The following is a 230686-nucleotide window of genomic DNA, read 5'->3' on the forward strand; positions in this document are numbered from 1 at the left end:
TATATGTTCGGCGACTGTTCCGCAGCGGCGCTGATTATCCAAAGCAGTTTGCTGGGTCGACTGCCTCCGGCGGATGCAGGAATGATACCGGTCATGGTATTGGATAATGAGGACAATATTGCCGCTATCGGCAGACAGCCTGATTACAATCCCGAACCGTTGGCACTTGGCCTGACGTCCGACCATCTCGCCTATGTGATTTACACTTCGGGTTCGACAGGTCGGCCCAAAGGGGCGATGAACCAGCACGGCGGCGTAGTCAATCGCCTGCTATGGGCGCAAAGCGAATATCGCCTGACAGCCTCTGACCGGGTGATGCAAAAAACCCCGTTTAGTTTCGATGTGTCGGTATGGGAGTTCTTTTTACCGCTGCTGGCGGGTGCCGGATTAGTCTTGGCAAAACCTAAGGGGCACCAGGAACCGCAATACCTGATGGATTTGATCGAACAGACCGGCATTACCACGCTGCATTTTGTGCCGTCGATGCTACAGGTATTTCTGGAACACATCAATACGGAAAAATGCCGCCCCTTGCGCCGGATACTGTGTAGCGGCGAAGCCTTGCCGTATGCGCTGCAAGTCCGTGCGCAAAGCTGTCTGCCTGCTGTCGCACTGCATAATTTATATGGCCCGACCGAAGCAGCGGTCGATGTCACTGCGTGGCACTGCCGCAACGACGCGAATCCGGGGATCGTCCCTATCGGCCATGCTATTGCCAACACCGCTATCTATATTCTTGATCCATGGCTGGAACCGGTGCCGTTAGGCGTTACCGGTGAGATTTATATCGGCGGGATTGCGGTCGGTCGAGGTTATTTCAACAGGCCGGAGCTGACGGCGGAGCGGTTCATGCCCGATCCTTTCCGAAAGGCCGCCCGCATGTACAAAACCGGCGACCTGGGCCGCCGGTTGGCGGATGGCGCTATCGATTACCTAGGGCGCAACGACTTCCAGGTCAAGATTCGAGGCTTTCGGATCGAATTGGGTGAGATTGAAAACAGGCTTAGCGATTGTATCGGCGTGCGGGAGGCGGTTGTGATTGCCCGCGAAGACGGCCTTGGCGGTAAGCGGTTGGTGGCGTATCTGACCAAAGACAACGGCAGTGAGCTATCGATTGCCGATCTTCGCGCTGATCTGTCTGTGACATTGCCCGATTACATGCTGCCCAGTGCCTTTGTCATTCTGTCGGCCTTGCCGCTGACAGCCAACGGCAAGCTTGATCGCGGAGCGCTGCCGGTGCCTGACGCGGATGCGGTGATCAGCCATCGTTACGAAGCGCCGCAAGGATCGATAGAAATTGCGCTGGCCCGTATTTGGCAGGAGCTGCTGGAACTGGAACGTGTCGGCCGTAATGATCATTTTTTCGAGTTGGGCGGCCATTCGTTGATGGCGCTGTCGCTGGTCGAGAGTCTGCGCCAGGAAGGCTGGGCATTGGAAGCCAGAGCGGTATTCGCCAGTCCGACACTGTCCTCGTTGGCGGCAACGATAGCCGATAATCAGAGCAATAGCCCCGCGTTGGAAATGCCCCCCAATTTAATACCCGATTATTTCGGTCAGTCGTTAAGCAACCCGGTTATTGAGGAGTTTCGGTTATGAGTTTGCAGGAAGTCTTTGCATCCATGCAAGAAAAAAATATCGTCGTCAGTGAGTTTGACGGTGAACTGATCGTTCGTGCGCCGCAAGGCGCTATGGATTCGGCATTAATGGCAGGACTGAAAGTTCATAAGCAGGATTTGCTGACCGCGCTCAGGAACGGTTGGGTTATGGAAGGGCAGGCGGCGATACCGCCGAAAATAACCCCCGATATGCTGACACTGGTCAGTTTCACCCAGGACGAGATCGATCTAATCGTCGACAGCGTGGCGGAGGGCGCAGCCGGTATTCAGGATATTTATCCGTTGGCGCCGTTGCAGGAAGGCATTCTGTTCCATCATTTGCTGGAAACGCAGGGCGATCCGTATATCACCCGTTCCATCATCGTGTTCGACAACCGCAAGCGTCTGGACGCCTTTCTGGGCGCATTGCAGACGGTGATCGACCGGCACGACATCTTGCGCAGTTCCATGCGTTGGAACGGCTTGCCGCAGCCGGTGCAGGTGGTGCATCGCCATGCCGTGCTGCCGGTTGAGGAGCTGGCCCCGGCAGCCAAAGACCGGATAAAACAGCGCCTGCTGGAACGCACCGATCCGCGTCGGCTCAGGATGGATTTGCAACATGCGCCGTTGCTGGCCGGCTATGCGATTCAGGATAGCCATTCGGAGGAATGGGGGTTGGCGATGCTCAATCATCATTTAGTAAACGATCACCATACGCTACAGCTTATTTTGTCGGAAATCCGGCTGTTGCTTGACGGCCGGGCCGAACTATTGCCAACCGTGCAGCCGTATCGGAATTTCATCGCCCAAATGCGGGCGGTTTCCCCGATGGAACATGAGAGCTATTTCCGCCGGCAGTTCGGCGACATCGACGAACCGACTGCGCCGTTCGGGTTGCTGAATGTGCAAGGCAGCGGCGGACAAGTCGGCGAAGCCGTCCTGTCATTAGAGCCTGATTTGGCACAACGCATTCGTAACAGCGCACGGCAACACAGCGTTACTCCGGCGAGCTTATTTCATGTGGCATGGTCGTTAGTGGTGAGGCTATGCAGCGGCCGCGATGATGTAGTCTTTGGCACGGTATTGTCCGGTCGCTTGCAGGGCGGCAGTGCGGGAGCGGATAAGGCGGTGGGTATGTTTATCAATACCTTGCCGATACGAGTTTCGTTGCGCGGCCGGACGGTGCAGGAAATGGTCGGTATCACTCACAGCAACTTGAACGAGTTGCTTATGCATGAACAAGCCTCTCTTGCGTTGGCCCAGCGCTGTAGCGCCGTGCCGACCTCGGTACCGTTGTTTACTTCGCTGTTAAATTACCGGCACTCGACCATAGCTGCTACGCAGGATCAGTCGGTGTTGCTGGAATGGGAGGGTATGTGCGTGATTAGCAGCGAAGAACGTACCAATTATCCACTGACGTTGTCGGTCGATGACTTGGGGCAGGGTTTTGGGTTGACCGTACAATGCGCGGGTGGGATTGATCCTGCACGAATTACCGTTTATCTGCGTACCTCCATGGAAGGTTTGGTCACAGCACTGGAGAAAAACCCGCAGCAGCTGGTTGATACCATCGGCATCATACCGATGGTTGAACGCCGACAACTGCTGTTCGATTTTAACGTCACTGCCGCCGATTATCCGGCCGAACAAAGTTTGCATTCACTGTTCGAAGCGCAAGTTAAAAAAACGCCGGACGCAGACGCGGTGGAGTTTGCCGGTCGGGTTTTAAGCTACGCCGAACTCAACGCCAAAGCCAACCAATTAGCCCATTATCTGCGTTCCAAGGGCGCCGGCCCGGATGCGCCGGTGGGGCTTTATGTTGATCGGTCGCTGGAGATGGCGGTCGGCATGTTGGGCATACTGAAGGCCGGCGGCGCTTATGTGCCGCTCGATCCTAATTATCCTGAAGAGCGCATCGCCTACATGCTGAAAGACGCACAGATTGCCGTGCTGCTTACCCAACAAGGGTTGGCAACGGCATTGCCGCACAGCGCGAAAGAAACGATTTGTCTGGATAGCGATTGGCAGGCTATTACGCAATGTCCTGCAGACAATCCGGCACCCTGCAATCACCCGCTTGATCTGGCCTATATCATTTACACCTCCGGTTCCACCGGACTACCCAAAGGCGTGATGGTCTCGCATCGCAACGCCGTGCATTCGACAACTGCGCGGTTTGCCAACTATCAGGAACCGGTAACCGCCTATTTACTGTTGTCTTCGTTTGCTTTCGACAGCTCGGTGGCTGGACTGTTTTGGACGCTGGGGCAGGGTGGTTGTCTGTGTTTTCCGACTGATGCCGCTGTCAAAGATCCTGCGGCCTTGGCTGAAATCATCGTCAGTCGGCGGGTATCGCATCTGCTGGCGTTGCCGTCCTTTTATGCGTTGCTGTTGAAACAAGCGGGAGCTCAGCTGCAAACGTTGAAAACGGCCATCGTTGCCGGAGAAGCCTGCTCGACCGAAGTCGTCAAGCAACATTACGCGGCGTTGCCGCAGGTGCCGCTATACAACGAATACGGCCCGACCGAAGGTTCGGTTTGGAGCAGCGTTTACTTAGCGGGTCGGGATGATCTGGGCAGGCCGCTATCGATAGGGCGGCCTATCAGCAACGTCCGGCTTTATATCCTGGATCGCACCGGCAACCTGGTGCCTGTCGGCGTGCAGGGCGAACTCCATATCGGCGGTGCAGGCGTGGTGCGCGGCTATTGGCAGCGTCCCGAACTGACGGCGGAAAAGTTCATCCCCGATCCGTTCCTGCCCAACGGCGGCAGGCTGTATAAAACCGGCGACCTGGCGCGTTATCGCCCGGATGGCAACATCGAATTTTTAGGCCGCATCGATGATCAGGTGAAAATCAGAGGTTTCAGGATTGAGTTGGGGGAAATCGAGACGCGGCTGGTGGCGCATGCCGATGTCGATGAAGCTGTCGTTTTGGCCCGGGAAGATCAGCCCGGAAACAAGCGCCTGGTTGCTTACGTGACTAGACTCGATAACGCGGCGTTAACGGAGGATGCCCTGCGTGACGCGATGAAAGAAAACATGCCGGACTATATGCAGCCTTCGGCCTATGTGCTTTTGGACGGTTTTCCTTTGACAGCCAACGGCAAAATCAATCGAAAAGCACTGCTTCCAGCCGACTGCTACAGCGAGGCTATTGATGAACAGGGCAATATGCCCGGCGATCCCATAGAACAAGCCTTGGCGGAAATCTGGATGGAAATACTCGGCATGACGACTGTAGGCGTTAACCGGGATTTCTTCGAATTGGGCGGTCATTCGCTGTTGGCTATCCAGGTTGTATCGCGCATTCAAGAGCATTTCGGTATTGAGCTTGCCGTAGAAGACATTTTCCAGAAAACGACAATTAAGGAATTGGCGGGATTGATTATGCAAACGCAGCTTGAGCAATTGACTGACGGCGAGATGTCGACGCTATTGGCGGAACTAGAGCAGTTCAGCGATGAAGAAGCGAGCCTTATGCTTAATCGTTAGTTCATAGATAACCAACAGCCCGTTACAGGACATCCAGAAATGCACAGCACTGTCACAAGAATCGAAAATCTATCCGCCGAGAAGCGTGCGCTTCTTTCCAGCCTGCTAAAGAATACAAGTAGAGTCGATCCGAAAGCGATTCCGAAACGGCATAGGGAAGGCGGCTTGCCTTTGTCCTTTGCCCAGCAACGCATGTGGTTTCTGGCGCAACTGGACCCTGAAAATCCGAATTACAACGTGGCGGGAGCGATACGAATTTCGGGTAGGTTGAATATTTTGCTGCTGGAGCAGTGTGTCAACGAAGTTGTGCGCAGGCACGAGGTATTGCGTACAACATTCAGCAATGTAAATGGACAAACCGAACAAATCCTATCAAATAATAGTCGCGTACCTTTAGCTGTGCTGGATTTGAGCGATTTGCCGTTGCCTGACAAGGATGCCGAACAAGACAAGCGGATAAAGCGGGAATTGCAAAAGCCGTTTGTGTTGGCAGGAACGGCGCCTTTGTTGCGGATGACGCTTTTGTTGCTAAAGCCGCAGGAATTTATGCTGCTGCTGAGCATGCATCATATTGCTTCGGATGAATGGTCGCTACGAATCCTCATCAGCGAAATCGGGCAGCTCTATCAAACATTCATTAAGGGTGAACCGTCACTTTTGCCGGAACTGGCTATCCAGTATGCCGATTACGCCAGTTGGCAACGATCGGGATTAGAGGGTGAAACAAGGGATAAACAACTCGGCTATTGGTTGAACTTACTTGCCGACGCCCCCCCACGTTTTAGATCTGCCGTCGGATCGGCCCAGACCGTCTATCCAGACCAATCGGGGGGCGATTTATGCGATGGTTTTGCCGCAGACATTAGGCGACGGCATTATAAGGCTCAGCAGGGCACTGGATATGACCTTATTTATGACGTTGATGGGGGCTTTTTCCCTATTGCTGCACCGCTACACCTCTCGGAACGATGTATGCATCGGCTATCCCGCAACGAATAGGAATAAACCTGAGCTGGAGAAGCTGATTGGCTTTTTTGTCAATACCTTGGTTATGCGTTCGCAGCTAGCGGACAATCCAAGCGTTGCAGATTTTTTAACTCAAGTGCGGCGCAATCTTCTGGATGCGCAAAAGCATCAGGATTTTCCTTTTGAACAATTGGTTGAAGAGCTGAATCCTGAACGTGCCTTAAGTTACCATCCTTTATTTCAAGCCATGTTTGTATTCCAGCATGCATCGATGGAGTTTCCTGAAATCTCCGGTTTGGGTTTCGAATTAAATGAAGGGGAACACACAACCTCAAAGTTCGATTTAACCTTATCGGCGGTAAAGACTGAAGACAGCATTATCTGCAAGTTTGTATACAACACTGATATCTTTGAAGAAAACACCATTGTCCGCATGTCCGAGCATTTCAAAATTTTGCTTGAGGGAATTGCCCGCCAACCGGAAACTCGGATTTCCGAACTACCTTTGCTGACTCCGACTGAGCGCCAGCAGATACTCATCGACTGGAATACGACTCAAGCCGATTATCCTAAACAGAAGTGTATCCATCAATTATTCGAAGAGCAGGTGGAAAAGACACCGGGTGCTGTTGCGGTTGTGTTCGAAGAGCAATCGTTGACTTATGCGGCGCTTAATATCAAGGCCAATCAGTTGGCGCGCTATCTGCGGTCTAAAGGTGTGGGACCGGATGTATTGGTGGGACTTTGTGTTGAGCGGTCATTGAAAATGGTGATTGGATTGCTTGGGATTCTGAAGGCAGGCGGGGCTTATGTGCCGATAGACCCTGGTTATCCTCAAGAACGTATTATCTATCTGGTAGAAGACTCAATGGCGCCGATTATTTTGACGCAAGCGCTTCAGCTGGACTATTTGCGCTCTTCAAAAATAACGAATATTTGCCTGGATAAAGATTGGCCAGAAATTAGCAAGCAGAGTTCGATGAATTTATTCGTTGATATGGATAGCCGACATCTCGCCTATGTGATTTACACGTCCGGTTCAACCGGAAAACCTAAAGGCGTAATGATTCAACAGGGTTCTGTGATAAACCTGAATAAGGGCTTGCTTAGCGCAATATTTCACAATGAGGAAAAACGCCAACTCCGCGTCGCGTTAAATGCTCCTATTGTCTTTGATTCTTCAGTCAAACAACTTATATCCCTGTTGAACGGCCATACTTTATGCCTGATTCCGGAGGAAATCCGTCTGGATGGCATGGCTTTTCTAAATTACCTGAAATTAAAGCAAATAGATGTGCTTGACTGCACTCCTGCACAACTGAAAGACCTGGTTTCAATATCGCTACTGGCTCATGTAGAGCTGTATCCGAAAATAGTATTAGTGGGCGGCGAAAGTATTGAGTATTCACTTTGGCGAAATTTATCCAAGATGCCGAAGACACGATTCTTAAACGTTTATGGGCCAACGGAATGTACGGTGGATTCAACTCTATGCGAAATACGCGATTTATATCCGCAGCCCTTGATTGGGAGGCCATTGATAAACACCGCTATTTATCTGTTAGCAGGGGATGGTTCTTTGGTTCCTGTTGGAATAGCAGGGGAAATACATATCAGTGGCGTCGGTCTGGCGCGTGGCTATCTCAACCGTCCTGATTTGACTGCGGAAAAGTTCGTGCCCAATCCATTTGGAGAGCCGGGCAGTCGATTGTATAAAACCGGCGATCTGGCCCGTTATCGAGAAGATGGAAATATCGAATACTTGGGACGTATCGATCATCAGGTCAAGATCAGAGGATTTAGAATTGAGCTGGGTGAAATCGAAGCCTTGCTTTTACAGCATCCTGCGATTAAAGCGTCGGTTGTATTAGCCAGAGAAGACGTAGCAGGCGAGAAAAAACTGGTTGCCTATGTTGTGAAAAGCAACCATGAATTAAAAACAGAAGCATTGCTGGTTTATCTCAAAGAAAATCTTCCCGGTTATATGGTGCCGAGTGATTTTGTGTTGCTCGAAGCAATACCTGTAAATTTTAATGGAAAAATTGATGTAAAAGCCTTGCCGATGCCTGGCATAAGAACGGGTATTAAGGATCAATATGTTGCACCGCAGACACCTACCGAGACAATGATTGCCGATATTTGGGCCAAATTGCTAAGGATAGAACGAGTCGGAATCCATGACGATTTCTTTTATTTAGGCGGGCATTCTTTATTGGTAACGCAGTTCCTGTTTCTCGTGCATAAACGATTGAACATTAATTTGACGGTTAAAGGTTTTTTCGAAGCCCCGACTATTGCGGTACAAGCGAAAATAATCGATACAGGCGGCACCAGTGCAGTCAATGATGTTGTATCCATTGACCTTGAAGCGGAGGCCATTCTCGATCCGGCGATAATTCCTTTAAAACCCTATGAAAAAAGCAGCGCCAATACCCATCGTCTTTTCCTTACCGGTGCAACCGGTTTTCTGGGCGTATTCCTGCTATGCGAGTTGCTCCGGCAAAGCCGGGCGGACATCTATTGCCTGATTAGAGCGGAGAATGAAGGCGAAGCGATAAAGAAACTGCAATATCAACTTTCACGGTATGAACTGTCTGGGCAGATAGACTATAAAAGGGTGATACCGGTATGCGGAGACTTATCGAAACCTCGCTTAGGACTCTCGGAAATTCAATTTGAAAAACTGGCAATGGACATTGACGCTATTTATCATAACGGCGCTCAGGTTAATTTCGTTCAGTCATATCACACGCTTAAGTCAGCCAATGTTTTAGGCACCCAAGAGGTTTTGCGCCTGGCATGCGCCGGATGGACTAAACCTGTTCATTATGTTTCAACGGTATCGGTTTTTGGCGATAAGTACTCGCCGAAGCATAGCGGTTTTAATGAAAATGATAGTCCCGACGCCAAGGCAAATTTCAATGGAGGTTATGCGCAAAGCAAATGGGTAGCGGAAAAGCTGGTTAAAATTGCCGGCGAACGCGGTGTCCCGGTTTGCATATACAGACCGGGAAGAATATCCGGCGACAGTCAATCGGGGGCATGGAATCATGATGACTTTGTGTGTCGTGCAATAAAAGGTTGTATTCAGCTGGGTTTGGCGCCTGAAGAAATCATACGAATGGATATGGCTTCTGTAGATTATGTCAGTCAAGCCATCGTTTCTCTATCATTTCACCCGGAATATTATGGTCGTGTTTTCCATTTGAATTCCTCGAAACCGCTCTATTCAAAAGATTTACTCGATTGGCTCATTTCATCCGGGTTCCCTATAGATAGGGTTCCCTATGATTTATGGCGAAGCCAATTAAGCGAAACAGCAACAAGCATGCAGGATTTTGCCTTGTCTTCTTTGGTCGCGGTGTTTCCAGAAAAAGTCCCCTCAGAAAAACCGACAGACCGTGACAGCATGAAGCGCTATGACTGTCGCGAAACGCTTCAAGAATTAGCCAAATTCGGTATTGAATGCCGGCAGATAGACAAGGCCGTGTTGAATCGTTACTTGGCATATTTCAAGCGCAGCGGTTTTCTTGATGCTCCTGCCATTATTGCGGCAAAGATAAACCAGTAACGGTAATTTTTCATTGATCGAGTCAGATCGCTCGAAAAGATTTTGCTATCGATGTTTTCGGATAAAAACCGAGTGGTCAGCTATCTATTAACGCGCTATCAAGCCTATTTTAGACGCAATCGTTTTGTTCTGGAGTCGGGCATTACATGGATAAATTTATTTTAACCAAAATGGTTTTTTCGGGTGGGGTGGATTTTGAGCTTGCTCGTCTACTTGTTGTAAAGGTATGGCTTGTACTGACAACGATATCTGCAAGTATTAGGTTCTTTTTTATTAAGAACTTACCGTGAGCACGAAATGACTAGGAAAACTCCAGAATGGCTAATAATAAAAAGAACAACTTTTTGTCCGGTGAAATGCTGACTCATCCAGGAAAAAAGCTCAGGGCTTGCTTCATACAAGGGGCTTTTGTTTTAACGTTTCCTAATTACCCATAAAGAACAGCCAATGTTACAAGAATGTCTATACTGACAGTATCTACCATACGGATGGGATAACGTCATGAAAAACAAAGTTCAATTTCAAAAAGGCTATAGCCTGGGCGAGTTCATGAAAAATTATGGGAGTGAAGGGCAATGCCGAAAAGCCTTGTTTCAGTGGCGCTGGCCTCAAGGCTATGTTTGCCCTGAATGCGGTGGGCAAAGCTACTGCTCCCTGAAAACACGAGTGGTTTATCAGTGCAATCACTGCCACCATCAACATTCCCTCATTAGTGGCACCATTTTTTCTGCGACGAAACTCCCGTTAACAACTTGGTTTCTCGCGATCCACTTGACCACACAAGCAAAAACTGGCGTTTCTGCCCTTTCACTGCGCCGTCAATTAGGTGTTTCATACAATACCGCCTGGAGCATCAAACAGAAGCTGATGCAGGTAATGAAGGAGCGTGATGATAGTAAGCCGTTATCCGGCGTCATCCAACTGGATGACGTGTATTGGGGCGGCGAACATCGGGGAGGCAAGCGTGGACGGGGTTCACCCAACAAAACACCTTTTGTGGCGGCTGTGTCGGTCAACGAAAAAGGACATCCTATTGCCATGAACATGACTGTGGTCAACGGGTTCCGCTCCAAAGAAATCACTCGTTGGGCGAAGCGCCATCTTAGCACCGATAGTCACGTGGTCTCGGACGGACTGGCCTGTTTTGCCGCTGTTACCAAGGCAGGATGCCAGCATACCAGCATCGTAACCGGTGGAGGCCCTGAATGTGTCTCGCTGGAACCCTTCACTTGGGTCAATACGATGATAGGTAATGTCAAAAGGTCGATTGACGGGACTTATCACGCTATCAATCATAAACACCTTCCGCGCTATTTGGCAGAATTTTGTTATCGCTTCAATCGGCGATTTGTCCTTGAGGATATGCTGCCCCGCCTATGTTACGTTGCAGTCAGAACACCACCTATGCCTATGCGGCTACTGAAGATGGCTGAGGATTATGGGTAATCAGGTAACGTTTTGTCACGCAGTACCGGCGTTATCGGCAGAAGACAAAGCCCAAAAAACTCAATTCGACCTGCCTTCCAGTGACTTGGCTTCGGCACTGAATAGTTTCGCGGAAAAAACCGGTATGGAATTAAGCTATCCGGCCTCTATGGTGGCCGGCGCAAAATCCAAGCCGCTTAAGGGCAGTTATGGAACGCAACAAGGCCTGAATGAACTATTGCGCGGAACCGGCTTGGCTTACCGCTTGACGGGGGACAATAGCGTAACGTTGGAGAAAGCGGCGGTTGCGGAGCCGCAACCGCGTCCTACCACCTTGAAAGCGATGACGGTAACAGCTAAAGCCGGCGCAACGGATGCTTATCAGGTCGAAACCTCGACTGCCGGAACAAAGATACCCGTTGAAATCACCCGTGTTCCGCAAAGTATACAGGTGATTACCGGAGCGGCGATCAAGGATCAAGGCGCTTTCAGTATTGGCAATATCTTGAAACAGGTGCCTTCGGCCACGGTGATCGGAACGCGATTTAGCCGGTTTCCAAGAATAAGTATTCGGGGGTTCAGAGCCGACCAGACGCGTAACGGAATCAGGCAGATTTTTGGAGGAGATGGCGATTGGTCTGCGCTAAGCCATGTTCAGAATGTGGAAGTATTGAAGGGGCCGGGAAGTACCGTGTTTGGGCAGCAATCAAATGATGGCGGTGGGGTTATCAACGTTACCACTAAGCGTCCGCACGACACCTTGGCCTCAGAGATTAGTTTTACTCGGGGGGGATACGACCAATTTGACGGTGATACCACCAGTGGACAATGGGATTTTAATGGACCCTTGATGGCTGATGGGGCATTGAAAGCACGCTTTACCGGAGAAGTAGAAGGCTCTAAAAGTTTTATCAATTTTCAAGATCTGAATAGAGAAAACTTCGGCTTGGCGCTCTCCTGGGACGATGGCGGACCGGTGCGCGGTTTCGTTAATGCCGAATACCAGAATCGTCGCACCTTGCCAAATCCCGGATTGCCGGTTTTAGGAACCGTACGCGGCAGCGGATTGGGAAATATATCGCGCGACACTTATCTTGGCGAACCCAAGTTAGATAAGCTTGAAGCCGAAACACCTTTGGTTCAAGCATGGCTAGACATTGATGTGGCGGAAAATTGGAAAATATCGCCACGATTTCAATACGACGAATTCAATGTTGACCAGAATCAACTTTTCCTTGGTGCGTCAACGCTTGATGCCGCAAATGGGCGAGTCAATGTAGCACGTAGCGGCAGGACCGGTTTCAAAGAAAGGGATAGAAACTTTATCGGACAAATCGATATTACCGGCAAAGTGAAGACGGGTTTCTTAAGCCATGATATTTTTCTGGGCGGCGATTACACCAAGGGACATTTTGCAACCAGTTGGATGAACCTGACCGGGGTACCCAGCATTGACGCACTCAACCCCAGTTATCTCGATACGCAACCTGCGCTAAATCCGGTGGCGCAAGGCACCAGTGGGACTTCTGAACTGGGCTCGTTTGCGTTCCAGGATATTATTGCGATTACCCCGAAATTCGATCTGACGGGCAGCGTGCGTCATTCCCTGTTTTCTGCAAAAAATTTAAATCCTAGAACCCGAATAACGTCGGAAATAGATACGGATAACACTTCTTTTCAAGTCGGCGGCACTTTTCATGCGACTGATTACGTCCATGTTTTTGCGGGTTTCGGAGAAGGATTCTCTCCTTCCCCGGCTATTGCCATATTGGGCAATGGCAAATCACTTGAACCTGGCGAATCGGAGCAAGTGGAAGCTGGCGTTAAAGTCAATTTCCCTATGGGGCTTACCGGAACGGCGTCATATTTTGATATTACCCGAAGCAAGGCGACCTGGTGCTCACACCGCTAGAACTTATAAACAAGCTTGCCGCCTTGGTGCCACCCCCCAGAACGCACCGGCATCGCTACTTCGGCGTGCTGGCCCCCAATTCACCCCTACGCGGCGCTGTGACCGCGCTGACATCGCACCCTGACAAATCGGCAGGAAAGCCGATTTGCACGGCGATAGCCGCCCGAAGGGTGCCGGGCATGGATGCCCGGCATGAACCAGCTCCCCCGTCACCGGCAGACCGGGAATTCCAGGCCGACACACCAGAAACGGCCAGGCGCTCACCCGCACGCTATCTATGGGCAGCGCTCATCGCCCGTATTTATGAAGTTTTCCCCTTGATCTGTCTGCACTGTGGCGGGGAAATGCGCCTGATCGGGTTTGTCAATGAGGGTGCAGACATCAAAAAGATACTCGATCATATCGGTGAACCCTCGGTGCCACCGAAGATCAGCCAGGCGCGTGGCCCACCCTTGTGGGATACCGGTGATGCAGCGCAGAGTGAGGTCTTTGATGCTGGGCCGGACTGGGCTATAGAGCGGCAGATCAGCCCTGATGTGCAGTTTGATCAAAGCGTGAATTGGTAAAGTTGGGTGAGGGTTTTTGACTCGCCCTGGGCAGGTTTGTGCCGATGAATTTTGAGGTTATGAATCGGGCCACAAAGGGCTGATTTTTGGTTCACAATTGGATCGGGTGAGCGTGGCAAACGTTCGGTGAGTGCCGAAAGAGTGAAAAATGGCGCTTGTGATAATGGATTTAAGGTGGGATACTTCGGTTGAGGCGGTTGAATTTCCTATCCGTATTTCCTATCCGTAATGTCTCTTCTTGCTGGGTGTGCCGCTTTAGTTGCTGCACCAACGTTTTGATAGCTTCATGTCCACCAACGACATCAAGCGTATGGGATGAATAATTTCTGGCGAGTAGTTCGTCGGGAAGCAGGTTATCCCATTTTTCCAGCCACTTGTTCATAACATGGCTGACCAGTGCAGTAGAATCAGGTGGCGGCGATAATGCCAAATTACGCAGAGCAGCCAATAAAACTTTGGGTGTGGCTGCGACTTTCAGATAAAGCCCTTGGTTCTGGATCTCTAAGCCTTGATGTTTAAGCATCAATTCGATAGCGTTTATGACACGATCACCACGCCACGGAAACATTAGAGCGTTATTTCCATTAAACAAGATCAATTCCTTATCCAATCCCATTCGATAAAACGTTGCCCGTGCTTCTCTCAGCAATTCGGTTGCCGTTGTGTCTAAAAATGGACTAGGGTCGGTTTCTGCTAAAATTCGGCGCATTTCTTCGCGCACGCCGTCATCAACCAAACCAGAATTCCCGTTGAACATCGGCACTTTACCACCACGCGCGGCGGTAACTTGAATCAATTTCTTTTCCCTATCGAGTTCTTGAACCCGCCAACGTTTCCCGGCAAAAATCAGGTACGAACCTTTTTCAACAGGTTGACTCAGGGGTAAGGTTCCCAAATTTTTGCTGCCATACACCAGACGAAATTCTTCAGGCGAAGCAAACGCGGCATAAAATGAATAATGGTTGACCAATTTTTCACCCACAGCTCCATGCAACAACAGGCCGTTGGTGGTTTGCATCAAAATCTCTTTCGCGCCCAATTCGCGTAACAACGCGATAAAATCTGCTTTGGACACATTGGTAAATGCACCGTTGCTACATAGCAGCTGCCAAGCCTTTGTCGCATCCAATCCCCCGTATTGGGCAATCACTGAGAGCAATTGTTGGATCAGCGTCGAAAAATGCAGGCCGTTGATGTGCGGCGGTTCGTACCAACCACGAAGTAGCAGACGAATGTGCGCAATCGACTGGATTAAGCCTTCACGCAATTCGTCGGAGATTGTCGCTTGAGATGTAATTTCCGCTTCCAGCGCGTAGCAACGCAAAATAGCGGGTTCACCCAAGCGGCGACCAGAACGGCCTAAACGTTGGCGTAAACTGGCAACCGACGGTGCGCAGCCAATCTGGGCAACGCTCTTAACCTCGCCCAAATCAATCCCCAACTCCAACGTAGTGGTGCAAACTGCGGTGGCAGGCCGCTCCTTTGATTTTAACGCCACTTCGGTCTCTTCGCGAATGTCTTTGGCAAGGCTACCATGATGCGGCCAGAACTCGTTAGGGACACCGAGTTTTCGGCAACGGCGGCGCAGGTCATCGGCGTAAAACTCGACATTGCCGCGACTGTTGGGAAAGATCAGATTGTTGCTGCCGCGCAGCGTCTTGAACAGATGTTCACCAATGTCCAGCATACTTTGCGGAGGCTGTTCATTTAAGACTGCCGTAGCGGATTCGGTCATATTTGCGGGGTCAATACGGGGTATTATCTGAACGTAACCTTTAATCATGACCTTAATTTCTTGACCAGCATCACGGCTGATGATGGTTTCAATGGGATATGCCGCATTTGGGCGCAAAAATACTTCAGCTTTGCCCATATCGCCCAAGGTTGCCGATAACGCGATACGCGGCGTGATGCGGTCAAGTGCGACATCAATACGGTGCATGAGCGACTGAAGTTGTTTGCCGCGTTCGGTGCCGATAAACGCATGAAGTTCGTCGATAACCAAATAACGGAGTTTGCCGAATAAACCCTGCAAGGCATGACCGTTGGACATCAGCAAAGCTTCCAATGATTCGGGTGTAATCAACAAGCATCCTTGCGGTGATTTGAGAAACTGGCGTTTTTTGGTACTGGAACTGTCGCCATGCCAAGGCGTTACGCGAATTTCCAGTTTTTCACATAAGCCTTCCAAGCGCCACCATTGATCGTTAATCAGTGCTTTGAGCGGGCTGATATACACAACACAGCCCATTTCAGGTTCTAACAGTAGCCGCGTGAGAATAGGTAAAAAAGCTGCTTCGGTTTTACCCGATGCGGTAGCTGCCGCGATAATAACATCTTTCTTGCCCTCTAAAATAATAGGAATGGCTTGTTCTTGGGCATCTTTGAGTTCTGACCAACCCGACTGCCAAATCCAGCGTTGTATGCGCTCATCAAGTAGCGAAAAACTATTTGATGTATTGTTAGAGTTTGAAGCTGGCAAGTTCATCTTCCTCATCTTCTGCTGCTGAGTCTTCAAGCAGTGTTAGCGAGTCGCCCTTATCAACAGCGACATTAACAGACCCAAGCAAAGCATGCCAATCTGCATTCGAATTTTGTTCTAAGACAGCAAGCAAATTAATAAAAGCGGTAATGGTGTTTCTAGGCGTTTGAAAGTACGCCTCCCCGATGTGCTTATGACAATGCGTCATAAATGCGTGTATTGCTTCATCAGGCAGAAGATATTTAGCAGGATCACCATAAGCATAAACGTGGCGTATTTTGTCCAACAACACAAAAAAATCTTCTGGAGAAAGACGGGCAAGACGAATAACTGGCCCTGAAAAATCAACATAACCGTCTTTGGCAAAACTGTTTTCCGCTAAACGCGACTGTAAAGCAGGATAACTGTAAAGACCGCGCCGGGTATCAAGTAGGAATTCTGGTGTGCCACCTAAAATAAATCCCAAACCTTCGGCAGAACCTTGTAAGGAATCATTTAGAATCCGTAAAATCTGTTCGTAGTTGGCATTACGGGCTTGAGTATTGGCAAGTTTGTAGAGATTAACCATTTCATCGAGGCATATCAATAAACCGCTATAACCTGCCAGACGTACAAAACGCCCCATTAATTTAAGTTGATCGTAAAATGAAGCATCGTCCACAATTGTTCGTACACCCAGTGCGGTTCGCGCTTCTGTTTTAGTCGTAAACTCACCGCGTAGCCAGCGAATGGCATCCGCTTTGAGCTGTTCATTGCCTTGCTCGAAACCCTGCCAATACGCAGCAATCACAGCCGCAAAATCATAGCCGTTAACCATTTCAGTTAAATGCTCAAGTTTTTGATGAATGGCTAGCTCTGGGCTAATGCCAGCAGCCTTAGCTTCAGTTATCGTTGAACTGACAAATTTCTCCACAACACCCGCTAATGCGCCGCCGTCTGGTTTCACCCGCGTAGCAAGATTTCTCATTAATTCGGCATACAAGGAACGCGACTGACCACCCGTTGCATGAAGACGCCGATCTGGATTCAAATCTGCACTGGTAGTCACCACTTTTTTCTCCATTGCCACGCTACGCACCAGATTGAGAAAAAATGTTTTTCCTGAACCGTATTCACCTGTAACCAAGCGAAAAGTTGAGCCGCCATCCGCTACGCGTTCAATATCCTTAAGCAGGGCTTCAATTTCTCGCACTCGCCCAACCTGTACTAAATGTTGACCTGTTCGCGGCACGACACCTGCACTCAGCGATTGAATCACGGCATCCCGGTCTTTAGATCGGATCGTTGTCATTTAAGTAGTTCCTTTAAAATATCCTGGTTAATGTCAATTGGGTCATCCCCTTCAGTAAGTGGTGCGTCAAAAGTGTCGTAAGCTGCTTCATTGATATGTTCTAATGCACCATCAAGCATCATGCCGCCATCTGCGGCAATTTCCTCAAGCTCGATCCTAGACCAATGAACACGCACGCAAAGCAATTTTATAAAATCACTATGCACATTATCCAAGCCCATCAGATTTTCATTATCATCGATCACAGGCTCGGATGCTTGTATTTGAATGGGTATTAAAGTCTCTGTAACTGCATCTTGCTCAAATATGGCAACAAGCATGTCGGTGACTTTTTTGGATTCATTTTTAAGTGTGGCTACTCGATTCATGTCCAGTTGAAAGCCAGTGTCAGGTTTTGGGGGATTAGGAATGGAAAAGCCGCCTGATCTTGAAAGCGGTGGGCGCACCGTCACAGGTTCATCTGAGCCGGTTCCATGCAATTTTCCATAAAGGGACTGAACATTAAGATTGAGTGCCTTATAAATTTTTTCCAGAACTTTTACTTCATTTGGCGAAATTTTATTGTCAGCGAAAGCGACCAGCACTAAAAAATCAGCCAATACTTCTCGTGCCGACACGGGAAGGATTTCAACCCGCTTTTTGATATTCTTAAAATCTGGCCGTTCTGAAAGTAACCAGCGTAAATGGGCATGAAGTCTATTTTTTTCGACCGTTGTCAAATGCAGCCAGTCTTCAACTTGCTGAATCAATAAGTCTCTTTCAGCCCTGCCAACCTCGCCATCAGCCAAGGAAACAACAACTGCAAGATGCAATGTCAGCGCAGCAGTGGTATAGCGAGGAGTAGGGGCGCACAATGAACCATCATCAATAAACAGCACAACTTTTGTATCAGTGCTTGGCATGGCTCCACCAAATCGAGGGTCGGGTTCCATGCCTAAGCCAGCCTCCGCTAGACGATTGATAAACGCGGCTACTCTGGATTTTGTTATGGTTCGCCATTCTGGCAACCATGCCTTTAATCGGGTAAATTCAATCGCGACAGGAACTTTAGTTGTTTCAAGCGTGCGCTTGATCGTCTGGATATGTTGTTTTTGCTGTTCTGACCAAAGCGAATACGGTAATTCTAATAATGCGTCTAGCGTTCCTTCTAGTCCAGGATTACGTCCTAAGAATCGGCTGTATGTGTTTAGCGTTCCTGTGCATTGGTCAGCTAAAGCTTGTAATTTCTTAATGCGGCTGGTTAAAACAGTCACATCAGGAATATCTAATTTTCTTTCTATTGTTCGATTGGGAAAGAATGACGCACTGGCAGTGCTATAGGAAACTTTAATTTTGGTTTTATTAACAGGTAAGCGCATACCCTTACCAAAGGACTCGCCGTATTTGCTCATAAATAATTTTTTAAATTCAACAGCACAGCGTTTTGCCGGGGTGTTTAACCGAATCTTTGAATTTGTCATGAACCAAACATAAGCCCAGTCAGCTGGAACGGGTTCATTATCCATGGCAAGTTGCCCTAAAACCAATTTTAACGACATGGGCAAAATGCCTGGTATGAAATCTGAAGGGGAAGCAAGATACTGCTTTGGCGCAAAGCTTTCCGCGCAATCCAATTTAAGCACATCTAACAATCCAGAAGCGTAACTACGAAATGAACCATTGCCATGATATATCTCAAGTAATCGTTCAACTTCTTGAATAATTTTAGGTAATTCGGCTTTTGCAGAGACATCTGTTTTAGCATCCTCTAAAGCCCTGCGCTCAAGTCCATAAAAATACAAAAAGACATAACCCACATCTGCCAAGGGATCGTTACGTCCTTCTATTAACCATTTAATGTAAGCGGCTCTGGCATCGGGTGAGATTTCAGAATAGGACGACCAGTAAGTAAGAAGACGCTGTTGGTAATTTGCTGATGCTAGCTTGCCAACAGAAAGTTTTGGATCAACAAGTGCGGGTTCTATTTGTGAGCGCGATCCAATACTGCATAAATCTGAACCGAAATAAAGAAAGCCGTTTTCAATAACAACATTGGCAACTTTTACTGAAGTACCTTGATGTTTCCAATAGCCACTTAAATTGCTGATATTCGGTTCACCTGCCGAATTTTTACCTGTGAATAGCTGCTTAAATATGCGCTGCAAAAAACTTTGGGATGTTAAGCCAGTTGACGGTTCTACAGACTCTTCCGTTATGGCCAGTTGGGCGGATAGCTGTTCTACAGGCGGCTGCGTTATGGCAAGTGGTTCGGTTATCGTGCCACCAAAATATTGAACTAAAGAATCTAAGCCACCATTAAAGCCTTGACCCGTAGCGCAAACACGCCAACTACCTTCCTTGCGATAAATCTCTATTAACATCAATGTCTTCTCTGCCGCAAAATCGTTGCCTGCAAAAGCAAAAGTTGCCGCTTCGATATTGCTTTGATACAGCGTTACCGCCCCACTTATAAGTTGTGACATCGTGCCATCACCATCAATAGCGGCGGTAATAACCAAACGATCAATGTGGATAGGTAGTTTTTGCAGATCAATGAGAAAAACAGCCGTATTATTGATAGAACTCCCAAACCGTACTGCGCTACACGGCGTTACCGGCTGATTGAAAAAGCTCATGTAGCGTTCATCGGAAAGCTTATTGCTCACATCCAACCCAAAACAGGAAAAATCAACACTCAGCTTAGGCGCATTAACAACAACTCTTATTGTAAATGGCAAGCTATAGCTAATTAAATCGGAGAGTTTTGCTCTTTGTCCGCGTAGTAAATTCATGTGTATTAGTTCAAACTTAAGGGGCGACAAAAAACTAGAAAAATGGCGTTATTGGGTCTAACAATCAGCTTGTTTTAAGTTTTCCGTAGCTATATTCTGGCGTTAGCCGGTATTTAACACTATTTTTCAAATTTTGCCCCAAATAAAATCATAACCAACCACAGGCAGTTCAGAAAAATTCGTCATTCATACGGAAAATCAGTGAATAGAGCGGAGTCTCAGGTCTTGCGTTGACACATTTTCTGTATTGCCGTAAACGGAACACATAGATAATAAATCCAAAGATTAATAAATAGACCATGACTAAAAAAATAACTATTTCAGCTGACGAAGACATTACTAAAGAACAAGGCAACTCGTAACCCGCATAAATGACTACGTAGGGTGCATAAGCGTGAGCGTCATGCACCTGAAACGTTGTGGAGCTTTAATTTGACAAGGGTGATTGCATTCGGGGTCTTGAGTTTCAGTTTATTCAGCCAGTTGCCGAAAAAAGCCGTGTTCAAGGCGCGGGAAGAATACGATGTGCTCAGCCGCGGTTTTCGGGCGTTGACGGAAGGCGTCCGTGAGTTGAAGTTACACCGGCAGCGTAGCGATGCGTTTATGGCGCAGTCGTTGGCGGCCAGCGCCGAAGCCTATCGCGGGCATTCTTTTCGTGGGGATGTGGCTTATTTGTTGGTCAATCAGTGGGCGCAGCTTTTGTATTTCCTGGTTATAGGCGCGATTCTCTATGTTTTTCCGGTGTGGCAGGTTATCGATCGGGAGGTGATCGGCGGCTATGCGCTGGTGTTTTTGTTCATGATGTCGCCGCTGAGCATACTCACCACCGGTTTGCCGGTTTTTGGCCGCGCCAAGGTGTCGTTACAAAAAATACGGCAACTCGGCGACCAGCTCAAAGAGCAGGCGGTTCAGGCCGATGCGCCTGATAAAGTCGAGGTTTGCGCAACGTTTTCAGGGCTGTCGCTGCAAGGCGTGACGCACAGTTTTCATCGGGAAAAGGAAAACCGCAACTTCACCTTGGGGCCTATCGACCTGGACTTTAAGTCCGGCGAGCTGGTGTTTTTAGTCGGCGGCAACGGCAGCGGCAAGACGACGCTGGCCATGCTGCTGATCGGACTCTACACGCCGGAGCAGGGGGTTATTCGCTGGAACGGCGAGGCCGTCGATAACGGTAACAAGAATGATTACCTGCAAAACTTCTCGGTGATTTTTTCGGATTTTTATTTGTTTGACGAGCTGTATGGGTTCGATAACGAGGAAAACCATGCACTTATTGCCGATTATTTGCAGCGTCTGCATTTACATCATAAAGTGCGGGTCGAGAACGGCCGGTTTTCCTCGGTGAATTTGTCGCAAGGCCAGCGCAAGCGTCTGGCGCTATTGGTCGCTTATCTGGAAGATCGGCCTTTTTACGTTTTCGACGAGTGGGCGGCGGACCAGGATCCTGAATTCAAGCATTTATTCTATACGGAACTGCTGCCGGCCTTGAAAGCCCGAGGCAAAACAGTCTTGATCATCAGCCATGACGACCGCTATTTTTATTTGGCTGATCGCTGTATTAAGCTGGAAGAAGGGCAGATTGTCGGCATGGAAAAACCGGCAACGGTAGGCAAACAGGTGCAGCCGAATGAGGATGCAGTACACGTCTACAGTTAAAGGCATATTGCGCAATCGGTAAAACAACAGGATGGCCATGGCAAATATTCGAAAAATTATTTTTTTTGGCGGCTTGACGCTGGCGAGCGTGGCGGCGATAACCATAGGCGGCGGTTTTTGGCTTTTGCATGACTCCATGCCGCAACTTGATGGCACGGTGAAGCTGGACCGGCTGACGGCGGAGGTTCGCGTACAGACCGACTCACACGGTATTCCGGCCATTGAGGCGGCTAACCGTGTCGATGCGGTTCGGACGCTGGGCTATGTCACCGCGCGCGACCGTTTGTTTCAGATGGAGCTGATGCGGCGTAAAAGCGCCGGGCGCCTGGCGGAAATTTTCGGCGGCATGGCGCTGGACAGCGACATCAAGGCCCGCACCTACGGTTTTCATCGGGAGGCAAAAGCCATATTGGCAAAACTGCCGCCGGACCACCGGCAATATCTGCAAAGCTATGCCGACGGCGTCAACAGCTATATGACAGACTCCGGCAAACTGCCTTTCGAGTTTACCGTATTGGGCTATCAACCGGAGCCTTGGACTCCCGAGGACAGTCTGCTGGTGGTATTGGGCATGTGCGAGAACTTGACGGCCTGGGTCGAACGCGGCGAACGCATGCTGAGCGTGATGGAAAAAACCTTGCCGGAAGCCGCGATGCGTTTTCTGACGCCGGATACCGATTTTTACACCGAACAGCTGCAAAAGCAGGCCGAATCCTTGCGCCCGGCGCAGGCGATTCCTGTCGAGGCTTTGGCAACCGCATTAGCCGATCAGCCAGCGGATAAAACGGTGCCTGGTCAACTGGCGCAGTTGGTTCAGCAATCCGACTTTATGGCCGGTTCCAATGCCTGGGCGGTCAGCGGCAAAAAAACCGGGGACGGGCGAGCCATCCTGGCTAACGACATGCATTTGGGCATATCGGTACCCAATATCTGGTACCGCATCGAGTTGAATTACGGCGATACCCATGCCGCAGGCTTGACCTTGCCCGGCACGCCTTTGTTGATTGCCGGCAGCAACCGGCACATCGCCTGGGGAGTAACCAATCTTTCCGGCGATTTCCTGGATCTGGTGCGGCTCGACATCAATCCCGCTAATCCCGATCAATACCGGGTAGGCGAGCAATGGCGGCGCTTCGACGAATACCCTGAAACCATCATCGTCAAAGGCAGTGCAGCCAAGCAGATCGTGGTCAAGCAGACGCTCTGGGGGCCGGTCGCCAACCAGACGTTGCTGGATCAGCCGGTGGCGATTCATTGGGTGGCGCTGGATGCCGATGCCATGAACCTGAATTTGTTCGATTTGGAGCAAGGCGAAACCCTGGAGCAGGCGGTAAAAATCGTTAACAGCAGCGGCGGCCCGCAGTTGAATGTTTTGCTGGCCGACGACCAAGGCCGCATCGCCTGGACGTTGATGGGCAAAATCCCCAAGCGCTTCGGCAATGACGGCTTGGTCAGCCGCTCCTGGGCGGATGGCAGCGTGGGCTGGAACGGCTATGTCGAGCCTGGGGATTTGCCGCGGGTCATCGACCCGCCCGAGGGTATTCTGGCGTCGGCCAACGACCGCCGTCTGGGCAAAAATTATCCGTATGTGATCGGCCACCAGTTCGGCAACGGTTATCGCGCCTACAGGATTACCCAACAGCTCACGCAAATGCCCAAGATCGGCGAACAGGCGATGTTCAATCTGCAACTGGATACCGAAAGCGAATTTTATGTCTATTATCAGCAGCTGGCCTTAAGTATTTTGACCAAGGAAGCGGTTGCGCGGCAGCCGGAGTTGGCCGAGGCGCGCGATTATCTGCTGGCCTGGGACGGCCGGGCCGATGTCGATAGTCTGGGATTTGCGTTGCTGGTCGAGTTCCGCAAGCAACTGGTCGAGGCGGTATTTACGCCGCTTTTGTCGGCCAGCCGGGACGCCGATAAAAATTTCAGCTATTCGTGGACTTATATCGATACGCCGTTGCAAGCCCTGCTGAACGAAAAACCGCCGCACGCACTGCCCGATGCGGCGCATTATCTCAACTGGGACGACTTTATTCTAGGGCAATTGAAACACGGCGTGCAGCAGGTGCAAGCCCAACATCCGGGGGTGGCGTTAATGGAATTGAACTGGGGCAGGCTAAATAAGGTCAAGCAAGCGCATCCGTTTTCCAAGGCCTTGCCGATACTGAGCGATTTGCTGGATATGCCGAGCGAAGCCTTGCCGGGTTGCGCTTTTTGCGTTCGCGCGGCGGGGCCGGGTTTCGGTGCCAGTGAGCGTCTGGTGGTCTCGCCGGGCCATTTTGCAGACGCCATTCTGCATATGCCCGGCGGCCAATCGGGTCAGCCCTTGTCGCCTTATTACCGGGATCAGCAAAACTATTGGCTTAAGGGCTTGCCGATGCCATTGACGGCGGGAAAATCTGAACACACGCTATTGCTACAGCCGCATATCAAGTAAAAAACAAGCGGATATAATAAGTTTTTTAGGTAGAATGAATATTATGAAACGCTACTATTCAGCCATTTCTATGGCTTTTGATAGAATCGGTTCGCCGGTTGCGTTTATCTACGGCGAGCTTGCTTGCAGAAACTGAGTAGTTACTTATGAAACAGAAAAACGAGGCGAACAGTGTGGAATCCGAACTGAATAACGACATTGACGAACAAGCTGTGGCCTGGTTTATACGGTTACAGTCCGACAATGTCACCGGTGAAGAAAAAGCGTCATTTCTTTTATGGCTGAATCAGGCTGATGCGCATCGCGACACCTTTAATGAAATCAGCAAACTGTGGGGTGATGCCGACCTGCTGCAAGCATTGACAGACACCGCCCAAAAACACCGAATAGTACCCCACAAAAAAATCACCCTTGCTCGTGTCAAGTTGCCGCTGGCGATGGCCGCCTGTCTGGCCTTAACCTTGCTGTTTAGCAACGAACTTGCGGTCTTGATGCAAAGCGATTATTCGACCGGGGTAGGTGAGCGCAAAACCGTCTATTTCGATGACGGTTCCACCGCCATGCTGAATACCGACAGTGCGATTGCGGTTAGCATGGATGGCCCGCAACGCCAGGTTGAACTGTTAAAAGGCGAGATTTACTTCGAAGTCAAACCCGACCCCAGCCGACCGTTTATTGTCCAGGCCGATCATTCGACGACCCGCGTATTGGGAACCCGGTTTTTCGTGCATGAAAAGCGCGGCAGCGATGAAGTCAGGGTCGTGTCCGGCCGCGTTGAAGTGACAGATCGGCGTACCTTGAAGCAGCCGGTGATTTTGCATGATGGTGAAGCCGTATCGGCTGACGCCAGCGGGCTTGGCGAAACCCTGTTGTTGAATTCGACGTTGTCAACCTCCTGGGTGAACGGTTTTCTGGTATTTGAAAATGCCCCGCTGGAAAGCGTTATTAATCAAATTCGTCGCTATAGAACCGGTGTGGTGGTATACAAAGACAATACCCTGCGAGGACTTAAGATCAATGGCCGCATCAATTTGCGTGAGTCTGACGACATGCTGAAAGTTCTGGGGAAAAATCTGTCGGTAAAAATGACCTATCTGACCGACTGGCTGGTAATTGTCGGGTAATATGGGTTTTAAGTTGACCACCGGCCTGATGCTTGGGCTTAATAAGCGCTCCAACATAAACGACTATTGACGACTCAACTTATTGCCGGAAAATTGAAGCAATCTGGCCGTATCTGGGTATTGCAGCCAATCTCTATAAAGTCAACTCGCTGGCTGTTCAATTGAAACCGGCACAGATCCCGTACAATCAGCAAACAAACATTAATTAAAACAATAAATTAAGTTCATTTTTTCAATCGGCAAAAGAATCGGCAGAATTTGAAGCAAATAGTATACTTCATCTTCTAAAAACAATATGTTATGAGATTAGAAGATCGGCATGCCACTACCCATTGAAACCCCTTATCGAATCGAACCCTGCCTGCTTGAAAACATTCCGATCGGAATTACAGATCTAATCGCAAATCTAACAACGTCGTCAGAAAGAATTGCTAGCCGGTTACATCCGCGCACGGCCGCTAGTCTAGCTGAGCTGGTTAGGATTATGAACTGCTATTACTCGAATCTTATCGAAGGGCATAATACTAAGCCAAGGGATATTGAGCGAGCCTTGGCGGATGATCTGGAACAAGACGAGTTGCGGCGTAATTTCCAAATCGAAGCACGTGCTCATGTCAGGTTACAACGAACGATTGATCGGCTCTATGCGGAAGGGCGTCTGCCAGAGCCGGCGTCGACCGAGTTCTTGCGCTGGTTGCACAGTGAGTTTTACCGTGATGCGCCGGAATCCATGCTTTGGATTGACAATGGAGATTGTGGGTTTCGAATGGAGCCAGGGGTGTTTCGTTCCCGGTCTGAGCACGATGTCTCGGTAGGAAGGCATATTCCGCCTCGTAGCGAGCGTGTTGATGAGTTCATGCGCTACTTCGAGCAACGCTATCGATTGGCTTCGAAGGGCAAGGGTGAGCAGATTATCGCCATGGCCGCCTCGCACCATCGCCTAGCTTATATTCACCCATTTCCTGACGGAAATGGTCGTGTCAGTCGATTAATGAGTCATGCGATGGGGCTAACCGCAGGAATCGGTGCATCAGGGCTTTGGTCAGTGTCACGCGGCCTCGCTCGTGGCCTGGAAAGCCGACAAGATTATAAGAATAAGATGGATTATGCCGATACGCCGCGACAAGGCGACTTGGATGGCCGTGGAAACTTATCCCAAAAAGCATTGATCGAGTTCATACACTGGTTTTTGGAAGTGTGCCACGATCAGGTGAACTTCATGACCGGACTATTCGAATTCGACCGGTTAGCTAAGCGTCTCAAAGGCTATGTGGAAAGACAGGGTTTAAAACCAGAGGCCTTTTTTATTTTGGAAAGGGTACTCATTCAGGGCGAGATGCCTCGTGGCGAAGCCGAACGCGTCACTGGATTGAAAGAGCGCAGTGCCCGCATGGTTCTTTCAAGTTTAATCAATGATGGAATCCTACAGTCTGAAACACCTAAAGGCCCCGTATCGCTCCACTTTGGCAGTGAATCGGTCGAATTCCTATTTCCAAGGCTATTTGCGGAGAATTAAGCTTGGGATTTTGGGATTTTTTATATGACCGTTCGTTTTCGGACAGGCAGTGCAGGACTACGTTCGAACTCAGATTTACACCTCCCGTAATGTTGCTAATTGTTTTAATTCTTAAGCTAATCATCATCTCTTAATGTTTAAATTTGCCTGGATCTTTTGATCCTTCTCTTGGTTCAAAACACTCAACCCGCTTTTTGCGGGTTTTTTTTGCTTCAACTGTCAGTGCTCCACACCTGATTGGGCCGTTTGATATCGACGCCTCTGAACAGATAGGGACAAGTTGTGTACTTATTTTGAATGCAAAATTGAAGAGCTAGTAGAGCATATTCCAGATGACAAATTGAAGCATCTTGAAGAACAGAGAATAGCTAAATGAAGTCTGTCTTTAGTCACCAAGGGCTAAGGTCAGATTCTTAATTGAAGAAAATGCATCTAATAACACTTGGCCATCAAACTTAGATTAGGCAAGCATAAAGCGGGAGGAAGTGAGGAAGAATGGTGCGCCCGAGGGGATTCGAACCTCTGACCACAGCCTTCGGAGGGCTGTACTCTATCCAGCTGAGCTACGGGCGCATGAGGCGTATTCTAACCGATCATCGCGGCAATTACGACAACATTGTTTTCAAGTGCGCCAGACTGGCTTTGCCGCGTTCCTTGATAACTTCCGGGGCCAGCTGTTTTTTGTTGACCCATTCCAGATCGTCTTCGGGCAGTTCGCTTAAAAACCGGCTAGGCTCGCATTCGGCAATTTCGCCGTAACGTCTGCGATGGGTGCAGTAGCTGAACGTACAGGTGCGCTGGGCGCGGGTGATGCCGACGTAGGCCAGGCGGCGTTCTTCTTCGATATTGTCGGTTTCGATGCTGTTTTGATGCGGCAGGATGTTTTCTTCGATGCCGATCAAAAACACATGCGGAAACTCCAGTCCCTTGGCGGCATGCAGGGTCATCAGGCTGACCTGATCGCTGGCCTCGTCTTCCTGGTTGCGTTCCATGATGTCCATCAGCATGATTTTGGCGACGATTTCCGCCAGAGGTTTTTGACCGTCGGTTTCCTTGTCGGCGATGCGTCTCAGCCATTCAACCAGTTCGTAGACATTTTTTAGTTTGCGGTCGGCGGATTCCTTGGTTTTGCTTTCTTCCTGCAAATGCTGCGAATAACCGATTTGGTCGATGAATTGTTCGATGACCGCGAAGGTATCGCCCCGATCGATGCGGTCTGCGGTATCGATAACCCAGTCGCGGAATTTTTCCAGTCGGTGCATGGCTTTTTCGGACAGCTTTTGGCTCAGGCCGAACTCGGTGCTGGCCGCAAACAGGCTGATATGTCGCTCATTGGCATAGGCCCCGAGCTTTTCCAAGGTGCTCGGGCCGATTTCCCGCTTGGGCGTGTTGATGACGCGCAAAAACGCCGCGTCGTCGTCCTGATTAACAAACAAGCGCAGGTAGCCGAGGATGTCCTTGATTTCCGAATAGGCGAAAAACGAGGTGCTGCCGCTGATGAAATAGGGGATGTTGTTTTCCCTTAAACCTTTTTCGAACAAGCGGGACTGATGATTGCCGCGATATAAAATCGCATAGTCCTGATAATTGCCGCCGGTCTTGAATTTATGATGGATGATCTCAGAAACGATCTGCTGGGCTTCAACCAGTTCGTCTTTATGGCTTAAAACCCGCAGCGCATCGCCGTAACCCAGCTCGCTCCACAGCCGCTTTTCAAAGGCATGGGGGTTGTTGGCGATCAGCTGGTTGGCGACTTTCAGGATGCGTCCGGTGGAGCGGTAATTTTGCTCCAGCTTGATGACTTGCAGGCGGGCGTAGTCTTTTTGCAGTTGCGCCAGATTTTCCGGCTGCGCGCCGCGCCAGGCATAAATGGACTGGTCGTCGTCGCCGACCACGGTAAACCGGCCCAGGTTACCGGCAATCAGGCGCACCAGCTGGTATTGGGTGATATTGGTGTCCTGATATTCATCGACCAGCAGATAGCGGATCTTGTTTTGCCACTTTTCCAGAGTGGCCGGGTGTTGTTGAAACAGCAGCACCGGCAGCAGAATCAGGTCGTCGAAATCGACCGCATTGTAGGCTTTTAAGCTGCGGGTGTAGTCGATGTACAGATTGGCCGCCGGGTATTCGGTGGCAGCCGCCAGGGTTATAGATTGTTCCGGGGTGACAAAGGCGTTTTTCCATTGGCCGATTTGCCGGGCATAGCTATCGATGTTGTCGATGTCGCAATCCTTGGCGCCGTGGCTGATCAGGTTGCGCAGCAGGGTATGCTTGTCTTGTTCGTCGAACAGGGTGATGCCGGATTTATAGCCCAGCGTTTTCGATTCCGCCCGCAATATATCAAGCCCGAGGGAATGGAAGGTGGACACCCGCAGGCCGCGCTGTTGATTGCTGTCTAATAATTTGGACACCCGGTTTTTCATTTCCCGCGCGGCTTTGTTGGTGAAGGTCACCGCCGCAATATGCCGCGCAGGCAGGCCTTGCTTGACCAGGTAGGCGATTTTTTCGGTAATCACCCGGGTCTTGCCGCTGCCTGCTCCGGCCAGCACCAGTAAGGGATGATCAATCGCTTTAACAGCGGCTTGTTGTTGGGGGTTTAGTTTGGACATTGATGGTTTAAAAAATGAAAAACTTTGTTGGCTTTAGTTTGTTAGTTACGCTGCATTCTTCATAAGGCCAGTGACGCGAAATCCTCTACCGCAACCTGCATAATACGCTGAGGCTGCCTTTGCTGATTATTGATTGCCTGATAATCGTTTTCGATTCTTTCTAAAACCCGCGCGTCGAAATATTGCTCGCCGCAAAATGTACATTCAAGGCAGGGCACATGTTCAATCACTAGCATTCGCCCATCTTTTTGGTAGATATAGCGTGTGGTTTTGCTAATAAGGTGTTTATGACCACAGAATACGCATTGTTCGGACATATTAAGTACCTCGTTCAAAAGGATTTGTGAATTTAGGCGGCATAGGGATATAGACGGTAATAATCACCAAGGTCTCGCCCATGCAGCCACACACGATATGGATGGGAATACCGTTATCGGTAAACCCTGCGGCTAAACAACTTACACCACGCCCCGTATCGGCATACTGTTCGAGAATACGTCCATTGACCAGAGCTTGCGCCACTTCGGCCAAAGTTAAGTTATCGTTCTGCCGCTCTTGGTCGCCATGTTTTGAATAGCGATAAGCTTTATCTCGTACGGCTTGTTTTATCGATTCTATTTCTATCATAACGCATTAAATTTTTCGATCCAGCTTGCGATAACTGATCGCCTCGCTTAAATGCGCGGTTTCTATATTTTCCGACTGGGCAAGATCGGCAATGGTGCGGGCCAGTTTCAAAATCCGATGATAAGCTCGATGCGACAGGCCGAACTTGTCCATGGCCTGCTCTAAAATCTGATGACTTTGTTCGGATAATACGCACAACTGCTTGACTTCCTTGGCCGACAACGCCGAGTTGGCTTTGCCGCTACGCGTGACCGCAAGGTTACGCGCCGCAACCACGCGCGCCCTGATTTTCTCGCTGCTTTCTTCGCCATCCGGCGAACCTTTGCGCAACACTTCATGCGAAATTCTGGGCACTTCCAGATGCATGTCGATACGATCCAGCAACGGGCCGGACACTCTGGCGCGATAGCGCATGACTTGCTCGGAGGTGCAATGACAACGCCCCGAAGCATCGCCCAGGTAACCGCAAGGACACGGGTTCATCGCCGCAATCAGCTGAAAGCGCGCCGGAAAATCGACTTGCCTTGCGGCGCGGGAAATGGTGATGTGTCCTGTCTCCAGCGGTTCCCTTAATACTTCCAACACCTTACGGTCGAATTCCGGCAACTCGTCCAAAAATAAAGTTCCGTTATGCGCCAGCGATATTTCTCCGGGCTTGGGATTGCTGCCGCCGCCGACTAACGCCGCCGCCGAAGCGGTATGGTGCGGGGCTCTATAGGGCGGCTTGAGCCAGTTGGCGACATCCAGGCCCTTATCGCTGATTGAGGCTATCGCGGCGGTTTCCTGCGCCTGCTGCTCGGTCAACTGCGGCAAAATAGTCGGCAAGCGCGAGGCAATCATCGATTTGCCGGTGCCGGGCGGGCCTAACATAATCAAGTTATGGGCACCGGCAGCGGCAATCTCAAAGGCGCGTTTAACGTGATATTGGCCGTGAACATCGGCAAAATCGACATCGGTTACCGGAATAGGCGGCTCTTCCTGCTGGAATTCGATCTGAATCAAATGCTGCCCGGTTAGGTGGGCGCAAACGTCGAGCAGATGCAGGGCAGGGATGATTTCAATATCCTTGACCAATGCCGCTTCAGCGGTATTTTCCTTGGGCAGTATCAGTTTCCGGTGATTATTCCGGGCTTGTATCGCAATCGGTAACACGCCGTTGATGGCACGCAGTTCGCCGCCCAGCGACAACTCGCCGACACATTCGTAATGATGCAGATGCGCGCCGGGAATCTGGCCGGATGCAGCCAGAATGCCTAAGGCGATTGCCAGATCGAAACGTCCGCCTTCTTTGGGTAAGTCGGCAGGCGCGAGGTTGACGGTGATGCGCTGCATCGGAAACTCAAACTTGGAGTTTAATATCGCGCCGCGAACCCTATCCTTGCTTTCCTTAACCGCCGTTTCCGGCAAGCCGACAATATTCAGCGCCGGCAGGCCATTGGAAATATGAACTTCGACAGTGACCAAAGGCGCTTCTATGCCGGAGCGGCCGCGACTGTAGATAACCGCTAAGGACATGACAATTTGTACCTGCCTACGACTGCCGGGGATGGCAAAAGCGCCATAATCAGTCGTGAGCTGATGGGGTCAGGTCTTCTTTAGGTAACAGGTGCGGCTCCATTTCGGCGACGCGTTTTTCCAGGTCTTCGAGTTTTGAACGGGTTTTTGCCAACACCAGCTTTTGCACTTCAAACTCTTCCCGGGTTACCAGGTCCAGCTTGCCTAATGCGCCCTGCAAAATGGCATGGAAGCTTTTTTCAAGATCGTTTTTCAGGCTGTTTAAGCCGGGAGGTATGGCGCCCGCCAAACGGCTGGCAATATCATCAAGAGCTTTAGGATCAAACATTAGAGTAATCTCGTATTATTTAAGAGCTGTAGGGTTATAGTTTGGGTTGCGAAAAGAGGCAGCCCAAACTGCTTACAAATTAAACGCTTTTTTAAAAAACTCAGGCTGAGCCAAAGCCGCTTTGTGTATATCGGCATTATAGTAAGTCGTATCGAACGGCTTGTTCGCACAATCTTGTTCCCTGAACTGGCTCAAATCGCCTTTGCCGGCAATCGTTGCGCTCCACCAACCGGAAGGATACAAGCATTGCGGAAAGAATAAGGTCTGCAAATTTTTAAAGCCGGAGGTGCTCATCGCGCCGCGCATTTCGCCGATCAGCTTCATGTGGAGCAGCGCCGATTCGCTTTGCTGCACCACCATGCCGTTTTCCGACAGGCAGGCAAAGCAATCGCGGTAAAAGTCTTCGCTGAATAAACCTAACGCCGGGCCAATCGGGTCGGTACTGTCAACAATAATAATGTCCACCGAATTCGGCTCGGCATCTTTGACCCATTTAATGCCGTCGATAAATTTCAAATCGGCTCTGGGGTCGTTATTGGATTCGCACAACTCGGGGAAATAAATTTCCGCCAGACGCGTTACCCGCTCGTCAATGTCAATCTGTACCGCCTGTTCTACCGAGGGATGCTTTAACACTTCTCTTAACGTGCCGCAGTCGCCGCCGCCGATAATCCACACTCTTTTTGGCTCGGGATGGGTGAACAAAGCCGGATGACTGATCATTTCATGGTAAAAAAAGTTGTCACGGGTCGATACCATCGTACAGCCGTCAATCACCATCAAGTTACCGAAGGTTTCGGTTTCATAGATTTCAAGATGTTGAAACTCGGATTGCTCCTCGTGCAACTTTTGTTTAATTTTTAACGAAAAGGCCGATCCAGCCTCTGGGACTTGCTCGGTAAACCACTGGGAGGGATTTAGCATGATGTATTCCTGAAGAAACCAATAAATAGCTGGGTATTATAGTAGAACTCGGCATTTTTTAGGCATAAAACAACCTTTGCTGTGCTGGGTGCAGCCCAGGTGTCGTTTTTTTATCTGGGATCGCGGGCGTCTCGACCGCATTTGTTGCGGTCAGTAGACCTACGCGTCGGGCGGCTTATCTACACAAGTTATTCGCTCTCCCGTGGCACTGCCATTAAGTTAAACTGAAAAGACGGTGATGACTGAACAGCGTAGACGCGAATTTATTCGCGCAGTGACAGCCAAATGCGCGAATAAATTCGCGCCCACCTAATGCCAAGCCCTTAACCTAATAGCGGGCAAACTTTCGTTCGTAGGTACGCTATCGTACAGACGGACGAGGTGCCCTGCTTTACATTCATTTCCTGAGTAGAGGTATCAAGCCGGACGAAAAATATCTTCGGATTTATGTGCAGCAGCAAGTTGAAGGCACTGGAAGCCAAGGTTATATCCTACTTCTTATCGGATCCAACGACCCGAGTCTTTATCATTAACAGAAATGGGCGATTAAGCTCATTAAATGTCTAATTTTTGGGAGAGCAGCTATGACTTTGGAACAAATCAAAGATACATCGACAGAATTAAAAGGGAGATTACTGAAGAACGGACAGGGAAGCGCTTCCGACCAAGCCGCAGGGCAGAGACGCGTAACCCTGAGACCATTCTTGGCTGTTGGCGTGATGAGTCTCGTCGTTGGGCTCAGTGGATGCATGATCGTCGATTCGCCGATCAAAGGGGTTATGGGGACCGAAGTTATCTGAGGTGATATAGCGACAGGGGAAACGGCTCCCTCTGGTTCGTTGAAGGAGGGCAAAGCCTGTGCGGAATCCATTCTGGGCTTGCTGGCGCGGGGTGACGCCAGTGTGCGCGCGGCAAAGGCAAACGGCAACATCAAAGAGGTCGTTTCGGTGGATCACTCGGCGAGGAACTTGCTCAACATTGTCGGCGAATGGTGCACGATAGTGAGAGGCCGCTAAGCGCGTTGTTGCCGATTCACGCGACAGCAAAGAAAGAGGGGCGGCGGGCGTCTTATAGGTTGATCGGGAGCGCAAGCTCCTGAAACAGGTCCGGCTAGCGTTATCGAAGCGGAGCAACCTGTTCTGGCTGAACTTCATCAAATGGATTGCCCTGCGGGTCAGGCGATAGTTGTTTCGGCTATACATCTTTGCCGAGTAGGGTCGGCGCTTGGGTATGCGCATGTACCCATTGCTGCTGATCACGCAATAATTCAGCAAACTCTTGCGCGGGTATAGGGCGGCTTTTGATATAACCCTGATACATATCACAGCCTTTTTCCCGTAAAAATGCCAGCTGCTTTGCCGTTTCCACGCCTTCGGCCAAAACTTTAAAGCCAAGAATATGTCCCATGGCAATAATGGTGGCGGCGATTTCCATGGGTAGCAATCCTGTCTTGCCAAGGTATCGCCATTGGAACAGGTGGCGGTGGTTTTTAATCCAAGATCAATGCCTATTTGACCGCCTTCCGCCTGCCTTATGTCAGCGTCAACATGAACGACAATATTGAAATACCATCGACCGCGTGCATCCTGGCTAAAACAACCGGAACGAAAATCAAAGTTACTTAGTCCGTAGCTATCCCAAATTTTGAAATAAAGTCCCGCGTATCTGACCTGACCATTGACCCACTTAGCAGCACCCGATTTAAACGGAACCCAGCCTAGTGCTTTTTTAGAGCCGCCGGAGCAGCGCCAATGCAATTTGTTTTTCTTGAATTGCTTTCTGGCTTTGGCATGAACGGCAATGGTTTCCTGAACCGCCGTCGAGTCGATTATCATGCCGCGTTCTTTGCGGATGCCTTTTAAGTCTTTCATCAACTCAAACGCCGAGGTGCCAAAATTCATGTAGCCAACTTCCGGCACCGGAACCCAAGAAAATTCATCCGAATACGCATTAGCGGCGTTCCAGACTTGATTCACGTCAAACGCCATACGATTTAACACGCTGGCGTGTTTATCGTGGACTCTGACTGACAATGTTTTAATTATGGGTTTCATCGCACCCAATGGTACGCCATTCATTTTATGGCCAAACAGCTTAAGCGGTTTCACATTCGGATGACCCCCGAACTATTCTCAATATGACATGACAAAGCCCAGCGAAGATCAATTTCAATAGCTAAGTTGATAACATTAGCATTAACGGAATGGCTGGAAACAAAATAGGTCAAGATCATCTTTACATCCCCCACCTGAAGGAAGTGGCTTTACGGACTCTTTGGTAAAGAGTTCCCGGTTATCAGTCCTTGTCGGAATGCTCTTCTGGCGAAGATGCCAGTAAGGTAAATAACCTCTCAAAATCTACCGGCTTGAGTAAGTAATGGTTGAAACCCGCAGATTGAGCAAGTTCAAGATCTGCTGGTTGTCCGTAACCTGTTAAGGCGATCAGGATCGCATTCTGGGTCTCCGGTAATGTGCGTAGCTTTTTGGCTACCTCATAGCCGTTCAAATCGGGAAGACCAATATCGAGCAGCACCACCTGCGGGTGGAAAGCGGGTGCTTGTTCAATCGCTTTGATGCCGAAGTTGGCTATTTCCACCTGATGGCCTTCCGCTTCCAACACCATCATCAGACTTTCGGCAGCATCGTCATAGTCATCCACGACCAGAATGCGGTATCTTGGCGTCAGTAATACGGATTCAGTTATCTCGACTTCAACACCTGATGAAGCCTTCGATACAGCCGGTAGCCGTACCGAAAAGGTGCTGCCATGGCCGATGCCGGCACTCGCTGCGGTGACCGTGCCGCCATGCTTCTCAACCAGTTGACGTACCAACGTCAAGCCAATGCCCAGACCGCCCTGCGAATGGGCTAGGGAGTGGTCGGCTTGGGTGAAAAGATCGAATATCTGCGGCAGGATCTCGGGAGCAATGCCGACGCCGGTATCCCGGATATCTATGACCACATCAGAGCCTTCCTGTGTCACGCTTAGCGTGATTTTACCGCCCTCGTTGGTGTACTTAGCGGCATTATTCAGCAAGTTGGACAGCACTTGCGCTAACCGAACGCGATCGCCTTGGATCCATTGCGGCGTCGCAGCCTGAGCAATGATTAACGCCTGTCCACGCGATTCAATCAGGGGATAGCTGGTTTCTACAGCATTATTGATAATGTCAGTAAGCTCAAGGTGCTCGACTTGCAATCGTATTTTACCCTGGATGTAGCGAGCTACATCCAGCAGGTCGTCAAGCAGCCGTACCATATGAGTCACCTGACGGTCGATAACATGACAAGCCTTTGCCAGAGTGGGATCTGTGATTTTCTGCCTGTTCAGCAATTGCACAGTATTGCGGATGGGTGCCAGCGGATTACGGAGTTCATGGGCCAGCATCGCCAGAAATTCGTCTTTACGTTGATTGGCCAAGCGGAGTGCTTCCGCAGTACGTTTGCTGTCGGTCATGTCGGTCGCCACAACCAGCACTTTGTTGCACTTATTGTTGTCGATCAGCGGAATTTTGACCGTATTGTACCAATGCACAGAGCCATCGGCATGGGTGACTTTTTCATCCGGGATGAACTGGGGCATACAACTATTTATAACGAGGAGGTCATTTTGATAGAAGCGAGTCACTTCATCGACATTGGCATTAAAGCTCTCCTCAGTTAGCCCGATTAAACCCTCAGTGCTTGTGCCATAGGACTGGGCTAAAGCCTCATTGCCTAAAAGAAACCGCCCCTCCCGGTCTTTGACAAAAATCACATTGGGTACCGCATCGATGACTTGTCTGAGGAAGGCGCGTTCATGTTGCAATGCCTCCTGACTGCTTTTGATCTCGGTAATATCTTCAGTCGTACCAAAACCGCTGAGCAGAGAGCCATCATCATCAAATTCGATTTCAGCCTGTTCGCGCACCCATTTAATCTTCTGGTCTACGATAATTCGATGCTCAATATCGTAAGGTTTTCCGGTAAGTGCGAACTTCCATGCTGCGTCAACTAATTGCCGGTCTGCCGGGTGGACACAATCAAGAAATAATGGGTAGGTTAAAGGGGCGCCTTTGGCTATGCCGAAAATTCGAAAAGTTTCGTCAGACCATTCCAGCTTATTATTACTGAGATCTATACGCCAGCTGCCGATATGAGCGACTGCCTGGGCATGATTCAGATCTCTCTGACTCTTACGCAAAGCCTCTTCGGCGTGCTTGTATTTGGTGATGTCGGTCAGTGAGATATGCATCGCCAGTGCATTGACCTCAGTGGTCACCCGCTGACAGTTAAGCAGCGCATGAAAATCAGCATTGTTACTGCGCCGGAGCAGCAGTTCGACAGCATGCTTTTCTTCTTCGTGCCGCATCAATTTCTTGAACAGAAGATACCATCGGTCGGTGTCTTTGGGGGCGACGATGGCAGAAAAATGACAGTCAATTAGCTCTCTTCGCTCTATGCCAAGAAGCGCGGCACCGGTGAGGTTGATTTCGTGGATCAGGCCTTCGTGGGTGAGGGTGAGATAAGCAACCGGAGCAAGCTCATAGAGGTTTAAGTAACGAGCACGAGATGCTTCCAGGGCAAGATGGGATTGGCGCAACGCCTCGTTCTGCATTTCCAGTTCGACTTGGTGTATCTGGAGTTCATGTAGCAATGCGTCGACGGGGGGAGCCACTAAATCCGTTAAAGAATCCTTGGTGGGTTGCGCGTCAGCTTCAGTTAGTGATGCATTTAGATTAATTAGTGCGTTATTCATACGTCATCACCTAACTATATGGAGTAGTATTTTTTTGTAAAATTATACTACTTTGGGTCGTGAGTGAAATCTGTAATTTTCAATAGACTTGAGGTGACGACATGGCAAGCAAAATCCATAATATTGCCCTGACAAGCCGTTTCGATTCACCCCGAAATCTGGAAGAGACCTGGTCACGCTATGTCCTGCTATAATACGATCACTTGATCCCGCACTTATCATCAGGCGGGACTTGATTATTTTTCCTGAACTCGAAACCTTGTGAAACGTACGTAGGAGCAGCCGCACCATGACTTCCGAACTCTTGATTAACTTTGCGGTGCAGCTTCTTGGCACCGGGGCCGCATTCTTCCTCGCCTATCGGTCCTTCCAAAAACGCCGCATTCAGTTAGGCGCTGAACCGACGCTACCCCAATACTTTATCCGCAGAAGCACCTACTGGATAGGAATTGCAACGTACTGCACATTTATGGCAGCGCTTTATGGCTTACTGACTTGGCTGTGGCTGCCCTTGGAACCGCTGGTGACGCTGATCGTGAAGAACCTTGGCGCTGGAGAATTAGTGAATCTTCTGAATGGCTTGGACGGAAACACGATCATACCGTTGATTGCCGCCGGGCTGTTTCTATTTTTTATCGCCTGGGAAAGCCGGTTTAACCCCTTACTTATATTAAGGGACAGCATCCATGACGCTTTCGCCATTCCGACAAAAGCGGTAGAGGTCTATAACGCGCTCATTAGCTCAAGATTATCGGCGGTTGACGATAGCTTAAAAGCACAAATCGGCAATCGCCTGCTGGTGCCGAGCATCGACCCCGGCGATTTCGAAAAATCCAGCGCTACGGTCGAGTATAAATGGGCTCATAATTGCCTTCTTTTTGACCAGATGCAGAACTACGCCAACCAATCGTCCTTTCGTCGTCTTTTCAACGAACCCTCTCTGAAATGGGGGGAAATCTGTATCTCTTACAATGCGATGTCGGAAAAAGTGACCGTCTGGAAAGAAGCGGAACCCCACTATACCAAGACCGTTAACCTGATCAAGGAGCTGGATCAGCTCACCGGCCTGCTGTGTCGCTTACTCGCCGCTCTGGTCGTGTTCGGGAGCGCAAGCGAGAATGAGATATGGGCAACCGTGAAGCAGCTCGGCGGCAACGTCCACGAGGCCCGCCTGAAACACACCTATAAATATGTTCTGCTGTTCACGGCGGCCACCGCCATCGGAGTCATGTTGGGTCGGGAGATTTCGGTCTCGCTGCACAATGCTTTCCTGTTTCCCGATCAACCGCTGGCGCACTTTGATTACACTACGCTCCGGTGGATCGTCTATGCCATTGCGATCTATGTCCTTCCGATCGCGCTGGTCTTTATTTCACGGACGCTCGCCTTCAGACATCAACGGGGACAATCCGATCGATACTATGGGTTCTATATGGCCGTGATGATAACGGGGTTCATTGTCAGCACCACAGTATCCGCGCTTATTCTCGAGTTAGCTTACTACAAAGGTAATTTCAGCTTTCTGGAAAGCTTCATCCAACATATGCGCTGGGGAATTTTGCCCGCGCTGATGTGCGGTTTTGTGGCTTATCGAATGGACACGCCGGTAAGCGAATCGGAAGATCCAGGTAAACTTATTATGGCCGCTGGGTTGCGTTTTCTCGGCTGGGGATCGGTCGCTGTTATTATCATGCTTTATGCTACCGGCGACCTGATTATCCAGGAAACGAATCTACGATTCACCCTTGTCGGTACGGCTTTTTTCGTGGTCGGACTGTTAGGAGCGGCTGCCCGTTTCAAAACCGCGAAGTAAGATGATTAGCTATTCCATTCCGTGATAGTGCTTAGTTTGAGCAACTAGAGTTGCTGTCAAAATAACTTTTCACGGGCGTTGTCTAAAATGGCGGTTACGGCGGGATGCTTCAGCTTCCGCCGTGCGGTAATGGCATAAAAACGTTCCTGTACCGCATCAATCCGGCCGACAACCTCGACATCGTACTGACGTTGGATTTCGGCCTCCACCGGGGTTGGCGCAACAAATAAACCCACGCCGCCGCTGCCGAAGGTCTTAATCAGCGCACTATCCTCAATTTCTGCCTGGATTTTCGGGCTGATACCTTCGGCATCGAACCACTGATCCAGCGAGCGCCGCAGCGCAGTGTTGCCGGTCGGCAATAAAAACGGCGCACCGGTCAGCGAGCGGGGGAAATCAGCACGATAAACAGCGGCCAGTTGCGCTGTACCAAACACAGTAACGGGACATTCGCCTAACAGGTGGTTAAAGGCCTTGGCGTCGCTATTTGGCGTCAGTGGCGCGTCCGACAACACCAAATCGACGTTCTGCAAGGATATTTCCGCCAAAAGCCGCTCCGCCTTGTCTTCATAGCAAAGAATTTGCACCGGCTCCGGTAGCCGGAACGCCGGTTCGATCAGGCGATAAACGACCAGCTTGGGCAAGGCATCCGCCACCCCGACAATCAACCGCAACGGCCCGCCACTGGGACGGCCTTTCAGGGTATTGGTCAGTTCCCGGCCCAGAGAAAAAATCTCATCCGCATAATGAAACACAATGCGCCCAGTGTCGGTCAGCACCAGTTTGCGCCCGTTCTTGTAAAACAGTTTTTCCCCGATCGCTTGTTCAAATACCGATAGCTGGCCGCTAATAGTGGGTTGCGCTAAGTGCAGTTTTTCGCAGGCACGGGTGATGCTTTCTTCGCGCACCACATTCCAAAAATAAAACAAATGCTGATAGTTGATACGTTCCATAGTCGCTGAATACATCGTAAATTTCGATACTTTCATTCTAAACATTCTATTTAACAATAACAAGTTTCAGCGCTATGCTAAAGCGCATGAATAAGGTGATTGCTATCGTTCTCACACGGGAACGTCGCTGCCATTGCGCTAAGCCGAAAATAGTTAGGCTTTAATGCTAACTGAATGGCAGTGAAGCTTGTGCCTTTGCCTAATTTTTTTTAACTAACCGTAAGGAAACCCGCTAATGCCTCCCTCATCTGATGACAAAGTGCTCCGCCACTCGATCCGCCTACTCGGATCGGTGCTGACACGGGTATTGAAAGCACAGGCGCCGACCGAAGTCAGTGCCGCCGTCGAGCGCCTGCAACGCCGGTTCACCGGCTTGCTGCGCGATAGCAGTCTGCCGAAACGGCTGCATTTACAGGAGGCTGTCGATGGCCTCAGTCCTGACGCTATCGGCGATGTAATTCGGGTATTCAATCGCTATTTCAGCCTGCTCAATATCGCGGAGGAATCCTATTATTTGAAATTGCGCAGACAGCGGCAGACCGGGCACTATTGGCCCGGATCCTTCCACGATACCTTGCTGGCGCTCAAGGCTTCCGGGGTAACGGCGGATAAGCTGCAGATACTGCTGGACGAATTGTTGTACCTGCCGGTGATGACCGCTCATCCGACCGAAGCCAAACGGCGTACCGTCAAAAGCGCCTTGCGCAATGTATTTTTAAGCCATGATGCGTTGGCCGATAATCGTCTGAAGGGGTATTCCCGCCGCGACCTGCTCAACCGTCTGCAATGCCAGATTCAATTGTTGTGCAAGACCGACGAAGTGCGCACCCGAAAATTATGCGTGGCCGATGAAATCGATGCCGGATTGTTCTATTTTTCACTGTCGCTGTTTCAGGCGACGGGGCAGGTTTACCGCAATTTTGAACGTTCCATCGTTGATGTGTACGGTGAAGAGGCGGCCTTGTACATCCGTGTGCCCAGTTTTTTGCGCTTCGGCTCCTGGATCGGCGGCGACCGCGACGGCAATCCCAACGTCACCCCGGATACTACGGTGCTGGCCTTGCGCCTGCAAGCGCAGACCATTTTGCAAGAACACATCCGCCGCTTGGGCGAATTATACGAACAGATGTCGCATTCTCATGGCTTCTGTGAATTGTCGACCGAGTTCATGGCCAGCCTGGAAGCAAACCGCAGGGCGCTTGGCGCATCGATAGTGGAGCTGGAAAAGCCCTATCTGCAAGAACCTTACCGGCACAAGCTGGCGCTGATGAAATACCGCATGAACTGCACCCTGATGCAGGTTCAGCAACGCCTGCGCGGCGAACAACCGCCGCCGGATCACCACGCCTACCAAAATTTAGCGGAATTTTTAACCGACTTGCGCCTCATCGACGCCTCCTTGCGCGGGCACGGCGATGCCGCTATTGCCGATTTAGAACTGCGCGACGTCATCCGCTTGGCGGAAACCTTCGGTTTTCATCTGATGGAACTGGACGTGCGCCAGGAATCAAACCGACATACCGACGCCGTAGCCGATATTCTGGCGGCTGCACTGAGCCTGGATTATCACGGCATGGATGAAAATCAGCGTCTCGACCTGTTGAGCGAAGCTATCGCCGTACCGGGCGGGCTGATTTACGATGACGGCGCCTTGTCTGCCGCCAGCCGTGAAACCCTGGAACTGTTCGCGGTGATGGCGCGGATGCGGCGGGAAATCGGTGCGGATTGCTTCGGCAAGTATGTGGTCTCAATGACCCACTCGGCCAGTCACGTTATGGAGGTCATGTTGCTGGCAGCGCAAAACGGTCTTGTGGGTCGTGTTGGCGGCCATTGGTATTGTCATATCGACGTCAGTCCGCTGTTTGAAACCATTGACGATCTCAATCGGATTGAAGACGTGCTCAACCGCCTGTTCGATACCCCGGTTTACCGTGAATTGCTGCGGGTTTCCGGGGACAGTCAGGAAATCATGCTGGGCTATTCCGATTCCTGTAAAGACGGCGGCATTCTGGCTTCGTCTTGGGGGCTGTCGCGGGCGCAACGGCAGATTATCGCGATTACCGAACAGCATGGACTCAAGTGCCGCTTGTTCCATGGTCGCGGCGGTACCGTAGGACGCGGCGGCGGTCCAACCCATGAAGCCATTCTGGCGCAGCCGCCCGACACCGTGCGCGGGAAGATTAAATTCACCGAGCAGGGCGAGGTGCTGTTTTACCGCTACAACAACATGGAAACTGCCATTTACGAATTGACCATGGGCGTGACCGGCCTGCTCAAGGCCAGTGTCAGTCTGGTGCAAGCGGTACAGCGCGACCGTGCCGAAGATTTATTAGTGATGGATGAACTGGCTCGGATCGGCGAACACGGTTACCGCGAACTGACCGAGCGTACTCCCGGATTCCTGGATTATTTCTACGAAGCCACGCCGGTCGGCGAAATTGGCGGCCTCAATATCGGCTCACGGCCGTCGCACCGCAAAAAGGGCGATCGCTCGAAAAATTCGGTGCGCGCTATTGGCTGGGTGTTCTCTTGGGCACAGTCGCGGCAGACTTTTCCAGCCTGGTATGGCATCGGCTTAAGTCTTTCGAGCTGGTGCGCAGGCAAACCCGAGCGCCTGGAAAAATTGCAGGCCATGTACCGGGACTGGCCGTTTTTCCGCAACCTGTTGAGTAACGCGCAAATGGCGCTGAGCAAATCGGACATGAGTATCGCCAAGGAATACGCCGGTTTGTGCGTCGATCCGGAAACCGGCCAGCGCGTTTATGGCTTAATCGCCAGCGAACACCAGCGTTGCGTGGAGTGGATTTTGGAAATCGCCAACACCGACCGGCTGCTGGCGGAAAATCCGGAACTGGCAACCTCGCTGCAGCGCCGCGACGCTTATCTGGGGCCGCTCAATTATCTACAGGTGTTTTTATTGCGCCGGGTGCGGGAAATCGACCCTGAAAATCAGGCCGAAAGCCCCTGGATGAAACCCTTATTGCGCAGCATCAACGCGATTGCGGCGGGGATGCGCAATACCGGTTGATGGCTTTTGTCCGCGAAAAGCACGAATGAATAAAACGTGTGGGAGCGGCCGGGTGGCGTCACCGTCATTAGGTTAAGAGCTTAACAATTAGGTAGGCGCGAATTTATTCGCGCACTTGGCTGTCACTGCGCGAATAAATTCGCGCCCACAAGGTTTAGTCATCACTAGCGTACCAGCAAAAATAGAGAGTAAAACCCATGCAAGAACCTTCATCAAGCCTCATCAATACCGCTGCCGAATTGCTGCGCAACGGCGGTTTAGTGGCGTTTCCTACCGAAACTGTTTACGGCTTGGGCGCCAACGCCTCCGACCCGGTAGCAGTGCGTCGTATCTTCGCGGCCAAGGGACGTCCTGCAGACCACCCGCTGATCGTTCACCTGCACAGCCCCGAAAACCTGGATTTTTGGGCGAAAGATATGACTGCATCAGCTTGGCGGCTGGCGGAACATTTTTGGCCGGGGCCGCTAACATTGATCCTGAAACGGAGAAACGCGCCGTTGACGGTGACCGGCGGACAAGAAACGGTAGGCATACGCATTCCCGATCATCCGGTGGCTTTAGCGTTGCTAAAGGCATTCGACGGCGGTATCGCCGCGCCATCGGCCAACCGTTTCGGCCGGGTAAGCCCTACCCGGGCAAAACATGTGCGCGCGGAACTGGGTGACCGGGTCGATCTTATTCTGGAGGGCGGCCCTTGTCGTGTGGGCGTGGAATCCACCATTCTTAGCTTGGTGAATGACCAACCCCGACTATTGCGGCCCGGGTCAATCTCGCTGTCGGCGCTGCAACAGGTGCTCGGCACTGAAATTATCACCTCGGCGTCAGTCGGTGACATTCGTGCGCCGGGACTGCTCAAATCGCATTACACGCCGGAAACCCGTTTCGAGGTTCATCCAATACATGACCTGAAAAGGCGCCGTGATGAATTGGCGGGTTCCGGCATACGGACGGCAGTGATGTTCATCGGCGCTGAGCACAGAGAACAGCCTGAAAATCCAGCGCTTACGCCGTGCTTTATGCCCGATACCCCGGCGGAATATGCCAGAAAACTGTATGCCGTTTTGCGTTTGCTTGATCGCGCTGAATTTGGCGTGCTACTGGCCGAATCTCCACCCGATACCGAAGCCTGGCAGGCAGTCAATGACCGGCTGAAACGAGCGAGTTGTCGGTAACTGTGAGCAGCGCGGTTTTGCGCACCAAAAAACCGGAATGACGCCCATAAAAAAACCACCCAACCCGGTGAAGGATTGGATGGTTTATTTTTCCCGGCTTAATTAGAATGAATCGCGCCAGTATCAATGTGATGATGACTTTTGGCAGTTTTGATTGCAAATAACAAAGCAATCAATCCCCATAAAACAACAAGTCCCATTCCTAAAAGTGCAGCAATTTCAATGGTCATTTTATTCCCCTTCTTCGTCTTGAATAGACATGAGTAGATGCGAGATGGTTTGGCAAGCTATCCACCAGATAAATGCCCCCAATAGGATTGCCGGACTGTTACTTGAATAGCCCATAAAGCCCAATCCGGCACCGCCAAAATTAGAAATCTTTTTCAATTCATCAGCAATTGATTTTCTAACTTCACGATCAAATTTTAATTTCATGTTAAAGAATATATCATAAAAGCAACCAGCACCCGTAAAAAAACCATCCAACCCGGTGACGGATTGGATGGTTTTTGTGGGATGCGATTTGACAGCTTATGCGCTTAATCGCGTGGGCAGCTTAGCTTTGCCCACATGGCTGATTGTCATTGTTCTGATTGTTCTTAAACAGTTCATCTCGTTTTCAAAGGGACAATTGCTTAGGATAGTCCACGGGCAAAGACTTGCCTAACTTAAGTGCAGGCTGATCGGTCTTCAGTTTTTCTTCTATTCCGGTCAAAATGTTGTACATGTCTTCAGCGGCCTCGCAGGCCAGATTGATCAGTGCGGCATTCTTTTCCCAGTCATCGGGATAATCATGGGCGAATTTGTTGCGCGTATTGTGGATGTTCTGCCATGCCTCTGCATTATGAAGATACCTTAGCTTTTCCAATCGGTTGAGTTTGTCCAGCATTGGGCGCTCTTCATAAGGCTCTTGCAGATATTGCAGTAGTGCCGGAAATAAACGACTGCCCATAGCATCCTGCAATTTTGTAAAACGCAGAATGAATTGATCTAGGCTTTGTACCTGCGCATCGGTCAGATACTCAAAGCCTTTCCCTGTCATCGGCAAAATGGGTGCGAGTAATGTTAATGCGTGACACAAATGATAAATATTGCGTTCGCATTCGCGCCATGCATCTTGTAGCCGAAGTATTGCAACACTGTTATTCATAACAAAATACCGCTTTGTTTGGCAATGGAAAGAATGGGCGGACGAGTTTTACGTGACGGATAATCGATCAATAGGTCTATTTTTTGCTCCCCGAGCTTCATTTGCAGCTTGGTCAGGAAGGAAATCTCAGCTCTGGCTATTGCATCGACATCAATTCGGCTGGTTTCGATTAACAGATTGATGTCTCCTCCTCGCTTGCTGTCATCTACCCTTGAGCCAAACAGCCAGACATTGGCTTCTGGGCCAAAGGTTTCGGCAACGGTTGCGCGAATAAGGGTGCGTTGTCGATCGGTTAATCGCATTGCTATTCTTGGGTCATGCTTTAGATTGGATACTGGTGGAATTCAAGCTATTAGCCTGAGGTTGAGTGTAACGACATTCCCGGATAGCACGAACAACTCCAGAACATAGCAAAGCAAAAATAAAATTTTATTGTAACGTAAATTAGCAAAGCACAATAGAAATCACAATTTAACATAACTGTCATTATGGGTATTTTCAATCGAGTCTGACCCCATTGGTTCGTGTTGCGTGGGCAGAAAAGCGCTGCTTACATGGCTTTTTTGCACCTCTTTGTTTTATTGTTAGCGCTATTAATAGCGCTAATTTGAGTGCTACAATGACTCTTTTTGATGAGGTGCTAGACATGTTAGTGATTACTGCTAATGACTTAAAGCGTAGTGGTGTTTCAAGTATTGAAAGGGCTATGACGGATAGTGATGAACACCAAGTTTTAATTGATGTTCGCGGAAAGACTAAATATATTGTTTTAGATATAGAGGAATTTAATCACTACAGAGAATATCAGTTAGAAAAAGCGATTTATGAAGCAGAGGAATGCCTTGTCAGTGGTCAGTACCGTGTTATTGATGATATAGATGATTTTGCCGAACAATTAAGACAAGAGATTGAGCATGGCGCTTAAGATTATTCGGCCCGATTCTTATATTAAACGAGAAATAAAATTTTTTAAAAAGCATCCAGAGCTAATTAATCAATACGCTAAAGCACTCAAGTTATTATCAATAGATCCTTCCCATCCATCTTTAAGGTTACATGCTATTAAGACAAAGCACTGCCATTCAATTTCTATTAATATCTGATGTTACGCAGCCAGTAATTTTTGCAACTCTTCATAAGCTATCTGGTTCGCTTTGATAAACAGCTTAGTTCTTAGCGCAAAATGATTGGCCTTGTGTTTTATCTTCAGACATTCCAGCTTGAACACCGCATAGATCGACATGAAGACAGGGTTGTTCTGGGTAGTGACCGTACGGGTTGGTGACTTTGCCAACCCCGCATTGGATTTTAATGACTTGTGGAACTCCTCAACTTTCCACCGTTTTTGGTAGATCGTGGCGGCTTGTTCGCCATTGCACGCTAAATCACTGCATACCAGATTCAATAGGCCGATGCTGCCGTCTTTGTTTGTAAAGACCCGGCGGACGAAAAGCACCTCATGAGGAAAACCTTTCATCCAACCGCGCACCGCCTGCTGATCCGCCAATTCCAGCTGACTGATCCGTACAAAACGGCCTTCTTTCTTGTCGTCTTCTGTTAAAGCCACCCAGCGGTTATCCTTTAGGGCGCTGATGAAGTGCTTGTCTTTTTTCAGGATGAACTCAAAGTTTTCCTTGCTGGCAAACCAACTGTCTGTCAACACATAGCGGAACTTGATGGCATTCGCCACACTGGTCGCTATCATCTCCCGCATCAGCTCATTTTTGGTGAACTCACTGGCCCGCTTGACCTTGCGGGTCTTCACATCACTGAACTGGTAAGGCTTGCGCACCACTTCAAAGGCGACGGGAATTGAAACTTCCCCGCTATAGTATAGGGCGTTCAGCAAATTGATTCCTTTGACCGAACGCCCTTTGCAGTGATCATAGTGCCAGCACATGATTTCGTTCTCATCCGTCCAGGCCTTCTCCTGAATGGTATCGTCAAATATCAAGCAACCATCTTCCCGTTCTATCTGGCGTACTGTCGCTTTAACTTGCCCCCACAGGTCTTTGGAGGTAAATGCTTTCGATGCCAGAAAACGCGTCATCTGGTCATGGCTTATATCCCCTTCCATCATTGCCGACAATCCGGTCGCCGTCGCAAACCCGTTATTGCAGATCAGGTAGTCTGTGTATAATTCTAATTTTATTTTTTCCATCCCGAAATAATACGCTTTTTGAAGGGTGGGTGCGTAACATCAGTTAATATACAGTATCGAGTATTGCTTACATTAAGACTAATGAATGATGGTAAGGTATTATTGATTGATATTGGTGATCATGGTGTTTATTAGTCGCGTAACCCAACATTAATCTTCAAATGTGATGATGAGTTTTGGCAGTCTTGATGTCTCGTTCCCAAGCTGGAGCTTGGGAACGAGACATAAAAGCAATCAGCATCCATAAAAAAACCACCCAACCCGGTGACCGATTGGATGGTTTGTGTGGGGTGCGATTTGACCGCTTATGCGGTTAATCGCGTGGGCAGCTTAGCGTTGCCCTCCTTACATGGCTGGAGCTTGGGAACGAGACAAGAGAGTATCTACTGGCTCACGACATTTGATTATTTGATTACATTAAGCGCCAGTACAAACGGTGGTTGGCCCCATAAATTTTTGTAATGCGGACGATGTGCAAACCCATTTTCCTGTAGCGGCAGTACGCGTTAAAGTAATTGTTTTTCCATTAACAGCTTCAGGACCCCCTACGATTGTAGCGGTAAGAACACCCGCCGAAGTTGCTGTAGTAATCGCAATATTACTGTTAGTATTGCTTGCCTGAACACCAATAAATGCCTCAGTAGTGGCTCCAGGCGGAGAAACAAGTACCGGAGTCAAGCTGTCGTTAAGTGCAACCTCGAAGCCTGTTTTGCCTGGCGCTACTTCAGCTAAAGCCGCACCCCATTTAGCCTTCGCTACATAATCCTGGTATGACGGAATTGCCACGGCAGCCAAAATACCAATAATCGCGACCACGATCATTAATTCGATTAAGGTAAAACCTTGTTGTGCTTTGTTCATGGGTAATGTGTTCATCAGTAAATCCTCTTTAAATTAGAAAAATAAACGCTAACGATAAGATAAAAGCACAGGCCATGCCATATCGCGCGTAACCATGAGTTTTAATTGTTGGCAGGATTGATAATTACCCTTAAAACAAGTCATTAGCCTTTTTTGAGATAAAATATAAGCAAGATTGTTAGCGATAAAATCGCTTATAACATTCAACTCAAGGTATTATTTTATTGAGACTCGCCATAAACCACATTATGCTCAGCAAAAAACCGTGTCATGATAGAAATGACCAGCAAAAAACCGTGTCACGATAGAACTGACCGGCAAAAAACCGCGTCACCCTAAAAATGATCAGCAAAAATCCGCGTCACGATAGAAATGACCAGCAAAAAACCGCGTCAAACGCATTACCTGCATCAACCAAAGGATAGAGCATGCCAAATATCAGTCTGCAAACCGCCGCCACATTAACCGAATGGAGCTTGAGCACCCTAAGACGCCGTCTTGCCGATGGCACTTTACGGTGCGCCTCCAATCATCAGGATAAAAACAAAGCCATGATTTGTTTCGATTCGATCAAAAACGATATTTGCATGGTTCTTGAAGCCGATACCATTGCTTTGATTCAACGTGCCGATACCGGTGATGCCAGTGCCCAAAATGATTTGGCGGTGCTTTTTTTAGCTTACGATAAGCCGCAAAGTGCTATTTATTGGTTAGAGCTGGCGGCAAAGCAGAACTTTGCCGATGCGATGCAGCTGCTGGGGAATTGTTATTTAAAAGCTAAGGGTGTCGCCAAAGACGACAATCTGGCGATGATGTGGGTTGCCAAGGCGGCTTCTTTAGGCCATCCGATTGCGCTGGCGCAGATGCAATCGATACGCCTACTTCCTGATGAGGACTGTGCTTAACATCAGCTAATAAAGTCTGTCCTGAGCGTAGCTAAAGGGCGTAACGCGAAGTGGCGTTTCCGCGACTTAAGGGGATTGGCTGACTATTTTGCTGATCCGGTGCCACATTGCAAGAAATAGCTCGGAATTTTCTTATGATTTGTGTAAATAGCTATGCTGTTGGGGCGCCGTCGTGTGCATTGGGCTATCGCCGCCGATGGAAGTTAGCTATTCTTAGCGCATACAATACGCAACATTGACCCGAATGGAGATAAACAGTGAATAAAACCTGGACGATTAAGCAATCCGCCGAAACCTACGCAATAGACAGCTGGGGGCAGGGCTATTTTTCGATCAATGCCGACGGGCATGTTTCGGTAAAGCCCAGTTCCGATCAGGATGTGGCGCTGGATTTATACGAAATCGCCCAATCGCTAAACGACAAACAGCTGTCGTTGCCGGTGCTGGTGCGCTTTACCGATATTTTAAAAGACCGCGTCACCCAATTGTCCCGCGCCTTTGACAAAGCCTGTGTCAACAATGACTATCAAGGCCGCTACACGCCGGTTTACCCGATCAAGGTCAATCAGCAGCGCAAGGTGGTGGAAGGCATTTTGGCGGCCGACAATATCGGCCTGGAAGCGGGCAGCAAGCCGGAATTGCTGGCGATTATGGCGCTGTCCAACCAAGGCGTGGTGGTCTGCAACGGCTACAAAGACCGCGCTTATATCCGTCTGGCGCTGATCGGCCTGAAAATGGGGCTGAATCTGTATCTGGTCATTGAAAAGCCTCTGGAGCTGGAATTGATTATCGAGGAGGCGGCGCGGCTTAACATTACGCCGCAACTGGGCGTCAGGGTCAGATTGTCCAGCATCAGCGCCGGAAAATGGCAAAACAGCGGCGGCGAGAAATCCAAATTCGGCCTTCATGCCCATGAACTGCTGCAATTAATCGGCCGTCTGAAACAAACCGGTTTGTTGGATACGTTAAAGCTGATGCACTTTCATATGGGTTCGCAAATTGCCAATATCCATGACATCAAAATAGCGCTGAAAGAGGCCGGGCAGTTTTATGTGGAGCTGCACCGTTTGGGCGCACACATCAAGGTCGTCGATGCCGGCGGCGGACTGGGCGTGGATTACGACGGCAGCCACTCGCGACGCGAATCGTCGATCAATTACAGCCTGGATGAATACGCCCAGAATATCGTGCGCAGTTTTGCCGATATTTGCGCGGAAAAACAGATTCCGCAACCGGACATCATCACCGAATCGGGCCGTGCGCTGACGGCTCATCATGCGGTGTTGATCACCAATGTAACCGATATTGAATCGGTTTACACCAATCACGCTGCGCTGCAAGCCCTGCCGGAACCGTATAATCTGGTCGAACATTACCATGATGCGCAATTCGATTTATCCGAAGCCAGAACTCAATTTACTCAGGATAAGCTGAGCCTGACCGGACTGGCCGAAGCCGAGAATAACTATGCGCTGTTGTGTCGCCAGCTCCAGGATAAGTTGAATCCTAATAATCAAAGCGAAGCCGCTATCTTAAAGGAGTTGAACGAGAAGTTGGCCGACAAGGTGTTTTGCAATTTCTCGCTGTTCCAGTCGATGCCCGACATCTGGGGTATCGACCAGATCTTCCCGATCATGCCTATCCACCGGCTGGACGAGCAGCCCACGCGCCGCGCCGTTATTCAGGATTTAACCTGCGATTCCGACGGGCGTATCGACCAGTATATCGACGGGCAGAACATCGAAAGAACCCTGCCGGTGCATGAAATCGACACTAAGCAGCCGTATCTGATCGGCTTTTTTATGGTCGGCGCCTATCAGGAAATATTGGGCGACATGCACAATTTGTTTGGCGACACCCATTCCATCAACATAAAACTCGACGATAAGGGTTACCATTTTTACGACCTGCACGAAGGCGAGCATGTCTCCGATTTACTGGATTATGTGCATATCAACAGCGAAGAGCTGAAAACCGCCTATCGGGAAAAGCTGGCGAACAGCGATCTGAGCGAGCAGCAGCGGCAGGACTATGAGCGGGAGCTGATTGCCGGATTGACTTCTTATACGTATTTAGGGGTTTAAGGTTTTTTAAGGAAATTGCAGATAGCAGGAGTGCAGGCTTCGCCTGCAAGCGCAAGCAAAGCTTGCACTCCCGTTACCCATCCGGGGCATGTTGCCCCGTCCGAAACGTTTGGGTCTAGTTAAGTGTAACGGCTTAGTTCTGGTATCGTAAAAACGTATGGGACGGGGTTGCAAACCCCGTCCCGCTTGAGTTGACGTCTTATACTTATTTGGAGAAATAGCGAGGGGAAGTTGTAGGAGCGGGCCATGCCCGCGATGAAGGGGCTACAACGCTGCAATCGCTGCCAAAATACGCGGGCGCGCCCCGCTCCTACGCTGTCTTGTTCTGCTCTCAATGCTCGCTCAGCCAGTAGAAATGATAAGGTTGCAGCACCAATTGATCTTTAAATTTTGTCGGGCTTTTGCCGGAATACAAATCCGTTAACTGCCCATACATGCTGAATCCCGACGTGCTCAGGGTTTGCAAATCGATATGCTGCGGGTGGTCGCTGAAATTACAAATCACTAAGACTCGTTCGGAAGGACGGCTATGATCGAAACGGATAAAGCCGAACAAATGTTCATTATCGGTATCAAGCAAATACCGGTTGTTAAAATCGGCAAACGCCGAAGTTTCTTTGCGTATCGCAATCATTTTCTTTAATGCGTTAAACACGGTGTATTCGATAGTCCCCTGTTTATGCCTTAATTCCGCTCTTTCCCAATTAATTGTCGGGCGATGAATCCAGCGGCTATCGTTGAATTTATCGACCTGATCCAGATAACTGTAATCATTATAGGTGGCGATTTCATCGCCGTAATAAAGCAATGGAATACCGCCAAAGGCAAAAATCAAACTATGCAGCAACAGAATTTTATCGACGGCCAGATTAATTTGATCCTGATCGCCCCATTGACAGGCTTTTTCGAGTCCGACCAGCGACGCTAAAGAGCCGGCAATGCGTGCGTCCCCGGTCTTCTCATTGCGCATGAAAGGCACGCCGGTTGCCAGGGAACCCTCAAAATTTCCGGTGTAATAATCGACTAAAAACTTTCGGTGCGGGGCCGGTTCATAGCCGACTTTGCGCACATCGTTGTCATCAAAACCCAAGCCAATATCGTCATGGCAACGCGCATAATTCAGCCAGGTGGCTCGCTCCAGTTTGTCGGGCAGGCTCTTTAAGCCCTGATAAAGCAATTTGCTGTTTCGGGTGGCGATGGTATCCCACAACAGCGCCATCAGCGTGGCGTTATAGGCGATTTCACATTCTTTGGCGATAATCGCATCTTCGCCGAAGTACTTAATGATTTCTACCGGAGCGACAATCGCTTCCGCGATAAACAACGCGCCCGGCGCGGTCACCTGACAGCAATCTTTCATCAGCTGGAGGATCAAATGCGCTTCCCGCTCGTTCTGGCAGGTTGTGCCTATTTTTTTCCATAAAAAGGCGACCGCATCCAGCCGGATGACATCGGCTCCCTGATTGATCCAGAACATAATCACGTCGAGCATTTCGATAAACACACTCGGATTGCTGTAATTCAGGTCCCATTGAAAGTCATTAAAAACCGTCATCACCCATTTTTCCATGTCCGCATTCCAGGTGAAATTTCCTGGCGCGGTTTCCGGAAAAATTTCCGGCATACTCTGCTCGAACATGTCGGGAATTTCACGGTTGTCGAAAATGTAATAATAATCCTGATATTTTTTATTGTCGGCTATCGCCTGTTTGGCCCATTCATGCTCATTCGAGGTATGGTTAACCACGACATCCAGCACTAGCAAAATTCCGCGCTTGCTGAATTCTTCAGCGACTACTTGCAAGTCTTCCAAGGTGCCGACCCGGTCGTCGACTTCGCGAAAATTGCTGATCGCATAGCCGCCGTCGCTCTTGCCGATAGGGCATTGCAGGATGGGCATGATATGCACAAAGTTAATGCCGAGCTCTTGAAAGTAAGCGGCTTTTTCGGCAACGCCGCGCAGGTCGCCAGCAAAGCCGGTGCTGTATAAAGCCATGCCGACTAATTGTTGGCTCAAAAACCAGTTATGATCGTTTTCCCTGGCAATATCGAGGTTTTTCAAGGTCCTGGGTCGATTAATGTATTGCCGGGCCAGGGTCTCGACCAAACGCAGCATCTGTTCTTTAAAATCATCCCGCTGACCGTACAAATGATGAAAAAGATTATGAATGGCATAAAAATTAGCGCCCAGGCGGGTATAAAAATGCCTTAAATCCTGTCTTCTGATTTCTGGTTTTAAATCATCGAGGATTTCGTTCAATAAAGAATGTGAAATTTGTTCGTACATGTTTTTTTCTTAGGGAGGTTTTTAAAGGGGAAGGGTGTCGATTACGGCAGCATCCAGGACTGGACAAAAGGCTGATAAAACTCAATGTCCTGTACGGTCGCGCCGCGCCTGCCGACCAGAGCTGAGGCAAAAGCTTGCGCTCGTTCCAGGGTTAATTGGAGTGGCCAACTCAGATGAATGCCCAACATCAATACTGACGCAAATGCATCGCCGGCGCCTACGGTATCGACTATCGCTACTGTTTGCGTCGGCGTGACCACGGCTAATTGTCCCTGCGCATTGATCGCCAGGGCGCCGCGTTCGCCGCGGGTGACAATCAGCCCTTCCAGCTTATGTGCCGTTAAAAACCGGTGCATTGCCGCTTCCAAGTCGGTCGACTCCGGTTGCAGCGCCTGCAACTCGTGATGATTGAGTTTGACCCAATCGGCATCGTCAACTAGAGCCAGAATGTCGGTTTTATTCCACCAGGGTTCGCGAAGATTGACATCCATAAACAGCTTGCCGCGATGCTGCTGTTTTAAAGCCGCCAGCGTCTGCTTTGAAACCTCATGGCGCAGCGCTAAACTGCCATGATAAAGCAAGCCGTCAGGGTTTTTCAGCATCAACTCATTGGCGGCAATAAAGTCATAGGCCTGTTCCGGCACAATCGCATAACTGGGTTCGCCCTGTTCGATAGAGACCTGCACGGTGCCGGTCGGATGCAGCCTATCCCGTTGCAAGCCGGATACATCCATGTGCCAATCCTGCATGGCTGTTTGTACGGCATCGCCCATAGCATCAAGCCCTACCCGACTGATAAAACAAGGCTGCTGCGCGAAAGCCTGCAAATGCCAGGCGACATTGAACGGCGCGCCGCCCAGCACGCAACTGCCGTCGGGAAAATGATCGAACAGCACTTCGCCAAAAATAGAGATGGGGTTAGTCATGAAGCTTCATCCAGTGTCGTGTTTGCGGCAGATAATGGGCAACGCCTTCTAAGAGTCCGGCGCTGTAGTTGCCGTTCATTCCCATAAAACCGCCTTGAGCCAAATACAGCGCATTTTCGGTGTGATGCAACTTCGCCAATTGTTTGGCTTCCTGGCCGACTGCGGCGCTGGCGTTGGCGACCAATACCGATTTGATGGCGCTGGTCATGACCGGCAGGTCATTGCCGCTATCACCGGCAAAAACCGCATGATCGAGATCAATACCCAGCTGCTGCATTAAAAACTCGATCGCATGAAATTTGGTGGCGCGCGCAGGCAACACATCCAATAAGCCGACATGCTCGGACTCGTCGACGCTGTAAATCAACTCCGCGTCGATCGCATGCAACGCCAATAAGCCGCGCATCTTTGCCAGCAATTGGCTTAAATCAATATCCAGCGGCAGGTAATAGCTGAGCTTGAAACGGTTTTGCTTGGCGCTTTCTTGCAGGGTTAAGCCGGATAACTGCGCGAATAATTCATGCAGCTCGGCATGATCTTTACCGGCCCAATCCGGTGCAATTTCATCGGCCCATTGCGGCCATGGCTGCCAACCTTGGGCGTTGACCGCATAGATCGTGGTGCCGACATCGCCAATGACAAAATCGGGCGTCGGCAAAGCGAATTCGGCTATCGCTTCCTCTATCAGCGCCTTATGCCTGCCTGAAACATAAGCCAGCGTAATTTCCGGTCGGGCGACTAACGCAGCAAACAGGAGCCTCGCCTGAGCCGATTCGGGAGCGCTGCCGTTCGGCAATAAGGTGCGATCAAGATCGGTGCAGATCAGTATTCGTTCGGTCATAGCGTCTCAAGCCCTATTAAAAAAATCGTAATGCTCTATGGCTTCAATAATGCCCAGCGCATACGGTTGTTCGGCAAAATAAATCCGCTCCGGTTCAGACAGTTGGGACAGCTCTTCCCGATGCCGGTTGGCCACGACCACCGCCAGGGTATTGCCTTGCATCATATCTTCATCAGCCCCCGAACCGCCGGCAACCAAGATGCGCTCCAACGGAATATTCCATTGCTGGGCAAAATAGCGCAGCGCCAGTCCTTTGGAGGCGCGTATCGGCACAATATCAAAAAACTGCCCAAAAGCCTGGTGCGCATTGACAGCCTGATCTTCCTGCCGCAACAGGGCGTTAATGTCATCAGGACTGGGTGCCCGTTCGGAATCGTAATGATAGGAGATTTTGAAACGGCTTTGTTCGCTTTTCGGCTGTAAAACCAAGCCCGGAATTTCGGCTAAAATCCGGCGTATGGCTTTAGGATTCCAGTGGTGGTCGATATGCCGGGCCCAGGCGGTGTCGGCGGTAATATGCGGAGCATAGTAAATTTCGGTACCCAGGCTGGTGATCAAGACATCCGGCGTCGGCAGGCCGTTTTTCTTCAGAAGGGCTAATGCCGTATCCAGCCTGCGTCCGGTCGCAATGCCGAAAAAAACATTTTTACGCTGGCTACGCAGCTGCTGGACAAATTTTTGCAAGCCTTCAGCATTGCCGAGCAGACTCTGATCGATGTCGGTAAAAATAGCGCGGTCTTGATAACGCAACAAGTTGCGTTCGCGCTTTACTTTATGAATTGGTCTTTGCTGTTCAAGCAGGGGCTTGATTTTTTTTAAATAACTCTTCGCATGGGCCTGCCAGGAATAAAATTTACTGACATTTTGCAAACCGTTTTGAGAAAAGGTCTGCCATTGTTCAGGATCTTTGAGTATTGTTTGCAACGCTTGGGCAATAGCCTGGGTATCCAACGGGTCGACTAACAAACCGTTATGGCAATTACCGATAATATCCACCGGTCCGCCATTTTCAGTGGCAATCAGGGGCACACCGCAGGCAGCAGCCTCCAGCAGCGTTAAGCCAAACGGCTCAGTCAGCGCCGGATTAACAAACACGCCTTTTGACAGCGCCGCCAACCGGTAAATATCCGGTACTTCTTCCTGGTTATGGTGTTTAGGAATGGCGATGCATCCGTACAGATCATAGCAATCGGCCAATAACAGGATTTCGGTCAATACCGATTGTGCGCCTTCGTCCATTTCGCGGATATCGTCGCGATTACCGGCGACGATGACCAGATTGGCCAAGGCCTGCAACTCGGTTGACTCGCCATAAGCCTGTACCAGCGACACGATATTCTTGCGCTCATCGGGCCGCGACAATGCCAGTATCATCGGTTTTTTGGGATGCTTTAAAAAACGTTTCAAACTGCGTTTGAAGGTAACGGCATCGGCCTGGCCATCCGCCGGATGGAATTGTTCCAGATCGGTACCCGGCGGCACTACCACCATGCGTTCGGGATGATAATAATCATACAGTTCGTACTGCTCGGCGATTTCATTGCGGGTGCTGGTAATCACCAGATCCGCAGTGGCAAGCGTATCTTCTTCGGCATTAATGCGCCGCGAGATGTTATAGCGCTGCTCCAGCACCTCGCTATTCAGTCCCATCGCCAATAAGCGGCTGCGTTTGTCTCTGCCTAATGAATGTCCGGTAAAAACCAGCGGGATACCGGTAAGATGCGACAAGCGCATACCGACATAGCCGGCATCGGCGTAATGGCTGTGCAAGATATCCGGCATTCGCGGTTGCTGATTTAGCCATTGCAGCAGATTATCGGTAAAAATATCCAGATAATCCCAAAGTTCCTCTTTTTTAAGGTAACCGTCCGGCCCCGCAGCAATGCGAATAATACGGGCTTGTTCGTTGAGCTGTTCGCAAGGGGTGGCGTAATCGGTGTGGATTGCGGGATCGATAATCTCACGGGTCACCAAGTCAACGCGGGCGACCGCTTTTTGTTGCGCCAAAGCCTTGGCCAGGTCGACGACATATTTGGTTTGACCGCCAGTGTCGGCGTCACGACCCAGTTCCAGATCATGCCCGCGAATTAAGCCGTGAACACTAATCAGCAGTAAGTAAAGCGAATTTGTTTTACCAGTCATATCCATTCCATATTAGGTAGAGGGCGAAAGGTTTTTTCAATGCCGTGTTTTTATCATACCTAATTTTGGCGGGCGGGATTCGGGTTTTTGGGATTTGTTATGCTGCCGGTGAGTAAACAAAGCAGCCGGATTTTGACATAAAATCAGCGGCTCACTATCGGGGGGCTGATAGCTCATCGGTAATAACGGGCTGCCAGATCGTTGGGATCGGCACCGAAAAAATAACGCAGCCGTAGCCGCCACATCAGCAGGATGGTTCTGAAAACCCCCTGCTGCTGCCAGCGCCGCGCCGAGGTGACGACCTTGGCGCCAATGCAGCAAGGTCTGCCCAGCTTTTTTAGGCGTGTACTGATAGCGATATCCTCCATCAGCGCGATGTCCGGAAAACCGGCAACCGCCTGAAAAGCCTGGCGGGTGATGAACAAAGCCTGATCGCCGGTGGCGATGCCGGTCAGCCGCGAACGCCGGTTCATCATAAAGGCGATCAGGCTGAATATCGGCTGCGGATTGTCGAAGCCGATATCGAATCGTCCCCAGCGGTAGCCATCGGCCACCGCCTGCAATATCAGGTTTACGGCGTTATCCGGTAATCGGGTATCGGCATGCAAAAACAACAGCACATCGGCTTGAGCCCCTGCCGCGCCGCAATTCATCTGCCGGGCTCGGCCGCGAGGGCTGTGCAATACTTGATCGACCAGCGGCTTTGCAATTTCCGCGCTGCGGTCGTCGCTGCCGCCATCGACCAGCAGCAATTGACAACGGTTCCGCAGCGTTTGCAAGGCGTGCAGTTTGAGCGCAATTTGTCCGGCTTCGTTGACGACGGGGATGATAATGCTGAGTTGCGGCTTCATCCCGGCTGTTAGCTATAAAGCGCCGCCGCAGCTGCTGCCTTGCCCTGCGGTGCAACCGTAGCAATGCGCGGCCGTAGCAATGGCCGCGCCGTTCAAGGTTTCCAGGCATAGATCGCCGATATGCACACGCGGCTTGGTCGTTGCTCCAAGCGGCATGGACAGCATCTGGTTGAAGTCGCAATCGTAGACATAACCCTGCCAATCGATGCTTATGGTATTAAGACACATCAGCTGGGTGAGATTGTCCGCGCGAAAATGGCTGCGCAATAAGTTTAGATAGGCGTCGAACCGTCCCTGACTGACCAGCATGCTGCCGAAACGCTTGATCGGCATGTTGGCGATGGCATAGAGACGGTTAAAGACGATGCCGTATTGTTCCAGCAAATGCTGTTTATAGGCCTGTTCCAGGGATTGTTGATCCGGCGGCAATACCGCACCTTGCGGGTTGTAAACCAGATTAAGCTGCAACGGGCTGTCCTGCCGACCATAACCTAGTCGATTCAGGCGCTGCAAAGCAGTAATGCTGTCCTTAAATACGCCCTTGCCGCGCTGTTTGTCGACATTTTCTTCCAGATAACAGGGCAGGGAAGCGGTGATTTCTACCTGCTGATTAGCCAGAAATTCTGCCAAGTCGAGATAACGCTCATCCTCCAGTATGGTCAGATTGCAGCGATCGATGACCTTAATCCCCAGGTCGCGGGCGGCCTTGACCAGATAATGAAAATGCGGGTGCATTTCCGGAGCGCCGCCGGTTAAATCCAGGGTATGAATATTGGCCGCCTGAGCCAACGCCAACACCTGATCCAGCGTTTCCAGGCTTATCATTTCGGTGCGCTTGGGCCCGGCGTTGACATGGCAATGCACGCAACTGAGGTTACAAAGATAGCCAAGATTGACTTGCAGAATTTCCAGCGGTTTGCGGGAAATGGCCGGAAAGTCGCTGTTGGCGAGCAGGGGTCGGGTATCGTGCATGATTAATCCTTGGAAAACCAAATGTCGCCGTAAAAGGCGGAAACCTGTCCGCCATTGTTATCCGTATCGGTCATCAGCGCCACTGCATCGATAGCGCGTATGTTTTCACCGAACAGCTGTTGCCAGTCGGCTTTCACATTGCGCTTTTCCTTGTGCCAGACATTCAGCGCCGCTTCCTGACCGCGCAAAGCCAGCATCATCGCATGATCACCGGCAAAGGCATTGGGCCAGACGCTATCCTTTGCGGTGTTGCCGGCCCAGACATAATTAAGCGCCTTGGTTTGCCAAAACGCCAGACCGCCCTTGACCACCACATAAATGCGGGCGGCGTAATCGTCCCCGGTCTTGCTTTGTTCATTAAGGCCGGTCAAGCGGTTGGCAATCCGCCACGACCAATTCAGAAACGGCGTTTGTTCAAGATCGATGCGCTGTTCCTTAAACAGCCCCGACGCTGCGGCTTGGCTGTCGGCCTTTAATGCCGCGACGCCATCCAGAGTTTGCAACCGGTAACGGGTTTCGCCTTTAAAGCTTTTATGTTCCCAGCCATCGAGTCGGTTGCGGCTGAATTCACCGATCATCAGTTTAGGCTCGGCGGCCAGATTTTGTGCGGCTAAAACCGTCAATAATGCGATAAACAGCGGTCTCATGACGGGGTTGACAGGCGCATGTCTAGCGCATCTTGCTGTGTTCATAATCAATGCTCTAAACTTAATTAATGAATGGCAGACCTGTCAATCATGGCGCATACAACAAAGCCCTCTTATAGGTCGATAGCCGAGCAGAAAAGCTAACAAATCATCATAAGGGTTCTTTCTTGATCGTCAGATTGTAAATCTTGAAGCACAGTATCGATGCGGCCAGCAGCAGTGTTATTGCGTTGGCTACGATAATCGCCTTATCGCCAAGATGAATGCCGTAAATAAGCCAACAGAATACGCCTAAGGTAAAGGTGCTGTACATGCCCAATGAAAGGGAGGCGGTATCCCGGGTTTTTATCGTCAATATTGCCTGAGGTACAAATGACGCGGTAGTCAGTGTCGCGGCTAAATAGCCAAAAATTTCGGGAGTTGTCATAAATATTTTAGCCGGTTGCCATTATTTTTTAACGGCCGCTTTGTTGAGTTTTTTAAGGGCACTCTGCCCGACAGCGTTGACAAAATCATCGATATTTTCATAGTCCTGTTCCTGGGCAAAATTGACTATGGCCATGACTATCTTTTTAGTTGCTGCAATTTCAACGTGTGTTCGGCCGCAACCTTCACAGTGAGTTCCTTCGTAAGTACATTTATCAATACAGGGGCTGAATTTCATGGGATTTTCTCTACGTGGGTCTTGTTCGGTTGGCATCTGGGCAAATTCTACCACACCGGAAATAAGCCGTTGTATTGCTGATTTCCATTCCAGTTCAAAGAGGAGATATTCTATCGCTGATATTCAGCAGGGTATTCCTCGTTCCCACGCGGGAGCACTGGTCTTTATACACAAGTCTATCGAAGAGCGTCATTTCGATATGGACGCTGGAATGGCGGATTCGGATGTAGGCCGGAATAAGGCCATCCAAGCGCGTAGCGCGAGGTGGCGTTTCCGGCGAGTTCGGGAGGTATTTGCCGGAAAAGCTTCCGCTCCTCGGCAACTGCTCCTGCGTTGCTCTACCTCCTGCATCCATGCAGTCGTGCTCACGCCCCTTACCTACATCCATGTAGGCAACGCCAGTTCTCGCTGTCACTCGAACCGGCTTATTCCGGCCTACGTCGAGATGTGTATAACGATGAGCGCGGGAGCGTGGGAACCAGAGAAATTTACGCAGTTCATCCCATACTACGCGCTATTTTTCAAACGCCCTGTTTGCTAAGGCCTGCAATCAATAACAAACACTGCAAAATCTTGCTTGGCATAGTAAAATGCCTCAAATCACTCAAATTACTGATGTCAACATGGATCAACGTACTGCGGAAGTAGAGCGAAATACGCTTGAAACTCAAATCAAAATCAAAATTAACCTGGATGGCTCAGGTAAATCCTCATTTTCAATCGGCGTGCCTTTTCTTGAACATATGCTTGATCAGATTGCTAGGCACGGCTTGATCGACATGGACATCACCGCCAAAGGCGATTTGGCCATTGATGATCACCACACTGTAGAAGACGTCGGTATTACCCTAGGTCAGGCGTTTGCCCAAGCCATGACCGACAAAAAAGGCATTGTTCGCTACGGACATGCGTATGTGCCTTTGGATGAAGCCTTGTCGCGCGTGGTAATCGATTTTTCCGGGCGTCCCGGCTTGTTTTATGAGGTTAAATACCCCAAAGCCATGATCGGCCGTTTTGATGTCGATTTGTTTCGCGAATTCTTTCAGGGCTTTGTCAACCATGCCGGCGTAACCTTGCATATCGACAATTTGAAGGGCGCCAATGCCCATCACGTCGCCGAAACCATTTTTAAAGCCATGGGCAGAGCTATTCGCATGGCGATTACCGCCGACCCGCGTATGGCGGGCATCATGCCATCAACCAAAGGCAGCCTTTAAGCCTTTTACCTCGCACCTTTAACCTGTTTTATTTATGTCTACTGTCGCTGTCATTGATTACGGAATGGGTAATTTGCATTCCATCGTAAAGGCGTTGCAACATGCAGCGCCTGAAGTGGATGTTGTCTGCGTGTCCGATGCGGATACCATCCTGGGCGCCGATCGGGTGGTTTTTCCCGGCGTCGGCGCGATACGGGATTGTATGCAGGCGCTCAACCAATCGGGCTTAGCCGCTGTTATCCGGGAGGTTGCCAACACCAAGCCTTTGCTGGGGATTTGCTTAGGGATGCAGGCCTTATTGACCGACAGCGAGGAAAACAACGGCACTCAATGTCTGGATGTTGTTGCCGGACATGCGGTGCATTTTGCCGAAGCGTTAACAGACGGCGATGGCAATGTCCTCAAAATTCCACACATGGGCTGGAATCAAGTCCATCAGCTGCATCCACATCCGCTATGGGAAAATATTCCCCAGGATAGCCGCTTTTATTTTGTGCACAGTTATTATGCGCAGCCGGATGATGCCGCAGCTATCGCGGCAACGACGCAATACCCGAACGCATTTACCTGTGCGTTGGCGCAAGACAATGTTTTTGCCGTACAATTTCATCCTGAAAAAAGTCAGGTAGTCGGTTTACAGCTGCTGAACAATTTTTTGCATTGGGATGGACACGTTTTGTAGGGGCGACCGGCCGGTCGCCCTTTCTAATTAAACGCCGTTGAGGATTTTAGTATTATGTTATTGATACCTGCAATCGATTTAAAAGAAGGGAAGTGTGTTCGTTTGCGTCAGGGACGCATGGATGACAATACGATTTTTTCCGATGATCCGGTTGCCGTAGCAGGCAAATGGGTTGCCGCCGGCGCCAAAAGAATCCACTTGGTTGACCTGGACGGCGCCTTTGCCGGAAAACCCAGAAATGCCGAGGTGATTCACGCCATCGTCGCCGCTTACCCGAATGTGCCGGTACAAATAGGAGGCGGCATTCGTGATGAAGATACTATCCAGGGGTATCTTGATGCCGGTGTCGAGTATGTGATTATCGGCACCAAGGCGGTCAACGAGCCGAATTTTGTCAGAAATATGGCGCTGGAATATCCGCGCCACATCATCGTCGGACTGGATGCAAAAGACGGCAAGGTGGCTATCGATGGCTGGTCGAAACTGTCCAAGCATGACGTCATCGATCTGGCCAAACATTTTGAACAAGATGGCGTCGAAGCCATTATCTATACCGATATTTCCCGAGACGGCATGATGTCCGGCGTCAATGTCGAAGCCACCGCAAAATTGGCGCGCGCCATTCGGATTCCGGTTATTGCGTCCGGCGGCATTACCAATATGGATGACATCATCGCCTTGGGCGCTGTTGCCAGTGACGGCATTATGGGCGCCATCACCGGTCGGGCGATTTATGAAGGCACGCTGGATTTTGCAGCGGCCGAAAAACTAGCGGAATCATTTCAATAAGATGAGCTTAGCCAAACGCATTATTCCCTGTCTGGACGTCGATAATGGCCGCGTCGTTAAAGGCGTAAAATTTGTCGATATTCGCGATGCCGGAGACCCGGTAGAAATCGCCCGGCGTTACGACCGCGAAGGCGCCGATGAAATCACCTTTCTGGATATTACCGCCACCCATGACAATCGCGACACCATCGTCCATGTGGTTGAACAGGTCGCCAGCGAAGTTTTTATTCCGCTGACGGTCGGCGGCGGCATCAGAACCCTGGACGATATTCGCCGCATGCTGAATGCGGGCGCAGACAAGGTCGGCATTAACAGCGCGGCGGTATTTAACCCGGATTTTGTCCGGGAAGCGGCGGAGCGTTTCGGCTCGCAATGTATCGTAGTGGCCATAGACGCAAAAAAAGTCAGCTTACCTGGCGAACCCAGCCGGTGGGAAATTTTTACTCACGGCGGCCGCAAGTCGACCGGTATTGATGCGATTGCCTGGGCAAAAAAAATGGTCGATTACGGTGCAGGCGAAATCCTGTTAACCAGCATGGACCGGGACGGCACCCGCGAAGGTTTCGATTTGCCGTTAACCCGCGCCATCAGCGAAGCGGTAACGGTGCCGGTGATTGCCTCCGGCGGCGTCGGCAATCTTGACCATCTGGCTGACGGCGTCATTGAAGGCAAGGCCGATGCGGTGTTGGCGGCCAGTATTTTTCATTTTGCCGAATATACCATTGAACAAGCCAAGCAACACATGGCCTCACGCGGCATAGAGGTGCGTTTGTGAGCGTATCCTGGCAGGATGAAATACGCTGGACCGACGACGGACTGGTTCCGGTTATCGCGCAACAGGCGGAAACCGGAAAAGTGCTGATGTTCGCCTGGATGAACCGCGAATCATTAGATTTAACGGTCTCTGAAGGTTATGCAGTTTACTGGTCGAGGTCACGCGGTAGATTATGGCGCAAAGGCGAGGAATCCGGGAACAGGCAGAAAATACTAGGTATTTTCCTGGATTGCGATGAGGATGTTATTTTGCTTAAAATTGAACAAGAAGGCGGTATTGCCTGTCACACCGGCCGTGAAAGCTGTTTTTATCGCAGCTTGGTTAACGGACAATGGCAGACCGTCGAGCCGGTTTTGAAAGATCCTGAAGCTATTTATAGAAAATCATGAGCGACGTATTACAACAACTGGCGCAAATTCTGGAACAGCGTAAACTGGAACCAGCCGATAAATCTTACGTAGCCAGTCTGTATGCCAAAGGTCTGAACAGCATACTGAAAAAAATCGGCGAAGAAGCGACAGAAACGGTCATTGCCGCCAAGGACGGCGATAAAAAACAGATCATTTATGAAACTGCCGATTTGTGGTTTCATTGCATGGTGTTGCTGGCCGATCAGGGACTGGGACCGGACGATGTCTTGCAGGAATTGCAACGTCGTTTCGGCTTGTCCGGTCTGGAAGAAAAGGCGCAACGTAACAAGTAGAGGCCTTGTATTGCAAGGTCTACAACAAAAAAGAAGCTGCATTCAACGTCTTTACTGGAGTTTAAAATGGGTCTCAGCGTTACTCACTTATTAGTTGTATTAGTCATCGTCATTGTGGTTTTCGGCACCAAGCGTCTACGCAATATAGGCGCTGATCTGGGCGGAGCCATCAAAGGCTTTCGTTCGGCCCTTAAAGAAGGCGAAGGTAGCGATGATAAACCTGCGGAAGACAAGGGCGAAGCCATCGAAGGCGAAGTTTCCGCTCCTGCTCACACCCCTCGCCCACGTCCTGTAGGCGAAGTCACTTCCAAAAAAGCCGATAAAGATTAAGCCCCGATGTTTGATGTAGGATTTTCGGAGCTTTGCCTGATCGGACTGGTCAGCTTATTGGTCATAGGTCCTGAAAGATTGCCCAAGGTGGCCAGGCTTGCAGGGTTCTGGCTGGGCAAAACGCGAACCATGGTCGCCGCCGTCAAAGAAGAAATCAAACTGGAACTGCAAGCCGAAGAAATGCGTCAGATATTCAAAGAGCAGTCCGGGCTGGAAGACGTTCAGCAAATGCTCGATGAAACGTCCGATACGCTTAAATCCGCAATTAAGCAGCCACCGGTAGATAACGCCAAGCACGATGAATCAAAATAATTTTAATGATGGTGAACAACCCTTTATCAGCCATCTGATTGAATTTCGTAACCGGCTGTTACGCATGGTTTTATGCGTATTGGTAGTATTTTTGGCGTTAGCTTCCTACGCCAATCAAATCTACAGCCTGTTGGCTGGCCCGCTGATGAAGCACTTGCCGAAAAATAGCACGATGATTGCTATTGACGTAGCGTCCCCATTTTTCACGCCGTTTAAACTGGCGCTGGTGTTATCGATTTTTATTTCCGTCCCTTATATTCTTTACCAATTCTGGGCCTTTATTGCGCCGGGCTTATATAAGCGGGAGCGGCGCATGATTTTTCCGCTGCTGGTTGCCAGCACCCTGCTGTTCTATTTAGGCGTAGCTTTTGCCTACTTCGTCGTGTTTCCGCTGGTTTTCGGCTTCCTGACCGCCGCCGCACCCGAAGGCGTAGCGGTAATGACCGATATTGCCAAGTATCTCGATTTTGTTTTGGCCCTGTTTTTTGCGTTCGGCGCTTGCTTTGAGGTGCCGATATTCACCATCGTATTGGTCTGGACCGGCCTGGTAACCCCGGCCGGTCTGGCCGACAAACGCCCTTACGTGATCGTCGGTGCGTTTATCATCGGGGCCGTTTTAACCCCCCCTGATGCGATTTCGCAAACCTTATTAGCGGTGCCGATGTGGATACTTTTTGAGCTGGGCTTGTTATGTTCCAGAGCTTTTGTACCCAAACCTGACAGCGATTATCAAGCGTCCGATGACGCCGAAATGGAAGCCCGGCTGGATAAGATCGAACGGCAGGAAGACGAATAATGTCTATCATTCGGCTGGCCGGAATAATGGTAGCCGCTGGATCAGCTCAACAAATCGACTGATTAAGCCTTGTCCAGAGGTGAATATTTGAAGTCCAGCAGCCGGTTATCAAATCTACTGATGACAGCATCATAAAAAAAACAGTACAATACACCGCGTCAGAAAACAGATGTTGAGTTAAGGGATTCCTAAATTGTTAGGTTGTCCGGTTATCAATGTTGTAGTTCTGTGTTAACCGTAAGTTTTTATTTTAGGAGTTTCAAAATGGCAACAGGCACTGTAAAGTGGTTTAACAACACTAAAGGTTTTGGTTTTATCGCACCTGCTGATGGCGGCGAAGACGTTTTTGTTCATCATTCAGTTATTCAAGGCGATGGCTTTAAAACACTGACTGAAGGCGACACGGTCACTTTTGACATCGAATCAGGTCCAAAAGGCTTAACCGCTGCTAATGTTTATCCTAAATAAGGCATAAACAGAGTTAAAAAAAGCCCTTGTGATCACTCACAAGGGCTTTTTTTTGTCTCCCCGTTTTTAAATGATTATTTTAATGGGCGACCTTTAGCATCTTTATTGATATGTCCGCCAGCAAGTAAAATAAATTCTATAAAAGCCCATAGCATGGCAAACCCAGGCAGTCCGGTTACGTAAAGTATCACTGTCAACGTTAGCTGAAAAACAGCCAGCCCATAAAAACCGAGATAAAATCGATGCGCCCCGGTAAAGCCTAAAAATAATGCCAGCGCAGCAGCCAGATATTTATATTTAACCGCTTTAGGCGGCTCTAAATACGCGCCCACCAAGTCAATGTTGTTGGCAATGCTTCCTTCGGCGTCAAATTTAACGTCATCGCCTTCATCCGGCGGTACATCAGCCACCCAAGCATCCAAATGAAATGTGTAAAGCGCTCCTTCACTTTTTATTGCCCCGGATTGGCTATCGGGATCATAAGTTTCAATCTGTCCAATCATTTATCATCTACCTTTTAAAAGTAGGGCGCCTATGGCGCCCCTTTATTCCCTGTGGACACGACAACGCCGCCACAACCTAGTTTTAATCAAGATCAATCGTCATCGTGTAAGCGTACCGCTAAAACATCGCACTTCGCATGATGCAGTATTCCGTTTGCGGTCGAACCCAGCAACAGGGCGAACCCATGCCGACCATGCGAGCCGACGATAATTAAATCGACCCTGTTTTCTTCAGCAACTCTGATTATTTCCAACTTAGGGCTCCCCGTTTCCATCCACTGACAGTCGTCAGCAATATTGAGTTTTTCCGCCAGCTTGGCCAATCGCTTTTTTGCCGCCGCCATTAACTCCGCCGTTAAATCCAGATCGAAAGGAATCGTCGAGCCATAACCGGCATCGGTAATCAGCAAATTGTCCATCACATGCACAATACTGAGTTTTGCCTGATACTTGTCGGCCAGATCCTTCGCCCTCTCGGCAACGATCTTGCCGTGTTCGGAAAAGTCTGCTGCCAATAATACATGTTTGTAGCTTTCCATGATGACTCCTAGTTAACACCGGCAACCTCAGGAAACAATAACGCTATCACCTGATACGATCCCAGTATGAATAAAAACGCCAAGCCTAAACTAAAAGTCCAGGTTTGTCCCAGCGCATTGCGAATAATATGTCCGGCAACGACCCAATGCCAAATCATTAAGGCAACCGTTACCATAAAAGCCAGGAAAACGCCTTTTCCTGTCATCATTGAGGCCATTCCCGGCAAGGCAATAAAGCCAATCAACGCATCGGTACCCAGCAAGGCGATAGTGGTTTGATAAAACCGCTGCCTCTTTCGGCCGACATATAAAATAAGCCAGCTAAATCCGATAATCAGTAAAGCAGAGACAATAGCCTGTAATAGTGCAGTTAGCCAGTCCGTACTGATGTTTACCATTAGAAAGCTGACCATAACATCAACAACTAGCCATATCCGCAACCACCAGACAGAGGACGGTAAATTTTGCGGGCCTTTTCTAAACAGGCAAATATCAAATAGTCGCTTTATGATTTCAAACATGATTTTTCCCTGTTAGTGGGCGACCGGCCGGTCGCCCCTACACCTATTTAACCGCTTCGATCTTTTCCTCCGCTTCCATCCAGGCCGTTTCTGCATCATCCAGCGCTTTATCGACTTTTACTTTCCGCTCCATCAGCTGTTTTAATTGTTCCTTTGCCGATTCAACATAAATGTCCGGATCGGCCAGTTGATGTTCCAGTTGGCGCTGTTCATTATGATATTTTTCAACGGCAATTTCAGCTTTTTTCAGCGCATCGAATAAAGGCTTATGTTTTTGCCGGCGTTCCGCATCCAGTTTCCGCTGATCTTTGCGCGATACCGTTTGCGCACTATCGACAGCAACTTTTTCCTCGCCCTTTTTCTGTTCGGTCAGCCAGACCCGATAATCGTCAAGGTCGCCATCGAAAGGCTGCACCTTGCCGCCGGACACCAATAATAACTGATCGGTTACCGAGCGCAATAAATGCCGGTCATGGGAGACGACTACTATTGCGCCTTCATAGTCCTGCAAAGCCACGCTCAAGGCATGACGCATTTCCAGATCCAGATGGTTGGTCGGTTCATCCAGCAGCAATAGATTGGGATTTTGATAAACCAGCAGCGCCAATACCAGGCGCGCTTTTTCGCCGCCGGAAAAAGGTTTTACCGCTTCCATAACCTTGTCGCCGCGAAAATCGAAACCGCCCAGAAAATTGCGCAAATCCTTCTCGGTCGCCTGCTTGTCCAGCTGCTGCAAGTGCCACAAAGGACTTTCATCGACGCGCAACTGTTCCAGCTGGTGCTGGGCAAAATAGCCGATTTTCAACGCTTCCGCTTCATTCCTGGTACCTGATAACGGTTGCATATCGCCTGCCAACACCTTGATCAAGCTGGATTTCCCCGCGCCATTCGGCCCCAGCAAACCGATACGGTCGCCTGGCGATATGGACAAGCTTGCCTGCTTGATCACGCAGCTTTGCCCGTAGCCAATATCGACCTTATCCAGCGTTAATAACGGATTAGGCATTTTTTCCGGCTTAGGAAAACTAAAATCAAACGGCGAGTCGACATGCGCCATCGCAATCAATTCCATGCGCTCCAGGGCTTTAATCCGGCTTTGCGCTTGTCTCGCTTTAGTGGCTTGCGCCTTAAAGCGGTCGACAAAGCTCTGCATATGGGCGATTTCCCGTTGCTGCTTGAGATAGGATGATTGCTGTTGCGCCAGCTTTTCGGCGCGCATCCGTTCAAAGGCCGAATAATTGCCGGTATAAATTTCGGCTTTACCCTGCTCGATATGCACGATGTGATCGGTGATGGAATCCAGAAAATCCCGGTCATGAGAAATCAGCAACAAGGTGCCGGGATATTTGCATAACCAGTCCTGCAGCCAAATAACCGCATCCAAATCCAGATGGTTGGTCGGTTCATCAAGCAGCAAAACGTCTGAACGGCACATCAAAGCCTGAGCCAGATTAAGCCGCATCCGCCAGCCGCCGGAAAACGAATTGACCGGGTTGTTTTCCTGATCGGCGGTAAAACCCAAGCCGTTCATTAAGCGCGAGGCTCTGGCCTGTGCGGTATAACCGCCAATGGTTTCCAATGCGGCATGCAATTCGGCCTGCTTTAAACCATCATCGGCCTGTTCGGCTGCGAGCAACTGTTGCTGCAAGCGTCGTAATTGCTGATCGCCGTCAATCACATAATCAATCGCGGAACGGGTCGTGGCTGCGCTTTCCTGGGCGACATGAGCGATTTCCAGTCCCGGCGGCATCGAAAAATCGCCCTCATCCAAATGCAGCTCGTTTTTGACCAGCGCAAAAAAACTGGACTTGCCCGCGCCGTTTGCGCCGGTAAAGCCTACTTTCTGGCCTTTGTGAATGGTGAACGAAGAGTTGGCAAACAACACCCGCACGCCTCGGCGCAGGGCTATATTTTTAAAATTTAGCATTAAGTTTCAAGGTAAAAAGTTTTAGTTCGGTTGCGGTTGAGAGAATGCTTTAATTCCACTAAGGCTGACGTGATTGTTAAAGCTTCAGCGCCCCAGTAAACGCCAGAAATGATAGATTCAATACTGCCAAGCCAATTAACAGGTAGATTGTTATCTGCATGCCTAATACCCGTTTCTTGAAGTCCTTTGCAGGAAGACCCATCGCATGAAGTATTCGCCCGATTAACAATGTAGTGCCCAATATATGGATAAGTATTTTCGGCGCTCCGTTTAATTCCAGCGTTAATAAGAGCATTAGTGCGATGGGAATATATTCCACTGCGTTTGCATGAGCGCGAATTGCTAGCTGCAAAGCTTCATTTCCACCGTCACCGACACTTACCCGGTTTTTTCTACGCAGTTTTATTACCAAAAGCGTAAGTCTCACTATTAACAAGGCTGTGAGTGATGCGTATATTGATGTAATCATGGCTTTTTAACCTGTAAAGAAGATTCGAGAGCATTAGAAGCGACGAAGTCGGTCGGAGTTCTTCGCCACAACGATTTACAAAACCCCGTATTACTATACCCTTAAAAACGATGCTGAATACCCGCCGCTTTCATGATGCTATTGGCCGTGTGCCGTGATTTACAATCATGATTTACGGTAACGGATACGCCTTTTTCTGATGCCCATATTTCATGAGACCCTTTGCCGGTGCGAACCAATCGGTAACCGTGTTTTAGCAATAGCTCTTTGACCAGTTTTTCATAGCCATTCATACTGCAACGGGTGGCTGAAAAAAAGACAAATGCGTTACGGTTTTTACGCGCAACTTTGGCTTATCCAGCGTAAGCAATTCAGGCACTAACTCCCACACTTCTTTTTCCAACTCGTCTAAAGTTTCCGCTTCGACAACCAATCCTTTTAAATCAGGGCTGGTCGCAACATAAACATTCGCTTCGTTATCGTGGATTATTTCAACTTTAATTAAAAGCGATATGCCCATTTCTGCGAAAAATGTTGCACAAGGCCAGCCTAAACGATACATGGTATTCTCCTAACTACGCTTTTTGCAGTCCTGTAGGGTACGCGATGCGTACCTTACCTCTTGAATCTTAAGCAAACCGCTCAATCATCTTTTCCGCCTGCTCGGCAAATTGCTCCAGATTGCCCTTTTTGACGGTTTCTACTGGAATAACCAGCGCGGTACTTAAATTGATATAGATATAAACATAGCGCTTGCCGTATTCCACCCTGACCAAATCGGCCCAAGCCATTTTATGCTTGCCGCTGGGCGATTTTTCCAGCAAATAATTAGCATTGGCAGGATCTATGCTCAGCGTATAAGTACCGAACATATTGACCTTTTCTTTATTGGTATAATTTTTAAGTATTTGCCTGCGCAAATCCAGCATCATGATTTTTGGCGATAGCAACGCCCAGAGTATAGCGATAACGACGATGTATCCCGACGATTTCATATCGCCGTAATAAAAATAATAAAATGAACCGATAATTCCCATGATACCCGGTACTATCCAGCGGTTTTTTCGGATATTGCTTTGTATGTCTTCATTTCTCAGGAACTGTATTTCATTAAAATGGATTAAATCTTCTTCGCGGAATTCGTATTCAATTTCAAACATGGTATTGATCTTTGTCAAGGGTTATAAATAAAGTAACTACGCAAGCGCAGGGTGATAAAAAACGCTAATGCATTTTTATTTTTGCATGAGCGCTGCGTCTGAATAGATTAGAAAGCGTCAACATTGCCGTCCTAAAATAACCGTGTATCGCTACTTGATGCATTTTATACAGGGACAGATAAACCACTCGGGCGATAAAGCCGCCGACACTGACCGAACCCATCAGATTCCCCATCAAATTGCCGACCGTGGTGTATTTTCCCAACGCAACCAGCGATCCGTAATCCAGATAAACATACTTCACCAGATTGCCGCCCTGTAAGCGGTTGACTATCGATTTGCTTAACGTCGATGCCTGCTGATGCGCCGCCTGCGCTCGCGGAGGCACATTGCCATCGTGCCCAGGCCAGGGACAAGCCGCGCAATCGCCTATCGCAAAAATGTCATCATCATTGGTCTTTAAGGTTTCATCGACCACCAGCTGATTGATCCTGTTAACGTCCAGACCGTCCAAATTTTGCATCCAATCCGGCGCTTTAATGCCCGCCGACCAGACTTTAAGATCTGCCGGTATCAAAGCGCCATCGTGGGTATGAACGCCCTCTTTGGTGACTTCAATTACCCGGCGACCCAGCTTAAGATCAATGCCCAGTTTGACCAGTTGTTGTTGTGTTGCATTGGCTAATTTGACTGGCAATGCGGGCAACAATTGATTGGCGGCTTCGATAATGGTCAGTTTCACATCGCTGGATTCACCCAAACCGTAAACCGCCAGCAGATCGGTCACCTCATGCAATTGAGCCGACAATTCGACGCCGGTTGCCCCCGCGCCAATGATCACGATAGACAAGGTCTTATCGGTGATATTGTTTTTACCTACGTGACGTTTAATATAGGATTCAACCAGCTGCCTTTGAAACTTAAACGCCTGAGCGGTGGTATCCAGAAATAAACAGTGTTCCGCCACGCCCTTAATATTAAAAGTGTTGCTGATACTGCCGACCGACATCACCAGCGTATCGTAAGCAAAAGTGCGTCTGGGGATTAATTCTTCGCCGCTGTCGCTCAACGTAGGGCTGACATAAATTTCCTTTTTCTGCCTGTCCAAACCTTCCATTCGTCCCAGCCTGTAGCGAAATTGATTTCGATGCGCCTGGGCCAGATATTCAATCTGTTCGGATTCATCCAGCGTACCGGCGGCAACCTCATGCAACAACGGCTTCCAGATATGAGTCGGTGACGCATCCAGCAACATGACCTCGGCCAGACCTTTTTTAGCTAATTTTTTACCCAGACTGGTCGCAAGCTCAAGTCCTGCCGCCCCGCCGCCAACAATCACTATCTTGTGTTTTTCATTATTGTTATCAGTCATTGCCATCCCCCTCTAAAACATTATTTTCTGCACGGGAGCATTATATCGAATCAACTCCATTATGGCTGATTTTACTAGGCATTGGTTTTTCTTGCAGGAAAGGCTTTCCAGGCGCGGATGGTTTTGTTGCCCAAGTAATTCGGCGGCAGCACGTTGCGATTAACCCGATGGATTAGTTGGAAAACACTCTCATCGTATCGTTAATTTGCTGCTTGGCTTCATGCAGTATATTTAAAGAGCGTTCGGGGGAAAGTGAAAAATTCTTTAATTTGCTCGCCGCAGGTACAGAGGTGACCAGCGGAAGTTCAACGCTATTTTTACGTCCTATTTTCCAATGTAAGCGGGAAAGTACAACTATGTCGGTTAAATTCAGTTTTTCGCTATTGTTTTGATACCAGTCGTCAGCATAGAGCGGAACTTTAAGATATTCCTCGGCAAATCCCCAGTCACTTAGAATTTTGTGCCCTACCGGGCCTTTGACATAAGGTAAGGCGAGTTCGATATCCGATGCCGTGCAATAGTCTTTAGGAAGGTTGGTGGCAAAACTTAAAAAAGGTACGGCGCCAATATTGCTGATAAGTCCGGCGAGCAGTGCCTCTTCAGGATTCACTTGCTTGGTAATCGTGGCCAAAACAAAACTGATAATGGAAATAGAGATACTTTCTTTCCATATTTCATCTAAGTATTTTTTTATCAGCGGTGAGTCAGTTTTGAAAATACGATTGATGCTTAAACTAATGACTAAGTTACGCGTGGCATTTAAGCCGATACGGTTTACCGCTTCACAACACGTTTTTACCGGGATTGCACTGAGGTAGAGGGGGCAATTGGCTAAGCCAATAAGCTTGGCGGAAATAACCGCATCATGCTGAATGATTTTGACGATGCCAGCAACGCCAGCATCGTTCTGCATGGCATTGCGCAATTTAATCGCCACATCCGGTAATGAAGGTATATTAAGTTCTTCATTATTATAATGATGCATAAAACCGGACAACAACTGATTTTTAGTTAATTCCTCTGGAATCACCAGTGTGGAAAACTGGGATAACGGCGCATATTTAGGGGATAAGATTTTTTGTGAGACACGCAGAACACTCACATCAGTTTTAGCGACGGCCGTTGCTGTATGTATGGAACCGCTTGAGATCGGAAATTTGGCTTCTCCAGTTCCAGCCGCTATTTCATAAACTTTGTCATTGTCATCCGCTAAAGAAATCGTCCCTTTTAACAAATACAATGCCGAGTCCGTGTTATCGCCGCAATGAAACAAGATCGTTTGCATAGGATGAATTTCAGATTTAAGGTCGGAGGTAAAAGCCAGCAGCTTTTCTTGATCGTAATTTCTGATCGGAAAGAGGTTTTCAACATCCTTCATTGAAATTTTTTCGGCAACATAACCGCATGTTGTCTTATTTTTTAGCGCCATTTCGTTCGGCAGTTGAGAAATAGGCTTAGGTGTTGAAGCAGGAATATCAGCTGTTTTCGTTGGTAAAGGCTTATTATCAAGTATCGGTTTAGACTTGGAATCTGTGCCATTGCCTGATGGTTGAACCGGGTTTTTTTAAACAAATTCCACGACATAATCGTTTTTAACTTCCAGTGGATTTACATAATAAGTACAACGCGTTTTAACTCGAGTTAGTCGGTAAGTTTTCATCGGCCAAAATAAAAAAGCGACCTATTAACACATTCAACTCTCTAGCTATCAAGGCCAAGATACCATAAGTTAACCCGCAAGACTTATCTTGCTTTCGTCATTTGTGAAGGTGAATACCATTATTGTTCAAATACATTGATATAGCTAAAGTTTCGGATTGAATCCCGAAACTTTAGGATATACATCTCGATAAAGGCGCTGATAAGAGCTATGGCGGGTTGGACAAAAGCAACAAGACGTAATCCCGTATGGGATAATGACTGTTTTTTTATCTGATATCAACATCATGCAATTGCCTATTCATCGCCTGCTTAGTCGGGCAACCTGGCTTAAAATTCATCTTTATCTGGCCTTAAGCGCCGGATTCTTTTTTGCGCTGATGGGCTTGACCGGCAGTATCAGCATTTACCGCGAAGAACTGGATGAGCTGTTGAATCCCAAGCTGGTTATCGAGCAACCACTGGGCAAGCGGCAATCGCTGGATAAAATCATCAGCGCCGTGCGAGCGGCACATCCCAACCGTTACGGCTCCTGGACTATGGAAATGCCCAGGTCTCCGCAAGGCATGATTACCGTCTGGTACGAGAAACCCAGAGAAACCTTCTTCGAGCTGTACGCGCCGCTGATGGTGTCGGTAAATCCGTATACCGCCGAGGTCGTTGCCAGTCGGTTCTGGGGGCAAACAGTCACCACTTGGCTGCTTGATTTGCATACCCAATTACAGCTAAATCGCTTCGGCTGGAATGCGGTGGGCATTTTGGGCTTATTGCTGATGGTTTCTATCGGTACCGGCATTTATTTGTGGTGGCCGGGACTGCGAGGTATTCGGGCAGCGTTCGCTGCGCCTGCTGCCAAGGCATACCAATCCTCTCTGGCATTAAGGCTTCGTCATCATGTCGGCATGATCCAACTGGCCTTCGACCTGCACCGTCTGATCGGACTGCTGAGTGCATCGATCTTATTGTTGCTGGCGTTCACCGGTTTTCATCTGAGTTATCCGTCGATATTGGCAGCGCTGGTCGGCACATCGGGCATGGAGCACGGCGGAACCGGGAAAAATATCATCAGCTCGGCGATTCCGAATAATCACCCGGTCGCCTTGGAATCGGCGGAATTCATCGCACGCGGCCCGTTTCCGAGAGCCGAACTCAGACGTGTGACCACGCCCGCCGGTGACAGCGGAATTTATCGAATTAACTTGCGGCAAGGCAATGAAATCAATCTTCGGCATCCCTACACCACAGTCTGGGTGGATCGCTGGAGCGGACAGATTAAAGAAGTGCGCGACCCGTCGGGATTTAATCAGGGTGAAGTTTTTACCACCTGGATATGGCCGCTGCACACCGGCGAGGCTTTTGGCGCGACCGGCCGGTTGCTCTGGTTTCTTACCGGTATCGGCTTGTTCGTTCTGTATGTCAGCGGCTTGCTACGCTGGCTGCATCGGCGCGGCAACATCAGGGATAGAGAACTGAATTTTGCGGCGCTGCGACCCTTATTTTATCGAGTGCAACAAGCGCTGTATCGACTAGGGATGATGCTTTTTCGGCTGCTGGTATTACTGCTGCAAAGGGCAAAAACCTATGCGCCGTATGTTATCAAGCGCGGAGTAACCTTATTGCAATGGCTGCGTTCGAGGATAAATCAACAAAAACGCTTAGGGAAAAAGTAATGTAGACGGGGCAAGTATCTTGTTGCCTGCAAGCTCCGTCCGGCTTGGACGGGACAACCAGTTAAAATTTGCCGGCACTGATAGCCTATCAATGTGGGAGCGATGCCCTCATCGCGACGAAGGCATCGCTCCCACATTGATCTCAACTATTTTGGTTTACGATTATTCATGTCCGTCCGGCCATAGCCGGTTCGGAGTACAGGCTTTGCCTGTTTGCAAGCGAAGCTTGCACTCCGTATGCCTATTAACACGGCACCTTAAGCCGGCAGCCAAAACCTGGAAGCTACAGCGAATCGCCAATATACTTTTTATAAAAAGGCCAGGTTTTAACGTGCAGGTGTTTTCTGATCGGGGATTTAATGACCGATACGCATAAAGCGATGGAAAACAAGCACCAAACCGCCGCATATTCGTTGGGATCGGTGGTGGTAAGGTCGGAAATAAACGGGCCGATTAAATAATGGAAACCCACGAAACGCCACGAGCCGTACATCAGCGGCAGGTAAAAAGCGACGGCGATATAAGTAAAGGCATGCAAACCCCAGTTAAAGCCTAACAGCCAGGCGACCGGATCTGACATCAAACCGTTCAACGGCATTTGCCAGGCGATATGCCAGGAACCGGAGGTGGAACAGATACTCGGTCCGCAAAAACCTTCTATGCCGATGTTGCAAGTTCCTGCCCAGGCAAAAGGGTACATTTTGATCAGCATGAACAGCGTACCGATGCCGCAGATGGTATAAACCGTGGTTTGTATTTTCAGTTTGACGCTTTCCGGGATGAAATACATTGCGACCATGTTGACAAAAAACGGTTGGAACGCGACGTGCAGATAGCCCAAAAGTGTGAGTATCTGATTATTGGGATTGTCGCATAAATCGATATAGACGTAGGTTATCGCCTGTAATAACTCCATTAAGGCAAAATAAGTTAACGGGACCCAGAGTTCTTTTGATTCCCCCTGTTTAAGCGCAACATAAGCTGCGGTACTAAGACCTGCGACGGCTAAAACACCGGATGCTTCACCACTCCAACACATAAAACTGACCTTTTTTAAATTATTAAATACTGTCTACTCTGGAATATAGCTGAGGTAGCAGTAATGTTTTATGGGCTATGCGAGTTGTTAGAAAGTATGTTTCTATTGAAAATCAACAGGTAATATCGTCAGCCAACGCAGCTATAGCCTTGTTTTTATAATCCGCCGGCAGGAACATTTGGTGATCGAAACAAACGGTTGTAAACCGGCCCATTGTATTACAAATAGACCTGAATTGAGAAAGGGTATTGCCTTCTTAATCATCGCCTAGGCGACCGGCCAGTCGCCCAGGGTATTTAATTTGGCTTAAATTCCCTTATAACCGGAAGTGATCGGGTAGCGTCGGTCGCGACCGAACGCTCTGGAGGTAATCCTGATGCCGGGCGGAGATTGTCTGCGTTTGTATTCGTTGCGGTCTACCAGGCTGATGGCTCGGGCTACGTCTTCACGGCTGAATCCGGCAGCAATGATTTGATCGGCAGATTGATCCTGCCCAATGTAACGCTCCAGTATCGGGTCCAGCACGTCGTAAGGCGGCAATGAATCCGCGTCGACCTGATCCGGTGCCAGTTCGGCCGAAGGCGGACGGATAATGACCCGTTCCGGTATCACCTGAGATAAGGTGTTGCGATAACGAGCCAATTGATAAACCAGCAGCTTGGGCACATCCTTGATCGGCGCAAAACCGCCGGACATGTCACCGTACAAGGTCGCGTAACCGACGCTCATTTCACTCTTGTTGCCGGTGGTTAATAACAGCTTGCCTTGCTTGTTCGACAATGCCATTAACACCACGCCGCGGCAACGCGCCTGAATGTTTTCTTCGGTGGCGTCTTTGGCCGTGCCGACAAAAATATCGGCCAACATGCCGGTAAAGGCATTAACGGCGGGTTCTATCGGAATGGTATGGTGGTGTACGCCCAAGGCTTCCGCTTCCAGCACCGCATCTTCGTTGCTCATGTCCTGTGTATAGCGCGACGGCAGCAATACCGCTTCAACCTTATCCGCGCCTAAGGCATCAACGGCCAAAGCCAGCACCAGAGCCGAATCGATGCCGCCGGACAGCCCTAAAATCGCGCCCTGAAAACCGTTTTTTCTGACATAATCTTTAATGCCCAATACCAGCGCCTGATACTCGCTGGAAACCTCAGCATAAAGCGGCGCACACGTATTTTTTAGCGGATGACTGCCATCAAACTCGACTACGCTGATCTGCTCTTTAAACTCCTCGGCACGGAAAACAATGTCGCCGTCGGCAGCAACAACAAAAGACGCGCCGTCGAAAATCAATTCATCCTGACCGCCGACCTGATTGACATACACCAACGGAATCTGTGCGGCTTTAACCTGGCTGCAAACAATGGCTTCGCGCTGATGGATTTTTCCCGAATTAAACGGCGAGGCGTTAAGGGTCAGCAGCAACTCGGCTCCCGCTTGTTTGTTGTCTTCAATAATGCCGGGTCGCCAGACATCTTCGCAAATGGTCAGGCCGATAAAGGTGCCATTGAACTCAAATACGCAGGGCTGATTGCCTGCCGTAAAATAACGCTGCTCATCAAACACACCGTAATTGGGCAGCGCCCGCTTGCGATAACAGGCGGTTATCGCGCCCTGATGCAATACTGCCGCGCTGTTGTACAGCTTGTCGCCGTCGCGTTCGGGAAAGCCGACGATCAGCGCAATATCGGTCACGCGGTCGGCCAGTTGATAAAGCGCATTATTGGCGGCGGTAATAAAATCGGTGCGCAATAACAAGTCTTCCGCCGGGTAGCCGGTAATCGTCAGCTCAGGAAAAACGATCATATCGGCGCCCAATTGATCGCGGGCATGAAGGGCGGCTTTGACTATGTTATCAACATTGGCGCTTATATCGCCGACCAGGAAATTGGTTTGGGCCAGGGCTATTTTTAGGATCATTCGAGGAATTCTTTAGCTTGTTTTGGAAATTTACCAATTAACCACTTTAGTAATTCAACTTGATCCCCACCTTTTGCTCGTCTAACTTGTATGAGTAATTTTTGACTGGATGGGCGGTCAAGAGTTAAGTTTGAAGCCCCTTCGTTACACACAGAACACAATGCCCGTAAGTTTGTAGCACTATCATCGCCGCCTTGTGATTTGTCGATAATATGCCCTATATGTAAGCGTGTTTTTCTTGATGGGTCGTATGGATGAGCTTCTCCGGCAACGGCGCCGCACATTTGACAAGTAAAACCGTTACGATCAAGAACGAAAGCTCTAGTTTCTTTTGAAATTGCACGTTCGAATGCGGGTTGTGGTTTCGGATTTTCTAAGATGTACTGTCCTGGCTTTAGATCGCTACGGTCGTTGTGGGTGAGAATTTGGTAACCTTCTTCTGTTCGTAGCTCACGAACACGCCGCGCCCATTCGCTTTGATTGCTACAAACTTCCCGTAATTCTTCAGAATCCATTACACGACCAATATTATTCAAGAAATGTTCGCGTAATCTTGCTTTTGCTCCAATTAATTTTGCCATTATTAAACTTCTTATCCTGCCATTGCAAATAGTTTTCTAGCTGTTAAACAGTTATGAATTTGTGACGCCACTGCGTGAGCAACCGGTGGCGGAAAAGCGTTACCAATTTGACGGTATGCAGGTGTTTTTTTGCCCAAGAACTTCCAATCATCGGGGAAACCTTGAATACGCGCCACCATTTCCACGGTTAAGCGTGGCATACCAACAAAATCTTTTTCAGGTACTTCATTAGCAATAGTATGACCGTTAACCCCCAATGCCGCCCATGCTTTCTTGGCTCGTGTTGGCCCCAAATCAGGGCCACCGTGTTTTTTAGAGCCGCCCACAATTGTTGGCGCAATATCATCAGCCTCTTTCGCCCACTTTCTTGCTCCACGCCAGCCACCAGAATTCATTTGATCGAGCAACAGCTCACCAACAGTAGGTGGGTTATGATCACGGGGGGTACACCAATTAAAATTAGCGGCCAAATCTTTTTTAATGGCGACGATCACAACACGAGGGCGTAACTGCGAAACACCATAGTCTGAAGCATTCAATAAACGCCAATCGACAACATAACCCATACGTTGCAATTTGCGCTTCAAGGTAATGCGATAGTCTTCAAATACGGCATCAAGAAAGCCACGCACGTTTTCCAACATGACTGCATTAGGCCTGATTTCATCAACAAGCCGCAATGCTTCTGGAAACAAATCACGCTCATCATCTTTGCCCAATTGTTTACCTGCCTTAGAAAACGGCGGACACGGTACGCCGCCAGCCAACAATTGAACACCTTGGTATTTTGTACCGTCGAACTCCTTCACATCACTTTCAATAACATTCCAGTTTGGGCGATTGAAGCGTAAGGTTTTGCAGCAATGACCATCAATTTCAACCAAGGCTTGCGCGCCAAATCCCGCGCGCTCTAACCCCAATGCTTGGCCACCGGCACCTGCACAGATTTCAATACATTCAAGCTCAGACATCATTCATACTCTCATACCTTTATGGTTTGAACGGTTCAATTTTACAAACACCCTTTCATCGCCACGCCAATATCGGTCGGCGAACTCACTACTTCAATCCCCGCCGCTTTAAGCGCCGCGACCTTGCCTTCCGCCGTACCTTTGCCGCCGGTCACAATCGCCCCGGCATGACCCATGCGCTTGCCGGGAGGCGCGGTAAGTCCTGCGATATAAGCAACCACCGGCTTGGTGACGTGGGCTTTAATGTATTCTGCGGCCTCTTCTTCTTCGCCGCCGCCGATTTCACCGACCATGACGATGCCTTTAGTTTGGTCATCAGCCTGAAAACGGCTGAGCACGTCGACGAAGTTCATGCCGTGTATCGGATCGCCGCCGATGCCGACGCAGGTACTTTGTCCCAGGCCTTGCACGGTGGTTTGATGCACCGATTCATAGGTTAAGGTGCCGGAGCGCGACACGATGCCGATGGATCCCGGTAGATGGATGTTAGCCGGCATGATGCCGATTTTGCAGGCGCCGGGGGTAATGATGCCGGGGCAGTTGGGACCGATCAGCAAGGCGCCGGTGCCGGCCATCGCCGCTTTAACGCGCAACATTTGCAGTATCGGTATACCCTCGGTGATACAGACAATCAGTTGAATACCGGCATCGACAGCTTCCAGAATGGCGTCAGCCGCGTAAAAAGGCGGCACGTAAATGACGCTGGCGGTGGCGCCGGTAGCGTTCACTGCGTCTTGTACGGTGTTGAACACCGGCAAGCCCAAATGGGTTTCGCCGCCGCGTTCCGGCGTCACGCCGCCGACTAATCGGGTGCCGTAATCCAGCGCTTGCTGGGAATGAAAAGTGCCTTGCTTGCCGGTAAAACCCTGGCAAATCACTTTGGTGTCTTTGTCGATTAAAATACTCATGCGGCCTCCGCAAATGCTACAACTTGTTCTGCGGCGTGCGCCAAATCATCCGCCGCATAAAGATTCAATCCGGCGTTGCTTAGCAAGGCTCTACCCTGTTCGGCGTTGGTGCCTTCCAGACGCACTACCACCGGTACGGTGACATGAACTTGTTCGACAGCGGCTAAAATGCCCGCCGCGATAATATCGCATTGGACGATGCCGCCGAAAATATTCACCAACACGGCTTTGACGCTATGATCCGACAAGATCAGCTTGAACGCCTCGCAAACTTTTTCAACGCTGGTGCCGCCGCCGACATCAAGAAAATTGGCGGGTTGTCCGCCTTTGAGTTTGACCAGATCCATGGTCGCCATCGCCAGTCCGGCACCGTTGACCATGCAGCCGATATTGCCTTCCAGGGTAATGTAATTGAGCCCGAATTGCTGGGCTTTGTTTTCTTTTTCATCTTCCTGTTCGGCATCTTTCATCGCCCTTATATCGGGATGCGCTTCAACCGCGTTATCGTCGAAATTGATCTTGGCATCCAGCGCTATCAGCTCGCCGCTGTCGGTTTCTATTAGCGGATTAATTTCAATTTGGCTGGCGTCTTTGGCTAAAAACAGGTCGTACAAGCCTTGCATGATTTTTCCTAAGGCTTTGATCTGCTGGCCTTTAAGTCCCAAGGCATAGGCGGCTTTCCTACATTGATAGCCTTGCAAGCCGGCGGCCGGATGCACGGGAACCGAGATAATCTGTTCAGGCGTTTCGTGGGCGACGGTTTCGATATCCATGCCGCCTGCGGCCGAGGCAATAAAAATAATGCGTTCGCTGCTCCGGTCGACCAGAATACTCAAATATAATTCGCGCTTGATCGGGTAAGTTTTTTCTATCAGCAGCGAGTTAATCGGCAGTCCTTCCGCGCCGGTCTGCTTGGTAACCAGGCGCTTGCCCAGCATGCCCCGGCTAAACTCGGCCACTTCAGCCAGAGTTTTAGCCAGCTTTACCCCGCCGACCTTGCCCCGACCGCCGGCATGAACCTGAGCTTTAACCACCCAACCGTCACCGCCCAGTTCCTTGGCAACCTGTTCGGCCGCTTCGGGGGTTGTCGCCTGTTTGCCATCAGGCACCGGTATCGCGTAATGCAAAAACAACTGTTTAGCCTGATACTCATGAATATTCATTGATTGCTCCTGGATTGACCGGTAAGGTCCGGCGGGTATTCTTCACTCAGATGATAACTAAATGTTACGATTAAAGGCGTTACTGAGCATTTTAACCAAGTCCCTGCAAAACGCTATTCTAAAAACAACTATGCCGTCAAATTCCAATGAGACCGTCTTTCCCTGCCCATTCTCTAAAGGCTACGGAATTCCTGCCCAACAAGCCTGGTTATTGCTGAAAGTTTTTTTAGGCTATCGATTAATCCTGGCCGGCCTGTTTGTCAGTTTGTTTTACAGTGACACCAACGCTTCATTGCTCGGTGCGTACGACAGCAAATTATTCACTTACAGCAGCCAAAGCTACCTGATACTCTCAATCATCTCCGGTGTCTGCATAGTCTGGCGACTCACCAGCTACACCGCACAAGCGCAGCTGCTTATTGTTACCGACATACTGATACTTACCTTGATCATGCATGCCTCCGGCGGCGTTAACAGCGGCATGGGCGTATTGCTTGCGGTCTCCATCGCCGCTGGCGGGTTATTGATCGGCGGCCGTTGCGCGATGTTTTTTGCTGCCTTGGCCAGTCTGGCGGTGTTGGCGGAACAAATCCTTGCCGATTATATGCACAGCTTCAATTCGACCTCTTATACCAATTCCGGCATGCTGGGTGCTGCATTTTTTACCATTGCGTTGCTGTCCTATATTCTGGCAAAGCGTAGCGAACAAATATTACAGCTTACCGATCAGCAAAAACGAACTATCACCAAACTGGAAGATCTCAACAAGTACATTATTCAGCACCTGCAATCAGGCATCATTATCACCAACAAAGAGCAAAGCATTCAAATGGCCAATGAGTCGGCCTTGCGGCTGGTAAATTTAGCGGCACTACCGGTTAATTTAAGCGATATTTCAAGCCATTTGTCGCTGGCATTTCAAACGTGGTTAGCTGATTCTGAACAGAATCTGGTGCTGCTCGAATTGCCGGATCAGTCCCAAGTTCATAGCCGGTTCATGCCTTTGCCGACAGGAAATGAGTTTTTTTACATGATTATTCTTGAGGATATTGCGCTTTATAACCAGCAGGTACAGCAAAGCAAACTGGCCTCGCTGGGTCAACTCACCGCCAGTATTGCCCACGAAATACGCAACCCCTTAGGCGCGATCAGCCATGCCGGACAATTACTGGCGGAAAATCCGCTGTTATCCGTTCAGGATAAGCGCTTGACCCAAATCATCCAGACCCATTCAGTTCGCGTCAACCATATTATTGAAGATATTTTACAGCTGTCCAGACGAACCGATTCAAGACGGGAGCAACTTTATTTAAAGCCGTGGCTGGATAATTACCTGGAGAATTTCACGCTCGAACATGCTGTGAATAGGGACGCCTTCGCTCTTTCATATCCTGTTGAATCGGTCTGTGTGCTGATAGATCCCGATCATTTAAGACAGATTATGGACAACTTATGCCGCAACGCACTGAGATACGGCAATCCTGAGGCCGGGCCGATAATTTTACAGGTGTTTTCCTTACAACAGGCGCCCTGCATAGCCATCATCGATAATGGTGCCGGCATTAGCAGTGAACAGCAAATTCACCTGTTTGAACCCTTTTTTACCACATCGTCCAGCGGCACAGGCTTAGGGCTTTATATCTCCAAAGAATTAGCCGAATTAAATCAGGCAAAATTGAACTATTATTTAACCGACGATAAGCGAAGCTGTTTTAGACTGTGCTTGTTGAACGCGGAACAGACATTACGATGAAAAAACCACTGGCCTTGATTGTAGACGACGAACCCGATATTCGGGAGCTGCTGGCAATCACCCTGAATAGAATGAATATCCAAACTTGCGGCGCCGAAAATATAGGCGATGCCAAAGCATTATTGCAACAAAAGTCCTTCGATCTTTGCCTGACCGACATGAAGCTGCCTGACGGCAACGGCCTGGAGTTGGTCGGTTTTATACAAACGCTGTCCGTTCCGATACCGGTTGCCGTTATTACCGCACACGGCAACATGGAGTCGGCTATTCTGGCGATGAAAAAAGGCGCGTTCGATTTTGTTTCCAAACCGGTTGATTTGCCCGCACTTAGGTTGCTGGTAAACAATGCGTTAAAACTTTCCGCTGCCGGTCCCACTAAAGAAAGACGATCCCGGCACACCTTGCTGGGCGACTCATTCATCATGCGGGAGATCAGGGCAAAAATAAATAAACTCGCCCGCAGTCAGGCTCCGGTCTATATCAGCGGCGAATCAGGTTCAGGTAAAGAGTTGGTCGCCAGGTTGATTCATCAGCACAGTTCTCGTAGCGACCATGCTTTTGTCGCGATTAACTGCGGAGCCATCCCGCAGGAACTGATGGAAAGCGAGTTTTTCGGGCATAAAAAAGGCAGTTTTACCGGCGCGGTCAGCGACAAAAAAGGCTTGTTCCAGGCCGCAGAAGGCGGCACTTTATTTCTCGATGAAATTGCCGATTTGCCGCTGTCTTTGCAAGTCAAACTGTTGCGCGCCATCCAGGAAAAAAAGATTCGCCCGGTTGGCGAGCAACAGGAAATCCCGGTCGATATTCGTTTGCTCAGCGCCACCCATAAAAACCTTAACGACATGGTTCGGGACGGCAGTTTTAGGCAGGATTTATATTACCGTATCAATGTCATCGATCTTCATGTCCCCCCCTTGCGTGAGCGACTTGGCGATATACCGCTTCTTACCGAGCACATATTGGCCAAACTGACCGCTGCCGACAAACAGGATCAGCCCGCCTTATCGGCAGCCGCAGCAGCGGCATTACAACGGTATCATTTTCCGGGCAATGTGCGTGAACTTGAAAATGTCCTGGAAAGAGCTTTGGCGCTGTATGACGGCAATCGCATAGAGAGCGATGATTTGAGTCTGCCGGTAGGTACGCATGATCTTACTAAGTCGTCGGATTTTGATCTAGCCTTAGGATCTTTGGAAGAGCATTTGGAAAAAATCGAAAGAAAAGCGCTCTCTGTTGCGCTGGAAGAAACTCAAGGGAATAAAACAGCCGCCGCCAAGCAGCTGGGGCTATCTTTCAGATCGTTACGCTATCGCTTGAACAAGCTGGATATCGGATAGAGCCGGTAAAAGGCGTTTTAAAGCGCAATAAAAAAAGGCAGCCAATCAGGCCACCCTTACAATATTCCTTGAACCTTGAACCTTGAACCTTGAACCTTGAACCTTGAACCTCAAATACCTACTTGATTACCCATAATCCTCAGCCATCTTCAGTAGCCGCATAGGCATAGGTGGTGTTCTGACTGCAACGTAACATAGGCGGGGCAGCATATCCTCAAGGACAAATCGCCGATTGAAGCGATAACAAAATTCTGCCAAATAGCGCGGAAGGTGTTTATGATTGATAGCGTGATAAGTCCTGTCAATCGACCTTTTGACATTACCTATCATCGTATTGACCCAAGTGAAGGGTTCCAGCGAGACACATTCAGGGCCTCCACCGGTTACGATGCTGGTATGCTGGCATCCTGCCTTGGTAACAGCGGCAAAACAGGCCAGTCCGTCCGAGACCACGTGACTGTCGGTGCTAAGATGGCGCTTCGCCCAACGAGTGATTTCTTTGGAGCGGAACCCGTTGACCACAGTCATGTTCATGGCAATAGGATGTCCTTTTTCGTTGACCGACACAGCCGCCACAAAAGGTGTTTTGTTGGGTGAACCCCGTCCACGCTTGCCTCCCCGATGTTCGCCGCCCCAATACACGTCATCCAGTTGGATGACGCCGGATAACGGCTTACTATCATCACGCTCCTTCATTACCTGCATCAGCTTCTGTTTGATGCTCCAGGCGGTATTGTATGAAACACCTAATTGACGGCGCAGTGAAAGGGCAGAAACGCCAGTTTTTGCTTGTGTGGTCAAGTGGATCGCGAGAAACCAAGTTGTTAACGGGAGTTTCGTCGCAGAAAAAATGGTGCCACTAATGAGGGAATGTTGATGGTGGCAGTGATTGCACTGATAAACCACTCGTGTTTTCAGGGAGCAGTAGCTTTGCCCACCGCATTCAGGGCAAACATAGCCTTGAGGCCAGCGCCAATGAAACAAGGCTTTTCGGCATTGCCCTTCACTCCCATAATTTTTCATGAACTCGCCCAGGCTATAGCCTTTTTGAAATTGAACTTTGTTTTTCATGACGTTATCCCATCCGTATGGTAGATACTGTCAGTATAGACATTCTTGTAACATTGGCTGTTCTTTATGGGTAATCAGGAATACCTAAGCCTTATATTTATCCATGGCTTCGAACTTACCTATAGCGTCTTTTATTGTCGCTTCAGTCTCAGTATTCAGTTCATTATTTTTATAGACTTTTTCCAGTAATCCTTCTGCAACCAATGCGTCTTTTATCCAGCGCTTGGTGAATCGGTAATTACTATAGGCCGTAGCAATTTCGGCTGTTTGTGGGTTTTTTAATCCTGCGCTCTTGGCCGTGACCTGTGCGGGGATTTTTTTAACGGTTGCCGGTTTGACTGTCGTTGCCTTGGCTGCCGCAGCTTTAGTCGCTACCTTAGGCGCAGCCGTTTTGGCGGCTACAGGCTTAGGTGTTGCGGCTTTAGGCGCTACCGTTTTAGCCGCAGCCGGTTTAATTGCGACTGGTTTTTCTGTTGCAACAGCAACCTGGGGTTTTGGCAGTTCCACGGCGGCGGCTTGAACTTCAGGTTTTGCCTGTGGCGCTTTGGATTTAGCCGTTGCTTTCTGTTCGCCTATCATCACATAAACAACATAGGCAACAAAAATAGTCGTTAATATAAACAACCCTTCAATCATAATGGCTCTCCACCTTTTTAGGTTAATTTTTTTGTAACTACGTAGTCATCAACATAACAGAACGCGGATAACTCAAAAAAATCTTGTTTTTTATCTTAATTATCAGCGTCGCCTAGAGGCGCCTACTTTTGGCATCTGCGTTCTATTTTTTTAACGCTGAGTCGTTACATTTTTTTGTTCTTTAGTGCTTTATCGTTAAGCGCCATCGGTCAGCAGGCCAAGCAGGTAAACCGTATCGCTAGTGCTGGAATATACCAGAAGCCGGTGTGCAGGCAAAACTCTAATTCGAAAAACGGTAATCCTAGCCGGTACTTAGTACTAAAAACTGGCGATTACCAGCATATTTGCCTTTTTGCCAGTTTAGGTAAATCATCACGCAAGCCCATGGCGTAGTTGTTAAAGTAAGTCTTGGCCAGTACCGAGCTATTAACCAGGTTCATCCCTGCGGAGCGCAAGCCGACTAAAGGCTCGGCAGTTATGCGATAGGTCTTGTTGAGCGCATCCATAGTCGACATCATCATCAGGTTATCGCCTTTACGCCAGCGCTCATAACGACGCAAGAAGCGTGAGCTGGATAGCGGCCTTTTTTCCTGCTTGGTTTGGATGACCAGCTCGGCAATAGCGGCGGCATCTAACAGCCCTGCATTGACACCTTGGCCGGCGAGTGGATGCATCGCATGAGCGGCATCGCCGCACAAGGCAAAACCTTGATCAATATAGCGGTTTGCGTATTGAAAGCGTAAAGGGAATGCAGCGCGCGGACCAACGTCTAGCATCTTTCCAAGAATGCCGCCGGAGGCTTGCTCAAGAACCTGTAGGAAGTCTTTGTCGGCAAGCGCCAGGTATTTTTTTGCCGTTGCTGAACTGAGGGTCCAAACAATTGAGCATTGCCCATTATTTAGCGGTAAAAAAGCCAATGGCCCTTCAGCCAAAAAACGTTGCCATGCGGTGAACTGATGGCTCATTTCAGTGGTTACTGTAGCGACCAGGCCATCCTGGTGATAGTCCCAGCCGGTTACCGCTATACCCGCCATGGCTCTTAATGTTGAATCACGGCCGTCGGCGGCAATAATCAAATCAGCCTCAAGGGTTCGATCGTCTTGCAAGCGCAGTTGCCTGCTGTTTTCGTTAAGCTGCATATCGATAACTTTTGCCGGGGCAATGCAAGTGGCCGAGGGCAGGGCGTCCAGCTGATCCCAAAGGGCGGCAACGGCGACCCTGTTTTCGACTAAATGGCCCAGCTCAGAAAAAGGGGTGTCAGCGCAATCAAAATGCAATTCACCGTCGGCACCGGCATCCCACACGCGCATGTCCCGATACGCGCAAACGCCGCGCTGCAGCATGCCCGGCCATGCACCCAACATTTCCAGGATGTTTTGGGAGGCTTTGGTTAGTGCGGAGACGCGAATATCAATAGGTTCCGGCGGCCATTGTCTTTCCGGGTTAAACCGCTCCAGTAACGCCACCTTGATGCCGCCATGCGCCAAGGCGCAAGCTGTTGCTGCACCCACCATGCCGCCGCCGCAAACAATGACTTCATAATGATGAGTCATTATCCTATCTCCTGCTGCCTAGCCTGGGCAAGCGTCCGGCCAGTCCCATCGCGTGACGGGTCAGTAAGGTTTTTGCGGTAGGAATATGATCCAGTATCGCTAAGCCGACATTGCGAACGGCTGCCAATGCCAGCCAGTCGTTCGAAAAAATCCGCACTAGCGTATCGGTAAAGCCGATGGTTCGGTCGTGATCTTTCTGTCTGGATTGTGCATAGGCCGTTAAGAACTCGGCGTCGCCAATATCTTGATTTGCCTGATGCTGGTTGATGATCATTTCGGCCAGCTGCACAACATCGCGCAGGCCGAGGTTAAATCCCTGTCCTGCAACCGGATGCAGCTGATGTACGGCATTGCCGATAATCACGGTTCGATTCGCTAACATTTTTTCGGCCCGTATCAACGACAAGGGGAATGCTCTTGGAGGAGCGGCCAAGCTAAATTTGCCCAATTTATAACCGAAACACTGCTGAAGCTCGGCTAAAAAATCGCTCTCACTGCCGGACATCAGTGCATCGGCATCTTCACTGCTACGCGTCCAGACCACCGCGCAATGATTGGTATTCACCGGCAACAAGGCCAGCGGCCCGGAAGCGGTAAAACGCTCGAATGCGGTATTGTTATGGGGCAGGGATGATTGGACTGTAGTGACTAATGCGGTCTGTTCGTATTCGGTTATATGTTGCGCTATTTCCAGCAACTTGCGCACTGAAGAATTGCCGCCGTCGGCACCGACCAGCAACCGAGCGGATAAGTTTAATGAAGCATCGCCACGTTTTAAGCTGACATTGACGGCACTATTGCCGGCCATTAAACCCACCAGACGGGCAGGGCAAACCAGTTCTATATTGGCCGCATTAACCAGCTTGGCGACATGGGTCTCAATATCCCGTGCGCTAATCACATAGCCTAGCGCCGCCACGTTTTCTTGTTGCGCCGAAAGACGGACTTTGCCGAAATGACCCTGGTCGGAAATGTGGATGTTTTTAATAGCGGTAGCGGCCTGACTAATACTCTGCCAGATACCCAGCGCCTCCAGCATTTTTACGGTACCGGCGGCCAAAGCCAAAGCCCGGTCGCCGGCAGCAGCGTCATCCAACTGTTCAGCGGTGCTGGCTTCAACTATCGCCATTTTCAGTCCGGTGTCTTTTAACGCCAGAGCCAGGCAGTTACCGGCCAAGCCGCCGCCGATAATCACTAGGTCATAATCATGTTGCATCAGCTTGCCTGCATTAAACTTTCAATGTCTTCAATCGTTTTAGGGACGCCAGCGGACAGAATCTCATAGCCCTGGTCGGTTACCAGCACATCATCTTCAATGCGTATGCCTATGCCTCGCCATTGCTTATCAACGGTCAGACAATCTACCGGGATATACAAGCCCGGTTCTATGGTCAGCACCATACCGGGTTCGAGTAAGCGCCATTCCTTATCGACTTTATAGTCGCCGACATCATGCACATCCATGCCTAACCAGTGGCCGATCCGGTGCATATAAAATTGCTTGTATTTTTCATCCTTGATCAGTTTTGTTACTTTGCCTTTGAGCAGTCCCAGCGCTACCAGGCCTTTGGTGAGCACCTCAACCGACGCATCATGCGCCAAATTCCACGGCAGTCCTGGTTTGATCTGTGCGATGGCTGCGGTCTGGGCATCTAAAACCAGTTGATACAGCAGTTTTTGCGGTTCGCTAAAACGCCCGGAAACCGGAAAAGTGCGGGTAATATCGGCGGCGTAATGGTCGCATTCCGCTCCGGCATCAATCAGCAGTAAATCGCCGTTTTTTAATTTATCGGCATTTTCAGTGTAATGCAGTACGCAGGCATTTTTTCCGCCGGCTACTATCGAAGGATAGGCAACCGCACGCAAGCCATCCTGAATAAAATGATAAATCATTTCCGCTTCTATCTGATACTCATACACCCCAGCCTTGCATTTTTGCATCGCTTTGGCATGGGCGTTGGCAGAAACATCGGCGGCGCGACGCATCAGCTTGAGTTCTTCGGGACTCTTGAACAGGCGCATTTCATGCAGAATATGCTCCAGCGAAACCAGTTCGCCTGGCGCATTGACGCCGGTTCTGGACTGGCTGCGGATATGATTTATCCAGGTCAATAAGCTGTGATCGAGATCGGAATCACGGCCCATAGGATAATAAACCTTGGCCTTGTCTTCCAGCATGCCCGGCAAAATGTCGTCCAGGTCATCAATCGGGAAAGAATCATCAGCCTTATAATGCGTGGTAGCGCCGTCAAGACCTGCGTGGGCGCCCTCCCATAAGGCCTTTTTTTCATCGAATTCGCGACAAAATAAAATGTATTCGCCTTGTTTGCGCCCAGGAATAAAAACGGCCAGGGAATCCGGTTCATTAAAGCCGGTCAAATAATAAAAATCGCTATCCTGTCGGAACGGATAATCCACATCCCGGTTGCGCGTTCGGGTGGCAGCGCTGCCTATAATCGCAATATTGCCGGTGCCGATCTGTTGCATTAATTGCTTGCGGCGTTTTTTAAATTCACTTTGTTTCATTTTAAATCAGGTTCAAGGTTCAAGGTTCAAGGTGAAAGGTTCAAGAACCTTTGTCATTTAATTCGCTACACAGTAATAAAACCGCCGATCTCATATATTCGGTGATTTCCATAAAATCGCTCTCATCTTCTTCCCCTTCAGCCTCGATGTCCAGTTTGGTGAATTCGGCAATGTCTTTTAGTATTTCGGTCGCTTCCTTGGATAAGTCAGAGGCAGTATGGGTAAAGCCCACGCCCAATAAAAAGCCACGGCACCAGCAAGTTAATGCTTCAACCTGATCGCCCAGCAAGTTCTCATCGTCAGGCAACAACAAGTCGAATTCGAATTCATCGTTTGCCAATAAGCTTCGCGTTTCCTCGAATAAATGCACCAATGTTGAGCGGTCTTCATCGGCTGCCGGTATTGCATGCCGAAACAGTTCGGTTAACCATTCGGCGCTCTGAGCCTGCTGATTGGCGCATAACATGCCCGTCGCCATACCGTGAGCTTCTGCGGCCGAGAGTTCGGCATCGCTTCGTACAACTATTGTATTGATTACTTGATAAGTCATAAATTCCACATAATAATTTCACTATCGCGGACTAAAAATATCGCTTATGCTACCATTGATCGTTAATGTGAATCACATTTGTTCATCTTGAATCGCCCGGTAAAGGCGTAAAATATTACGTATTTACTTGCTGGCAATAACCTAGTTACCACCATGATACAATTAGATCAATCTGTAGAGTTAAAAGGCCTCGAAAACAAGCTGGATCAGCTTATCGAGCAATACGACCGCGTAAAAAATGAAAACAGTTCGCTGAAAACCAAGCAGGATTCCTTGGTTCGGGAAAAAGCCAAGCTACTGGAAAAAACCACCCTGGCCAGAACCCGAGTTGAAGCGATGATTTCTCGTCTGAAAGCAATGGAGAATGGTTCATGAACGTCAAACCCCAGCCTGTGTCCCTGACCATTATGGGCAAAGAATACAAAATCGCTTGTACAGTTGATGGCCAAAACGATCTGATCCAGTCGGCACAACAGCTTGATAGGCAAATGCGTCAAATGAGAGATTCCGGCAAAGTGGCGGGCGCTGATAGGATTGCAGTGATGGCCGCGCTTAATCTGGCTCATGAGTTACAGCTGATGAAAAGTCAAAATGCCACGCTCAACCAAAGTTTGAGCGAATGTCTGTCAAAAATGACGCACAAAATAGAAAACGTTTTAGAAAACCAGTAAACACGCTAAACTATTGTCCTGTATCTCCTGTAGCGTTCGAGGGTGTGCTGGGTGTTCCTGAACCTGTTTTTACCCCGGGGGCGGATACCGGTATTGGTGTGCATGCCCGTTTTATACGGGAAGCCTGATTTACCAGCCACGTCCCCACTTGAACCTTCGGTTCAAGGACGATGGCACATTACGGCGCCGGCGGGAGATACATCCTAACAATAGAGTCTTATGCAAAACAAAATCCCCATGAACTACTGGCTGATGAAATCCGAACCTGATGCGTTCGGGATTAACGATCTGTACAACAAGCCCAAGCAGACCGAACATTGGGATGGCGTGCGTAATTATCAGGCCAGAAACATGATGCGGGACGATATGAAGCTGGGCGACTCGGTTTTCTTTTATCATTCCAATTGTGATGTACCGGGCATCGTCGGCATCATGGAAATTGTTAAAGAAGGCTACCCCGATTTTTTGGCTTTCGATCCGGATGATCCGCATTTCGATCCCAAAAGCGACCATGAACATCCTCGCTGGATGATGGTTGACGTTAAATACCTCAGAACCCTGTCGCGCACCATCACTCTTAAAGAATTGAAATGTCACGAACAACTGGCAGATTTGGCGCTGGTAAGGCGGGGCAATCGATTATCCATCATGCCGGTCAGCAAAGACCAGTGGGAGTTTATCCTTTCGCTGGAGTAAGGCTGGTAGTGTTTTTACTCCCGTCTTACGCAGCAAACGTTGAATTCACGGCCTGATTAGCAAGAAACCTCAGCCACAGCTGCCTTGCCGGTATGGATGCGGGTATCCATAGTTCATGAATGGCAATACTCAGCATAAGGCATGCCGCCCCTTTCTTGACTATAACCTTATGGCTAGCGTTAGCATTGGCGATAAGCCGATACGCCGGCGCATCTGATAAAGATTATTTTGGCAATTGAGCGCATAAGGCAAGGCATTTTTTTCACTTAACTATGTTTTCAATATGAAAGTCATCCAAACAGCAATTCCAGATTTACTCATTCTTGAGCCTAAAGTATTTGGCGATCAACGCGGTTTTTTTCTAGAAAGTTATAATCAACAAACTTTTCATGATTTAACCGGCGTCGCTGCGACCTTCGTACAGGATAATCATTCGCGATCCGGTAAAAATGTATTGAGAGGCTTGCATTATCAGATAAAACAACCGCAAGGAAAACTGGTTCGTGTCACCGCAGGGTGTGTTTTTGATGTGGCGGTCGATTTGCGAAAATCGTCGGCCACATTGGGTCATTGGGTTGGCGTGGAGTTAAGCGGAGAAAATCATCGGCAGTTCTGGGTGCCGCCGGGCTTTGCGCATGGCTTTTTAGTGCTGTCCGAGCAGGCCGATTTTTTATACAAAACCACCGAGTACTATGCGCCGGAGCACGAGCGTTGTATCCGCTGGGATGACCCGGACATTGGCATCGATTGGCCCCAAAACTATGTTCCCGTGCTTTCCGCCAAGGATGCCCAAGGCCGGGCTTTTGGCGATGCCGAGGTGTTCGCATGAAAATGTTGTTAACCGGCTGCAACGGGCAAGTGGGCTGGGAGTTAGCCAGGGCGTTATTGCCTTTGGGGGAAATCATTGCCGTCAACCGTACCCAAGCCGATCTTGCCGATCTTGATGGTTTGCGGCACGCCGTGCAAAAATATAATGCGGATGTCATTGTCAATGCGGCAGCCTATACCGCAGTGGATAAAGCGGAAACTGAAAAGGATTTGGCATTTCTGATTAATGCAGAAGCGCCCGGTGTTTTAGCGGAAGCCGCAAAAAAAACCGGTGCCTTGTTGATTCATTACTCAACCGACTATGTTTTTGATGGTACCAAGACTTCTGCTTATACCGAAGACGATGTACCGAATCCGGTTAATATTTACGGACAAAGCAAATTAGCCGGTGAACAGGCTATACAAGCCAGTGGAGTCGATTACATGATGCTTCGGACCTCTTGGGTTTATGCGGCAAGAGGCCATAATTTTCTAAAAAGTATTCTGCGTTTAGCGGCAGAACGCGAAGAGCTGAATATTGTTGCCGATCAGATTGGCTCACCAACCTGGGCGCGACTGATAGCTGAAACAACGGCGCATATCTTACGGCAATCGCTGCTTGAACGGCGCGAAGGCGGTTTTAACTCAGGTCTGTATAACTTAACATCAGCGGGCGAAACATCCTGGCATGGTTTTGCCCGGATGATTGTTGATGTTGCGCAGCAACAGCAAAACCAAGCATTAAAAAACCACACGATTAACCCCATAGCGACTACAGCTTACCCTCTGCCGGCCAAGCGCCCAGCCAATTCGCGCTTGGCAACAGGCCGCTTGGAACAGCATTTTGGCTTGAAAATGCCTGCATGGGATCAAGCTTTAACGCTTTGTATGAAAGATATAGCCGATTCTGTACATCATTAAGGACAACAAACATGAAAATACTTATCACCGGCGGTGCGGGGTTTATAGGCTCGGCCCTTATCCGATATCTACTCACAGAAACAGGACACAGCGTCATCAATGTCGATAAGCTCACTTATGCCGGTAATCTTGAATCGCTTAAGCCGATAGAGAGCAGCTCCCGCTATAGCTTTGAACAGGCCGATATAGGCAATGCGGCTAAGATGGAGCAACTGCTCCGGGAATACCGGCCGGATGCGATCATGCATCTGGCGGCGGAATCCCATGTAGACCGCTCTATTGATGGCCCTGCCGCTTTTATTGAAACCAACATCGTCGGCACTTATGTCTTGGTCGAAGCCGCGCGACACTATTGGCAATCTCTGCCAGAGGCTAAAAAAGCACAATTCCGTTTTCATCATATTTCCACCGATGAAGTTTATGGCGATTTAATCGATGACGATAGCCTTTTTACCGAACAGACGCCTTATGCGCCCAGCTCGCCTTATTCCGCTTCCAAAGCAAGCTCGGACCATATTGTTCGGGCTTGGCAGCGCACCTACGGCCTCCCGGTTGTAGTGACTAATTGCTCCAATAACTATGGCCCTTATCAATTCCCGGAAAAATTAATTCCGGTTGTCATGCTGAATGCGCTGGAAGGTAAATCCATACCGGTTTACGGCAATGGGCAGCAGATTAGGGATTGGCTGTATGTCGATGACCACGCCCGAGCGTTGCTGCTAGTGCTGGAAAAAGGGAAAATTGGCGAGACTTACAACATCGGCGGGCATAACGAAAAAACCAATCTCAGCGTGGTGCAAACCCTTTGCCGCATATTGGATGAACTTCAGCCGGATAAGCCGGGTGGAATCGGTTCTTACCAGGAGCTGATAACGTATGTTAAAGACCGGCCTGGGCATGATCTTCGTTATGCTATCGATGCGACAAAAATTGCCGATCAACTGGGATGGACGCCGAAAGAAACCTTTGAAACCGGCATGAAAAAAACCGTGCAATGGTATCTGAATAATTTGGATTGGTGCCGTCATATTCAAGATGGCAGTTACTGCCGCGAAAGACTGGGACTTGGAGAAGCATGATGAACTGGAAAGGCATTATTCTGGCGGGTGGCGCAGGCACAAGGTTGCATCCGATTACCAAGGCGGTCTCTAAGCAGTTGTTGCCGGTCTATGATAAGCCGATGATCTATTACCCGCTGTCAGTTCTGATGCTGGCCGGAATACGGGAAATACTGATTATCACTACGCCGGAAGACCAGCTCAGCTTTAAAAAACTACTCGGCGATGGTTCGGATTTCGGCATACAGCTCGACTATGCCGTACAAGCCAAACCGGAGGGCCTTGCACAGGCATTTCTGATCGGCGAGGAATTTATCGGAGACAGCAATGTTTGCCTGGTTTTGGGGGATAACATTTTCTTTGGGCAAGGCTTTACTGCCAGTTTAAAACACGCTATGGATCATAACCAAGGGGCAACCATTTTTGGCTACAAAGTCAAAGACGCGGAACGCTTCGGCGTGGTCGAGTTTGATGAAAACAATAAAGCCATATCCATTGAAGAAAAACCGGCGCAGCCACGTTCAAATTTTGCAGTAACGGGGCTGTATTTCTACGACAATCAGGTCATTGAGGTTGCCAAGCAAATCAAGCCGTCAGAGCGCGGTGAATTGGAAATAACCGAAGTTAATCGGGTTTATCTGCAAAATCAAAAGCTCAATGTAGAAATTCTTGGGCGCGGTTTTGCCTGGCTGGATACCGGTACTCATGACAGCCTTATCGAAGCAGGCCAGTTTGTACAAACCGTCGAACATCGACAGGGATTTAAAATCGCCTGTCTGGAAGAAATTGCTTTCAATCAGGGTTGGCTAACCCGGCAGGATTTAATAAAAGCTGCCGAAGCACTGGCTAAGACCGAGTATGGAGAGTATTTATTTGAGCTTGCTGAAAACAACGACGAGTGAAGAATTGGAGGCGGAGCAAAATTTTCCGTGTTTTTTGTAGGCAGTGCGTAACCTCAGTTATGTCAGGTGAAAAAGCATAGGATAGCAGGTTGGGTTAGGCTTTAGCCGTAACCCAGCTTCATGCGAAAAATGTCGGGTTACGCTACGCCCTACCGGCTAAAATGATACGTTTTTTTAGCCGGTGTACGTAACATCAGTTAGGAAAATACTTCTCTATTAATTCAATGCCAAATATGTGAAAATATAAGGTTTGAAATTGTTGTTATCCAGGAATGAAAATAAATACTAAGTCCGATTTAGAAGAAGCCCTTAAACTTTGTAAAGGCGCATTCCTATCCGCAGCCGGTTTCAGTCTACTCATCAATTTTTTGATGATCACGCCCTCTATCTACATGTTGCAGGTCTATGACCGCGTCGTTGCTACCGGTAATAAATCGACATTATTGATGTTGACACTGATAGTGGTCGTACTGTTTATTACCATGGCTTCACTGGAATGGGTGCGTTCGCAAATTCTAGTCAAAGTCAGCAGCCGCCTGGAAATGCTGTTAAATCAGCGCTTATTTCAAGTCGCCTTTAAGCAATCACTGTATTCCGGAGGACAGCGAGCCACAACCCAGCCGCTGGACGACCTGACGGGTTTGAGACAGTTTTTGACCGGCAATGGCCTGTTTGCTTTTTTTGATGCGCCGTGGATGCCGGTATATTTGGCATTGCTGTTCATGTTTCATCCGTGGTTCGGCTGGTTTTCAATATTAACCGCGATCTTGTTGTGCATTGTCGCTGCCGTCACCGAAAAAGCCACGACCAAAATACTCGGCGAAGCCAACAATGTCGCGATGGCGACGCGTGGCGCGCTGGGCAGAAATCTCAGAAATGCCGAAGTTATCGAATCGATGGGCATGCTGGGTAAAATACGGCAGCGTTGGATGATAGGCGCGGTCAAGGTTTTAGAACTGCAAGCCGTTGCCAGTTCGCGTGCCGGTTTGCTAACGGCCCTGTCTAAAGTCATCCGTATTTCTTCGCAATCCCTGATTTTAGGTTTGGGCGCTTATCTGGTCATCGAGCGCGAAATCTCGCCCGGTTTAATGATCGCCGGCTCCATTCTGATGGGCAGAGCGATGGCGCCAATCGATCTTATTATCGGTACCTGGAAAGGCTTTATCAGTGCTCGCGGACAGTACGAGCGTCTTAATACTATTTTATTGCAAATTCCGGCGGAGAAAGACCGCATGCTGCTGCCCGACCCGCAAGGTCGCCTTCAGCTGGAAAATGCGGTAGTGGTGCCGCCGGGCAGTAAATTGCCCATCATCAAGGGCATCAATTTGGTCATTGAAAAAGGTGACATTGTCGGCGTTATCGGGCCTAGCGGCGCCGGAAAATCGACCTTGGCGCGGGCCATATTGGGTATCTGGCCTACCGCCAACGGCGCTATACGCCTGGATGGCGCCGAAGTGTTCAATTGGGATCGCGAGCATCTGGGCGGTTTTATCGGTTATCTGCCGCAAGATATTGAATTATTTGAAGGAACTATCAGCGAGAATATCGCCCGCTTTGGCGACATAGATCCTGATCAGGTGGTCGAGGCCGCCAAAATGGCCGATGTCCATGACCTGATTTTGCGCTTCCCCGAAGGTTACGACACTCTTATCGGCTCCACCGGCGGCAACTTGTCGGGTGGGCAGCGGCAACGTATCGGTCTGGCGCGGGCGCTGTACGGCAACCCGGTACTGGTGGTGCTGGACGAGCCCAACTCCAATCTCGACGAACAAGGCGAAGCCGCGCTGGAAAAGGCGCTGATCAAGCTTAAGGAAAAACAAACGACCGTACTGATTATTACCCATCGTAATAGTGTCCTGTCCAAAGTCGATAAGCTGTTAATTCTCAGTGAAGGCACGCTAGCCGTTTACGGGCCGAGAGATCAGGTTATCGCCCATTTGCAACAACAGCAACAACAAGCGGTCGCGCCTGTAGCGCAACCCGCATAACATAGAAGCATTATGATAGAAAAAACCGCAGTAAATAACCCGTCTACCGTCTTGCATGCCAATGATCGAGGCATACGCAACATCGGTGCGGCCATCGTTTTTGCAACCTTTGGTGTGTTTGGCGTTTGGGCGTTTTTGGCTCCTATGGATAGCTCCGCCTTGGCGCCGGGCGTTGTCGTGGTAAAATCTTACAGAAAAACGGTACAACATCTCGATGGCGGCATTATTGCAAAAATACGGGTCAAAGACGGTGATTTAGTCAAAGAAGGCCAGCCATTACTGTTGCTTGACGATACTCAAATCAAAGCCCAACTGGAAATAGCGCGCGCTCAAAATATCACTCTTGCTGCTCAGGTAGCGCGGCTGCGCGCCGAAAGAGATCGGCTTAAACAAATTGACTATCCCGCATTACTTGATGATGCCAGTGATCCTAGAATCGCCGAGGCAAAATTGGCTGAAAATAATGTTTTTAAGTCCAGAATAAGCGCGTACGAGGGTCAAATCGCCGTGCTGAATCAGCGTGTCGGTCAGATCAACAGCAAGATAAACGGCCTCCGAGGGCAGATAGATAGCAAAAAACAACTGACAGCCTCCTATGCTGAAGAAATTCGCGATCTGAAAGAACTGTTAGCCGAAGGCTTTGCCGACAAGCAACGGTTACGCGATTTGCAGCGCAATCATGCGATGCAAAGCGGTGAAATTGCCCAACTCAACGCGGAAATTGCGACCAATCAAATGCTGATCAGCGAAACCCGACTGCAAATTTTACAAGTACAAAAACAATTTCAGGAAGAAGTCGCCGGCAAACTCAGCGAAGCCCAGGGGCAGCTTAACGATGCCCAGGAACGCTTGGCAGCCAACCAGGACAAACTTAACCGCGTTGTGATCAAAGCGCCGGCCAGCGGCATGGTGCTCGGCTTGACGGTGCATAACGAAAATGGCGTTATCTCTCCGGGGCATCCTATTCTTGACATAGTTCCCCAGGATGCCGAGCTGATCATAGAAGCTCAGGTGTCGCCCATGGATATTGACCGGGTTGCCGTTGGCCTGCAGGCCGAAGTTCGCTTTAGCGCCTTCAAACAATCGAAAACGCCCAAAATGGATGGCAAGGTTATTCATTTATCCGCCGACCGACTGACCGATGAACAAGGTAATGCCTATTATCAAGCCAGAATTGAACTCACCCCGGACAGCCGTAAAAAACTGGGTGATATGCAATTACTGCCAGGCATGCCGGCTGAGGTTTTGATTAATACCGGTGAAAGAACGCTGTTTGAATACCTGGCCCAACCCGCCACCAATTTCTTTGCGCGCTCATTCATAGAAGACTAACCGATATGAATATACACAGACAGGGGCTAATGCTGATCATTTTGGCGTGCAGCCAAATGGCGCAAGCCGAAGATTTGCTGGGTGTTTACGAGCAGGCGTTGCAAGCCGATCCGCAACTGCAAAGCGCTAAAGTCAAAATTGACATTGGTTCGGCGCAAAAAGGCCAAGCCTTGGGTCAAATGTTGCCGCAAATCAGCGCCAGCGGCAACTGGTCTGCCAACAAGCAAACCGTCAGCGGAAGCCGCCAGGATTCAACCAGCAACTTCCACGGTACCCGCTATTACGTCTCGCTGAATCAAACTTTGGTCGATTTTGCCAAATTTTGGGAATGGCGGCGTGCGTCTAAAGTGGAAGATCAATACGCCGCAGAAGCTATCGAGGCGCATAATCAGTTAATGTTCAACGTGGTGGAGCGTTATTTCAACGAACTGGAAGCAGAAGATCAACTCGATTTTGCCAAAACAGAAAAATTGGCCGCGCAAAAACAGCTTGAACAGATACAAAAACAATATGCCAAGCAACTCTTAAAAATCACCGACCTCTATGCCGTAGAAGCGAGGCTTGATCAACTTATTGCTACCGAAATATTGGCCGAGAGCCAGCGGGTGACCGCGCAACAAAGCCTTAGAGAATTAACCGGCGTCAGTCCGGCGGAACTTAACAAGCTGCGGGATGGTGTCGATTATCAGGAAATCCAGGGCGATCTTCAGCAATGGATTGATATGGCGGAAAGCCAAAATCCGGCCATTTCGGCAAAACAAATTGCCATAGAAGCGGCAGAAAATAATGTGACGGTGCAGAAATCCAAATACCTGCCGGTCGCCGATTTGCAACTGAATTATTATGACACCAACACCGGCTATCAAAGCGCAAATTTAGGCGCAAACGTACAAACCGAAGTCGCTGCGATCAACGTCACCGTGCCCCTATTTTCAGGCGGCACCACCACCCATCAAATGTTTGAAGCCAAGCATCGTTTGCAGCTCAGCAAAAACGACAACGAAGCCGCCATTCGCGGCATCACCAAAGAAACCAGCGATGCCTTTCTCAGTGCCAATGCCAATGCGAGGCATATCAAAGCCGCACAAAAAGCGCTGGACTCTGCCGGTAAATCACGGGAAGCGATGGAGCGCGGTTACCATTACGGCGTAGTGACCATCAGCGACGTGATCAAAGCGCAGCAGGATGAATTTTCGGCCAAAAAAGATTTCGCGCAAGCCAAATACAACTACATCAAAAACCGTATCCGTTTCATGCATGCCATCGGCTCGATAGCCGAAGAAAATTTACAGGAAATCAACGGTTGGCTGGAAGCAAATAACCCGTAAATGTGCGGTTTCCCACGTTGTTGTTAATTATTAGCTGCCTTAAAAGTATTGACCTATTGATTTTATTTTTAACATAGCATTTTCAATTTACGATAGTTACTTTTCAAAAAACTCGGATTGCTTCAACCGGGGAGGTTTGGCGGCAGATAGATAAGATGGCTACTACAAAATTGGGTGAAAAGTAAAATATGAGTGCCGTTATCTCAACAATCATTGTTAATTACAATGCGGGTGAGTTCTTGCGTAACTGCGTCGATTCGTTGCGGAATTGTTCGCTGGAAATAGAAATTATCGTGGTTGATAACGCCTCAACTGATGGTAGTTTGGAGTCTTTACTGGGATTGCCGTACGTACAAATTATTAAAAATCCAGCGAATGTTGGTTTTGCGACGGCTTGTAATATTGGGGTTCGTGCCGCTTCTGCTCAGTTTTTGTTGTTCCTTAACCCTGATTGTTTCTTCAAATCCGGTGCGCTGACCCGATTGTTGGAGGCTATGCGTGCGGATGATCGTGCTGGTATGGTGGGAGGCTTTCTTACTAATTTGGACGGAACCGAACAAGCCGGTGGTCGCCGGGCTGTTCCCACCCCTTGGCGTTCTTTTGTGCGCGCATTTGGGCTGGCACGTTTTTCGGATCGTTGGCCGCAGCTGTTCTTTGATTTTCACTTGCATAAACAACCGTTGCCCGATCATCTCATCGAGGTGGAGGCGATTTCCGGTGCCTGCATGATGGTCAGACGTGAGGCGATGCAGGATGTTGGGGAGTGGGACGAAGGCTATTTTTTACATTGTGAAGATCTGGACTGGTGTATGCGCTTTCGACAGAAAGGGTGGAAGATACTGTTCGTTCCGTCGGCGCAAATTACCCATGCGTTAGGGGTTTGCGGTAGAAGTAGGCCGATGTTTGTTGAGTGGCACAAGCACAAGGGCATGATTCGGTTTTACCACAAGTTTTTTCGACATCAGTATCCCGGCGTACTGATGGGGTTGGTTACGGTAGGGGTGTGGCTGCGGTTTGGCCTTATGATTGCTTATTATTCGGCCAAGCGCGCCGGTCAGGCGTTGGGACTTGGGCGTGGCTGATACCGATATTAAAAACCGTGTAGGTGTACTTGGCGCGACCAGTTTAGTGGGGGCATGTCTACTGCCGCTGATGACTGAAGCCGGTTGGCAGGTGAGGGCGTTCTCGCGGCAGGCGGTTGGACGGTCCGGTGATGGCATTGAGTGGCGACGGCTCGATTCCTCTTCCTCGACCCCTCTGAATGAACCGCTAGCCATGCGACGTCGCCGTCAAACGGCAGCCGCCAAATCACGGCTTCTCCCGCTTGCGGGTGAGGGGAGTATTTCGTTTTGGGTTTGTGTTGCGCCTATTTGGGTATTGCCGGATTATTTTGACCTGCTTGATGCGCAGGGCGTGCGGCGTGTGGTGGTACTGTCTTCTACCAGCCGTTTCACCAAGAAGGATTCCACCGACGCTGAAGAACAAGCCATCGCTCTCCGGCTTGCTGATGCCGAAGCGCGGGTGCGGGAGTGGGCGGAAAGCCGTGGAGTGGAATGGGTCATTTTGCGGCCTACGCTGATTTATGGTTTGGGGCGGGACAAAAATATCACCGAGATTGCGCGCTTCATCCGTCGTTTTGGGTTTTTTCCTGTGTTTGGCAAAGCCAACGGCCTGCGCCAGCCCATCCATGCAGCCGATGTCGCGGATGCATGTCTGGCCGCTTTGCAGGCATCTTGCGCGGCGAACCGCGCCTACAACATTTCCGGCGGCGAGACGCTCGCTTATCGCAACATGGTCGCCCGAGTGTTTTCTGCCCTCGGCCGCCGTCCGCGCTTGCTGACTGTCCCGCTCTGGGCTTTTCGCCTGGCGGCGGCTATGCTGCGCCGCCTGCCGCGTTATCGGCAATGGTCGACAGCCATGGCGGAGCGAATGAACCAGGATTTGGTGTTCGATCACGATGAGGCGGCGCGAGACTTGAGTTTTAAGCCCAGGGCGTTCGTGCTGTTGGCGGAGGATTTGCCGACATAATACCCATACCGATCACATTACCGTGGTCCGTGCTACTCGTGTTTGCTTGTCGCATCCTGGGTTAATAAGTCAATAAGTTCTTTTCGCGATAAATTGTTAAGTCTATTCTCTCTCCAGACGTATTCATCTTTAATAATCAAGCCATTTTCTTGGTAAAAACTTTTCAGGCTAGTCAGCATTTTTATGGGGTCATAGCGATCATTAACATAAAGCTCTTTCATGTCTATGTTTTTACGATAAACCAGGTGTTCATGCCAAACCCATGAGCCTGGGCTATTAACAAGGCGCTTGCCGGCTCTTTTCAATGCCATTGATACACCGGCATCTTCAAATACATTGGGATAACCTTCATGTAAAAACAGTGCAGGGTTTACCGTGAACAATGTAGCGCCAATCGGACACCAGTCGCATTCCCTAAACTGAGCGCTTTCCAAATCATAAACACTCTTGCCTTTGTCATAGAGATCCAGGAGTACTAATTGATCATCAAGATATTTAATTTCTCCCCCGCTAAACTGCAAGCTCTCGTCAGGAAAAATCACCTTACAGCAAACTGCGCCAATATTCTGATCGGATGAAGCTCTAACCAATAATTCCTCTAACCAACCAGGCTCAGCAAGCTCATCATTATCAAAGATAATAAACCAATCTCCAGAAGCATAGCGCAATGCCTCTCTCCGGCCAGCGGCAGGGCCTAGATTGGTATCGTTATAAATGACCTTTACATGATCAAAATGACCATCAATATGTAATTTAATAAAATCTACCGTCTCGGCAACGGAACCATTATCAAACAAGATAATTTCATGAGGAATATTGACGGTTTTTTTCAAGCTGAGTAATGCTTCCAGGGTTTGGTCTTTTTTACCGTATGACAACATGATAAAGGAAACGAAATGTGTAAACTTCCCCTTTTTTATGTCCTGGCGCATCCTCGCTTCTGTTTGAATCAGCTGTGTATTGGCAAGCTGTTTGTCATTCATTGATACCGTCGTTTGTTTATTATGCAAGCGATGGCAATACAACTTGTCTGGAATGTGGACAAAAGCTTGCGTTGGATAGTGAAAGGCAATGCGCATAAGCATGTCGTAGTCTTGTGCGGAATCAAAACGCGTATCAAATAATCCAACTTTGGCAAATGCATCCCGATGAATTATTTTAAGATGCGTTGCAAACATCCTCTCGAGATTCTCCAAGAAATAATCCTGCCTTGGCAAATGTTCGAATGAAATCCGGTTAATTTCGACCCCATCCTCATCAATATTAATGCGCCCGGTATGTAAATAAACCGTATCACTTTGCCAGGCATTCAACGCCGCTTCGATTGCGTTATCGGCCAAGTAGTCATCGCAATCCAACAAGGCGATCAGGTCGCCGGTCGACGCAATTAATAACCGGTTTTGCGTAGCGGATATGCCCGCATTTTTATCCGCATATAATAGGTTGAGTTTTGGTCTGCCGCGATATTGATCGAGGATTTCTCTTACTTCAGGATCTGTTGATGCATCGTCACAAAGCACCACCTCTACATTGTCGTACGTTTGTCTTAAAGCGCTATCAATACATTCCCGCAAATGAGTGGCATGATTATAGACCGGAATAATAATGCTGACTTTTAGCTGTTTAGGCTCTTTTAATCGTGATTTATTTTGCACGCGTGGAATAAATAATGCTTTTAAACGATGCTTTACAGTGAAAGGAATAAGCCTGATTAACGGCTGTAAATATTTATTTTGATAAGCCTTAATCAGTGTCAGCCAAACAACTTGCCGCAATGTAGCTATTTTGACAGCGTTTTCCGTCATTACCCGTCGTAAAGCCCTTAAAGGTTTAGTTAGCCGCCACGACAAAGAATTTACTATTAATTCATTAAGCTGTTTGCTCTGCTCCAATTCCCGATTAACAGCCGATAATTGAAGCGTCAGCTGTTGCTTATCCTGATCCAAACCCAGGCGCAGTGACTCTGTCGTTTCCAGAAGCTTACTAACAACCGATAATTGAAGCGTCAGCTGTTGCTTATCCTGATCCAAACCCAGGCGCAGTGACTCTGTCGATTCCAAAAGCTTATTAAGCAACCTTGCGTGCGCAATAACCTCAATAATCTCGGCGGTTGACCATTTATGCCGCCATTTTTCTATAAGCGTATTTAATGCAGTCATGGCACGCGATTCGTTTGAAAACACGCCTTCGCCGGATGAGCCGCTCACTATCCTATAATTTGCAGTGACTTGCTCATTCCAGATAAAATTTCCGTGCGCTTGCAGCTGCAACCAAAAATCCCAGTCCTCGAATAAATCAAGCGCTTCATCAAAACGGCAAGCTACAGAATTATCAATGGCGCTTCGACGAAAAAGCAGCGCATGAACAGGGATATAGTTTTCCAGTTTTAGCGTGACTGGGTTATAGGGCTGATTAAACAGTTTAATTAAATCACCGGTTTTTTGATCGATACATCTGACGCTGGAATAGGCGGCAACACAATCAGCATGCAACGGATTTTCAAGTAATTCGAGCAGCTGTTGGATATGTGCCGGTTCCAACCAGTCATCGTCATCCAAAAAGGCGATATAGGTGCCGGTAGCCTGGTTAAGCCCGGCATTAGCCGCTTTTGACCTGCCCAGGTTTTCAGGAAATTGCAGCGGAATAATAGCGATATCGCCCGTATTAAATGGGCCAACTATTTCGCTAATATCATCGCCACCATCATTCACAACAATGATTTCAATTTTAGGGTAAGTTTGTTTGGCAATAGACTGTACCGCTTCCGCTAATAATATTGGGCGGTTTTTAGTGCGAACAATTAAGCTAACAAGGGGTAATTTTTCGACCTTATTCATGGAGAAATCGTTATTTTTTTGCATATTTGTAGATTAGTAGTTTCAATCCACACCCGACCTCATCCATCGAGTGACACCGCCAATGGATAGAGATTGGTGGATTGTTTCTCCCCGTGAATGAGGAGGTTGCCAAAAAGGATAACGATGCGGGTGCCTCGTTGTCAATCTCAAATAATCTCCCGGAAGCAGGAGGTTTCAGGTCGGCAAGGAAATTTGATGAATTGGATAAAACGCTAGATCGAAAAAATCAGTGTTTTAGCCGTTTTTCAAGGTAGACGCGTAAAGACAGCATTCTTTCCGGCATGCCGCTCCAACTTCCATTATTTTCGGCCTCGACAAAGGCCTCGGCAAATTTGGAGTGCCCGTTTCCAGACAGATAAAGCCCCCGATAGGCAGACAACCCCATGCTGGCAGAAAGATAATCGCAATGTGCGAGAGGCAGCCGATAATGGCTGATAGCCTGCCGTTTAAGGTCGATAACGCTGCTGATGTCAACGACATGAGTGGCGGGAACCGGGCTCCATATCTCGTAGAAAAACAGCCGTTCAGCGGTTTTGTAACGTTGCCAGAGGCTGAAAAGCGTTTGCCCTATGGCAACATGATCGCGGTGATAGTCGAGTACCGACGGCAAAAATAGCCAGTCAGCTTGAAATTGTTGCATGATCTCAAGCGCTTGTCGTTCAAACTTGGGATGATTGCGAAAACTGCCGTCCGGCTCACCCAGAAACAGCCAGTCCTGCACGCCTAAGGCAGTCAAGGCGGCTTTGGCTTCTTGTTGGCGAATGGCTATCGAACCTTCCGGCAAACTGCCGGCCCCGCCGCCATCGGTGACAAAAATCACTTTTATGGTGCAGCCATTGTCTCGAAGTAGTGCCAGGGTGCCGCCGCAGCCCAGGGTTTCATCATCAGGGTGAGGCGAAAAAACCAGCACCTTGCCACCCTTGACCAGTGTTAAGGGCTTGGGCAAAGGACAGGGCTGCAACTTAGCTATTTTGCTTTGCCACCTGGCATGGATAAATTTATTGATAAATTTTTTCATAGTGATCGGCGATGGTTTTGATGTCAGGCCACGATTGGGCTCTTTGCAGACCGCGTTCTGCAATCGCTAGTCTGGCGTCGTTGTCGGTCATTAAGTGCTGGAGAGCGCTAGTAACGGCCTCAAGATTGGCGGCCACCAGTACGCCGCCGGTATCGACAATTTCCGGTACGGCACCGACCGCAGTACAGAGTGCCGCAACACCGGCGGTCATGGCTTCCAAATTAGCAAGACCGAACGACTCTGATGCCGAAGTGCTGACGTATAAATCCGCCGCACTTAAATACAAGCCGATGTTATCGGTGCTTGCAAATTGTATGGGCCGCTTTAGTTTCAGTCGTTTGCCAAGATCTTGCAGCGGCTCATATTCGCCCTCGCCCAAAATAACTAACTGAACAGGCTTAGCGCTGGCGGCTTTTGCGCAGGCCTCAACCAGTAGCGGAAACTGTTTAACGGGGGCAATTCGACCCACGCTAAGTAGGTAGAAATATTCATCGGTCCAGTTAAGTTGTTGGCGAGCCTCTTGTTTTTGATAGCAATTGATGTCGGGCCTGGCATGGTAAATAACATGCCAGGTGTCGGGTATCGATGGGCAGCCGAGATCCTTAGCCAGTTGCAAAGCAGCGCTATGGCTCGGCGTTACAACCCAGGCCGACTGACTTAAGGTATGAGCCTCCCAGCGAGTCAATAAGGACAAAATACGCGGCCCCATGCGCACGCCATCAGCATAGATAGCTTGGCTGTAGCTGCCGAATCCGTGTTCGGTTATTCCCCAGCGGACTTGAGCGGACAGTGAAAGTAACGAAAAAAGGCGATAGCCCGCGGCTATGATGGGGTCATGGCAATGAACATGCGTGTAATGATTTTTTGAGCACACTTTAGCCGCCAGTCTGCCCATGTTAAAACGCTCTAACACCACTGAGAACAGCGTGGCAAAATCGGTTTGGCCGTTTAGCCTGTCCAATAGCCGATGCGATAGTTGTTGTAGTTTGCCTTGCCATAACAATGCCCGTACGCCCAAATCGGCTTGGCAAATAACGTCTGCGTCAATGCCCCTGCGCTTAAATTCGGCAATTAACGGAGTTAGGCTTCGCCCCAGTCCGTAGCGTTTATCCGCCTGTGTCTCGCGGGTGACCATCAAAATTTTCATTCAATCTTTTGGCTTACTGCCGTTTGAGCAGGATTAAGCAGGTCTTGATCTATAAGTTGGGTCTTACGCCAAAACGAAGCTTTGCAGGGAAGTTCTACCCATTTATACGACAACGAGGCGATGGGGAGGGTTAATAACTGATGTTACGCAGCCAGTAATTTTTGCAACTCTTCATAAGCTATCTGGTTCGCTTTGATAAACAGCTTAGTTCTTAGCGCAAAATGATTGGCCTTGTGTTTTATCTTCAGACATTCCAGCTTGAACACCGCATAGATCGACATGAAGACATGGTTGTTCTGGGTAGTGACCGTACGGGTTGGTGACTTTGCCAACCCCGCATTGGATTTTAATGACTTGTGGAACTCCTCAACTTTCCACCGTTTTTGGTAGATCGTGGCGGCTTGTTCGCCATTGCACGCTAAATCACTGCACACCAGATTCAATAGGCCGATGCTGCCGTCTTTGTTTGTAAAGACCCGACGGACGAAAAGCACCTCATGAGGAAAACCTTTCATCCAACCGCGCACCGCCTGCTGATCCGCCAATTCCAGCTGACTGATCCGTACAAAACGGCCTTCTTTCTTGTCGTCTTCTGTTAAAGCCACCAAGCGGTTATCCTTTAGGGCGCTGATGAAGTGCTTGTCTTTTTTCAGGATGAACTCAAAGTTTTCCTTGCTGGCAAACCAACTGTCCGTCAACACATAGCGGAACTTGATGGCATTCGCCACACTGGTCGCTATCATCTCCCGCATCAGCTCATTTTTGGTGAACTCACTGGCCCGCTTGACCTTGCGGGTCTTCACATCACTGAACTGGTAAGGCTTGCGCACCACTTCAAAGGCGACGGGAATTGAAACTTCCCCACTATAGTATAGGGCGTTCAGCAAATTGATTCCTTTGACCGAACGCCCTTTGCAGTGATCAAAGTGCCAGCACATGATTTCGTTCTCATCCGTCCAGGCCTTCTCCTGAATGGTATCGTCAAATATCAGGCAACCATCTTCCTGTTCTATCTGGCGTACTGTCGCTTTAACTTGCCCCCACAGGTCTTTGGAGGTAAATGCTTTCGATGCCAGAAAACGCGTCATCTGGTCATGGCTTATATCCCCTTCCATCATTGCCGACAATCCGGTCGCCGTCGCAAACCCGTTATTGCAGATCAGGTAGTCTGTGTATAATTCTAGTTTTATTTTTTCCATCCCGAAATAATACGCTTTTTGAAGGGTGGGTGCGTAACATCAGTTAATAAACTGGTGATACTAAATAGTACCCACTGAAATAGTACTGGGTGGGCTAATAGAGTTTCTGAATCCATCAAGCGGAACATTTCAGTCGTCACAATATATAGCACAGGAAAATGCCACAGGTAAAAACTGTATGACACTTTACCAAGGAAACGGACTTCCCTGCGATCTAACCCAGGAATTCTTAGCCGGTTTGGAAAGGCGTTAAGCGCAGCAAGCATTATTAGGGCAAAGGCAGACTCTAAAATCCAACCCCAGGGCGTCGTTTCCGGCAGAATCAGATGACCCGCGCAGCAACCCAACCCGCTAATAATCGCGATTTTACCGGTCATGTTTGGCAATCGCAGATAAAGCCACCGACTAACATCAGTCACATACAGGCCAGTCAAGAACATGTACAAAAACCCTGTGCGGGCATTCACATAAAGTGGCGTTGTAACGAAATAGAGCAGCCATGCGCCAAGGAGAAAAAGTGAGGCGACAGGGTAGCGGGATTTGATGGCATATAAAAATGGAAAGGCCATGGCGCCTAAAATCTCGACTTGTAGCGTCCATGTGACTGGATTTATATAGTTTTCAATGAGCAGGATGTTTTTGTAAAATAGTGTCCAATTGACGCCATGTTGCCAATATTCATAATAGGCGCTACTGGCTGCCGGGAATTTAGCCGGTGTATTATAAACCCAAGCCAATAATGCGGCGCAGACGCCTAAACATACCAGCATCGTTGGATAAATTCTCAGCACCCGCCGCAACATAAATAGGGGCCAATAACGGACGGGGTGAATGTTGATTGCCATCATTGATAAGCCAAGCACATGTCCGCTAAGAACGAAAAAAATGGTTACGCCTGCACCACCATTGCCCGGCACGTTAGACGCTTGCTTAAGCCATTGATCGATAGGCGTTGTCAACAGCACCGCTCCCATCGAATGAGAAAGGGCAACCATAAGTGCTGCAAGGCCTCGGATAGCCTCCAATCTGGGTGAAAATTGATGAGTTAATATGATTTGATTCATGTCTATGGATAATTCTCAGGCTTTCCGATTCCTGCGCTGTTAAGCGCATTCCTGTGTTGGTCATTCCAACGGGAACCCTACCGAGGTTAACGGTAGGCAGATACCGCTTAGTTAGCGAAAGTCGGTATCCCCACCCATCAGCCACCAGCGGTTTAGCAACGCACTCGCAGGGAGTCCTGGCGTCCAACGATTATGCGGAATAACGATGTCGGTCGGGGCGATCTCGCCTGTCTCGCCGGCAAATAGCTGAGCGTGTTGTGCAGTGATCCAAGCATAAGCCTGCGGCTTGCCCAGGTTCCAGGTCAGGCGACGCAGGCAATGCACCAGCGTAGCCACACGTTGTGGCGGGGCGATGATGTCCAGCAGTTCTACTGCGTCGTCCAGAATGCGGGTCACGACGATACCAATCGGCGATCCTGTTAGTCGAGACGATACCAGATAAAGCGGGTAATCCACGGTGGGATGATCCAGATAACGCTGTTGCAGATAGGCCCAGTCACGCACGCCGACAACCTGATCCTGCAAGGCATCGGCCATTTCAAGCCATAACCGGTCGACTGTCGCGCCTTGGTTCCGGCTTAGGGGGCGCATGCGAACGCTGTAGCTTGGCCGGGTTTGGAGGGCAGGCCAGGAAACGCGCATCAATTCGCCAACCTGCTCGTAAAGATCCAGGCGTGTACCTAGGCGGTAATGCCTTTCCGATGGGAAACCGAAGGCCAAGGGGAATGCTTTGCCGTGTCCGACAAATCGCTCTAAAAAGCTTGTAGCCACCAAGAAAAGAGGGCCTTTACGTGTCAGGATGCCGCGCTCCTTAGGATGCACCATTACATCGCCGATCTGTGCCGCTGTTGCCGGGGAGCCAAACAGGTGAATAGCGCGTGGTCTCGCGCCATAAAAAGCGATTGCACGATCATCGCGACGTACCAGTGCGCCCAGTGTATCAAGACCCCGGTATTTCCAGCGCCAGAGTTCGAGTGGCATCCGATAGCCGAAAGACGCTTGAAATAAGTTTAGCAGTTCGGCTTCGTTTTCATGGTGCGCCCATTGCTTTACCCATGTCTGCTGCTCAATCGCTATTTTCTTAGAAAGTGACATGATTATCTTTATCGGTTAGGTCTTAAAATTAAACACAATGCCGCTATCAGTCAGGGCCTGCAATGATTGGGGTCTTACCAAGAGCAGATTTTCAAGAATCGGGCGGGGATAGCCGCAGGCTGCTGCCGCCTTAATCGCTGCGTCGGTAATGGCGTCATTATTACGTGTTTTTAATGTTGAGGTGAGCCCCGTGAAATCGAGGTTATCGAGACAATTCAGCTCACGTTTCAGATCGTCATGTACCACCGGCGACCAGGATGTCCCGTTATGCGCGATAGCGATAAAGCCAAAAGACTCCATCCACTTCAGCCATTGCAACGGCTGTACGCCCGCTTCCATCATCGACAGCGGCGAGAATTCGCATAAAATCTTTAGGTTCGGGCTATGCGTCAGCGTCTCGCTTAGACCGCGCAAGGCAAACGCTTCATAGCCTTCAATGTCGATCTTGATGACATCGAGGGGGGCTAGAGCCAAGTCATCGCCGCGACACACCACGACTTCCCTGAAAGATCCATCGCAGCAAATAGAGTCGTAGAGGCGGTGCATGCCAACATTGTCTTTACTGTGAAACAGTTTGGCGGTACCCGATGACTCGCTAAGGGCCGGTGTATGCAAGTGAACACGGCCTTGTTGCTGAAAATCCCGAGTATTGGCGTCCAGTAGTGCGAAATTATCCGGGTCAGGTTCAACGGCATGGACAATGCCGGACGCGCCAACCCAATCGGCAAACAGGACGGTGTAATAACCCATGTTGGCGCCGATATCCAACACCTTGTCTCCCGGTTTTATGAGTTCTCGTAACAATGCGGTCTCAAGGGGTTCAAACATGCCGGATTTGGCGAGTTGCAAACTGTCGGCCCGGTCAACCCAGAAAGGGCGGCCGGTAAATAACTTGAGCAATTGCCAGTTGGCGTCTTTCGGTGCCGAAGTAGGGGGCAATGCCATGCTGTGTCCGACTGACGTATGCCAGTGATGTACTAAATTCACCAAGCCGGGTTCCGGTAGAGGGTCTTCGATCTGCAGCGTGGCTGCGATTTGTACGCTGTCGTAAATATGCACGGCATCCTCGTTGCCCAGATAAGCGGCTACAAGATATTCCCCTTTGCGCAGCGGTAAAGCAGGGAAGTCGATAGTCACTTCGCCTCTGCCGTGTTGGTCCCGTTCGATCGGCACGTTTTCTGAGCGGCTCACTACGCAGGCTACCGTCATCAGCGTGCCGTAACTGATGGTTACGCCGACAGTCGGTGCAGGCAGTTGAGGATCGGATTCGAATTGCAAGCGGATGGACAGATCGTTTTCGTCAGGACGCCCCCGGAGCACAGATCCAATCTCACCATCCAGGCTGACTTCGACATGGCAGAGACGGGCGTAGCCCTCAGGTGCGGAAATGGCTGGCGGAGTTGTCGTTGACGGCGCGGCAGACTCGGTTTTTGCCCCGCCGAGCAGCGAGATGCTGTAGCCCTGCACGGTCTCTTGCGGATTGCCGAATAGCTTGATATCGCCATGATCCAACCACAACACCCGGTCGCAGAAGGCTTCCACCTGATACAGGGAATGCGAACAGAACAGAATAGTCTTGCCCGCTTTTTTCAGGTCGCGGATGCGGTCGAATGATTTTCGGGCAAACTCGCCATCGCCTACCGACAAGGCTTCGTCAATGACCAGAATATCGGGATCGACATTAATCGCTACCGAAAACGCCAGGCGCACGTACATGCCGCTGGAGTAAGTTTTGACCGGTTGGTCGATGAAATCGCGGATGCCGGAAAAATCGACGATATCTTCATAGCGCGCCTCAATCTCCTTTGAACTCAGCCCCATAATCGCGGCGCTCATGAACACATTTTCGCGGCCACTGAATTCAGGGTTAAAACCGGCGCCCAGTTCCAGTAATGCGGCCACGCGGCCTTTAACCGCAACCTCGCCGGAGGTCGGCGTCAAGGTGCCGCAGACCAATTGCAATAGCGTCGACTTTCCCGAACCGTTGCGGCCGATAATGCCCAGTACCTCGCCGGGCATCACCTCAAAACTGACGTCCCGCAATGCCCAGAATTCACGAAAATACTGCCGCCTGCCGCGCCATAAAAACTGCTTTAAACGGTCGTGGGGTTGGTTGTAAAGCTGATAACACTTGCCCAGATTTTTGACGCTGATAGCGGCATTGGGCAATGCTGCCTCTTGCGGTAATTCAATTGGCTTCATATTATCGGTTTTTAAGCTGCCCCGGCAGGGTCAATTCTTCAGGTAGGCTTTCCTGTTTATGTCCCATTCGTGTCATCGCATCTTGACGCAAACGATTGTAGGTTTCCATTAGCATCAAGCTGTATTCTTGCGCCAGTGCCAAGTCCTCGATAAATCTTGTAGGGTCGGTCATGTATTCATGCACTAGGCGGTTACGAAGATTGCGCGCTTCAAGCCATCGTTCCGTGCTGGTGAGTACGCCTAGTCGTTCGGCGCGATTCAGTGTTTCGATTTGACTGCCGGGTACTTCCGCGAGCGCAAGCAGCCAGCGCGGAAATAATTTGTCGGCCATCGTATCTTGCATTCTGCCAAACCGGGAGACGAAGGCTTCCAGTTGCTCGGCACAGGCAGGTTTTTGTTCCAGGCCGATTACCCACTCGACATCAATTGTTTGGTTGGACAGCTTGGTCCAACTATAAGATAGATGCTTGCCTTCTTTTGCGACTATCTCCAGCGTATGCAGAAAGCGCGTTATCGGTAATGCCAAGGTTGAACTCATAATCTTATTCCAGTCATGGAGGCTTGGTCGTGTATTGATTGTCTGGGTGTCGAAGGGTCAAGCACCAGCACATCAATAGGCTGATCGCCGATGCGTAATTGAAGCCTAGCCGTAAGCTGTAGGGTTTTGCGTTCAATTTCCGCCGTGATCGATGGCAGCTCAACGAGCAGATCAATATCGCCGCCATGGGCATAATCATCTATTCTTGATCCGAAAAGCCTTACATTAGCCTCAAGGCCAAAAACTTCTCGAACAGTATCTCGGATAATGTGTCGTGTTTGTTCGGAGAGTCTCATCGTTTAGTTATTCACTGAGCGCAGGTCGTATTGTGTCATGTTTCTCAAAAAGCCTCTTCCAGTTGTTCTGGCCGACATATTAAAGGACATCGGCAAACCCCTTTCTGGTTTTTTCAAACCAGAGCCGCCCAAGCCAGGCGATAAAGAGCGACGTTATGCTGTAAATGGCCAGATAGCTCCAATTCGGGTGCTGCCCCCAGAGCAAAATATTGCGGACTTGTTCGACAATTAAAGTGAGCGGATTCAGCAGCAGGTAGCGGCTTACCGTTTCCGGCAACGCGCTCAACGGGTAAAAGATAGGGCTCATAAACATCAGCACGGTGAGCGCCATGCCGATAATTTGCCCGACATCACGGATAAAGACCCCGATCGATGCCAGCAGCCACGACAAGCCCATAATCAGCAACAAAAACGGCAGCAGCAGCACCGGCAGATACAGCATGGTCCAGGAAAAATCATGGCCCAGTACGGCCAAAAAAATAAACAATACGCCCAGGCTGATGCCGGCATGAAACAGGGCCGAGCCTAGCGCTACCCAAGGGAGAATTTCAAGAGGGAAAACAACCTTCTTGACATAATTGACATTAGCCAGAATCAGCCCCGGCGCCCGTGCAATACATTCGGAAAACAGGTTAAACACAATCAGCCCGGTAAATAGCACCAGCGCAAACTCGTACTTGTCGGTATTGTCTTGCCCCCATCGGGCCTTGAACACAAAACCGAACACGAACGTGTAAATCGTCAGCATCAGCACCGGATTAACGAACGACCACAGCAATCCCAGGAATGAGCCGCGATAACGGCCGATAATTTCGCGTCTGACCATTTGCAGGATCAGGGGATAATTTTTCTGCAAGCTGAGAAATATGTCTAAAAAGGGGGATTTTGTCAGGTTCAAAGTGAAATCAGCGGGGAATTTGCAAAGACTAAAAAATTTATTATCGCAAATAAAAACCCTCGGCGCGACAATTGTTTATCCTGGTGCCGCGTAAAATCCCGCCCTTCAGGCAAGCTAGCGACACAACTTATTCGCTCTCCCGCGCCGTCGCAGTTAGACTGAAAAGACAGTGACGACTGAACATTGTGGGCGCGAATTTATTCGCGCAGTGACAGTCAAATGCGCGAATAAATTCGCGCCCACCTACGCCAGGCCGGATTATTTATCCTGTTCGCCGCTGGCGATATGATTCAAGTAATGAATATTTTTGATCTGCAAGGCGCTGCCGTCGCGCACAATAACGCCATTTGTCTGCAGTTTTTGAAAGACGCGGGTGACGGTTTCCCGGGTGACGTTGATCATGATCGCAATCTCCTGATGGGTTGGCGCGAGGGTAATGACTTGTTCGCCGGAGGGCGTCTTTATGGTTAACTGAATCAGCTGCGCACAGACGCGTTGCAGCGGCGAGGACATCGTTAGCAGGGTTCGTTGTACCAGCGCTTCGCGCAAGCGTCGAGCCAGCCGGGTATTGATAATGGCGGCGACCTGCGGAACCTCGTTAATAAGCTGCACAATGATGTTGGCGGGTACCGTAACAAAACGCGACGGTGCCAACGAGATCACAAATTCGTGCGTAGGCAACTGATCAACAACGGCAAGTTCGCCAAAAAAATCGTTCGGCTCGACAAAATAAAGTCCTGCTTCGCGGCCGTCGAGCGTCATATCAACCCCCTGCAGCCGTCCATCCATCAGCAGTCCAAGCGAGTGAGCGTGTTGATTCTTCTCCATGACAATCTTGCGCCGGGGCACCTCCACCAGTTGAGCATACTGACTGAGCGTACTAATAATTTCAACGGGAACCGGCTTAAAAAGATCAAACTGCTTAAGCAGCAGCGGGTCAACCGACATAATGGGCTAAATCTTTTTTCAAAAACAAGGGATGCCTTTATATTAGGATGAAGAGCTTTAGAGGGGAACTAGAATCTGATAGGTGGCGTTTATTATAGGGCACTCACCGCCTGATCGCCATCATTTTGGGGAATTGAAAAATTCTAGCTTAAGCCTATGCTCGCTTTCGCGCCAGCGTGTCAGCACCCTTAAGTTGACGCATGGACAGGGTTGTGGGGGCGACTAAAGCCGCCCCCACGGCTACCCACTTAAACCGGGACAAGCCGGATAACAGGCTTTGCCTGTTCGCAAGCAGAGCTTGCACTCCGCAGGGCATAGGCTATTCACACTGCCCCGGCTTAAGCATCGCTATCTGCACAAGTTAACTTATGTAGATACTTATGCTCAAGTGAGTAGCCGCCCCCACATTAGCCATTATTTTATCCGGATAAGCTATAGCCAATTGTGATTTCAGGCACAGCGTAAAAATTGACATAAGCCGATAATAGCCAAAATAGAAAAGCTGTTCCAATGAGAAACCAGATGAATGAATCAATAGAGGCGTATGGCTCCACAACGTTTCGTGCCGGTAAAAAGCGATGGCGTGGCCTAGTCGCGGCCGTATTGCTGGCGTTGATCGCGATTCCCCTCAGTGCCAACGAACCCAGCAAGCCGGACGAGGTGGGTCGCGTCACCCTGGTCATTGGCCAAGCGTCGGCCGATAACCGCAAAGGCGAACGGCGTCCGCTAAAACGAGGCGACCCCGTCTACGTTGACGAAACCATCGAAACCGCCGCAGGCGGGCATGTGCATTTACGCTTTGTCGATGAGGGCACCGTCAGTCTGCGGCCCAATAGCCGCCTAAGCATCGAGCTTTATCACTACGACAAAGTGCAACCCAAAAACAGCGCGATCCGCTTCAACCTCGAAGCCGGTGTTGTCCGCAGTATTTCCGGAAAGGCCACCGAAGCCGCGCATGACCGCTTTCGGCTCAACACCCCGATTACCGCGATTGGCGTTTTGGGCACCGATTTTGTGGTGCGCGCCGATCTCGAAAAAACCTGGGCAGGCGTTTATTCAGGCGCTATTGCCATCGCTCCACTGAGTGCGCAGTGCGCCGTCAATGGTCTGGGCGCTTGCGGGGGCGCAACGCACTTATCCGAAGCCATGGGCGGCGTCATGATTGAATTCAGCGGCCGCCGGGAAAAAGAGAAAATTGTGCCGCTGGATTCGGCGATCCTGTCGAAGGCGAGTCATACCGGCAGCGAGCAGCCCGATCAGCCTGCCGTTACGCCGGGGCGGATCACCGTTGCCGAAATGAAAGCCGCCGACATTGCCAACCGTTTAGAGGTCGTCCCGCAGCCGACTCCGCCCATCCAGCCAGATCCGCTCATCCCCCCGGTTCCGCCCATCCCGCCGGTTCTGCCGCCATCGCCCTTTGCCTGGGCGCGCTGGGGCGGCCAATTGCCTGTGGATACCCTGAGTCAGCCCTATGCCGAGGCGCGAACAGGACGGGATGTCATCATCGGCAACAAATATTTCGCGCTGTTCCGTGCGCCATCAGCGTTGACCGGGTTAGAGCCTCGGGCAGGCGCGTACGATTTCAACTTGGCGCGCGATCAGGTTCATTTTGTCGGCAATGGCTCGTCGTGGCAGACCCAGGACAGTCCGTTCGCCAAACTGGACGCGGCGACACTGCGGGTCGATTTTGCCCAGCGCGAGTTTTCTACCCACCTGGAAATGAGTCATCCGCAAGCAGGCGCGGCGGTTCTCGATCTGTCCGGGCCGGTTCAGGATAACGGCATTTTTGCGGCGCAGGATGCGGCCGGCAAAGTGGCCGGTGCGCTGTCAACCGATGGCGCCCATGCCGGCATGCTTTTCGAGCGCGAGGTTCCGGCAGGCACCTTTCATGGCATCACCGATTGGACCAAAAAATGATAACGACCGAGTCGCTGCTCAAAAACCGTCTAACGCCGTTGTTGCTGGCCTCAACCTTAACCCTGATGGCCGGCGTGTTTTGGGCGGAGCCCTTTGCCCGTATTGAAGCCGCTGTCGGCGATCACCTGTGGCAGCTGATCGGCGCTTCCGCCAACCGGGAGCGCCGCGTCGTCGTCATCGATATCGACGAAGCCAGCATTGCCCGTTACGGCGCCTGGCCGTGGCCCCGCGAGCGTACCGCAGACTTGTTCAGAAGCCTGACAGAGCAGGGCGTTGCCCAGCGCATTGTCGACATTGCTTTTCCCGAGTCAGCATCGGGAGACGACCGGCTGGCAACAGAACTACTGAAAACCCCGACGGTGCTGGCGCAGGTATTAGCCATGAATGCCGCCGAGCCGGTGAATAGAGGCCAGCTGCAAGCAGGCATGCCCGGCGGGTTATGTCCGGGGCAATTCCCGGAGGCTAACGCTGCGATAGGCAATGCGCCCGCCCTTCTGGCGGCAAGCGCCGGTCATATCACGCCCCGGATCTCGGCCGATGGCGTCATTCGGCAGTTACCGGCCATCATCTGTTACCGGAACAAAGCCTATGCCGCGTTGGCGCTGGCCGCGATTGCCGCAGGCGCAGGCGTAGCGCCCGAGTTTAGCGTTGTTGCCGGCACCGAATGGCTGGGCCCGGAGGCCACATTGCGCCATCCGGGCTTGCCGGGTTTTGCCGTGCCGATTAACCGCCGGGGCGACATCCTGTTGCCCTGGTGGATGTCCAGAGAGGCCATCATCGCCTTTTCCGCAAAGGATGTGATGGCAGGCAACGTGCCTGCAGGGTACCTGCAAGGCGCTTGGGCGCTACTCGGTGCGACCGCTTTCAGCATCGGCGATACCGTGCCGACGCCGCAGGCGGCAGCGGCAAGCGGCGTCGAAGTGCACGCGCAACTGATCGCCGCACTGCTCGATGGCCGGATACCTTTTCAGCCCCGTGGCGCAATAGGGCTGCAGGCCGCTTGGATAGCGCTGTCGGCGCTGCTGCTGCTCGGCGCCAGCCGTTTTCGACGCGGCGTGTTACGGGTTTATGCGCCGGTATTAACCGGGCTGCTGCTGCTGGGCGCAACCGCCGCCCTGCATGCGGGACTGCTCTGGGCCGCCAGTCTGTGGCTGCCGTGGATGGCAGCGGTGTTTTTTATCCTGTCATTGCTGACGTTTATCACCACGCAAGGCTATCTCAGCAGTCGCGCCGAAGGCGTCTTGCTTTACCGCAACCTGTCCAGCTATCTGCCAGAACACGTAGCCCGGCAGATAGCGGGACAAGAACCCGGCAGCACCCTCAATGCCCATCACGAGCACGTCATTGTGCTTTATGCCGATTTAAGAAACTTCTCGGCCTGGTGCGAGCAGTTACCGGCGGAACAGGCCGGGGCGCTGTTGCATAACTTCTACACCTTTGCCGGTAAAATCATCGAGCAGCAAGGCGGCGTGGTGGAAGAATACGTCGGCGATGCGGTGATGGGCGTGTGGCGTAGCGATGACAGCGATCTGCGGCCGCTCACTGCCGCCAAAAGCATGGTGCTGACCGCAGAGCAGCTGTTTGGCGCCGAAACCGGAATCAACGCCCTGCCGCCGTTGGCGATAGGCATCGGCATCGAACAGGGCAAAGTCCTGGTGGGATCGTTTGGCCCCGCGCGGCGCCGAACCTACACCCTGCTGGGCAAGACCGTGACCACCGCGATACGCTTGCAGGCCATGACCGGCGAACTGGCGCAAGCCATCATTTGCGGCGAAAATATCGCCGGAATCTGGCAACACCGGGCGGCACTGGTGTCGCTGGGCAAGTTTCTGTTACCGGACCGGCGGCAGCCGACAGAACTGTTCGTGCCGGCAATGCGCCATTGCCCAGTAGAGTCGCCGCTAGCCAATCCGCTACCCACGGAGTTGATGGTAGACGACGAGTGAAGCTGAGCTGGAAAATCTTGGCGCTGGCGCTGGCCTGCAGCGTTGCCCCGGTCGCGGCGGCAACCGCTTGCGACCCGGCCTGCAGCCAAAAAGTCGATGAACGGGTGCGCCAAGCCGCCGCACTCAATGCCAGAATGCGCTACACCGAAGCCGCCGATCTGCTGGAACGGGTGTTGATGCAATATCCCGATGTCAGTGCGGCCGCCGAGCAATACCATCGCGCCCTGGCCGGGATAGACAGCCAGAGCCTGACTCAGCCGCAGCAGCAGCCGAGCCAACCGGAAGAAGTGCCGCCGCAACTCTGGCAAATCAATAGCGGCCTGCAAATGCGCGGCGGCTACAGCAGCAACCTTAATCAGGCGCCTAGCCAGTCAAGCATCCAGTTAACCTTGCCCTCCGGGCCGGTCACCGTTGAATTGCAGCCGCAATTTCGCCAACAGGCGGGTTTCGGGGTCGAAACCCAGCTGAGCGCAAACGCGGTGCGAAGCGTCGCCGACAACCGGCAATGGCAAGTGAGAGGCGAGCTTTTTAACCGGGAAACCGGCTACAGCGGTTACGCCGACTATCAGGGCGCCAACCTGCTGACCTCGCTGATACAACAGGGCGACGGCGGTTCCGAGACCGGAGCCGCGCTGGGCTTCAGTGCGTTGCGTTACGGCGGCGACGTTTACCTGTATACCGTGCAGATGATGTTGCGTCACGCCGGCAAGCAAGGTCGCTATTGCAAGCCGCAGACCGGGATAGATCTGTTGTGGCAAAGACAGCATGGCAACCCGCTGCTGGACAGTCGCTATACCGGGCTGATGGCCGGGGTGCAGTGCAATACCCAGCTGGGTTTATATAATGCCGCGATCAGCGCCGGATGGGATTGGGCCAGCAGCCAGCGGCCGGGCGGCGATCAACAGCGGTTCAAGCTGGAAGTGGCCGGCATCTGGCTGACCGACGTGCTCCTCTGGGGCAGCTTTGTCAAAGCCCGCGCCGACATCCTGCAAAGCAACGACCTGCAAGCCTACAGTCCCTGGCTGAGTCAGGGTGCCGACAGAGACATACGCCGCCTAAGTGCGGGGCTGGATTACGACTGGCCGTTGACGCTGATCGCCGCCAACTGGCGCGCCGTGGCCAGCGTTCAATGGCAGCAGCAGCACAGCAACATCAGCCTGTTTGAAACCGAAGCCCTGGAAGGCTGGCTGGGCGTGAGAGTCGCCTGGTAACGGGTGTTCTTGGCATTGCGCGGGCGCGAATTTATTCGCGCAGTGGCGGCTAAATGCGCGAATAAATTCGCGCCCGCATGCCTCGTTCCCAAGCTGGAGCTTGGGAACGAGATATGGCGCAATAAAGGGTAGGGGCGATCCGGCGGTCGCCCATCGTGTAACGCTATAGTTCAGACTCTGTGTTGCCTATGGTTTTGCTGTATTAACCTGCCAAGCAGAGCTTGAGGGTAGGCGTTCCCAAGCGGGAGCTTGGGAACGAGATAATTGTAGGGGCGATCCGGCGGTCGCCCAATAAAGCCCACGCGTGTAAACTATCGCGTCAAATCCCGGTAGAAGTTCTCATGTGAACCCAGCAACAGCAACAGGCGCGTGCCAGGATCGCACTCGTAGGCCAACAAGGTCAGTTGGCCATTGGATTTGAATTTGTGCACAAACACACCCGCAAGATCCCCCTTTTTTGCCTCCCCGATGGTCGGGTCTCGCACAATGTCGGTCACGGCATCATCCACATCGGCCTTCTGCTTCGGATGCAAGCGCTTATAAGCCCGGCTGAACAGCGCGCTTTGCAGAACCTGGACGGCCTCATCCATCAGTTGCGCTTGCCTTCAGCTACAAAGGGCGTAGCAAGCGTCGGCCCTTCTGCACGGGCAATCAGCAAATCGCGCACGAAATCAATAGGAAGATCTGGATTGTCTAATGCAGTCCGTCCAATCAACGCCCAAAATTCAATTTGCCCGGCAATCGTGCGCCGCTCTGCGTGTGCTTGCGCTCGAGCTTGATCGTAGAGTGCGTTATCTATCCGTACGGGTATTCCCATCATCTCACCTCAAACCGGTTTGCTACAAAAGTAGCTCAATATTACGGCAGCCGGGCTTGAATGACAAGTATTCTTGTCGCGCCCAGAGGTTTTCGCGTGGGCACAAAAGCGGTGCCCACCCTACGCACTGTCTTAACCTGCCAAGCAGAGCTTGAGGGTAGGCATTCCCAAGCGGGAGCTTGGGAACGAGATAGGTCGCGATAAAGGGTAGGGGCGATCCGGCACGACTGCATGGACAGATATTTGCTCCTGCAATATCTGCATTCACCACATCCCTGTGGATTATGCAGGAGGTAGAGCAACGCAGGAGCAGTTGCCGAGGTCGCCCATCGTGTAACGCTATAATTCAGACTCTGTGTTGCCGGTGGTGTTACTGTCTTAAGCTGCCAAGCAGAGCTTGAGGGTAGGCATTCCCAAGCGGGAGCTTGGGAACGAGACAATTAATCGTGATCTGACCCCTTTATTTCTTATTTCCATTATGGGTGACCCCATGTTTTTCCTTTACTGCGCCAGACGTAGCACCGCAACAATTAAACCGCCGATCGCCAGTAATGTGCCGAAACTCCAGCGCATCAACAATTTTATTTCATGATGCAGCCCCATAATCTCCTGATGCTGCTGTTCAAACCTTTTGTCCACCTGGTCAAGACGCTTCTCCACCTGCTCAAAGCGCTTGTCTATCTGCTCAAAGCGCTTGTCTATTTGCTCAAAGCGCTTGTCCATCTGCTTGAAGCCTTCAACCATCAGCTCCCGCTGATGTTTCAACTCTTCTTCCACGCGGATAGTTCTTTCCCGCAAATCCAGCTCATAACGCACATTTGCGTTTAACGTTTCAGGTGTTTCGGATAACACTTTTTTGATCAGCCACTGAATTTGATCAATATCTTCTTGTGCCAAAGCCATTTTTATCGTCCTTTTCTGCCTGCTTCATAAACATTTTTGAACTATAACATGGTTTATTTTACCCCTTTTTTATTTTCGCTTAAATATCATCTGATTTAACATAAAATCATTTATGGGTAACGAGGAAAAATAGGAGATGAATATGTCAATATGTTTATTTTTTAAGGGGTCTGACCCCTTTATTGTGTATTTAAGGGGTCTGACCCCTTTATTGACCCCTTTATTTTTTATTTTTATTTTGACCCCTTTATTTTCTCATTATGGGTGACCCCATGTTTTTCCTTTACTGTGCCAGACGTAGCACCGCAACAATTAAACCGCCGATCGCCAGTAATGTGCCGAAACTCCAGCGCATCAACAATTTTATTTCATGATGTAGCCCCATAATCTCCTGATGCTGCTGTTCAAACCTTTTGTCCACCTGGTCAAGACGCTTCTCCACCTGCTCAAAGCGCTTGTCTATCTGCTCAAAGCGCTTGTCTATTTGCTCAAAGCGCTTGTCTATTTGCTCAAAGCGCTTGTCCATCTGCTTGAAGCCTTCAACCATCAGCTCCCGCTGATGTTTCAACTCTTCTTCCACGCGGATAGTTCTTTCCCGCAAATCCAGCTCATAACGCACATTTGCGTTTAACGTTTCAGGTGTTTCGGATAACACTTTTTTGATCAGCCACTGAATTTGATCAATATCTTCTTGTGCCAAAGCCATTTTTATCGTCCTTTTCTGCCTGCTTCATAAACATTTTTGAACTATAACATGGTTTATTTTACAGCTTTTTTATTTTCGCTTAAATATCATCTGATTTAACATAAAATCATTTATGGGTAACGAGGAAAAATAGGAGATGAATATGTCAATATGTTTATTTTTTATAAGGGGTCTGACCCCTTTATTTTTGACCCCTTTATTGTAGTTTTTGCCTGAAATAATGTTATAGTTAAAATAGCTAATTTAGCCATACGAGGTTCACATGAAAACAATATCGGCAACTGATGCAAAAAATAAATTTGGTTATCTAATGGGAATGGTTAGCGCCGGCCCCATCGCGATCACCAAAAATGGGAAAATAACGGCTTACTTAACGCCTGCTCAAGTCGAAGAAGATCATCCGTTGAGTGTTGAGCAGTTAGATGAGGTATTAAATTCATACTCTTTAGGACATATTTCACGGCGCAATGTTGTCGATGCAACAGGTCTGTGGTTCAGCGATATTCTTGAAGCATTAGGTCGTCGAGGTTTGCGGCTACCCAAAGTAGACACACGAGCTCACTACAATGAGAAACAATTGAATTTATTTAACACTATTTTTGGTGAAAAATGAAAATAACGTTAATTGTAACGGATGCCAGTCCACTGATAACGCTGGCAGTAGCTGACGCCCTTGATACCTTACTCCTGCTTGAAATTAAAGTCATTATTCCTGATATGGTTAATTTCGAAGTGACACGACATAGGAATAAGCCGGGATCTAAAGAGATTCAGGAATGGATTATCTCACACCAATTTAAACAAGTTTTCGTGGGTAACACGGAAGTTTATAGTGAATTCACAATACTTCATGCGTTAAATCCATCCACAAGATCAAACAATCGCGGGGAACAGGCAGCCGCCGAAATTTTAAAAAAGGAACTTGAAAATGGCATAGATGCCGCGATCTTTTTGTTCGAGGATAGTGATATTAAAAAAGCCGGTTTTTTAGTCAGACTTCCGGATAATGTGCTTGTTATGTCAACATCGGCATTTCTGGATGGATTGCAACATATCAATCTTATTGCTAGTGCTGACAAAATATTGCAAAAAGCGGTAAGTATAAGGGGAAATGAAGTTGCTAATAGATCGATCTTACCTATGCCTGGAGTCGAAGATAGGGAAGACTCGTGGTCCTCTACTTTTGTCTAGTTAAAAATCACAGTATCTTTAATAGGTTACCAGGCAATCATTGCCTACAGTTGAGTCTGTTTTATGAAGCAGACAAAATGCCCGTGCTTGTGAGCAAAATCACATCGACCTGGCGCGATTATGCGGTAGACTACCGCCACTCTTGGAAAAAGCCCCGTATTCCCGGAGCGCACATCAGCCCGCCGTCGGCTTACACACAAACTGTATTGGATCAAACGCATTAACGCTGCAGTGCGCTTGATCGAGTGCAGCTTAAAGGCTGACTCGGCTTTTTGCAGAAAGTTTATTTTTTTTAATAACATTATATAAGGTGCCACAAATGGCTATTACATTAGTTACAACTCAAACAATTATTGCCCGTAATGCTGGCGCGCTGTACGGCGTCGCTATCGGCAGCACGCTGATGAACCAGTTAGTGGCTCAGGCTAGCGTATCCACAAGCAGCACCGATGCTTTGTTGAACCAGGTTTATGTCCAAAGCGTCGGTACAACACCTACCACGACTGTGGCGGCTACCTTGATTGCCAACCTGAACATCACCGGTGCGACTGCGATCAAACAAGCGACCGACTATATTGTCGCTGTATTGAATGCCAATTCACCTAGCTTTCGCGGCGCGGCCGTCAACGACCTGCTGGACCTGTTTGTCGGCTTGACCAATGACGCCAATTTCGGCGCTGCGGCTACGGCTTATAATACTAAGGTGGCTAACGCTGAAGCTTATGCGTTGGTGGCGGGTAATGTGGCTAATGTTAGGTTTCCTGATGTTTCTTCAGGTACTGATGTTGGGACTACTTTTACGCTCACTACTGGTATTGATACCATCGTTGGTACTGCTGGCAACGACACAATCCAAACTCTTCAGGCAAACTTTGGCGCATTGGATACAATTGATGGTGGTGCTGGTACAGACACACTTGTTGTTTCAACGACTGGTAACTTGACACTTACTGCTGCGCAAGTTAGAAACGTAGAGAACCTCTCGTTCAATGCAACTGGAGCAACTACTGTTTCGCTGGCTGGCCTGACTGGTGTAACCAGCATCACGAACAATGCAAGTTCAGCGGCTTTGATTGTTGGCGAAACTACAAACGCAGTTGCCGCAGTTGGCGCAGTGAATGTGTTGAATACAGCTCAAGCTACGACTATTGTGTATTCCGATGCAGCGGTTCTCGGCGCGACTGACGCGGTGACACTGACCGTTAGCGGTGTAACAGTTAATGCAGCTGTGAACATTAACAGCACAACAGCTAATGCATCTGGCGTAGAAACAATCAATTTGGTTTCTACCGGCACTGCAAATGCAATCACATTGACGTCTAACGACACGGCTACAACACGAGTTAATATCTCGGGTTCGACTGCTGTGACTTTGGCTCTTGGTGGTAATGTTACAACTACTGCCACAACCATCGATGCTTCTGCAGCAACGGGTGCTGTGACAATCTCTGGCTTCGGTACCGCTGCTCACACTGTTACCGGTGGTACAGGCGCAGACCGCTTTCAGTTTGTAGGGGAACTGGGCGCAACTGATTTGATTAACGGCGGTGCCGGTGTTGACACTTTGTCAGCTAATGCGGCTACGCTTGCTGCATTTGCAACGGCTAACCGTGTAACGAATATCGAAACGCTTGAAATCGCTAACGATGCTACTAATACTGCAACTGTAATTAACGCTGCTATTTTTGGTGCTATCAACAACGTTCGCATTGCTGATCAAGGCGATACCGATGCAGCGGCTATTACTTTTAACGGCCTGACTGCTGCTGCTACTGGCTCTAACAACATCCGTTTTGATGGCGATCTCGGTGCTACTACTGGTTTGTACACCTTCAATATTACCGATGCAACTAATGGTGGTGTTGCGAATGCTGTTACGCTGGACATGCGCGGCGGTGTAACTACAGCAACGTCAACAATTGCCTTGGCTGGTGTTGAGTCTGTAACTATCGATACGACTAACGCGACTGGTGTGCAAACATTCAACCTGACTGACACTGCATTGACTTCGCTCATTGTTACCGGTGGACAAAGTGTTAATGTCAGCGGCGCTGCTCTTGGCACCGTTGTTGGCACTGTTAATGCGTCCGCTTTGACAGGAACAGCCTTCTTGAACGTGGCGTTGAGCCAAGCGTCTGTCACTGGCGCTGTCATCGTTGGTAGCAACGGTGCAGACGTTATTGTGGGTACACAGTTAGCTGACACGATCACTGGTGGTAACGGTACAAACACGATCACTGGCGGTGCTGGCGTTGACACGATCAACCTCGTGCAAACAACTGCTGCAATCGACACAATCAAAATCTCTATTGCTGGCTTGTTGGGTGTTGATCGTGACATCATTACTGGTTTCCGTTCAGGTGCCACGACTGGTGATGTGTTCAATTTCAATTCTGGTGTTGCTACGCTTACTGGTACTGATAACTTTGGTTCAGCGGCATCGCTTCAAACAGTATCGGCGACTGGTAATTTGACAGGGAATGCCGCTGCTGAAGTGATCGCATTTACCGGCGCTACAATTGCTGACGCGACTTCGGCAAACTCGCTGACTGGTACTAACCTGTTGGCAGCAGTAGGGGGCACTATCACAGGTGCTGTAGTTGGTCAAAACAACTTCCTGATTTCTGTCGGTGTTGCTACTGGTGGAACTGCGGTTTACTACGTAAATTCAGCAGATAATGCAATTATCGCTAGTGAAATCACCTTGGTTGGCGTAATGTCTGATGTTGCTGTTGGCAGCTTGGTAGTTGGTAACTTTGCTAACGCGGCTTAATCTACGGCCGTATGTCTCGTTCCCAAGCTCCAGCTTGGGAATGCCTACCCTCAAGCTCTGCTTGGTAGCACTGGGTAAGGTTCACGGATGATCTGAAACAACCGCTCATTCCTTCGGGGATGGGCGGTTTTTTTATGCCTTACGTTTTGTGTCTCGTTCCCAAGCTCCAGCTTGAAAACAAAGGGGTCAGACCCCTTTAAAAAGACCCACTTTCCCACTAAATAACTGGGGTCAAAGATAACTGGGGTCAAACAAAGGGGTCAGGTTACATTAAATCCGGAAGTCAACAGTCAATGGGGTCAAAACAAGTCAATGGGGGCAGACTCGATTGAACCCTGATGTCTCGTTCCCAAGCTCCAGCTTGGGAATGCCTACCTTCAAGCTCTGCTTGGTAGCACTGGGTAAGGATCACGGATGACCTGAAACAACCGCTCATTCCTTCGGGGATGGGCGGTTTTTTTTTGCTCTGCGTTTTGTGTTGGTCGACCGACTGATGATGTGCTGACGACTAAATTGCCTACAGCATGGTTACTCGATCCCGAACAGGCCAAAACAAAGGGGTCAGGTTACATTAAATCCCTAGAAACAAAGGGGTCAAGTTACATTAAATCCCTCGTCCTTCCAAAACAAAGGGGTCAGACCCCTTTATTAACACACACATTTGCATTCCCTCTCCCGCCCGCTGTCTATAATTACTTTCTTTTATGTTAAATCAAATCAAATCAAATCAAATCAAATGAAGGAATAATCGGGTTCGTAATCAATGGGGATTTTTGTTGTGTTATACTTTGATTTTAGTGATTTTTGATGAGTATTTGGTTATGGCTGCAATGACGTTTGATACCTTGAAGTATGCCAATAGGCTAAAAGCGGCAGAATAACTGGGGTCAGGTACACGTTATTTTAGTGAAAAACAAAGGGGTCAGACCCCTTTAAAAAGACCCACTTTCCCACTCGTTTTCTTTCTTCCCTCCCTTTTCCTCAAAACAAAGGGGTCAGACCCCTTTAAAAAACAAAAGAAAAAACAAAGGGGTCAGACCCCTTTAAAAAGACCCACTTTCCCACTCGTTTTCTTTCTTCCCTCCCTTTTCCTTGAAAATAATAACTGGAAAACAAAGGGGTCAGACCCCTTTTTTAACACACACATTGTCTCGTTCCCAAGCTCTAGCTTGGGAATGCCTACCTTCAAGCTCTGCTTGGTAGCACTGGGTAAAAAAACAAAGGGGTCAGACCCCTTTGTTTTAAAAACAAAGGGGTCATAAACAAAGGGGTCAGACCCCTTTAAAAACACACATTTATGAATAACTGGGGTCAGATACGAATTATAGAAATAACTGGGGTCAGGTACACGTTATTTCCATAGTCAATGGGGTCAGACTCGATTGAACCCCGCTGTTTTCTTCCTCTTTTCTCTCTCTCTCTCCTTTCCGTTGCCGATAAGGGTTTTTATGTTAAATTTAAAAGTTGGTTTCTGATAATAGAGCTGTTTTTGTGTTGTGTTATAATCATAACTTTTATAATCATGAGTTTCATTGTGGCAAAGATTGATGGGGTAAAGGCACGCATTGATTGGCTGAAAGAGCTTTTTAAGGTTGTAATCACGGTTATGGTGGCTGATGTTGCTGGTATGTCCAAATTGTATTTGGATAACACGATTGATGTGCTATTTTATCTGGGAGGCTTGCTGTTACCTTTTTTGCTTTATGTTTGTATGGATATAAGCAGAAAGATTGAACGTCACTTTAACGAATTGGAGGAATTGTAATGGCTACGTTGTTTATGATTATGGCATTTGTAGTGATCGCTGTAGTGTTAATTTATCCTGTATTAAAAACACATTAGCCAGGGTAGGGTGGGTACATGCTGTTCGTGCCAAAAAACAAAGGGGTCAGACCCCTTTAAAAACACACATTTATACGGCTGGCTGGCTGAAGTATCTGGCTAAGGAACGCGCACAAAATAACTTCGGCAACTGGCTTCCTCTCCTGCTGGACGACTTGCATGGATGCAGGAGGTAGAGCAATGCAGGAGCTGTTGCCGAGGAGATTTTAAAAGCCGAATTTTGATGTGCAAACGGTATAACAATTGACAGTATGGCATTCTTTCTATATCTTCAGTGATCACTTACTTAACGTTAGGACGTCATAACTATGACCACCATAACCTTCGATACCCTAGAGCTGGTAGACAAACTAAAGTCGGCAGGAATTCCGCAAGATCAGGCTGAAGCGGTGGTGCGGGTGATTGCTGACGCACAAGAAACATTGGTTACCAAGGACTATCTGGATAACCGACTAGATAAGGTTCTGGCACCCATTTATACAGACTTGGTTGTCCTTAAGTGGATGATGGGCGTATTGCTGGCTGGCGTGTTGTCGCTGGTGCTAAAGACGTTTTTTTAAAAAGCTGCAAACGTAAGAATAACTGGGGTCAAGAAAGAGCAAAACAAAGGGGTCAGGTTACATTAAATCCCTTATGTCTCGTTCCCAAGCTCCAGCTTGGGAATGCCTACCCTCAAGCTCTGCTTGGTAGCACTGGGTAAGGATCACGGATGATCTGAAACAACCGCTCATTCCTTCGGGGATGGGCGGTTTTTTTTTGCTCTGCGTTTTGTGTTGGTCGACCGACTGATGATGAAATAACTGAGAAATAACTGGGGTCAGGTACACGTTATTTCAAAAAGAAAACAAAGGAGTCAAAAATAACTGGGGTCAAAGAAGTCAATGGGGTCAGACTCGATTGATTGAACTCCGCTGTTGTCTTCTTTCCCCCCTCCTTTTTTTCCTCTTCCTCCGGCGGCGCATAATGGAGCTTATGTTAAATCAATTGAGCTTTGCTACTTTAATTATTTGGTATACTACAGGCAATTTAAACTTTGCTGGGGTTTGTTATGACAACGATTACATTCGATACCTTGAAATTTGCCAATACCCTTAAGGCAGCCGGTGTTCCACCTGCACAAGCGGAAGCTGAGGCTGTGGCGTTGTCTGAGGTGCTAGAAGTCAATCTCAAGGACTTGGTGACTAAAGAAGACATGCACCGTGAAATGCGTGATCTTGAGCAGCGCCTAATCATCAAACTAGGCGCTCTCATGGCTTTGTCCATCGGTATTGTTGCCGCACTGGTAAAGCTGCTCTAAGAAATAACTGGGGTCAGATACGAATTAGAAATAACTGGGGTCAGATACGAATTATTTAATAATAACTGGAATAACTGGGGTCAGAGTAAAATAAGCTTCTCATAATGGTGTTTATGTTAAATTTAAACTAAAATAAACTCTCAATTCAATTCAATATATTAGGCTATTTTTATGCCAACTATCAGTATGTTTTATGGCATTATTGTTTCGATGTTTTTTGAAATTCAAGAAAAACATCATCTTCCGCATATTCACATTCGTTATCAGGGCTATAAGGCATCAATTGCTATTGAAGATGCTAGGCTGCTAGCGGGTGAGTTACCACCAAGACAATTACGAATGGTGCAGGTGTGGGTCGATTTGCATCGCGAAGAATTGTTAGCAGATTGGGAGCTTGCTACGGAAGGTGTCGAACCTTTTCGCATTGACCCACTTAAATGAGCGGGATTAACATGTTACTAGATATCATCCATGTGAGTGTTCGAAACAAAGGGGTCAGACCCCTTTAAAAAGACCCACTTTCCCGCTCGTTTTCTTTCTTCCCTCCCTTTTCCTTGTCTGCCGCCGCTGCCGATAATGGCGCTTATGTTAAATTTAAAGAAAATAACTGGGGTCAGGTACACGTTATTTCAAAAAAAAAACAAAGGAGTCAAAAATAACTGGGGTCACAAAACAAAGGGGTCAGACCCCTTTAAAACAAAGGGGTCAGACCCCTTTAAAAAGACCCACTTTCCCACTCGTTTTCTTTCTTCCCTCCCTTTTCCTTGTAATAACTGGGGTCAGGTACACGTTATTTCAAAAAACACAAAAAAGGGGTCAGACCCTATATTAAATAAACACATTTACATAAATAACTCAAAACATAATAACTGGGGTCAGGTACACGTTATTTCAAAAAAAACCAATGCAGTCAATAATAACTGGGGTCATAATAACTGAGAAACAAAGGGGTCAGACCCCTTTAAAAAGACCCACTTTCCCGCTCGTTTTCTTTCTTCCCTCCCTTTTCCTTGTCTGCCGCCGCTGCCGATAATGGCGCTTATGTTAAATTTAGAAAATAACTGGGGTCAGGTACACGTTAGGAATAACTGGGGTCAGGTACACGTTATTTCAAAAAAAGGTAATAACTGAAAGTCAATGGGGGGCAGACTCGATTGAACCCTGATCAGACAACAGCACCCATCAAAGAAACAAAGAAATAACTGGGGTCAGGTACACGTTATTTCAAAAAAAGGTAACCAATGAACAGTCAATAATAACTGGGGTCAGATACGAATTATTAAATAACTGTAAATAACTGGGGTCAGGTACACGTTATTTCAAAAAAAACCAATGCAGTCAATGGGGTCAAAAAAAGGGGTCAGGTTACATTGTCTCGTTCCCAAGCTCCAGCTTGGGAATGCCTACCCTCAAGCTCTGCTTGGAAATAACTGGGGTCAGGTACACGTTATTTCAAAAATGAAGCAACAAAGGAGAAACAAAGGGGTCAGGTTACATTAGAAATAACTGGGGTCAAAGAAGTCAATGAGGTCAAAATAACTGGGGTCAGGTACACGTTATTTCAAAGAAGAAAAACAAAGAGGTCAGACCCCTTTAAAACAACAAAAAAAAATAAAAATAACTGGGGTCAAAAATAACTGGGGTCAGGTAAAAGAACAAAGGGGTCAGACCCCTTTAAAACAGACCCCTTTAAAACAACCCACTTTCCCACCAAATAACTGGGGTCAGGTACACGTTATTTCAAAAAAAACCAAAAAAAAAGGGGTCAGGTTACATTAAATCCCTCGTCCTCCAATAACTGGGGTCAGGCAATAACTGGGGTCAGGTACACGTTATTTCAAAAAAAAACAAAGGAGTCAAAAATAACTGGGGTCAAAGAAGTCAATGGGGTCAGACTCGATTGATTGAACTCCGCTGTTGTCTTCTTTCCCCCCTCCTTTTTTTCCTCTTCCTCCGGCGGCGCATAATGGAGCTTATGTTAAATCAATTGAGCTTTGCTACTTTAATTATTTGGTATACTACAGGCAATTTAAACTTTGCTGGGGTTTGTTATGACAACGATTACATTCGATACCTTGAAATTTGCCAAAAATAACTGGGGTCAGGTACACGTTATTTCAAAAAAAGGTAACCAATGAACAGTCAATGGGGGGCAGACTCGATTGAACCCTGATCAGACAACAGCCCCATCAGGTCAAAAAAAGGGGTCAGGTTACATTAAATCCCTTTTCCCCTTTTTTCTTTTTTCCCGCTTCCTCCGGCGGCGCATAATTGGTTTTATGTTAAATTAATAATAACTGGGGTCAAAATAACTGGGGTCAGGTACACGTTATTTCAAAAAGAAAACAAAGGAGTCAAAAATAACTGGGGTCAAAGAAGTCAATGGGGTCAGACTCGATTGATTGAACTCCGCTGTTGTCTTCTTTCCCCCCTCCTTTTTTTCCTCTTCCTCCGGCGGCGCATAATGGAGCTTATGTTAAATCAATTGTAAATAACTGGGGTCAGGTACAAATTATTTTGCTACACCATAGTCAATGGGGTCAGACTCGATTGAACCCCGCTGTTTTCTTCCTCTTTTCTCTCTCTCCTTTCCGTTGCCGATAAGGGTTTTTATGTTAAATTTAAAAGTTGGTTTCTGATAATAGAGCTGTTTTTGTGTTGTGTTATGAATAACTGGGGTCAGGTACACGTTATGTCTCGTTCCCAAGCTCCAGCTTGGGAATGCCTACCTTCAAGCTCTGCTTGGTAGCACTGGGTAAGGTTCACGGATGACCTGAAACAACCGCTCATTCCTTCGGGGATGGGCGGTTTTTTTTTGCTCTGCGTTTTGTGAATAACTGGGGTCAGGTACACGTTATTTCAAAAATGAATAACTGGGGTCAGAATAATTGGGGTCAGAGTAAAATAAGCTTCTCATAAAAATAACTGGGGTCAGGTACACGTTATTTCAAAAAGAAAACAAAGGAGTCAAAAATAACTGGGGTCAAAGAAGTCAATGGGGTCAGACTCGATTGATTGAACTCCGCTGTTGTCTTCTTTCCCCCCTCCTTTTTTTCCTCTTCCTCCGGCGGCGCATAATGGAGCTTATGTTAAATCAATTGAGCTTAAATAACTGGGGTCAGGTACACGTTATTTCAGAAAAATAAACAAAGGAGTCAAAAATAACTGGGGTCAAAGAAGTCAATGAACAAACAAAGGGGTCAGACCCCTTTAAAAAGACCCACTTTCCCACTCGTTTTCTTTCTTCCCTCCCTTTTCCTTGTCTGCCGCCGCAAAAAATAACTGGGGTCAAAATAACTGGGGTCAGGTACACGTTATGTCTCGTTCCCAAGCTCCAGCTTGGGAATGCCTACCTTCAAGCTCTGCTTGGTAGCACTGGGTAAGGTTCACGGATGACCTGAAACAACCGCTCATTCCTTCGGGGATGGGCGGTTTTTTTTTGCTCTGCGTTTTGAGAAGAATAACTGGGGTCAGGTACACGTTATTTCAAAAATGCGGGAAGGGATAACTGGTAAAAAATAATAACTGGGGTCAGATACGAATTATTAAATAACTGTAAATAACTGGGGTCAGGTACACGTTATTTCAGAAAACAAAGGGGTCCAGAAAACAAAGGGGTCCAGAAAACAAAGGGGTCACAGAAAACAAAGGGGTCAGACCCCTTTAAAAACACACATTTATACGGCTGGCTGGCTGAAGTATCTGGCTAAGGAACGCGCACAAAATAACTTCGGCAACTGGCTTCCTCTCCTGCTGGACGACTTGCATGGATGCAGGAGGTAGAGCAATGCAGGAGCTGTTGCCGAGGAGATTTTAAAAGCCGAATTTTGATGTGCAAACGGTATAACAATTGACAGTATGGCATTCTTTCTATATCTTCAGTGATCACTTACTTAACGTTAGGAGGTCATAACTATGACCACCATAACCTTCGATACCCTAGAGCTGGTAGACAAACTAAAGTCGGCAGGAATTCCGCAAGATCAGGCTGAAGCGGTGGTGCGGGTGATTGCTGACGCACAAGAAACATTGGTTACCAAGGACTATCTGGATAACCGACTAGATAAGGTTCTGGCACCCATTTATACAGACTTGGTTGTCCTTAAGTGGATGATGGGCGTATTGCTGGCTGGCGTGTTGTCGCTGGTGCTAAAGACGTTTTTTTAAGAAACAAAGGGGTCAAGAAACAAAGGGGTCAGACCCCTTTAAAAAGACCCACTTTCCCACTAAATAACTGGGGTCAAATAACTGGGGTCAGGTACACGTTATTTCAAAATAAATGTCTCGTTCCCAAGCTCCAGCTTGGGAATGCCTACCTTCAAGCTCTGCTTGGTAGCACTGGGTAAGGATCACGGATGATCTGAAACAACCGCTCATTCCTTCGGGGATGTAATAACTGGGGTCAGGTACACGTTATTTCAAAAATGAATTAATAACTGGGGTCAAAATAACTGGGGTCAGATACGAATTATTAAATAACTGTAAATAACTGGGGTCAGGTACACGTTATTTCAAAAATGAATAACTGGGGTCAGAATAATTGGGGTCAGAGTAAAATAAGCTTCTCATAATGAGCTTTATGTTAAATCAATGCTTAAGATCTCGATAAAAATTTTCATGCGTCCCATAGTCAATGGGGTCAGACTCGATTGAAAGCCATCTTTTGCGCATAATTGGCGGTTATGTTAAATTGACAGGGGTTTGAGAAACTTTTATATTGAATTAGGCGGTGTTGTGGTACGTTCTGTTATAGAAAATTGACCATAACAAAAAATCAATAAGCTGGCTTAGGGTATAAAATGCCGCCAAAAATTAGAGAATTATTGAGTAGTTTAGAGAAAGCAGGTTTTGTTAATCGTGGTGGTAAAGGTAGTCATCGGAATTATGAGCATCCAAGTGGTGCTCGGATTACTCTTTCAGGTGGATTAGGTGATGATGCAAAGCCTTATCAAGAAAAATTAGTCAAACAAAAGCTAGGGGAGGTTTAACTTCATGAAAGATAGAAATAACTGGGGTCAGGTACACGTTATTTCAAAAAAAAATAAAAAAAATAACTGGGGTCAGGTACACGTTATTTCAAAAAGAAAACAAAGGAGTCAAAAATAACTGGGGTCAAAGAAGTCAATGGGGTCAGACTCGATTGATTGAACTCCGCTGTTGTCTTCTTTCCCCCCTCCTTTTTTTCCTCTTCCTCCGGCGGCGCATAATGGAGCTTATGTTAAATCAATTGAGCTTTGCTACTTTAATTATTTGGTATACTACAGGCAATTTAAACTTTGCTGGGGTTTGTTATGACAACGATTACATTCGATACCTTGAAATTTGCCAATACCCTTAAGGCAGCCGGTGTTCCACCTGCACAAGCGGAAGCTGAGGCTGTGGCGTTGTCTGAGGTGCTAGAAGTCAATCTCAAGGACTTGGTGACTAAAGAAGACATGCACCGTGAAATGCGTGATCTTGAGCAGCGCCTAATCATCAAACTAGGCGCTCTCATGGCCTTGTCCATCGGTATTGTTGCCGCACTGGTAAAGCTGCTCTAACGGTCAAAAGACGAAAAGTCAAAGTCAAGAAAGTCAATGGGGTCACAATGTGGTCAGACTCGATTGAACCCCGCTTTTTTCTTCCTCTTTCCTCCTTTTTTCCCTCTTCCTCGTAATAATAACTGGGGTCAGGTACACGTTATGTCTCATTCCCAAGCTCCAGCTTGGGAATGCCTACCTTCAAGCTCTGCTTGGTAGCACTGGGTAAGGTTCACGGATGACCTGAAACAACCGCTCAGAAATAACTGGGGTCAGATACGAATTATTTAATACGAATTATTTAATAATAACTGGAATAACTGGGGTCAGAGTAAAATAAGCTTCTCATAATGGTGTTTATGTTAAATTTAAACTAAAATAAACTCTCAATTCAATTCAATATATTAGGCTATTTTTATGCCAACTATCAGTATGTTTTATGGCATTATTGTTTCGATGTTTTTTGAAATTCAAGAAAAACATCATCTTCCGCATATTCACATTCGTTATCAGGGCTATAAGGCATCAATTGCTATTGAAGATGCTAGGCTGCTAGCGGGTGAGTTACCACCAAGACAATTACGAATGGTGCAGGTGTGGGTCGATTTGCATCGCGAAGAATTGTTAGCAGATTGGGAGCTTGCTACGGAAGGTGTCGAACCTTTTCGCATTGACCCACTTAAATGAGCGGGATTAACATGTTACTAGATATCATCCATGTGAGTGTTCAAGCTGATTTTGTTCTGTTTCTTGATTTTGAAAATGGGGAACGACGTGCCTTTAACATGAAGGCTTATTTAGATCAAAAACCCTGGGCTAGACTCAAGTCTGGGAATGTGTTTCAAGGTGCTTTTGTAGAAAATGGCACTGTAGCATGGCCGGGCAATATAGATATTGATCCTGAAACGCTTTATGAAAGATCGGTGTTAATTAAATAAAGGGGTCAGGTAATAACTGGGGTCTAATAACTGGTAATAACTGGGGTCAGGTACACGTTATTTCAAAAAAAGGTAACCAATGAACAGTCAATGGGGGGCAGACTCGATTGAACCCTGATCAGACAACAGCACCCATCAAGCGGTAAATAGCCCCTAACTTGCCACCGCGTTCAGTGCAGTCGCAGGCGTTAAAACAGGTAGTAACAGCGTTGCCGCAAAGTCTGCTGCCGTCGATAAAGACTCATTACTTAAAAATAACTGGGGTCAGGTACACGTTATTTCAAAAAAAGGAATAACGAAAACAAAGGGGTCAGGTTACATTAAATCCCCGGGGAAAAAAGCGAAACAAAGGGGTCAGGTTACATTAAATCCCTCGTCCTCCGGCGGCGCATAAAATGAGGTTATGTTAAATTGTCAGGGTTGACGATGCTTTTATATTGGTTTAATGGGGGCAGCTCGATTGAAAGTATTACCCTTTATCGAAGGGATGGTTTTTTGTTGTGTTATACTTTAATTTTTAAATCTCGCGGAGTGTTTGATTATGGCAGCGATTACGTTTGACACGTTGAAATATGCTAATAAATTGAAGGCGGCTGGAGCTGAACCTAAATTGGCTGAAGTTGAGGCTGAAGCAATAGCCGAAGCTTTTGCAGAACAACAATTGCAAATCGAAAAACATTGGTTAGAAAAACAAACAGCCACGAAGTCGGATATTTCTGAAATCAGGCTTGAAATTGAACGATTGCGTTTTGAAACACAAAAGTCGATTGCCGAAACACAGAAAACAGTTGTAGAAGCAAAAAATGATATGCTCAAATGGTGTGCGGGTATGCTACTTGCGCAAACCGGATTAATTGTGGCGTTACTTAAAATTTTGCATATCAATTAGGCAAAGAAAAATCAGCAAAAAAAGGGGTCGGGTTACATTAAATCCCTTTTCTCCTTTTCTCCTTTTCTCCTTTTTTCCCGCTTCCTCGCGCGGCGCATAATGAGCTTTATGTTAAATCAATGCTTAAGATCTCGATAAAAATTTTCATGCGTCCCATAGTCAATGGGGTCAGACTCGATTGAAAGCCATCTTTTGCGCATAATTGGCGGTTATGTTAAATTGACAGGGGTTTGAGAAACTTTTATATTGAATTAGGCGGTGTTGTGGTACGTTCTGTTATAGAAAATTGACCATAACAAAAAATCAATAAGCTGGCTTAGGGTATAAAATGCCGCCAAAAATTAGAGAATTATTGAGTAGTTTAGAGAAAGCAGGTTTTGTTAATCGTGGTGGTAAAGGTAGTCATCGGAATTATGAGCATCCAAGTGGTGCTCGGATTACTCTTTCAGGTGGATTAGGTGATGATGCAAAGCCTTATCAAGAAAAATTAGTCAAACAAAAGCTAGGGGAGGTTTAACTTCATGAAAGATAGTGATAGGTACTTGAAAATAGTGGAGTGGTCTGAAGAGGATGGCTGTTATTTGGGCTCAGCTTTAGGTTTAATTGAATATTGTTGTCACGGTGATAATGAAGTAGATGTATTTAAGCAATTGTGTGTTATTACTGACGAATGGGTGGACTTGTTGAATAGTCAGCACAAAGAACTGCCTGTGCCTATTGTTTATCAGCATCGAGCTGCAATGTAGTTAAGTTTCAATAGAAACAAAGGGGTCTGACCCCTTTATTTAATTAGGGAGTTGGAAGGTGCTTAATTCACTTGTTATGTTTATTATGGGTTTGGTATTTGTTGTGTTTATTGGCTATTTGGCGTGGGACTCGTATTATGAGTTTAAGAAACATATGAGAAATCACTAAATCAAAAGAGTCGTTGGCGGTGAAAGGGAATAACTGGGGTCAGGTACACGTTATTTCAAAAATGAATAACTGGGGTCAGAATAATTGGGGTCAGAGTAAAATAAGCTTCTCATAATGAGCTTTATGTTAAATCAATGCTTAAGATCTCGATAAAAATTTTCATGCGTCCCATGCTCAATAAAGGTGAGCAATAATTCATCATCAATATATTCATAGGCAATAAGATATTGTTGAGCATTATGCTTATATTTATGCACTTGGATGCCTGCTAGATCGCCAGTTTTCATTTCACCGATAGATGGATCAGAGATGATATTTTTAACTGCTTTATCAAGTTCTTCTTTTTCAGTACGATGCATTTTTTTAACTCGACGCTTAAAGATGCTGGTTTGTTTCACTATCATCCGAATTTATAATCCGATATATCGCCTGCTTTATTTTCTTCTATACCGGTTAAAATACCTTTAATAAAGGTTGATGGTAAATCTGGATTTTCATCTACTATTTTTCCCATCCTAGCCCAATACTCTATTTGTTTAGGTGCGCTTCGATGCTGCGCCTTGCCATTAATGACAGCATCATTAATCAAACTTTCAGATAATTTTATTGCTTTTGACATTAATTTAACTCCTATTGAATAATGGGTAGTAATTATACATAAAGGGTTTTGTATTGATACCCCTCCCTGGAAAATAACTGGGGTCAGATACGCGAAAAAAATAATAACTGGGGTCAGGTACACGTTATTTCAAAATAGTCAATGGGGTCAGACTCGATTGAAACCCGCTGTTTTCTTTCTCTTTTCTCCCTCTCCTTTCCGCTGCCGATAATTGGTTTTATGTTAAATTTGCAGGGGGCAAAGGTTTATGCGCATCAATTTGGGGCGGTTTTTGTAGTTATGATATACTCCGGCTATGTTTTTACGTGTTATGAGAAACGAAATGACGACGATTACGTTTGATACCCATAAATTTGTACGAAGACTTAAGGATGCTGGTGTGCCTGAAAGCCAAGCAGAGGCTTTCTCAGAAGCGTTTAAGGAAGCGCAGGGCGATAATGACTTTGCAACAAAACGTGATTTGCGCGAAATGGAGCTACGTCTTGAATCAAAAATTGACAAGGTGACATCTGACTTAAAAGTTGACCTGATAAAATGGATGGCGGGTTCATTAATCGCCCAAGCCGCCGTCATTGCTACGTTGGTTAAGCTGCTATAACAAGTCAATGGGGTCAGACTCGATTGAACCCCGCTGTTTTCTTCTTTCCCCCTCCTTTTCTCCTTTTTCCCTCGTCCTCCGGCGGTGCCTAAGAAATAACTGGGGTCAGGTACACGTTATTTTAATAATTGTCTCGTTCCCAAGCTCCAGCTTGGGAATGCCAAAAAAGAAATAACTGGGGTCAAAAAATAACTGGAACAGTCAATGGGGTCAGACTCGATTGAACCCTGATCAGACAACAGCACCCATCAAGCGGTAAATAGCCCCTAACTTGCCACCGCGTTCAGGAATAACTGGAAAAAAAAAGGGGTCAGGTTACATTAAATCCCTCGTCCTCCGGCGACGCATAATTGAGTTTATGTTAAATTAAGAAAAACACATTATTGAGGTCAAAAAAGTTTTTTGTTGCTCATTGGGTTTTTGAAATGTTACGATTTCCACTCTATAGTGGATAACCAGCTATGCTTAAAACATGAACAATAATCAACTTAAACATATTGCAGCTGCATTACATGCAATTGCATTCGCTCAATTTGCTGTATTTGGTTACACCGGTCTGATCATTCAGCCGGTGGCATGGGTGCAATTGATTTTATCTACTATTGGATTCTTTAATATTGAGTGTGTTGCTGTATGGGTGTTGTCTTATGTACGCGATTCGGAGAATTAATTATGACTGCTTCTGTTTTATCGTTACTGGTACTTTTGTTAATTGTAAATTTGATAGGGGCTGGGTTGGTTTGGTATTTAAAAACCCATTCACATCCACCGGGACATAACTAACAAAAGTCAATGGGGTCAAAGTCAATGCGGAATAACTGGGGTCAGGTACACGTTATTCAAAGAATGAAAAGGGGTCATGAAAAGGGGTCAGACCCTAAGAATGAAAAGGGGTCAGACCCTATATTAAATAAACACATTTACATCAATTATATTTTCCTGTTAAAAACAAAGGGGTCTGACCCCTTAATATGTGACCCCTTAAAAATACTATTTTTCCTCGTTACCCATAATTGGCGGTTATGTTAAATTGACAATAAAATCCTGTCAGTGTAGGATTAATTTATGAGTAAATTAGATGAAGTTAAAGAAATTCTAAATACATTAAGGGTGGCAATGAGCTTGTCATTTGGTATGTTGATAATTGTAGTTGGTGGAATAATTAGACGATTTGATGATAAAAATGTAGATTCTATATTTTGGCTGGGTGCATTATTTGCAGTGTTTTTATTGACAATTATTTTTTTATTGATAATTAAGATTTCTCAGAGAACAAAAGAGATTAAGGAGTTATAGTTATGGAAATGGGCTTGGTTGCAATTATTGGTATTGCGGTGTTGATGGCTGCTTTGATGTTGTTTGCTGTTTATAAACTATCGGAAAAATAACTGGGAAAAATAGGAAAAATAACTGGGGTCAGGTACACGTTATTTAAAATAACTGGGGTCAGGTACACGTTATTTAGAAAGTCAATGGGGTCAGACTCGATTGAACTCCGCTGTTTTCTTCTTTCCTCCCTCCCTTTTCTCCTTTTTTCCCGCTTCCTCCGGCGGCGCATAATGGGTGATTATGTTAAATAAATTGAGTTTGGCTCACTTGTTTATTTGGTATAGTATGAGCATTTTAGGGTTTTCTGGAATTTGTTATGGCAACGATTACATTTGATACACATAAATTTATCAGCACATTGATTGAGGCTGGCTTTGAAGCGAAACAGGCAGAAGCGGTTTCAGAGGCTTTTAAGGTCGCACAAAGCGATACAGACATTGCCACTAAGCGCGACTTACGAGAATTGGAGTTACGCTTAGACTCGAAGTTTCTGGAGCTTGAAAACAAGTTGGTTAAGTGGGGCATCGGCTTGGCGTTAGGACAGGTTGCTGTCATTGCGGCATTGGTTAAGATACTTTAGAATAACTGGGGTCAGGTACACATTATTTATGATTCCCATAATTTTGCTTATGTTAAATTTGCTCTTGATGTTATATGTTGATTGGCGGTTTGCTATGCTAAAATTATCAGCATTGAATATCGGGAGAAGAAGATGACTGATGATGAATTGAAGGCACTGGTGGCAAGTCTTGCTGTTGCTCAAGACCGTACTGATGAGCAAATGAAGCTCAATGCCCTTGCGCAAAAGGCGACTGATGAGCAAATAAGGCGCAACGATAAAATGTTGACTGAAAAACTGGACCGTATGGGTATTACGCTGGGTAACATTGGGCAGAATCAAGGCGATGTGGCCGAAGAGTTTTTCTTGCAAAGTCTGTTAAAAGACAATCACCTGGGTAGTATCCATTTTGACGATGTAGTGAAAAACATGGAAAAGCATCGCGGTCAAATTCAGGAAGAATATGATTTGGTTATGACCAATGGTGATGCCATCGGCATTGTTGAAGTCAAATACAAAGCGCATACCAATGACCTGGATAAATTAGACCGCAAGATGAAGCACTTTAAAAAGCTATTTCCCATTTACCAGAACTACAAGCAATACGGAGCCATTGCCTCATTCCACATCAATGACGATGCCAAAAAAGAAGCGTTAAGGCGTGGTTATTTTGTGTTGCAACGCAGCGGCGATCTGGTTCATACCGAAAGTGGCGAGCATTTGACGGTATTGTAATAACTGTTGTAATAACTGGGGTCAGGTACACGTTATTTCAAAAAAAGGTAACCAATGAACAGTCAATGGGGTCAAAAAGTCAATGGGGTCAGACTCGATTGAACCCCGCTGTTTTCTTCCTCTTTTCTCTCTCTCCTTTCCGTTGCCGATAAGGGTTTTTATGTTAAATCGAAACAATAGGGGACAGACCCCTATTAAAACCGCTTTTTTCCCTTTCTAATTATCTGATATACTTCGGCTATGTCAGAATTACCTAAGATTGTTGGTCAAGTATGTGCAATTGAAACCATTGCGGAAGGTAATGGTATTCGTGAACTCCATCAACTTCGACAACGGTACGGACAAGGGACTTGGCGTAAGAAAAAAGGTATTGCAGCGGTTGAGAGCTTCAATGGTGAGGTAGCTATGGCCGAAATACACTGGTATGAAGCGCATGGCATTGGAAAAGTTAAGCTAAAAATAAAGAGGTGGTTATGAAGTTTGTTGTTTGTATGGAGAAAACAGCATTAGGCGATTTTTCTACAGATGACCTAACTATCGGTCGTCTTTATGAAGTCGTTAGTGATATTGAATTGCATGGCATGTTACGGATTATTGATGATTCCGGTGAAGATTATCTTTATCCTGCAAAGTTATTTGAGCAACTCGTTGTCCCTGATGGTACGGCTAAAAGATTGCATCATATTTTTAACCCCTAAGAGACAAGAAACAAGAAACAATAGGGGAATTGTCTTGTTCCCAAGCTCTAGCCGGGTAGGGGTAGGCACCAAAAGTAGGCGCTTTTAGGCGACGCTTTTCGGGACAATAGGGGGACAGACCTCTATTATAAAAGTCAATGGGGTCAGACTCGATTGAACCCCGCTGTTTTCTTCCTCTTTTTTCTCTCTCTCCTTTCCGCCAACCAATGGGGTCAGACTCGATTGAAGGTTAATAAGTCAGCCGTTCATGCATGTGTTTATAATTAAATGGCAAAATTGCTTCGATCACGTACAATTATGCGATGAGAGTTATATCAAAAAAACCATTGCGAGATTTCTGCGAGCGACATCCGCAGTCTAAAACGATGATGGATGGTTGGTTTAAAAAAGCTAGTCAGTGTCAGGCAGATTCGTTTCCAGCACTCAGGCAGACATTCAACACGGCAGATTATGTAGATGGTTTTACTCTTTTTGATGTGGGCGGCAACCAATACCGTATAGCTGCTGTTATCCACTATGATAAGCAACGAATCTATGTACGGGCGGTCATGTCTCACGCAGAATACGATCGAAACCATTGGAGAAAGAAATGAATGCAGTCGTCGATATAGATCAACTTGTTCCAGCATGGCAGTCGCTACAATCAGTTGTAGCTGTTAGCCATATCGAATCAGAATCTCAATATGTCCAAACCACGGATTTGCTTAATGGCTTACTGGATGTTGTGCGTGATAATGCTCAACATCCCTTGTATTCTTTGGTTTCAGTTGTGGGTGATTTGATAGAGGCTTATGAAATTGATCATGATCTGGAATAACTGGGGTCAGATACGAATTATTTTGCTACACTACGCGATAAACAATTCCTTATCAAAATGAAATAGTTAATGGCTCGTCTCCCAAGAATATCGCCCGTTGGCGTACCGGTTCATCTGATTCAGCGAGGTAATAATAGGCAAAGCTGTTTCGGTGCGCCCGAAGATTATAGTGCCTATGTGGGCTGGCTGAAGGAATATTCAAAGCAATACGCTGTGGATATTCATGCCTGGGTGCTTATGACAAACCATGTCCACCTACTTAGTACGCCACAACAGGAGGGAGCGATGAGCCAAATGATGCAATCGCTAGGGCGTCGTTATGTTCAATATTTCAATTATCAGTATCGAAGAAGCGGTACGCTTTGGGAAGGGCGCTACAAATCATGTTTGGTTCAAAGTGAACAGTACCTGATAGAGTTGTATCGATATATTGAGTTAAGCAAAAATGGTGGATGATCCAAGCGAGTATGCTTGGTCAAGTTATCAGATCAATGCATTGGGTAAAATGTCGGATTTATGCACTCCGCACCCTGAATATTTGCGCTTGGGGAAAACACAAAATGAGCGTATGGAAAATTATCGAGCTTTGTTTTCGTGTCATGTAGAAGGTGAGCTACTCGAAGATATCAGATTAAGTACTAACAAAGGCATGGCAATTGGCCATGACCGTTTTAAGGATGAGATTGAAAAATTGACAGGTAGGAGGCTAAGACCCGAAAAAGTAGGGCGGCCTGTTGGGTGGCGTAAGAAAAAGGACGGCATTTAATTTGTATCTGACCCTAGTTAGATGTGACCCTAGTTAGATGTGACCCTAGTTAGATGACCTTAGTTAGATGCTGTTTCTGTTTTGTGCGTGATTGTGGTTTGCTATGTTAAAATTATCAGCATTGACTATCGGGAGAAGAAAATGACTGATGATGAATTAAAAGAGCTAGTGGCAGGTCTTGCTGTTGCTCAAAAGGTAACTGATGAGCAAATGAAGCTTAATGCTATAGCACAACAAGAAACTACCCGTAAGCTTGATAAGCTCGGTGAATTGTATGGCAACATTGGGCAGAATCAAGGCGATGTGGCCGAAGAGTTCTTTTTTCAAAGTCTGATAAAAGACAATCATCTGGGTAGTGTCCATTTTGATGATGTGGTGAAAAACATGGAAAAGCATCGTGGTCAAATCCAGGAAGAATATGATTTGGTGATGACTAATGGTGATGCCATCGGCATTGTTGAAGTCAAATACAAAGCGCATACCAATGATCTGGATAAATTAGACCGCAAGATGAAGCACTTTAAAAAGCTGTTTCCCATTTACCAGAACTACAAGCAATACGGAGCAATTGCTTCATTCCACATTAACGATGCCGCAAAAAAAGAAGCATTAAGACGCGGTTATTTTGTACTGCAGCGTAGTGGTGATCTGGTTCATACCGAAAGTAGCGAGCATTTGACGGTGTTGTAGAGCAATAGGGGACAGACTCCAAGCGGGACGGGGTTTGCAACTCCGTCCTTAACGTTTAGATGGCTTTGGGTAACGGATTACCCTGAAACAACCGCTCATTCCTTCGGGGATGGGCGGTTTTTTTATGCCTGAACAAAAAAGTCAACAAAACCAATAAAAAAAAATGGGGTCAGGTCTTTGATTTATGATTCCGATAAATTGTTTTATGTTAAGTCAAATGAAGGAATAATTGGGGGTAGTTATCAATGGCGTTTTTTTGTTGTGTTATACTTAAAACTTCAAGAGTCTTCAAACTCCGTTCCGTTTGACGATGTAACGAAAACAACCCATTGGGAAGATTTGTAATGCCGAAGTTGGACGAAATTAGGGCTCGACTGGATTGGCTTAAAGAACAATTCAAGATATTAGTCACCATTTTGGTCGCTGATGTTGTTGGGGTTTCTAAATTGTATTTAGATGCGCAGAACGGTCTTTTGTTTTATTCAGGGTTGGTGTTGTTGGTGGTTCTGACGGTTTCGATTATCATCGTTAGCCGTAAGATAGAAATTCATTTAATTGAATTAAGGGATATTTGATATGATTAATTTATTGATGATTTTGGCGTTGGTTGTTGTAAGTATTGCCTTTTTGTATCCGGCGATTACGACACGCTAATCGCTGTAAGCCGCAGAGTCACAGAGTCCAGAGTCAATGGAAAGTCAATGGGGTCTGACTCCAATACTGCTACCGTAAAAATAAAACAAATAAAATCAGAGTATTAAACATGCCTCGTTTCTTGGCACCGTTAGCAAAGGAAAGGGTTTTGGTCGGCGCTTGACAGCCCTTGGTTGGCTCTTGCGTTTTTGTTTTCCAATGGGTGTTGATACCATCGCCTTTAATACTGCCTGCAAGGCGTTTATAAGCCGGCCCCCTGTTAAGTCGACGATCTGCTTGGAAGCTTGAATTACAAGCTGTACTGCTGATCTGAAACTAAGTTGGCGTGGGATCTTTTCATGCAGACTGGCGGCCTGTGCCAAATTCCCACGAATTATGTTATATGCCAGTAGGTGGATGGCTATTTCCTTGTTTACCCTATCCGGCGTTTTACACCGCAACATTTCCATGCCCCTATTGGTTTTGATCGAACGAAAATCCAACTCGATCGTCCAGCGCTTTTTATAAAGCCTGGCAAGCTCTTGCTTATGAAAGCTCTTTGCATTCAGCCGTGTTGTCACATAGACCCTCCCATTCACCGCAAACTCGCGGACGGTGATCGTTTCCGGCAAGTCGGCGTATTCTTGCTTAGACATCCAGACAGGTTTCTGTTTGGGTTTCGTCCAGTCAATTAAATGATCTCTTATACCCAGGCGGATACCTTGACTGAAATCCACCTTTTTCCTGGCATGTATTGGAAATAGCACCGGAACTTCAAGAGCCTGCATGAGAGCGATAATAGCGAAAGTGCAGTAATATCGGTCTGCCATTAGCAAATCCCCAACTGATAGACTACCCAATAGTTGGCTGAGTAACGATGTTTCCCCTGATCCCTTTACCTTGATAGGCTCCCAGACTATAGTCCATCACGGCTCCTGCCGCCAAGGAGATCAGTACAACCCTACGTGCAATCGGAAAGCCTAAGCCAGGTTTTTGACTGTCTAGTTGAGGGTAGTTCGCTTGGTTCTCAGGTGTATCCGGCATCTGTACAGTTGCTCCATCGGTAAGGACAACGTTATAACCCTTCCATCGCCATGCTGCGAGAGTCTGTTGGTGGAGGCGAAAACCAGCTGCTGTGGTAGCTTCCCTTAGTTCCTTCAGCGGTAGGCGTTGCCGTGCTTTACAGTAAGGCCCCGTGTTGACCGTATTGGCTGATTGTCCATCGACGATGCGGCCAACCAATACGCCTGCGACTGCCTGTTTGCAGGAACCGTCATCACTTAATACTTGGAAAATAAAGGCTTTAAGTGTAACTAAGGGCAAGAATACCGAGGATCGTTTGTGCGGGGTATTGGCGATAATGTCGGCAATACTGTCGGCAGAAAAAAATCCTCAAAGGCTAAGCCTTGGGACTGCAAAAAGGACTTTTTGAATCGGTCGATTTGCTGCTGAATGCGGCTTTTCATAATAGGTGGCAGGGTTAAGTTATTCGTCGGGCACGGTAATGCCCTGTACTCTATCAGAATAGAGCCTGATCTTAACCTTATTCTTGTTACATCTAGTTGTAATTTATAGATTAATTACATTTGCGGTAGCAGTATTGGAGTCTGACCCCATTGACTTACCTTGACTTTTGTTTCACTTAGAGCAATTTAACCAGTGCAGCAACGATCCCAATTGAAAAAGCCATTAAGCCGCCTAGTTTAATGACCAGACGTTGCTCCATGTCGTGCATGTCACGGCGAAGCAACTCCACCTCATGCCTTAAGTCGTCCTTAGTGACCAACTCCTTAAGATTAACCTCCAGCACATCTGAAAGCGCCGTGGCCTCGGCTTCCGCTTGTGCGGGTGGAACACCGGCCTCTTTCAGAGTGTTGGCGAATTTTAATGTATCAAACATAATGGTCGCCATTACATTTCTCCTAACTCGTCAAAACAAAATTAAAGTATATCACAACAGAAAGCCCCATTGATAACTACCCCCCGATTACTCCTTCAATTGATTTAACATAACCTCCCATTAGGCGCCGCCGGAGGAAGCGGGAAAAAAGGAGGAAAGAGGAAAAAACAGCGGGGTTCAATCGAGTCTGACCCCATTGACTTGTTTTTTTTAAAATAATTCGTATCTGACCCCAGTTATTTCATGACCCCAGTTATTTCATGACCCCAGTTATTTCCAGTTATTTGACCCCAGTTATTTTTGGGAACCGTCATCACTTAATACTTGGAAAATAAAGGCTTTAAGTGTGACTAAGGGCAAGAATACCGAGGATCGTTTGTGCGGGGTATTGGCGATAATGTCGGCAATACTGTCGGCAGAAAAAATCCTCAAAGGCTAAGCCTTGGGACTGCAAAAAGGACTTTTTGAATCGGTCGATTTGCTGCTTAATGCGGCTTTTCATAATAGGTGGCAGGGTTAAGTTATTCATCGGGCAGGGTAATGCCCTGTACTCTATCAGAATAGAGCCTGATCTTAACCTTATTCTTGTTACATCTGGTTGTAATTTATAGATTAATTACATTTGCGGTAGCAGTATTGGAGTCTGACCCCATTGACTTGTTTTCTACCTAAAGGTAGGCGTTCCCAAGCTAGAGCTTGGGAACGAGACATAGTAGAGTTACGCAGCTCTTTGCGAAGGCTCAAGGGATGACCGTTTGCTAACATACAATATTTCAAACCCCAAAAGACGCCCTTGTTTATCAAAATCGGCGATGATTCCTGGTTCAATTTGCTCGGTTCGCTCAACAGTACCTTCAATTAATTCAAGATATGCTGCATCCGCTTGAGGGTCGAATTCAATTTTCATAAGTCTTTTACCTCATCATCAAAATAGGCAGTTACAATCGCCACAGGGTTAACTGTTTCATTGTAAATTACACGCAATACTCGAAAACCACACTCAGCAACGGGGCGTAAAACATGAACCAAAGCGGCATCGTCTCTATCAGATTCGATTCTTGCAGGATAAGCCAAAGCCTCTTCAATCCAATTAAGGCAAATCCGTCGTTTTGCGATTCGTTTTTTCGCATGATCAGTTAACAAATATTCCATATTAGTAATTATACCATTCACCGTATTGTTTTTTAAAAACAAATCAAACATCATCTAAAAGGCTCAATTATTTTAACATAACACGCATTATGGGCAGCGGCGGGAGATCGGGAAAAGCGGGGAAAGAAGGAAAAAGAGGAGGAAATAGGGATCAGACCCCAATACTGCTACCGTAAAAATAAAACAAATAAAATCAGAGTATTAAACATGCCTCGTTTCTTGGCACAGCTAGCAAAGGAAAGGGTTTTGGTCGGCGCTTGACAGCCCTTGGTTGGCTCTTGCGTTTTTGTTTTCCAATGGGTGTTGATACCATCGCCTTTAATAATGCCTGCAAGGCGTTTATAAGCCGGCCCCCTGTTAAGTCGACGATCTGCTTGGAAGCTTGAATTACCAGCTGTACTGCCGATCTGAAACTAAGTTGGCGTGGGATCTTTTCATGCAGACTGGCGGCCTGTGCCAAATTCCCACGAATTATGTTATATGCCAGTAGGTGGATGGCTATTTCCTTGTTTACCCTATCCGGCGTTTTACACCGCAACATTTCCATGCCCCTATTGGTTTTGATCGAACGAAAATCCAACTCGATCGTCCAGCGCTTTTTATAAAGCCTGGCAAGCTCTTGCTTATGAAAGCTCTTTGCATTCAGCAGTGTTGCCACATAGACCCTCCCATTCACCGCAAACTCGCGGACGGTGATCGTTTCCGGCAAGTCGGCGCTTTTAGGCGATGCTTTTTTGCCCACGCGTTTAAACGCCTCATCTGTCTATCATCGTTTAATCGCTCCCCAATAAACTATCCAGTGTTTCAAGGGATGTCGAATAAATGCCTCGTTCCCAAGCTGGAGCTTTGGGAACGAGACAAATAGTTTGTGTAGGCAGGAATAAGACTACCCAATCGTAGCGCGTGGTAGCGTTTCCGGCAAATTCAGGAGCGCCGGAAACACCGGTTCTCGCTATCGCTTGAGCCGGCTTATTCCTGTCTACGTAGCTGTATTTAGGTAAGATGTCTAGTCTTTCTGAAGGAAGAGGTTTCAGACCAGCAAGGAAATTTGATGAAATGTTGACCATTTTGAGGGACGTTTTTTGCTGTGTTATACTGAGTCTGGCTAATTAGGAGAAATGGAATGGCGGCAATTACATTTGATACTTTGAAATATGCAAACAAACTAAAAGCGGCTGGAGCCGAATCACGGATTGCAGAGGCTGAAGCAGAAGCGTTAGCGGAAGTTTTTGAGCTAAATTTGAAAGAAGTTGCCACTCGTGAAGACTTAAAGCAAATGGAAGACCGATTAAATGAAAGGCTGGATACGCGTTTGCTGCAACTTGAACAACGAATGATTATAAAGTTGGGGGGGCTAATGGTTGTTGCAATTGGAGCAGTTGCTACATTGGTGAAAATTATATAACCTAAAAATAATAAGCCGGGTAGGGTGGGCACCAAAAGTAGGCGCTTTTAGGCGGTGCTTTTTTGCCCACGCGTTTAAAGGCCTCATCTGTATGTCATCGTTTAATCGCTCCCCCAACAAACCATCCAATCCTTGATCCGCTTGGGTGGTTTTTTATGCCTGATGGTGCGTAGGTATCTACACAAGTTAAATTGTAGGGGCGATCCGGCACGACTGCATGGACAGATATTTGCTCCTGCAATATCTGCATTCACCACATCCCTGTGGATTATGCAGGAGGTAGAGCAACGCAGGAGCGGTTGCCGAGGTCGCCCCTTATCACCTTAGTCTGATGTGGTGCAGTATCTCGTTTAGTGGGAGCGACGCCTATGTCGCGATAAAGGCGCGTGCCAACTTAGCCATGAAAATTAATTCACTCATAGCGTTGCACGATGGGCGGCCTGCCGGATCGCCCCTACCCTTTATCGCGGCAATGGGCAAATAACTGGTGTAGATACCTATGCCTCAAGGGAGAAGGGGCAAGTACTTGTGTCGATACTTATGGGCTAAAGGCCGGGGTATTCTGGCGCTTTCACGATCAAAAAACTTTCAGAATCGAGATTTTTTTAATGCACTTTCGTAACATCCTATGGAACTTGGCAGGCTTAGGTCTGCCTTTGTTAATAGCGGCGTTGACCGTACCCAAACTGCTGACACTCATTGGCCCTGAACGCTTTGGGTTTTTAGCGCTGGCCTGGGGTTTGATTGGTTATGCCGGCGCTTTGGATCTTGGCATTGGTCGGGCGATCACTCAGCGAATATCTGTGTTGCGCGGCGGCGCTGACAATGAGCAGATACCCGATGTGGTCGCCACCGCAGTCAGGATTACCTTGGTTACTGGCGGTGTGGGTATGGTGTTGATTGTCATTGCTGCGTTGAGCGGAGCATACCGCCTTATTCACGCTGACATGGTACCGGCTGCAGAAATCGAGCTATCGATGCTGCTGCTCGGCTTGGCGTTGCCGATGCAGGCCATCAGTGCAAGCTATCGCGGGGTCAACGAAGCCTATCTTAATTTTAAGAGCATTAACATCCTGCGCTTGTTTTTAGGCGCTGCCAATTTCGGCGCGCCGTTTCTGGTTGCGTTATACACTAACCAGGTGCATTGGTTAGTGGCAACGCTGGTGCTGTCGCGTTGCCTGGCTTTGGTGTTTTATAGGCGTTGTGCGCACCATTGTATGGTCAAGGAGGGGCATATCAGGCGTGGAAACTACGGCAAGCAGTTCGCCCGGAGTTTATTGCAGTTTGGCGGCTGGTTCACTCTGAGTAGTATGGTCAGTCCTTTCTTGGTGCAGGCAGATCGTTTTTTTGTGGGCGCTTTGATATCCGCTTCGGCCGTTACACTCTACGTGATCCCTTATGAGGTGACGGTGCAGACATTACTGTTTGTTGGCGCTGTCACCACTGTCGCTTTCCCGGTGATTACTCATTTGATTCATAGTGCGCCGCAGCAAGCGGCCGCCACTTTCCAGCTTTGGTTATATCGGGTCACGGGGTTAATGCTGATGTTAATGGCGGTGTTGGCGTGGGTCATGCCTTATCTTCTGCATTTATGGATCGGTCCGCAGCTGACAGAAGCATCGGTGCGGGTAGGGCAGATACTGTGTATCGGCGTATTTTTTAATGCGATTGGCGCGATGTATTTTGCTTTATTGCATGCCTACGGCAAAACCAAGATGACGGCCATGCTTCACCTGGCGGAATTGCCTTTTTTTATTGCGGCTCTGTATGTCTTGATCAGTCATTATGGCGTGGCGGGGGCGGCTATTGCCTGGGTGTTGCGAATGGCCGTTGATACTCTGGCTCTTGTGGTGATGGCGAGAATAATAAAGCAACAAAAATTTATCGGGTTAGGTGAGTCGACATTGCGAGGTACGCATGAATGATTTCATCATCTATGTTAGCGTCGGCATGTGTCTGGTTATGGCGATTGCTAATGGGCTGTTGTGGCGCGATATTAAAAGTCCGGCCGTTCTGCATTCTTTACTCTGGGTCACCATTATTCTGTTACATAGAGTTGTGCCTCATGGGATGGAGGTATTAATCGTTGAAATATATTTTATTATTTTCATTTCAATGTTTTTATTTTCTTGTGGCGCCATACTCGGAGTCAGTTTGATCGGGAAAAATAATGCGGCATCAAGATATATGACTGTTTTGCCGGACCAAAAAATAGTAAGCCTGTATTTTTATGTTGCGCTGCTTGGGCTTCCCTTTTTGATACTGAGAGCTTTGGATTTAGCAAGCCATGGAACGACGGATAATTTTTTCGTCAACCTGAGATTGTCAATCATTGATGAGGAAAATCCGCAGGGGTATGGCGTTATCTCGTATTTTTTGCCGATTGCGTTTTCCTGTTTTTTCCTCTGTCTGCTGGATAAGGATACATCGCTTAAGTCGACAAAAATAGTGTTTCCATTGGCGATTTGCCTCATCTATGCGGTCTTTAGTACGGGAAGAACGTTCTTGTTTTTATTGTTTATTCCGTCTTTGTTTATCTTGTCGCTGACGAGAATGGATTTTTTTACCCTAGGCAAGGCTTTAGTTTTTTTTGGCATACTCTTGCTGGTATTTTTTGTTATTGGCAGTTTTCTGGGTAGATTCGATGCCGAGGCAGAAGACGTTTCCGCTTTTTGGCTATATTTGCTGGGTGGTATTACGGCTTTTCAAGAGATTTTTTCGACCAGTAAGCATTTGGACTATGGTGATAACACCTTCAGGACGATGTATGCAATACTTGCCGCACTTGGCTTTGATGTTGAGGTAAAGGGGATGCTTCAGGACTATGTTTATATTCCAAGCCCAACCAATGTTTATACTGTATTTCAACCCTATTTTAAGGATTTCGGCATTTATTTCGCGCTGTTTATGCAATTTTTATTTGGCCTGATGCACGCTGTTTTATATGGGTTTTCCAAGCAAAAAAATCCGGTGGCCATACTGTTGTATTCCCTGAGTATGTACCCACTGTTTATGCAATGGTTTCAAGATCAGTATTTTTCTTTAATGTCCTTTTGGCTATTTTTTGCCATTCTATTATTACTTCCGTTTTTTAATATGACGGTTTGGATTCGGAAATCTCATGCCGATAGGTTTGGAGATAAAATTGAAAGTTGATGTTGTTATCGTAAACTGGAATGCCGGAACTCAACTCCTTGAGTGTGTTGATTCGGTCATTCTGTATGGGCAAGCCTTTGTCGGTCAGATTATTGTGGTGGATAACGGCTCAATTGACGGCTCAGAAACAACGGTTGAGCATTTGCCTAATGTCAGCCTTATTCGCGCCGGCGTGAATCTCGGCTTCGGCAAAGCCTGCAACCGGGGTGCGGCACACGCGAACAGTGAATTTATTTTGTTCCTGAATCCCGATGCGCGTTTATATCCTGATTCCTTGATCAACGTGCTTAATTTTATGCAAAAGCCAGACAATGCAACGGTTGGCATTTGCGGCGTGCAACTCATTGACGAACAGGGGCATGTCGCACGCAGTTGCGCCCGCTTCCCTTCAGCCTCCGGTTTTGTTGCCCATGCAATCGGTTTGGACCGGATTATCCCGGCTCTTGGTCACTTTATGAGCGAGTGGGATCATGCGACTACTCGTCAGGTGGATCAGGTCATCGGTGCGTTTTTTCTGATTCGACACGGTGTCTTTGATGCAATCCAGGGCTTCGATGAACAATTTTTTGTTTATTTTGAAGAAGTGGATGTTGCCTATCGCGCCAAGCAATTGGGCTGGTCCAGTTGCTTCTTTGCGGATGCGCAGGCGTTCCATGCGGGTGGCGGCACTTCTGATCAAGTGAAAGCGAAGCGGCTTTTTTACTCGCTCCGTAGTCGCATCCTCTACGCTTTCAAGCATTTCAAGCCGTTGGCGGCAACAGCGGTTTTGCTCGCCACTTTGTTCATTGAACCTGTGTCGCGGTCAGCGCTGGCCATTGGCCGCCGTTCCTGGACATCCTTGCAGGAAACCTGGACTGCTTACGGCATGTTGTTGCGTTGGTTGCCTGACTGGATTTTTAAGGGGAGCACGCGGTGAGAGTGCTTGCGCTGTCGCGCTACGGTCGGTTGGGTGCCAGCAGTCGCATGCGTATTTATCAGTATGTGCCGATATTGCAGACTATGGGCATTGACGTGGACGTGTCGCCTTTGCTGAGCGACGACTATATCAGACGGCTTTATGCCAAACAGGCGACGAACTGGCTTGCCGTTTTTGGTGATTATTGGATGCAGGCTGTCAAACTATTGCAGGCGAAAAATTTTGATCTGCTCTGGATAGAAAAAGAGCTGTTTCCTAATTTGCCGGCATGGTTTGAACAAGCATTGTGTTCGTTAGGCATCCCTTATGTGGTGGATTACGATGACGCCATATTTCATAATTACGATCAAAATCCCGGCCTGGCTAAACGGTTTTTAACCGACAAAATTGATAAGGTGATGCGGAATGCGGCGCTGGTCGTTGGCGGCAATGCCTACCTCGCTGAAAGGGCGCGTTCTGCGGGCGCGCACCCTGTCGAGCTTCTTCCGACGGTGATTGATCTTGAGCGTTATCAGGTGGTGAGTCCCATAGTGCGAGACCGCTGGGTCGTCGGCTGGATGGGCTCACCTTCCACGGCAAAATATCTTGATCTTGTTGCTCCCGCGCTCAATGTATTGGCAACGGAATTTCCCCTGCAGTTGCGTGTCATCGGTGCTCAGTTTGCTTGGCCTGGGCTCGACGTTGATTGCCGACTCTGGTCGGAAGATTCGGAGGTCAGTGACATTCAGGATTTCGATATTGGCATCATGCCGCTGATCGATTCGCCGTGGGAACGGGGTAAATGCGGCTACAAACTGATTCAATACATGGCTTGCGGCAAGCCAGTGATCGCGTCGCCTGTGGGAGTGAACCCGGAAATCGTCGAGGATGATATTAATGGTTATCTTGCATCGACGGTTGATGATTGGGTTTATGCATTTCGTGCCTTGTTTTTAAATGCGCAAAAACGGGCAGACATGGGCGTACAAGGGCGCAGATTGGTCGAGGAAAGATACTGTCTTCAGGTAACGGCGCCACGATTAGCGCAATTGTTTACCAAAACGCAGGGTAAAGCCGCGTCGTTTAGGTCGGGGAGCATGTCAAGGTGAGACAGCCAAAAAAAATATATCGATTAGGCATCATAGCCAGTCAAGCTTTCTCTATCAGTAACTTTCGCGGGCCGTTAGTGGCTGAAATGGTAAGGCGAGGTGTGACCGTTTATGCCTTAGCGCCAGATTATGACGATGCCAAGCGTGCGGCTGTGGCGGCTCTGGGAGCAATCCCGCTAGATTCTTCGATGTCACGCACCGGCATGAATCCTGTGCGTGATGCGCTGGATATGTGTCGGCTGGCTGTGCAGTTACGCGGGTTGAGGTTGGATGCTACGTTGGCTTATTTCATCAAGCCGGTCATTTATGGCACGCTGGCAGCGCGTTTGGCGGGTGTGCCCAAGCGCTTTGCCATGATTGAAGGCGCTGGTTATGTTTTTACCGATTCCGATAAAACCTCGCTGCGTCGTCATGTTTTACGCACCTTGGTAACGCAGCTTTATCGGCTAAGTTTGAGCCAGACGCAATGCGTTTTTATGCTAAATCGGGATGATGAAAAACTGTTTGTTGAGTCTGCCATGGTGGCTGCAACTAAGGTACGGTTAATAGATGGCATTGGCCTGGATGTAGATTATTATCACGTTGTACCCCCGGTTTTGCAGCCGTTCTGTTTCATTTTAGTGGCACGGCTGCTACGTGAAAAAGGCATCTACGATTATGTGGATGCAGCTCGCAGGGTGAAGGCTGTCCATCCCGATGCGCGTTTTTTACTGCTGGGCCATGTTGATCTTAATCCCGGCTCTATTCCCGAAGCAGAAGTGCAGGCGTGGGTCACTGAGGGGGTCGTGGAATGGCCGGGTCAGGTAGCTGATGTGCGTGATTGGATTGCTCAAGCGAGTGTTTTTGTGTTGCCGTCTTATCGAGAGGGACTGCCACGCAGCACCCAGGAAGCCATGGCGATGGGGCGTCCCATTATTACGACTGAGGTGCCAGGCTGTAGAGAAACTGTCATTGACGGTGTGAATGGCTTTATGGTGCCGGTACGCAATCCTGAAGCATTGGCACAGGCGATGTTGCGCTTTATTGAACAGCCTTCGCTCATTCCTGAGATGGGCGCGGAAAGTCGTCGTATGACTGAAGAAAAATTCGATGTGCATAAGATCAATGCACAAGTTTTAACGGCGATGGGGATTTGAAATTGCCCTATTCTATGTTGCATAGTAAATATATTGACTCTCTGGCAAGACGTGCGGGTGATATTGCGGCCTGTATGAAGCATCGTTGGCGTCAGAGTTTGAATCGGGGTGGGATTAATAATGCCTAAAATACTGGTAACAGGTGCCAACGGCTTTGTGGGTAGTGCGCTGTGTGAATCGCTGCTCAAGAAAGACATTCATGCGATTGCCGCAGTACGTACACGGTCTTGTGATAATGAGTTTCCAGTAGGCGATTTGTCGGCATCGACAGATTGGGGGCCTGCTCTTGTCGACTGTAAAGCCGTTATACATTTGGCGGCGCGTGTTCATGTGATGAATGAAAAGAGCAGCAATCCACTGGCGGATTTTCGAGCGGTGAATGTGGATGCGACAATGAATTTGGCGCAGCAGGCAGTCATAACCGGCGTCAAGCGTTTTGTCTTTGTCAGCAGCGTTAAGGTGAACGGTGAAGAAACCACCGGCAAACCTTATTCCGCTTTCGATGTACCGGCTCCACTCGATCCTTATGGGCAATCAAAGCTTGAAGCGGAAATTGCACTGCGGGAGTTGTCTCGCGATACCGGTCTTGAGGTCGTCATTATTCGCCCACCCTTGGTGTATGGTCCAGGCGTGCGCGCAAACTTCTTGAAGTTAATGCGGTGGGTGAAAATGGGTGTGCCTTTACCCTTGGGGGCCGTCCATAATCGTAGAAGCATGGTGGCGCGGGATAATCTGGTTGATTTGCTGATTACCTGCAGCCATCATCCGGCTGCAGCAGGGCGGACGTTTATGGTATCGGATGATCATGATGTGAGCATTTCAGAATTGCTGCGTATGCTTTCGGCTTCCATGGGAACGCGTTCTTTATTATTGCCTGTTCCTGCCAGGATAATCGCGGGTGCTGCTGCATTATTGGGCAAATCTGCAGTGGCGAGCCGGTTATTGGGCTCGTTGCAAGTTGATATTACGCATACCCAATCAACATTGGGCTGGCAGCCTGTTGTTACCATGCAAGAGGGGGTTGATAAAACCGTTGCACATTTTCTTGCAAATCGTTGACCGGCATGGATATGAAAAGATTATTCGATTTTAGTTTGGTTTTATTCGCGCTGCTGATTTTATTGATACCGCTTTGTTTGGTGGCGATACTGGTCAAATTGACCTCTGCTGGCCCTATCGTCTATTGGTCTGACCGCGTAGGGCGACATAACAAGATTTTCAAAATGCCGAAATTTAGGACGATGCGGGTCGATACGCCTGCTGTAGCTACGCATCTTTTGTCTGATCCTGCGCAATTCTTGACGCCTGTCGGCTCTTTTTTGCGTAAATCGAGTCTGGATGAGTTGCCGCAGCTTTGGAGTATCTTCAAGGGTGACATGAGTTTTGTCGGTCCGAGGCCTGCTTTGTTTAATCAGGATGACCTGATTGCATTGCGTACGCAATATGGCGTTGATGAAGTGCTGCCGGGGCTGACCGGGTGGGCGCAGATCAACGGCAGAGATGAACTACCGATTCCCGTTAAGGTTAAATTGGATGTCGATTATGTGAATAGTCAATCTTTTTGGCTGGATTTGAAAATCATTTTCCTGACTTTTGTTAAGGTGTTGGGTAGGGATGGCATTCAGCATTAAGGTGAATAAATGGCTGCTTTGCTGGTTTTGGCGGTTTTAGATTTGGGTTTGGAATCCCGGGCAATGGGTATTTAGGCAAAGTAATTGAGGGCAAGTAATAATATGGATAAATCTGAAAATGCAGCATTGGCGACTCGTGAAGATCAATTTGATGATCAGTATAACTTGCTTGATTTGGTAGCGTTTATTCGACGGAATCTTGGTATTTTTCTGGGCGGTGCATTGATAGGCGGTGTTTTAGGATGGGCAATTGCCTTTGTCTTGCCTGCAAAATGGGAGGCGAACGCTTTGATTAGGGTTGGGCAGTTAGGGTTTGTAGGGATTGTAGCGAATCCCATAGAGCCTCCTTTGCAGCTAGTCGATCGCATTAAAAACACATCATTTCAGAATGATGTGTTGAGAAGCTTGGGGATGGAGACAGGCGAAGATGACGCTGACGCCAAGTTGTTTCGCGACACCCTTAAAGTGAAATTGGAAAAATCGGAGTTGATCAATTTAACGTTGAGAGGCCTGTCCCCTGATGAGGCCAAGCTAAATATGAGTGCGGTCGTCAATGAATTGAAAGCTATTCATCTACGGATGTCAGCACCCACCATCCATCGCTGGCATCAAGAGTTGGCGTTAATTGAATCGGAATTGAAACACGCCAAAACGGAAGCTGAACAATTGGCCAAGTCCTTGGGCGGGGGAGCCGCTTTGTTAAATAATGGGAATTTTCCTCAGGCTGCTTTGTTAAGCAATATCCTTATTGCGCGTGAAGGGGAATTGCGTAGTTTCCGTGATCGCAAGCTCATACTCGAAGAGCAGCTTAGTCCCGAGCGAACTTTTGCTACCGATGTTCTGGGACGGATACACGTTTCAACGGAGCCGGTTTTTCCTAAAAAACCGCTTTTTGCTGTGGCTGGCTTGGTTATGGGTCTGCTTTTGGGCGTGTTGTCGTCAATACTGCGATCTGTTGGTTCCCGAGGTGGCGCATCAATCAAATCAGATCTTGATTAGCAAGCTATTTCAGTCAATTCGTAATACATAGCCCTTTCCATTGTTCCGGCCATAGGAACGACTTGAGCATCTAAGCATCTGTAGGGGCGAATGCATTCGCCCTGGGCGGATAAATCCACTACTTCATTTTGCTCAATGCTCAATTCCATGTACGCTCCTAAGCAGGAGTGTAATTATTGAATCGACTATAATGAGAATTACAATAGAAAACAGGGATAATTTATGAGATCACGATTAGCGCACTGGTTCATTGGTCTGCCTCGGAAGAAGAAAGCATTTATGCTCATCAGTGCTGATGTGCTTTTTGCCGTGCTTGCTCTTTGGGCGGCTTTTTCTTTGCGCCTGGGCGTACTGTATGCCCCTAAAGGCGATGAGTGGTATCTATTTGCCGTGGCACCTGTTCTCGCTGTGCCTATTTTTCTTAGGTTAGGTTTATATCGTGCGATTATTCGTTACATAGAAATTAGGGCACTCTGGACCATTATTCAGGCGACGACGCTTTATGCGCTGGTGTTTGCATTTGTCTTGTATGAGACTGGTATCAGTGGGGTTCCCCGGACGGTATTGCCGCTAAACGGGTTGAATATGATGCTACTGGTCGGCAGTAGTCGTTTTTTTGCGCGCTGGTGGTTGGGAGGGGTTGATTCTCGCTTCAGTGGCGGCCGAAGTGCAGCACAGTGCTGCAAGAGAAATGTAGTGCTTTATGGCGCTGGCAGTGCCGGGGTACAGCTGGCTTCGGCATTAGGGCACGGGCGTGAATTCAGGCCGATTGCTTTTATTGATGATGACTCAGCGTTACATAAACGCAAGGTCAACGGGCTACACATTTATCCGCTCAGTTCTTTGAGTTATTTGATAGAAAGACATCAGGTTTCAGATATTCTGCTGGCGGTTCCATCGGCCAGTCGCGCGCGCAGAAATGAAATTATCCGTTTGTTGGAGCCTTATTCCGTTCATGTTAGATCCATGCCGGGGTTATCTGATATTGCTCAAGGCAAGGTCACTTTTGATGTATTGCAGGAAGTTGATATTGCCGATCTCTTGGGGCGCGATCCGGTAGCACCCGATCAATCTCTTCTTCATGCCAATATTACCGGTAAGGTAGTGATGGTGACCGGGGCGGGCGGCTCTATCGGTTCAGAGCTTTGTCGGCAGATTATTCAATTACAGCCCAAGATGCTGATTTTATTTGAATTAAGCGAGTTCGCGCTTTATGCCGTAGAAAAAGAGTTGAATTATCTTTTAACCAAAACAAAAGGTGCTAAAGAAATAGGCATTATTTCTGTGCTGGGTTCTGTTGCGAACGGTGATCGTGTCGAAAAGGTATGCAATACCTTTAAGGTGCAAACGATCTACCATGCAGCAGCTTATAAGCATGTGCCTATGGTGGAAAAAAACCCCGGCGAAGCCATCTGGAATAATGTCTTTGGAACGTTGCGCACGGCACAAGCGGCGATAAACGCAAAAGTCGAAACCTTTGTGCTTATTTCAACCGATAAAGCCGTCAGGCCAACCAATACCATGGGTGCAACTAAACGCTTTGCCGAGTTGATTTTACAAGCGTTAAGCCTGGATGCCGAAAATAAGTATTTAACCCGTTTTACCATGGTCAGGTTTGGCAATGTATTGGGTTCTTCGGGGTCTGTGGTGCCGTTGTTTAGAGAGCAGATCGCAAGAGGTGGGCCGGTAACGGTTACCGATGAAAGAATTATTCGCTATTTTATGACCATACCTGAAGCCTCTCAGCTGGTTATTCAGGCGGGAGCAATGGGGCAGGGCGGCGATGTGTTTGTGCTGGATATGGGGGAGCCCATTCGTATTCTTGATCTGGCAAAAAGAATGATTCACTTGAGCGGTCTGGAAATAAAAGATAAAGATCATCCAGCGGGCGAGATCGAAATCAGTTTTACCGGTTTGAGACATGGGGAAAAACTGTATGAGGAGCTTTTGATTGGCGATAATGTTTCAGAAACCAGTCATAAAAGAATTATGCGGGCACAAGAGCATGTTATTGCTTGGTCTGAGCTGGAAAAGTTGCTGGCGATATTAGAGCAGGCAACAAATGACGATGATTTTGAGCGGATTAGGGAAGTTTTGGCCGATGTCGTTGTCGGTTTTGTGCCGCAATGCGAGATTGAAGATGTGTTATGGAAAGAAAATAGGCGATTGTAAATGGATAAATTAACCAGTATGACCGTTTTCGTTCGGGTCGCAAGAGCCGGAAGCTTTGCTGGCGGTGCGCGTGACCTGGATATTTCCAGGGCTATGGCAACCAAGCATATTATGCATCTTGAGGGGGTTCTGGGTACGCGATTATTTAACCGAACTACGCGCAGCTTAAGCCTGACCGACGTGGGCGCGTCCTATCTGGAACGCTGTCAGCAGGTGTTGCTTGAGGTTGAGGAGATGGAAGCCGCAGTAACGCATTTACAGACTGAACCCAGGGGAGTTTTAAGGATCAGCGCTCCGCCGGTCATCGGCGCGACCCATATTGCTCACGCGGTGTCTGCATTTTTGAAATTGCATCCCGATTTAACTGTCGAGATGATTTTACAGAGCAGCCCCGGCGATTTGATCGATGAGGGGATTGATCTGGCTATATCCCTGGGCGCGTTGGATGATACCAGTATGTTTGCGCGGAAATTAGCCAGTTCGTCGTTGGTGGTTTGCGGGTCGCCGGACTATTTTGAACAATACGGTATGCCCGAGATGCCGGAAGATTTGGAAAATCACAGCTGCCTGGTTAATTGGGCTATCGCACCGAGAAATAAATGGTTGTTCAAAGGTGATGCCGGCTATACCGGGATAACGGTTTCCGGGCGAATACAGGCCAATGCGGCAGATCCGATACGCATCGCCGCCATTAACGGCTTGGGGCTGGTCATGCTGCCAACTTACATTGTCGGCAGAGATATTGAAAAGGGCAGGCTGAAAGTTGTTCTGGAAAATTACACCTCGCCACCCCTGGATGTCCATGCGGTCTATCCGCATCGAAAGTATTTGTCAGCCAAGGTCAGGGGCTTTATGGACTTTTTGCAGGAATGGCTGGAACATCGGGTCAGTCTGCCGGGAACGGAATAAGAGGCTACCCATTATCAACTTAAAGCGTGACAGATCAGGAGTACAGGCTTTGCCTGTTCGCAAGCAGAGCTTGCACTCCGCCTGTTATAGTCTTCACGTTGTTCCGTCTTAAGTTGGCAGCCGAATAAGAGGTTTGATTGCGCGTCTATTTTTGGCGGTCGCTGCCTGGAATTTTGTCGGTGGCGATTGATTAGGTGATGGCTTAGGCAAACCGGCAGAGGCTCAATAGCCATGCCCGCCAAGAAAAATTTCCCATTATGGTCGTACAGAATGCGGTTTTGATCCGATCGTCGAGAGTCGATTTCTTGACCGTGGCCTAGGGGATGCGATAATAGACAGTTCTAAACCGGATGGATTGCTGTTTTATCAGGCTTTTACGTGATAAAAAACAGAACCGTAGGCTTGTACTGACGACTGAAATTCTGTTTGTCGGCTAAAAGCGCACCCAGAGATTAACACGATGATAGAAAATTTAGATCCGCAACAGGCATGGGATTTGTTACAAAATAATGCCGATGCGGTATTGGTGGATGTAAGAACAAAAATTGAACATGCCTTTGTAGGACACCCTCCCGGTGCAATATCCATTCCCTGGAAGGAAGCGCCCGATTGGCAAGTTAACCCACAGTTTGTTGCCGATGTTAAGCGCGTCGTAGTTGACCGTAATGCGCCGGTTTTATTGCTGTGTCGTAGCGGCCAGCGCTCGCTGGATGCGGCAAAAGCGCTGGAAGAGGCCGGTTATCGGTTGTTAATCAATATTGTCGACGGTTTTGAAGGCGCCTTGGATGAGCATAAGCATCGCGGCAATCTTGGCGGCTGGCGCTTTCAGGGCTTGCCTTGGGAGCAAAGTTAATCTTATAGCCACATTGAACCAAGCCGTGTGCGTTCAACAAAATCATGTAGGGTACGTAGCGTAGCCTTGTTCAAATACCACGTAGGGGCGACCGACCGGTCGCCCCTACAAAGAGCGTGCACAGCACGCTCTACATTTGTTTATTTAAACCCTTAGAGACCATAAAAGTGATCGAAAAATTAAGAAACATTGCAATTATTGCCCACGTTGACCACGGTAAAACAACTCTGGTTGATAAATTATTGCAACAGTCCGGCACCTTTGCCGCTCATACTAAAGTGACTGAGCGCATGATGGACTCCAACGATATCGAAAAAGAACGCGGTATCACCATTCTGGCCAAAAACACCGCGCTGGATTGGAACGGCTATCATATCAATATCGTCGACACCCCAGGCCATGCCGACTTTGGCGGCGAAGTGGAGCGGGTATTATCGATGGTTGATTCGGTATTGTTGCTGGTTGATGCGGTGGACGGCCCTATGCCGCAAACCCGTTTTGTCACGCAAAAAGCCTTTGCTTTGGGCCTAAAACCCATCGTTGTTATCAATAAGATTGACCGTCCAGGCGCTCGCCCTGATTGGGTTGTGGATCAAACGTTTGACTTGTTCGATCGTTTGGGCGCAACCGATGAACAACTGGATTTTCCCATTGTGTTTGCCTCGGCAATCAATGGCTATGCCGGTTTAGAACATACGGTTACCGGCGGCGATATGACTCCGCTGTTTGAAACAATTGTTTCCAAGGTCAGTCCGCCGCCCGTTAACATCGATGGCCCTTTCCAAATGCAGGTTTCCAGTCTGGATTACAACACCTATACCGGCGTTATCGGTATTGGTCGTATTCAGCGCGGCAGCATCAAGCCTAATATGCCTCTGGTTATTGTTAATAGAGACGGCGTTGAACGTAAAGGGCGTATGTTGCAGCTTTATGGCTTTCACGGTCTGGATCGCGTTGAAGTTCAGGAAGCGCGTGCCGGCGACATTATTGCTTTTGCCGGGATTGAAAAGCTGGAAATATCGGACACCATCTGCCATCCCGATACCGTAGAAGCCATGACGCCGTTATCGGTTGATGAGCCAACGGTATCGATGACTTTTCAGGTCAATAACTCACCGTTTGCAGGGAAAGAAGGCAAATTTGTCACGACCCGCCAAATTCGCGACCGCTTAGATAGAGAATTACAGCATAACGTCGCGCTAAAAGTTGAAGATACTGCCGATCCGGATAAATTCCAGGTATCGGGTCGCGGCGAGCTGCATTTATCGGTATTGATTGAAAACATGCGCCGCGAAGGCTTTGAAATGGGCGTATCGCGCCCTGAAGTTATCCTGAAAGAAATTGACGGCAAAAAGTGCGAGCCTTTTGAAATGGTCACCATTGAAGTGGAAGAAATCCACCAGGGTACCATCATGGAAAAACTGGGCGACCGTAAAGGTGATTTAACCAACATGGTTCCAGACGGCAAGGGCCGTATTCGTCTGGAATACATGATGCCGTCACGCGGCCTGATTGGCTTTCAAACCGAGTTTATGACCGCCACTTCCGGTTCCGGTCTGCTGTACCATGTATTTGACCATTACGGCCCGATGAAACCCGGCGAAGTCGGTAATCGTTCGCGTGGTGTGCTGATTTCAATGGTTGCGGGCAAAGCCGTCACCTATTCACTGCATCCGTTACAAGAACGCGGCGAATTATTTTTGGTCAATGGCGATGAAGTCTACGAAGGCATGTTAGTGGGCTTACATTCACGCACCAATGATTTAACCGTCAACCCCTGCAAACCGAAACAATTAACCAATGTTCGCGCGTCAGGTACCGATGAAAGTTTGGTGTTAGCCAGAATTCAGAAAATGACTTTAGAGCAGGCGCTGGAATTTATTTCCGAAGATGAGTTAGTTGAAGTCACGCCAAAATCGATACGCTTGCGCAAGAAATACTTAACTGAAAATGAGCGTAAAAGATTCGCTAAGAAATAAGCTAAGGATTTAGTATTCATTGGCTTGCCTGAGTGGGCAAGCCAATAGTCAGCTCTCTAGTGTTACTGTCAAACAGCAACATCAATCCAATAAAATTCACGCCCCTTACCTGTATTCATGCAGGGAAAATCATTTTAGTTATGGCTTGCATTTAGCGCCCATAAACGCATTCATTAGCTTTCGAAGCAGCTCTCAGCAGGTGTTTTTCAACGCTGTGCTCAGTGAATTACCCCGACCTGACCTAAAGGACGGAGCTTCTAACGTCAACGGCACGAGCAAGAACAGAGAATTTACGTCCCCTGGCTTGGCTAACAGTGCCTCAGCTAGCAGTACCGGCGATTCCCGCCGCTATGGAAGTATCATGCTAACTTAGGGCGACTAGCGCCATCAGCACGAAATGAGCATACAACTCTGAAAAAGAAAAATCAAGAGCATCCTTACATCCCCGACCTGAAGGAAGCGGCTTTACTGACAAACTGATAAACGGCCTACTGCAAATAAGTCTATAATTTCTGTGGGTTCATACACTTGAGGTTTTAATCATGAATCGATACCAGCAAGTTAACGATAAAAAATCCGGCCGATCCGTCATCCCGGTGGTCATTATTTTGATCACTTTGGCCGGTGTTGCGAGGTTCTATACTGAATATCAGCAACATAGCGCTGTATCAGGCGCTAAGACGCAAGCTCTGGAGCTGCCTTTAGTGACGGATGCAATTGATCCTCTTGCGGACGGTGCGTCGATAATAGATGAGATGACTACGACAGAAGCCGGGATTGATAATATTGAAGCCGGGATTGATAATATTATAGAGCTGCAGCAGGATAACTTATTTGTTTTGCCTGATCTTGAGCACAGTGACGCCCTGTTGCGACAGGAAATTGAGGGTATTTCTCCTGCGTTTTCCGAGTGGCTGAATGTTGATCAGCTGATCAGGAAATATGTTGTTATGGCTAACGATTTTTCGCAGGAATTGCGACTTGAAAAGCATTTGCGTTTTCTTAAGTTGGAGCAACCGTTTACAGTCGATCCGAATAATGAAAGTTCGTTTATTGCCATGAAAAGTTATCGGCGTTATGACCGGTTGGCAGCGGCAATCAATGGGATGGATGTACAGGCAACGCTGACGGTATATAAAAAATTCAGGCCGTTATTGTTACAGGTTTTTAGCGAATTTAGTTATCCGGTTGAGTACAGGTTGGACGATATTTTAACCAAAGCGGCGGCAGTCATTCTTGCTGCGCCTGTGATGGACGGGAAAATTGCAGTCGTCAAGCATGCGGTAAATTATAAATTTGCCGATCCTCAGCTTGAGGTATTAAGCCCAATACATAAGCAAATGCTGCGTATGGGGCCTGAAAATACCCGTATTATTCAACATAAACTGCGCTCGCTGGTTGAAGGTTTGGTTAATCTAAAAGAATAGCCCTTGTTTTAATCGCAAAGCCAATTTTGAAGCAACCAAAGCCAGCTTTGGATTCCAGGAAATGCGGAGTTCAAAGCTGGCTTTGAACGTACGGTACTCAGCAGCACATTTGTAACAGGTAAGAGCGCGGTGAGTCATTGCACCAATAGTCAGGTGCTACCTTGTCCCAAATACGACGATAGTTTTACCGTGCGCGGTAATGAGTTTTTTATTTTCCAGTTCTTTTAAAACGCGTCCGGCCATTTCTCTTGAGCAGCTGACCATGCGACCGATTTCTTGTCTGGAGATATGCAATTGCATGCCGTCGGGGTGTGTTATTGCCTCAGGACCTTTACACAAATCCAGCAAGGTTCGGGCAATTCGCCCTTCTACATCCATAAAGGCCAGATCGCATAAATTGCGGCTGGTATTTAATAGTCGCATCGATAATTGTTCGCCCAGCATGAATAAAATATCAACTCCATGCCCCAGAAGTTCTTTTTTTAACACCTGGCGCAGTCGTTCGTAGCTTATTTCGGCCAGTTGGCACTCGCTACGTGTTTTAACGCTGACTTTTCGCGTTTCAGTCAATTTAAAAACACCAATTTCACCGATAAAGTCATTTTTATTCAAGTAAGCGAGTATCAGTTCATGCCCGCTTTCAGCTTCTTCAGCACAAACACTAACTGACCCGGCTATGATAAAATACAGTCGGTCGCCGGTATCGCCAGGCCGGATAATAGTGGATTTGGCGGGATATTTTTTGATATGGCAAAAACGTAGGAAATGTTCCAGCGCTTCTTTATTAGCGGGTTTTTGGGCTTTAAGTGTCATAGCGACAATTTATCTATTATAAGTAATGGGGTAAATACGGCTAACAATGCAAGATTGTAACAAAAAAATCAACATTGTTACTCTGGCAATAAGCATTTTTATGCTACTCTATGCGTCATTTTTAACCTGGAAAATAAAACGCATGCAAGTAACAGTCAAATGGGTCGATGGCGTGATGTTTGTCGGCGAAACCGGCAGTGGACATGCTGTTGTTATGGATGGTCCTCCAGACCACGGCGGTCGTAATATAGGTATGCGACCCATGGAAATGCTTTTATTGGGCGTGGGCGGTTGTTCATCTTTTGATGTGGTGCAGATTTTACAGAAAGGTAGAAATAACCTGGTTAACTGCGTTGCCGAGGTTAGCGCCGAACGGGTCGATGCTATCCCGAGCGTGTTTAGCAAAATACATCTGCATTTTATCGTTACCGGCCATGATTTAAAGGCATCGGCTGTTGAAAGAGCAGTAAAATTATCCGCAGAAAAATATTGTTCTGCATCCATTATGCTGAGCAAGGCAGTGGAAATCACCCATGATTTTGAAGTTATTGAGGTTTAACTACTTTGAACAAATTGCAATTACACGGCTTTAATAATTTAACAAAGTCACTGAGTTTTAATATCTATGACATCTGTTATGCGCCGGCTGAACAACAGCAAGCTTATATCGAATATATCGATGAAGCTTATAATGCCGATAAACTAACCCAAATCCTTAAGGATGTCGCCGAAATTATCGGCGCACAGGTTCTTAATATCGCTCGCCAGGACTATGAACCCCAAGGAGCCAGCGTTACCATGCTGATCTCCGAAGGCGAAGCACCGCCGCCGCCCAGTATGAATAGCCAATCGCCTGGCCCCTTGCCGGAAACGGTGCTGGCGCATCTGGATAAAAGCCATATTACCGTGCACACTTATCCTGAAAGCCACCCTGATAACGGCATTAGCACTTTTCGCGCGGATATTGACGTCTCCACCTGCGGTCGGATTTCGCCGCTGAAAGCGCTCAATTACCTGATTCACAGCTTTGAATCCGATGTGGTGACCATGGATTACAAGGTGCGTGGCTTTACCCGCGACATTTCAGGCAAAAAACATTATATCGATCATAAAATCACGTCTATTCAGAACTATATTGCTATAGATACGCAAGAAAGTTATCAGATGATCGATGTGAATGTGTATCAGGAGAATATTTTTCACACCAAAATGATGCTCAAGGAAACCGAGCTGGAAAACTATTTGTTCGAGAAGGAATGTAACTTGTCCGCCGAGCAAAAAATGAAAATAGAAAGTAAGCTGCACAAGGAAGTGACGGAAATTTTTTATGGTCACAATTATCGTCAACGCTATGAAGAAATTATGCCCTGATCTTAATTTGTAGGGGCGAATTCAATTGCCACTGGGCGGCTAAAGCCGCCCCTACAGTTACAGGTACCCGTTATTTCTAAATTGACTAAGTACTAGGCTCTTCGTGATTTATTGATCAATCTGATTATTTTAATTGCCGTGCGATTAAGGTAATCGGATGCAGCACTTCCAGCGTTATTCCACGCTCCCTGAGTCCCGCCGCTATATGCAAAGCGCAACCTATGTTGGAGCTGAGCAGATATTCCGGTGGTTGCGTTAACGCGGCTGTTAACAGCTCACCCAACAAGGCATCGGCCATTTGCGGATGATCCAGCATATAACTGCCCGCTGAACCACAGCATTGTACCGTTGCAGGCAGTGGTGATATTTTAATATCGGGGATTTGTTGCAGTAACTTTAGCGCTCCTTGCTCCTCGCGCATCACGTTTTTTAACGAACACGGTGTATGCAGGCACACCGATGCAGTCAATGGCAGCAGTTGCTCGCTAAGATTACAGCCTGATTTGATTAAAAACTGACTGATATCAACTACTTTTCCGGCAAACTCAGTCTGTTGATATTCCTGCATCTGACTGCCGCAACCGCTGGCGATAGTGACTATCGCATCCAGGTTGTTATCGGCAAAAGCACCGCAATTGGTTGCCGCCAGGCGATCGTAAGTTCCTTTATCGCCATCATGCAAATCCAGTGCGCCGCAACAGCCTTGCCGTTCGGGTACGGAGACATTAAATCCTGCTGCGGTTAATACCTTGATGGCCGCATTGACGGTCTGATGATCCAGCAAAGCTCCCATGCAGCCGATAAACAAGCCTACGTTGCCCCTGATTTCGGTAGTTGCCGGATAATGCGGCGCCAATGCTGTGGGCTCATGATAATCGGGTAATAGGCGATCAACTTTGTCCAGTCTTAACAATCCGGGCAAGTTGAGCGAGCGGGCTATTTTTTGCAAGCGAGTGGTTTGGTAAAGCCTTAAACCCGATTGCGCCAGACGCGCGGCGGTTTTGTTATGGGAGACTTTTTTTAATAGCGACACCGACAGCGTCGCATCGCGTTCTTCCCTGATTTGTTCGCGAAAATTGTTAATCAAGCGTCCATAAGGCACGACAGCCGGGCAAACCCGTTCACAAGAACGGCATAACAGACAGTTGTCGATATGCTCAATCAGCTTTTTTGAGGTGTCCAGGTGTCGGCCTGCCCAAGCCTGAATTAACGCAATGCGCCCCCGGGGAGATTCGTTTTCGTTTTGGGTTTGAGTGTAGGTGGGACAATGCGGCAGACATAAACCGCATTTAACGCAGATGTCAGCGTCGGCTAATAAATTATTCATGGTGTTGTACGGTGATTGCGTTAATTATTTCAGCGTATTCGTCCAGTTTCGGGCGATATAAAAACAGCCCTAGGGCGGACAGTCCGGTGAATATATACAAGGTATTGAAACCGTCGCCTAATACAAACATAAGCAAGCCAAAAACCCCGACAACTTCTATCAGCGACATCGAAACGATAACAGTCGCCAGGTAACGGTTTTTTGCCAACGCAACCGCTCCCTGCGTGGCATGAGCATGCGGCATGGTTTGATTCAAGCGCAGCTGAATGTGCCGGATCAGGTTAGTCAGCGGAAAGGTCGCAATCGCAACAATATACAATACAGTTCTAATCAGCACCCGCTGAGCTTCGGGCAATGGTTGTCGCAGCTGTTCGCCGATGGTATGACAAACAATAATATAAGCCGCCAGCATGGTAAACATCATGCCCACAATAACCCAGGGCAGGACAAGATCGGATTTTAAGTGTTCGCGATTAAGCGGGTTGTTCACGTTGATTCCTGTTAAGTGAAGAGTGCCGACTATGATAGCAAACCGTTGTTGTTATGGTGCCTGAATTTGCCACGGATCAAACAAAGTCTGCATAAAAGCATCAACGGTTTTATCCACCACCTGTTTGCGTTGATTCTCGATGACGCCGCCCCAATGGCTGGGTATAGTGATTTTTTTGTCCCAGTCCTGCACTGATTGATTAGCCGTGGCTTTAGCGGTATCCAGTTGCGTAAAAGTATCTGGCGGCAAGATTTCTGATAGGTATTTTTGGGCAAAATGTAACGCCAATGCCTCTGCGGTTTCTTTATTCATAATCATATTGTTGCGGCAATTGCAAAGATTCTGGAGCATCATCGCCTACGGCGAACGGGGCTTTGCCTGTCCACTCCACTGAATACTGGCCAACGCGGCGCTTGCGTTCCAGGGTTTTGCTGACGACTTGACGTAGACAATCGAGCATGGCTTGTGTGTCCGGGCTCAGGGTTGGATTTGTGGGGTCGCTCATGATTGAGCCTCCTGCTGCAATAGCGTGAAAAAATCAGCACCCTAGGATGTGCCGACGATAGGAGGCGCATCATTCGCGTTCACCGGCATCAAAATCAAATTTGCCTGAGTGCCCCCAAGTAACCGGATAAACACCCAATCTGACAAACTTGTGAAAACTTGAATGAGGCCAATCCGTAACGTGAGGCGCCGATCCGTGCTTAACTGGATTCCAATGAATATAAATCGACATGGCGGTTAAAATCGTCCTGACCCATTATCAAATGCGCCCAAAAACGACGTTGCCATAAACCGCGTTCCCGCCGTTTACCCCGGCTTTTTGAAATCCTTTCACCGGTATCAATATGCCGGGAAAAATACCCTTTGATTTGCCCCCAGCGCATTGAGAAATCAGCGTCATCGGATGGTAACGTCCAGATACAATGGAGATGTTCAGGCATAACGACGATCGCATCGATATGAAAAGGATGGCGCTTTTTAACTTCAGAAAACGCCATTCGCAATAAATCGATATTCTCAAGCAATAACCGATTATTCCCACGTTGAGCAAGATTGACCGTAAAAAACCAAGTAGCACCCGGAATATAAAAACGTCGATAGTCAGTCATCGGATTCCCCCTTTAAGTACGATTTACGCGAATGATGCGCCGCACGTTGTTTGGCGCATCCTATGGCTATTGCGTTACATTAACCGGTCAATGTCCCGCGAACCATGAAGAACCCGGACAATATCAATGCCCTGTTCAAGCGGAAAATAGAAAATGAGGTAATGCCCTACGGGGTGACTGCGCAATCCGGTTATCAGCTCGTTTCGGCTGATGCCTAGGTGTGGGTGCTCGGCCAGTGCTACGCAGGTTTGCTGAATTCGATCAAGAAATTTGTCCGCATTGTTTGGGTTGTCCTGCGCGATATGCTACCAGATTTCTTCAAGGTCGTTTTCGGCTTCTGGGCGTTTTAAGCAAGCTGACATTATCCTTTTCAACCTTGTACGGGTTGCGCCGCCAGTCGCCCACGGCCTCGTTTTTTAATATCGTCTATATCCAGTGACGTTGCCGAGCCGCTATTGATGCCTTGCTGAAGGTCACGCTTCAATTCTTCAAGCCGCAGTTCACGCAACTGATCACGCTCTTCCATCAGGCGCAAGGCTTCACGCATGACTTCGCTGACTGAGTTTTGACATCCTCCCCGACCTAAAGGAAGGGGATTCCTACCGCTAGACGCTTATGCCCAAGCGCGAGAATGTTCTTTGCCGCATGAATATCTCTATCATGCGTCGTGCCACACTCGGCACACGTCCATTCTCTTATTCCAAGTCCTGCTCTACCTTTCGGACTACTGGCGCTTATGCAGCCGCAGCACGAACAGGCTTGAGTAGTGTACGACTCGTTGACCTCTATAAACACGCCTTGCGTCCTGATGGACTTATATTCAAGTTGTGTTTTTAGCATCGCCCAGCCTGCATCTAAAACGGATTTCGCCATTTTAGTTTTCGCAAGACCGGACGCGCTGACGTTGCCAACGACAATTAAACTGTTTTCTTTAACTAATTTGTTGCTGAATTTGTGGATTGCATCCTTGCGTCGATGCTTAATCTTGGCGTGAATCGCCTTAATGCGCTTTTTATCCTTAGCTCGTTGCGCGATGCCCAGCTTCATTTCGCTGTTGCGATAGCAATCTTGACGCGCCAAAGTATCGCCATTGGAACAGGTAGCTGTGGTTTTTAAGCCAAGATCAATGCCGATTTGACCACCTGTCGCTGGCCTTAGCTCAACGTCAACATACACCACGATATTGAAATACCACCGACCGCGAGCATCCTGGCTAAAACAGCCGGAACGAAAATCAAACTGACTTAAGCCGTAGCTACCCCAGACCTTGAAGTACTGACCGGCATAGCGGATTTGACCGTTAACCCATTTTGCTGCTCCTGACTTAAACGGAACCCAACCTAATGCGCGTCTGGCTCCACCGGAGCACCGCCAATTCAATTTGTTTTTCTTGAATTGCTTTCTGGCTTTGGCATGAACGGCAATAACTTCTTGAACTGCCGTCGAGTCGATGATCATGCCGCGTTCTTTGCGGATGCCTTTTAAGTCTTTCATCAACTCAAACGCGGAGGTGCCACAATTTATGTAGCCGACTTCCGGCACAGGAACCCATGAAAATTCATCAGAATAGGCATTAGCAGCATTCCAGACTTGATTCGCATCAAAAGCCATGCGATTTAACACGATAGCGTGTTTATCGCGGACTCTGACTGACAAGGTTCTGATTACGGGTTTCATGGTCGCCAACATACGGCCTGTCGATTGCGCTGTCAAAAAAAATCAAGAGCACACCTTACATCCCCGCCCTGAACGACGGGGCTTTACGGTGCTTTTTGGTAAAGGCCGCTTTCGACTTTGCTTTTTACTAACGCTTCAAAATGAGGGTTCAGGGAAATGTTCATGGGTTAGTGTCTCCGCTTGCACTATATTGATTGATAACCAAGAATAACAATTATTGTTATTGAACGCCTCATTTTTTTAACCGGGAACTGCGCGTTGATATAGTGTAGCAATCCCCGGAAACGTCACCACGCGCTACGTTTGGGTGGTCTTATTCCGATCTATTACTCTACTACGCGGAAATAAAAAAACCTTTTGACAAGTTGAGACAACCGGTCGTATTATTGCGCCATGATTGCAATCACAAAAAAACAAATCAACCGCGAAAACCTGTTAAATCAAGGCGTAACCTTGCTGATGGAGCAGGGCTATCACGGCACCGGACTGAAAGAAATTCTGGATGCGGTGCAAATCCCCAAAGGCTCTTTTTACAATTATTTCGGCAGTAAAGAAAATTTCGGCGCGGAAGTCATTCAGCATTATATCGAGCCGTTTATTCAGCAATTGACCGGGCATTTACAGCAATCTGAAAATGACGCGCTCGGTGCCTTGCAACGCTATTTTAATGAGGGGATTGTCGAGCTGGAGAAGGTGAACTTCAAAGGCGGTTGCCTGTTGGGCAATTTAATGGGCGAAATCGGCGATACCAGCGATCTTTGTCAAAAATCCCTGCAAGCTGCGGTCAACCGCTATCGGGATGTATTGCAATCAGGTTTGGCCAAGGCGCAACAACAAGGCACGGTAAGAACCGATAAGTCGGCTGAAGACATGGCCGATTTGCTGGTCAATACTTGGCAGGGCGCTTTATTAAGAATGAAAATCGAAAAATCGTCGGCACCGCTTAAGCAGTGTTGTCAGGATTTATTAGGGGATTTTTTTAAAGCGTGATTCCGATTGCGCTTTAAAAAGCAGCCCCATTATTTTTTATCATTAATCAGGAGATACAGATGCCAAAATATATTATCGAACGCGAAATCCCCGGCGCAGGTTCATTGGCTTATCGCGAGTTACAAAACATTTCCCAGAAATCATGCGGCATTCTTAGCGATATGGGCCCCAAAATCCAGTGGGTGGAAAGCTACGTAACCGACGATAAGATCTATTGCGTCTACATCGCACCGGACGAAGCAACGGTTAGAGAACATGCCGAAAAAGGCGGATTCCCGGCCAACCGCATTTCCCAAATCAGATCCATGATTGATCCTACCACTGCAGACTGATCCAGTAGTCTATCAATACTTACCGTAGAAGGAGACCGCTCGGGGCGCCCGGTCGGTCAATTCAGTAATAATCAGAGGAACTACGATGACGACAAAAATGTTAATAAAAACGGCCCGCTCTTTGTTTGTTTGTACCGCGCTGCTTAGTCCGGTGCTGGCGCAGGCGCAAATATTGACGATGGTTAATTACGAAAGCAAACCGGGCCAAACACCGCGACGTGAAGGCATTGCGATTATCGATGTTGATCCTACCTCGAAAGGTTTCGCTAAAATTCTTAACGATATTCCATTGCCGACTGATTTAGTCGCCCATCATATCTTCTACAACAAGGATCTTAGCAAAGCTTACATTACCTCTTTAGGTAACGGCGCGCTGCACGTCATGGACATGACTCATCAGCCTTACCGCCCCAAAAAAATCGATGTGCCTGACTGTAAGGTCGGGGAAGACTTGATTTTCTCCGAAGATCATAAGACCTGGTACATGACCTGCATGGGTTCAAGCAATGTCATCGTCGGCGATGCGCAAACCGACAAACAGATCAAGGTCATTGCCGCCGATGCGGAAAACGCTTTTATCCGTTATCCGCACGGTATCAGCATCAATAACGACATCGACCGCATCATGGTCACCAGCACCGTGCGTCCGTCGGATTTGGGTGATGCGGGCGAAACGGTAACCGTTATCGAAGCTTCCAGCGGCAAGGTGTTATCCAGCCATAAACTGTCCGACAAACCTTCGCCTTCCGGTTCTGCACCGGTAGAAGCGGTGTTTCTGCCTCACTCCAATCCGCCGCTGGCCTACATCAACACCATGTTCGGTGGCGGACTGTGGACGGGCATCTGGAATGCTGACAACAAGCATTTCGACTTTGAGCAAGTGTTCGACTTTAACACGGTAAAACAGGGCGTGCCGTTGGAAATTTACTTCAATGACAAGCATGACCGCATGTACATCACCACAGCCAATCCCGGTCATTTCAATATTTTCGACATCAGCGAGTCGGTGTTGAAACCGAAATTGATCAAGGCTATACCAACTGCGGGCGGCGCTCACCATGTGGTGCTTTCGCCGGATGAGCAGTATGCCATCGTGCAGAACAGTTTTTTAAATCTGCCTGATATGAGTGACGGCTCAATCAGCGTCATCGATTTGAATAAGCAGGAAGTCATCGCCACCATCGACACGCTGAAAAAACAAGGGCTTAATCCTAACAGTATTATCATGATGCCGAGATGGCATCACGATACTGCGCATTAAAAACGGCGTAGAGGTGTAGGCTACCTACGAGTACCCTCACTGCTATTAAGTTAAGGACGTGGCGTTACGTGGGCGCGAATTTATTCGCGCAGGGCTGCTAAATGCGCGCCCACACTGTTCAGTCACAGCCTAACTTAATGGCACTGACGTGTCCCTACATAATTTTTCGATAGGGAGTAAAAAACATGATGAGTCACGAGAAGGACTTTTATCCCGATTAAACGAACCATCAGTTAAGTACAGGTTAAAAATGGCGAAAATACCAAGACAATTGCGAAATCCCAGCTTCCAGTAAAAACCAGATGCCATATAGATGAATAAGGCCCCATTGTATTTCGGTAGGAAATGAGGCTATCAACAAGCCAGGCATTAATCCCAGGTACCGTGAGCAATTCTTCCCTGCTTGCAATATTGATATTCAATGGAAAGCTAGTACTCAGTCAGCATTGTTATGTCGGTTGATAGTCCCCATATGATGATTATTTACATTAATGGAACTGGGAACTGGCAATTGTCGAAAAAATACATTGTACGACTAACAGAAGAAGAGCGCACTGATCTGGAAACTTTGATTCATAAAGGAAAAGTGGCGGCCCACAAAAGGCTTCACGCTGAAATTCTGCTCAAGGCAGACATTAGCGAATTGGGCGGAAAATGGCTGGATAGTCAAATCAGTGAAGCCTTTGGCATTTCAACTCGCACAGTTGAGCGAGTCCGGGAAAGATTGGTTCAAGAAGGTTTAGAGTCAGCCTTAAATCGGGCGAAGCCGATCCGTGTTAAAAGTCGGGTTATTGATGGTGAAAAGGAAGCCCATCTGCTGGCGTTAGTTTGTGGAGACGCCCCTGAAGGGCGCAGTCGTTGGACATTGCGTTTGCTTGGACAGCGTAGGGTGGAACTGGGCCATGTGGAAAGCGTATCGCACGAAACGATCCGGCAAACACTAAAAAAATGAGCTGAAACCTTGGCAGAATAAAGAAGGGTGTATTCCGGCTAAAACCAATGCTGAATTTGTCTGCGCTATGGAAGAGGTACTGGACGTTTACAAACGCTCGTATGATCAAACTCATCCCCTGATTTGTATGGACGAAAGCAGCAAGCAACACCTTAAGGAGACACGTCAGCCGATACCCGCAAAACCAGGTACCGTTGAAAAGTACGATACCGAATATGAACGTAATGGCGTGAGTAATATGTTTATGTTCTTTGAGCCGTTAGCGGGTAAACGACATGTGCGGGTAACAGACCAAAGAACGGCTGTGGACTGGGCGCATCAAATTCGCAACCTGGTCGATGTGCGCTATCCTCGCGCTGAACGCATTACGTTGGTTATGGATAATTTGAACACCCACACGGGCGCCTCTCTTTATAAGGCATTCGAACTTGAGAAAGCGCGAAGAATTTTGGATAGATTGGAAATACACTACACACCCAAGCATGGGAGTTGGTTGAATAGGGCGGAAATAGAATTGAGCATCTTGTCTCGCCAATGTTTGGATCGGCGCATTCCAGACCAAGAAACATTAAAAAAGGAAATCGCATCATGGCAAGAAAAAAGAAATGCTACCGCTCAGCCTATGGAATGGCGATTTACTAATGAAGACGCTCGGGTAAAATTGAAAAAACTTTACCCGACATTAAAAGAATGACTGAGTACTAGGCTTTCAACAGCACCTTCAAGGTCCGGCTATCTATTCGGCTATCGCCTTATTGGACAGTGCTGTCTGCAGGGTTCCAAATATTGTAAAGGCATGTTCTTCGCAGCCGGAATTTGGTCTAAGCCTTGCTTCGGCAGAAGCTAACGACAATATGCTGACAGAGATGTATCTTACCAATATCATTCATCGCAGTGCGCGTGAAAGGATCGCTTTTATGGTGTCAGAACTTTATCATCGACTCAAGCGGCGTCACCTAAACAGGGGATACACCATTCAATTTCCCTTAAAACAAGAAGATATAGCTGATACGCTCGGACTTACAACGATACATGTAAACTGCACTCTACATGCGCTGAGAGAGGATGGCTTGTTTGAGATACATAAGCATGAACTAACCATTCTGGATTACGACGCCCTTTGCACTCTGGTTGGATCTGAAGTTTGAACTTACCTCAGAACGTGGTTTAAAAGTGGCGAATAAAATAGGCTATTTTCGCCATGTCTAAAAAAAGACAAGCCACTTTTGGGTAATTGTGGCTTGAGTGAATCCATGTGGCTATTTTAGCCTGATTTTTAAGGTGTTGCCTTCGACATCGACTAATGAGAAATTACGATTAAACCTATCATTGCACATCAAACCGACTGAATAGGTGGGCAATAACCTCTACCTATTTTGCAAAACATCTTATTGCAAACAGATGTTTTTTTTGCGCGTTGCCTAACCACCCGCTACAAACGCCGCTGTTTAATCGCCTGCGCCAATTGATGCACCGCCATCGCGTACTTATCACTGTTATTGTATTTCTTGATGACTTTAAAATTGGGGTGTATATGCCAGTATTCGCTACCATTGCTGGCACTCAGTTCAATGATTGGGCCGCCCCTATACGCTTGGGTTGGTTCCGCTACCGGCATGTTGTGTTGCCAGCCGCTATGGGAAAAATAATTCGCTACACTGCCAATTGCATCGTGCTGATCCCAGAGATTACGATGTCCATCGTTGTTGAAATCAACCGCTAGCTTGCGGAAACTGCTGGGCATAAATTGCCCCAAGCCCATTGCACCAGCCCAGGAGCCAACCGGCTTAAGCGGATCGTAGTCTTCTTCGCGGGTCATCAGCAAGAAATTTTCCAGTTCCGTGGTAAAAAATTTGGCGCGTCGTTGGGTGTCAAATGACAGCGTGGTTAACGCATCTAACGTATGCGTTTTTCCGATATTACGCCCAAAAAAAGTTTCTACGCCGATAATCGCAACAATATATTCGGGATCGACACCGTAAGTTACGCTGGCTTTTTGGATAGCATCGGCATTGCTGCTCCAAAAGTCCACACCATGAGTGATATGTGCCTCGGTAATAAATTGCTGGCGATAGCGCGTCCAACTGCCCATTTTTGGGCGAGCAGGTTTGGGACCGGAGTATGGCGGCGGATTTTCCAGGCGAATAACATAATCCAAGCGCTTGGCCTGTGAAAACAAGCCGTTCAAATAGCTTTCCGAAAAACGATGTTTAAGCACCATATGCCGGATAAAGTTCTGCACCGGCAACGAACTGGCGTAAGTTCCGGTTAAGCCCGGCGCTTGATATTCAGGGGTATGTTCGAGAATAGTGCTGGTATTGGTATTGGTATTGGTATTGGTATTGGTATATGGCGCATCGGTTTTAACGGCCGGATTGCTGGCGCATCCGGTCAGCGCTAATGCCAAAGCCAATTTGGATAAGCGTTTGTAGCCTGTATTTTTCACGGGGGCCTCTTTTGTGGTTAAGCGATGTCGGGTAAAATTGTAGCGCGGCTTTAGCCACTCTACAATTTGGTTTCTATTTCATTTTCATCTTCAAGCCAGCGCTGCAAAAATACACCTGATCGCAGTGTTGTCCCATTAATTGGGCGGCTTTGCCGGACAGGTCTACAAACTGCCGGGCCAGGCGATTGTCGGCGACAATGCTTAGCCCGACTTCGTTGTGTACTAAAACCATGTTACCGGTTAACTGTAACACTGTGTCCAGCTCCTGCAAAATGTCCTCCTCGGGGATTTGGTGATAAAGCTGGTTGTTCAGCCACATCGACACACATTCAATCAGCACGGGCCCCCGGCATTTTTGCACGGCTTCAAACAGCTTAACGGGTTCTTCCAGCGTGACAAATAAGTCTTGACGGCGCTGTTGATGAATCTGTATACGCGCTTGCATTTCGTCATCAAAAAATTCTGTCGTCGCCAGATAGTAAGGTTTTTCCGTTGCCGCCTGCTCTAAAATAAAGGCTTCCGCTAACCGCGATTTGCCGCTTTTGATGCCGCCTATGAATAGTGTTTTCATGACAGCACCACTCCTATTGCCAATAGAGCCAGAATCATTATATTTATGCCCATTTTCATTTGCAATGCTTGGTTTAATGCGGATTTATCGACCGGATGGATAGGCAAACCCAACGTGGGTTTATGCTTGACTTGGCCGTGATAACGGGCATCGCCGCCCAACGCTACGCCCAACGCACCGGCCATTGCTGCAATCGGGTATCCGGCATTGGGGCTTTCCATCTTTTTGCTGTCGCGCCGTAGGCATTGCCAGGCGCGTTGTTTGTCTGTTGCCAAGGCAACAATCAGTAAAGCGGTCAGCCGGGCAGGAATGTAATTGGCTATATCGTCGACTATCGCCGCCGTTTTGCCGAAATAAAAATAGCGTTCGGTTTTATAGGCAATCATCGAGTCTAGGGTATTGATGGCTTTATACACGGCAAGCCCCGGCAGGCCGAACAACAGCAGATAAAACAGCGGCGCAATCACGCCGTCGCTAAGATTTTCCGCCCAGGTTTCAAGGCCGGCTTTATAGATTTCGGTGTCGCTCATGTCTTCGGTATCGCGGCTGACCAGATAGCGTAACGCCTGCTTGGGTTGCTTGGCGGTTAACAGTGCGGCGACGCTTTCGTGCAGCATATTCATGGCCAGACCGGTGGAGGCAAGCACCGCCAAAACCAGCAGCGACAACCCCTCCGGCAAAAGGCCGCACAGAGTAACCAGCGTGACGCTGATCAATAAGGTCAGTGCGATTAAGCCGGTCACCAATAGTGCGCCGGGCAAAATACGGTCGCGGTAAAAACGCCGTTCAAATGCGGAAATAAAATCACCCATCCATGCCACCGGGTGTTTGCAGGGGAATTCGCCAAAAAATAGATCGACAAAATACGCCAAAATCGCCAATTCAAAAAACATCAGTCCGCCTGTAACGCCTGCAAAATGGCGGCTATGTCCAGGTTTTCCGCGACCATATCGGCAAAGCCCTGAATTTCGGCTTCGCGATAATGTCCATAGCGATAGCCCTGATACTGCGGATTAATGGCCTTAAAGTAATCGCTACGAAACGCATCGTGATCAAAAACGCCATGCACGTGAGTACCGCAAAATAGACTACTCTGATAATACAATGGGTACTTATCCATGCGTCCGCAATGGATTTCATAACCTTGAATCTCGGCGTATGAAAACAGCGAATACTGTCCGCGTGCGAGTATTTTAGGGCTTTGATAAAACACCCTGTCGTCGATAAAATTCAAGCCTGTTTCGACAATCGCAGTTTCATACTCAAGTGCATCAGGATCATGCAAACTCTGACACAGCATTTGATAGCCGCCGCAGATGCCGAATACCGGCTTGTTGAACTGCAAAAGTTCCTCGAACAAGCCCTGACTTTTTAGCCATTGCAAATCGCGGATCACGGTTTTGCTGCCCGGCAACAGCACCATGTCGAAACCTGCCAGCGGACGGTAGGCGTGGATCAGTTCGACATAAAGCTCGGGATCGCCCATCAACACATCGAGATCGTTATAATTGCTCAGGCCCGGATAGGCGATCACCGCGACGCGGATTTTGGCATCAAGCAGACGTTGCTGGTAATTGCGCAGCGACTGGGAGTCTTCCATGTCGATATTCAAGGGCTGAAACGGCAGCACGCCCAAAACGGGAACGCCGAAGCGCGTGGTGATGATTTTTTCGCCCTCGTCGAAAAAGCGCCGGTCGCCGCGAAACTTGTTGATCACCACCCCGATCAGATTGCTGCGCATGACCGGGTCCATCAGCTCCAGGGTGCCGTAAATCGAGGCAAAAACCCCGCCGCGTTCGATGTCTGCGACCAGGATATTTTTGCTGTTGAAACTGTTGGCGACAAAGGTATTGGACAAATCCTTGTTCAATAAATTCAACTCGACCGGCGAGCCTGCGCCTTCTGCGATGATCAGGTCATAGTCCTGCTTGAGCGCTGAAAACGCCCGCTTGACCTGCTGTTTCAGGTTGTCGATTTCAGCATAATAAGTCGCAATCGACTGGTTTTGATAAACCAGGCCGTTGACAATCACCTGCACCGAACCGTTGCCGTGCGATTTAAGCAATACCGGATTGAACAGGTAACTCGGCTCGACGCGTGCGGCCTCGGCTTGCAGGCATTGTGCCCTGGAAATTTCCCGGCCTTCTTTGGTAACCGCCGAATTATTGGACACGTTTTGCGCCTTAAACGGTGCGACTTTTAAGCCCTGGTCGGCAAAAATCCGGCACAAGGCCATGACCAGCGTGGTTTTTCCGGCATCTGAACTGGTGCCGAATACGGCTAATGGTTTCATTGATGTTTATTCAAAAGTTATATGCACCACGAAGGACACAGAGGACGCGAAGAATAAATATATAACGCTTCGTGTTCTTCGTGCCCTTCGTGGTTATTTTTTAATGTTCTCAAAGCTGTAGGCAAGCCGGGCTATCGCCTGTTCATCCTTGACCGCAAAACGCACATGACTTTTATCCAGGCCTGCAAAATTGTCGCAGACGCGGATTAAAATCAGTGAAGATTCTAATTGCGTCTGCAACTGATAACCATCACCGTCGTTTGCCAAGCGCGCCAGCAGAAAATTGGCCTGTCCCGGATAAATCTTGTCGAACAATCCTGAATCTTGCAGTGCCTGATGCAGCAAACCCCGTAAATGCGCAGTCTGCTGACGGGTCTGTTCGATGAATCCGGTATTTGCCAGCGCCTGCTGCATGTAGGCCATATCCAGGCTGGATAATTTCCACGCCGGTTCAAAGCGTTGCAGCGCTTTGATCGCCGCTGTCGCCGCCAGGATAAAGCCGATGCGGATACCGGCGCAGCCGTAAAATTTGCTCAACGATTTGATCAGATAAAGTTTGTCGTAATGCCTTATGTGTTGTGCAACCGAATCGGCCTCTGGCTGCATCGGTTCCCTACCGATTGCGACACTTCTGACCTCCATGGATGGAGGAAATGCCGACGACTGCCGGGAGCAGTCGCGGCCACCATCCCTGGCAGTCGGTCGCATCGGTTCCCTACCGATTGCGACACTTCCGCCATCCCTGGCAGTCGAAAAGTCCAGGAACGACTCGTCGATGATAATGGTGCAAGCTGCCGCTTGCCATGTTGCCAGCAACGCTTGCAGATCGTAAAGCTGACCGTCCGGCGTGGACGGATTAACAAAAATCACCGTGCTGTGTGCGGGAATATCCGCCATAAGCCGACTGAATCGGTCGATGTAATGCACCTTGCAATCCAGTTCTTCGGCAATATGCGCATATTCGCCATACAAAGGCGCATACAAAACCAGGTCTTGCGGCTGCAAATTACGCAACAAGGCGAAAATAGCCGCACTCGCGCCGTTAAACAGTTCAATATCAACGCCAGACGGATAAGGGTAGCGCTGCTTGATCGCCTGTTTTAACCCGTTGTAATCAGGGTCGGCATAAGGCCCGAGCTGCACCTTTTGCAAACAACTTAAATCGACCGCCTGCACCGGGTTGATATTGGCCGAAAAATCCAGCACCTGTTCCGGCAGGCAGCCGATTTTGCGGGCAAACTGATAAATATTGCCGCCGTGGTTCATTTATAAATTGATGTATTCGACGTAAAGATAATCGTCAACTTGCCGCAGTTTATGCGCGGAACCGGAATCAATCCGCAGTTGAAACGCATTGGCTAAGGGCAGGTTTAAAGCATGCGCCAGCAACGCGCGGATAACGCCAGCATGGGTTACCACCAAAACCTGTTCGGCTTCGCCTACAGGACGTAGGCGAGGGGCGTGAGCAGGAGCTTCGGCCGACTGCACGGATGCAGGAGGTAGAGCAACGCATGGAGCAGTTGCCGAGGCTAATAAATCCTGCCAAAAGCTGCCTGCACGCTGATATAAATCTTCAAAATTTTCTCCTTTTGGCGGCGCGGCAGTGACAAAGTTATTGGTCCAATGCTGCAAAACATCGGCGTCAATGTCGTCAAAGCGCCGGCCTTCCCAGTCACCAAAATTAAGTTCCAGTAAACGCGGATCGGTGGTTACCGTGTCTGAAAAGGTTTCAGCCAATTGCAGGCAGCGCGTTAACGGACTGCTGAAAACTTTACAGTTATCGTTAAACTCGGGCAGTTTGTCATGCAGTTTTCCCATTTCGTCAGCAAAACTCGCCGCCAAGGCAATATCGCTTTGCCCGTAACACAGCCCCGGATCGGTAGCGGTTTGGGTATGACGAATTAAATAAATATCCATAAGGCACTCACGCTTAAATAAAAAATAGTCTCGGCAACTTGCTGGCTTGCGCCCAGACAATCGCCGGTATAACCGTCGATACGACGGCAAAAATAACGCCCCAAAAGGATAGTCGCCAACAATACGGGGACAATGGCCAGTGCAGATAATACCGGCAGTAACGCCAGAGGCAATAAGGCAATGGCGGTAGCAACAGCCAGTTCCTGACAATCGGGTTGATAAACTGCCCCCGAGGCTTTGCTGTCATTTCCGCGCGCGTAAGTGTAACGCTGCATCAGCAACAGCGGCGACAAGCGGCTGATGCTGTGCCCGGCCAGCAACACTAAAGGCACGGCAGAGGCAGGCATTGCGGCCAGCAGGCTAATCTTCAGCAACAGCATTAACAGCAGTCCGAGCAAGCCGTAAACGCCGATATGGGAGTCTTTCATGATCTCCAGGATGCGCTGTTTATTGATGCCGCCGCCGAAACCGTCGCAGACATCGGCAAAGCCGTCTTCATGCAAGGCGCCGGTCAGCAAAATCCCGGCGATTAGCGCCAGGATGACCGCCGTAGTCTGCGGCCAAAGCAAGTCAGCCAGGTAAAATACCAAAGCGCAACTGCCGCCAACCAGCCAGCCGATCAACGGCAAGTAAACGGCTGCCTGAGGCAGCTGTTTGTAATCCAAGGTTTGAGAATGGGGCAGGCGGTCGCATCGGTTCCCTACCGCTTGCGACACTTCTACCATCCCTGGCAGTCGGGTGTAGAAGCTAAGGGCTAACAGGAATAATTTTAGATGGGGCATGGTTGTTATGCGTTATTTATCCAATAGTCTGGTTTTCGATGCAAGTGAGCCACGGCGATTATAATAATTTTATCCGCATTTATGCCGTATAAAACTCCGTAAGGAAAACGTTTAATCAAGCAACGCCTTACCTCTTTTTCAATCAAAATATAAGACTCGGGATAACGAATAATTCTCCTGATTGCAGCATCAAATTCATTTAAAAACTGTACACCTAAATCTTTCTGTTGAGTTTCATACCATTCAAAAGCCAGATCCAATTCAGTTTGTGCAGCTTTAAGAAATTCGATTTTCACTTGTATTTTTGCATAACCGCTTCATAACTTACTGTGTTTAGCTCACCTGCTTTATAGGCCTGCCATCTTTTTTGCGCTTCTTCACGCCAGATAGCATCGATTTCCAGATTAGGTGTATCCAAATCGGCAAGTAATAATTCTGCTAAACGTAATTTTTCTAATGAGGGTAAATGGCTAATCTGTTGGTAAAGCTCTTGGCTGTTAAGCATAGTTGTGTCTCCGAGAGTTTTGAGAGAAATTATCTTGATCCCGTGCAATACGTGGGGACAAGAAAAATGATTTTAAAGCAAGCAAACGGTTCAAGGTAAAAAATCTTTCGCCTTGGACCTTTCACCTGCTTTATCAACGATCAACTCCGGCCTCGGCAAAGGTAGCCATTTCATTCAAAAACACCACCGCCGATTGCACCAGCGGATAGGCCAGGGCAATGCCGGAACCTTCGCCTAAACGCAGCTCCATATTCAGCAAGGCTTTTGCCTTGAATTGGGTTAACAGAGCTTGATGACCCTGTTCGCTGGAAACATGGCTAAACACGCAATAATCCAGCACGTGAGGATAGAGTTTATAAGCGACCAATAACGCCGCACTGGCAATAAAGCCATCGACCAAAATAAGCATTCCCCGTTCTGCGGCTTTGAGATAAGCGCCAACCATCATGGCGATTTCAAAACCGCCAAAGGTCGCTAATACGTCTAAAGGTTCTGTCGCGCTTTTATGCTGGGTTAACGCCTGCTGCAATACCGTCAGCTTATTTTGCAACTGCTCGTCATTTAAGCCGGTGCCCCGGCCTACGCATTGCACCAATGGCATATCAAGCAAGCAATGCATCAGCAACGCCGCAGATGACGTATTGCCTATGCCCATTTCGCCAAAGCCGATGCAGTTACTGCCGCTTTCGTATTGATGCAAAACCTGGTCTGCTCCCGCTTGCAGGGCTTGGCTGCATTCCTCGGAAGTCATCGCAGCTTGGGTTAAAAAGTTGCGCGTGCCTTTGCCAATTTTTGCCGCAATCAACTTGGGATGGCTGTTCAAATCGGCGTTGACTCCGGCATCGACAATCAATAAGTCTATGTGGTGTTGCCGGGCAAAAACGCTAATCGCAGCGCCACCGGCCAAAAAATTGGCGATCATTTGCGCGGTCACGCTTTGCGGATAAGCGCTGACCCCGGCTTCAACAATGCCGTGGTCTCCGGCAAAAATGAGGATGCACGGCTGGTTTAATTTTGGGGTCAGGCTGTTTTGAATCAAGCCGATTTGCAATGCCAGGGATTCCAATTGCCCCAGAGAACCTAAGGGCTTGGTTTTCTGGTCGATTTTGGCTTGCAAGGCGGCGTTAAGCGTTGCTTTGAGCGGGGGGATGACAAAATCTAGCGGCACGACGCATTCCAAGTATTTTCAAATAATAAATCTTTAAGGTCTTTACGCTTCGCCCAGTGCTCCTGTTCCAGCATCGGCTTAGCGTAAAATTTATCCACATGGCCTAAACATAAAACCGCGAACGGCTGGCTGTCTTCAGGCATGTTTAGCAGCGCTTTCAAGGCTTCCGGCTCAAACATCGACACCCAGCCCAGGCCTAAACCTTCCGCACGCGCCGCCAGCCACATGTTTTGTATCGCGCAGGCCAGTGACGCCAGATCCATTTCCGGCAAGGTGCGACGGCCAAAAACATGCTGCTCCCGCTGCTCGCACAAGGCGGCAACCAGCACTTCCGGGCATTCGAGTATGCCTTCCACTTTCAACTTCATAAATTCGTCTGCGCGTTCGTCTAAAGCCTGGGCGGTGCGGATGCGTTCCTGTTCGACCAAGGCATGGATAGCTTTGCGCAACTCAGGGCAGCTGATGCGGATAAACCGCCACGGCTGCATAAAACCGACGCTGGGCGCATGATGCGCAGCATCCAGCAGACGGTATAGGACTTCGGCAGCGATGGGGTCGGGCAAAAAATGGCGCATATCCCGGCGCTCATAAATAGCCCGGTAGATGGCCGCGCGTTCCGCGTCAGAGTAACGGTTTTGGGACATGTTAATAAGTGAAAGGCGAAAAGTGAAAGCTGTTCTTTTCGCCCTTTGCCCTTCGCCTTTGGCCTAGATACATCTACTTTGTGTCAAACATTATACGGATGAACTGCCTCAAAACCATGCACTTTGGCTTTGGTGGTAAACGCCGGCGGTGTCCAGTTGCCCTGTTTTTGTCCGGCCAGAAATTCAGCCAGCCATAAGGCCTGATTGCGTATCGGCAAAATAAAAGCATAAAGCTTGCCGTTCGGCAATTCGGCGACATCGCCCAGCGCGTAAATCGATTCGTCACTGGTCTGCAAATAGGGATTAACTTTGATGCCGCGACCTGTTTCCAGGCCTGCAAGTTCAGCCAATTCAATGCGCGGCTTAAATCCGCAGGCGACTATCAGGCCGTCAAACTCGGTGGTCACCTCGGTTCTTACGCAAACCTTGTCTCCGGCAATCGCTCCCTGCGTTGCTCTCGGCAATTGCTCCATGCATTGCTCTACCTCCTCCATCCATGGAGTCGTACCTCCTGCATCCATGCAGTCGTCTTTTTTGATAAATTCCTGCACAGCCTGGTTTAACAATACCTTAACGCCGGAGTCCTGTAACACCTTCAGCAACAAAGTCGAATCTTCGGCCGCCAGTTGACGCTCCATTAGCCGATCCATCGCATGAAACAGGGTAACATTATCGCCCGCCATCGCTAAATCGGACGCGACTTCACAACCGATTAAACCGCCGCCGACAATCGCCCAGTGAGTCTGGTGGTTTTGATCTAAAAAACCTTGCCGAAATTGTCGCAAGGCTTTTAAGTCGACTAGGCTGTTCAGACAAAAAAACAGCTTTTCATACGGTCTGAAGGGTGGCGGAATAAACGCGGAAGATCCTTGCGCAAGTATCAGTTTGTCGTATAACAGCGTTTGACTGCCAAGTATGGCTATGGATTTATCGACACGATTAATGGCCGTTACTTCGGCGTCGCAAAGCACTTTGATATTGTTTTGGCGCAGTTTGTCAAAGGGTTTCAGGATGATGGACTGCTCAATATCGGCCTTGGTGAAACCGCGCGACAGCAGCGGCCGCGAATAATAACCGTCATGCTCCCTGGTTACCAAGGTAATGTCATCGTCGGCCGATAACGCGCGGTACTTCTCGGCAAAGCTGACGCCGGCGACGCCTGAGCCAATGATAACAATGTGCATGCTGCTGTACTCCGGTAAGGCTTGATTAGACCATTAAATCGTATTCGCTTTTTTCTACGCCGCATTCAGGGCAACGCCAGTCATCGGGAATATCTTTCCATAAGGTTCCCGGTGCAAGGCCGGAATCGGGGTCGCCTTCGGCTTCATCATAAATATGGCCGCAAACGCCGCATTGGTATTTTTTGTAATCAGACATGAATATTCCTCATTTGAAAGTGAAAACCCCGCTGACTTTAACAGGTCTAGGCTCATTATATCAATCCGAATCTACCGCTTTGAGTCGATAGCTTTCAATCTATATAGCGCCGAAATATCCTCGTCGCCGTAACCCCGCGTCATTAACTCTTGGTAATCGGCAATGGTCATATCGATTAGCGTGGTCGATGCGCCGGATTGTTTTGCCATGCGTTGACAGATTTTTAAGTCTTTATGGTGTAGCCCAAGTTTAAAGCCCGGAGTAAAAATGCCGTTAGTCATGGTGGCGCCGCGATGTTGCAGAAACCAGTTGCCTGCTGCGCCGCCGGAGATGACTTCGATCACCTTATCCATCGGCAGGTTTTGAGCTTTAGCAAAGGCCAGCGCTTCGGTGACCGCCTGATTGATGCCCGCTGCCATAATTTGGTTGACCGCCTTGGTGGCTTGGCCTGAACCGGTTGCGCCCATGTGCATGATGCACCCGGTCATGGTTTCCAGTACCGGACGGGCTTGTTCCAGAGCCGCCAAATCACCACCCACCATCATTGCCAGTGTGCCGTTTTTAGCGCCCTCAACGCCGCCGGATACCGGCGCATCAAGAAAATCTACGTGTTTTTCGGCCAACATGGCGGCGGCTAGTTTGGCGGTATCGCTGCTAACTGTCGACATATCGACGACGACCGATCCAGGCTTAATGGCGGTTGCCAATCTTGCCACTACGGCTAAAACATCCTGGTCAGCGGAGACGCAAAGCAGTACTATATCGACGCTTGCCGCAAGCTCTTCCGGCTGAGCGAAGGCAATGATATTCAACTCTTCGGCCAGACTGTCCATTTTTGTCGGCGTACGGTTATAAACGCCGGTCAAGTGCCCGGCTTTTGCGATATTCCTTGCCATGCCGATACCCATCGCACCCAAGCCGATCATGCCTGCTTTCATCAAATTTCTTCGCTAGTTTGAAACCTCCCCCTTCAGGGAGATTAGTTGAGTTTGACAACAATGCACTGGCATCGTTATCCTTTTTGGTAACCTCCTCGTTCACGGGGAGGAACAATCCACCGACCTCTATCCGTCGGCGGGTGTCATTCGACGGATGAGGCCGGATGTGGATTGAAACAAGTTTGTTTAATTTTGATGAGTTTAGGTCGCTGGAGTGCAGGCTTCGCCTGCACTGGCAAGCAAAGCTTGCACTCCGATAGTCAGTAGCTTTCACATTTACCGATAAAATAAGGGCTTGTCGGAACCGTCAATAGTGCATCAAGCGCTTTTCTTGAGCGTAAAAAAGCTTAATTTCCCCGGATGTTTTTTAGCCGCGGTTCTTGGCGGCAGGGGAAATGCCACGGTAACTTTCAAGCCGCCCAGATCGGACTCATCCAAAACAAGTTCAGCGTCATGTATCGCTGCAATGCGTTGTACGATCGAAAAGCCCAGGCCGGTACCTTGTGCTTTATTGGCGGTTTCTACGCAGCGATGAAATCGTTGCAGTGATTTTTTATATTGATTGGGCGCTATGCCTGGCCCAGAGTCTTCAACGCACAGCAGCATTTTTTGTGCTGTGCCTACCACGGCAACCCTGACCATGCCGTTATTCGGCGTGTATTTGATCGCGTTATCAATAATGTTTCGGATCAAAATATTAATCAGCAGGGTGTTGGCTACTATGGGTATCGCATTAACTTCATCGTATTCCATGTGTATCCGTTTTTTATGCGCCTCAGGATCCAGTTCGGCAATATTGCGCATCACCTCACGACTGAGTACCGTGATTTCTTTGGCTAAAAACTCAGTGCCGGATTCAATGCGCGAGAAGGTCAATAACTGTTGCACCATGTAGGTCATGCGATTGACGGCTTGTTCTATTCTCTTTAGCGCCTGATGTCGAACCGTTTCGTCGCCGGTACGCATCGCAACCTGCGCCTGGGTCAGCAGTCCGGCCAACGGCGTTCTTAATTCGTGCGAGGCATCGGCGGTAAACTGGCGCTCATGTTCAAAGGCCTGCTCAAGCTGGGCGAACAGGGTATTGATCTCATTGACTACCGGGATAATTTCCTTGGGCAGCCTTTTACTGGATAGCGGCTTAAGAAAACTGGCTTCTCGCCGGGATAGTGCTATTTCCAGGCGATTAAGCGGTTTTAAAGAGTGCCCGACAATAATCCAGATAACGATGCCTAAAATCGGTAAACCGACCAGAAATTGCATGACCAATTGCGCCGATAATTCATCGGTTAATTCGGCGCGAATCTCTTCCTTCTGACCGACATGGATTATATATTCGCCATTTGAGCTGGCAAGGCTAAACACATGCCACAAGTGTCCATCGATATCGGTTTCGCTGAAACCAAGGGCGGTAGGGGAAAAAGCAAACGAGGGTGCGCTTTCCGAGCGCAGCAATAAGCCGTCATTTCTGGACCACAGCTGGAAAGCGACTTTTCTTTCGTATTTATGGCCGAAGGTGCTTGATTCCAAAAGTCCGTCAAATACTTCCCATAATTGATCATCAACACTTTTTTTGTTAAATCCAAGTACCGCAAACTGAGGTGACTTTTCCGAGCGCAGTAATAAACTGTCTCCTTTGGACCAGAGCTGAAAAGCGCTTTGCGATTTTTGTTTGCGCTTGGTATTGACGTGCAGGCGTCTGTCGGTTTGCGTTTGCGCCCAATGCTTGGAGAGTGAGCCTTCCCGCACCAGGCTTTCGACAAATACATGCAGTACTTTTGCCGATTGCGCCAATTCGGCGTCAAACAGGCTGGCAACTTCGTCGCGGGTGACTTTATAGTTCATATAGGCCGTCACTCCCCAGATCAACATCGATGCGGAAAGCAGGCTAAACAACAACAGCTGGCGTAGCGAATAATTCATTAATCTTCTTCGTCAATAATATAACCCACACCCCGGACGGTGCGGATAATGGACGGGTCGAGTTTTTTTCTCAGATGGTGAATATGAACCTCCACGGTATTGCTTTCCACATCCGAATCCCATGAATACAAGCTCTCTTCAAGCCGGGCGCGGGAAATAACTTTGCCGATATTGGCCATTAAAAAGCTCAGTATCTCAAATTCTTTTTGCGACAGGTCAATCTTTTCATCGTTCCAGGTTACTTGGTGCGAGGCCGGATCCAAAACAATACCTTTATACTCGATATTGGGCACGCTGCGGCCCTCGTTTCTTCTCGCCAAGGCTCTTAGCCGTGCGCACACTTCATCCAGCTCGAACGGTTTAATGACAAAATCATCGGCACCGCTATCCAGGCCCAATACGCGGTCAGGAACGGTATCCTTGGCCGTTAACACCATCACCGGCGTTTCATCTTTACGCGCTCTCAACGCTTTCAAAATATCCATACCCTCCATATCCGGCAAGTTCAGATCCAGGACGATCAGCTCATAGCAATTGAGTTTCAGCGCTTCATCGGCAAGCTTGCCGTTGGTCAGCCAGTCAACCGCATAACCTTCCATTTTTAAGCCTTCAACCAGTCCATCGCCCAGTATTTCGTCGTCTTCAACCAGTAACAGTCGCATATGTTCTCGCTTTAAAATAGTTTGTCATCAACAAAAAGGTGTCAGCGTAATCAAGCAAAGTTAAGTGCTACTTAACGTATTATCCAAAAACCGCATTGATCTGCGAAAAGCGCGAAAATCTTCAAAGAAATGCCAAGACTCTGCTGAGTTTAGCGAGGCGCTGTAAATCGTCACCTTTTGGCTTTCGTGGACGAGCTGGTTTTTCTAGGATTATTCATCCGTTAGCGTCTTATTAATCAGAGGTTCGCGTGTTAAACTAGCTGTTATTTTAAACTATATAGCAAAAAATCTCTTGCCTCCGCTTAGTCTCTATATTCACATCCCCTGGTGTATTCAAAAATGTCCTTATTGCGATTTTAATTCACACGCGATTAAATCCGATACGCCTGAATCCGCTTATATTACCGCATTGCTGAATGATTTAGCTGTCGATATACAGCGCTATAACATCACTAGGCCGATCAGCAGTATCTTTATCGGCGGCGGCACGCCCAGTTTGTTTTCACCCGAATCGATTGACCGCTTATTACGCGGCATAGAGCGACAACTGGTACTTAAAGAATCGCTGGAAATCACTCTTGAAGCTAATCCCGGTACTTTTGAGAGCCATAAATTTGCCGAGTTCAGGGCTTTGGGTATCAACCGCTTATCGATCGGCATACAAAGCTTTAATGACGGCCTATTAAAAAAACTGGGCCGAGTTCATTCGGCGCAGGAAGCTATTCATGCTGCCGAGATTGCCCACCAGTCAGGTTTTGACAATTTCAACCTGGATTTGATGTTCGGCTTGCCGGGTGCCCGCCCGGACAGCAGCAAAATAGATATAGAGATGGCTATAAATCTCGAACCTACCCATATTTCGTTTTACCAATTAACGCTGGAACCCAATACTTTTTTTTATAAATTTCCGCCCAAATTGCCTGATGATGAAACCATCTTCAGTACACAAAAACAGTGTCAGGCGCTATTGGCAGACCAGGGCTATCTGCAATATGAGGTTTCAGCCTATAGTAAACAAGGCCGGCAATGCCGGCATAATGTAAACTATTGGCAGTTTGGCGATTATTTGGGTATAGGCGCTGGCGCTCACGGGAAGATCAGCCAAGCATTACCGCAGCACATTATTCGCAGTTTTAAAGCCAAAAGCCCGGAACAGTATTTAAGGGACTCGCATCAAAACGGCGGCGCCGACGTTATTTCTGTAGCGGAGTTGCCTTTAGAATTTATCATGAATCATTTGCGCCTGAAGCAGGGGTTTACATTGGAAGCTTATCAAGCAACAACAGGACTGGCTCCGGCTACTCTGGAGCCAGCTTTATCTGCTTGTGTGCAGCAGAATCTGCTTATCCGGCAGAATAATCATTATTATTGCTCAGAACAAGGCTGGAACTTTCTGGACAATATTTTAGAAAAATTTATTCCTGAAAACGGCAAATAAATAAAGGCTAAGGGCGAAAAAAAGCTTGCATTGAGGTTTAAGATTTTTTCAGCCCTTAGCCATTAACTCTTAACTCTTAGCCCTATAACATCATGCTTGATTATCAAAAAAACTTTATTTCCTACGCACTGGAATGCGGCGTACTTAAATTCGGCGAATTTCAATTAAAATCAGGGCGCACCAGTCCTTATTTCTTTAATACCGGTTTATTCAATACCGGCGCTCAACTGGGAAAATTGGGCGAGTTTTACGCTCAGGCATTGATCCAATCCGACATTAAACCGGATATTCTTTACGGCCCTGCGTATAAAGGCATTCCGTTGGTCAGTGCAACATCGATTGCCTATGCCCGGTTAACCGGCAAAGATATTCCTTTTGCCTTCAATCGCAAAGAAGCCAAAGATCATGGCGAGGGCGGCAGTCTGGTGGGCGCTCCGCTACAGGGCAAGGTGCTGATACTTGACGATGTTATCACTGCCGGTACTTCAGTCAGGGAGTCGGTAGACATCATAAAAAATGCCCATGCAATACCGGCAGGGGTATTAATTGCGCTGGATAGACAGGAAAAAGGCCAAAATTCTATGTCTGCTATTGCGGAAGTTGAAGATCAATTTTCAATGCCGGTGGTTGCTATCATCACTCTGGCAAATATTATTGACTATTTAACCGCTGATATTGACCAAGATGCGTCTTTACTCAAGTCGATAAAAGCTTATCAGGGTCTTTACGGCATTTAAACTAACAGTTCTTTAGATATGGACTACAATTATTCAAAAAAATCACCGCCATCTGACGACCCTATGGATAGGGCAGTTGAGCGATGCAAGGAACAATTACCGCTATCGATTAATTGATAAAATCATGTTAATAAAAAAAGGCATGCCATGAGGAATATGGAATTTAAAGAGCAAATGCACGAATATTCGCAATGGCGTGCACAACTGGTTCAAACGATAGAAATGTATCACCAATGGCGTAGTCGCTATGGCATGAATGATGCTCACAGCACCGATATCATTCTAAATATTGTTAATGGTCTGCAAGCGGACAGAATCACACTGGCTTTTGTGGCTGAATTTTCTCGTGGTAAAACCGAACTGATCAATGCGCTGTTTTTTGCGGAAACAGGGGTCAGATTGCTGCCGTCTTCACCGGGTCGCACAACGATGTCGCCCACCGAACTTTTTCACGATGAAAAAGGCGGTAGTTATATCCGTCTGCTCAATATCGAAAGTCGACTTGAAGACATTTCACTGGCTGAGTTTAAAAACAATCCGGATCGCTGGCTGCAAATTGATCTTGACAGTACTTCGCCCACGCAAATGCAGGAAGCCTTTAAGGAGCTGGTTGCTACTAAACAAGTTGATCGGGCCCTTGCCGATCAACTGGGTTTGTGGAATGCACGTGAAGCGGCGGAGCAAGGTATTATCAATCCGGAAAAAGTTGAAATCCCCTGTTGGCGTCATGCCTTGATTAGCTTCCCTCACCCGTTATTAAAACAGGGCTTATCGATATTGGACACACCCGGTTTAAATGCATTGGGAACCGAGCCGGAACTGACCTTAAACATGCTGCCCAGTGCTCAGGCCATTATTTTTGTGCTTGCTGCCGATACCGGCGTGACTAAAAGCGACCTGGAAATGTGGCACAATCATGTTTGTCATAATCGGGGCGGCAATAAGCAGGGTTTAGCCGTGGTGATGAATAAAATCGATGCAATGTGGGATGATCTTGCCGACGAAAACGGCTATGACGATTCGATACGGTCACAAATAAAAACATCGGCGATGACTTTAAAAGTCAACGAGGACGTTATTTTTCCGGTTTCAGCCAAACAAGCCCTGCTTGCGAAGGTTAAAGACGACCAGGCTTTGCTGGAAAAAAGCCGTTTGGCCGCATTGGAAAATTATCTTGCCAATAATATTTTGAAACAGCGCAAAGACATTCTGCTGGGAATCATTACACGCGACATTGGTTTTCTAGTTAAAGAGTCTTCCAACTTAACCAGTGCTTCATTGGTCAATGCGATTACCCAGCTTGAGGAATTTAAAAAAATCGATTTCCAAAATGAGGATATGACCGGTAAATTGATGGCGGAAATGCGCGACCGGCAAAATCTTTACATGGCGAATGTCAAAAATTTTAAGGCCAGTCGCCTGGTTTTTGGTGTTCAAGCGCAGATGTTGGTTGATTCATTCGCCAAAGAAAAAATTGATGACATCATCAAAACCACCAAGCACGACATGGCTAAAAGCCTGACAACTTATGGTATGAAGCAAAATATCCGTAAATTGTTTGATGAGTTACGTGAGCTCTTGCAGGACTCTGTCGATATTACCAATGAAACCCGGCGATTGGTCAAGGCGATACACAAAAAATTTAACGATGAATACGGCTTTAAGGAGATTGAACCGCAGCTGTTTTCGATCAAACACTATCAGATTGAGCTGGAACAGATTTTTGATGAGGGCGAAGTATTCCGGACCAGCACCAGAACCACGATGTCAGAACAAAGTGTTGTTATCAATAAGCTTTACAGCACGCTGATCGTCAAAGCCAGAAATATACTCAGACTGGCGAATGCCGATGCGATAACCTGGAGTAACGGGGTATTAACGCCTTTGATGCATCAAATTAAGGGTCATAAAAAACAAATTGAAGGTCGCTTGCAAATGCTGAAAAAAATTAACGAGTCAAAAGACAGCATTATTGAAAACATTGCCAGCCTTGAAGCCGAACTGGAGCCGTTAAAGCGGCAACGTGACGAGCTGAAGCTCATCATTAACGCGATGCACTTGGATGTTAACCCGCTGTAGGGGCGAATTCATTCGCCTTGGGCGACTAAAGTCGCCCCTACAAAGGATCTTTATCCTTTCCTGAAAATCAAATCCCAGACGCCATGCCCCAAGCGTATACCGCGCTGCTCGAATTTTGTTAACGGACGATATTCCGGACGTTCGCAATAGTCCCCGGTAGCGCTGGCATTGCTGATACCGGTCCCTGCCGACAATACCGTTAACATGTGTTCGGCATAATTTTGCCAATCGGTCGCCGTATGAAAATAACCATCCGGCTGCAATTTTCTGGTTAATAGTTCAATAAAACTGGGGCGGACGATACGCCGTTTATGATGCTTCTTTTTCGGCCATGGGTCGGGGAAAAACAAATGCACCCCCGCCAGGCTATTGTCGGCAACCTTATGCTCAATAATATCCATCGCATCGTGACAATAAATCCTGACGTTGGTCAGGCTTTGTTGATCCAGCAGCAGCATTAAATGCCCGACACCCGGTTTATGTACTTCAATGCCGATATAATCCTTGTCAGGATTGGCCGCCGCCATCTTCGCCAGACTGTCGCCGGAACCGAAACCTATTTCAATAATCAATGGCGCTACACGGCCAAAGACCTGGTTAAAGTCATAGTCGACATCAGCATCGAGACAATACTTGTCCCAATGACTATCCAAAGCCAATTGTTGGCCTTGGGTAATGCGTCCTTGGCGACGGGTAAAGCTACGAATTCTATGGGAGGGATTTTGTTCAGCAGAAAGCATAAAAATATAATGGTCGTAGTCGATTTAAGGGGGGTTCACAGCCCGGTTCTTACTGGCATTAAGTTTTAAGCCTGATATAGCTAGGGTTATCTATTTGTGGGCGCGAATAAATTCGCGTCCACACTATACCAGCGTTATCAAATTAAAAAAACAAGCCGTCTATCGGCGATGAGGCCGAAGCAAAACGCCTACGCGGCATACGTCCCGCCAAAAATGCTTCTCTGCCAGCTTCGATGCCTTTACGCATTGCCGAAGCCATCAGTATCGGATTATTAGCGGCGGCAATCGCGGTATTCATTAATACCCCGGCGCAACCCAATTCCATCGCAATGGCTGCATCGGAAGCGGTACCGACACCGGCATCGACTAAAATAGGCACCCTGGCATTTTCAACAATAGTTAAAATATTATAAGGATTCCGTATCCCCAAACCCGAACCAATCGGCGCGGCCAGCGGCATAACCGCCACACAGCCAATATCCTCCAGACGTTTTGCCGCAATCGGATCGTCATTGGTATAGACCATCACATCAAAGCCGTCTTTAACCAGCCGTTCGGCGGCGATATAAGTTTCGGCGACATCGGGAAACAAGGTCAGTTGATCGGCCAATACTTCCAGCTTGACCAGCTTGTGGCCGCCGAGCAATTCCCTGCCCAAGCGACAGGTTCTGACTGCGTCTTCGGCGGTATAACAACCGGCGGTATTGGGCAGAATGGTGTATTTATCCGGCGAAATGACATCCAGTAAATTAGGCTCGCCGGGATTCTGGCCGATATTGGTACGGCGAATCGCCACCGTCACAATTTGCGCGCCGCTGGCCTCAATGGCTAAACGGGTTTCTTCCATGTCCTTGTATTTGCCGGTGCCGACCAATAATCTTGAGTGATACTTGACCCCGGCGAGCATAAAAGAATCATCCTGGCCGCCGCCAATCGCATGCACAATTTCCAGGCGATCCCCTGCCTGTAGCACCTGAGTATCGTATTGCTGAAACGGCAGAATTTCTTTATTCAGTTCAATCGCAATTTTTTTGCCGGTTAAGCCCAAATCGCTGACCACATCGGCAACGGTGCTGTTTTCGGCGCAGTCGCGGGTTTCGCCATTCACATAAACTATCATCTGCTTAAACTCCGGCTGGTGTCCACGGTTCTGCGTTGTTGTACCGCTTGCGCCAGCTCTCTTAACAGCGGAACGGTATCATCCCACGACAAGCAGGCATCGGTAATGCTTTGGCCGTAGACCAGCGGCTGGCCTTCAACAACCTTTTGACTACCTGCCTTAAGATGGCTTTCGATCATCACCCCCATAATCCGGTGATCGCCGCCCGCGATTTGTTCGGCGACATCATCGCCGACGATCAATTGCCGCTGGCATTGTTTCAAACTATTGGCATGGCTGAAATCGATCATAATATTCGGCTTTAGCTTGGCATTGATCAAGCCTTCGGCAACCTGTTCCACGCAGACCGCATCATAATTAGGGCGATCATTGCCGCCTCGTAAAATGATATGCACGTCTTCATTGCCGGTGGTTGAGAAAATAGCCGAATGACCGGCTTTGTTCAGCGAGATGAAGTGGTGCGGACTCATCGCCGCGCCTATCGCATCGATAGCGATTTTTATGGTGCCATCGGTGGAGTTTTTAAAGCCGATAGGGCAAGACACGCCCGATGCCAATTCGCGGTGTCCCTGGCTTTCGGTCGTTCTGGCGCCGATTGCGCCCCACGCGATCAGGTCGGAAACATATTGCGGCGTGATCAAATCCAGGTATTCGGTTGCGGCCGGAACGCCCGCTTCATTCACGTCCAGCAACAAGCGTCGGGCAATGCGCAGGCCTTTGTTGATATTGAAACTGGAATCCAGGTCGGGGTCGTTAATCAGGCCTTTCCAGCCTACCGTGGTGCGCGGTTTCTCAAAATAGACCCGCATCACGATCACCAGATCATCTTCCAGCTCGTCTTTAATCACTTTCAACAGTCGGGCGTATTCATGCGCGGCTATCGGGTCATGAATGGAGCAAGGACCCACCACCACGACCAGGCGATCATCCAGGCCGGACAGTATTTTGTGTATGTCCTGCCGGGCCAGTGCAGTCGTTTGCGCCGCAGTCTCGCTAATCGGCATTTCAGTATGAACCTGAACCGGTGCAATGACTTCTGTAGTCGCGCGGATTCTCAAGTCGTCGGTGTTATATTTTGTATGCATTACGCTTTCAACCCGTTGCAGGATTATTATCAGAATTTGTTATTTTAACCGATTTTAAACTGCTTTTGTGAGTTCTTGCCAAGGGCATGCCGGTATATCTATGTGCTGAGCTAGGGAAGCACTGAACAAGTTGATTCCATTCATGGCTCGATAAGTTCTCCACGAACGGAATCAGCGACTTACCGTTTGTGGCGAGCCTCTCGGACAGTGTTCTTGGTATTCCGAAATCGCTTAGCCTGACAAGCCGGGCGGGGTAGGTACCCATCGCCCTCCAGCCGGTTGAAAGCTTATCAATCCGGTAATTGGGCCGTTAGGCTTGCAGGCGACGTAAATAAGAAATCAAAAAACTGCGGCATATAACGCAGTTTAATTAAACAAACTACGGCATATGACGCAACTGTCTGAGTCAGTAAATTATAATTTCCTTATATACTAATAAGTTAAATTATGGCCTGTTTTTTGCTCTATCTATTCCAGAGGTGAGAATTTTCCAAAATTATTGTTCAATTTAAAATTCAGGTAAAAATGAAAAAATCTATTCAAAAAATGCACGGCGCAAACGCTATCGGCGGATATTTGTGCAACAGCAAAATGATTGCACTGATACCGCTATGCTTTGCCCCAGCTGTATTGGCCGCAGACAACAATATCAATCCATCCGCTGCGGCTATAACACTTGAGCCTATTACCGTTACCCATAAACGTTCAATCGCCAACCCTCTGAATACAACGGAGATAGACGATAAAAAAGTCCGTAGCAAACAGGCCGCCGTCAGCGACACGGCAAAGCTGCTTGAAGATACGCCTGGAGTTAGTCTCTACGGATCTGGCGGGGTGTCGAGTCTTCCGGTTATTCATGGCTTAAGTGACGACCGGGTTAAGATTAACGTGAATGGCATGACGATTACTTCGGCATGCGCTAATCACATGAATCCACCGCTGTCTTATATCGATCGCAGCAACATTGGCAAAATCACCATAATGTCCGGGGTGACACCGGTCAGTATGGGCGGCGACAGCATCGGAGGCACCATTTCCGTTGAGTCGCTTGATCCGGTTTTTGCCGAACCCGGTAAGGATATTCTGCTCGACGGCAGCGCTTCGAGCTTTTATCGCAGCAACGGCGATGCCTTTGGGGGCAGTATTGCCGCCGGCATTGCCAATCAAAATGTGCGCCTGGACTATACCGGTTCGCATACCGAAAGCATGAACTACAACGATGCTAATGGCGACAATGTTCAGTCCAGCTCCTATCGTAATCAGAATCACGCGGCCTCCTTGTCATTCAAAAGCGACAATCATTTAGTTGTTATTAAAGGCGGGCAACAGCATATTCCGTATCAGAACTTTCCTAATGCGCGTATGGATCTGACCAATAATGACAGCATTTTTGGCAATATCACGCACAAGGGAAAATTCGACTGGGGTTCGCTGGACAGTAATTTTTACTTCGAAAGCACCAAGCACAGCATGGATATCGGCGAAGACAAGCATAATCGTTTTCTTACCGCTGCAGGCGGCGGGAGTTTTGCGCCGCCCAATGATTACATGCCAATGGAAAGCCGCGGCAGGAACTTAGGTTATAAGATTCAGGCGGAAATACCGGTCACCGAACGCGACACTTTTAGACTCGGTAACGAGTTTCACAGCAACCGGATCAATGATTTTTGGCCGGCGGTCCATAACAATACCTCTATTCCTGCGAGCCAGCCGGCAAATGCGCGAGCGGCTTACTGGATGATGGCGCCGGAAAATTTCGTCAATCTCAACAATGCCGAGCGTGACCGGGTCGGCTTCTTTGGCGAATGGGAAGCTAGGTGGTCTCCTAAGTGGAATACCTTATTGGGGCTGCGTTACGACCATACCAACACCGATACCGGAGCTGTGCAGCCTTATAATCCCAAGCTGCTGGGTGGGGCCATGGCAGCGGGCTCAGGGTTCTCGCTGGGTGCCGCCAATGCCTTCAATGCAAAAGACCGCGAACGCAACACCGACACTTTCGATGTCACCGCTTTGGTTCAATACACGCCTAACGACAACAGCGATTATGAACTGGGATATGCCCGTAAAAACCGTGCGCCCAACTTGTACGAGCGCTATACCTGGGGCGCCCGCAAAATGGATATGGCGATGAACGGCGCGTTTGGCGACGGTAACGGCTATGTCGGCAACATGGATTTGACTGAGGAAACAGCGCATACCGTCAGTTTTACCGCTGCGTTTCATGAGCCGAAAAACAGCTTATGGGAAGTCAAGGCGACCCCGTACTTTACCTATGTGAATAATTTTATCGATGCGGATCGTTGCTCTGGATCTACCAATGGGGCTAGCGGCTGTGACGCCAGTAACCAGACCGCCACTGAAAGATTCGTTTATCTTCAATATGCCAACCACGATGCGCGTTTATGGGGGATGGATGTTTCCGGCCGAGCGGATTTGTTCAGCGATAAAACCTATGGGGATTTCTCCACCCACACCGTCATGAGTTACGTGCGTGGACAGCGTATGGATGGCGGCAATCTCTATCACATGATGCCGTTCAATATGAAACTGAGTCTGGATCACAAACGGAATGGCTGGGACAGTGCTGTGGAAATGCAGTTTGTTGACAGCAAAGATGATGTGCAAGGCATCAGAAATGAAACCACGACACCGTCCTACATTTTGCTGAATGCCCGTACCGGTTACGAATGGAAGATGCTGCGTTTGGATGTCGGTTTGGACAACGTGCTGGATAAGCAGTATTACCAACCATTGGCAGGCTCCTATCTGGGCGATCGCTATGGCATGAATCCAACGGCTGATGCAAACGTAACCGTGCCTTGGGGCAGAAACGTAGCCGGCATGGGTCGTTCCGCTTTCGTTGGCCTGACGGTCAAATATTAATCGGCCTTGGTCTGCTTTTGCCGCGCCGGAACAGAGATTATCCGGCGCGGCAATCATCTTAAGCAGTCGTGCAGGAAGGTGCTGATTAAATCCTGTTAAAAGCTCAGGGTACTTGAGCTGAACCAGGCATGCTGCCCTCCGAAACGTTTTGCGAGCTGTCCATGCAGGTTGTATCGGTAATAGCCGAAAAACAGCCCAACTGAAAACAGAATGAGGGTTGCCCGTTATTAAGCTGTGTTATTTCACACAGTTTATTAGGTCATATGACACATTTTTTATTTAAGTAACTTACGAATCTCTTCAGGAGGCCGGCATTAGCAGGGATTTTGTTATTGGCACAGAAAATGCTTTGTATGTCGTATGGGTAACCCGTACGGATCCATGCCAAATAAATGGTCAAATTACAATAACAGCAATATTCTTAAGGAGAGTTTACATGTCAAAACCAATAACTTTTAAAAAACTGGTCGCATCCTCACTAACGACTGCCGCGATGGTCGTCGTTAGTCAGGGTGCATTTGCTCATACCCGTTTTGAAACGTCGAGTGTTGCCGAAGCCACCAAGGTCCACAACGCTGTAAATATTGGGCATGGTTGCCCTCCTAGTACCGCTAGAAAAGCTACCATTGGAACGAATGTGATATTTCCGAATGCAGTATCTTATACGCCTGTTATTGGCGTAGACTCAGGAGCAGGAAAAGTCTATAGCACCACCGCAGCTACTGATTTTTATGCTCCATTAGCGGGTATCGGGGTTATGATTCGTAATGGTGGCGCGTTCCCTGAATACCAATATAAAGCTGATCCTCTTAATAATATCGATGGGTTTTGGGCGGGCGGAAAAGCTTACGATCAAACCATCTCCACCCCCGTTCAAGTTGATTTCGCCTCAGCTGCTGTGACCATTAAACCGGCATCCTGTGCCCGTACAGTAACGTTTTATGCGGCTATTTCTGACCATTGCTCCATTGATGCGCCTAGCACTGTTGCCACGGATGAAGAGGTTCTTTATTGGTCGCCCATTCCCAACTTTGCCGGTGTGCCCGGACAACCTTTTAATGTTGCCGCTAAGTATTCTAATTTTGATGGTTATCAAGATGCCGCCCATACGATTAAAGGCGATGGCTGGGGTTCGCCAGCCACTCTGAAAGTCACTAGAAACTTGACCACAAATCCGCTTCCAAGTGGCTGTACCGGTAATGCGGGTGCAGGTGATGATATTCATGTTTACCCATCTGCTGAACAAATTAATGTCGAGATGCCTATCTGGTCGGGTACGCATCAAAATGGCACAAATTATTGGCACTAATGCTCCAGATATTCATCTGAGGCGTTACTACACGTAACCGCGCGGGTTGCGTCAGTAGTCAGTATGATTACCAATGATGATATGGGGTAGTCATACTGAAATCGGTCTACGGCGATAGCTATTGCCGTAGACTTTCTTTTTTACTAACGTAGTGCGTTAACTTCAGCGTATTTATAGTTTTCTTGTTTGCCGCCCAAGTAAATAGGCAGTAATATGCTAAAAATATTGTTAAATGAATGATGGTTTGAGAAGTTTGCAATGAATGGCTTGAGCTTATATTAAGTACACAGGTTTACTACCTGAAAGAGCATGAAGCACAGGAAGGCTTATAATAGCTTCCCGTGTTTCATGCTCTTTTTGGTATGATATTGGGTTATTTGATAATGCGTTTATATCCATCTGTGAGACCAGACTGTCGGGATGTTGATCTTAAGTTTCTGGAGAGAGGCCGTTCATGATGGCAATTAAATTCTGGATGACCTGTTTGACCCTGTTGATGCCCGGGGCGTTATTAGCGGCTGTAGAAATTAAAAATTCAGGTGATCAAGGCTGGCTGGTTATCACTAAAGAAGCGGATGCTGAGCTACAACTGAAAGTCAGGCAAGCGCCATTGGCTAAAGTGCTTGACAGCATAGCCGGTAAAACAGGGGTACGGATGAATTATTCGGTATTGCCGGATGATTTGGTGACCGCAAATTGTGTAGGAACCAGCGTAAAACAGGTGCTGAAGTGCCTGCTAGTGGGCAAAGCCGATCTTGTTTTTCGCTATGCACAAGAACTGTCAAACGTTGACGGCCTGCGGCAGATTGAGGAGGTTTGGGTGATTGGTGCAAAATCTGAAACGGGTAAAAAGAATTCGCTTTTGCACGCATCAGCGGAAACTCAGCAGCCATTCTCATTGACGACAGATAATACAAACGCAGAGCCTGATCAAACGGATACCTTGTTAAAAATGGCGAGCTCTAACACGCCTGCCGAACGGGTGGAGGCAATCGGGCGTTTGTTGGCAGGCGGGCGCAAAGGTGATGCGGCCGTTAAACAAACACTGGTAGCTGCGCTGTCAGACCCCGATGCGATGGTACGCGTGCGCGCGCTTTCCGCTTTGTCTCAGCGCGAAGGCGCTGGAGCCGCCGCTGCTTTGCGTGAGGCGATGCATGATAGTCATGTATCGGTACGGCTAACGGCGGTAGATAATGCCGGTAGCGATGAAGCCTTGCTGCAACAGGCGCTCAATGATAGCGATGCGACGGTACGGCAGTTGGCGGAAATAAGATTGAAACGGCTTGAGAAAGCCGCTACTGCTTTGTAATGATTGTCAGTAAGTTAACAACAGCTCGATTACCTAAGTTGATGGCTTGGGAAAGAGACGACCAATACTTGTTTAGTGTTTATTTTTTGCTAGTACGCTAGCCATACGGGGATATTTATGAAAAGCACATATTTAAAAAAAGCGTTTATAGCGTTATCGATTTTGGTAGCAGTAGGGCATGCCGGTATCACATTTGCTCATGACGCGGGTGCGTTAATAGATAGTGCCGGAAATAATGCAAGCGCTACCGATCTTGCCGCAGTAACGTGTACTGACGACGGTGCCGGTGTGCCGCACCATCTTTTCGGTCAGGTTAAGGACTCTTCCAGTCCTGTACCTGGATTATTGGTGAACTTTCATATTTACAAGGGACAACAAATGACGACCAGCACCGATCCCGTTTCAGGAGACGATAACTATAGCCCAGGTGTCAGCCTTAACGGCGGCCCCGGCACGTACTATATATCGGTCACTAAAACCAGCGCTGGCGCGAGGATCTTCAATGTCATCTGGCATTGCGTGACCAGTGACAACAAACATACAGGCACTGACATTACTGTATTGCAAATTCAATAATAGTTGATCTTGGCAACGTACGCGCGCCTAGTCGCGGGCGTTGCCGTTTAAGCGATTAAGCAACCTGTCGACGCAGTTCTCACTGCTTATCAAAGAAAGTTTCCTAGATGAACCCACGAATATTAATACGACTCTGCACCCTGCTGGCGCTTACCCAAATACCAGCGGTATTTGCTGCAGAGATTGGTAGCAAAGTGCCTGATTGCGAACTGTCGTCGATCAACGATAAACAACGCTATACCCTGCAACAATTCCACGGCAAAGTAGTTTATGTGGATTTCTGGGCTTCCTGGTGTCCTCCCTGCGCTAAATCCTTTCCATTCATGAATGAATTGCATCGTGATCTTAAAGATAGCGGATTGCAGATGATAGCGGTTAATCTGGATCAGGCACCCGAGGATGCCAAGACGTTTTTGGCTAAATACCCAGCCAATTTTACCGTGGTGGCGGATGAAAATGAGCAGTGTGCCAGGGACTTTGATGTCAAAGCCATGCCTTCTGCCTATCTGGTCGATCGTAATGGCGTCATTCGTCATATCCATTTAGGGTTCCGCGAGGGAGCAGCCGAGGAGCTTCGGCTTGTCGCCGGGCAGTTGCTGGCAGAGAAGCCGGAACTGAAATAAGCGGTGATTTGAATAGTAGCCGCTTTTCATAGCGGCACGATTTTCTCGCTGCGTGGGAACGATGCAACATTTGATGAAAAACAACCATGATGAGAAACCACAAATGAAGACAATACAGCAAGCGCTGTTGTTGGCCTTGTCTATCTGTGTTTCGGGCTGTTCCCCGGTGGCGCCATGGCAGCGAGGCACGCTTGCCAAGCCGCAGATGGCTTTGGAACCTTACCCCTTACAAAGCACTTTTAATGCGCATATTTACGGTAGCCGGGAGGCTGCTACCGGTAGCAGCGCTGCTGGAGGGGGTGGTTGTGGCTGTTATTAAACGCATACTAACCAAGCTTCATGCCGAAAACGCCGGTAGCTCGCTATTGACACTGGGCTATAGGCAGCTGAGCGAGCGGTTGTTAGCGCGCACAGCCAAGCCGAAACCGGTAGCGGCAGTGAGTGCATCATTGCAGATGTTGACCGCTGCCGCTTTGTCGTTGCCCGGCTTGATGCCTGTAACGGCTCAGGCTGCGGACGAAGAAGTCAGTTTTTTATATGGCTATTATGAAGAGAGCAATCGTAATCTTTTCGGTGAAAACAGCAGGTTTGACCCGATTGTCGTGGACAGTCTGTTGGGCAGCTCTAAAATCAAGTTGTCCGACCGCTTGAAGTTTGCCTTTAATTACACCCAGGATACTTGGAGTGGGGCGACGCCTATCGCAACTGCGCCGCTTTCTTTCGGCGGCAATAAAGAAGGCGGCGTGATTTCAGGGGCAACGCCTTTTCTGCAAAACAATGGCGTGCTGTTCGACAAACAATTGAACCCATTGAGACGGAATGCCTTAACCGGAGAGTATGTAAAAGACAAGCAGCTAGTGCATACGCTTTCTTCTGCCTCGCCGGAGATTCGCAAACAAGGCGATGTCAAATTCAGTTACGAATGGGATGAGGCGGCGCTGGATGTCGGTGGCGGCATTTCTGTAGAAAATGACTATGAATCGCGGTTTGGCAATGTGGCCGGACGTTGGGATTTTAACCAGAAGCTGACCAGTTTGAACGTGGGTTTGAGTTACACCAACAGCGATACTCACGCCATACTTGATCATGATGCCACGCCCTATATCTTTGATGTCGGCCGTGGTTTTGACTCCTACAATAACACCTCCGGCAGCGGCCAAATTCAAAAAGAGGATAGAAATAATGTCCTGCGCGGCAATCGACAGGACTGGGGAACCGCGCTGGGCCTGACCCAGGTGCTGAACGAAACCGCGCTACTGGAAGCGGGCATTGGCTATACCCGCAGTACCGGTTATATGGCAAATCCCTATAAGGTGGTGGAAGCGGCGTTCATTGATCCGACGCAGACCGGTGAAGTGCTGAGGGGCGTGTCCATCGGTTTACTTGAAAAGCGTCCCAACGAGCGTAATCAATGGACTGAAAATTTGCGTTATGTTCAATATATCAATGGTCTGGATGCGGCCTTGCATTTTGATTACCGCTTTTTTCACGATGACTGGGGCGTCAATGCTCATACCTTTGAAGCCGATTGGGTTCAGCCGGTGGGTCATGGTTGGACGCTCACTCCGAAAGTGCGTTATTACTCGCAGGATGCCGCCGATTTTTACACACCTTACCTGGTATCCAGTCAGGCCCTCAGTAAAGCCGCTGTTGATCAAAGCGGAAGGCCTATTTATGTTGAAGCGGGCAATCCCAATAATGGCAATGTTTATTTTCGTGATAAAGACTTTAACTTGGTGGATGCCAGCGGGAAAATGGTCGACGAAATTGCCGTTAATCCGATCAATAAAACCATTCCGTTTGACCGCAATAAACTGCCCAGCCATTATTCCAGCGACCATCGGCTATCGGGATTTGGCGCGTTAAGTGGCGGACTTACCGTCAGCAAACAATTCGCTAAAGGCGTCAGTTTTGAGGCGGCTGCCGAATACTATACCCACGCAGGCTCGATGAAACTGGGCGGTGGCGGTGAGGGCGCTTATGCCGATTACAACTATTACACGGTTAATGCGGTTCTGAAGGTCGATTTATCCTCACTATCTCTGGCCGGTAGCGAACATAGCGGTCATAGCGGGCATAGTCATCACGGCGGCCATGCACCCGCCGGTGTCATGTTCGATCACATGATGGATAAAGCCGGTGACGTGATGTTCGGCGCCCGTTATATGTACAGCACTCAGTCTGGCGATATGTTGCAGGGTACCAATAAGGTCAGCGATCAAACTATCGTAAAAAATGGCTGTGGCGGCGATTCCTGCTTTACCGCGCCGGGCGGAATGAACATGAATATGATCATGCTCGATTTTATGTACGCCCCGACCGACTGGTTAACACTGATGCTGATGCCTCAGTTCGTCGATATGAACATGTCCACACGAGAGCTGAATGGCGCACCATCGGCAACTTTTGATCAGCAAGCACTGATCAATCACCACACCTTGCATGAGCACACCACCAGCGGTATCGGTGATACCGGCATTTATGCGATGGTCAAGCTGTTCGATGAGGCAGGCCATCGTCTGCACGGCACCTTGGGCGTCAGTGCGCCGACCGGCGATGTTGATGTCAAATTCAGGGATACCCATCGAATCGATGCCGGTTTTCAGCATTACGGTATGCAGTTGGGCAGCGGCACTTGGGATCTCAAGCCGAGCATGACTTATACCGGAAAATTGGATAAGTATTCCTGGGGTGCGCAGCTTAACGGCACCGTACGTCTTGAGCATAACAACGAAACCGGTTTCGCTTTTGGCGATATATTCCAATCTACCGCTTGGGGCAGTTACGACCTGTTAAAGTGGCTGTCGACTTCGGTGCGCGGCGTTTATACCGTGCAGGGCTCGATTAGGAACGAGTATAACGGGACATTCAATAAACTGGGCCCGGTGGATTATCCCGGCAATCATGGCGGGCGTTATTGGGATGTCGGTTTTGGTATTAACGCTTTTGTGCCAACCGGGAGTCTACAGGGCAACAACCTCAGTTTCGAATGGCTACAGCCGGTCAGCGACGATGTCAACGGTTATCAGCTACCGCGTGAGGGCGCACTGTCGGCTACCTGGAGTTATGCGTTTTGACCGGCGCTGTGGTGGTTTGCGGTTTTTAGCATGACAGCCAAGCGTTTGAGCTATTACCGCTATGCCTTCAAGGCGATGGGTTCGCCTTGCGACATACAACTCTATGCCGACAGTCCGTCCAGAGCCAAGCAGATTGCCGATGCGGCTATCACCGATGTATACCGGCTCGAAGCGCTGTATTCGCGTTACCGTAGCGACAGTTTTCTTGCGGCCATTAATCGCGTGGCGGCCACCGGCGGTCGTATCACGGTCGATGATGAAACCGCAGGATTATTGAATTATGCGGCAACCTGTTATGAACAGAGCGACGGCCTATTCGACATCACTTCCGGCATCTTGCGCCGCGCCTGGCGCTTTGATCGGGGTAAATTGCCGGATCAGGCACAAATTCAGACATTGCTCGATAAAGTCGGCTGGCACAAATTGTGTTGGGCACCACCCGTGCTGGTATTTTCAAGCCCCGGCATGGAAATCGATTTTGGCGGCATAGTCAAAGAATACGCCGTTGACCGTGCGGCCGCATTATGTGGCGCAGCCGGAATCCGGCATGGCGTGATTAATTTAGGCGGCGACATAAAAGTGATTGGCCCGCGCGCCGATGGCAGTCCGTGGCGAGTCGGTATCCGTGATCCCCGTAACAAAGAAGCCGTGATGCGAACCATTTTATTGCGGGAAGGCGCGCTTGCCAGCAGTGGTGATTACGAACGTTGTATCAGTGTGGATGGCGTGCGTTACGGACATGTACTCAACCCCAAAACCGGCTGGCCAGTACGGTATTTGGCGGCGGTTAGCGTGGTTGGTGATTTCTGTGTCGTTGCGGGCAGCGCTTCTACCATCGCAATGCTCAAGGAAAGTAGCGGTCCCGACTGGTTGGAAAGCTTGGGATTACCCCATTTATGGGTCAATGTACAGGGCGAAACCGGCGGTTCGTTGTCGGGTCGGAATCATCAGCCGTGATATAGCGCAAAACATCGATCACTTGTGTAGATAGCTATGGCCTAAAGGCCGAGCTTTAAACCAGCAAGGAAGATTGATTAAGCTGTGGCATATAACCTACTAAAATAGGTTATATGCCGTATTTTGATTAAAAACAGGCTCTCAATAAAGTCTGGCACGCATTACAGGCGCAACGCATTGGGATGACAAATAATGCGCCATAGAAATATAATTAATTGATTATAAAGGAGCAAAGTAATCTTCGAGGTGGTTCGGAGAGGTGCTTCTGATGTGCTTTTTGGCTTGGTATGGAAAATGCTTATGAATAGCAATCAGTCACATCTATAAAAATTAAAAGAAATGAAAAAATACCTACTATTGCTGGGAGTGAGTTATTTAGGCAGCGGGATTGCGGCGGAACCGGTGAAGGCTACTAAAACCGATAAATATCAGGGCGAGGACATGGTCACCTACGGAGCGGTGACCGATAGAAAGTTTCCAGATACTGCCAAGGCAACTCCGACCTATACGATTGATAAAGCTGATGTTGAAGCCAAAGTGAATGCGACTACGGTTGAAGATTTCTTAAAGTTCACCCCAGGCCTGTTAGTCCGCAAACGTTACATGGGCGATCCCAACGGTAACTTGGGCATACGCGGCTCCAATGTGTTCCAGACGGCACATACTATGGTGTTCGGTGATGGAATGCCGTTGCATAATCCATTGCGCACCAGTTTTAATGGTGCGCCCAGATGGTCAATGGTCTCACCCAGCGAAGTCGAATCGGCGGAAGTACTTTACGGCCCTTTTTCTGCGCAATATGGCGGTAATTCGTTTGGCGGCGTGGTTAATTTGAACACTAAAATGCCGGAAAAATTTGAAGCTCAAATGGATGCTACCGGCATGTTCCATGATGTGCATCGGTCAGGGCGGAATGAAACGTTGATGGGTTATAAAACTTTTATTTCTGCAGGCGACAAGATCGATAAGTTCAGTGTTTGGGCCTCTTATAACCGTTTTGAAAACGAGGGGCAGCCGCAGACTATCAATGCCGCTCAATTAAGTTCGGCGGCAGGCGGAACCGCAGTCGCCGGAGGCGAAAGTTATCAAACGCCTCAAGGTGCGCCCGCGCTTGCTTATGGTGATATTGGCGTGGCTCGGCAAACCACGGATTTATTTAAAGCCAAATTCGGTTATGACTTTACCGAAGATCTGCAGGGGCGTTTTACTATTGCCTATGAAGATCGCGTCGGCAAAGTTGACGATCCGAACAGCCTGTTAAGGAATGCCGCAGGCAATACGGTATGGGGAGGTGCTACAGCAGCCGGACAGTCAGCGAACCAAAACTACAGAACACCGGACGGACAACGTTTTACCGTTCCAGGTTCGGTTTTTTCGGTCAGCGACTCGCAGCGCCAGACCCTGAATTATGGCTTGGGGTTAAAGGGAAAAATCTCGGATAACTGGAGCATTGATACTACTGCCAGTTATTATGACGCGTTCAAGGACAGAAGTATCAGTTCAACGCTGAATCCCAACCATCCGCAAAATCAAAACAAAGGCCAGGTTGCGGATGAAAAACCCTGGTGGGCGACTTACGATGTGAAATTGGCGACCGATAATTTTTTGGGTAGGGATGACCTATCTTTTATGGGCGGCTATCAATTTAACCATGCGAGCCTGAATCTGGATACTTACTCCAGCAATAACTATGTGGCTGGAACTGCCGATGTTAAAACCGGCGACAGCGGCGGCGCGACTCAAACCAACAGCGCTTTTTCACAGTTGGAATGGCAGTTTTTGCCGGACTGGAGCGTGATGGCCGGAGGGCGGTTTGACCACTGGCAAGCGCTTGATGGCCATGTGCACACTTTTGGCGCGACCAACAACATTCAAAATTACGCCGACCGCGATGCCTCCCGTTTTTCGCCTAAAGCGTCTTTGGAATATTCACCGGATAACTGGATTTTCCGCTACTCGTTTTCTAAAGCGTATCGTTTTCCGATTGCTGAAGAAATGTTTGCCAGCGTCTCCAGGCTTAATAACTTAAGCATTTCAGCGCCTGATTTAGGGCCGGAGAATGGTTATTTTCATAACTTCATGACCCAATACGATATTCCCAGGGGTTATGTACGCGCCAATTTCTTTTTCAACCAAATCAACAACGAAATAGCTAGTACCTTGCAGACTATCAATGGACAAAGCATTACTACCTTTTTACCGATTGAACAAACCGAAGCTATCGGCGTAGATCTGACTTATCAACAAAACGAAGTGTTTAATCTGCCTGTCGACTTAATGGCTAACGGTATTTTTATGAATAAACAAATTACCCAAAACAGCCACAATCTGTCGCTGGTTGGTAATGAATGGGATCGCATACCCAGCTTACAGGCCAATGCAACATTAACCTACCATATTCTGCAACCTTGGGATGCTGCGGTAGGCGTGCGTTATCGCAGTGATTCATTTCAGCGTCTGGAGAATAACGATACCGCCGCTAATGTCATGGGCGGCACCGATGAATCCACTTTTGTCGACTTAAAAACCACGTACAGGTTACCGATTAGTCGGGAACTAAAAAGTACCATTTCAGCGGGGATCGATAATGTTTTTGATGCTAATGCCTTTGAAAACCATCCTTATCCGCAACGCACTTATTTTGTTAGCGCGTCGTTGAAATATTAATTGGTCCGCACCAGGATGTGCATCTTATCAATACAATGACAATAATTTTTGTAGGATGACTCTATGCCCTTCTTCCCACCATACAATTACTTTATTGGGTTGAAGTATAATTATTGATACGTTTATTTATAAAGTAAAAAGCAAAAACAAAAAGCCTGACTGTTATCAAGTCAGGCTTTACTGCATATGGGCTGAAAAGATATTACTTTTTTTTATCCTGATTTCTCTTTGATAATTCAGCTCGACTTTTTAATTCGGTGTAATCCATGAAATTCCTGATCTCTGTTCTGTTTTTTGCAACGCTGGCGGTCTCCGGCTGTGCATATGAAGCGACGATAAAATCCGCAGGTGCTGGCAAGCAGCATGCAGATCATCATTCTGTCGAGGCAAAAGGTGTCTGCGCCGATGCCAACGCGTTGCCTTCAAACCAATGCGCCAAAACCATAACGGCCACTTTTGACGGCAAGGGTGTGTTATGGATTGCCTGGGTAAACAATGAGTATCTTTATGTGCAGTCATCCGCCGATAAAGGCACAAGCTTTACGGCACCTGTTAGGGTGAATGCAAAACCGGAAGCGATTGCGGCTGATGGTGAAAGCCGTCCGAAAATCAAGCTGGATGCACAAGGTAATATTTATTTAACCTGGGTACTCACATTGGATAAAAAGCGCAGCACTTATGTGCGCTTTAGCCGGTCGACTGCCAGGGATGGCGGCCGAGACAGCTCCCGGCAGTCCTCGGCATTTTCTCCATCCATGGAGGTCAGAAGTGTCGTAATCGGTCAGGAATCGATGCGACCAAATGACGGCGGCAAACGTTTTTCGGAACCTGTCACGGTCAACGATAATATCGAGATAATAAGGCATCGCTTTGACAGTCTGGCTGTCGGCAAAAATGGCGAGATTTTTATCGCCTGGCTGGATGACCGCGATACCGAGGCGGCTAAAAAAGCCGGGCAGGATTTTAAGGGACTGTCCTTGTATTACGCTTGGTCTGACGATGGCGGCGAGCATTTTTATCCCAATAAAAGAATCGCCACCCATACCTGCGAATGCTGTCGATTGGATACCGCAATAGCGCCTGACAATACGCCGGTGGTCACTTGGCGGCATATTTTCGCAGGCGGTATGCGCGATCACGCGCTGGTCAAATTTAGCGATTGGAATACCCCCGGCGATACCCATCGTTTAGGTCAGGATAACTGGAAAATCGATGCCTGCCCGCATCACGGTCCCGGTTTGTCGATTGCCGATTCCGGTGTTTATCATGCGGTATGGTTCAGTAATTCACCGACCAATCAGGGCCTGTTTTATGCCTACTCGACCGATTCAGGGCGGCATTTTTCCACGCCGCTTAATTTCGGTAAAGAAGGCGCAGGCCATCCGCATGTGCTGGCTTTAGGCCCACGGGTCAATGTGGTTTGGCAGGAGTTTGACGGCACCCACAATGTTATCAAGCTGATCAAATCCGCCGACGACGGCAAAAGCTGGTCGATGCCTGAAGTGATTGCTCAAACCGCGCTGTCCGGCGATCAGCCCTTTCTGGTCAGCGATGGGCAGAAGATGTATCTTTCCTGGAAAACGCAGCAGCAGGATTATCAATTAAATCTTATTGATAAATAGGGCTTAATTTCCAATAATGAACTCATCAAAATAATTTTCGTGGATCAAATGATTTTTCCATGATCATCTAAAAATTGATTATATCTGCAAATAAACCCCTGCTTGAGGCCAGACAACTGGTGGTCAAGTATAAAAACCATCGCGCAATCGATGGACTCGATTTATCGGTTCCGGCCGGTTGCGTCTATGCCTTGCTGGGCGGCAATGGCGCCGGGAAGACCTCAACCATTAATACCTTTTTAGGCTTCAATCGGCCGACCGGCGGCAATGTCTTTATCGATGGCGAGTCTCCTGAGCAAAACCCGGCGGTGGTGCGCGCCAAGCTGGCCTATCTGCCGGAAAATGTGGCGTTGTATGAATACCTGAGCGGCGTGGAAAATCTGAGTTTTTTCTGTACGCTGGCTAATATCCGCCTATCCCGGCAGCGCGCGCACGATTTGCTGGCGAACACCGGCTTGCAAGGCGATGCTCACGACCGGCGCGTGTCGACTTACTCCAAGGGCATGCGCCAGAAAGTCGGTCTGGCTATCGCCTCGGCAAAACAGGCGAAAGTCATGCTGCTGGATGAGCCGACCTCCGGGCTCGATCCCAGTGCGGCCAATGATTTTGCCCAGCGCATACGGGCGGCCGCCGATCTGGGCATGGCGGTGCTGATGGCGCCCCGTGATCTGTTTAATGCCAAGCAGGTAGCCGACCGTATCGGCATCATGAAAGCCGGTCGTCTGGTTGAAGAGTTCGATGCGCACACCGTGGCGCATGATGAGCTGGAGCACAAATATCCGGCGCATGCGCGGGGCCTGCTCGATTTTGCAACTGTGCTGGCGTTGTTGTTGCCGTTGACCGTGATAGCGGTTAGTTACGGTTTGGTGCAGGAAGATCGGGAGCGGGGCGTGTGGCGTTTGGTTTGCGCGCAAATGGCCCAGCCTTGGCGGTTGGTATTTACTGCACTCGCGGTGCGCTGGGCGATGGTGCTGGTGCCTGTGGTCGCGGCATCGCTGCTTGCGTTTATACTCGATTCCGGTTCCACTGTTTACGCGGCAAGTTATTGGCTGGTTTTTGCCGGGCTGTTTACCGGGTTGTGGATTGCAATTGCCGGGCTGTTTTTGTTGCTGCCGGTTTCATCGGGTGCGGCGGCGGTAGGCTTGCTAGGCGTATGGCTGGTCACGACCTTTGCGCTGCCGGCGGGTTTGAGCTGGGCGGCAAACGGCGAGCAAGCCATGCCATCGCGGCTTGAGGCGATTGTCGATATTCGGCATATTCAGGCGCAAACGTCGACACAGCAAGCCGAATTGCTGTCGGCCTGGTATCGGGCGCATCCTGACATTCCTCCGGTAACAGAGCCTTCGCGCGAAATTGCCGGTCTGCCCGCCAATCTGGAACTTGATGGCAAGGTGCGGCCGCTGATGTATCGCTTCGATGAGGTTCGGAAAGCGCATTTTGAGTTTATGGAGCGATGGTCCGCACTGCCGCCAGGCTTGGCCGCTGTGTTGGCGGCCGACCGTCTGGCGGGTATCGATGCGCCCCGTTATGCCGAATACATTGACACGGTTAATCAATTTGAAGACCGGTGGCGGGCGTTTTTTGTTCCCGGAATCATGGCGCAGCAAGGCATACCGTCGTCGGATGATCAGCAACTGCCGGTAATGAAACCCTTGTCGACGGCTGAAACCGTGTGGACGGTCATATTGAGACAGTCGCTGAGCGGAATTTTGTTGCTACTGGCGCTGATAATTTTACGCAAGCAATTCGGAAGGCCGTAAAATACCGTTTAAAACCGATTGATAATAAATAGTCGTCAAGGTATGAAAACAATACTTTATGATGTCCCCACGTTAACGAGATAACAACTGACTTTTATGGAAATTATTTACTTTTTATTACACTTGCTCAAAGACCCGCTGACGACGCTGCAAGATTTTCTGGCGCATTACGAGATGCTCACTTATGCGATTTTGGTTGCGATAATTTTTGTCGAAACCGGCTTAATCGTCATGCCGCTGTTGCCCGGCGATTCTCTATTGTTTGCTGCGGGACTGTTGGCGTCATCGACCGGGAAACTGGATATTCAAATCATTATTCCGTTGCTGATTGGCGCGGCTTTGCTGGGCGATAATGTCAATCATTATGTCGGCAAGCATTTTAGTAAGTTCGTTAAATCCCGTGAGCAGATTTTGTTTTTTAAACGGGAATACATTACCCAAACCGAAGGGTTCTATGAAAAACACGGCGGGAAAGCCGTTATTATGGCCCGTTTCGTCCCGATCGTTCGCACGATTGCGCCTTTCGTAGCGGGTGCGGGCAGCATGAAATACTCAAAATACATTGTTTTTTGCATCATCGGCGCAACCTTATGGGTTACGAGCATCACCTTAACCGGGTATTTTCTCGGCTCGAATGAATGGGTCAAACACAATTTCGAGAAAATCGTTTTGGGTATTGTTTTTGTGTCGTTCATGCCGATGGTTTGGCAGTTTGCAAGGGTTAAATGGCTGAAACAGGCTCAATCTATTTAAAGTGTTTCATTTTCCGCAACGACTGCTGTGACCGTGCAGAGTAAAATACAGCTAAGACCTCGTTGTCCGGAATCTGAACATAGCAAACGCACAATCGATGTTTAAAAAGGTAATATCCTCTATGTTTTTATTTAACAGCCATGATGGCGGCGTGGCCGACCGGAATTTAACGCCTTCGGGTGACGAGGCGAGTCCGTTAGTGCAAAAAAAGCCATCATTATTTGCAGCCTTAACCGGCGAAGAACGCCCGCGCGTTATGGGTGGATTATTGTTGATTTTAGTGTTGCTGTTGCACGTATGGGCGGGGCTTTGGCTTTTAAAGCCAACCGAGAAACCCAAAACGCCATCGCTGATGGTGATGGAGGTCTCGCTGGTCTCTACGCCGAGTCAAAAAGCCGAAATTACACCGTCGGCGCCACCAAAACCGGTACCGCCAAAACCGGAACTGCCGAAAAAACAACCCGTCAAACAGCCGGTCAAGAAAAAAATGCCGGTGATTCCTAAGCAGGCGGAGCTACCAAAACCGCAGACTATTGCTGAAGAAAAGCCCGCGCCGTCCAATTCCGCGCCGACACCTTCAGTTTCAGCGCCACAAGCGGTCAGTCGGCCTGCTCCTGCTGTAGTCAGCAGCGAACCGAGAATCAGTACCGGCGTGATTCCATTGGAACGAATTCCTCCCAAGTATCCTGCGCGGGCGGCTAATCGTCATATCGAGGGCTGGGTTAAAGTCGAATTTACTATTACCACGAACGGTACCGTTGAAAATGCCGTGGTTGTTGAGGCGGAACCCGCCGAAATCTTTGACGAAGCTGCGTTGAAAGCGATTAATCAATGGATTTTCAAAGAAAAAATAGTTGACGGTGTTGCGGTTGAACAGCGCGCTGTTCAGACGTTGCAATTTAAATTAACACGATAATCGGTTTACGCTTTACGGACTTACATTGGACATACCGGGACTAATGTCCGCTACTGCCATGAGCTTTAAAAACAGCGATCAGTTCGATGATTGCACCCAAATTAATTTTATTTGAATAACTAAAAAAGGAGACCTTAATGCCCACTCATATTTCGCCGGAAGTTATTATCGACGGTACCTTATATACACTGCTGGCTTTCTCGGTGGTCACATGGACGGTGATTTTTTTCAAAATCTGGCAGTTCACCAAAAACAGTTTTTATAACCGGGCTTTTAACAAGGCATTTTGGGATGCGGCCAATCTGGAGCAGGCAAAAACCTTGCCTGTAGAGGTCGCCAGAGGGCCGCAAGCGCGGATTGCGCTGCAAGGTTTTGCATGGATGAACGAAAGTCAGCAGTCTGAGGGCCAGAGCCTTAAATATCGCGGCGTTCCGTCTGAATTACTGGAGCACTCGCTGCTCGTGCAAATGCAGCAAGAGCAACATGCAATGGAAAGCGGCCTGACCATGCTTGCGAGCATCGGCAGCACTGCGCCGTTCGTCGGTTTGTTCGGTACCGTTTTAGGCATCATGCACGCAATGCATCAGATCACTGAAAGCGGCTCGACCAGCCTGGATGTGGTAGCCGGCCCCATCGGCGACGCGTTGGTCGCTACGGCAATCGGTATCGCGGTCGCGGTGCCGGCGGTATTAGCCTATAACTTTTTCTTGCGCCGGGCCAAACAGCAACGTGCCGGATTGGAAAACTTTGTGGTCAGTTTTATGCACATCGCCTCAAGCGCGAATGCCAACGGTAAGGAATAGACATGGCCTTTAAACCGCAATCCGAAGACGAAGGAGCGATGAGCGACATTAACGTCACGCCGCTCGTCGATGTCATGCTGGTGCTGGTGATTATTTTATTGGTGACCGCGCCGTTACTCACGCAATCCGTGCATGTGACCTTGCCGAAAACCGCCGAGACCACCGCGGATATTAAAGAACAACCGTTACAGCTCGGTATCGATGCGCAGGGGGTTATAACGTTGAATAAGCTCCCAATCGCCGACCATGCCGCATTGGAGGCCGCATTGAAGGCCGAGCTTTTAAAAAATCCTGAAATCGGCCTGCATTTATATGCCGATCAGGATGTTGTTTATTCGAAGGTTGCCGAAGTCATGGCAACTGTGCAACATTCCGGGATTGCTAAAATAGCGTTCGTGACTGAGAAACAGTAGCCCCCCTTTTTTTGACATAAGCCACGAAGAAATACGCAAAATACATCACAAAAATTCGTATTCTTCGTGGTTTGTTAATGATTTATATGCACTCTGTTTACAAATTCATTCCTTGATTAAGGATGGCTTTCAGGTTAGGTTTAATTAATATATAGGAGGACGAATGTGTCGCCCCCACAAACTTGGTATTTATTACAATACTCAACTTTTAGATTTTTTGTAGAAAAACCCTTATGCCCACCTCTATCATTCCTTTTTCACCCGTTGGACTTATCGTACTGAGCGTATTCGTTATCGGCTTGGCGATGATCATCTTCGAAGTCCAGTTGGCGATGGACAAATTCAAGCCCGCTTTGATGATGATGTCCACGGTAGCTATCATTGGCATTTACTATTGGTTCAGCGGCGACGATCCTGAGCGATTCAAACCCTTGATTGCGATGCAGGCGGCAACCAAAGAATCACTATTCGGGTTGATCGCCTTTATGGCGTTTATGTGGATGATTGTTGAGATTCTCAACGAGCGCAACGTCTTTGCGGCCATGAACCAAGCGTTAATGAATAGGGGGCTAGGCGCGCGGGGCTTGTTCTGGGTGATGGGATTATTGAGCGCGTTGTTGAGTCCCTTCATCAGCAGCTTAACCACCACCATGATATTCGGTAAATCCATCAGCAATGTTTCAGCAAATCCGCGCTATACCCATCTGGTCTTGTGCAATACGATTATCTCGTCTAACAGCGGCGTTTGGTTTATCGGCACTTCGACCAGCTTGATGGTGATTTTGGCCGGTAAAGTGGCCATGACCGACTTGCTCATGTTATTTCCGGCAGCGATTTTCGGCTGGTTTCTGAGCGCCCTGGTGCTGGATCTGTTCTACCTGAAAAAACTCGACACCGACACACTGCTTAAACCCAGCACATCAGCGGAAGGTATCAAACCGGGCGGACTTAGCCTTGCCTTCGTTTGCGCGTTCGCCATCATCGGAGCCGTGATACTGAACATGGTGCTGCATGTTGATATTGAATTCGCGCTGGGCAGTGGTTTAGGTTTGGTGGTGATGTATATCTGGGTGTTAAAGACAAAATGGTGCAGTATCGAGATTAACCTGGACGTTCAGTTACAGAAGGTGGAATGGGCTACTTTAATGTACTACATCGGCATTATCACCGGCATGGCGGCCCTCAATCATGTCGGCTGGCTGTCTTATGTGCGCCAGTTGTACGAAACGCTACCGCCGACTTGGGTGAATTTTATCTTAGGCATGGTATCCAGCTGTATCGACAATAACTTGCTCGAAGCGGCGGCGATTATGGCGAATCCCAACTTAGGCGTCGATCAATGGATGCTGAACGCGATGATGGTAGGCATCGGCGGCAGTTTGACGGTGGTGGGTTCATCGGCCGGCGTTATGGCTATGTCCATTGACAAAAGCTATACTTTCGCCACCCACTTACGTTTTCTGCCGGCAGTTCTGGCTAACTTCCTCGGTTCTTTTGGATTCTGGTATTTGCAATTCGAGGTTCTTCACTGGGTTTAGGGTTTAACGCCACGTTAATACAGGATGAGACAACCCCGTTGATTTTTTGTTATTTTTTCACCCCATGCAATATTTATTATGTCGACAAGCTCACAGGGCCATTCCAAACAACAAGTAACCGTTTTAGCGCTAAGTGCAATTGGTGTTGTATTTGGTGATATTGGCACCAGCCCCTTATACGCTGTTAAGGAAATTTTCGGCAGTCATTTGCCGATTGATAAACCCCATGTGCTGGGTGTGCTATCGCTGATTTTTTGGGCGTTAACCTTGGTTGTAGCAATCAAATACGCGACTTTTATTATGCGCGTTAATAACAAAGGTGAGGGCGGCATCATGGCGCTAATGACGTTTGCACTGCAAAGCGCTAAGGATAATCCGAAAAAAACACGCTTTATCATCACTATTGGTTTGCTCGGTGCCGCCTTGTTTTACGGCGACGGCATTATTACCCCTGCAATTTCAGTATTAAGCGCAGTCGAAGGCTTGCAAATCGTTGCGCCGTCCTTAGCTCATTACATCTTGCCGATTACCATTGCGGTGCTCTTCGCGCTTTTTATTTTGCAGGCTAAAGGCACTGGGACTGTCGGCAAAATGTTTTCGCCGATCATGTGTCTTTGGTTTGTTACTTTGGGCGGTCTTGGTATAAATAATATTATCAATGCTCCTGCCGTATTGGCAGCAGTTAACCCTTATTACGCGATTCATTTATTGATTGAATTGGGATGGCATAGTTTTTTAATTATGGGGGCGGTGGTATTGGCGATAACCGGTGCTGAGGCGCTTTATGCCGACATGGGGCATTTCGGCCTGAAACCCATCCGTTATGCCTGGTTCAGCTTTGTTTTTCCTGCCTTGTTACTCAACTATTTTGGACAAGGCGCGTTACTGCTTGAGCATCCAGAGGCGGTGAAAAATCCCTTCTATTTGCTGGCGCCGACCTGGGCGATGTATCCGCTATTATTTTTGGCGACCTTGGCATCGGTTATTGCCTCTCAAGCGGTCATATCCGGTGCATTCTCGGTTACAAGACAAGCCATACAACTGGGATACTGCCCACGCATGAATATTTTGCACACTTCGGGGCAGGAAGTTGGGCAAGTGTATATTCCTGCAATCAATTGGTTATTGATGGTTTCCGTATTTGTAGTGGTATTGAGTTTTCAATCTTCCTCGGCACTCGCTTCGGCTTATGGCATTGCCGTTACCGGGACCATGATTGTCGATACTGTTTTGGTGTTTATTGTCATTAATGAACTTTGGCAATGGAAAAAATCAGCCAGTATTACCTTTTTGACAACCTTTCTAACCGTAGATTTTTTGTTTCTTTCTTCTAACAGTTTAAAAATACCCACTGGGGGCTGGTTGCCTTTGGTTATTGGAACCGTGCTGTTTTTAATGATGACCACCTGGATTAAAGGTCGTGCCTTGTTGGCGGAATATATGGATGAGAGGCGGATGCTATTTGAGGACTTGGAAGATAAGATAATAAGTCATCAGGCGGTAACCGTTAAAGGTTCAGCCATTTATCTGGCTAAAAGCGTGCATGGTGTACCGCAGGTGTTTTTACACAATTTCGAGCATAACCATGTACTGCATGAACAGATCATTGTATTAACCATTGTCACCAAAGATGAGCCCTACGTTGATGTGGCGCACCGAATCAAAATTCGCGCATTTGGCAAAGATAACAATTTTTACCGGGTTAAGCTTTACTATGGTTTTCAGCAAAGTCCTGATGTGCGGCAAGCTTTAGAGCAATGCGCTCAAGAAGGGTTAATCATCGATTACAAGCAGACGTCGTTTTTTATCGGTAGTGAGCGACTCTCTTTTCGGAAAAAAAGTCCTATGGCTAAATGGCGTCGACCCTTGTTCCGGTTTTTATTCCACAATGCCTCAAGCGCGATAGAGTTTTTCAAAATCCCCGTCGAGCGCGTCATTGAACTGGGTATCCGCATCGAACTTTAGCAGCATTGAACGAACGGAAATCCCGCTATTTACCGGAAGCATGCGGGGGATGTTTTCACAAAAGGCTGATGGATCGGCCATGCCTCTAACACGAAATCTTTGCTTATATCGCTACTGCGTTCAAATTTTCGTCTTCATACAAGCGTAGTTTTTTCCATCCGGCAAATTTGCTGTCATAAAACTCAAGGTCGTTATCGATTGAATGCTCATAGCAACTTCTGAACAGCTTGGCCGTACGAAATGCATGCAACTCGTCGTCCGCCGTGACTTTATCGACATTACCCACCTGAAAAGTTTTATTTCTGGATTTGCAATTACTGACCCAAAAAACGGTATAGCAAAGATAACTTTTATCTTTACGATGATCATACTTGATGGTTCTGGACACGCCCGTGACGCCAGTAGTCGTTTTATTTTTGGGCGGTTTAAGAAACCGGGTCTTGCTGCCCTTTAACACGGTCAGCATCTGGTCGCGCCAAGTAATCGCTGCCTTTAAAGACTTGCCTTTATTGCCCCATAATTTATGTGAAAAATAACGGCTGCTTTCTTTGCCGCGCCTTACGATGCGTACCTGAAAACCGAACACATCAGGTTCGGTAATATGTTTATTTTTTGCCATGATAGAACCTCATCAAACGAATAAGCTATGTGAATTTAACAGCCATGTTAGGCCGACTAGCTTTCAAAACCCCCGTATAGGGTAAATCTTTGGAGATATTGTAAGCTATTGACGACAAATTATGGATAAAATTAAAATTAAATCAAGCTCAAAATAACAACACGCTCCAATTCCCGACTAATTTGATGTACAATTTCAGCAAGCCATTGCTTTCAATGGCTAACATCAAGTTAACAGTCTTTTTTTACTATTTATTGGAGATAATCAATGAGCGTATTAGTCGGTAAACAAGCACCTGATTTTACAGTTCCTGCCGTTCTTGGCGATGGTCAAATAGTTGATTCATTTAGTTTTTCTGAGGCGACTAGCGGAAAATATGCGGTAGTATTTTTTTACCCATTAGACTTCACTTTTGTTTGTCCAAGTGAATTGATCGCTTTAGATCATCGTATTGATGAATTCAAAAGCCGTAATGTTGAAGTGATTTCCGTGTCTATAGACTCTCACTTTACTCACAACGCATGGCGTAATACCCCTATTAATAAAGGCGGCATAGGTCCTGTTCGTTACACTATGGCTGCAGATATATCGCATGCTATTTGTAAGGATTATGATGTTGAAGCGAATGGCCCAGCCGTTGCTTATCGCGGTACTTTCCTGATCGATCGCTCAGGAATGGTTCGGCATCAGGTTGTTAACGATTTGCCTTTAGGTCGTGATATGGATGAATTGTTGCGCATGATTGATGCCTTACAATTCCACGAAGAACACGGCGAAGTGTGCCCAGCCGGCTGGAAAAAAGGCGATTCAGGCATGAATGCAAACCCTGTCGGTGTTGCAGAATATCTGGATAAAAATGCCGATAAGCTGTAATTTATAGCTGATCATTAGTGCGTGGCCTTAACACCGCTGCGTATTGTAAAAATAAGGCTTAGGCATTTATTGCCTAAGCCTTTTTTATGGTTAATCGGAAAGTTCATTGATATAGTTTATTCCGGTTTGTTTTGTGCGACATCCTGTGACTCATCCAGAAACTTTCGATAATTAATTGAAACCTTAAGCCCTGCAAAACGCCCTGCCATTCTAACCAGTTCCTGGGTTTTTTTATCAAAGGTAATTTTAACCTCGTTTAAGGCGCGATCCTCATAACCTTCTTCTATATGGTTGGTTTCCAGCAGAAAACGGTAAATATATACTTCCTGCTCCGCTTCATCTTTGATTTCAAAAGGCTCGCCCAACTGCGCAAGAACAGCCGGTTTTTTGGGCAAATCTGCGGAAATTTTTTCCAGTAATGCCGGGTTGGCTTTGAGTTGTTGTTTTTCCTTATCAATCTCGGCACCGCCAATAGAGCGTAAAGAAATCTCTAAAAATTTGGGCGGGGCAATCGCCAAAAAAAGTGAAGAAAACGACCAGGCAATTAATCTATTTTCTTTATTGAAATTTAAAGCAGAATAAAATTTCACTTCCGGTTTGATCAGTTCATTGTTACCGTCAACCTTACGAAACCAGTAGCGCCAGCGTCTGCCGTCCGTCGTTGGGTCGTCTTGGCTGGCATAAAGTTTGGACAAGGAAACAAAGTCTTTACTGTAAAGAATAGGATGTTTGAAGCGCAAGGTAAATTCATCATTGGCCTCGACGGAAAAGTTGCGATCGAATTCATCCATTTGCAAGTAGACTTGATACGCCCGAATCCAGTACATGCAACCGGATAATGAAGCTGTCAGTGTCAGCAAAAAAACAAGGCGAAGACTTCGTTTAATTATTCCGGTTTTCATAGGATTGTTTCAATGTCGTGTTTCGGAGGTATTAACATGACTTTGCTGTGACAGGATATTCTCGACATCAATTTTATCAAAGCGGTATTGTTCACTGCAGAATTCGCAGTTGACTTCAATAATGTCCTGTTCCTTTAGAATGTCCTCCAGTTCAGTCCGGCCCATAGCGAATAATGTTTTCTCGATGTTTGGCCGTGAACAGGCACAGCTAAATTCAACGGGCTCTGGGTCAAACAATCTGACTTTTTCTTCATTGAATAATCGGTACAGCAGCTGCTCACAATCCAGATCGAACAATTCTTGTTCAGTGACTGTGTTTGCCAGTATTTCGATGTGCTCCCAATCAGCCTCATGATTTTCCTGTGTCGGCAGTTCCTGCAATAATAATCCTACCGCATGAGTTGCATTGGCAAATAGCCATAAGCGAGTCTTAAGTTGCTCGGATTGCTCAAAATAGGTTTGCACGACAGCGGCTAAATTGCTGCCCCGGAGAGGCACGATGCCCTGATAAGGCTGACCATTTTCCGATTCTATGGTTAATACCAGTCGCCCTTGGCCGAACATGGTTTCTAAGGAGCCTTCGGCTACGTTTTCCTTGCCTCGCACTAAACCTCTTATTTTCCGCTGATCCGTCGCCTGAGCAACCAAGGTTTTAATGTCACCGTCGCCTTGGGCCTGAAGAATCATCGAGCCTGTAAACTTGACCGTAGCCGATAACATGACTACGGCCGCAAGTGCCTGTCCCAACTGCTGTTGCACGTTTTCAGAGCCGCGCTGATGAAATTTTGCCGCTTGCCAACTGTGGGTTAATTTGACCCATTCCCCGCGAACGCCCAGTTCTTCAAATAAAAAACGGCGTAATAAATCCTGCTCTATCATGTTTCTTCCGTTAAAAAGTAGTGCATTTTATGACATCAGGATCATAATGATCCTTGCCTAAATCGTCTTATAAAAATACCACAGCCCATGATCTTTTCATCAAAAAAATTGACTTTACCCGACTCTAAAGAGGCTTTACCGGGACGGAGTACGCCCATGCTGGTTACAAACAGGCATTTTGTAACAGGCAACCCGATAGTTCCGCCATTTCCGGAAAACCTGGAGCAGGCACTGTTTGGCATGGGTTGCTTCTGGGGAGCGGAGCGAAAATTCTGGCAATGTCGCAGTGTGTTTAGCATAGCAGTCGGTTATATCGGCGGCTGCACGCCTAATCCGACGTATGAGGAATTATGCACCGGTTTAACCGGGCATAATGAAGTTGTCAAAGTCATTTATGATCCGGCTGTTGTTTCATACGGTGAATTACTTCGGCTTTTTTGGGAGTCCCACAACCCCACGCAAGGTATGAGACAAGGCAATGACATCGGTACGCAATATCGATCCGGGATTTATACCTATTCTCAGCAACAACTCGAGGAAGCGCTAGCGTCAAAACAAAGCTATCAGCTACAACTCAGTCAAGCAGGTTTTAAATCAATAACCACCGAGATTATGACCGCAAGCGAATTTTATTATGCCGAGGATTACCATCAGCAATATCTGGCCAAGAATCCTATGGGTTACTGCGGTTTAGGGGGATTAGGTGTGGATTTCTGATACGAAGGACAAAAAAAAGGCGGTTTTATAAAAACCGCCTTGGAATATCTTTAGGATGAATATAACGCAACTTCCCAGCTATGGAGCTCTACAAGAGCTTTAAAAGTTAGGTTAATAATAGCAATAAATATTGCAACATAATATGTGACATATTGTCGCAGCTATTTTTTGGTTTAATTTATAATAAAAAAACGATAATGCATGTACTTGAATGCTGAATGGTTTCTTATTTTAATGCACGTCTACAACACACTGCTTTTGTGAATTACGCCTACCTAAAGGAAGGCGCTTCCAGCTTCAACGGGGCGATGCTCGGCATAATGCGGAGTCTAAAATCCCCTCGACTGACAGTACCGGATATTCCCTCCGGCAGGCTGAATTATCAGCACGGGAAAAATCGTACACGGATGCAAAGGCAAGATCAAGAGCATCCTGACATCCCCCACCTGAAGGAAGGGGTTTTACGGACAAAATGGATAAAAAATGCTCTCATACGCCTCAACTAAATCCGAATTTTCTGCCAGACAAAACCTGAAGTGGCTGTTTATCCTCAGGAACTTGATGATACTCAGCGAGGTTATACTGATTATTTTATCCGTATATGGTCTTAATATTCGCTTACCGGAGCAGCAGCTCTGGCTGGTTATATTGTCGATAGTTATCGTGAATATTTATACGTCGATTCGTTTAGAAACAGAAGATCCGGTTACCGAATTAGAGATTTTTTCTCAGTTAGTTATGGATGTTTTTGCTATTACAGCATTGCTGTACCTGACCGGTGGTGCATCAAATCCCATTACCTGGGTATTTCTGTTACCTCTTATTATTACAGCCATTATGCTGCACCAATCCTATGCCTGGTATATGGTGATTTTAACCACATCCATGTACACAGCATTAATGGCCTACAATATTCCTTTGCCGTCGATAGAACCGCACATGCCCGATTCGGCAATGTTGTATGCCGATACAAAAAATTATGAGTTGCTCCGCCAGGTTCACGCTATGAGTGACAGTCATTATTTTAACCTTCATATTTTTGGCATGTGGTTTGGTTTTGTGTTCAGTGCCGGCTTGGTCGCATTTTTCGTGGTTGAACTGGCTAAAACGCTGAAAGCTCAGGAGAGAAATCTGGCTGAAGCCCGAGAAAATGCGTTAAGGGATGAGCGTGTTGTCTCGCTGGGTACATTAGCAGCCAGTGCTGCTCACGATATGGGGACGCCATTAGGTACTATCGCGATAGTGACTCATGAACTTGAGCAAGAGTATCCGGTTCATCGTTTTCCGGATTTACACGAGAAATTATTGATCATGCAACAGCAGGTTGATCGGTGCAAAACAGCCTTATCGGTGATGTCAGCTTCTGCCGGTGAAATGCGCGCCGAATCGGGAGGAATTATGTTGCTGACTGATTATATTGATGAAGTCATCAATCAATGGCGAACTCACAAGCCGACTGCGAAGTTAAATTTTATTATCAATCCTGAAGTCGCCATGCAGGCAAAAATTGTTGCCGAACTCACGCTGACTCACTCGATTATTAATATTTTGAATAATGCCGCTGAAGCATCGCCGCCGGAAAAAGGGATTGAATTTCACGCATCATGGGATTTGGACAGCGCTATGATTAAAATCAGGGATTTTGGCCCCGGTCTGTCGTCGGAATTAATCAATTTTGCCGGTAAGCAACCCGTTATCAGCAAAAAGCGTGGTTTGGGTGTAGGCTTATTTTTAGCCTATTCTTCTATTAATCGCTTGGGCGGTAAAATCAACCTTTACAATAGCGAGCTGGGTGGAGCGTGCGTGGAAATTACCCTGCCCCTTTTGAATACAGAGAGCAATAATG

Annotated in this window: 219 protein-coding genes, 1 tRNA gene, 1 other RNA gene and 4 pseudogenes (3 of these 225 running past the window's edge); 119 read left to right on the forward strand and 106 right to left on the reverse strand. The window is 48.3% G+C overall.

Annotated features, from left to right (window positions below):
- The 7 genes and pseudogenes from ABXJ76_RS00565 to ABXJ76_RS00595 all read left to right on the forward strand — a co-directional run.
- Positions 1-1596 carry the 3' portion of a non-ribosomal peptide synthetase gene (locus tag ABXJ76_RS00565; protein ID WP_432743128.1) on the forward strand. 1755 nt of this gene lie to the left of the window's left edge, so only the last 1596 of its 3351 coding nucleotides appear in the window; its start codon lies off the left edge, out of view; the stop codon is at positions 1594-1596.
- Positions 1593-5087 carry an amino acid adenylation domain-containing protein gene (locus ABXJ76_RS00570; RefSeq protein WP_432743130.1) on the forward strand — a complete coding sequence of 1165 codons (3495 nt, stop codon included), beginning with the start codon at positions 1593-1595 and terminating at the stop codon, positions 5085-5087. Before ABXJ76_RS00565 ends, ABXJ76_RS00570 begins: the two co-directional genes overlap by 4 nt.
- A gap of 192 nt (positions 5088-5279) precedes the next feature.
- Positions 5280-5795 (forward strand): annotated as a pseudogene (locus ABXJ76_RS00575) (condensation domain-containing protein); the annotation flags it as partial.
- Positions 5796-5847: 52 nt separating this feature from the next.
- A complete protein-coding gene (locus ABXJ76_RS00580) occupies positions 5848-9624 on the forward strand; it encodes an amino acid adenylation domain-containing protein (RefSeq protein WP_432743132.1) in 3777 nt (1258 codons plus the stop codon).
- Between the two features lie 501 nt (positions 9625-10125).
- Entirely contained in the window at positions 10126-11070 is a 945-nt protein-coding gene (locus ABXJ76_RS00585; protein ID WP_432740541.1) for an IS1595 family transposase, read from the forward strand.
- Entirely contained in the window at positions 11063-12961 is a 1899-nt protein-coding gene (locus tag ABXJ76_RS00590) for a TonB-dependent siderophore receptor (RefSeq protein WP_432743134.1), read from the forward strand. Before ABXJ76_RS00585 ends, ABXJ76_RS00590 begins: the two co-directional genes overlap by 8 nt.
- Complete coding sequence (locus tag ABXJ76_RS00595) at positions 12946-13527, forward strand: transposase (RefSeq protein ID WP_432743136.1); 582 nt, start codon at positions 12946-12948, stop codon at positions 13525-13527. Before ABXJ76_RS00590 ends, ABXJ76_RS00595 begins: the two co-directional genes overlap by 16 nt.
- A 169-nt stretch (positions 13528-13696) precedes the next feature.
- On the opposite strand, the gene ABXJ76_RS00600 is transcribed toward ABXJ76_RS00595, so the two are convergent.
- The 3 genes from ABXJ76_RS00600 to ABXJ76_RS00610 are packed head-to-tail and all read right to left on the reverse strand — an operon-like array spanning position 13697 to position 20071.
- Positions 13697-16009 carry a DEAD/DEAH box helicase gene (locus ABXJ76_RS00600; RefSeq protein ID WP_432743138.1) on the reverse strand — a complete coding sequence of 771 codons (2313 nt, stop codon included), beginning with the start codon at positions 16007-16009 and terminating at the stop codon, positions 13697-13699.
- Positions 15990-17300: an ATP-binding protein gene (locus ABXJ76_RS00605; protein WP_432743140.1), complete on the reverse strand. Its 1311-nt coding sequence runs from the start codon at positions 17298-17300 to the stop codon at positions 15990-15992. The genes ABXJ76_RS00600 and ABXJ76_RS00605 overlap by 20 nt, the downstream gene beginning before the upstream one ends.
- Complete coding sequence (locus ABXJ76_RS00610; RefSeq protein ID WP_432743141.1) at positions 17297-20071, reverse strand: TerB N-terminal domain-containing protein; 2775 nt, start codon at positions 20069-20071, stop codon at positions 17297-17299. Before ABXJ76_RS00610 ends, ABXJ76_RS00605 begins: the two co-directional genes overlap by 4 nt.
- Before the next feature lie 459 nt (positions 20072-20530).
- On the opposite strand from ABXJ76_RS00610, the gene ABXJ76_RS00615 reads away from it, so the two are divergent.
- From ABXJ76_RS00615 to ABXJ76_RS00630, 4 genes are all read left to right on the forward strand, one after another.
- Positions 20531-21727: a cyclic peptide export ABC transporter gene (locus ABXJ76_RS00615; RefSeq protein WP_432743143.1), complete on the forward strand. Its 1197-nt coding sequence runs from the start codon at positions 20531-20533 to the stop codon at positions 21725-21727.
- A gap of 37 nt (positions 21728-21764) precedes the next feature.
- Positions 21765-24167 carry a penicillin acylase family protein gene (locus ABXJ76_RS00620; protein ID WP_432743145.1) on the forward strand — a complete coding sequence of 801 codons (2403 nt, stop codon included), beginning with the start codon at positions 21765-21767 and terminating at the stop codon, positions 24165-24167.
- Between the two features lie 146 nt (positions 24168-24313).
- Positions 24314-25291 (forward strand): FecR family protein, encoded by a 978-nt coding sequence (locus tag ABXJ76_RS00625; protein WP_432743147.1) that lies wholly within the window; start codon positions 24314-24316, stop codon positions 25289-25291.
- A gap of 484 nt (positions 25292-25775) precedes the next feature.
- Positions 25776-26807, forward strand: coding sequence for a Fic family protein (locus ABXJ76_RS00630; RefSeq protein ID WP_432743149.1), 1032 nt, complete (start codon positions 25776-25778; stop codon positions 26805-26807).
- 496 nt (positions 26808-27303) lie between these two features.
- Here ABXJ76_RS00630 and ABXJ76_RS00635 read toward each other — a convergent pair.
- From ABXJ76_RS00635 to ABXJ76_RS00675, 9 genes are all read right to left on the reverse strand, one after another.
- Positions 27304-27380 (reverse strand) — tRNA-Arg (locus ABXJ76_RS00635).
- A 32-nt stretch (positions 27381-27412) separates the two neighbouring features.
- On the reverse strand, positions 27413-29416 hold the full coding sequence (gene rep, locus ABXJ76_RS00640; protein ID WP_432743151.1) for a DNA helicase Rep: 2004 nt from the start codon (positions 29414-29416) through the stop codon (positions 27413-27415).
- Between the two features lie 59 nt (positions 29417-29475).
- A complete protein-coding gene (locus tag ABXJ76_RS00645; RefSeq protein ID WP_432743153.1) occupies positions 29476-29733 on the reverse strand; it encodes a type II toxin-antitoxin system MqsA family antitoxin in 258 nt (85 codons plus the stop codon).
- A 1-nt stretch (position 29734) separates the two neighbouring features.
- Positions 29735-30043, reverse strand: coding sequence for a DUF4258 domain-containing protein (locus ABXJ76_RS00650; RefSeq protein WP_432743155.1), 309 nt, complete (start codon positions 30041-30043; stop codon positions 29735-29737).
- Between the two features lie 6 nt (positions 30044-30049).
- On the reverse strand, positions 30050-31558 hold the full coding sequence (locus ABXJ76_RS00655; RefSeq protein ID WP_432743156.1) for a YifB family Mg chelatase-like AAA ATPase: 1509 nt from the start codon (positions 31556-31558) through the stop codon (positions 30050-30052).
- Between the two features lie 49 nt (positions 31559-31607).
- Positions 31608-31886: an accessory factor UbiK family protein gene (locus ABXJ76_RS00660; RefSeq protein WP_432743158.1), complete on the reverse strand. Its 279-nt coding sequence runs from the start codon at positions 31884-31886 to the stop codon at positions 31608-31610.
- Positions 31887-31958: 72 nt separating this feature from the next.
- Entirely contained in the window at positions 31959-32810 is an 852-nt protein-coding gene (gene speE / locus ABXJ76_RS00665) for a polyamine aminopropyltransferase (RefSeq protein WP_432743160.1), read from the reverse strand.
- Positions 32811-33442: 632 nt separating this feature from the next.
- On the reverse strand, positions 33443-34864 hold the full coding sequence (locus tag ABXJ76_RS00670) for a hypothetical protein (protein WP_432743162.1): 1422 nt from the start codon (positions 34862-34864) through the stop codon (positions 33443-33445).
- Positions 34865-35105: 241 nt separating this feature from the next.
- Positions 35106-37547, reverse strand: coding sequence for a PAS domain S-box protein (locus tag ABXJ76_RS00675; RefSeq protein WP_432743164.1), 2442 nt, complete (start codon positions 37545-37547; stop codon positions 35106-35108).
- Between the two features lie 289 nt (positions 37548-37836).
- Here ABXJ76_RS00675 and ABXJ76_RS00680 point away from each other — a divergent pair, with 289 nt between their 5' ends.
- Entirely contained in the window at positions 37837-39360 is a 1524-nt protein-coding gene (locus tag ABXJ76_RS00680) for a hypothetical protein (protein WP_432743166.1), read from the forward strand.
- Between the two features lie 56 nt (positions 39361-39416).
- Here the strand turns inward: ABXJ76_RS00680 and nhaR are convergent, their stop codons facing one another.
- Positions 39417-40349 carry a transcriptional activator NhaR gene (nhaR, locus tag ABXJ76_RS00685; protein WP_432743168.1) on the reverse strand — a complete coding sequence of 311 codons (933 nt, stop codon included), beginning with the start codon at positions 40347-40349 and terminating at the stop codon, positions 39417-39419.
- A gap of 199 nt (positions 40350-40548) precedes the next feature.
- On the opposite strand from nhaR, the gene ppc reads away from it, so the two are divergent.
- Together ppc and ABXJ76_RS00695 are read left to right on the forward strand one after the other, a co-directional pair.
- Positions 40549-43341: a phosphoenolpyruvate carboxylase gene (gene ppc, locus ABXJ76_RS00690; protein ID WP_432743170.1), complete on the forward strand. Its 2793-nt coding sequence runs from the start codon at positions 40549-40551 to the stop codon at positions 43339-43341.
- A 197-nt stretch (positions 43342-43538) separates the two neighbouring features.
- Positions 43539-44513: an L-threonylcarbamoyladenylate synthase gene (locus ABXJ76_RS00695; protein WP_432743172.1), complete on the forward strand. Its 975-nt coding sequence runs from the start codon at positions 43539-43541 to the stop codon at positions 44511-44513.
- 98 nt (positions 44514-44611) lie between these two features.
- Here ABXJ76_RS00695 and ABXJ76_RS00700 read toward each other — a convergent pair whose 3' ends face one another.
- The 4 genes from ABXJ76_RS00700 to ABXJ76_RS00715 form a co-directional block, all read right to left on the reverse strand.
- Complete coding sequence (locus tag ABXJ76_RS00700) at positions 44612-44743, reverse strand: hypothetical protein (protein WP_432743173.1); 132 nt, start codon at positions 44741-44743, stop codon at positions 44612-44614.
- A gap of 1 nt (position 44744) precedes the next feature.
- Positions 44745-44948 carry a hypothetical protein gene (locus ABXJ76_RS00705; RefSeq protein WP_432743175.1) on the reverse strand — a complete coding sequence of 68 codons (204 nt, stop codon included), beginning with the start codon at positions 44946-44948 and terminating at the stop codon, positions 44745-44747.
- A 184-nt stretch (positions 44949-45132) separates the two neighbouring features.
- Complete coding sequence (locus tag ABXJ76_RS00710) at positions 45133-45663, reverse strand: hypothetical protein (protein WP_432743177.1); 531 nt, start codon at positions 45661-45663, stop codon at positions 45133-45135.
- Positions 45660-45965 carry a nucleotidyltransferase domain-containing protein gene (locus tag ABXJ76_RS00715; RefSeq protein WP_432743179.1) on the reverse strand — a complete coding sequence of 102 codons (306 nt, stop codon included), beginning with the start codon at positions 45963-45965 and terminating at the stop codon, positions 45660-45662. Before ABXJ76_RS00715 ends, ABXJ76_RS00710 begins: the two co-directional genes overlap by 4 nt.
- Before the next feature lie 344 nt (positions 45966-46309).
- On the opposite strand from ABXJ76_RS00715, the gene ABXJ76_RS00720 reads away from it, so the two are divergent.
- On the forward strand, positions 46310-46588 hold the full coding sequence (locus ABXJ76_RS00720) for a type II toxin-antitoxin system Phd/YefM family antitoxin (RefSeq protein WP_340122837.1): 279 nt from the start codon (positions 46310-46312) through the stop codon (positions 46586-46588).
- Positions 46589-46768: 180 nt separating this feature from the next.
- Here ABXJ76_RS00720 and ABXJ76_RS00725 read toward each other — a convergent pair whose 3' ends face one another.
- Both ABXJ76_RS00725 and ABXJ76_RS00730 read right to left on the reverse strand, forming a co-directional pair.
- Complete coding sequence (locus ABXJ76_RS00725; protein ID WP_432743181.1) at positions 46769-47824, reverse strand: IS701 family transposase; 1056 nt, start codon at positions 47822-47824, stop codon at positions 46769-46771.
- 417 nt (positions 47825-48241) lie between these two features.
- Positions 48242-48700: a pilin gene (locus ABXJ76_RS00730; protein WP_432743183.1), complete on the reverse strand. Its 459-nt coding sequence runs from the start codon at positions 48698-48700 to the stop codon at positions 48242-48244.
- Between the two features lie 413 nt (positions 48701-49113).
- On the opposite strand from ABXJ76_RS00730, the gene ABXJ76_RS00735 reads away from it, so the two are divergent.
- Complete coding sequence (locus tag ABXJ76_RS00735; protein WP_432743185.1) at positions 49114-49590, forward strand: tetratricopeptide repeat protein; 477 nt, start codon at positions 49114-49116, stop codon at positions 49588-49590.
- A gap of 257 nt (positions 49591-49847) precedes the next feature.
- Positions 49848-51674, forward strand: a complete 1827-nt coding sequence (gene speA, locus ABXJ76_RS00740; protein ID WP_432743187.1) for a biosynthetic arginine decarboxylase — start codon at positions 49848-49850, stop codon at positions 51672-51674.
- Between the two features lie 331 nt (positions 51675-52005).
- On the opposite strand, the gene ABXJ76_RS00745 is transcribed toward speA, so the two are convergent.
- The 10 genes from ABXJ76_RS00745 to ABXJ76_RS00790 form a co-directional block, all read right to left on the reverse strand.
- A complete protein-coding gene (locus tag ABXJ76_RS00745) occupies positions 52006-53961 on the reverse strand; it encodes an alpha-amylase family glycosyl hydrolase (protein ID WP_432743189.1) in 1956 nt (651 codons plus the stop codon).
- Between the two features lie 41 nt (positions 53962-54002).
- On the reverse strand, positions 54003-54887 hold the full coding sequence (locus ABXJ76_RS00750; RefSeq protein ID WP_432743191.1) for a PfkB family carbohydrate kinase: 885 nt from the start codon (positions 54885-54887) through the stop codon (positions 54003-54005).
- A complete protein-coding gene (locus ABXJ76_RS00755) occupies positions 54880-55728 on the reverse strand; it encodes an HAD-IIB family hydrolase (RefSeq protein WP_432743193.1) in 849 nt (282 codons plus the stop codon). The genes ABXJ76_RS00750 and ABXJ76_RS00755 overlap by 8 nt, the downstream gene beginning before the upstream one ends.
- A 6-nt stretch (positions 55729-55734) precedes the next feature.
- The gene (locus ABXJ76_RS00760) at positions 55735-57870 is read right to left on the reverse strand and encodes an HAD-IIB family hydrolase (protein ID WP_432743195.1); all 2136 of its coding nucleotides are present in this window, start codon (positions 57868-57870) and stop codon (positions 55735-55737) included.
- Positions 57871-58043: 173 nt separating this feature from the next.
- On the reverse strand, positions 58044-58721 hold the full coding sequence (locus tag ABXJ76_RS00765) for a TIGR04283 family arsenosugar biosynthesis glycosyltransferase (RefSeq protein WP_432743197.1): 678 nt from the start codon (positions 58719-58721) through the stop codon (positions 58044-58046).
- Between the two features lie 12 nt (positions 58722-58733).
- Entirely contained in the window at positions 58734-59693 is a 960-nt protein-coding gene (gene arsS / locus ABXJ76_RS00770; protein WP_432743199.1) for an arsenosugar biosynthesis radical SAM (seleno)protein ArsS, read from the reverse strand.
- 2 nt (positions 59694-59695) lie between these two features.
- Complete coding sequence (locus ABXJ76_RS00775; protein WP_432743201.1) at positions 59696-60385, reverse strand: DUF3047 domain-containing protein; 690 nt, start codon at positions 60383-60385, stop codon at positions 59696-59698.
- Between the two features lie 106 nt (positions 60386-60491).
- Positions 60492-60767: a SemiSWEET transporter gene (locus ABXJ76_RS00780; RefSeq protein ID WP_432743203.1), complete on the reverse strand. Its 276-nt coding sequence runs from the start codon at positions 60765-60767 to the stop codon at positions 60492-60494.
- A 21-nt stretch (positions 60768-60788) separates the two neighbouring features.
- Positions 60789-61004, reverse strand: coding sequence for a DUF1289 domain-containing protein (locus ABXJ76_RS00785; RefSeq protein WP_432743205.1), 216 nt, complete (start codon positions 61002-61004; stop codon positions 60789-60791).
- Between the two features lie 94 nt (positions 61005-61098).
- Positions 61099-61419, reverse strand: coding sequence for a hypothetical protein (locus ABXJ76_RS00790; RefSeq protein ID WP_432743207.1), 321 nt, complete (start codon positions 61417-61419; stop codon positions 61099-61101).
- Positions 61420-61627: 208 nt separating this feature from the next.
- On the opposite strand from ABXJ76_RS00790, the gene hisB reads away from it, so the two are divergent.
- The 10 genes from hisB to ABXJ76_RS00840 all read left to right on the forward strand — a co-directional run bounded on the left by hisB (position 61628) and on the right by ABXJ76_RS00840 (position 67076).
- A complete protein-coding gene (gene hisB / locus ABXJ76_RS00795; RefSeq protein WP_432746405.1) occupies positions 61628-62221 on the forward strand; it encodes an imidazoleglycerol-phosphate dehydratase HisB in 594 nt (197 codons plus the stop codon).
- A gap of 34 nt (positions 62222-62255) precedes the next feature.
- Positions 62256-62903, forward strand: coding sequence for an imidazole glycerol phosphate synthase subunit HisH (hisH, locus tag ABXJ76_RS00800; protein ID WP_432743209.1), 648 nt, complete (start codon positions 62256-62258; stop codon positions 62901-62903).
- A gap of 54 nt (positions 62904-62957) precedes the next feature.
- Positions 62958-63692 (forward strand): 1-(5-phosphoribosyl)-5-[(5-phosphoribosylamino)methylideneamino]imidazole-4-carboxamide isomerase, encoded by a 735-nt coding sequence (gene hisA / locus ABXJ76_RS00805; protein WP_432743210.1) that lies wholly within the window; start codon positions 62958-62960, stop codon positions 63690-63692.
- Position 63693: 1 nt separating this feature from the next.
- The gene (gene hisF, locus ABXJ76_RS00810) at positions 63694-64467 is read left to right on the forward strand and encodes an imidazole glycerol phosphate synthase subunit HisF (protein ID WP_432743211.1); all 774 of its coding nucleotides are present in this window, start codon (positions 63694-63696) and stop codon (positions 64465-64467) included.
- Positions 64464-64856: a phosphoribosyl-AMP cyclohydrolase gene (hisI, locus tag ABXJ76_RS00815; protein ID WP_432743213.1), complete on the forward strand. Its 393-nt coding sequence runs from the start codon at positions 64464-64466 to the stop codon at positions 64854-64856. Before hisF ends, hisI begins: the two co-directional genes overlap by 4 nt.
- Positions 64853-65170, forward strand: coding sequence for a phosphoribosyl-ATP diphosphatase (locus ABXJ76_RS00820; protein WP_432743214.1), 318 nt, complete (start codon positions 64853-64855; stop codon positions 65168-65170). Before hisI ends, ABXJ76_RS00820 begins: the two co-directional genes overlap by 4 nt.
- 66 nt (positions 65171-65236) lie before the next feature.
- Positions 65237-65500, forward strand: coding sequence for a Sec-independent protein translocase subunit TatA (gene tatA / locus ABXJ76_RS00825; protein WP_432743216.1), 264 nt, complete (start codon positions 65237-65239; stop codon positions 65498-65500).
- 6 nt (positions 65501-65506) lie between these two features.
- On the forward strand, positions 65507-65812 hold the full coding sequence (tatB, locus tag ABXJ76_RS00830) for a Sec-independent protein translocase protein TatB (protein WP_432743219.1): 306 nt from the start codon (positions 65507-65509) through the stop codon (positions 65810-65812).
- Positions 65799-66608: a twin-arginine translocase subunit TatC gene (gene tatC / locus ABXJ76_RS00835; protein WP_432743220.1), complete on the forward strand. Its 810-nt coding sequence runs from the start codon at positions 65799-65801 to the stop codon at positions 66606-66608. Before tatB ends, tatC begins: the two co-directional genes overlap by 14 nt.
- A 264-nt stretch (positions 66609-66872) precedes the next feature.
- Positions 66873-67076: a cold-shock protein gene (locus ABXJ76_RS00840; RefSeq protein WP_340121115.1), complete on the forward strand. Its 204-nt coding sequence runs from the start codon at positions 66873-66875 to the stop codon at positions 67074-67076.
- A gap of 74 nt (positions 67077-67150) precedes the next feature.
- Here ABXJ76_RS00840 and ABXJ76_RS00845 read toward each other — a convergent pair whose 3' ends face one another.
- The 10 genes from ABXJ76_RS00845 to ABXJ76_RS00890 all read right to left on the reverse strand — a co-directional run bounded on the left by ABXJ76_RS00845 (position 67151) and on the right by ABXJ76_RS00890 (position 74996).
- Positions 67151-67579: an NINE protein gene (locus tag ABXJ76_RS00845; protein WP_432743222.1), complete on the reverse strand. Its 429-nt coding sequence runs from the start codon at positions 67577-67579 to the stop codon at positions 67151-67153.
- A 92-nt stretch (positions 67580-67671) separates the two neighbouring features.
- Complete coding sequence (locus ABXJ76_RS00850; protein WP_432743225.1) at positions 67672-68118, reverse strand: universal stress protein; 447 nt, start codon at positions 68116-68118, stop codon at positions 67672-67674.
- Between the two features lie 8 nt (positions 68119-68126).
- On the reverse strand, positions 68127-68639 hold the full coding sequence (locus ABXJ76_RS00855; protein WP_432743227.1) for a hypothetical protein: 513 nt from the start codon (positions 68637-68639) through the stop codon (positions 68127-68129).
- 43 nt (positions 68640-68682) lie between these two features.
- Positions 68683-70566 (reverse strand): ATP-binding cassette domain-containing protein, encoded by a 1884-nt coding sequence (locus tag ABXJ76_RS00860; RefSeq protein ID WP_432743228.1) that lies wholly within the window; start codon positions 70564-70566, stop codon positions 68683-68685.
- 76 nt (positions 70567-70642) lie between these two features.
- On the reverse strand, positions 70643-71035 hold the full coding sequence (locus tag ABXJ76_RS00865) for an MAPEG family protein (RefSeq protein WP_432743230.1): 393 nt from the start codon (positions 71033-71035) through the stop codon (positions 70643-70645).
- A gap of 101 nt (positions 71036-71136) precedes the next feature.
- Positions 71137-71328: a type II toxin-antitoxin system HicA family toxin gene (locus ABXJ76_RS00870; protein ID WP_432743232.1), complete on the reverse strand. Its 192-nt coding sequence runs from the start codon at positions 71326-71328 to the stop codon at positions 71137-71139.
- Positions 71325-71597: a DUF1902 domain-containing protein gene (locus ABXJ76_RS00875; protein WP_432743234.1), complete on the reverse strand. Its 273-nt coding sequence runs from the start codon at positions 71595-71597 to the stop codon at positions 71325-71327. Before ABXJ76_RS00875 ends, ABXJ76_RS00870 begins: the two co-directional genes overlap by 4 nt.
- Before the next feature lie 67 nt (positions 71598-71664).
- Positions 71665-72195, reverse strand: coding sequence for a YcxB family protein (locus ABXJ76_RS00880; RefSeq protein WP_432743236.1), 531 nt, complete (start codon positions 72193-72195; stop codon positions 71665-71667).
- Between the two features lie 64 nt (positions 72196-72259).
- Positions 72260-73567 (reverse strand): NAD(P)/FAD-dependent oxidoreductase, encoded by a 1308-nt coding sequence (locus ABXJ76_RS00885; RefSeq protein ID WP_432743238.1) that lies wholly within the window; start codon positions 73565-73567, stop codon positions 72260-72262.
- Positions 73568-73739: 172 nt separating this feature from the next.
- Complete coding sequence (locus tag ABXJ76_RS00890; RefSeq protein ID WP_432743240.1) at positions 73740-74996, reverse strand: HDOD domain-containing protein; 1257 nt, start codon at positions 74994-74996, stop codon at positions 73740-73742.
- A gap of 487 nt (positions 74997-75483) precedes the next feature.
- Between ABXJ76_RS00890 and ABXJ76_RS00895 the strand changes: the two genes are divergently transcribed.
- Positions 75484-76896, forward strand: coding sequence for a PepSY-associated TM helix domain-containing protein (locus ABXJ76_RS00895; RefSeq protein WP_432743242.1), 1413 nt, complete (start codon positions 75484-75486; stop codon positions 76894-76896).
- Between the two features lie 283 nt (positions 76897-77179).
- On the opposite strand, the gene ABXJ76_RS00900 is transcribed toward ABXJ76_RS00895, so the two are convergent.
- The 6 genes from ABXJ76_RS00900 to sucC form a co-directional block, all read right to left on the reverse strand.
- A complete protein-coding gene (locus ABXJ76_RS00900) occupies positions 77180-77935 on the reverse strand; it encodes a DUF5765 domain-containing protein (protein WP_432743244.1) in 756 nt (251 codons plus the stop codon).
- Positions 77936-78241: 306 nt separating this feature from the next.
- Positions 78242-79852 carry an NAD+ synthase gene (locus tag ABXJ76_RS00905; protein ID WP_432743245.1) on the reverse strand — a complete coding sequence of 537 codons (1611 nt, stop codon included), beginning with the start codon at positions 79850-79852 and terminating at the stop codon, positions 78242-78244.
- Entirely contained in the window at positions 79849-80433 is a 585-nt protein-coding gene (locus ABXJ76_RS00910; protein WP_432743247.1) for an HNH endonuclease, read from the reverse strand. Before ABXJ76_RS00910 ends, ABXJ76_RS00905 begins: the two co-directional genes overlap by 4 nt.
- 11 nt (positions 80434-80444) lie before the next feature.
- The gene (locus ABXJ76_RS00915) at positions 80445-81404 is read right to left on the reverse strand and encodes a DNA cytosine methyltransferase (RefSeq protein ID WP_432743249.1); all 960 of its coding nucleotides are present in this window, start codon (positions 81402-81404) and stop codon (positions 80445-80447) included.
- A 41-nt stretch (positions 81405-81445) separates the two neighbouring features.
- A complete protein-coding gene (gene sucD, locus ABXJ76_RS00920) occupies positions 81446-82312 on the reverse strand; it encodes a succinate--CoA ligase subunit alpha (RefSeq protein ID WP_432743250.1) in 867 nt (288 codons plus the stop codon).
- Positions 82309-83475, reverse strand: coding sequence for an ADP-forming succinate--CoA ligase subunit beta (sucC, locus tag ABXJ76_RS00925; RefSeq protein ID WP_432743252.1), 1167 nt, complete (start codon positions 83473-83475; stop codon positions 82309-82311). The genes sucD and sucC overlap by 4 nt, the downstream gene beginning before the upstream one ends.
- 61 nt (positions 83476-83536) lie before the next feature.
- Here sucC and ABXJ76_RS00930 point away from each other — a divergent pair, with 61 nt between their 5' ends.
- Both ABXJ76_RS00930 and ABXJ76_RS00935 read left to right on the forward strand, forming a co-directional pair.
- Positions 83537-85228 carry a sensor histidine kinase gene (locus ABXJ76_RS00930; RefSeq protein ID WP_432743254.1) on the forward strand — a complete coding sequence of 564 codons (1692 nt, stop codon included), beginning with the start codon at positions 83537-83539 and terminating at the stop codon, positions 85226-85228.
- Positions 85225-86565, forward strand: coding sequence for a sigma-54-dependent transcriptional regulator (locus tag ABXJ76_RS00935; protein WP_432743256.1), 1341 nt, complete (start codon positions 85225-85227; stop codon positions 86563-86565). Before ABXJ76_RS00930 ends, ABXJ76_RS00935 begins: the two co-directional genes overlap by 4 nt.
- 126 nt (positions 86566-86691) lie before the next feature.
- Here the strand turns inward: ABXJ76_RS00935 and ABXJ76_RS00940 are convergent, their stop codons facing one another.
- The 6 genes from ABXJ76_RS00940 to ABXJ76_RS00965 all read right to left on the reverse strand — a co-directional run bounded on the left by ABXJ76_RS00940 (position 86692) and on the right by ABXJ76_RS00965 (position 92901).
- Positions 86692-87636, reverse strand: coding sequence for an IS1595 family transposase (locus tag ABXJ76_RS00940; protein ID WP_432743258.1), 945 nt, complete (start codon positions 87634-87636; stop codon positions 86692-86694).
- A gap of 84 nt (positions 87637-87720) precedes the next feature.
- Positions 87721-88272 carry a hypothetical protein gene (locus ABXJ76_RS00945; RefSeq protein ID WP_432743260.1) on the reverse strand — a complete coding sequence of 184 codons (552 nt, stop codon included), beginning with the start codon at positions 88270-88272 and terminating at the stop codon, positions 87721-87723.
- 332 nt (positions 88273-88604) lie between these two features.
- Positions 88605-89825, reverse strand: a complete 1221-nt coding sequence (locus tag ABXJ76_RS00950) for a UbiH/UbiF/VisC/COQ6 family ubiquinone biosynthesis hydroxylase (RefSeq protein ID WP_432743262.1) — start codon at positions 89823-89825, stop codon at positions 88605-88607.
- Positions 89826-89829: 4 nt separating this feature from the next.
- Positions 89830-91041: a 2-octaprenyl-6-methoxyphenyl hydroxylase gene (gene ubiH / locus ABXJ76_RS00955; RefSeq protein ID WP_432743263.1), complete on the reverse strand. Its 1212-nt coding sequence runs from the start codon at positions 91039-91041 to the stop codon at positions 89830-89832.
- Complete coding sequence (gene pepP / locus ABXJ76_RS00960; RefSeq protein WP_432743264.1) at positions 91041-92351, reverse strand: Xaa-Pro aminopeptidase; 1311 nt, start codon at positions 92349-92351, stop codon at positions 91041-91043. The genes ubiH and pepP overlap by 1 nt, the downstream gene beginning before the upstream one ends.
- A 40-nt stretch (positions 92352-92391) precedes the next feature.
- The gene (locus ABXJ76_RS00965) at positions 92392-92901 is read right to left on the reverse strand and encodes a UPF0149 family protein (RefSeq protein WP_432743265.1); all 510 of its coding nucleotides are present in this window, start codon (positions 92899-92901) and stop codon (positions 92392-92394) included.
- Between the two features lie 153 nt (positions 92902-93054).
- On the opposite strand from ABXJ76_RS00965, the gene ABXJ76_RS00970 reads away from it, so the two are divergent.
- The 13 genes from ABXJ76_RS00970 (at position 93055) to ABXJ76_RS01030 (ending at position 104632) form a co-directional block, all read left to right on the forward strand.
- On the forward strand, positions 93055-93276 hold the full coding sequence (locus ABXJ76_RS00970; RefSeq protein ID WP_432743267.1) for a TIGR02449 family protein: 222 nt from the start codon (positions 93055-93057) through the stop codon (positions 93274-93276).
- Positions 93273-93572, forward strand: a complete 300-nt coding sequence (locus ABXJ76_RS00975) for a cell division protein ZapA (RefSeq protein ID WP_432743269.1) — start codon at positions 93273-93275, stop codon at positions 93570-93572. The genes ABXJ76_RS00970 and ABXJ76_RS00975 overlap by 4 nt, the downstream gene beginning before the upstream one ends.
- A 21-nt stretch (positions 93573-93593) precedes the next feature.
- Positions 93594-93772, forward strand: a non-coding RNA gene (gene ssrS / locus ABXJ76_RS00980) — 6S RNA.
- A 37-nt stretch (positions 93773-93809) separates the two neighbouring features.
- Entirely contained in the window at positions 93810-94268 is a 459-nt protein-coding gene (locus ABXJ76_RS00985; RefSeq protein WP_432746407.1) for an EVE domain-containing protein, read from the forward strand.
- A gap of 283 nt (positions 94269-94551) precedes the next feature.
- Complete coding sequence (gene rfbC / locus ABXJ76_RS00990) at positions 94552-95097, forward strand: dTDP-4-dehydrorhamnose 3,5-epimerase (RefSeq protein WP_432743270.1); 546 nt, start codon at positions 94552-94554, stop codon at positions 95095-95097.
- Entirely contained in the window at positions 95094-95996 is a 903-nt protein-coding gene (gene rfbD / locus ABXJ76_RS00995) for a dTDP-4-dehydrorhamnose reductase (RefSeq protein ID WP_432743272.1), read from the forward strand. The genes rfbC and rfbD overlap by 4 nt, the downstream gene beginning before the upstream one ends.
- An 11-nt stretch (positions 95997-96007) precedes the next feature.
- Positions 96008-97075, forward strand: a complete 1068-nt coding sequence (rfbB, locus tag ABXJ76_RS01000) for a dTDP-glucose 4,6-dehydratase (protein WP_432743274.1) — start codon at positions 96008-96010, stop codon at positions 97073-97075.
- The gene (gene rfbA, locus ABXJ76_RS01005; protein ID WP_432743275.1) at positions 97072-97956 is read left to right on the forward strand and encodes a glucose-1-phosphate thymidylyltransferase RfbA; all 885 of its coding nucleotides are present in this window, start codon (positions 97072-97074) and stop codon (positions 97954-97956) included. Before rfbB ends, rfbA begins: the two co-directional genes overlap by 4 nt.
- 272 nt (positions 97957-98228) lie before the next feature.
- Complete coding sequence (locus tag ABXJ76_RS01010; protein WP_432743277.1) at positions 98229-99944, forward strand: type I secretion system permease/ATPase; 1716 nt, start codon at positions 98229-98231, stop codon at positions 99942-99944.
- 12 nt (positions 99945-99956) lie between these two features.
- Positions 99957-101276 (forward strand): HlyD family type I secretion periplasmic adaptor subunit, encoded by a 1320-nt coding sequence (locus tag ABXJ76_RS01015; protein WP_432743278.1) that lies wholly within the window; start codon positions 99957-99959, stop codon positions 101274-101276.
- A 5-nt stretch (positions 101277-101281) separates the two neighbouring features.
- Positions 101282-102604 carry a TolC family outer membrane protein gene (locus tag ABXJ76_RS01020; protein WP_432743279.1) on the forward strand — a complete coding sequence of 441 codons (1323 nt, stop codon included), beginning with the start codon at positions 101282-101284 and terminating at the stop codon, positions 102602-102604.
- A gap of 188 nt (positions 102605-102792) precedes the next feature.
- Entirely contained in the window at positions 102793-103686 is an 894-nt protein-coding gene (locus tag ABXJ76_RS01025; RefSeq protein WP_432743281.1) for a glycosyltransferase family 2 protein, read from the forward strand.
- A 193-nt stretch (positions 103687-103879) separates the two neighbouring features.
- Positions 103880-104632 carry an NAD-dependent epimerase/dehydratase family protein gene (locus ABXJ76_RS01030; protein WP_432743283.1) on the forward strand — a complete coding sequence of 251 codons (753 nt, stop codon included), beginning with the start codon at positions 103880-103882 and terminating at the stop codon, positions 104630-104632.
- A 32-nt stretch (positions 104633-104664) separates the two neighbouring features.
- On the opposite strand, the gene ABXJ76_RS01035 is transcribed toward ABXJ76_RS01030, so the two are convergent.
- The 11 genes from ABXJ76_RS01035 to ABXJ76_RS01085 form a co-directional block, all read right to left on the reverse strand.
- Entirely contained in the window at positions 104665-107493 is a 2829-nt protein-coding gene (locus ABXJ76_RS01035) for a glycosyltransferase family 2 protein (protein WP_432743284.1), read from the reverse strand.
- A 223-nt stretch (positions 107494-107716) separates the two neighbouring features.
- Positions 107717-108508, reverse strand: a complete 792-nt coding sequence (locus tag ABXJ76_RS01040; protein ID WP_432743286.1) for a PIG-L deacetylase family protein — start codon at positions 108506-108508, stop codon at positions 107717-107719.
- The gene (locus ABXJ76_RS01045; RefSeq protein ID WP_432743287.1) at positions 108489-109655 is read right to left on the reverse strand and encodes a glycosyltransferase family 4 protein; all 1167 of its coding nucleotides are present in this window, start codon (positions 109653-109655) and stop codon (positions 108489-108491) included. The genes ABXJ76_RS01040 and ABXJ76_RS01045 overlap by 20 nt, the downstream gene beginning before the upstream one ends.
- Positions 109656-109798: 143 nt before the next feature.
- A complete protein-coding gene (locus tag ABXJ76_RS01050) occupies positions 109799-110854 on the reverse strand; it encodes an IS701 family transposase (RefSeq protein WP_432743289.1) in 1056 nt (351 codons plus the stop codon).
- Positions 110842-111918: an acyltransferase family protein gene (locus ABXJ76_RS01055; protein ID WP_432743291.1), complete on the reverse strand. Its 1077-nt coding sequence runs from the start codon at positions 111916-111918 to the stop codon at positions 110842-110844. Before ABXJ76_RS01055 ends, ABXJ76_RS01050 begins: the two co-directional genes overlap by 13 nt.
- Positions 111919-112029: 111 nt before the next feature.
- On the reverse strand, positions 112030-113013 hold the full coding sequence (locus ABXJ76_RS01060; RefSeq protein WP_432743293.1) for a GNAT family N-acetyltransferase: 984 nt from the start codon (positions 113011-113013) through the stop codon (positions 112030-112032).
- Positions 113014-113028: 15 nt separating this feature from the next.
- Positions 113029-115215 (reverse strand): FkbM family methyltransferase, encoded by a 2187-nt coding sequence (locus ABXJ76_RS01065; protein ID WP_432743294.1) that lies wholly within the window; start codon positions 115213-115215, stop codon positions 113029-113031.
- A 1-nt stretch (position 115216) separates the two neighbouring features.
- Complete coding sequence (locus ABXJ76_RS01070; protein ID WP_432743295.1) at positions 115217-115753, reverse strand: hypothetical protein; 537 nt, start codon at positions 115751-115753, stop codon at positions 115217-115219.
- A complete protein-coding gene (locus ABXJ76_RS01075; protein WP_432743297.1) occupies positions 115750-116049 on the reverse strand; it encodes a nucleotidyltransferase domain-containing protein in 300 nt (99 codons plus the stop codon). Before ABXJ76_RS01075 ends, ABXJ76_RS01070 begins: the two co-directional genes overlap by 4 nt.
- A 79-nt stretch (positions 116050-116128) precedes the next feature.
- The gene (locus ABXJ76_RS01080) at positions 116129-116875 is read right to left on the reverse strand and encodes an ABC transporter permease (protein WP_432743299.1); all 747 of its coding nucleotides are present in this window, start codon (positions 116873-116875) and stop codon (positions 116129-116131) included.
- A gap of 330 nt (positions 116876-117205) precedes the next feature.
- Positions 117206-117895, reverse strand: coding sequence for a Crp/Fnr family transcriptional regulator (locus ABXJ76_RS01085; protein ID WP_432743301.1), 690 nt, complete (start codon positions 117893-117895; stop codon positions 117206-117208).
- A gap of 522 nt (positions 117896-118417) precedes the next feature.
- Here ABXJ76_RS01085 and ABXJ76_RS01090 point away from each other — a divergent pair.
- From ABXJ76_RS01090 to ABXJ76_RS01100, 3 genes are read left to right on the forward strand one after another with little or no spacing between them, the layout of a single operon-like run.
- Complete coding sequence (locus tag ABXJ76_RS01090; protein WP_432743303.1) at positions 118418-119812, forward strand: FecR family protein; 1395 nt, start codon at positions 118418-118420, stop codon at positions 119810-119812.
- Positions 119809-121758 carry a CHASE2 domain-containing protein gene (locus ABXJ76_RS01095; RefSeq protein WP_432743304.1) on the forward strand — a complete coding sequence of 650 codons (1950 nt, stop codon included), beginning with the start codon at positions 119809-119811 and terminating at the stop codon, positions 121756-121758. Before ABXJ76_RS01090 ends, ABXJ76_RS01095 begins: the two co-directional genes overlap by 4 nt.
- Complete coding sequence (locus ABXJ76_RS01100) at positions 121695-122969, forward strand: hypothetical protein (RefSeq protein WP_432743306.1); 1275 nt, start codon at positions 121695-121697, stop codon at positions 122967-122969. The genes ABXJ76_RS01095 and ABXJ76_RS01100 overlap by 64 nt, the downstream gene beginning before the upstream one ends.
- Positions 122970-123280: 311 nt before the next feature.
- On the opposite strand, the gene ABXJ76_RS01105 is transcribed toward ABXJ76_RS01100, so the two are convergent.
- The 4 genes from ABXJ76_RS01105 to ABXJ76_RS01120 form a co-directional block, all read right to left on the reverse strand.
- The gene (locus ABXJ76_RS01105) at positions 123281-123559 is read right to left on the reverse strand and encodes a type II toxin-antitoxin system RelE/ParE family toxin (RefSeq protein WP_432743308.1); all 279 of its coding nucleotides are present in this window, start codon (positions 123557-123559) and stop codon (positions 123281-123283) included.
- Positions 123559-123789, reverse strand: coding sequence for a ParD-like family protein (locus ABXJ76_RS01110; protein WP_432743310.1), 231 nt, complete (start codon positions 123787-123789; stop codon positions 123559-123561). Before ABXJ76_RS01110 ends, ABXJ76_RS01105 begins: the two co-directional genes overlap by 1 nt.
- Positions 123790-124287: 498 nt before the next feature.
- Positions 124288-124689, reverse strand: coding sequence for a hypothetical protein (locus ABXJ76_RS01115; RefSeq protein ID WP_432743312.1), 402 nt, complete (start codon positions 124687-124689; stop codon positions 124288-124290).
- 283 nt (positions 124690-124972) lie between these two features.
- Positions 124973-125395 carry a hypothetical protein gene (locus ABXJ76_RS01120; protein WP_432743314.1) on the reverse strand — a complete coding sequence of 141 codons (423 nt, stop codon included), beginning with the start codon at positions 125393-125395 and terminating at the stop codon, positions 124973-124975.
- A 262-nt stretch (positions 125396-125657) separates the two neighbouring features.
- Here ABXJ76_RS01120 and ABXJ76_RS01125 point away from each other — a divergent pair, with 262 nt between their 5' ends.
- The 15 genes from ABXJ76_RS01125 to ABXJ76_RS01195 all read left to right on the forward strand — a co-directional run bounded on the left by ABXJ76_RS01125 (position 125658) and on the right by ABXJ76_RS01195 (position 140590).
- A complete protein-coding gene (locus tag ABXJ76_RS01125) occupies positions 125658-126008 on the forward strand; it encodes a type II toxin-antitoxin system Phd/YefM family antitoxin (protein ID WP_432743315.1) in 351 nt (116 codons plus the stop codon).
- On the forward strand, positions 126005-126586 hold the full coding sequence (locus tag ABXJ76_RS01130; protein WP_432743317.1) for a hypothetical protein: 582 nt from the start codon (positions 126005-126007) through the stop codon (positions 126584-126586). Before ABXJ76_RS01125 ends, ABXJ76_RS01130 begins: the two co-directional genes overlap by 4 nt.
- 319 nt (positions 126587-126905) lie before the next feature.
- Positions 126906-129359 (forward strand): beta strand repeat-containing protein, encoded by a 2454-nt coding sequence (locus tag ABXJ76_RS01135; RefSeq protein WP_432743318.1) that lies wholly within the window; start codon positions 126906-126908, stop codon positions 129357-129359.
- A gap of 1534 nt (positions 129360-130893) precedes the next feature.
- The gene (locus tag ABXJ76_RS01140; RefSeq protein ID WP_432743320.1) at positions 130894-131124 is read left to right on the forward strand and encodes a hypothetical protein; all 231 of its coding nucleotides are present in this window, start codon (positions 130894-130896) and stop codon (positions 131122-131124) included.
- Positions 131125-131509: 385 nt separating this feature from the next.
- Positions 131510-131761, forward strand: coding sequence for a DUF1640 domain-containing protein (locus tag ABXJ76_RS01145; RefSeq protein ID WP_432743322.1), 252 nt, complete (start codon positions 131510-131512; stop codon positions 131759-131761).
- A 488-nt stretch (positions 131762-132249) separates the two neighbouring features.
- Positions 132250-132498, forward strand: coding sequence for a DUF1640 domain-containing protein (locus ABXJ76_RS01150; protein ID WP_432743324.1), 249 nt, complete (start codon positions 132250-132252; stop codon positions 132496-132498).
- A 171-nt stretch (positions 132499-132669) separates the two neighbouring features.
- A complete protein-coding gene (locus ABXJ76_RS01155) occupies positions 132670-132939 on the forward strand; it encodes a DUF4160 domain-containing protein (RefSeq protein ID WP_432743325.1) in 270 nt (89 codons plus the stop codon).
- Positions 132940-136413: 3474 nt separating this feature from the next.
- Positions 136414-136665 carry a DUF1640 domain-containing protein gene (locus ABXJ76_RS01160; RefSeq protein ID WP_432743322.1) on the forward strand — a complete coding sequence of 84 codons (252 nt, stop codon included), beginning with the start codon at positions 136414-136416 and terminating at the stop codon, positions 136663-136665.
- Positions 136666-137297: 632 nt separating this feature from the next.
- Positions 137298-137486 (forward strand): type II toxin-antitoxin system HicA family toxin, encoded by a 189-nt coding sequence (locus ABXJ76_RS01165; RefSeq protein WP_432743327.1) that lies wholly within the window; start codon positions 137298-137300, stop codon positions 137484-137486.
- A gap of 303 nt (positions 137487-137789) precedes the next feature.
- On the forward strand, positions 137790-138038 hold the full coding sequence (locus ABXJ76_RS01170; protein WP_432743324.1) for a DUF1640 domain-containing protein: 249 nt from the start codon (positions 137790-137792) through the stop codon (positions 138036-138038).
- 396 nt (positions 138039-138434) lie between these two features.
- Entirely contained in the window at positions 138435-138704 is a 270-nt protein-coding gene (locus ABXJ76_RS01175; protein ID WP_432743325.1) for a DUF4160 domain-containing protein, read from the forward strand.
- 11 nt (positions 138705-138715) lie between these two features.
- Entirely contained in the window at positions 138716-138955 is a 240-nt protein-coding gene (locus tag ABXJ76_RS01180) for a DUF2442 domain-containing protein (protein ID WP_432743329.1), read from the forward strand.
- A 541-nt stretch (positions 138956-139496) separates the two neighbouring features.
- Positions 139497-139844: a DUF1640 domain-containing protein gene (locus tag ABXJ76_RS01185; RefSeq protein ID WP_432743331.1), complete on the forward strand. Its 348-nt coding sequence runs from the start codon at positions 139497-139499 to the stop codon at positions 139842-139844.
- Positions 139845-140172: 328 nt separating this feature from the next.
- Entirely contained in the window at positions 140173-140361 is a 189-nt protein-coding gene (locus ABXJ76_RS01190) for a type II toxin-antitoxin system HicA family toxin (RefSeq protein ID WP_432743327.1), read from the forward strand.
- A 4-nt stretch (positions 140362-140365) separates the two neighbouring features.
- Positions 140366-140590, forward strand: coding sequence for a hypothetical protein (locus ABXJ76_RS01195; protein WP_432743332.1), 225 nt, complete (start codon positions 140366-140368; stop codon positions 140588-140590).
- Positions 140591-140890: 300 nt separating this feature from the next.
- On the opposite strand, the gene ABXJ76_RS01200 is transcribed toward ABXJ76_RS01195, so the two are convergent.
- Together ABXJ76_RS01200 and ABXJ76_RS01205 are read right to left on the reverse strand one after the other, a co-directional pair.
- A complete protein-coding gene (locus ABXJ76_RS01200; protein ID WP_432743334.1) occupies positions 140891-141118 on the reverse strand; it encodes a type II toxin-antitoxin system RelE/ParE family toxin in 228 nt (75 codons plus the stop codon).
- A gap of 41 nt (positions 141119-141159) precedes the next feature.
- Positions 141160-141378, reverse strand: a complete 219-nt coding sequence (locus tag ABXJ76_RS01205; protein ID WP_432743336.1) for a TA system antitoxin ParD family protein — start codon at positions 141376-141378, stop codon at positions 141160-141162.
- Positions 141379-141688: 310 nt separating this feature from the next.
- On the opposite strand from ABXJ76_RS01205, the gene ABXJ76_RS01210 reads away from it, so the two are divergent.
- The 13 genes from ABXJ76_RS01210 (at position 141689) to ABXJ76_RS01270 (ending at position 148145) form a co-directional block, all read left to right on the forward strand.
- Positions 141689-141976: a DUF1640 domain-containing protein gene (locus tag ABXJ76_RS01210; protein WP_432743338.1), complete on the forward strand. Its 288-nt coding sequence runs from the start codon at positions 141689-141691 to the stop codon at positions 141974-141976.
- 472 nt (positions 141977-142448) lie between these two features.
- On the forward strand, positions 142449-142646 hold the full coding sequence (locus tag ABXJ76_RS01215; RefSeq protein ID WP_432743340.1) for a hypothetical protein: 198 nt from the start codon (positions 142449-142451) through the stop codon (positions 142644-142646).
- Positions 142647-143041: 395 nt separating this feature from the next.
- On the forward strand, positions 143042-143272 hold the full coding sequence (locus tag ABXJ76_RS01220) for a hypothetical protein (RefSeq protein WP_432743343.1): 231 nt from the start codon (positions 143042-143044) through the stop codon (positions 143270-143272).
- Positions 143273-143621: 349 nt separating this feature from the next.
- On the forward strand, positions 143622-143885 hold the full coding sequence (locus ABXJ76_RS01225) for a DUF1640 domain-containing protein (protein ID WP_432743345.1): 264 nt from the start codon (positions 143622-143624) through the stop codon (positions 143883-143885).
- Between the two features lie 132 nt (positions 143886-144017).
- Positions 144018-144599, forward strand: a complete 582-nt coding sequence (locus ABXJ76_RS01230) for a hypothetical protein (RefSeq protein WP_432743347.1) — start codon at positions 144018-144020, stop codon at positions 144597-144599.
- Positions 144600-144839: 240 nt separating this feature from the next.
- Entirely contained in the window at positions 144840-145076 is a 237-nt protein-coding gene (locus tag ABXJ76_RS01235) for a hypothetical protein (RefSeq protein ID WP_432743349.1), read from the forward strand.
- A complete protein-coding gene (locus ABXJ76_RS01240; protein ID WP_432743351.1) occupies positions 145073-145297 on the forward strand; it encodes a hypothetical protein in 225 nt (74 codons plus the stop codon). Before ABXJ76_RS01235 ends, ABXJ76_RS01240 begins: the two co-directional genes overlap by 4 nt.
- Before the next feature lie 302 nt (positions 145298-145599).
- Entirely contained in the window at positions 145600-145890 is a 291-nt protein-coding gene (locus ABXJ76_RS01245; RefSeq protein ID WP_432743353.1) for a type II toxin-antitoxin system HigB family toxin, read from the forward strand.
- Entirely contained in the window at positions 145887-146114 is a 228-nt protein-coding gene (locus ABXJ76_RS01250; protein WP_432743355.1) for a hypothetical protein, read from the forward strand. Before ABXJ76_RS01245 ends, ABXJ76_RS01250 begins: the two co-directional genes overlap by 4 nt.
- Before the next feature lie 69 nt (positions 146115-146183).
- Positions 146184-146570, forward strand: coding sequence for a transposase (locus ABXJ76_RS01255; RefSeq protein WP_432743356.1), 387 nt, complete (start codon positions 146184-146186; stop codon positions 146568-146570).
- Positions 146560-146880: a hypothetical protein gene (locus ABXJ76_RS01260; RefSeq protein WP_432743358.1), complete on the forward strand. Its 321-nt coding sequence runs from the start codon at positions 146560-146562 to the stop codon at positions 146878-146880. Before ABXJ76_RS01255 ends, ABXJ76_RS01260 begins: the two co-directional genes overlap by 11 nt.
- A gap of 141 nt (positions 146881-147021) precedes the next feature.
- A complete protein-coding gene (locus tag ABXJ76_RS01265) occupies positions 147022-147570 on the forward strand; it encodes a hypothetical protein (protein ID WP_432743360.1) in 549 nt (182 codons plus the stop codon).
- Between the two features lie 344 nt (positions 147571-147914).
- On the forward strand, positions 147915-148145 hold the full coding sequence (locus tag ABXJ76_RS01270; protein ID WP_432743362.1) for a hypothetical protein: 231 nt from the start codon (positions 147915-147917) through the stop codon (positions 148143-148145).
- Between the two features lie 174 nt (positions 148146-148319).
- Here the strand turns inward: ABXJ76_RS01270 and ABXJ76_RS01275 are convergent.
- The 5 genes and pseudogenes from ABXJ76_RS01275 to ABXJ76_RS01295 all read right to left on the reverse strand — a co-directional run.
- Positions 148320-149669, reverse strand: a pseudogene (locus ABXJ76_RS01275) (IS4 family transposase).
- Between the two features lie 176 nt (positions 149670-149845).
- Positions 149846-150115, reverse strand: a complete 270-nt coding sequence (locus ABXJ76_RS01280) for a DUF1640 domain-containing protein (protein ID WP_432743364.1) — start codon at positions 150113-150115, stop codon at positions 149846-149848.
- Positions 150116-150821: 706 nt separating this feature from the next.
- The gene (locus ABXJ76_RS01285) at positions 150822-151010 is read right to left on the reverse strand and encodes a DUF2283 domain-containing protein (protein ID WP_432743365.1); all 189 of its coding nucleotides are present in this window, start codon (positions 151008-151010) and stop codon (positions 150822-150824) included.
- Positions 151007-151309 carry a DUF4258 domain-containing protein gene (locus tag ABXJ76_RS01290; RefSeq protein ID WP_432743367.1) on the reverse strand — a complete coding sequence of 101 codons (303 nt, stop codon included), beginning with the start codon at positions 151307-151309 and terminating at the stop codon, positions 151007-151009. The genes ABXJ76_RS01285 and ABXJ76_RS01290 overlap by 4 nt, the downstream gene beginning before the upstream one ends.
- 139 nt (positions 151310-151448) lie before the next feature.
- Positions 151449-151964, reverse strand: a pseudogene (locus ABXJ76_RS01295) (transposase); the annotation flags it as partial.
- Positions 151965-152378: 414 nt separating this feature from the next.
- Here ABXJ76_RS01295 and ABXJ76_RS01300 point away from each other — a divergent pair.
- The 9 genes from ABXJ76_RS01300 (at position 152379) to ABXJ76_RS01340 (ending at position 161586) form a co-directional block, all read left to right on the forward strand.
- A complete protein-coding gene (locus ABXJ76_RS01300) occupies positions 152379-152660 on the forward strand; it encodes a DUF1640 domain-containing protein (protein ID WP_432743369.1) in 282 nt (93 codons plus the stop codon).
- Between the two features lie 608 nt (positions 152661-153268).
- A complete protein-coding gene (locus ABXJ76_RS01305; RefSeq protein WP_432743371.1) occupies positions 153269-154585 on the forward strand; it encodes a flippase in 1317 nt (438 codons plus the stop codon).
- The gene (locus tag ABXJ76_RS01310) at positions 154578-155816 is read left to right on the forward strand and encodes an O-antigen polymerase (protein ID WP_432743373.1); all 1239 of its coding nucleotides are present in this window, start codon (positions 154578-154580) and stop codon (positions 155814-155816) included. The genes ABXJ76_RS01305 and ABXJ76_RS01310 overlap by 8 nt, the downstream gene beginning before the upstream one ends.
- Positions 155806-156732, forward strand: a complete 927-nt coding sequence (locus ABXJ76_RS01315) for a glycosyltransferase family 2 protein (protein WP_432743374.1) — start codon at positions 155806-155808, stop codon at positions 156730-156732. Before ABXJ76_RS01310 ends, ABXJ76_RS01315 begins: the two co-directional genes overlap by 11 nt.
- Entirely contained in the window at positions 156729-157820 is a 1092-nt protein-coding gene (locus tag ABXJ76_RS01320; RefSeq protein ID WP_432743376.1) for a glycosyltransferase family 4 protein, read from the forward strand. The genes ABXJ76_RS01315 and ABXJ76_RS01320 overlap by 4 nt, the downstream gene beginning before the upstream one ends.
- Positions 157817-158956: a glycosyltransferase family 4 protein gene (locus ABXJ76_RS01325; RefSeq protein WP_432743378.1), complete on the forward strand. Its 1140-nt coding sequence runs from the start codon at positions 157817-157819 to the stop codon at positions 158954-158956. The genes ABXJ76_RS01320 and ABXJ76_RS01325 overlap by 4 nt, the downstream gene beginning before the upstream one ends.
- A 120-nt stretch (positions 158957-159076) precedes the next feature.
- Positions 159077-160015 carry a UDP-glucose 4-epimerase family protein gene (locus ABXJ76_RS01330; RefSeq protein WP_432743380.1) on the forward strand — a complete coding sequence of 313 codons (939 nt, stop codon included), beginning with the start codon at positions 159077-159079 and terminating at the stop codon, positions 160013-160015.
- A gap of 11 nt (positions 160016-160026) precedes the next feature.
- On the forward strand, positions 160027-160587 hold the full coding sequence (locus ABXJ76_RS01335; RefSeq protein ID WP_432743382.1) for a sugar transferase: 561 nt from the start codon (positions 160027-160029) through the stop codon (positions 160585-160587).
- 102 nt (positions 160588-160689) lie between these two features.
- Complete coding sequence (locus tag ABXJ76_RS01340) at positions 160690-161586, forward strand: hypothetical protein (protein WP_432743384.1); 897 nt, start codon at positions 160690-160692, stop codon at positions 161584-161586.
- Here ABXJ76_RS01340 and ABXJ76_RS01345 read toward each other — a convergent pair.
- Positions 161583-161735, reverse strand: coding sequence for a hypothetical protein (locus tag ABXJ76_RS01345; protein WP_432743386.1), 153 nt, complete (start codon positions 161733-161735; stop codon positions 161583-161585). The genes ABXJ76_RS01340 and ABXJ76_RS01345 overlap by 4 nt on opposite strands.
- 73 nt (positions 161736-161808) lie before the next feature.
- Here ABXJ76_RS01345 and ABXJ76_RS01350 point away from each other — a divergent pair, with 73 nt between their 5' ends.
- From ABXJ76_RS01350 to ABXJ76_RS01370, 5 genes are all read left to right on the forward strand, one after another.
- Positions 161809-163758 carry a polysaccharide biosynthesis protein gene (locus ABXJ76_RS01350; protein ID WP_432743388.1) on the forward strand — a complete coding sequence of 650 codons (1950 nt, stop codon included), beginning with the start codon at positions 161809-161811 and terminating at the stop codon, positions 163756-163758.
- Positions 163759-164667: a LysR family transcriptional regulator gene (locus ABXJ76_RS01355; RefSeq protein WP_340121611.1), complete on the forward strand. Its 909-nt coding sequence runs from the start codon at positions 163759-163761 to the stop codon at positions 164665-164667.
- 460 nt (positions 164668-165127) lie between these two features.
- Positions 165128-165520: a rhodanese-like domain-containing protein gene (locus ABXJ76_RS01360; protein WP_432743391.1), complete on the forward strand. Its 393-nt coding sequence runs from the start codon at positions 165128-165130 to the stop codon at positions 165518-165520.
- A 167-nt stretch (positions 165521-165687) separates the two neighbouring features.
- Positions 165688-167499 carry a translational GTPase TypA gene (gene typA / locus ABXJ76_RS01365; protein WP_432743392.1) on the forward strand — a complete coding sequence of 604 codons (1812 nt, stop codon included), beginning with the start codon at positions 165688-165690 and terminating at the stop codon, positions 167497-167499.
- Between the two features lie 542 nt (positions 167500-168041).
- Positions 168042-168926 (forward strand): DUF3014 domain-containing protein, encoded by an 885-nt coding sequence (locus ABXJ76_RS01370; RefSeq protein ID WP_432743394.1) that lies wholly within the window; start codon positions 168042-168044, stop codon positions 168924-168926.
- A 156-nt stretch (positions 168927-169082) separates the two neighbouring features.
- On the opposite strand, the gene crp is transcribed toward ABXJ76_RS01370, so the two are convergent.
- Positions 169083-169739 (reverse strand): cAMP-activated global transcriptional regulator CRP, encoded by a 657-nt coding sequence (crp, locus tag ABXJ76_RS01375; RefSeq protein WP_432743396.1) that lies wholly within the window; start codon positions 169737-169739, stop codon positions 169083-169085.
- A 142-nt stretch (positions 169740-169881) separates the two neighbouring features.
- Here crp and ABXJ76_RS01380 point away from each other — a divergent pair, with 142 nt between their 5' ends.
- Both ABXJ76_RS01380 and speD read left to right on the forward strand, forming a co-directional pair.
- A complete protein-coding gene (locus tag ABXJ76_RS01380; RefSeq protein ID WP_432743398.1) occupies positions 169882-170298 on the forward strand; it encodes an OsmC family protein in 417 nt (138 codons plus the stop codon).
- A gap of 5 nt (positions 170299-170303) precedes the next feature.
- On the forward strand, positions 170304-171110 hold the full coding sequence (gene speD, locus ABXJ76_RS01385; RefSeq protein ID WP_432743400.1) for an adenosylmethionine decarboxylase: 807 nt from the start codon (positions 170304-170306) through the stop codon (positions 171108-171110).
- 124 nt (positions 171111-171234) lie between these two features.
- Here speD and ABXJ76_RS01390 read toward each other — a convergent pair whose 3' ends face one another.
- The 8 genes and pseudogenes from ABXJ76_RS01390 to ABXJ76_RS01425 form a co-directional block, all read right to left on the reverse strand.
- Positions 171235-172437 (reverse strand): (Fe-S)-binding protein, encoded by a 1203-nt coding sequence (locus ABXJ76_RS01390; protein ID WP_432743401.1) that lies wholly within the window; start codon positions 172435-172437, stop codon positions 171235-171237.
- A complete protein-coding gene (locus tag ABXJ76_RS01395; protein WP_432743402.1) occupies positions 172430-172927 on the reverse strand; it encodes a hypothetical protein in 498 nt (165 codons plus the stop codon). The genes ABXJ76_RS01390 and ABXJ76_RS01395 overlap by 8 nt, the downstream gene beginning before the upstream one ends.
- A 51-nt stretch (positions 172928-172978) precedes the next feature.
- On the reverse strand, positions 172979-173239 hold the full coding sequence (locus tag ABXJ76_RS01400; RefSeq protein WP_432743404.1) for a hypothetical protein: 261 nt from the start codon (positions 173237-173239) through the stop codon (positions 172979-172981).
- Positions 173232-173432, reverse strand: a complete 201-nt coding sequence (locus ABXJ76_RS01405) for a hypothetical protein (protein ID WP_432743406.1) — start codon at positions 173430-173432, stop codon at positions 173232-173234. Before ABXJ76_RS01405 ends, ABXJ76_RS01400 begins: the two co-directional genes overlap by 8 nt.
- Before the next feature lie 69 nt (positions 173433-173501).
- Positions 173502-174039 (reverse strand): annotated as a pseudogene (locus tag ABXJ76_RS01410) (REP-associated tyrosine transposase).
- Between the two features lie 74 nt (positions 174040-174113).
- Positions 174114-174341: a type II toxin-antitoxin system RelE/ParE family toxin gene (locus ABXJ76_RS01415; protein ID WP_432746409.1), complete on the reverse strand. Its 228-nt coding sequence runs from the start codon at positions 174339-174341 to the stop codon at positions 174114-174116.
- 68 nt (positions 174342-174409) lie between these two features.
- The gene (locus ABXJ76_RS01420; RefSeq protein ID WP_432743408.1) at positions 174410-174586 is read right to left on the reverse strand and encodes a type II toxin-antitoxin system ParD family antitoxin; all 177 of its coding nucleotides are present in this window, start codon (positions 174584-174586) and stop codon (positions 174410-174412) included.
- A gap of 35 nt (positions 174587-174621) precedes the next feature.
- Positions 174622-175716: an RNA-guided endonuclease InsQ/TnpB family protein gene (locus ABXJ76_RS01425; RefSeq protein WP_432743409.1), complete on the reverse strand. Its 1095-nt coding sequence runs from the start codon at positions 175714-175716 to the stop codon at positions 174622-174624.
- 393 nt (positions 175717-176109) lie between these two features.
- Here ABXJ76_RS01425 and ABXJ76_RS01430 point away from each other — a divergent pair, with 393 nt between their 5' ends.
- The 3 genes from ABXJ76_RS01430 (at position 176110) to ABXJ76_RS01440 (ending at position 178299) form a co-directional block, all read left to right on the forward strand.
- Positions 176110-176706 (forward strand): TetR family transcriptional regulator C-terminal domain-containing protein, encoded by a 597-nt coding sequence (locus tag ABXJ76_RS01430; RefSeq protein WP_432743411.1) that lies wholly within the window; start codon positions 176110-176112, stop codon positions 176704-176706.
- A gap of 59 nt (positions 176707-176765) precedes the next feature.
- A complete protein-coding gene (locus ABXJ76_RS01435) occupies positions 176766-177038 on the forward strand; it encodes a DUF4242 domain-containing protein (protein WP_432743413.1) in 273 nt (90 codons plus the stop codon).
- Between the two features lie 85 nt (positions 177039-177123).
- Positions 177124-178299 carry a YncE family protein gene (locus tag ABXJ76_RS01440; RefSeq protein ID WP_432743414.1) on the forward strand — a complete coding sequence of 392 codons (1176 nt, stop codon included), beginning with the start codon at positions 177124-177126 and terminating at the stop codon, positions 178297-178299.
- A gap of 233 nt (positions 178300-178532) precedes the next feature.
- Here ABXJ76_RS01440 and ABXJ76_RS01445 read toward each other — a convergent pair whose 3' ends face one another.
- Positions 178533-178721: a ComEA family DNA-binding protein gene (locus tag ABXJ76_RS01445; protein ID WP_432743416.1), complete on the reverse strand. Its 189-nt coding sequence runs from the start codon at positions 178719-178721 to the stop codon at positions 178533-178535.
- Positions 178722-178774: 53 nt separating this feature from the next.
- Between ABXJ76_RS01445 and ABXJ76_RS01450 the strand changes: the two genes are divergently transcribed.
- Both ABXJ76_RS01450 and ABXJ76_RS01455 read left to right on the forward strand, forming a co-directional pair.
- Positions 178775-179945, forward strand: a protein-coding gene (locus tag ABXJ76_RS01450; RefSeq protein ID WP_432746411.1) for an IS630 family transposase whose coding sequence is annotated in 2 segments (ribosomal slippage) — positions 178775-179244 and positions 179243-179945 — 1173 coding nt in all. Because the reading frame shifts where the segments join, the coding sequence is not laid out codon by codon here.
- Positions 179946-180168: 223 nt separating this feature from the next.
- Positions 180169-180399 (forward strand): helix-turn-helix domain-containing protein, encoded by a 231-nt coding sequence (locus ABXJ76_RS01455; RefSeq protein WP_432746413.1) that lies wholly within the window; start codon positions 180169-180171, stop codon positions 180397-180399.
- 284 nt (positions 180400-180683) lie between these two features.
- Here the strand turns inward: ABXJ76_RS01455 and ABXJ76_RS01460 are convergent, their stop codons facing one another.
- From ABXJ76_RS01460 to ABXJ76_RS01535, 16 genes are all read right to left on the reverse strand, one after another.
- Complete coding sequence (locus tag ABXJ76_RS01460; protein WP_432743418.1) at positions 180684-181697, reverse strand: lytic murein transglycosylase; 1014 nt, start codon at positions 181695-181697, stop codon at positions 180684-180686.
- Positions 181698-181770: 73 nt separating this feature from the next.
- The gene (locus ABXJ76_RS01465; RefSeq protein ID WP_432743420.1) at positions 181771-182268 is read right to left on the reverse strand and encodes a bifunctional adenosylcobinamide kinase/adenosylcobinamide-phosphate guanylyltransferase; all 498 of its coding nucleotides are present in this window, start codon (positions 182266-182268) and stop codon (positions 181771-181773) included.
- Positions 182265-183161, reverse strand: coding sequence for an adenosylcobinamide-phosphate synthase CbiB (gene cbiB / locus ABXJ76_RS01470; protein WP_432743422.1), 897 nt, complete (start codon positions 183159-183161; stop codon positions 182265-182267). Before cbiB ends, ABXJ76_RS01465 begins: the two co-directional genes overlap by 4 nt.
- Positions 183161-184561, reverse strand: coding sequence for a cobyric acid synthase (locus ABXJ76_RS01475; protein WP_432743424.1), 1401 nt, complete (start codon positions 184559-184561; stop codon positions 183161-183163). The genes cbiB and ABXJ76_RS01475 overlap by 1 nt, the downstream gene beginning before the upstream one ends.
- A 93-nt stretch (positions 184562-184654) precedes the next feature.
- Entirely contained in the window at positions 184655-185827 is a 1173-nt protein-coding gene (locus tag ABXJ76_RS01480; protein ID WP_432743426.1) for an aminotransferase class I/II-fold pyridoxal phosphate-dependent enzyme, read from the reverse strand.
- Positions 185828-186478 (reverse strand): alpha-ribazole phosphatase family protein, encoded by a 651-nt coding sequence (cobC, locus tag ABXJ76_RS01485; RefSeq protein ID WP_432743428.1) that lies wholly within the window; start codon positions 186476-186478, stop codon positions 185828-185830.
- Entirely contained in the window at positions 186463-187260 is a 798-nt protein-coding gene (locus ABXJ76_RS01490; protein WP_432743430.1) for an adenosylcobinamide-GDP ribazoletransferase, read from the reverse strand. The genes cobC and ABXJ76_RS01490 overlap by 16 nt, the downstream gene beginning before the upstream one ends.
- 5 nt (positions 187261-187265) lie before the next feature.
- On the reverse strand, positions 187266-187556 hold the full coding sequence (locus ABXJ76_RS01495) for a type II toxin-antitoxin system RelE/ParE family toxin (protein ID WP_432743432.1): 291 nt from the start codon (positions 187554-187556) through the stop codon (positions 187266-187268).
- On the reverse strand, positions 187553-187765 hold the full coding sequence (locus ABXJ76_RS01500) for an addiction module protein (RefSeq protein WP_432743434.1): 213 nt from the start codon (positions 187763-187765) through the stop codon (positions 187553-187555). The genes ABXJ76_RS01495 and ABXJ76_RS01500 overlap by 4 nt, the downstream gene beginning before the upstream one ends.
- A 133-nt stretch (positions 187766-187898) precedes the next feature.
- Positions 187899-188933, reverse strand: a complete 1035-nt coding sequence (gene cobT, locus ABXJ76_RS01505) for a nicotinate-nucleotide--dimethylbenzimidazole phosphoribosyltransferase (RefSeq protein WP_432743436.1) — start codon at positions 188931-188933, stop codon at positions 187899-187901.
- Positions 188924-189577, reverse strand: a complete 654-nt coding sequence (gene bluB / locus ABXJ76_RS01510; RefSeq protein WP_432743438.1) for a 5,6-dimethylbenzimidazole synthase — start codon at positions 189575-189577, stop codon at positions 188924-188926. Before bluB ends, cobT begins: the two co-directional genes overlap by 10 nt.
- 83 nt (positions 189578-189660) lie before the next feature.
- Positions 189661-190761: an NAD(P)/FAD-dependent oxidoreductase gene (locus ABXJ76_RS01515; RefSeq protein ID WP_432743440.1), complete on the reverse strand. Its 1101-nt coding sequence runs from the start codon at positions 190759-190761 to the stop codon at positions 189661-189663.
- Positions 190762-190786: 25 nt separating this feature from the next.
- Positions 190787-190957: a rubredoxin gene (locus tag ABXJ76_RS01520; protein WP_432743442.1), complete on the reverse strand. Its 171-nt coding sequence runs from the start codon at positions 190955-190957 to the stop codon at positions 190787-190789.
- Positions 190958-191028: 71 nt separating this feature from the next.
- Positions 191029-191895: an NAD(P)-dependent oxidoreductase gene (locus ABXJ76_RS01525; protein ID WP_432743444.1), complete on the reverse strand. Its 867-nt coding sequence runs from the start codon at positions 191893-191895 to the stop codon at positions 191029-191031.
- A gap of 318 nt (positions 191896-192213) precedes the next feature.
- Positions 192214-193815 carry an ATP-binding protein gene (locus ABXJ76_RS01530; protein ID WP_432743446.1) on the reverse strand — a complete coding sequence of 534 codons (1602 nt, stop codon included), beginning with the start codon at positions 193813-193815 and terminating at the stop codon, positions 192214-192216.
- Entirely contained in the window at positions 193815-194477 is a 663-nt protein-coding gene (locus ABXJ76_RS01535) for a response regulator (RefSeq protein WP_432743448.1), read from the reverse strand. The genes ABXJ76_RS01530 and ABXJ76_RS01535 overlap by 1 nt, the downstream gene beginning before the upstream one ends.
- Positions 194478-194769: 292 nt before the next feature.
- Here ABXJ76_RS01535 and hemW point away from each other — a divergent pair, with 292 nt between their 5' ends.
- The 3 genes from hemW to ABXJ76_RS01550 all read left to right on the forward strand — a co-directional run bounded on the left by hemW (position 194770) and on the right by ABXJ76_RS01550 (position 198731).
- Positions 194770-195915: a radical SAM family heme chaperone HemW gene (gene hemW, locus ABXJ76_RS01540; RefSeq protein ID WP_432743450.1), complete on the forward strand. Its 1146-nt coding sequence runs from the start codon at positions 194770-194772 to the stop codon at positions 195913-195915.
- A 92-nt stretch (positions 195916-196007) separates the two neighbouring features.
- Positions 196008-196652, forward strand: coding sequence for an orotate phosphoribosyltransferase (pyrE, locus tag ABXJ76_RS01545; RefSeq protein ID WP_432743453.1), 645 nt, complete (start codon positions 196008-196010; stop codon positions 196650-196652).
- Between the two features lie 147 nt (positions 196653-196799).
- Positions 196800-198731: a dynamin family protein gene (locus ABXJ76_RS01550; RefSeq protein ID WP_432743455.1), complete on the forward strand. Its 1932-nt coding sequence runs from the start codon at positions 196800-196802 to the stop codon at positions 198729-198731.
- Between the two features lie 50 nt (positions 198732-198781).
- Here the strand turns inward: ABXJ76_RS01550 and trmB are convergent, their stop codons facing one another.
- From trmB to ABXJ76_RS01565, 3 genes are all read right to left on the reverse strand, one after another.
- The gene (trmB, locus tag ABXJ76_RS01555) at positions 198782-199471 is read right to left on the reverse strand and encodes a tRNA (guanosine(46)-N7)-methyltransferase TrmB (RefSeq protein WP_432743457.1); all 690 of its coding nucleotides are present in this window, start codon (positions 199469-199471) and stop codon (positions 198782-198784) included.
- A gap of 142 nt (positions 199472-199613) precedes the next feature.
- Complete coding sequence (thiS, locus tag ABXJ76_RS01560) at positions 199614-200591, reverse strand: sulfur carrier protein ThiS (RefSeq protein WP_432743459.1); 978 nt, start codon at positions 200589-200591, stop codon at positions 199614-199616.
- Positions 200588-201676: a 3-deoxy-7-phosphoheptulonate synthase gene (locus ABXJ76_RS01565; protein ID WP_432743461.1), complete on the reverse strand. Its 1089-nt coding sequence runs from the start codon at positions 201674-201676 to the stop codon at positions 200588-200590. The genes thiS and ABXJ76_RS01565 overlap by 4 nt, the downstream gene beginning before the upstream one ends.
- 525 nt (positions 201677-202201) lie before the next feature.
- Here ABXJ76_RS01565 and ABXJ76_RS01570 point away from each other — a divergent pair.
- The 17 genes from ABXJ76_RS01570 (at position 202202) to ABXJ76_RS01650 (ending at position 224850) form a co-directional block, all read left to right on the forward strand.
- Positions 202202-204562 (forward strand): TonB-dependent receptor plug domain-containing protein, encoded by a 2361-nt coding sequence (locus ABXJ76_RS01570; protein WP_432743462.1) that lies wholly within the window; start codon positions 202202-202204, stop codon positions 204560-204562.
- A 436-nt stretch (positions 204563-204998) separates the two neighbouring features.
- Positions 204999-205871 carry a hypothetical protein gene (locus tag ABXJ76_RS01575; protein ID WP_432743464.1) on the forward strand — a complete coding sequence of 291 codons (873 nt, stop codon included), beginning with the start codon at positions 204999-205001 and terminating at the stop codon, positions 205869-205871.
- A 454-nt stretch (positions 205872-206325) separates the two neighbouring features.
- Positions 206326-207180: a HEAT repeat domain-containing protein gene (locus ABXJ76_RS01580; protein ID WP_432743466.1), complete on the forward strand. Its 855-nt coding sequence runs from the start codon at positions 206326-206328 to the stop codon at positions 207178-207180.
- A gap of 117 nt (positions 207181-207297) precedes the next feature.
- The gene (locus ABXJ76_RS01585; RefSeq protein WP_432743467.1) at positions 207298-207756 is read left to right on the forward strand and encodes a hypothetical protein; all 459 of its coding nucleotides are present in this window, start codon (positions 207298-207300) and stop codon (positions 207754-207756) included.
- Positions 207757-207863: 107 nt separating this feature from the next.
- Positions 207864-208379, forward strand: a complete 516-nt coding sequence (locus ABXJ76_RS01590) for a TlpA disulfide reductase family protein (RefSeq protein ID WP_432743469.1) — start codon at positions 207864-207866, stop codon at positions 208377-208379.
- Positions 208380-208482: 103 nt separating this feature from the next.
- A complete protein-coding gene (locus ABXJ76_RS01595; RefSeq protein ID WP_432743471.1) occupies positions 208483-208698 on the forward strand; it encodes a DUF4266 domain-containing protein in 216 nt (71 codons plus the stop codon).
- Positions 208685-211456 (forward strand): DUF3570 domain-containing protein, encoded by a 2772-nt coding sequence (locus tag ABXJ76_RS01600; protein WP_432743473.1) that lies wholly within the window; start codon positions 208685-208687, stop codon positions 211454-211456. Before ABXJ76_RS01595 ends, ABXJ76_RS01600 begins: the two co-directional genes overlap by 14 nt.
- Positions 211457-211486: 30 nt before the next feature.
- Entirely contained in the window at positions 211487-212413 is a 927-nt protein-coding gene (locus ABXJ76_RS01605) for an FAD:protein FMN transferase (RefSeq protein WP_432743475.1), read from the forward strand.
- Between the two features lie 339 nt (positions 212414-212752).
- Positions 212753-215080, forward strand: coding sequence for a TonB-dependent receptor (locus ABXJ76_RS01610; protein ID WP_432743477.1), 2328 nt, complete (start codon positions 212753-212755; stop codon positions 215078-215080).
- 266 nt (positions 215081-215346) lie between these two features.
- Complete coding sequence (locus ABXJ76_RS01615; protein ID WP_432743479.1) at positions 215347-216702, forward strand: sialidase family protein; 1356 nt, start codon at positions 215347-215349, stop codon at positions 216700-216702.
- Between the two features lie 74 nt (positions 216703-216776).
- Complete coding sequence (locus ABXJ76_RS01620; RefSeq protein WP_432743481.1) at positions 216777-218462, forward strand: ATP-binding cassette domain-containing protein; 1686 nt, start codon at positions 216777-216779, stop codon at positions 218460-218462.
- A 96-nt stretch (positions 218463-218558) separates the two neighbouring features.
- Positions 218559-219215: a VTT domain-containing protein gene (locus ABXJ76_RS01625; RefSeq protein WP_432743483.1), complete on the forward strand. Its 657-nt coding sequence runs from the start codon at positions 218559-218561 to the stop codon at positions 219213-219215.
- Positions 219216-219336: 121 nt separating this feature from the next.
- Positions 219337-220131, forward strand: coding sequence for an energy transducer TonB (locus tag ABXJ76_RS01630; protein WP_432743485.1), 795 nt, complete (start codon positions 219337-219339; stop codon positions 220129-220131).
- 137 nt (positions 220132-220268) lie between these two features.
- Positions 220269-220934 carry a MotA/TolQ/ExbB proton channel family protein gene (locus ABXJ76_RS01635; protein ID WP_432743487.1) on the forward strand — a complete coding sequence of 222 codons (666 nt, stop codon included), beginning with the start codon at positions 220269-220271 and terminating at the stop codon, positions 220932-220934.
- 2 nt (positions 220935-220936) lie between these two features.
- Positions 220937-221347: an ExbD/TolR family protein gene (locus tag ABXJ76_RS01640; RefSeq protein WP_031437543.1), complete on the forward strand. Its 411-nt coding sequence runs from the start codon at positions 220937-220939 to the stop codon at positions 221345-221347.
- A gap of 233 nt (positions 221348-221580) precedes the next feature.
- On the forward strand, positions 221581-222885 hold the full coding sequence (locus tag ABXJ76_RS01645; protein WP_432743489.1) for an SLC13 family permease: 1305 nt from the start codon (positions 221581-221583) through the stop codon (positions 222883-222885).
- A 78-nt stretch (positions 222886-222963) separates the two neighbouring features.
- Positions 222964-224850, forward strand: coding sequence for a potassium transporter Kup (locus tag ABXJ76_RS01650; RefSeq protein WP_432743491.1), 1887 nt, complete (start codon positions 222964-222966; stop codon positions 224848-224850).
- A 103-nt stretch (positions 224851-224953) separates the two neighbouring features.
- Here ABXJ76_RS01650 and ABXJ76_RS01655 read toward each other — a convergent pair whose 3' ends face one another.
- A complete protein-coding gene (locus tag ABXJ76_RS01655; protein ID WP_340120701.1) occupies positions 224954-225469 on the reverse strand; it encodes a hypothetical protein in 516 nt (171 codons plus the stop codon).
- 267 nt (positions 225470-225736) lie between these two features.
- Between ABXJ76_RS01655 and ABXJ76_RS01660 the strand changes: the two genes are divergently transcribed.
- Positions 225737-226342 carry a peroxiredoxin gene (locus ABXJ76_RS01660; RefSeq protein ID WP_432743493.1) on the forward strand — a complete coding sequence of 202 codons (606 nt, stop codon included), beginning with the start codon at positions 225737-225739 and terminating at the stop codon, positions 226340-226342.
- 116 nt (positions 226343-226458) lie between these two features.
- Here the strand turns inward: ABXJ76_RS01660 and ABXJ76_RS01665 are convergent, their stop codons facing one another.
- Both ABXJ76_RS01665 and hslO read right to left on the reverse strand, forming a co-directional pair.
- Complete coding sequence (locus tag ABXJ76_RS01665; protein WP_432743495.1) at positions 226459-227244, reverse strand: hypothetical protein; 786 nt, start codon at positions 227242-227244, stop codon at positions 226459-226461.
- Between the two features lie 9 nt (positions 227245-227253).
- Complete coding sequence (gene hslO / locus ABXJ76_RS01670; RefSeq protein ID WP_432743497.1) at positions 227254-228123, reverse strand: Hsp33 family molecular chaperone HslO; 870 nt, start codon at positions 228121-228123, stop codon at positions 227254-227256.
- Positions 228124-228210: 87 nt separating this feature from the next.
- On the opposite strand from hslO, the gene msrA reads away from it, so the two are divergent.
- Positions 228211-228840: a peptide-methionine (S)-S-oxide reductase MsrA gene (gene msrA, locus ABXJ76_RS01675; RefSeq protein WP_432743499.1), complete on the forward strand. Its 630-nt coding sequence runs from the start codon at positions 228211-228213 to the stop codon at positions 228838-228840.
- Between the two features lie 483 nt (positions 228841-229323).
- Positions 229324-230686, forward strand: partial view of an ATP-binding protein gene (locus ABXJ76_RS01680; RefSeq protein WP_432743501.1) — the 5' portion only. Its footprint extends 20 nt past the window's final position; 1363 of the gene's 1383 nt are visible here — the first part of the coding sequence; the start codon lies at positions 229324-229326; its stop codon lies beyond the right edge, outside the window.
- On the forward strand, positions 230684-230686 hold the 5' end (the start) of the coding sequence (locus ABXJ76_RS01685; protein WP_432743503.1) for a response regulator transcription factor. The gene runs 546 nt beyond the window's last position; 3 of the gene's 549 nt are visible here — the first part of the coding sequence; its start codon is at positions 230684-230686; its stop codon lies beyond the right edge, outside the window. The genes ABXJ76_RS01680 and ABXJ76_RS01685 overlap by 23 nt, the downstream gene beginning before the upstream one ends.

Origin of the sequence: Methylobacter arcticus (genome assembly GCF_050917435.1) — a bacterium.
Classification (GTDB): Bacteria; Pseudomonadota; Gammaproteobacteria; order Methylococcales; family Methylomonadaceae; genus Methylobacter_A; species Methylobacter_A titanis.

What these genes read in the sequence shown, in the direction of transcription:
- ABXJ76_RS00570 (WP_432743130.1), top strand. Translation starts at nt 1,593, where the DNA reads ATGAGTTTGCAGGAAGTCTTTGCATCCATGCAAGAAAAAAATATCGTC.
- ABXJ76_RS00585 (WP_432740541.1), top strand. Translation starts at nt 10,126, where the DNA reads ATGAAAAACAAAGTTCAATTTCAAAAAGGCTATAGCCTGGGCGAGTTC.
- ABXJ76_RS00590 (WP_432743134.1), top strand. Translation starts at nt 11,063, where the DNA reads ATGGGTAATCAGGTAACGTTTTGTCACGCAGTACCGGCGTTATCGGCA.
- ABXJ76_RS00605 (WP_432743140.1), bottom strand. Translation starts at nt 17,300, where the DNA reads ATGACAACGATCCGATCTAAAGACCGGGATGCCGTGATTCAATCGCTG.
- ABXJ76_RS00610 (WP_432743141.1), bottom strand. Translation starts at nt 20,071, where the DNA reads ATGAATTTACTACGCGGACAAAGAGCAAAACTCTCCGATTTAATTAGC.
- ABXJ76_RS00620 (WP_432743145.1), top strand. Translation starts at nt 21,765, where the DNA reads ATGGCAAATATTCGAAAAATTATTTTTTTTGGCGGCTTGACGCTGGCG.
- ABXJ76_RS00625 (WP_432743147.1), top strand. Translation starts at nt 24,314, where the DNA reads ATGAAACAGAAAAACGAGGCGAACAGTGTGGAATCCGAACTGAATAAC.
- ABXJ76_RS00630 (WP_432743149.1), top strand. Translation starts at nt 25,776, where the DNA reads ATGAACTGCTATTACTCGAATCTTATCGAAGGGCATAATACTAAGCCA.
- rep (WP_432743151.1), bottom strand. Translation starts at nt 29,416, where the DNA reads ATGTCCAAACTAAACCCCCAACAACAAGCCGCTGTTAAAGCGATTGAT.
- ABXJ76_RS00645 (WP_432743153.1), bottom strand. Translation starts at nt 29,733, where the DNA reads ATGTCCGAACAATGCGTATTCTGTGGTCATAAACACCTTATTAGCAAA.
- ABXJ76_RS00650 (WP_432743155.1), bottom strand. Translation starts at nt 30,043, where the DNA reads ATGATAGAAATAGAATCGATAAAACAAGCCGTACGAGATAAAGCTTAT.
- ABXJ76_RS00655 (WP_432743156.1), bottom strand. Translation starts at nt 31,558, where the DNA reads ATGTCCTTAGCGGTTATCTACAGTCGCGGCCGCTCCGGCATAGAAGCG.
- ABXJ76_RS00660 (WP_432743158.1), bottom strand. Translation starts at nt 31,886, where the DNA reads ATGTTTGATCCTAAAGCTCTTGATGATATTGCCAGCCGTTTGGCGGGC.
- speE (WP_432743160.1), bottom strand. Translation starts at nt 32,810, where the DNA reads ATGCTAAATCCCTCCCAGTGGTTTACCGAGCAAGTCCCAGAGGCTGGA.
- ABXJ76_RS00670 (WP_432743162.1), bottom strand. Translation starts at nt 34,864, where the DNA reads ATGAAACCCATAATTAAAACATTGTCAGTCAGAGTCCACGATAAACAC.
- ABXJ76_RS00675 (WP_432743164.1), bottom strand. Translation starts at nt 37,547, where the DNA reads ATGAATAACGCACTAATTAATCTAAATGCATCACTAACTGAAGCTGAC.
- ABXJ76_RS00680 (WP_432743166.1), top strand. Translation starts at nt 37,837, where the DNA reads ATGACTTCCGAACTCTTGATTAACTTTGCGGTGCAGCTTCTTGGCACC.
- nhaR (WP_432743168.1), bottom strand. Translation starts at nt 40,349, where the DNA reads ATGAAAGTATCGAAATTTACGATGTATTCAGCGACTATGGAACGTATC.
- ppc (WP_432743170.1), top strand. Translation starts at nt 40,549, where the DNA reads ATGCCTCCCTCATCTGATGACAAAGTGCTCCGCCACTCGATCCGCCTA.
- ABXJ76_RS00695 (WP_432743172.1), top strand. Translation starts at nt 43,539, where the DNA reads ATGCAAGAACCTTCATCAAGCCTCATCAATACCGCTGCCGAATTGCTG.
- ABXJ76_RS00700 (WP_432743173.1), bottom strand. Translation starts at nt 44,743, where the DNA reads ATGACCATTGAAATTGCTGCACTTTTAGGAATGGGACTTGTTGTTTTA.
- ABXJ76_RS00705 (WP_432743175.1), bottom strand. Translation starts at nt 44,948, where the DNA reads ATGAAATTAAAATTTGATCGTGAAGTTAGAAAATCAATTGCTGATGAA.
- ABXJ76_RS00710 (WP_432743177.1), bottom strand. Translation starts at nt 45,663, where the DNA reads ATGAATAACAGTGTTGCAATACTTCGGCTACAAGATGCATGGCGCGAA.
- ABXJ76_RS00715 (WP_432743179.1), bottom strand. Translation starts at nt 45,965, where the DNA reads ATGCGATTAACCGATCGACAACGCACCCTTATTCGCGCAACCGTTGCC.
- ABXJ76_RS00720 (WP_340122837.1), top strand. Translation starts at nt 46,310, where the DNA reads ATGTTAGTGATTACTGCTAATGACTTAAAGCGTAGTGGTGTTTCAAGT.
- ABXJ76_RS00725 (WP_432743181.1), bottom strand. Translation starts at nt 47,824, where the DNA reads ATGGAAAAAATAAAATTAGAATTATACACAGACTACCTGATCTGCAAT.
- ABXJ76_RS00730 (WP_432743183.1), bottom strand. Translation starts at nt 48,700, where the DNA reads ATGAACACATTACCCATGAACAAAGCACAACAAGGTTTTACCTTAATC.
- ABXJ76_RS00735 (WP_432743185.1), top strand. Translation starts at nt 49,114, where the DNA reads ATGCCAAATATCAGTCTGCAAACCGCCGCCACATTAACCGAATGGAGC.
- ABXJ76_RS00745 (WP_432743189.1), bottom strand. Translation starts at nt 53,961, where the DNA reads ATGTACGAACAAATTTCACATTCTTTATTGAACGAAATCCTCGATGAT.
- ABXJ76_RS00750 (WP_432743191.1), bottom strand. Translation starts at nt 54,887, where the DNA reads ATGACTAACCCCATCTCTATTTTTGGCGAAGTGCTGTTCGATCATTTT.
- ABXJ76_RS00755 (WP_432743193.1), bottom strand. Translation starts at nt 55,728, where the DNA reads ATGACCGAACGAATACTGATCTGCACCGATCTTGATCGCACCTTATTG.
- ABXJ76_RS00760 (WP_432743195.1), bottom strand. Translation starts at nt 57,870, where the DNA reads ATGACTGGTAAAACAAATTCGCTTTACTTACTGCTGATTAGTGTTCAC.
- ABXJ76_RS00765 (WP_432743197.1), bottom strand. Translation starts at nt 58,721, where the DNA reads ATGAAGCCGCAACTCAGCATTATCATCCCCGTCGTCAACGAAGCCGGA.
- arsS (WP_432743199.1), bottom strand. Translation starts at nt 59,693, where the DNA reads ATGCACGATACCCGACCCCTGCTCGCCAACAGCGACTTTCCGGCCATT.
- ABXJ76_RS00775 (WP_432743201.1), bottom strand. Translation starts at nt 60,385, where the DNA reads ATGAACACAGCAAGATGCGCTAGACATGCGCCTGTCAACCCCGTCATG.
- ABXJ76_RS00780 (WP_432743203.1), bottom strand. Translation starts at nt 60,767, where the DNA reads ATGACAACTCCCGAAATTTTTGGCTATTTAGCCGCGACACTGACTACC.
- ABXJ76_RS00785 (WP_432743205.1), bottom strand. Translation starts at nt 61,004, where the DNA reads ATGAAATTCAGCCCCTGTATTGATAAATGTACTTACGAAGGAACTCAC.
- hisB (WP_432746405.1), top strand. Translation starts at nt 61,628, where the DNA reads ATGGATCAACGTACTGCGGAAGTAGAGCGAAATACGCTTGAAACTCAA.
- hisH (WP_432743209.1), top strand. Translation starts at nt 62,256, where the DNA reads ATGTCTACTGTCGCTGTCATTGATTACGGAATGGGTAATTTGCATTCC.
- hisA (WP_432743210.1), top strand. Translation starts at nt 62,958, where the DNA reads ATGTTATTGATACCTGCAATCGATTTAAAAGAAGGGAAGTGTGTTCGT.
- hisF (WP_432743211.1), top strand. Translation starts at nt 63,694, where the DNA reads ATGAGCTTAGCCAAACGCATTATTCCCTGTCTGGACGTCGATAATGGC.
- ABXJ76_RS00820 (WP_432743214.1), top strand. Translation starts at nt 64,853, where the DNA reads ATGAGCGACGTATTACAACAACTGGCGCAAATTCTGGAACAGCGTAAA.
- tatA (WP_432743216.1), top strand. Translation starts at nt 65,237, where the DNA reads ATGGGTCTCAGCGTTACTCACTTATTAGTTGTATTAGTCATCGTCATT.
- tatB (WP_432743219.1), top strand. Translation starts at nt 65,507, where the DNA reads ATGTTTGATGTAGGATTTTCGGAGCTTTGCCTGATCGGACTGGTCAGC.
- tatC (WP_432743220.1), top strand. Translation starts at nt 65,799, where the DNA reads ATGAATCAAAATAATTTTAATGATGGTGAACAACCCTTTATCAGCCAT.
- ABXJ76_RS00840 (WP_340121115.1), top strand. Translation starts at nt 66,873, where the DNA reads ATGGCAACAGGCACTGTAAAGTGGTTTAACAACACTAAAGGTTTTGGT.
- ABXJ76_RS00845 (WP_432743222.1), bottom strand. Translation starts at nt 67,579, where the DNA reads ATGATTGGACAGATTGAAACTTATGATCCCGATAGCCAATCCGGGGCA.
- ABXJ76_RS00850 (WP_432743225.1), bottom strand. Translation starts at nt 68,118, where the DNA reads ATGGAAAGCTACAAACATGTATTATTGGCAGCAGACTTTTCCGAACAC.
- ABXJ76_RS00855 (WP_432743227.1), bottom strand. Translation starts at nt 68,639, where the DNA reads ATGTTTGAAATCATAAAGCGACTATTTGATATTTGCCTGTTTAGAAAA.
- ABXJ76_RS00860 (WP_432743228.1), bottom strand. Translation starts at nt 70,566, where the DNA reads ATGCTAAATTTTAAAAATATAGCCCTGCGCCGAGGCGTGCGGGTGTTG.
- ABXJ76_RS00865 (WP_432743230.1), bottom strand. Translation starts at nt 71,035, where the DNA reads ATGATTACATCAATATACGCATCACTCACAGCCTTGTTAATAGTGAGA.
- ABXJ76_RS00870 (WP_432743232.1), bottom strand. Translation starts at nt 71,328, where the DNA reads ATGAATGGCTATGAAAAACTGGTCAAAGAGCTATTGCTAAAACACGGT.
- ABXJ76_RS00875 (WP_432743234.1), bottom strand. Translation starts at nt 71,597, where the DNA reads ATGTATCGTTTAGGCTGGCCTTGTGCAACATTTTTCGCAGAAATGGGC.
- ABXJ76_RS00880 (WP_432743236.1), bottom strand. Translation starts at nt 72,195, where the DNA reads ATGTTTGAAATTGAATACGAATTCCGCGAAGAAGATTTAATCCATTTT.
- ABXJ76_RS00885 (WP_432743238.1), bottom strand. Translation starts at nt 73,567, where the DNA reads ATGACTGATAACAATAATGAAAAACACAAGATAGTGATTGTTGGCGGC.
- ABXJ76_RS00890 (WP_432743240.1), bottom strand. Translation starts at nt 74,996, where the DNA reads ATGGCGCTAAAAAATAAGACAACATGCGGTTATGTTGCCGAAAAAATT.
- ABXJ76_RS00895 (WP_432743242.1), top strand. Translation starts at nt 75,484, where the DNA reads ATGACTGTTTTTTTATCTGATATCAACATCATGCAATTGCCTATTCAT.
- ABXJ76_RS00900 (WP_432743244.1), bottom strand. Translation starts at nt 77,935, where the DNA reads ATGTGTTGGAGTGGTGAAGCATCCGGTGTTTTAGCCGTCGCAGGTCTT.
- ABXJ76_RS00905 (WP_432743245.1), bottom strand. Translation starts at nt 79,852, where the DNA reads ATGATCCTAAAAATAGCCCTGGCCCAAACCAATTTCCTGGTCGGCGAT.
- ABXJ76_RS00910 (WP_432743247.1), bottom strand. Translation starts at nt 80,433, where the DNA reads ATGGCAAAATTAATTGGAGCAAAAGCAAGATTACGCGAACATTTCTTG.
- ABXJ76_RS00915 (WP_432743249.1), bottom strand. Translation starts at nt 81,404, where the DNA reads ATGTCTGAGCTTGAATGTATTGAAATCTGTGCAGGTGCCGGTGGCCAA.
- sucD (WP_432743250.1), bottom strand. Translation starts at nt 82,312, where the DNA reads ATGAGTATTTTAATCGACAAAGACACCAAAGTGATTTGCCAGGGTTTT.
- sucC (WP_432743252.1), bottom strand. Translation starts at nt 83,475, where the DNA reads ATGAATATTCATGAGTATCAGGCTAAACAGTTGTTTTTGCATTACGCG.
- ABXJ76_RS00930 (WP_432743254.1), top strand. Translation starts at nt 83,537, where the DNA reads ATGTTACGATTAAAGGCGTTACTGAGCATTTTAACCAAGTCCCTGCAA.
- ABXJ76_RS00935 (WP_432743256.1), top strand. Translation starts at nt 85,225, where the DNA reads ATGAAAAAACCACTGGCCTTGATTGTAGACGACGAACCCGATATTCGG.
- ABXJ76_RS00940 (WP_432743258.1), bottom strand. Translation starts at nt 87,636, where the DNA reads ATGAAAAACAAAGTTCAATTTCAAAAAGGCTATAGCCTGGGCGAGTTC.
- ABXJ76_RS00945 (WP_432743260.1), bottom strand. Translation starts at nt 88,272, where the DNA reads ATGATTGAAGGGTTGTTTATATTAACGACTATTTTTGTTGCCTATGTT.
- ABXJ76_RS00950 (WP_432743262.1), bottom strand. Translation starts at nt 89,825, where the DNA reads ATGACTCATCATTATGAAGTCATTGTTTGCGGCGGCGGCATGGTGGGT.
- ubiH (WP_432743263.1), bottom strand. Translation starts at nt 91,041, where the DNA reads ATGCAACATGATTATGACCTAGTGATTATCGGCGGCGGCTTGGCCGGT.
- pepP (WP_432743264.1), bottom strand. Translation starts at nt 92,351, where the DNA reads ATGAAACAAAGTGAATTTAAAAAACGCCGCAAGCAATTAATGCAACAG.
- ABXJ76_RS00965 (WP_432743265.1), bottom strand. Translation starts at nt 92,901, where the DNA reads ATGACTTATCAAGTAATCAATACAATAGTTGTACGAAGCGATGCCGAA.
- ABXJ76_RS00970 (WP_432743267.1), top strand. Translation starts at nt 93,055, where the DNA reads ATGATACAATTAGATCAATCTGTAGAGTTAAAAGGCCTCGAAAACAAG.
- ABXJ76_RS00975 (WP_432743269.1), top strand. Translation starts at nt 93,273, where the DNA reads ATGAACGTCAAACCCCAGCCTGTGTCCCTGACCATTATGGGCAAAGAA.
- ABXJ76_RS00985 (WP_432746407.1), top strand. Translation starts at nt 93,810, where the DNA reads ATGAACTACTGGCTGATGAAATCCGAACCTGATGCGTTCGGGATTAAC.
- rfbC (WP_432743270.1), top strand. Translation starts at nt 94,552, where the DNA reads ATGAAAGTCATCCAAACAGCAATTCCAGATTTACTCATTCTTGAGCCT.
- rfbD (WP_432743272.1), top strand. Translation starts at nt 95,094, where the DNA reads ATGAAAATGTTGTTAACCGGCTGCAACGGGCAAGTGGGCTGGGAGTTA.
- rfbB (WP_432743274.1), top strand. Translation starts at nt 96,008, where the DNA reads ATGAAAATACTTATCACCGGCGGTGCGGGGTTTATAGGCTCGGCCCTT.
- rfbA (WP_432743275.1), top strand. Translation starts at nt 97,072, where the DNA reads ATGATGAACTGGAAAGGCATTATTCTGGCGGGTGGCGCAGGCACAAGG.
- ABXJ76_RS01010 (WP_432743277.1), top strand. Translation starts at nt 98,229, where the DNA reads ATGAAAATAAATACTAAGTCCGATTTAGAAGAAGCCCTTAAACTTTGT.
- ABXJ76_RS01015 (WP_432743278.1), top strand. Translation starts at nt 99,957, where the DNA reads ATGATAGAAAAAACCGCAGTAAATAACCCGTCTACCGTCTTGCATGCC.
- ABXJ76_RS01020 (WP_432743279.1), top strand. Translation starts at nt 101,282, where the DNA reads ATGAATATACACAGACAGGGGCTAATGCTGATCATTTTGGCGTGCAGC.
- ABXJ76_RS01025 (WP_432743281.1), top strand. Translation starts at nt 102,793, where the DNA reads ATGAGTGCCGTTATCTCAACAATCATTGTTAATTACAATGCGGGTGAG.
- ABXJ76_RS01030 (WP_432743283.1), top strand. Translation starts at nt 103,880, where the DNA reads ATGCGACGTCGCCGTCAAACGGCAGCCGCCAAATCACGGCTTCTCCCG.
- ABXJ76_RS01035 (WP_432743284.1), bottom strand. Translation starts at nt 107,493, where the DNA reads ATGCAAAAAAATAACGATTTCTCCATGAATAAGGTCGAAAAATTACCC.
- ABXJ76_RS01040 (WP_432743286.1), bottom strand. Translation starts at nt 108,508, where the DNA reads ATGAAAAAATTTATCAATAAATTTATCCATGCCAGGTGGCAAAGCAAA.
- ABXJ76_RS01045 (WP_432743287.1), bottom strand. Translation starts at nt 109,655, where the DNA reads ATGAAAATTTTGATGGTCACCCGCGAGACACAGGCGGATAAACGCTAC.
- ABXJ76_RS01050 (WP_432743289.1), bottom strand. Translation starts at nt 110,854, where the DNA reads ATGGAAAAAATAAAACTAGAATTATACACAGACTACCTGATCTGCAAT.
- ABXJ76_RS01055 (WP_432743291.1), bottom strand. Translation starts at nt 111,918, where the DNA reads ATGAATCAAATCATATTAACTCATCAATTTTCACCCAGATTGGAGGCT.
- ABXJ76_RS01060 (WP_432743293.1), bottom strand. Translation starts at nt 113,013, where the DNA reads ATGTCACTTTCTAAGAAAATAGCGATTGAGCAGCAGACATGGGTAAAG.
- ABXJ76_RS01065 (WP_432743294.1), bottom strand. Translation starts at nt 115,215, where the DNA reads ATGAAGCCAATTGAATTACCGCAAGAGGCAGCATTGCCCAATGCCGCT.
- ABXJ76_RS01070 (WP_432743295.1), bottom strand. Translation starts at nt 115,753, where the DNA reads ATGAGTTCAACCTTGGCATTACCGATAACGCGCTTTCTGCATACGCTG.
- ABXJ76_RS01075 (WP_432743297.1), bottom strand. Translation starts at nt 116,049, where the DNA reads ATGAGACTCTCCGAACAAACACGACACATTATCCGAGATACTGTTCGA.
- ABXJ76_RS01080 (WP_432743299.1), bottom strand. Translation starts at nt 116,875, where the DNA reads ATGGTCAGACGCGAAATTATCGGCCGTTATCGCGGCTCATTCCTGGGA.
- ABXJ76_RS01085 (WP_432743301.1), bottom strand. Translation starts at nt 117,895, where the DNA reads ATGTCGGTTGACCCGCTGCTGCTTAAGCAGTTTGATCTTTTTAAGCCG.
- ABXJ76_RS01090 (WP_432743303.1), top strand. Translation starts at nt 118,418, where the DNA reads ATGAATGAATCAATAGAGGCGTATGGCTCCACAACGTTTCGTGCCGGT.
- ABXJ76_RS01095 (WP_432743304.1), top strand. Translation starts at nt 119,809, where the DNA reads ATGATAACGACCGAGTCGCTGCTCAAAAACCGTCTAACGCCGTTGTTG.
- ABXJ76_RS01105 (WP_432743308.1), bottom strand. Translation starts at nt 123,559, where the DNA reads ATGGATGAGGCCGTCCAGGTTCTGCAAAGCGCGCTGTTCAGCCGGGCT.
- ABXJ76_RS01110 (WP_432743310.1), bottom strand. Translation starts at nt 123,789, where the DNA reads ATGATGGGAATACCCGTACGGATAGATAACGCACTCTACGATCAAGCT.
- ABXJ76_RS01115 (WP_432743312.1), bottom strand. Translation starts at nt 124,689, where the DNA reads ATGGCTTTGGCACAAGAAGATATTGATCAAATTCAGTGGCTGATCAAA.
- ABXJ76_RS01120 (WP_432743314.1), bottom strand. Translation starts at nt 125,395, where the DNA reads ATGGCTTTGGCACAAGAAGATATTGATCAAATTCAGTGGCTGATCAAA.
- ABXJ76_RS01125 (WP_432743315.1), top strand. Translation starts at nt 125,658, where the DNA reads ATGAAAACAATATCGGCAACTGATGCAAAAAATAAATTTGGTTATCTA.
- ABXJ76_RS01130 (WP_432743317.1), top strand. Translation starts at nt 126,005, where the DNA reads ATGAAAATAACGTTAATTGTAACGGATGCCAGTCCACTGATAACGCTG.
- ABXJ76_RS01135 (WP_432743318.1), top strand. Translation starts at nt 126,906, where the DNA reads ATGGCTATTACATTAGTTACAACTCAAACAATTATTGCCCGTAATGCT.
- ABXJ76_RS01145 (WP_432743322.1), top strand. Translation starts at nt 131,510, where the DNA reads ATGACCACCATAACCTTCGATACCCTAGAGCTGGTAGACAAACTAAAG.
- ABXJ76_RS01150 (WP_432743324.1), top strand. Translation starts at nt 132,250, where the DNA reads ATGACAACGATTACATTCGATACCTTGAAATTTGCCAATACCCTTAAG.
- ABXJ76_RS01155 (WP_432743325.1), top strand. Translation starts at nt 132,670, where the DNA reads ATGCCAACTATCAGTATGTTTTATGGCATTATTGTTTCGATGTTTTTT.
- ABXJ76_RS01160 (WP_432743322.1), top strand. Translation starts at nt 136,414, where the DNA reads ATGACCACCATAACCTTCGATACCCTAGAGCTGGTAGACAAACTAAAG.
- ABXJ76_RS01165 (WP_432743327.1), top strand. Translation starts at nt 137,298, where the DNA reads ATGCCGCCAAAAATTAGAGAATTATTGAGTAGTTTAGAGAAAGCAGGT.
- ABXJ76_RS01170 (WP_432743324.1), top strand. Translation starts at nt 137,790, where the DNA reads ATGACAACGATTACATTCGATACCTTGAAATTTGCCAATACCCTTAAG.
- ABXJ76_RS01175 (WP_432743325.1), top strand. Translation starts at nt 138,435, where the DNA reads ATGCCAACTATCAGTATGTTTTATGGCATTATTGTTTCGATGTTTTTT.
- ABXJ76_RS01180 (WP_432743329.1), top strand. Translation starts at nt 138,716, where the DNA reads ATGTTACTAGATATCATCCATGTGAGTGTTCAAGCTGATTTTGTTCTG.
- ABXJ76_RS01185 (WP_432743331.1), top strand. Translation starts at nt 139,497, where the DNA reads ATGGCAGCGATTACGTTTGACACGTTGAAATATGCTAATAAATTGAAG.
- ABXJ76_RS01190 (WP_432743327.1), top strand. Translation starts at nt 140,173, where the DNA reads ATGCCGCCAAAAATTAGAGAATTATTGAGTAGTTTAGAGAAAGCAGGT.
- ABXJ76_RS01195 (WP_432743332.1), top strand. Translation starts at nt 140,366, where the DNA reads ATGAAAGATAGTGATAGGTACTTGAAAATAGTGGAGTGGTCTGAAGAG.
- ABXJ76_RS01200 (WP_432743334.1), bottom strand. Translation starts at nt 141,118, where the DNA reads ATGCATCGTACTGAAAAAGAAGAACTTGATAAAGCAGTTAAAAATATC.
- ABXJ76_RS01205 (WP_432743336.1), bottom strand. Translation starts at nt 141,378, where the DNA reads ATGTCAAAAGCAATAAAATTATCTGAAAGTTTGATTAATGATGCTGTC.
- ABXJ76_RS01210 (WP_432743338.1), top strand. Translation starts at nt 141,689, where the DNA reads ATGAGAAACGAAATGACGACGATTACGTTTGATACCCATAAATTTGTA.
- ABXJ76_RS01215 (WP_432743340.1), top strand. Translation starts at nt 142,449, where the DNA reads ATGAACAATAATCAACTTAAACATATTGCAGCTGCATTACATGCAATT.
- ABXJ76_RS01220 (WP_432743343.1), top strand. Translation starts at nt 143,042, where the DNA reads ATGAGTAAATTAGATGAAGTTAAAGAAATTCTAAATACATTAAGGGTG.
- ABXJ76_RS01225 (WP_432743345.1), top strand. Translation starts at nt 143,622, where the DNA reads ATGGCAACGATTACATTTGATACACATAAATTTATCAGCACATTGATT.
- ABXJ76_RS01230 (WP_432743347.1), top strand. Translation starts at nt 144,018, where the DNA reads ATGACTGATGATGAATTGAAGGCACTGGTGGCAAGTCTTGCTGTTGCT.
- ABXJ76_RS01235 (WP_432743349.1), top strand. Translation starts at nt 144,840, where the DNA reads ATGTCAGAATTACCTAAGATTGTTGGTCAAGTATGTGCAATTGAAACC.
- ABXJ76_RS01240 (WP_432743351.1), top strand. Translation starts at nt 145,073, where the DNA reads ATGAAGTTTGTTGTTTGTATGGAGAAAACAGCATTAGGCGATTTTTCT.
- ABXJ76_RS01245 (WP_432743353.1), top strand. Translation starts at nt 145,600, where the DNA reads ATGAGAGTTATATCAAAAAAACCATTGCGAGATTTCTGCGAGCGACAT.
- ABXJ76_RS01250 (WP_432743355.1), top strand. Translation starts at nt 145,887, where the DNA reads ATGAATGCAGTCGTCGATATAGATCAACTTGTTCCAGCATGGCAGTCG.
- ABXJ76_RS01255 (WP_432743356.1), top strand. Translation starts at nt 146,184, where the DNA reads ATGGCTCGTCTCCCAAGAATATCGCCCGTTGGCGTACCGGTTCATCTG.
- ABXJ76_RS01260 (WP_432743358.1), top strand. Translation starts at nt 146,560, where the DNA reads ATGGTGGATGATCCAAGCGAGTATGCTTGGTCAAGTTATCAGATCAAT.
- ABXJ76_RS01265 (WP_432743360.1), top strand. Translation starts at nt 147,022, where the DNA reads ATGACTGATGATGAATTAAAAGAGCTAGTGGCAGGTCTTGCTGTTGCT.
- ABXJ76_RS01270 (WP_432743362.1), top strand. Translation starts at nt 147,915, where the DNA reads ATGCCGAAGTTGGACGAAATTAGGGCTCGACTGGATTGGCTTAAAGAA.
- ABXJ76_RS01280 (WP_432743364.1), bottom strand. Translation starts at nt 150,115, where the DNA reads ATGGCGACCATTATGTTTGATACATTAAAATTCGCCAACACTCTGAAA.
- ABXJ76_RS01285 (WP_432743365.1), bottom strand. Translation starts at nt 151,010, where the DNA reads ATGAAAATTGAATTCGACCCTCAAGCGGATGCAGCATATCTTGAATTA.
- ABXJ76_RS01290 (WP_432743367.1), bottom strand. Translation starts at nt 151,309, where the DNA reads ATGATGTTTGATTTGTTTTTAAAAAACAATACGGTGAATGGTATAATT.
- ABXJ76_RS01300 (WP_432743369.1), top strand. Translation starts at nt 152,379, where the DNA reads ATGGCGGCAATTACATTTGATACTTTGAAATATGCAAACAAACTAAAA.
- ABXJ76_RS01305 (WP_432743371.1), top strand. Translation starts at nt 153,269, where the DNA reads ATGCACTTTCGTAACATCCTATGGAACTTGGCAGGCTTAGGTCTGCCT.
- ABXJ76_RS01310 (WP_432743373.1), top strand. Translation starts at nt 154,578, where the DNA reads ATGAATGATTTCATCATCTATGTTAGCGTCGGCATGTGTCTGGTTATG.
- ABXJ76_RS01330 (WP_432743380.1), top strand. Translation starts at nt 159,077, where the DNA reads ATGCCTAAAATACTGGTAACAGGTGCCAACGGCTTTGTGGGTAGTGCG.
- ABXJ76_RS01335 (WP_432743382.1), top strand. Translation starts at nt 160,027, where the DNA reads ATGAAAAGATTATTCGATTTTAGTTTGGTTTTATTCGCGCTGCTGATT.
- ABXJ76_RS01340 (WP_432743384.1), top strand. Translation starts at nt 160,690, where the DNA reads ATGGATAAATCTGAAAATGCAGCATTGGCGACTCGTGAAGATCAATTT.
- ABXJ76_RS01345 (WP_432743386.1), bottom strand. Translation starts at nt 161,735, where the DNA reads ATGGAATTGAGCATTGAGCAAAATGAAGTAGTGGATTTATCCGCCCAG.
- ABXJ76_RS01350 (WP_432743388.1), top strand. Translation starts at nt 161,809, where the DNA reads ATGAGATCACGATTAGCGCACTGGTTCATTGGTCTGCCTCGGAAGAAG.
- ABXJ76_RS01355 (WP_340121611.1), top strand. Translation starts at nt 163,759, where the DNA reads ATGGATAAATTAACCAGTATGACCGTTTTCGTTCGGGTCGCAAGAGCC.
- ABXJ76_RS01360 (WP_432743391.1), top strand. Translation starts at nt 165,128, where the DNA reads ATGATAGAAAATTTAGATCCGCAACAGGCATGGGATTTGTTACAAAAT.
- ABXJ76_RS01370 (WP_432743394.1), top strand. Translation starts at nt 168,042, where the DNA reads ATGAATCGATACCAGCAAGTTAACGATAAAAAATCCGGCCGATCCGTC.
- crp (WP_432743396.1), bottom strand. Translation starts at nt 169,739, where the DNA reads ATGACACTTAAAGCCCAAAAACCCGCTAATAAAGAAGCGCTGGAACAT.
- ABXJ76_RS01380 (WP_432743398.1), top strand. Translation starts at nt 169,882, where the DNA reads ATGCAAGTAACAGTCAAATGGGTCGATGGCGTGATGTTTGTCGGCGAA.
- ABXJ76_RS01390 (WP_432743401.1), bottom strand. Translation starts at nt 172,437, where the DNA reads ATGAATAATTTATTAGCCGACGCTGACATCTGCGTTAAATGCGGTTTA.
- ABXJ76_RS01400 (WP_432743404.1), bottom strand. Translation starts at nt 173,239, where the DNA reads ATGAATAAAGAAACCGCAGAGGCATTGGCGTTACATTTTGCCCAAAAA.
- ABXJ76_RS01405 (WP_432743406.1), bottom strand. Translation starts at nt 173,432, where the DNA reads ATGAGCGACCCCACAAATCCAACCCTGAGCCCGGACACACAAGCCATG.
- ABXJ76_RS01420 (WP_432743408.1), bottom strand. Translation starts at nt 174,586, where the DNA reads ATGCGTGAAGCCTTGCGCCTGATGGAAGAGCGTGATCAGTTGCGTGAA.
- ABXJ76_RS01425 (WP_432743409.1), bottom strand. Translation starts at nt 175,716, where the DNA reads ATGAAACCCGTAATCAGAACCTTGTCAGTCAGAGTCCGCGATAAACAC.
- ABXJ76_RS01430 (WP_432743411.1), top strand. Translation starts at nt 176,110, where the DNA reads ATGATTGCAATCACAAAAAAACAAATCAACCGCGAAAACCTGTTAAAT.
- ABXJ76_RS01435 (WP_432743413.1), top strand. Translation starts at nt 176,766, where the DNA reads ATGCCAAAATATATTATCGAACGCGAAATCCCCGGCGCAGGTTCATTG.
- ABXJ76_RS01440 (WP_432743414.1), top strand. Translation starts at nt 177,124, where the DNA reads ATGACGACAAAAATGTTAATAAAAACGGCCCGCTCTTTGTTTGTTTGT.
- ABXJ76_RS01455 (WP_432746413.1), top strand. Translation starts at nt 180,169, where the DNA reads ATGGTGTCAGAACTTTATCATCGACTCAAGCGGCGTCACCTAAACAGG.
- ABXJ76_RS01465 (WP_432743420.1), bottom strand. Translation starts at nt 182,268, where the DNA reads ATGAAAACACTATTCATAGGCGGCATCAAAAGCGGCAAATCGCGGTTA.
- cbiB (WP_432743422.1), bottom strand. Translation starts at nt 183,161, where the DNA reads ATGTTTTTTGAATTGGCGATTTTGGCGTATTTTGTCGATCTATTTTTT.
- ABXJ76_RS01475 (WP_432743424.1), bottom strand. Translation starts at nt 184,561, where the DNA reads ATGAAACCATTAGCCGTATTCGGCACCAGTTCAGATGCCGGAAAAACC.
- ABXJ76_RS01480 (WP_432743426.1), bottom strand. Translation starts at nt 185,827, where the DNA reads ATGAACCACGGCGGCAATATTTATCAGTTTGCCCGCAAAATCGGCTGC.
- cobC (WP_432743428.1), bottom strand. Translation starts at nt 186,478, where the DNA reads ATGGATATTTATTTAATTCGTCATACCCAAACCGCTACCGATCCGGGG.
- ABXJ76_RS01490 (WP_432743430.1), bottom strand. Translation starts at nt 187,260, where the DNA reads ATGCCCCATCTAAAATTATTCCTGTTAGCCCTTAGCTTCTACACCCGA.
- ABXJ76_RS01500 (WP_432743434.1), bottom strand. Translation starts at nt 187,765, where the DNA reads ATGCTTAACAGCCAAGAGCTTTACCAACAGATTAGCCATTTACCCTCA.
- bluB (WP_432743438.1), bottom strand. Translation starts at nt 189,577, where the DNA reads ATGTCCCAAAACCGTTACTCTGACGCGGAACGCGCGGCCATCTACCGG.
- ABXJ76_RS01515 (WP_432743440.1), bottom strand. Translation starts at nt 190,761, where the DNA reads ATGCACATTGTTATCATTGGCTCAGGCGTCGCCGGCGTCAGCTTTGCC.
- ABXJ76_RS01520 (WP_432743442.1), bottom strand. Translation starts at nt 190,957, where the DNA reads ATGTCTGATTACAAAAAATACCAATGCGGCGTTTGCGGCCATATTTAT.
- ABXJ76_RS01525 (WP_432743444.1), bottom strand. Translation starts at nt 191,895, where the DNA reads ATGAAAGCAGGCATGATCGGCTTGGGTGCGATGGGTATCGGCATGGCA.
- ABXJ76_RS01530 (WP_432743446.1), bottom strand. Translation starts at nt 193,815, where the DNA reads ATGAATTATTCGCTACGCCAGCTGTTGTTGTTTAGCCTGCTTTCCGCA.
- ABXJ76_RS01535 (WP_432743448.1), bottom strand. Translation starts at nt 194,477, where the DNA reads ATGCGACTGTTACTGGTTGAAGACGACGAAATACTGGGCGATGGACTG.
- pyrE (WP_432743453.1), top strand. Translation starts at nt 196,008, where the DNA reads ATGCTTGATTATCAAAAAAACTTTATTTCCTACGCACTGGAATGCGGC.
- ABXJ76_RS01550 (WP_432743455.1), top strand. Translation starts at nt 196,800, where the DNA reads ATGAGGAATATGGAATTTAAAGAGCAAATGCACGAATATTCGCAATGG.
- trmB (WP_432743457.1), bottom strand. Translation starts at nt 199,471, where the DNA reads ATGCTTTCTGCTGAACAAAATCCCTCCCATAGAATTCGTAGCTTTACC.
- thiS (WP_432743459.1), bottom strand. Translation starts at nt 200,591, where the DNA reads ATGATAGTTTATGTGAATGGCGAAACCCGCGACTGCGCCGAAAACAGC.
- ABXJ76_RS01565 (WP_432743461.1), bottom strand. Translation starts at nt 201,676, where the DNA reads ATGCATACAAAATATAACACCGACGACTTGAGAATCCGCGCGACTACA.
- ABXJ76_RS01570 (WP_432743462.1), top strand. Translation starts at nt 202,202, where the DNA reads ATGAAAAAATCTATTCAAAAAATGCACGGCGCAAACGCTATCGGCGGA.
- ABXJ76_RS01575 (WP_432743464.1), top strand. Translation starts at nt 204,999, where the DNA reads ATGTCAAAACCAATAACTTTTAAAAAACTGGTCGCATCCTCACTAACG.
- ABXJ76_RS01580 (WP_432743466.1), top strand. Translation starts at nt 206,326, where the DNA reads ATGATGGCAATTAAATTCTGGATGACCTGTTTGACCCTGTTGATGCCC.
- ABXJ76_RS01585 (WP_432743467.1), top strand. Translation starts at nt 207,298, where the DNA reads ATGAAAAGCACATATTTAAAAAAAGCGTTTATAGCGTTATCGATTTTG.
- ABXJ76_RS01590 (WP_432743469.1), top strand. Translation starts at nt 207,864, where the DNA reads ATGAACCCACGAATATTAATACGACTCTGCACCCTGCTGGCGCTTACC.
- ABXJ76_RS01595 (WP_432743471.1), top strand. Translation starts at nt 208,483, where the DNA reads ATGAAGACAATACAGCAAGCGCTGTTGTTGGCCTTGTCTATCTGTGTT.
- ABXJ76_RS01605 (WP_432743475.1), top strand. Translation starts at nt 211,487, where the DNA reads ATGACAGCCAAGCGTTTGAGCTATTACCGCTATGCCTTCAAGGCGATG.
- ABXJ76_RS01610 (WP_432743477.1), top strand. Translation starts at nt 212,753, where the DNA reads ATGAAAAAATACCTACTATTGCTGGGAGTGAGTTATTTAGGCAGCGGG.
- ABXJ76_RS01615 (WP_432743479.1), top strand. Translation starts at nt 215,347, where the DNA reads ATGAAATTCCTGATCTCTGTTCTGTTTTTTGCAACGCTGGCGGTCTCC.
- ABXJ76_RS01625 (WP_432743483.1), top strand. Translation starts at nt 218,559, where the DNA reads ATGGAAATTATTTACTTTTTATTACACTTGCTCAAAGACCCGCTGACG.
- ABXJ76_RS01630 (WP_432743485.1), top strand. Translation starts at nt 219,337, where the DNA reads ATGTTTTTATTTAACAGCCATGATGGCGGCGTGGCCGACCGGAATTTA.
- ABXJ76_RS01635 (WP_432743487.1), top strand. Translation starts at nt 220,269, where the DNA reads ATGCCCACTCATATTTCGCCGGAAGTTATTATCGACGGTACCTTATAT.
- ABXJ76_RS01640 (WP_031437543.1), top strand. Translation starts at nt 220,937, where the DNA reads ATGGCCTTTAAACCGCAATCCGAAGACGAAGGAGCGATGAGCGACATT.
- ABXJ76_RS01645 (WP_432743489.1), top strand. Translation starts at nt 221,581, where the DNA reads ATGCCCACCTCTATCATTCCTTTTTCACCCGTTGGACTTATCGTACTG.
- ABXJ76_RS01650 (WP_432743491.1), top strand. Translation starts at nt 222,964, where the DNA reads ATGTCGACAAGCTCACAGGGCCATTCCAAACAACAAGTAACCGTTTTA.
- ABXJ76_RS01655 (WP_340120701.1), bottom strand. Translation starts at nt 225,469, where the DNA reads ATGGCAAAAAATAAACATATTACCGAACCTGATGTGTTCGGTTTTCAG.
- ABXJ76_RS01660 (WP_432743493.1), top strand. Translation starts at nt 225,737, where the DNA reads ATGAGCGTATTAGTCGGTAAACAAGCACCTGATTTTACAGTTCCTGCC.
- ABXJ76_RS01665 (WP_432743495.1), bottom strand. Translation starts at nt 227,244, where the DNA reads ATGAAAACCGGAATAATTAAACGAAGTCTTCGCCTTGTTTTTTTGCTG.
- hslO (WP_432743497.1), bottom strand. Translation starts at nt 228,123, where the DNA reads ATGATAGAGCAGGATTTATTACGCCGTTTTTTATTTGAAGAACTGGGC.
- msrA (WP_432743499.1), top strand. Translation starts at nt 228,211, where the DNA reads ATGATCTTTTCATCAAAAAAATTGACTTTACCCGACTCTAAAGAGGCT.